The 229,512-nt window shown below is 68.8% G+C and carries 219 protein-coding genes, 4 tRNA genes, 4 pseudogenes and 1 riboswitch (2 of these 228 running past the window's edge); of the genes and pseudogenes, 91 read left to right on the plus strand and 136 right to left on the minus strand.

Translation table 11 applies throughout. The annotated features are described in order from the left end of the window. The 11 genes in view from AB8619_RS09365 to AB8619_RS09415 are tightly spaced (at most 43 nt apart) and all read right to left on the minus strand, a layout consistent with a single transcriptional unit that may run on beyond the window. Positions 1 to 698: the 5' portion of a 3-dehydroquinate synthase family protein gene (locus tag AB8619_RS09365; protein WP_436796197.1), read on the minus strand. Its footprint begins 307 nt before the window's first position; only the first 698 of its 1,005 coding nucleotides appear in the window; the start codon lies at positions 696 to 698; its stop codon lies beyond the left edge, outside the window. Beyond that, positions 695 to 1,222, minus strand: a complete 528-nt coding sequence (locus AB8619_RS09370) for a shikimate kinase (RefSeq protein WP_436796198.1) — start codon at positions 1,220 to 1,222, stop codon at positions 695 to 697. The genes AB8619_RS09365 and AB8619_RS09370 overlap by 4 nt, the downstream gene beginning before the upstream one ends. A gap of 14 nt (positions 1,223 to 1,236) precedes the next feature. Then, positions 1,237 to 2,394 (minus strand): chorismate synthase, encoded by a 1,158-nt coding sequence (gene aroC / locus AB8619_RS09375; RefSeq protein WP_436796199.1) that lies wholly within the window; start codon positions 2,392 to 2,394, stop codon positions 1,237 to 1,239. A 43-nt stretch (positions 2,395 to 2,437) separates the two neighbouring features. Next, positions 2,438 to 3,226 carry a prepilin peptidase gene (locus AB8619_RS09380; protein ID WP_436796200.1) on the minus strand — a complete coding sequence of 263 codons (789 nt, stop codon included), beginning with the start codon at positions 3,224 to 3,226 and terminating at the stop codon, positions 2,438 to 2,440. Between the two features lie 26 nt (positions 3,227 to 3,252). Further along, on the minus strand, positions 3,253 to 4,455 hold the full coding sequence (locus AB8619_RS09385; RefSeq protein ID WP_436796201.1) for a DUF4388 domain-containing protein: 1,203 nt from the start codon (positions 4,453 to 4,455) through the stop codon (positions 3,253 to 3,255). Then, positions 4,452 to 5,279, minus strand: a complete 828-nt coding sequence (gene aroE / locus AB8619_RS09390) for a shikimate dehydrogenase (protein WP_436796202.1) — start codon at positions 5,277 to 5,279, stop codon at positions 4,452 to 4,454. Before aroE ends, AB8619_RS09385 begins: the two co-directional genes overlap by 4 nt. A 13-nt stretch (positions 5,280 to 5,292) precedes the next feature. Further along, positions 5,293 to 6,546 (minus strand): endolytic transglycosylase MltG, encoded by a 1,254-nt coding sequence (mltG, locus tag AB8619_RS09395; RefSeq protein WP_436796203.1) that lies wholly within the window; start codon positions 6,544 to 6,546, stop codon positions 5,293 to 5,295. After that, positions 6,543 to 6,995: a Holliday junction resolvase RuvX gene (gene ruvX / locus AB8619_RS09400; protein ID WP_436796204.1), complete on the minus strand. Its 453-nt coding sequence runs from the start codon at positions 6,993 to 6,995 to the stop codon at positions 6,543 to 6,545. Before ruvX ends, mltG begins: the two co-directional genes overlap by 4 nt. A gap of 1 nt (position 6,996) precedes the next feature. Next, positions 6,997 to 9,609, minus strand: a complete 2,613-nt coding sequence (gene alaS, locus AB8619_RS09405) for an alanine--tRNA ligase (RefSeq protein ID WP_436796205.1) — start codon at positions 9,607 to 9,609, stop codon at positions 6,997 to 6,999. Next, complete coding sequence (locus AB8619_RS09410; protein ID WP_436796206.1) at positions 9,599 to 10,909, minus strand: replication-associated recombination protein A; 1,311 nt, start codon at positions 10,907 to 10,909, stop codon at positions 9,599 to 9,601. Before AB8619_RS09410 ends, alaS begins: the two co-directional genes overlap by 11 nt. Continuing rightward, on the minus strand, positions 10,906 to 11,883 hold the full coding sequence (locus tag AB8619_RS09415) for a hypothetical protein (protein WP_436796207.1): 978 nt from the start codon (positions 11,881 to 11,883) through the stop codon (positions 10,906 to 10,908). Before AB8619_RS09415 ends, AB8619_RS09410 begins: the two co-directional genes overlap by 4 nt. 89 nt (positions 11,884 to 11,972) lie before the next feature. Here AB8619_RS09415 and AB8619_RS09420 point away from each other — a divergent pair, with 89 nt between their 5' ends. After that, positions 11,973 to 12,743 (plus strand): hypothetical protein, encoded by a 771-nt coding sequence (locus AB8619_RS09420; protein ID WP_436796208.1) that lies wholly within the window; start codon positions 11,973 to 11,975, stop codon positions 12,741 to 12,743. On the opposite strand, the gene aspS is transcribed toward AB8619_RS09420, so the two are convergent. Together aspS and hisS are read right to left on the minus strand one after the other, a co-directional pair. Then, entirely contained in the window at positions 12,744 to 14,531 is a 1,788-nt protein-coding gene (gene aspS / locus AB8619_RS09425; protein ID WP_436796209.1) for an aspartate--tRNA ligase, read from the minus strand. Then, a complete protein-coding gene (gene hisS / locus AB8619_RS09430) occupies positions 14,528 to 15,817 on the minus strand; it encodes a histidine--tRNA ligase (RefSeq protein WP_436796210.1) in 1,290 nt (429 codons plus the stop codon). Before hisS ends, aspS begins: the two co-directional genes overlap by 4 nt. A 69-nt stretch (positions 15,818 to 15,886) precedes the next feature. On the opposite strand from hisS, the gene AB8619_RS09435 reads away from it, so the two are divergent. Beyond that, positions 15,887 to 17,215 (plus strand): MFS transporter, encoded by a 1,329-nt coding sequence (locus AB8619_RS09435; protein ID WP_436796211.1) that lies wholly within the window; start codon positions 15,887 to 15,889, stop codon positions 17,213 to 17,215. An 18-nt stretch (positions 17,216 to 17,233) separates the two neighbouring features. Here AB8619_RS09435 and AB8619_RS09440 read toward each other — a convergent pair whose 3' ends face one another. From AB8619_RS09440 to queA, 11 genes are all read right to left on the minus strand, one after another. Further along, complete coding sequence (locus AB8619_RS09440; RefSeq protein ID WP_436796212.1) at positions 17,234 to 17,503, minus strand: hypothetical protein; 270 nt, start codon at positions 17,501 to 17,503, stop codon at positions 17,234 to 17,236. Positions 17,504 to 17,522: 19 nt separating this feature from the next. Then, positions 17,523 to 18,698: a D-alanyl-D-alanine carboxypeptidase family protein gene (locus tag AB8619_RS09445; protein WP_436796213.1), complete on the minus strand. Its 1,176-nt coding sequence runs from the start codon at positions 18,696 to 18,698 to the stop codon at positions 17,523 to 17,525. A gap of 165 nt (positions 18,699 to 18,863) precedes the next feature. Then, positions 18,864 to 20,120 carry a hypothetical protein gene (locus AB8619_RS09450; RefSeq protein WP_436796214.1) on the minus strand — a complete coding sequence of 419 codons (1,257 nt, stop codon included), beginning with the start codon at positions 20,118 to 20,120 and terminating at the stop codon, positions 18,864 to 18,866. Positions 20,121 to 20,316: 196 nt separating this feature from the next. Then, positions 20,317 to 22,554 (minus strand): RelA/SpoT family protein, encoded by a 2,238-nt coding sequence (locus AB8619_RS09455; protein ID WP_436796215.1) that lies wholly within the window; start codon positions 22,552 to 22,554, stop codon positions 20,317 to 20,319. Between the two features lie 33 nt (positions 22,555 to 22,587). Further along, positions 22,588 to 23,130: an adenine phosphoribosyltransferase gene (locus AB8619_RS09460; protein ID WP_436796216.1), complete on the minus strand. Its 543-nt coding sequence runs from the start codon at positions 23,128 to 23,130 to the stop codon at positions 22,588 to 22,590. Then, entirely contained in the window at positions 23,130 to 23,957 is an 828-nt protein-coding gene (locus tag AB8619_RS09465) for an FTR1 family iron permease (protein WP_436796217.1), read from the minus strand. The genes AB8619_RS09460 and AB8619_RS09465 overlap by 1 nt, the downstream gene beginning before the upstream one ends. Before the next feature lie 56 nt (positions 23,958 to 24,013). Continuing rightward, entirely contained in the window at positions 24,014 to 24,508 is a 495-nt protein-coding gene (locus AB8619_RS09470; RefSeq protein WP_436796218.1) for an RDD family protein, read from the minus strand. A gap of 3 nt (positions 24,509 to 24,511) precedes the next feature. Beyond that, the gene (gene secF / locus AB8619_RS09475) at positions 24,512 to 25,579 is read right to left on the minus strand and encodes a protein translocase subunit SecF (protein ID WP_436796219.1); all 1,068 of its coding nucleotides are present in this window, start codon (positions 25,577 to 25,579) and stop codon (positions 24,512 to 24,514) included. Beyond that, positions 25,576 to 27,195: a protein translocase subunit SecD gene (secD, locus tag AB8619_RS09480; protein WP_436796220.1), complete on the minus strand. Its 1,620-nt coding sequence runs from the start codon at positions 27,193 to 27,195 to the stop codon at positions 25,576 to 25,578. Before secD ends, secF begins: the two co-directional genes overlap by 4 nt. A 44-nt stretch (positions 27,196 to 27,239) precedes the next feature. Continuing rightward, positions 27,240 to 28,343: a tRNA guanosine(34) transglycosylase Tgt gene (gene tgt, locus AB8619_RS09485; protein ID WP_436796221.1), complete on the minus strand. Its 1,104-nt coding sequence runs from the start codon at positions 28,341 to 28,343 to the stop codon at positions 27,240 to 27,242. Next, entirely contained in the window at positions 28,340 to 29,350 is a 1,011-nt protein-coding gene (queA, locus tag AB8619_RS09490; RefSeq protein ID WP_436796222.1) for a tRNA preQ1(34) S-adenosylmethionine ribosyltransferase-isomerase QueA, read from the minus strand. Before queA ends, tgt begins: the two co-directional genes overlap by 4 nt. A gap of 100 nt (positions 29,351 to 29,450) precedes the next feature. Between queA and AB8619_RS09495 the strand changes: the two genes are divergently transcribed. Beyond that, positions 29,451 to 30,548 carry a sigma-70 family RNA polymerase sigma factor gene (locus AB8619_RS09495; protein ID WP_436796223.1) on the plus strand — a complete coding sequence of 366 codons (1,098 nt, stop codon included), beginning with the start codon at positions 29,451 to 29,453 and terminating at the stop codon, positions 30,546 to 30,548. Continuing rightward, on the plus strand, positions 30,545 to 30,802 hold the full coding sequence (locus AB8619_RS09500) for a hypothetical protein (protein WP_436796224.1): 258 nt from the start codon (positions 30,545 to 30,547) through the stop codon (positions 30,800 to 30,802). Before AB8619_RS09495 ends, AB8619_RS09500 begins: the two co-directional genes overlap by 4 nt. 4 nt (positions 30,803 to 30,806) lie before the next feature. On the opposite strand, the gene ruvB is transcribed toward AB8619_RS09500, so the two are convergent. Genes ruvB through ruvC form a run of 3 tightly spaced genes read right to left on the minus strand, consistent with a single transcriptional unit; the run spans position 30,807 to position 32,943 of the window. After that, on the minus strand, positions 30,807 to 31,844 hold the full coding sequence (gene ruvB, locus AB8619_RS09505; RefSeq protein WP_436796225.1) for a Holliday junction branch migration DNA helicase RuvB: 1,038 nt from the start codon (positions 31,842 to 31,844) through the stop codon (positions 30,807 to 30,809). Next, complete coding sequence (gene ruvA / locus AB8619_RS09510; RefSeq protein WP_436796226.1) at positions 31,844 to 32,449, minus strand: Holliday junction branch migration protein RuvA; 606 nt, start codon at positions 32,447 to 32,449, stop codon at positions 31,844 to 31,846. The genes ruvB and ruvA overlap by 1 nt, the downstream gene beginning before the upstream one ends. Further along, positions 32,446 to 32,943: a crossover junction endodeoxyribonuclease RuvC gene (gene ruvC, locus AB8619_RS09515; protein WP_436796227.1), complete on the minus strand. Its 498-nt coding sequence runs from the start codon at positions 32,941 to 32,943 to the stop codon at positions 32,446 to 32,448. Before ruvC ends, ruvA begins: the two co-directional genes overlap by 4 nt. A 101-nt stretch (positions 32,944 to 33,044) precedes the next feature. Here ruvC and AB8619_RS09520 point away from each other — a divergent pair, with 101 nt between their 5' ends. From AB8619_RS09520 to AB8619_RS09530, 3 genes and pseudogenes are all read left to right on the plus strand, one after another. Further along, positions 33,045 to 34,052 carry an ABC transporter ATP-binding protein gene (locus AB8619_RS09520; RefSeq protein ID WP_436796367.1) on the plus strand — a complete coding sequence of 336 codons (1,008 nt, stop codon included), beginning with the start codon at positions 33,045 to 33,047 and terminating at the stop codon, positions 34,050 to 34,052. A gap of 23 nt (positions 34,053 to 34,075) precedes the next feature. Then, positions 34,076 to 34,690: pseudogene (locus AB8619_RS09525) on the plus strand (ABC transporter permease subunit); the annotation flags it as partial. A 34-nt stretch (positions 34,691 to 34,724) separates the two neighbouring features. After that, positions 34,725 to 34,940 (plus strand): hypothetical protein, encoded by a 216-nt coding sequence (locus tag AB8619_RS09530; protein WP_436796427.1) that lies wholly within the window; start codon positions 34,725 to 34,727, stop codon positions 34,938 to 34,940. Positions 34,941 to 35,108: 168 nt separating this feature from the next. On the opposite strand, the gene AB8619_RS09535 is transcribed toward AB8619_RS09530, so the two are convergent. Then, positions 35,109 to 36,035 carry a type IV toxin-antitoxin system AbiEi family antitoxin domain-containing protein gene (locus tag AB8619_RS09535; protein WP_436796228.1) on the minus strand — a complete coding sequence of 309 codons (927 nt, stop codon included), beginning with the start codon at positions 36,033 to 36,035 and terminating at the stop codon, positions 35,109 to 35,111. Positions 36,036 to 36,331: 296 nt separating this feature from the next. On the opposite strand from AB8619_RS09535, the gene AB8619_RS09540 reads away from it, so the two are divergent. Then, positions 36,332 to 37,975 carry an ABC-F family ATP-binding cassette domain-containing protein gene (locus tag AB8619_RS09540; RefSeq protein WP_436796229.1) on the plus strand — a complete coding sequence of 548 codons (1,644 nt, stop codon included), beginning with the start codon at positions 36,332 to 36,334 and terminating at the stop codon, positions 37,973 to 37,975. A gap of 7 nt (positions 37,976 to 37,982) precedes the next feature. On the opposite strand, the gene AB8619_RS09545 is transcribed toward AB8619_RS09540, so the two are convergent. The 8 genes from AB8619_RS09545 to AB8619_RS09580 form a co-directional block, all read right to left on the minus strand. Then, a complete protein-coding gene (locus AB8619_RS09545) occupies positions 37,983 to 38,456 on the minus strand; it encodes a peroxiredoxin (RefSeq protein ID WP_436796230.1) in 474 nt (157 codons plus the stop codon). A gap of 1 nt (position 38,457) precedes the next feature. Continuing rightward, a complete protein-coding gene (locus AB8619_RS09550; protein WP_436796231.1) occupies positions 38,458 to 39,207 on the minus strand; it encodes a YebC/PmpR family DNA-binding transcriptional regulator in 750 nt (249 codons plus the stop codon). Next, positions 39,208 to 39,786 carry a pyridoxal 5'-phosphate synthase glutaminase subunit PdxT gene (gene pdxT / locus AB8619_RS09555; RefSeq protein ID WP_436796368.1) on the minus strand — a complete coding sequence of 193 codons (579 nt, stop codon included), beginning with the start codon at positions 39,784 to 39,786 and terminating at the stop codon, positions 39,208 to 39,210. A gap of 2 nt (positions 39,787 to 39,788) precedes the next feature. Next, positions 39,789 to 40,691: a pyridoxal 5'-phosphate synthase lyase subunit PdxS gene (gene pdxS / locus AB8619_RS09560; RefSeq protein WP_436796232.1), complete on the minus strand. Its 903-nt coding sequence runs from the start codon at positions 40,689 to 40,691 to the stop codon at positions 39,789 to 39,791. Positions 40,692 to 40,742: 51 nt separating this feature from the next. Beyond that, the gene (locus AB8619_RS09565; RefSeq protein WP_436796233.1) at positions 40,743 to 41,504 is read right to left on the minus strand and encodes a hypothetical protein; all 762 of its coding nucleotides are present in this window, start codon (positions 41,502 to 41,504) and stop codon (positions 40,743 to 40,745) included. Between the two features lie 198 nt (positions 41,505 to 41,702). Continuing rightward, the gene (locus AB8619_RS09570; protein WP_436796234.1) at positions 41,703 to 42,764 is read right to left on the minus strand and encodes a glycosyltransferase family 4 protein; all 1,062 of its coding nucleotides are present in this window, start codon (positions 42,762 to 42,764) and stop codon (positions 41,703 to 41,705) included. A 28-nt stretch (positions 42,765 to 42,792) separates the two neighbouring features. After that, entirely contained in the window at positions 42,793 to 43,692 is a 900-nt protein-coding gene (locus tag AB8619_RS09575; RefSeq protein ID WP_436796235.1) for a phosphatidylinositol mannoside acyltransferase, read from the minus strand. 22 nt (positions 43,693 to 43,714) lie between these two features. Continuing rightward, on the minus strand, positions 43,715 to 44,404 hold the full coding sequence (locus tag AB8619_RS09580) for a CDP-alcohol phosphatidyltransferase family protein (RefSeq protein ID WP_436796236.1): 690 nt from the start codon (positions 44,402 to 44,404) through the stop codon (positions 43,715 to 43,717). 98 nt (positions 44,405 to 44,502) lie between these two features. On the opposite strand from AB8619_RS09580, the gene AB8619_RS09585 reads away from it, so the two are divergent. Together AB8619_RS09585 and AB8619_RS09590 are read left to right on the plus strand one after the other, a co-directional pair. Continuing rightward, the gene (locus AB8619_RS09585) at positions 44,503 to 45,024 is read left to right on the plus strand and encodes a DinB family protein (RefSeq protein WP_436796237.1); all 522 of its coding nucleotides are present in this window, start codon (positions 44,503 to 44,505) and stop codon (positions 45,022 to 45,024) included. Beyond that, positions 45,024 to 45,431, plus strand: coding sequence for a hypothetical protein (locus AB8619_RS09590; RefSeq protein ID WP_436796238.1), 408 nt, complete (start codon positions 45,024 to 45,026; stop codon positions 45,429 to 45,431). The genes AB8619_RS09585 and AB8619_RS09590 overlap by 1 nt, the downstream gene beginning before the upstream one ends. Here AB8619_RS09590 and AB8619_RS09595 read toward each other — a convergent pair. After that, entirely contained in the window at positions 45,421 to 45,945 is a 525-nt protein-coding gene (locus tag AB8619_RS09595) for a hypothetical protein (RefSeq protein ID WP_436796239.1), read from the minus strand. The two genes, AB8619_RS09590 and AB8619_RS09595, sit on opposite strands and share 11 nt — an antisense overlap. A gap of 66 nt (positions 45,946 to 46,011) precedes the next feature. Between AB8619_RS09595 and AB8619_RS09600 the strand changes: the two are divergent. Continuing rightward, positions 46,012 to 47,607 (plus strand): annotated as a pseudogene (locus AB8619_RS09600) (ABC-F family ATP-binding cassette domain-containing protein). 9 nt (positions 47,608 to 47,616) lie between these two features. On the opposite strand, the gene AB8619_RS09605 reads toward AB8619_RS09600, so the two are convergent. From AB8619_RS09605 to AB8619_RS09625, 5 genes are read right to left on the minus strand one after another with little or no spacing between them, the layout of a single operon-like run. Continuing rightward, positions 47,617 to 49,098 (minus strand): peptidoglycan DD-metalloendopeptidase family protein, encoded by a 1,482-nt coding sequence (locus AB8619_RS09605; RefSeq protein ID WP_436796240.1) that lies wholly within the window; start codon positions 49,096 to 49,098, stop codon positions 47,617 to 47,619. Between the two features lie 45 nt (positions 49,099 to 49,143). Then, positions 49,144 to 49,698 (minus strand): HIT family protein, encoded by a 555-nt coding sequence (locus AB8619_RS09610; RefSeq protein ID WP_436796241.1) that lies wholly within the window; start codon positions 49,696 to 49,698, stop codon positions 49,144 to 49,146. Next, positions 49,695 to 51,710 carry a threonine--tRNA ligase gene (thrS, locus tag AB8619_RS09615; protein ID WP_436796242.1) on the minus strand — a complete coding sequence of 672 codons (2,016 nt, stop codon included), beginning with the start codon at positions 51,708 to 51,710 and terminating at the stop codon, positions 49,695 to 49,697. The genes AB8619_RS09610 and thrS overlap by 4 nt, the downstream gene beginning before the upstream one ends. Positions 51,711 to 51,754: 44 nt before the next feature. Then, complete coding sequence (locus AB8619_RS09620; RefSeq protein ID WP_436796243.1) at positions 51,755 to 52,300, minus strand: DoxX family protein; 546 nt, start codon at positions 52,298 to 52,300, stop codon at positions 51,755 to 51,757. Positions 52,301 to 52,346: 46 nt separating this feature from the next. Then, positions 52,347 to 53,189, minus strand: coding sequence for a lysophospholipid acyltransferase family protein (locus AB8619_RS09625; protein WP_436796244.1), 843 nt, complete (start codon positions 53,187 to 53,189; stop codon positions 52,347 to 52,349). A gap of 81 nt (positions 53,190 to 53,270) precedes the next feature. Between AB8619_RS09625 and AB8619_RS09630 the strand changes: the two genes are divergently transcribed. Continuing rightward, on the plus strand, positions 53,271 to 54,908 hold the full coding sequence (locus tag AB8619_RS09630) for an LVIVD repeat-containing protein (RefSeq protein WP_436796245.1): 1,638 nt from the start codon (positions 53,271 to 53,273) through the stop codon (positions 54,906 to 54,908). Here AB8619_RS09630 and AB8619_RS09635 read toward each other — a convergent pair. Together AB8619_RS09635 and npdG are read right to left on the minus strand one after the other, a co-directional pair. Beyond that, positions 54,892 to 56,037 carry a cysteine--tRNA ligase gene (locus AB8619_RS09635; RefSeq protein WP_436796246.1) on the minus strand — a complete coding sequence of 382 codons (1,146 nt, stop codon included), beginning with the start codon at positions 56,035 to 56,037 and terminating at the stop codon, positions 54,892 to 54,894. The genes AB8619_RS09630 and AB8619_RS09635 overlap by 17 nt on opposite strands. After that, on the minus strand, positions 56,034 to 56,789 hold the full coding sequence (gene npdG / locus AB8619_RS09640) for an NADPH-dependent F420 reductase (protein ID WP_436796247.1): 756 nt from the start codon (positions 56,787 to 56,789) through the stop codon (positions 56,034 to 56,036). The genes AB8619_RS09635 and npdG overlap by 4 nt, the downstream gene beginning before the upstream one ends. Positions 56,790 to 56,849: 60 nt before the next feature. Between npdG and AB8619_RS09645 the strand changes: the two genes are divergently transcribed. Together AB8619_RS09645 and fabI are read left to right on the plus strand one after the other, a co-directional pair. Next, positions 56,850 to 57,296, plus strand: a complete 447-nt coding sequence (locus AB8619_RS09645) for a hypothetical protein (protein ID WP_436796248.1) — start codon at positions 56,850 to 56,852, stop codon at positions 57,294 to 57,296. Positions 57,297 to 57,327: 31 nt separating this feature from the next. Further along, complete coding sequence (gene fabI, locus AB8619_RS09650; protein ID WP_436796249.1) at positions 57,328 to 58,095, plus strand: enoyl-ACP reductase FabI; 768 nt, start codon at positions 57,328 to 57,330, stop codon at positions 58,093 to 58,095. Between the two features lie 53 nt (positions 58,096 to 58,148). Here the strand turns inward: fabI and AB8619_RS09655 are convergent, their stop codons facing one another. The 4 genes from AB8619_RS09655 to AB8619_RS09670 are packed head-to-tail and all read right to left on the minus strand — an operon-like array spanning position 58,149 to position 62,909. Beyond that, on the minus strand, positions 58,149 to 59,480 hold the full coding sequence (locus AB8619_RS09655) for a phosphotransferase family protein (protein ID WP_436796250.1): 1,332 nt from the start codon (positions 59,478 to 59,480) through the stop codon (positions 58,149 to 58,151). A 3-nt stretch (positions 59,481 to 59,483) separates the two neighbouring features. Beyond that, complete coding sequence (locus AB8619_RS09660) at positions 59,484 to 60,530, minus strand: murein hydrolase activator EnvC family protein (RefSeq protein ID WP_436796251.1); 1,047 nt, start codon at positions 60,528 to 60,530, stop codon at positions 59,484 to 59,486. Positions 60,531 to 60,570: 40 nt separating this feature from the next. Beyond that, a complete protein-coding gene (locus tag AB8619_RS09665; RefSeq protein WP_436796252.1) occupies positions 60,571 to 61,638 on the minus strand; it encodes a hemolysin family protein in 1,068 nt (355 codons plus the stop codon). Beyond that, a complete protein-coding gene (locus tag AB8619_RS09670; RefSeq protein WP_436796253.1) occupies positions 61,635 to 62,909 on the minus strand; it encodes a hemolysin family protein in 1,275 nt (424 codons plus the stop codon). Before AB8619_RS09670 ends, AB8619_RS09665 begins: the two co-directional genes overlap by 4 nt. Positions 62,910 to 62,964: 55 nt before the next feature. On the opposite strand from AB8619_RS09670, the gene AB8619_RS09675 reads away from it, so the two are divergent. Further along, positions 62,965 to 63,759 carry an ABC transporter ATP-binding protein gene (locus AB8619_RS09675; protein WP_436796254.1) on the plus strand — a complete coding sequence of 265 codons (795 nt, stop codon included), beginning with the start codon at positions 62,965 to 62,967 and terminating at the stop codon, positions 63,757 to 63,759. Here AB8619_RS09675 and AB8619_RS09680 read toward each other — a convergent pair. Next, positions 63,733 to 64,176 (minus strand): SRPBCC family protein, encoded by a 444-nt coding sequence (locus AB8619_RS09680; RefSeq protein ID WP_436796255.1) that lies wholly within the window; start codon positions 64,174 to 64,176, stop codon positions 63,733 to 63,735. The two genes, AB8619_RS09675 and AB8619_RS09680, sit on opposite strands and share 27 nt — an antisense overlap. Continuing rightward, positions 64,176 to 65,429 (minus strand): peptidoglycan DD-metalloendopeptidase family protein, encoded by a 1,254-nt coding sequence (locus tag AB8619_RS09685; RefSeq protein WP_436796256.1) that lies wholly within the window; start codon positions 65,427 to 65,429, stop codon positions 64,176 to 64,178. The genes AB8619_RS09680 and AB8619_RS09685 overlap by 1 nt, the downstream gene beginning before the upstream one ends. A 64-nt stretch (positions 65,430 to 65,493) precedes the next feature. Here AB8619_RS09685 and AB8619_RS09690 point away from each other — a divergent pair, with 64 nt between their 5' ends. Next, entirely contained in the window at positions 65,494 to 66,645 is a 1,152-nt protein-coding gene (locus AB8619_RS09690) for an acyl-CoA dehydrogenase family protein (RefSeq protein ID WP_436796257.1), read from the plus strand. Positions 66,646 to 66,824: 179 nt separating this feature from the next. Further along, complete coding sequence (locus tag AB8619_RS09695; RefSeq protein WP_436796258.1) at positions 66,825 to 67,193, plus strand: transglycosylase SLT domain-containing protein; 369 nt, start codon at positions 66,825 to 66,827, stop codon at positions 67,191 to 67,193. Position 67,194: 1 nt separating this feature from the next. On the opposite strand, the gene AB8619_RS09700 is transcribed toward AB8619_RS09695, so the two are convergent. The 3 genes from AB8619_RS09700 to AB8619_RS09710 are packed head-to-tail and all read right to left on the minus strand — an operon-like array spanning position 67,195 to position 70,086. Further along, entirely contained in the window at positions 67,195 to 68,142 is a 948-nt protein-coding gene (locus tag AB8619_RS09700; RefSeq protein ID WP_436796259.1) for a PfkB family carbohydrate kinase, read from the minus strand. 36 nt (positions 68,143 to 68,178) lie between these two features. Continuing rightward, the gene (locus tag AB8619_RS09705) at positions 68,179 to 69,417 is read right to left on the minus strand and encodes an acyl-CoA dehydrogenase family protein (protein WP_436796260.1); all 1,239 of its coding nucleotides are present in this window, start codon (positions 69,415 to 69,417) and stop codon (positions 68,179 to 68,181) included. 21 nt (positions 69,418 to 69,438) lie between these two features. Continuing rightward, the gene (locus tag AB8619_RS09710; protein ID WP_436796261.1) at positions 69,439 to 70,086 is read right to left on the minus strand and encodes a YceH family protein; all 648 of its coding nucleotides are present in this window, start codon (positions 70,084 to 70,086) and stop codon (positions 69,439 to 69,441) included. A gap of 68 nt (positions 70,087 to 70,154) precedes the next feature. Here AB8619_RS09710 and AB8619_RS09715 point away from each other — a divergent pair, with 68 nt between their 5' ends. The 6 genes from AB8619_RS09715 (at position 70,155) to AB8619_RS09740 (ending at position 74,332) form a co-directional block, all read left to right on the plus strand. Then, the gene (locus AB8619_RS09715; RefSeq protein ID WP_436796262.1) at positions 70,155 to 70,691 is read left to right on the plus strand and encodes a SigE family RNA polymerase sigma factor; all 537 of its coding nucleotides are present in this window, start codon (positions 70,155 to 70,157) and stop codon (positions 70,689 to 70,691) included. After that, positions 70,688 to 72,058 carry a neocarzinostatin apoprotein domain-containing protein gene (locus AB8619_RS09720; protein WP_436796263.1) on the plus strand — a complete coding sequence of 457 codons (1,371 nt, stop codon included), beginning with the start codon at positions 70,688 to 70,690 and terminating at the stop codon, positions 72,056 to 72,058. Before AB8619_RS09715 ends, AB8619_RS09720 begins: the two co-directional genes overlap by 4 nt. Positions 72,059 to 72,124: 66 nt before the next feature. Then, the gene (locus AB8619_RS09725; protein ID WP_436796264.1) at positions 72,125 to 72,604 is read left to right on the plus strand and encodes a CarD family transcriptional regulator; all 480 of its coding nucleotides are present in this window, start codon (positions 72,125 to 72,127) and stop codon (positions 72,602 to 72,604) included. A gap of 43 nt (positions 72,605 to 72,647) precedes the next feature. Then, entirely contained in the window at positions 72,648 to 73,766 is a 1,119-nt protein-coding gene (locus AB8619_RS09730) for a hypothetical protein (protein ID WP_436796265.1), read from the plus strand. Positions 73,767 to 73,790: 24 nt separating this feature from the next. After that, positions 73,791 to 73,864, plus strand: a tRNA-Val gene (locus AB8619_RS09735). Between the two features lie 81 nt (positions 73,865 to 73,945). Next, positions 73,946 to 74,332 (plus strand): VOC family protein, encoded by a 387-nt coding sequence (locus AB8619_RS09740; RefSeq protein WP_436796266.1) that lies wholly within the window; start codon positions 73,946 to 73,948, stop codon positions 74,330 to 74,332. Positions 74,333 to 74,956: 624 nt separating this feature from the next. Here the strand turns inward: AB8619_RS09740 and AB8619_RS09745 are convergent. Genes AB8619_RS09745 through dinB form a run of 4 tightly spaced genes read right to left on the minus strand, consistent with a single transcriptional unit; the run spans position 74,957 to position 77,580 of the window. After that, a complete protein-coding gene (locus AB8619_RS09745; protein ID WP_436796267.1) occupies positions 74,957 to 75,328 on the minus strand; it encodes a VOC family protein in 372 nt (123 codons plus the stop codon). 4 nt (positions 75,329 to 75,332) lie between these two features. Then, entirely contained in the window at positions 75,333 to 76,226 is an 894-nt protein-coding gene (locus tag AB8619_RS09750) for a D-isomer specific 2-hydroxyacid dehydrogenase family protein (protein WP_436796268.1), read from the minus strand. Continuing rightward, positions 76,205 to 76,372: a hypothetical protein gene (locus AB8619_RS09755; RefSeq protein ID WP_436796269.1), complete on the minus strand. Its 168-nt coding sequence runs from the start codon at positions 76,370 to 76,372 to the stop codon at positions 76,205 to 76,207. The genes AB8619_RS09750 and AB8619_RS09755 overlap by 22 nt, the downstream gene beginning before the upstream one ends. Before the next feature lie 2 nt (positions 76,373 to 76,374). After that, a complete protein-coding gene (gene dinB / locus AB8619_RS09760; RefSeq protein ID WP_436796270.1) occupies positions 76,375 to 77,580 on the minus strand; it encodes a DNA polymerase IV in 1,206 nt (401 codons plus the stop codon). Between the two features lie 97 nt (positions 77,581 to 77,677). Here dinB and AB8619_RS09765 point away from each other — a divergent pair, with 97 nt between their 5' ends. Further along, the gene (locus tag AB8619_RS09765; RefSeq protein WP_436796271.1) at positions 77,678 to 78,925 is read left to right on the plus strand and encodes an MFS transporter; all 1,248 of its coding nucleotides are present in this window, start codon (positions 77,678 to 77,680) and stop codon (positions 78,923 to 78,925) included. Between the two features lie 8 nt (positions 78,926 to 78,933). Then, positions 78,934 to 80,154, plus strand: coding sequence for an amidohydrolase family protein (locus AB8619_RS09770; protein WP_436796272.1), 1,221 nt, complete (start codon positions 78,934 to 78,936; stop codon positions 80,152 to 80,154). A 102-nt stretch (positions 80,155 to 80,256) separates the two neighbouring features. Here AB8619_RS09770 and AB8619_RS09775 read toward each other — a convergent pair whose 3' ends face one another. Further along, entirely contained in the window at positions 80,257 to 81,558 is a 1,302-nt protein-coding gene (locus tag AB8619_RS09775) for a UDP-N-acetylmuramoyl-tripeptide--D-alanyl-D-alanine ligase (RefSeq protein ID WP_436796273.1), read from the minus strand. 25 nt (positions 81,559 to 81,583) lie between these two features. Between AB8619_RS09775 and AB8619_RS09780 the strand changes: the two genes are divergently transcribed. Further along, the gene (locus tag AB8619_RS09780; protein WP_436796274.1) at positions 81,584 to 82,660 is read left to right on the plus strand and encodes a D-alanine--D-alanine ligase family protein; all 1,077 of its coding nucleotides are present in this window, start codon (positions 81,584 to 81,586) and stop codon (positions 82,658 to 82,660) included. Positions 82,661 to 82,667: 7 nt separating this feature from the next. On the opposite strand, the gene AB8619_RS09785 is transcribed toward AB8619_RS09780, so the two are convergent. From AB8619_RS09785 to sodN, 4 genes are all read right to left on the minus strand, one after another. Then, positions 82,668 to 82,862: a hypothetical protein gene (locus AB8619_RS09785; RefSeq protein WP_436796275.1), complete on the minus strand. Its 195-nt coding sequence runs from the start codon at positions 82,860 to 82,862 to the stop codon at positions 82,668 to 82,670. Between the two features lie 31 nt (positions 82,863 to 82,893). Further along, the gene (locus AB8619_RS09790; RefSeq protein ID WP_436796276.1) at positions 82,894 to 83,649 is read right to left on the minus strand and encodes a DUF4232 domain-containing protein; all 756 of its coding nucleotides are present in this window, start codon (positions 83,647 to 83,649) and stop codon (positions 82,894 to 82,896) included. Further along, entirely contained in the window at positions 83,649 to 84,092 is a 444-nt protein-coding gene (locus AB8619_RS09795) for an RNA polymerase sigma factor (protein ID WP_436796277.1), read from the minus strand. Before AB8619_RS09795 ends, AB8619_RS09790 begins: the two co-directional genes overlap by 1 nt. Positions 84,093 to 84,232: 140 nt before the next feature. Continuing rightward, a complete protein-coding gene (gene sodN, locus AB8619_RS09800; protein ID WP_436796278.1) occupies positions 84,233 to 84,643 on the minus strand; it encodes a superoxide dismutase, Ni in 411 nt (136 codons plus the stop codon). 36 nt (positions 84,644 to 84,679) lie between these two features. On the opposite strand from sodN, the gene AB8619_RS09805 reads away from it, so the two are divergent. Continuing rightward, positions 84,680 to 85,114, plus strand: a complete 435-nt coding sequence (locus tag AB8619_RS09805) for a S26 family signal peptidase (protein ID WP_436796279.1) — start codon at positions 84,680 to 84,682, stop codon at positions 85,112 to 85,114. On the opposite strand, the gene AB8619_RS09810 is transcribed toward AB8619_RS09805, so the two are convergent. After that, on the minus strand, positions 85,080 to 85,700 hold the full coding sequence (locus AB8619_RS09810) for a TetR/AcrR family transcriptional regulator (RefSeq protein WP_436796280.1): 621 nt from the start codon (positions 85,698 to 85,700) through the stop codon (positions 85,080 to 85,082). The two genes, AB8619_RS09805 and AB8619_RS09810, sit on opposite strands and share 35 nt — an antisense overlap. Before the next feature lie 23 nt (positions 85,701 to 85,723). Here AB8619_RS09810 and AB8619_RS09815 point away from each other — a divergent pair, with 23 nt between their 5' ends. From AB8619_RS09815 to AB8619_RS09830, 4 genes are all read left to right on the plus strand, one after another. After that, a complete protein-coding gene (locus AB8619_RS09815; RefSeq protein WP_436796281.1) occupies positions 85,724 to 88,120 on the plus strand; it encodes an HAD-IB family phosphatase in 2,397 nt (798 codons plus the stop codon). Next, entirely contained in the window at positions 88,117 to 89,244 is a 1,128-nt protein-coding gene (locus tag AB8619_RS09820; RefSeq protein WP_436796282.1) for a zinc-dependent alcohol dehydrogenase, read from the plus strand. Before AB8619_RS09815 ends, AB8619_RS09820 begins: the two co-directional genes overlap by 4 nt. 67 nt (positions 89,245 to 89,311) lie before the next feature. Further along, positions 89,312 to 90,919, plus strand: coding sequence for a lactate racemase domain-containing protein (locus AB8619_RS09825; RefSeq protein WP_436796283.1), 1,608 nt, complete (start codon positions 89,312 to 89,314; stop codon positions 90,917 to 90,919). Next, on the plus strand, positions 90,916 to 91,845 hold the full coding sequence (locus tag AB8619_RS09830) for a lysophospholipid acyltransferase family protein (RefSeq protein WP_436796284.1): 930 nt from the start codon (positions 90,916 to 90,918) through the stop codon (positions 91,843 to 91,845). The genes AB8619_RS09825 and AB8619_RS09830 overlap by 4 nt, the downstream gene beginning before the upstream one ends. Here the strand turns inward: AB8619_RS09830 and AB8619_RS09835 are convergent. The 6 genes from AB8619_RS09835 to AB8619_RS09860 all read right to left on the minus strand — a co-directional run bounded on the left by AB8619_RS09835 (position 91,842) and on the right by AB8619_RS09860 (position 99,487). Further along, positions 91,842 to 92,885, minus strand: a complete 1,044-nt coding sequence (locus tag AB8619_RS09835) for an SseB family protein (protein WP_436796285.1) — start codon at positions 92,883 to 92,885, stop codon at positions 91,842 to 91,844. The two genes, AB8619_RS09830 and AB8619_RS09835, sit on opposite strands and share 4 nt — an antisense overlap. Beyond that, entirely contained in the window at positions 92,882 to 93,922 is a 1,041-nt protein-coding gene (locus tag AB8619_RS09840; RefSeq protein ID WP_436796286.1) for a hypothetical protein, read from the minus strand. The genes AB8619_RS09835 and AB8619_RS09840 overlap by 4 nt, the downstream gene beginning before the upstream one ends. Next, the gene (locus AB8619_RS09845; RefSeq protein WP_436796287.1) at positions 93,919 to 94,221 is read right to left on the minus strand and encodes a WXG100 family type VII secretion target; all 303 of its coding nucleotides are present in this window, start codon (positions 94,219 to 94,221) and stop codon (positions 93,919 to 93,921) included. The genes AB8619_RS09840 and AB8619_RS09845 overlap by 4 nt, the downstream gene beginning before the upstream one ends. 6 nt (positions 94,222 to 94,227) lie before the next feature. Then, positions 94,228 to 94,524 (minus strand): WXG100 family type VII secretion target, encoded by a 297-nt coding sequence (locus AB8619_RS09850; RefSeq protein ID WP_436796288.1) that lies wholly within the window; start codon positions 94,522 to 94,524, stop codon positions 94,228 to 94,230. A gap of 54 nt (positions 94,525 to 94,578) precedes the next feature. Beyond that, positions 94,579 to 98,706 (minus strand): FtsK/SpoIIIE domain-containing protein, encoded by a 4,128-nt coding sequence (locus AB8619_RS09855; protein WP_436796289.1) that lies wholly within the window; start codon positions 98,704 to 98,706, stop codon positions 94,579 to 94,581. A 67-nt stretch (positions 98,707 to 98,773) separates the two neighbouring features. Further along, positions 98,774 to 99,487 carry a GntR family transcriptional regulator gene (locus AB8619_RS09860; protein WP_436796290.1) on the minus strand — a complete coding sequence of 238 codons (714 nt, stop codon included), beginning with the start codon at positions 99,485 to 99,487 and terminating at the stop codon, positions 98,774 to 98,776. Between the two features lie 62 nt (positions 99,488 to 99,549). On the opposite strand from AB8619_RS09860, the gene AB8619_RS09865 reads away from it, so the two are divergent. After that, positions 99,550 to 101,835, plus strand: coding sequence for an aconitate hydratase (locus AB8619_RS09865; protein ID WP_436796291.1), 2,286 nt, complete (start codon positions 99,550 to 99,552; stop codon positions 101,833 to 101,835). A gap of 60 nt (positions 101,836 to 101,895) precedes the next feature. On the opposite strand, the gene AB8619_RS09870 is transcribed toward AB8619_RS09865, so the two are convergent. Together AB8619_RS09870 and AB8619_RS09875 are read right to left on the minus strand one after the other, a co-directional pair. Beyond that, entirely contained in the window at positions 101,896 to 102,801 is a 906-nt protein-coding gene (locus AB8619_RS09870; RefSeq protein ID WP_436796292.1) for a DUF559 domain-containing protein, read from the minus strand. 157 nt (positions 102,802 to 102,958) lie between these two features. Continuing rightward, entirely contained in the window at positions 102,959 to 104,656 is a 1,698-nt protein-coding gene (locus AB8619_RS09875; protein WP_436796293.1) for a DUF2207 domain-containing protein, read from the minus strand. 53 nt (positions 104,657 to 104,709) lie between these two features. Between AB8619_RS09875 and AB8619_RS09880 the strand changes: the two genes are divergently transcribed. Then, positions 104,710 to 105,657 (plus strand): GDP-mannose 4,6-dehydratase, encoded by a 948-nt coding sequence (locus AB8619_RS09880; RefSeq protein ID WP_436796294.1) that lies wholly within the window; start codon positions 104,710 to 104,712, stop codon positions 105,655 to 105,657. Here AB8619_RS09880 and AB8619_RS09885 read toward each other — a convergent pair. Continuing rightward, the gene (locus tag AB8619_RS09885; protein ID WP_436796295.1) at positions 105,654 to 106,586 is read right to left on the minus strand and encodes an NAD-dependent epimerase/dehydratase family protein; all 933 of its coding nucleotides are present in this window, start codon (positions 106,584 to 106,586) and stop codon (positions 105,654 to 105,656) included. The two genes, AB8619_RS09880 and AB8619_RS09885, sit on opposite strands and share 4 nt — an antisense overlap. Further along, positions 106,583 to 107,878 (minus strand): nucleotide sugar dehydrogenase, encoded by a 1,296-nt coding sequence (locus AB8619_RS09890; protein ID WP_436796296.1) that lies wholly within the window; start codon positions 107,876 to 107,878, stop codon positions 106,583 to 106,585. The genes AB8619_RS09885 and AB8619_RS09890 overlap by 4 nt, the downstream gene beginning before the upstream one ends. Positions 107,879 to 107,964: 86 nt before the next feature. Here AB8619_RS09890 and AB8619_RS09895 point away from each other — a divergent pair, with 86 nt between their 5' ends. Genes AB8619_RS09895 through AB8619_RS09905 form a run of 3 tightly spaced genes read left to right on the plus strand, consistent with a single transcriptional unit; the run spans position 107,965 to position 110,611 of the window. Beyond that, a complete protein-coding gene (locus AB8619_RS09895; protein ID WP_436796297.1) occupies positions 107,965 to 108,348 on the plus strand; it encodes a hypothetical protein in 384 nt (127 codons plus the stop codon). Between the two features lie 56 nt (positions 108,349 to 108,404). Beyond that, positions 108,405 to 109,451 (plus strand): hypothetical protein, encoded by a 1,047-nt coding sequence (locus AB8619_RS09900; RefSeq protein WP_436796298.1) that lies wholly within the window; start codon positions 108,405 to 108,407, stop codon positions 109,449 to 109,451. After that, a complete protein-coding gene (locus tag AB8619_RS09905; RefSeq protein ID WP_436796299.1) occupies positions 109,448 to 110,611 on the plus strand; it encodes a glycosyltransferase family 4 protein in 1,164 nt (387 codons plus the stop codon). The genes AB8619_RS09900 and AB8619_RS09905 overlap by 4 nt, the downstream gene beginning before the upstream one ends. 25 nt (positions 110,612 to 110,636) lie before the next feature. Here the strand turns inward: AB8619_RS09905 and AB8619_RS09910 are convergent, their stop codons facing one another. After that, on the minus strand, positions 110,637 to 111,044 hold the full coding sequence (locus tag AB8619_RS09910; RefSeq protein ID WP_436796300.1) for a hypothetical protein: 408 nt from the start codon (positions 111,042 to 111,044) through the stop codon (positions 110,637 to 110,639). Positions 111,045 to 111,441: 397 nt separating this feature from the next. On the opposite strand from AB8619_RS09910, the gene AB8619_RS09915 reads away from it, so the two are divergent. Further along, entirely contained in the window at positions 111,442 to 112,302 is an 861-nt protein-coding gene (locus tag AB8619_RS09915) for a hypothetical protein (protein ID WP_436796301.1), read from the plus strand. Between the two features lie 24 nt (positions 112,303 to 112,326). On the opposite strand, the gene AB8619_RS09920 is transcribed toward AB8619_RS09915, so the two are convergent. Genes AB8619_RS09920 through AB8619_RS09950 form a run of 7 tightly spaced genes read right to left on the minus strand, consistent with a single transcriptional unit; the run spans position 112,327 to position 118,245 of the window. Beyond that, entirely contained in the window at positions 112,327 to 113,472 is a 1,146-nt protein-coding gene (locus tag AB8619_RS09920; protein ID WP_436796302.1) for a nucleotidyltransferase family protein, read from the minus strand. After that, positions 113,385 to 113,969, minus strand: coding sequence for a NeuD/PglB/VioB family sugar acetyltransferase (locus tag AB8619_RS09925; protein WP_436796303.1), 585 nt, complete (start codon positions 113,967 to 113,969; stop codon positions 113,385 to 113,387). The genes AB8619_RS09920 and AB8619_RS09925 overlap by 88 nt, the downstream gene beginning before the upstream one ends. Further along, positions 113,969 to 115,102 (minus strand): aminotransferase class I/II-fold pyridoxal phosphate-dependent enzyme, encoded by a 1,134-nt coding sequence (locus AB8619_RS09930; RefSeq protein WP_436796304.1) that lies wholly within the window; start codon positions 115,100 to 115,102, stop codon positions 113,969 to 113,971. Before AB8619_RS09930 ends, AB8619_RS09925 begins: the two co-directional genes overlap by 1 nt. 19 nt (positions 115,103 to 115,121) lie before the next feature. Beyond that, complete coding sequence (locus AB8619_RS09935) at positions 115,122 to 115,727, minus strand: sugar transferase (protein ID WP_436796369.1); 606 nt, start codon at positions 115,725 to 115,727, stop codon at positions 115,122 to 115,124. Between the two features lie 19 nt (positions 115,728 to 115,746). Further along, complete coding sequence (locus AB8619_RS09940; protein ID WP_436796305.1) at positions 115,747 to 116,667, minus strand: GNAT family N-acetyltransferase; 921 nt, start codon at positions 116,665 to 116,667, stop codon at positions 115,747 to 115,749. Continuing rightward, positions 116,664 to 117,479 (minus strand): polysaccharide deacetylase family protein, encoded by an 816-nt coding sequence (locus AB8619_RS09945; RefSeq protein ID WP_436796306.1) that lies wholly within the window; start codon positions 117,477 to 117,479, stop codon positions 116,664 to 116,666. Before AB8619_RS09945 ends, AB8619_RS09940 begins: the two co-directional genes overlap by 4 nt. A gap of 4 nt (positions 117,480 to 117,483) precedes the next feature. Further along, a complete protein-coding gene (locus AB8619_RS09950) occupies positions 117,484 to 118,245 on the minus strand; it encodes a hypothetical protein (RefSeq protein WP_436796307.1) in 762 nt (253 codons plus the stop codon). 336 nt (positions 118,246 to 118,581) lie between these two features. Here AB8619_RS09950 and AB8619_RS09955 point away from each other — a divergent pair, with 336 nt between their 5' ends. The 4 genes from AB8619_RS09955 to AB8619_RS09970 all read left to right on the plus strand — a co-directional run bounded on the left by AB8619_RS09955 (position 118,582) and on the right by AB8619_RS09970 (position 123,403). Beyond that, a complete protein-coding gene (locus AB8619_RS09955) occupies positions 118,582 to 119,994 on the plus strand; it encodes a fibronectin type III domain-containing protein (RefSeq protein ID WP_436796308.1) in 1,413 nt (470 codons plus the stop codon). A gap of 50 nt (positions 119,995 to 120,044) precedes the next feature. Continuing rightward, on the plus strand, positions 120,045 to 121,184 hold the full coding sequence (locus tag AB8619_RS09960) for a glycosyltransferase (RefSeq protein WP_436796309.1): 1,140 nt from the start codon (positions 120,045 to 120,047) through the stop codon (positions 121,182 to 121,184). Positions 121,185 to 121,343: 159 nt separating this feature from the next. Next, positions 121,344 to 122,270, plus strand: coding sequence for a glycosyltransferase family 4 protein (locus tag AB8619_RS09965; protein WP_436796370.1), 927 nt, complete (start codon positions 121,344 to 121,346; stop codon positions 122,268 to 122,270). Continuing rightward, positions 122,270 to 123,403, plus strand: a complete 1,134-nt coding sequence (locus tag AB8619_RS09970; protein ID WP_436796310.1) for a glycosyltransferase — start codon at positions 122,270 to 122,272, stop codon at positions 123,401 to 123,403. The genes AB8619_RS09965 and AB8619_RS09970 overlap by 1 nt, the downstream gene beginning before the upstream one ends. Here the strand turns inward: AB8619_RS09970 and AB8619_RS09975 are convergent. Both AB8619_RS09975 and AB8619_RS09980 read right to left on the minus strand, forming a co-directional pair. Next, the gene (locus AB8619_RS09975) at positions 123,378 to 124,226 is read right to left on the minus strand and encodes a glycosyltransferase family 2 protein (protein WP_436796311.1); all 849 of its coding nucleotides are present in this window, start codon (positions 124,224 to 124,226) and stop codon (positions 123,378 to 123,380) included. The two genes, AB8619_RS09970 and AB8619_RS09975, sit on opposite strands and share 26 nt — an antisense overlap. Further along, the gene (locus AB8619_RS09980) at positions 124,226 to 125,161 is read right to left on the minus strand and encodes a glycosyltransferase (protein ID WP_436796312.1); all 936 of its coding nucleotides are present in this window, start codon (positions 125,159 to 125,161) and stop codon (positions 124,226 to 124,228) included. Before AB8619_RS09980 ends, AB8619_RS09975 begins: the two co-directional genes overlap by 1 nt. A 51-nt stretch (positions 125,162 to 125,212) precedes the next feature. Here AB8619_RS09980 and AB8619_RS09985 point away from each other — a divergent pair, with 51 nt between their 5' ends. Beyond that, positions 125,213 to 126,064, plus strand: a complete 852-nt coding sequence (locus tag AB8619_RS09985; RefSeq protein WP_436796313.1) for a hypothetical protein — start codon at positions 125,213 to 125,215, stop codon at positions 126,062 to 126,064. An 838-nt stretch (positions 126,065 to 126,902) separates the two neighbouring features. Here the strand turns inward: AB8619_RS09985 and AB8619_RS09990 are convergent. Continuing rightward, positions 126,903 to 127,715: a glycosyltransferase gene (locus AB8619_RS09990; RefSeq protein WP_436796314.1), complete on the minus strand. Its 813-nt coding sequence runs from the start codon at positions 127,713 to 127,715 to the stop codon at positions 126,903 to 126,905. Between the two features lie 122 nt (positions 127,716 to 127,837). On the opposite strand from AB8619_RS09990, the gene AB8619_RS09995 reads away from it, so the two are divergent. Next, positions 127,838 to 128,452: a hypothetical protein gene (locus AB8619_RS09995; protein WP_436796315.1), complete on the plus strand. Its 615-nt coding sequence runs from the start codon at positions 127,838 to 127,840 to the stop codon at positions 128,450 to 128,452. Positions 128,453 to 128,498: 46 nt separating this feature from the next. Here AB8619_RS09995 and AB8619_RS10000 read toward each other — a convergent pair whose 3' ends face one another. From AB8619_RS10000 to AB8619_RS10015, 4 genes are all read right to left on the minus strand, one after another. After that, on the minus strand, positions 128,499 to 129,203 hold the full coding sequence (locus tag AB8619_RS10000) for a sulfotransferase (protein ID WP_436796316.1): 705 nt from the start codon (positions 129,201 to 129,203) through the stop codon (positions 128,499 to 128,501). A 35-nt stretch (positions 129,204 to 129,238) separates the two neighbouring features. Beyond that, positions 129,239 to 129,682, minus strand: a complete 444-nt coding sequence (locus AB8619_RS10005; protein ID WP_436796317.1) for an acyltransferase — start codon at positions 129,680 to 129,682, stop codon at positions 129,239 to 129,241. Between the two features lie 163 nt (positions 129,683 to 129,845). Then, the gene (locus AB8619_RS10010) at positions 129,846 to 131,582 is read right to left on the minus strand and encodes an ABC transporter ATP-binding protein (protein WP_436796318.1); all 1,737 of its coding nucleotides are present in this window, start codon (positions 131,580 to 131,582) and stop codon (positions 129,846 to 129,848) included. A gap of 71 nt (positions 131,583 to 131,653) precedes the next feature. Next, on the minus strand, positions 131,654 to 132,574 hold the full coding sequence (locus AB8619_RS10015) for a glycosyltransferase family 2 protein (protein WP_436796319.1): 921 nt from the start codon (positions 132,572 to 132,574) through the stop codon (positions 131,654 to 131,656). A 62-nt stretch (positions 132,575 to 132,636) separates the two neighbouring features. Between AB8619_RS10015 and AB8619_RS10020 the strand changes: the two genes are divergently transcribed. Both AB8619_RS10020 and AB8619_RS10025 read left to right on the plus strand, forming a co-directional pair. After that, complete coding sequence (locus AB8619_RS10020; RefSeq protein WP_436796320.1) at positions 132,637 to 133,458, plus strand: glycosyltransferase; 822 nt, start codon at positions 132,637 to 132,639, stop codon at positions 133,456 to 133,458. Between the two features lie 20 nt (positions 133,459 to 133,478). Then, a complete protein-coding gene (locus tag AB8619_RS10025) occupies positions 133,479 to 134,387 on the plus strand; it encodes a sulfotransferase family protein (RefSeq protein WP_436796321.1) in 909 nt (302 codons plus the stop codon). Here the strand turns inward: AB8619_RS10025 and AB8619_RS10030 are convergent. The 4 genes and pseudogenes from AB8619_RS10030 to AB8619_RS10045 all read right to left on the minus strand — a co-directional run. Further along, positions 134,381 to 135,808, minus strand: coding sequence for a hypothetical protein (locus AB8619_RS10030; protein ID WP_436796322.1), 1,428 nt, complete (start codon positions 135,806 to 135,808; stop codon positions 134,381 to 134,383). The genes AB8619_RS10025 and AB8619_RS10030 overlap by 7 nt on opposite strands. Beyond that, a complete protein-coding gene (locus tag AB8619_RS10035; protein ID WP_436796323.1) occupies positions 135,771 to 137,405 on the minus strand; it encodes a polysaccharide biosynthesis tyrosine autokinase in 1,635 nt (544 codons plus the stop codon). The genes AB8619_RS10030 and AB8619_RS10035 overlap by 38 nt, the downstream gene beginning before the upstream one ends. A gap of 62 nt (positions 137,406 to 137,467) precedes the next feature. After that, positions 137,468 to 138,346, minus strand: coding sequence for a polysaccharide biosynthesis protein (locus AB8619_RS10040; protein WP_436796324.1), 879 nt, complete (start codon positions 138,344 to 138,346; stop codon positions 137,468 to 137,470). A gap of 211 nt (positions 138,347 to 138,557) precedes the next feature. Then, a pseudogene (locus AB8619_RS10045) lies at positions 138,558 to 139,379 on the minus strand (nucleoside-diphosphate sugar epimerase/dehydratase); the annotation flags it as partial. Between AB8619_RS10045 and AB8619_RS10050 the strand changes: the two are divergent. Next, positions 139,368 to 141,689, plus strand: coding sequence for a DUF4012 domain-containing protein (locus tag AB8619_RS10050; RefSeq protein ID WP_436792504.1), 2,322 nt, complete (start codon positions 139,368 to 139,370; stop codon positions 141,687 to 141,689). The pseudogene AB8619_RS10045 and the gene AB8619_RS10050 overlap by 12 nt on opposite strands. A gap of 128 nt (positions 141,690 to 141,817) precedes the next feature. Next, on the plus strand, positions 141,818 to 142,351 hold the full coding sequence (locus AB8619_RS10055; RefSeq protein WP_436792505.1) for a hypothetical protein: 534 nt from the start codon (positions 141,818 to 141,820) through the stop codon (positions 142,349 to 142,351). Between the two features lie 21 nt (positions 142,352 to 142,372). Here AB8619_RS10055 and AB8619_RS10060 read toward each other — a convergent pair whose 3' ends face one another. Both AB8619_RS10060 and AB8619_RS10065 read right to left on the minus strand, forming a co-directional pair. Then, positions 142,373 to 143,182, minus strand: coding sequence for a hypothetical protein (locus tag AB8619_RS10060; protein WP_436792506.1), 810 nt, complete (start codon positions 143,180 to 143,182; stop codon positions 142,373 to 142,375). A 14-nt stretch (positions 143,183 to 143,196) separates the two neighbouring features. Further along, positions 143,197 to 144,624 carry an HAD-IB family hydrolase gene (locus tag AB8619_RS10065; protein ID WP_436792507.1) on the minus strand — a complete coding sequence of 476 codons (1,428 nt, stop codon included), beginning with the start codon at positions 144,622 to 144,624 and terminating at the stop codon, positions 143,197 to 143,199. Between the two features lie 247 nt (positions 144,625 to 144,871). Between AB8619_RS10065 and AB8619_RS10070 the strand changes: the two genes are divergently transcribed. The 3 genes from AB8619_RS10070 to AB8619_RS10080 are packed head-to-tail and all read left to right on the plus strand — an operon-like array spanning position 144,872 to position 148,041. Continuing rightward, complete coding sequence (locus AB8619_RS10070) at positions 144,872 to 145,786, plus strand: LysR family transcriptional regulator (RefSeq protein WP_436792508.1); 915 nt, start codon at positions 144,872 to 144,874, stop codon at positions 145,784 to 145,786. Positions 145,787 to 145,820: 34 nt separating this feature from the next. Next, complete coding sequence (locus AB8619_RS10075) at positions 145,821 to 147,089, plus strand: citrate synthase (RefSeq protein WP_436792509.1); 1,269 nt, start codon at positions 145,821 to 145,823, stop codon at positions 147,087 to 147,089. A 7-nt stretch (positions 147,090 to 147,096) separates the two neighbouring features. Further along, positions 147,097 to 148,041 carry a zinc-binding dehydrogenase gene (locus tag AB8619_RS10080; protein WP_436792510.1) on the plus strand — a complete coding sequence of 315 codons (945 nt, stop codon included), beginning with the start codon at positions 147,097 to 147,099 and terminating at the stop codon, positions 148,039 to 148,041. A gap of 177 nt (positions 148,042 to 148,218) precedes the next feature. On the opposite strand, the gene AB8619_RS10085 is transcribed toward AB8619_RS10080, so the two are convergent. Then, the gene (locus AB8619_RS10085; protein ID WP_436792511.1) at positions 148,219 to 150,060 is read right to left on the minus strand and encodes an ABC transporter substrate-binding protein; all 1,842 of its coding nucleotides are present in this window, start codon (positions 150,058 to 150,060) and stop codon (positions 148,219 to 148,221) included. A gap of 105 nt (positions 150,061 to 150,165) precedes the next feature. Here AB8619_RS10085 and AB8619_RS10090 point away from each other — a divergent pair, with 105 nt between their 5' ends. From AB8619_RS10090 to AB8619_RS10110, 5 genes are all read left to right on the plus strand, one after another. After that, positions 150,166 to 153,849 (plus strand): ATP-binding cassette domain-containing protein, encoded by a 3,684-nt coding sequence (locus AB8619_RS10090; RefSeq protein WP_436792512.1) that lies wholly within the window; start codon positions 150,166 to 150,168, stop codon positions 153,847 to 153,849. Beyond that, complete coding sequence (locus AB8619_RS10095; protein ID WP_436792513.1) at positions 153,846 to 154,808, plus strand: hypothetical protein; 963 nt, start codon at positions 153,846 to 153,848, stop codon at positions 154,806 to 154,808. The genes AB8619_RS10090 and AB8619_RS10095 overlap by 4 nt, the downstream gene beginning before the upstream one ends. A gap of 210 nt (positions 154,809 to 155,018) precedes the next feature. Continuing rightward, positions 155,019 to 155,354, plus strand: coding sequence for a hypothetical protein (locus tag AB8619_RS10100; RefSeq protein ID WP_436792514.1), 336 nt, complete (start codon positions 155,019 to 155,021; stop codon positions 155,352 to 155,354). Then, on the plus strand, positions 155,351 to 156,190 hold the full coding sequence (locus AB8619_RS10105) for an SCO6745 family protein (RefSeq protein ID WP_436792515.1): 840 nt from the start codon (positions 155,351 to 155,353) through the stop codon (positions 156,188 to 156,190). Before AB8619_RS10100 ends, AB8619_RS10105 begins: the two co-directional genes overlap by 4 nt. A gap of 11 nt (positions 156,191 to 156,201) precedes the next feature. Next, complete coding sequence (locus AB8619_RS10110; protein WP_436792516.1) at positions 156,202 to 157,341, plus strand: acyl-CoA dehydrogenase family protein; 1,140 nt, start codon at positions 156,202 to 156,204, stop codon at positions 157,339 to 157,341. Between the two features lie 28 nt (positions 157,342 to 157,369). Here the strand turns inward: AB8619_RS10110 and AB8619_RS10115 are convergent, their stop codons facing one another. Continuing rightward, complete coding sequence (locus tag AB8619_RS10115; RefSeq protein ID WP_436792517.1) at positions 157,370 to 160,018, minus strand: bifunctional acetate--CoA ligase family protein/GNAT family N-acetyltransferase; 2,649 nt, start codon at positions 160,016 to 160,018, stop codon at positions 157,370 to 157,372. Between the two features lie 59 nt (positions 160,019 to 160,077). Between AB8619_RS10115 and AB8619_RS10120 the strand changes: the two genes are divergently transcribed. Further along, positions 160,078 to 161,436 carry a neutral zinc metallopeptidase gene (locus tag AB8619_RS10120; RefSeq protein ID WP_436792518.1) on the plus strand — a complete coding sequence of 453 codons (1,359 nt, stop codon included), beginning with the start codon at positions 160,078 to 160,080 and terminating at the stop codon, positions 161,434 to 161,436. 1 nt (position 161,437) lies between these two features. Here the strand turns inward: AB8619_RS10120 and AB8619_RS10125 are convergent, their stop codons facing one another. The 10 genes from AB8619_RS10125 to AB8619_RS10170 all read right to left on the minus strand — a co-directional run bounded on the left by AB8619_RS10125 (position 161,438) and on the right by AB8619_RS10170 (position 169,432). Continuing rightward, positions 161,438 to 161,737, minus strand: coding sequence for a hypothetical protein (locus AB8619_RS10125; RefSeq protein ID WP_436792519.1), 300 nt, complete (start codon positions 161,735 to 161,737; stop codon positions 161,438 to 161,440). Positions 161,738 to 161,768: 31 nt separating this feature from the next. Continuing rightward, the gene (locus AB8619_RS10130; RefSeq protein WP_436792520.1) at positions 161,769 to 162,074 is read right to left on the minus strand and encodes an HU family DNA-binding protein; all 306 of its coding nucleotides are present in this window, start codon (positions 162,072 to 162,074) and stop codon (positions 161,769 to 161,771) included. An 88-nt stretch (positions 162,075 to 162,162) separates the two neighbouring features. Further along, positions 162,163 to 163,230: a hypothetical protein gene (locus tag AB8619_RS10135; protein WP_436792521.1), complete on the minus strand. Its 1,068-nt coding sequence runs from the start codon at positions 163,228 to 163,230 to the stop codon at positions 162,163 to 162,165. Positions 163,231 to 163,482: 252 nt separating this feature from the next. Next, entirely contained in the window at positions 163,483 to 163,962 is a 480-nt protein-coding gene (locus AB8619_RS10140) for a copper resistance CopC family protein (RefSeq protein ID WP_436792522.1), read from the minus strand. Between the two features lie 24 nt (positions 163,963 to 163,986). Continuing rightward, complete coding sequence (locus AB8619_RS10145; RefSeq protein WP_436792523.1) at positions 163,987 to 165,522, minus strand: AMP-binding protein; 1,536 nt, start codon at positions 165,520 to 165,522, stop codon at positions 163,987 to 163,989. A 54-nt stretch (positions 165,523 to 165,576) separates the two neighbouring features. After that, positions 165,577 to 166,074, minus strand: a complete 498-nt coding sequence (locus tag AB8619_RS10150) for a hypothetical protein (protein WP_436792524.1) — start codon at positions 166,072 to 166,074, stop codon at positions 165,577 to 165,579. After that, the gene (locus AB8619_RS10155; RefSeq protein WP_436792525.1) at positions 166,074 to 166,874 is read right to left on the minus strand and encodes a hypothetical protein; all 801 of its coding nucleotides are present in this window, start codon (positions 166,872 to 166,874) and stop codon (positions 166,074 to 166,076) included. The genes AB8619_RS10150 and AB8619_RS10155 overlap by 1 nt, the downstream gene beginning before the upstream one ends. 4 nt (positions 166,875 to 166,878) lie before the next feature. After that, entirely contained in the window at positions 166,879 to 167,751 is an 873-nt protein-coding gene (locus AB8619_RS10160; RefSeq protein ID WP_436792526.1) for a twin-arginine translocation signal domain-containing protein, read from the minus strand. Further along, positions 167,748 to 168,287: a MauE/DoxX family redox-associated membrane protein gene (locus AB8619_RS10165; protein ID WP_436792527.1), complete on the minus strand. Its 540-nt coding sequence runs from the start codon at positions 168,285 to 168,287 to the stop codon at positions 167,748 to 167,750. The genes AB8619_RS10160 and AB8619_RS10165 overlap by 4 nt, the downstream gene beginning before the upstream one ends. Further along, positions 168,284 to 169,432: an FG-GAP repeat domain-containing protein gene (locus AB8619_RS10170; RefSeq protein ID WP_436792528.1), complete on the minus strand. Its 1,149-nt coding sequence runs from the start codon at positions 169,430 to 169,432 to the stop codon at positions 168,284 to 168,286. Before AB8619_RS10170 ends, AB8619_RS10165 begins: the two co-directional genes overlap by 4 nt. 135 nt (positions 169,433 to 169,567) lie before the next feature. On the opposite strand from AB8619_RS10170, the gene AB8619_RS10175 reads away from it, so the two are divergent. From AB8619_RS10175 to AB8619_RS10185, 3 genes are read left to right on the plus strand one after another with little or no spacing between them, the layout of a single operon-like run. Continuing rightward, complete coding sequence (locus AB8619_RS10175; RefSeq protein ID WP_436792529.1) at positions 169,568 to 171,610, plus strand: copper-translocating P-type ATPase; 2,043 nt, start codon at positions 169,568 to 169,570, stop codon at positions 171,608 to 171,610. A gap of 24 nt (positions 171,611 to 171,634) precedes the next feature. Continuing rightward, positions 171,635 to 172,081, plus strand: a complete 447-nt coding sequence (locus tag AB8619_RS10180; RefSeq protein ID WP_436792530.1) for a hypothetical protein — start codon at positions 171,635 to 171,637, stop codon at positions 172,079 to 172,081. Between the two features lie 23 nt (positions 172,082 to 172,104). Beyond that, the gene (locus tag AB8619_RS10185) at positions 172,105 to 172,707 is read left to right on the plus strand and encodes a histidine phosphatase family protein (RefSeq protein ID WP_436792531.1); all 603 of its coding nucleotides are present in this window, start codon (positions 172,105 to 172,107) and stop codon (positions 172,705 to 172,707) included. A gap of 26 nt (positions 172,708 to 172,733) precedes the next feature. Here the strand turns inward: AB8619_RS10185 and AB8619_RS10190 are convergent. Further along, positions 172,734 to 172,807: transfer RNA gene (locus tag AB8619_RS10190), tRNA-Val, on the minus strand. A 150-nt stretch (positions 172,808 to 172,957) separates the two neighbouring features. Between AB8619_RS10190 and AB8619_RS10195 the strand changes: the two genes are divergently transcribed. The 7 genes from AB8619_RS10195 (at position 172,958) to AB8619_RS10225 (ending at position 179,482) form a co-directional block, all read left to right on the plus strand. Then, positions 172,958 to 174,589: an HD-GYP domain-containing protein gene (locus AB8619_RS10195; RefSeq protein WP_436792532.1), complete on the plus strand. Its 1,632-nt coding sequence runs from the start codon at positions 172,958 to 172,960 to the stop codon at positions 174,587 to 174,589. A 108-nt stretch (positions 174,590 to 174,697) separates the two neighbouring features. After that, positions 174,698 to 175,171, plus strand: a complete 474-nt coding sequence (locus AB8619_RS10200; protein WP_436792533.1) for an Lrp/AsnC family transcriptional regulator — start codon at positions 174,698 to 174,700, stop codon at positions 175,169 to 175,171. Then, positions 175,168 to 175,314 carry a hypothetical protein gene (locus AB8619_RS10205; RefSeq protein ID WP_436792534.1) on the plus strand — a complete coding sequence of 49 codons (147 nt, stop codon included), beginning with the start codon at positions 175,168 to 175,170 and terminating at the stop codon, positions 175,312 to 175,314. The genes AB8619_RS10200 and AB8619_RS10205 overlap by 4 nt, the downstream gene beginning before the upstream one ends. Then, entirely contained in the window at positions 175,311 to 175,997 is a 687-nt protein-coding gene (locus AB8619_RS10210) for an HAD family hydrolase (RefSeq protein WP_436792535.1), read from the plus strand. Before AB8619_RS10205 ends, AB8619_RS10210 begins: the two co-directional genes overlap by 4 nt. Before the next feature lie 163 nt (positions 175,998 to 176,160). Next, positions 176,161 to 177,126 carry a GlxA family transcriptional regulator gene (locus tag AB8619_RS10215; RefSeq protein ID WP_436792536.1) on the plus strand — a complete coding sequence of 322 codons (966 nt, stop codon included), beginning with the start codon at positions 176,161 to 176,163 and terminating at the stop codon, positions 177,124 to 177,126. 29 nt (positions 177,127 to 177,155) lie between these two features. Next, positions 177,156 to 177,791: a DJ-1/PfpI family protein gene (locus AB8619_RS10220; protein WP_436792537.1), complete on the plus strand. Its 636-nt coding sequence runs from the start codon at positions 177,156 to 177,158 to the stop codon at positions 177,789 to 177,791. A gap of 167 nt (positions 177,792 to 177,958) precedes the next feature. Beyond that, complete coding sequence (locus tag AB8619_RS10225; RefSeq protein ID WP_436792538.1) at positions 177,959 to 179,482, plus strand: hypothetical protein; 1,524 nt, start codon at positions 177,959 to 177,961, stop codon at positions 179,480 to 179,482. Between the two features lie 214 nt (positions 179,483 to 179,696). Here AB8619_RS10225 and AB8619_RS10230 read toward each other — a convergent pair. Beyond that, positions 179,697 to 179,771 (minus strand) — tRNA-Cys (locus AB8619_RS10230). 94 nt (positions 179,772 to 179,865) lie between these two features. On the opposite strand from AB8619_RS10230, the gene AB8619_RS10235 reads away from it, so the two are divergent. The 8 genes from AB8619_RS10235 (at position 179,866) to AB8619_RS10270 (ending at position 186,740) form a co-directional block, all read left to right on the plus strand. Next, a complete protein-coding gene (locus AB8619_RS10235; RefSeq protein WP_436792539.1) occupies positions 179,866 to 180,672 on the plus strand; it encodes a hypothetical protein in 807 nt (268 codons plus the stop codon). Between the two features lie 44 nt (positions 180,673 to 180,716). Further along, positions 180,717 to 181,973, plus strand: a complete 1,257-nt coding sequence (locus AB8619_RS10240; RefSeq protein ID WP_436792540.1) for a cytochrome P450 — start codon at positions 180,717 to 180,719, stop codon at positions 181,971 to 181,973. 4 nt (positions 181,974 to 181,977) lie between these two features. Next, positions 181,978 to 182,550, plus strand: a complete 573-nt coding sequence (locus AB8619_RS10245) for a TetR/AcrR family transcriptional regulator (protein ID WP_436792541.1) — start codon at positions 181,978 to 181,980, stop codon at positions 182,548 to 182,550. Positions 182,551 to 182,634: 84 nt separating this feature from the next. Next, positions 182,635 to 183,069, plus strand: a complete 435-nt coding sequence (locus AB8619_RS10250; protein WP_436792542.1) for a flavodoxin family protein — start codon at positions 182,635 to 182,637, stop codon at positions 183,067 to 183,069. 7 nt (positions 183,070 to 183,076) lie between these two features. After that, positions 183,077 to 183,976, plus strand: a complete 900-nt coding sequence (locus AB8619_RS10255; protein ID WP_436792543.1) for an alpha/beta fold hydrolase — start codon at positions 183,077 to 183,079, stop codon at positions 183,974 to 183,976. A 40-nt stretch (positions 183,977 to 184,016) separates the two neighbouring features. Next, positions 184,017 to 184,973 carry an LOG family protein gene (locus AB8619_RS10260; protein WP_436792544.1) on the plus strand — a complete coding sequence of 319 codons (957 nt, stop codon included), beginning with the start codon at positions 184,017 to 184,019 and terminating at the stop codon, positions 184,971 to 184,973. A gap of 49 nt (positions 184,974 to 185,022) precedes the next feature. Then, the gene (locus tag AB8619_RS10265; RefSeq protein WP_436792545.1) at positions 185,023 to 186,111 is read left to right on the plus strand and encodes an S-(hydroxymethyl)mycothiol dehydrogenase; all 1,089 of its coding nucleotides are present in this window, start codon (positions 185,023 to 185,025) and stop codon (positions 186,109 to 186,111) included. Then, positions 186,108 to 186,740, plus strand: coding sequence for an MBL fold metallo-hydrolase (locus AB8619_RS10270; RefSeq protein ID WP_436792546.1), 633 nt, complete (start codon positions 186,108 to 186,110; stop codon positions 186,738 to 186,740). Before AB8619_RS10265 ends, AB8619_RS10270 begins: the two co-directional genes overlap by 4 nt. A 52-nt stretch (positions 186,741 to 186,792) precedes the next feature. On the opposite strand, the gene AB8619_RS10275 is transcribed toward AB8619_RS10270, so the two are convergent. The 6 genes from AB8619_RS10275 to metX form a co-directional block, all read right to left on the minus strand. Next, positions 186,793 to 186,869: transfer RNA gene (locus AB8619_RS10275), tRNA-Gly, on the minus strand. A gap of 46 nt (positions 186,870 to 186,915) precedes the next feature. Beyond that, the gene (locus AB8619_RS10280; protein ID WP_436792547.1) at positions 186,916 to 187,140 is read right to left on the minus strand and encodes a hypothetical protein; all 225 of its coding nucleotides are present in this window, start codon (positions 187,138 to 187,140) and stop codon (positions 186,916 to 186,918) included. A gap of 9 nt (positions 187,141 to 187,149) precedes the next feature. Beyond that, on the minus strand, positions 187,150 to 187,773 hold the full coding sequence (locus AB8619_RS10285; RefSeq protein WP_436792548.1) for a hypothetical protein: 624 nt from the start codon (positions 187,771 to 187,773) through the stop codon (positions 187,150 to 187,152). Positions 187,774 to 187,827: 54 nt separating this feature from the next. Then, a complete protein-coding gene (locus AB8619_RS10290) occupies positions 187,828 to 188,601 on the minus strand; it encodes a DNA-formamidopyrimidine glycosylase family protein (RefSeq protein WP_436792549.1) in 774 nt (257 codons plus the stop codon). A gap of 22 nt (positions 188,602 to 188,623) precedes the next feature. Continuing rightward, complete coding sequence (locus AB8619_RS10295; protein WP_436792550.1) at positions 188,624 to 189,790, minus strand: trans-sulfuration enzyme family protein; 1,167 nt, start codon at positions 189,788 to 189,790, stop codon at positions 188,624 to 188,626. Further along, entirely contained in the window at positions 189,783 to 191,075 is a 1,293-nt protein-coding gene (gene metX / locus AB8619_RS10300) for a homoserine O-acetyltransferase MetX (protein WP_436792551.1), read from the minus strand. Before metX ends, AB8619_RS10295 begins: the two co-directional genes overlap by 8 nt. Positions 191,076 to 191,120: 45 nt before the next feature. Further along, a riboswitch (SAM-I-IV-variant riboswitch) is annotated at positions 191,121 to 191,237 on the minus strand. Positions 191,238 to 191,363: 126 nt separating this feature from the next. On the opposite strand from metX, the gene AB8619_RS10305 reads away from it, so the two are divergent. The 4 genes from AB8619_RS10305 to AB8619_RS10320 all read left to right on the plus strand — a co-directional run bounded on the left by AB8619_RS10305 (position 191,364) and on the right by AB8619_RS10320 (position 195,232). Next, entirely contained in the window at positions 191,364 to 192,050 is a 687-nt protein-coding gene (locus tag AB8619_RS10305; protein ID WP_436792552.1) for a response regulator transcription factor, read from the plus strand. 10 nt (positions 192,051 to 192,060) lie between these two features. After that, positions 192,061 to 193,464 (plus strand): sensor histidine kinase, encoded by a 1,404-nt coding sequence (locus tag AB8619_RS10310; protein ID WP_436792553.1) that lies wholly within the window; start codon positions 192,061 to 192,063, stop codon positions 193,462 to 193,464. Then, entirely contained in the window at positions 193,461 to 194,207 is a 747-nt protein-coding gene (locus AB8619_RS10315) for a YceI family protein (RefSeq protein WP_436792554.1), read from the plus strand. Before AB8619_RS10310 ends, AB8619_RS10315 begins: the two co-directional genes overlap by 4 nt. An 89-nt stretch (positions 194,208 to 194,296) precedes the next feature. Further along, positions 194,297 to 195,232 carry a haloalkane dehalogenase gene (locus tag AB8619_RS10320; RefSeq protein ID WP_436792555.1) on the plus strand — a complete coding sequence of 312 codons (936 nt, stop codon included), beginning with the start codon at positions 194,297 to 194,299 and terminating at the stop codon, positions 195,230 to 195,232. 18 nt (positions 195,233 to 195,250) lie between these two features. Here AB8619_RS10320 and AB8619_RS10325 read toward each other — a convergent pair whose 3' ends face one another. The 7 genes from AB8619_RS10325 to AB8619_RS10355 form a co-directional block, all read right to left on the minus strand. Then, entirely contained in the window at positions 195,251 to 196,105 is an 855-nt protein-coding gene (locus tag AB8619_RS10325; protein ID WP_436792556.1) for an isocitrate lyase/PEP mutase family protein, read from the minus strand. Between the two features lie 7 nt (positions 196,106 to 196,112). After that, complete coding sequence (locus AB8619_RS10330) at positions 196,113 to 197,714, minus strand: acyl-CoA synthetase (RefSeq protein ID WP_436792557.1); 1,602 nt, start codon at positions 197,712 to 197,714, stop codon at positions 196,113 to 196,115. A gap of 32 nt (positions 197,715 to 197,746) precedes the next feature. Further along, positions 197,747 to 199,309 carry an HsdM family class I SAM-dependent methyltransferase gene (locus AB8619_RS10335; protein ID WP_436792558.1) on the minus strand — a complete coding sequence of 521 codons (1,563 nt, stop codon included), beginning with the start codon at positions 199,307 to 199,309 and terminating at the stop codon, positions 197,747 to 197,749. A gap of 46 nt (positions 199,310 to 199,355) precedes the next feature. After that, positions 199,356 to 200,627, minus strand: a complete 1,272-nt coding sequence (locus AB8619_RS10340) for a vWA domain-containing protein (protein WP_436792559.1) — start codon at positions 200,625 to 200,627, stop codon at positions 199,356 to 199,358. A gap of 107 nt (positions 200,628 to 200,734) precedes the next feature. After that, positions 200,735 to 201,904, minus strand: coding sequence for a DEAD/DEAH box helicase (locus tag AB8619_RS10345; RefSeq protein ID WP_436792560.1), 1,170 nt, complete (start codon positions 201,902 to 201,904; stop codon positions 200,735 to 200,737). A 244-nt stretch (positions 201,905 to 202,148) separates the two neighbouring features. Next, entirely contained in the window at positions 202,149 to 203,129 is a 981-nt protein-coding gene (locus AB8619_RS10350) for a hypothetical protein (protein ID WP_436792561.1), read from the minus strand. 286 nt (positions 203,130 to 203,415) lie between these two features. Further along, positions 203,416 to 203,703 carry an MGMT family protein gene (locus AB8619_RS10355; protein WP_436792562.1) on the minus strand — a complete coding sequence of 96 codons (288 nt, stop codon included), beginning with the start codon at positions 203,701 to 203,703 and terminating at the stop codon, positions 203,416 to 203,418. Between the two features lie 24 nt (positions 203,704 to 203,727). Between AB8619_RS10355 and AB8619_RS10360 the strand changes: the two genes are divergently transcribed. The 3 genes from AB8619_RS10360 to AB8619_RS10370 are packed head-to-tail and all read left to right on the plus strand — an operon-like array spanning position 203,728 to position 206,513. After that, positions 203,728 to 204,543: a phytanoyl-CoA dioxygenase family protein gene (locus AB8619_RS10360; protein ID WP_436792563.1), complete on the plus strand. Its 816-nt coding sequence runs from the start codon at positions 203,728 to 203,730 to the stop codon at positions 204,541 to 204,543. Position 204,544: 1 nt separating this feature from the next. After that, positions 204,545 to 205,357, plus strand: a complete 813-nt coding sequence (locus tag AB8619_RS10365) for a serine hydrolase domain-containing protein (RefSeq protein ID WP_436792564.1) — start codon at positions 204,545 to 204,547, stop codon at positions 205,355 to 205,357. Positions 205,358 to 205,364: 7 nt separating this feature from the next. Then, positions 205,365 to 206,513, plus strand: a complete 1,149-nt coding sequence (locus AB8619_RS10370; RefSeq protein WP_436792565.1) for an epoxide hydrolase family protein — start codon at positions 205,365 to 205,367, stop codon at positions 206,511 to 206,513. Between the two features lie 138 nt (positions 206,514 to 206,651). Here the strand turns inward: AB8619_RS10370 and AB8619_RS10375 are convergent, their stop codons facing one another. From AB8619_RS10375 to AB8619_RS10390, 4 genes are read right to left on the minus strand one after another with little or no spacing between them, the layout of a single operon-like run. Then, a complete protein-coding gene (locus AB8619_RS10375) occupies positions 206,652 to 207,059 on the minus strand; it encodes a cupin (protein ID WP_436792566.1) in 408 nt (135 codons plus the stop codon). 23 nt (positions 207,060 to 207,082) lie between these two features. Beyond that, on the minus strand, positions 207,083 to 208,876 hold the full coding sequence (locus tag AB8619_RS10380) for an acyl-CoA dehydrogenase (protein ID WP_436792567.1): 1,794 nt from the start codon (positions 208,874 to 208,876) through the stop codon (positions 207,083 to 207,085). A 9-nt stretch (positions 208,877 to 208,885) separates the two neighbouring features. Next, on the minus strand, positions 208,886 to 210,145 hold the full coding sequence (locus tag AB8619_RS10385; RefSeq protein ID WP_436792568.1) for a sensor histidine kinase: 1,260 nt from the start codon (positions 210,143 to 210,145) through the stop codon (positions 208,886 to 208,888). Beyond that, on the minus strand, positions 210,142 to 210,840 hold the full coding sequence (locus tag AB8619_RS10390; RefSeq protein ID WP_436792569.1) for a response regulator: 699 nt from the start codon (positions 210,838 to 210,840) through the stop codon (positions 210,142 to 210,144). The genes AB8619_RS10385 and AB8619_RS10390 overlap by 4 nt, the downstream gene beginning before the upstream one ends. 114 nt (positions 210,841 to 210,954) lie before the next feature. Here AB8619_RS10390 and AB8619_RS10395 point away from each other — a divergent pair, with 114 nt between their 5' ends. From AB8619_RS10395 to AB8619_RS10410, 4 genes are read left to right on the plus strand one after another with little or no spacing between them, the layout of a single operon-like run. Further along, complete coding sequence (locus AB8619_RS10395; RefSeq protein ID WP_436792570.1) at positions 210,955 to 211,587, plus strand: TIGR04282 family arsenosugar biosynthesis glycosyltransferase; 633 nt, start codon at positions 210,955 to 210,957, stop codon at positions 211,585 to 211,587. Then, positions 211,587 to 212,186, plus strand: coding sequence for a class I SAM-dependent methyltransferase (locus AB8619_RS10400; protein ID WP_436792571.1), 600 nt, complete (start codon positions 211,587 to 211,589; stop codon positions 212,184 to 212,186). The genes AB8619_RS10395 and AB8619_RS10400 overlap by 1 nt, the downstream gene beginning before the upstream one ends. 34 nt (positions 212,187 to 212,220) lie before the next feature. After that, a complete protein-coding gene (locus AB8619_RS10405; protein ID WP_436792572.1) occupies positions 212,221 to 212,688 on the plus strand; it encodes a GNAT family N-acetyltransferase in 468 nt (155 codons plus the stop codon). Further along, complete coding sequence (locus AB8619_RS10410) at positions 212,685 to 213,497, plus strand: hypothetical protein (RefSeq protein ID WP_436792573.1); 813 nt, start codon at positions 212,685 to 212,687, stop codon at positions 213,495 to 213,497. The genes AB8619_RS10405 and AB8619_RS10410 overlap by 4 nt, the downstream gene beginning before the upstream one ends. 17 nt (positions 213,498 to 213,514) lie before the next feature. On the opposite strand, the gene AB8619_RS10415 is transcribed toward AB8619_RS10410, so the two are convergent. Further along, positions 213,515 to 214,234 (minus strand): PIG-L deacetylase family protein, encoded by a 720-nt coding sequence (locus AB8619_RS10415; protein ID WP_436792574.1) that lies wholly within the window; start codon positions 214,232 to 214,234, stop codon positions 213,515 to 213,517. A gap of 85 nt (positions 214,235 to 214,319) precedes the next feature. Between AB8619_RS10415 and AB8619_RS10420 the strand changes: the two genes are divergently transcribed. Then, on the plus strand, positions 214,320 to 216,020 hold the full coding sequence (locus AB8619_RS10420) for a hypothetical protein (protein ID WP_436792575.1): 1,701 nt from the start codon (positions 214,320 to 214,322) through the stop codon (positions 216,018 to 216,020). A gap of 62 nt (positions 216,021 to 216,082) precedes the next feature. After that, positions 216,083 to 216,781 carry a peptide-methionine (S)-S-oxide reductase MsrA gene (gene msrA / locus AB8619_RS10425; RefSeq protein ID WP_436792576.1) on the plus strand — a complete coding sequence of 233 codons (699 nt, stop codon included), beginning with the start codon at positions 216,083 to 216,085 and terminating at the stop codon, positions 216,779 to 216,781. Positions 216,782 to 216,933: 152 nt separating this feature from the next. Here the strand turns inward: msrA and AB8619_RS10430 are convergent, their stop codons facing one another. Continuing rightward, positions 216,934 to 217,731 (minus strand): SDR family oxidoreductase, encoded by a 798-nt coding sequence (locus AB8619_RS10430; protein WP_436792577.1) that lies wholly within the window; start codon positions 217,729 to 217,731, stop codon positions 216,934 to 216,936. A 57-nt stretch (positions 217,732 to 217,788) separates the two neighbouring features. Next, positions 217,789 to 217,947: a hypothetical protein gene (locus AB8619_RS10435; protein ID WP_436792578.1), complete on the minus strand. Its 159-nt coding sequence runs from the start codon at positions 217,945 to 217,947 to the stop codon at positions 217,789 to 217,791. A 201-nt stretch (positions 217,948 to 218,148) separates the two neighbouring features. On the opposite strand from AB8619_RS10435, the gene nhaA reads away from it, so the two are divergent. Both nhaA and AB8619_RS10445 read left to right on the plus strand, forming a co-directional pair. Further along, a complete protein-coding gene (gene nhaA, locus AB8619_RS10440; RefSeq protein WP_436792579.1) occupies positions 218,149 to 219,438 on the plus strand; it encodes a Na+/H+ antiporter NhaA in 1,290 nt (429 codons plus the stop codon). Positions 219,439 to 219,485: 47 nt separating this feature from the next. Further along, entirely contained in the window at positions 219,486 to 220,325 is an 840-nt protein-coding gene (locus tag AB8619_RS10445; protein WP_436792580.1) for an SDR family oxidoreductase, read from the plus strand. Position 220,326: 1 nt separating this feature from the next. On the opposite strand, the gene AB8619_RS10450 is transcribed toward AB8619_RS10445, so the two are convergent. The 6 genes and pseudogenes from AB8619_RS10450 to AB8619_RS10475 all read right to left on the minus strand — a co-directional run bounded on the left by AB8619_RS10450 (position 220,327) and on the right by AB8619_RS10475 (position 226,098). Then, positions 220,327 to 221,238 carry a haloalkane dehalogenase gene (locus tag AB8619_RS10450; protein WP_436792581.1) on the minus strand — a complete coding sequence of 304 codons (912 nt, stop codon included), beginning with the start codon at positions 221,236 to 221,238 and terminating at the stop codon, positions 220,327 to 220,329. A gap of 31 nt (positions 221,239 to 221,269) precedes the next feature. Beyond that, positions 221,270 to 222,064 (minus strand): formylglycine-generating enzyme family protein, encoded by a 795-nt coding sequence (locus AB8619_RS10455; RefSeq protein WP_436792582.1) that lies wholly within the window; start codon positions 222,062 to 222,064, stop codon positions 221,270 to 221,272. A gap of 101 nt (positions 222,065 to 222,165) precedes the next feature. Next, complete coding sequence (locus AB8619_RS10460; RefSeq protein ID WP_436796371.1) at positions 222,166 to 222,939, minus strand: type 1 glutamine amidotransferase domain-containing protein; 774 nt, start codon at positions 222,937 to 222,939, stop codon at positions 222,166 to 222,168. Between the two features lie 63 nt (positions 222,940 to 223,002). Then, positions 223,003 to 224,766: pseudogene (locus AB8619_RS10465) on the minus strand (sulfatase-like hydrolase/transferase); the annotation flags it as partial. Further along, positions 224,759 to 225,229, minus strand: coding sequence for an SRPBCC family protein (locus AB8619_RS10470; protein WP_436792583.1), 471 nt, complete (start codon positions 225,227 to 225,229; stop codon positions 224,759 to 224,761). The gene AB8619_RS10470 and the pseudogene AB8619_RS10465, both read right to left, overlap by 8 nt. Continuing rightward, positions 225,226 to 226,098 carry an SCO6745 family protein gene (locus AB8619_RS10475; RefSeq protein ID WP_436792584.1) on the minus strand — a complete coding sequence of 291 codons (873 nt, stop codon included), beginning with the start codon at positions 226,096 to 226,098 and terminating at the stop codon, positions 225,226 to 225,228. Before AB8619_RS10475 ends, AB8619_RS10470 begins: the two co-directional genes overlap by 4 nt. A gap of 88 nt (positions 226,099 to 226,186) precedes the next feature. Between AB8619_RS10475 and AB8619_RS10480 the strand changes: the two genes are divergently transcribed. Next, the gene (locus AB8619_RS10480) at positions 226,187 to 226,780 is read left to right on the plus strand and encodes a TetR/AcrR family transcriptional regulator (protein ID WP_436792585.1); all 594 of its coding nucleotides are present in this window, start codon (positions 226,187 to 226,189) and stop codon (positions 226,778 to 226,780) included. Positions 226,781 to 226,806: 26 nt separating this feature from the next. After that, complete coding sequence (locus AB8619_RS10485; protein ID WP_436792586.1) at positions 226,807 to 227,388, plus strand: DinB family protein; 582 nt, start codon at positions 226,807 to 226,809, stop codon at positions 227,386 to 227,388. On the opposite strand, the gene AB8619_RS10490 is transcribed toward AB8619_RS10485, so the two are convergent. Together AB8619_RS10490 and AB8619_RS10495 are read right to left on the minus strand one after the other, a co-directional pair. Then, entirely contained in the window at positions 227,385 to 228,233 is an 849-nt protein-coding gene (locus AB8619_RS10490) for a ribonuclease Z (protein WP_436792587.1), read from the minus strand. The genes AB8619_RS10485 and AB8619_RS10490 overlap by 4 nt on opposite strands. A gap of 220 nt (positions 228,234 to 228,453) precedes the next feature. After that, positions 228,454 to 229,512, minus strand: the 3' portion of a protein-coding gene (locus tag AB8619_RS10495) for an arylsulfatase (RefSeq protein WP_436792588.1). It continues 1,206 nt past the right edge of the window; only the last 1,059 of its 2,265 coding nucleotides appear in the window; its start codon lies off the right edge, out of view; the stop codon is at positions 228,454 to 228,456.

The raw sequence follows: 229,512 nt of genomic DNA on the forward strand, positions 1-229,512 counted from the left end.
GCAGTCTCGATCGCGTGGGCGAGCGTGTGCCCGTAGTTCAGGATCGCCCGCCGGCCGCCCTCACGCTCGTCAGAGGCCACGACCTCGGCCTTGATCTCGATGCAGCGGGCCACCTGCTCGTCGAACTCGAGGGTCTCGAGGTCGTCGCCGCCCGGCAGGAAGCGGTACTTGGCGAGTTCGCCCATGCCGGACCGCCGCTCGCGCGGCGGCAGGGTGTCGAGCGTCGCCAGATCGCAGAGCACGCCCTGGGGCTGCCAGAAGGCACCGACGAGGTTCTTGCCCTCGGGCAGATTCACGCCGGTCTTCCCACCGATGGCTGCGTCGATCATGCCGAGCAACGTCGTGGGGACGTGGATGACACCGACGCCCCGGTGGTAGGTGGCAGCGGCGAACCCGGCCACGTCGGTGACGACGCCGCCGCCGATGGCGATCACGACGTCGGAGCGGGTGAGGCCCCAACCCGCCCAGTTCCGGCACAGCATCTCGATGGTCGAGAGCGACTTCGCCCCCTCGCCGTCGGCGATGGTGAAGACACGGTGGTCGACGCCGGGATCGACGTTCACCCCGATGCCCCGCTGGGTCACCACCGCAGCTCGCTTCGCGCCCGACGGCACCAACGCCGCGACCTCGTCGAGGATGTCTCGTCCCACGACGGCGTCGTACGTCCGTCCGGGCACCGGCACCTCGACGCGGATCATCGGGCATCCTCGGGTCCGGTGATCGCCCGGGCCACCTCGGCGGGCGAACGGTCGTCGACGTCGAGCACTCGATCGGCGACCGACTCGTAGAGCGATCGACGGTCGGCTTCCATACGCACCAGCATGCCTGCCGGATCGTCGTCCAGCAGTGGACGGTGACCGTCGCCGGCGGACCGGACGCGTTCCACCAGCGTCGCCGGGCGGGCCCGCAACCAGACGACCTCGACGTGGTCGGCAGAGAGCAGCAGCCGGTTCTCCTCAGCGAGCACGACGCCGCCGGCGGCAGCGATCACGCTCGGCGTGGTGTCGGCGAGCGCCTCGGTCAGCGCTGCCGTCTCGAGCAGACGGAAGGCGGCTTCTCCATCCGTGCGCCAGATCTCGCGGACCGTGCGGCCGGCCATGGCCTCGACCTGGTCGTCGGAGTCGACCAGGCGACGCCCGAGCGATGCGGCGACGAGTCGCCCCACGGTCGACTTCCCCGTGGCCATGAGGCCGACGAGGACGAGGTGGCGGGGGCGACCCACGACCGTCGAGCGCTTCAGAGCGACGCGACGAAGGCGTCGTGGTTGCGGACGAACTCGTCGAGCGAGTCGCCGCCGAACTTCCGCATCGCTTCCGTTGCGAGGACGAGGGCCGTCATCGTCTCGGCCACGACGCCCATCGCCGGCACGGCGGTGACGTCGGTCCGCTCCTTGAAGGAGACCGTCTCCTGCTTCGTCACCGTGTCGACGGTCTTGAGCACCGGCTTGTTGAGCGAAGCCAGAGGCTTCATCGCCACTCGGGCGACGACGAGTTCACCGGAGGTGATGCCGCCCTCGACGCCACCGGCGAGGGTCGACTCGCGGACGTAGCCGTCCTCGTCCGACCAGGTGATCGGATCGTGCGCCGCGCTCCCCCGTCGCCCGGCGACCTCGAAGCCGTCGCCGACCTCGACGCCCTTGACGGCCTGGATGCTCATGAGGGCCTGCGCCAGGAGTCCGTCGATCTTGCGGTCCCAGTGCACGTGGCTGCCGAGGCCGACGGGCACGCCGTAGGCCAGCACCTCGGCGACGCCACCGAGCGAGTCGCCGTCCTTGGCCGCGTCCTTGATCGCCGTGATCATGGCGTCGGTCGCCGCAGGGTCGAAGCAGCGGACCTCGTTCTCGTCCACGGCGGCGAGATCGCTCGGGCCGGGGCGAGCGGTCGAGTCGGTGCGGGCGTCGCCGATCTGCACGATGTGGCTCACGACGTCGACGCCGATGTGCGAGAGCAGTGCCTTGGCGACCGTACCGGCGGCGACTCGCGCCGCGGTCTCTCGCGCCGAAGCCCGTTCGAGCACGTCACGAGCGTCGTCGAATCCGTACTTCTGCATCCCCGCCAGGTCGGCATGACCGGGACGCGGCTGGGTCTCGGGGTTCTGTGTCTTCCCCGGCGCGGGCGACATCTCCTCGTGCCACTTGTCGCTGCGCTTCCACTCGCTGTTCGCGATCTCGATGGCCACCGGCGAGCCGAGCGTCCGCCCGTGGCGCACCCCGCCGATCAGCGTGAGTTCGTCCTGTTCGAAACGCATGCGTGGCCCACGGCCATAGCCGAGACGCCGACGGGCGAGCTCGCCCTGGATCTCTTCGACGGTGATCGGGAGCCCCGCAGGTAGACCCTCGACGATGACGACGAGACCCTGTCCATGCGATTCACCGGCGGTGAGGTAGCGCAACATCGGGGCGAGCGTAGAGCCGCGACCGAACGGGGCGCGAACGCGATCAGCTCAACTCGGGCGCCCAGAGGACCACGACGAGGCAACCGATCGCCAGCGACGGCCCGTACGGGAAGACCGCTTTCGCCGAGCGACGGGCCAGTGCATAGGTGAGACCGAACACCGCTCCGAGCAGCGATCCGATGCCGAAGGCCAGGATGATGCCCCGGAGCACGTACAGGTACTGCTCGACGAGCGACCCGCCGTCCCACGACGCCCAGCCCACGTGGAAGCCCATCAGCCATGCCAGCTTCACGTCACCCCAACCCATTCCCCGGGGATAGGCGATGTGGGCCAGGAACAGCATCGTCGCGTAGGTCAGGCCCCCGACGACGGCCGCCACGGCCAGTTCCCATTCGCCGCGGACCAGCGAGGTCGCGACGAGCAGCGCCAGACCGATCGCCATCGACGGGAAGTTGACCCGATCGGGGATCCGGTAGACGCGGAGGTCCACGGCCGACAGGGTCACCAGCGCTGCCACGAGGAACAGCACGGGGATGATCGGCCAACCGGTACCGACACGGTGGACGGCCAGGGCGAACAGCCCTGCGGTGACGACCTCCGTCGCCGGGAACCACCAACGCCACCACGTGCGCGGCCGGACCAGCGCGAGGAACGGAACCGGGTCCGGTAGCTCCGGGACGGCTTCGAGTTCGTCGAGGAGCGCCGGATCGGCGTCGTCGGGCAGATCGCCCGGATCGGTGATGACGTAGCCCGGCTCGCGCACCACCAGCCGGTTCAGGTACGAGCCGACCGGGAGGCCGACCAGACCGGCCAGGATCGGAGCGACGTCCACGGCGGGTCACCCTAGGAGGGCGACCCTCAGTTCTTGGTGGACGACAGGAACTTCAGGAGGAGGTTCCGGTTGATCTCCTCGTCGCCATCAGGCGCTGCGGCGGGACGAGGGGCGTCTTCGGCCCGCTCGGCTGCCTCTTCGGCGGTGGCTTCGATCGCCGCAGCGGCCTTCGGGCTGAGATTGGTCAGCTGGGCCAGGAAGTCGTCCGCAGACTCGACCTCGTCGCCGTTCGTCGCCGCCTGCTCGTTGTCGAACTCCTCGGCGATCTCGCGTGCCCGATCGATCTCCTCGGGCTCGGCCTCGTCGTCCTGCCCGGCGATCTCGTCGTCGAACACCGTCTCCGTGACGGATTCGACATCCGATTCGATGTCGGGTTCGGACGAACGAGCGACGAACCCCGCCAGGTTCGAACTCAGCGACGCGACCTCGTCCTGGGACAGGTCGTGGTCGACGAGCTTCGGTTCGTCGTAGCCGTTGTAGCTGCTGTAGCCGTCGTCACGGTCGTCATCGGCGGAACCACCGGAGGCGGCATCCGCCGTCGCACCAGGAGCCGCCACCTCGTCGGCCGGCAACTCGTCGGTCAGCTCGATGAGCGAGTCCTCGACGAGGTCACGCACACGACGACAGGTGTCGAGTTCTCCGAGCTCGAGACGCTGGCCGAGGCCGGCCACGGACGTACCGGCACCGACAGCAACGAGCGAGCGCCACTGGTCAGCGCTGACGGTCACCGAGTCGCTCTGGATCTCTCGTGCCAGTCGAACGCCCAGCAGCATCGACGGAACGACCGTCTCGATCTCGCGCCACTCCTGCAGGAGCGTCTCGGCACGTTCGAGGGCGGCGTCGACGTCGACCGGGTCGGCGGCCTCCTCAGGCCTCGTGTCGGTCTCGAAGACGAAGTCGCCGGACGTGAACCGCAGCAGGTCGAAGAGAGTGGCGTCGATGTCGCCGGTCGATTCGTGATCGGAGCGAGCGCCGATGATCGAGCCCGCGCCCATCCACACCTTTCCCGATCCCCGGTCGCCGTCGAGGGCCAACAGGCCCGTCTTGCCGGTGTTCGACAGCAGTCGGAGAACCTCCGGCACGCTGAATGTCTCCAGTGTCCCTTGTAGGGCCACGGTCGCACCTCCCGGGGCGGTTTGGTTGGCTTCTCCTCCACTATCGGCACCCACTCCGGACTTCTGAAACGAAATCTCGGAAGAGACAGAAGACCAGGCGGACCAGGAGATCACGACAGCGATCGGCGGGCTGCAGCGGTCATCACGTCGATCGGTGCGTCCACGCCGGTCCATCGCCGAAAGGCCCGCCCGGCCTGGTGGACGAGCATCCCGAGGCCACCCACGGTCCGGCGCTCGGCGGTCGCAGCCGCCCCCAGGAGTGGCGTGATCTCCGGGTGGTAGACGAGGTCGGCGATCACACAGCCAGCAGGCGTCGCAGCAGGATCGAAGGGCATCGCGTCGTCGTCGCCCATGCCGACCGGCGTCGCGTTCACCACCAGATCGGCCGACGCGAGGGCGGTCCCGTCGTCGACGACGCCGAGCGCACCGGCCAACGATGCCGCGACCGCCGCTCGTTCGGGGCGTCGGTTGGCCACGGCGATCCGTTCTGCACCAGCGCCGGCCAACGACCGGACCACGGCGCGGGCGGCGCCGCCGGCGCCGAACACCACGCAGCGCATGCCCGAGGGGTCGATGCCCTGGTCGTGTCGGAGCGAGTCGACGAATCCACCACCATCGGTGTTGTCGCCGACGAGATGCTCACCGTCGCGGAACACACAGTTGACGGCCCCCAGCGCCGTGGCATCGTCGGTGAGACGCTCGAGCGCAGCAGCGACGGCGGTCTTGTGCGGCATCGTGACCGACAGACCCTCGATGCCCAGTGCGTGCATGCCCGCGAGCGCCGCCGGCACCGTGCCCGGTGCCACGGGGAGGGCCAGATAGGTCCAGTCGATCCCGACCGCGGCGAACGCCGCGTTGTGGATCACCGGTGAGCGGGAATGTCGCACCGGCCAGCCGATCACCCCGGCGAGACGGGTGTCCCCCGTCGGGGACGGCACCTCGGTCATCGTGTCAACCGCAGCCGAGGTCGAGGCGGATGCACTCCTGCTTCGCCGCGAGGAACTCGGAGTTCGTCTCCGCGAAGGTGTGATGCCCCTGGGCATCGGCGAGCACGTAGTAGAGCCAGTCGCCCGGCTCCGGGTTCAGTGCGGCCTCGAGCGAGGCCCGACCGGCGGCCGCGATCGGCGTCGGCGGGAGACCCTGGACGCGGCGGGTGTTGTACGGCGAGTCCGAGCTGAAGTCGATGTCGTCGCGGCTGCGGCCGGCGAGTTCGGCCTCGTAACGGTTTGTGGCGTCGATCCCCAGCGGGATGCCCTGCGCCAGCCGGTTGTGGATCACCCGCGAGATCTTGGTCCGGTCCTCCGGGACACGGGCCTCCTCCTCGATCAGCGAGCCGATGATGACCGCTTCGTAGGGGGTGATCCCGAGCGCCGCGGCCTTGGTCTCGACCTCGAGGGCGAGCAGGGTCTCGTCGAGTTGCGTGACCATCCGTCGGATGAAGCTGCGCTCGTCGGTCTCCTCCTCGACGTCGTAGGTCTCCGGGAAGAGCATCCCTTCCATCGACGGCTGGTCGGCCGTCTGGAACTGCGACCGGATCTCGCCCGAGTCGAGTGCTGCGGCCAGCGCGTCGGCGTTCCAACGCGCCAACCCCTTCTCGGGATCGGCGAGTCGGGGCACGATCTCGGCGACGGTGAGCCCTTCGGGCACGGTGACGAACACATTCTCGGGCGGGCGAGGGCCGGCGTCGAGCACGGCGACGGCCTCGTCGAACGACGAGTTCTCCTGGAACAGGTAGAGCCCGGCCTGGAACGGCCCCTTGTCGCCCAGGCGGGTCCAGTAGTTCCAGACCATGGACGAGGTGATGATGCCGTTGTCCTCGAGCGTCACCCCGATGTCCTCGGTGGTCGACCCGGCGACGACCTCGACCTCGACCTCGGCGCCGGGAGCGCCCGCAGGGTCGATCTGGCGCTGGACCCAGACGTAGAGACCACCAGCGGCGAGCACGAGGACCGCCAGCACGACGCCGACGCCCAACAGGAGCCGGCGGCGGCCGCTCATCGGTGTCCCGATCTCGGCCCACTCACCACCTTCGGCGTCGGTCTCCTCGAGCCACTCCTCGTAGCGTTGTTCGCCGTCGGGGCTGTCGGTCGGGGCGACCCAACCCTCCTGCCCGGACAGGGTCGCATCGGTGGCCCAGGGGGCGGTGCCTTCGTCGGCCCAGTCCTCCGACCAGTCTTCGTCGTCCATCCAGTCGTCGTCGCTCACGAGTTCTCCATGTCGGGGGATGCTGCCCGCACCTGTTCCTGTTGCGCGTCGAGCCAGCCCTGCAGGATGACCGATGCCGCGACCATGTCGACGACCTTCCGGCGGGCCGGGCCCTTCAGGTTCTGCTCGCGAAGGGACTGCTCGGCGGTGACGGTCGACAAGCGCTCGTCCCAGGTCTCGACCGGGACGTCGAGCGCGGACGCCAGGACCTCGATCTCGTCGAGCGCGCGCTGCGCGGCCGGCCCGACCGATCCGTCGAGCGACAGCGGGAGCCCGACGACGACCACGGTCGCCCCGGCCTCGTCGACCAGTTCACCGATCCGCCGGTGATCTCGCGCCTTGTCGCCGGAGCGCTGCACGACCTCGTAGGGCGTGGCGAGCGTCGACGCGCTCAGCGCGACGCCGATGCGTTTCGACCCGAGGTCGATGCCGAGGGCACGTGTCGACACGTCAGCCCTGGGTCGCGGCGCGGATGGCATCGAGCGCCGGGCCGACGCCGTCGGCGTTCTTCCCGCCGGCCATGACCAGGCGCGGGTCGTTGGGTCCGCCGCCCTGGATCAGCTTCTTCGCGTCGCCGAGGAGGTCGCCGGCGTGGACGCCGGACTCCTCGGTGGTCGCGGCGACGAGCGCGGCGCCGCCGCCTTCCGGAGCGCCACCGAGCACGACGACACCGAGGTCGGGGTGATCGCGCAGCGACACGGCCATCTCGCGGAGGTCGTTGCGGTCGACGCCGTCGACCCGAGCGACGAGCACGCCGTCGACGGCCTGACTCGCGAGGTCGGCGGCCCGGCTCCCGGACAACTCCTTCCGGAGTGCCTTCACCTCGTCCTGCGCCTCCTTCGCCTGGGCGCGGAGGCGCTGCACGCCGTCGGCCAGGTCGCTCAGCGGCACGCCGGCGGTCTCGGCGAGGGATGCGAGTTCGCGCTCACGCTCGCGCAGTCGCTCGACCGGGCCGGTGCCGGCGATCGCAGTGATGCGCCGGAGGTTCGAGCCGACCGACTCCTCGGCGATGATCTTGACCGGGCCGATGTCGCCCAGACGTCCGACGTGGGTGCCACCACAGAGTTCGATCGAGTGTTCGCCGGCCTCGAGGACCCGGACGATGTCGCCGTACTTGTCACCGAAGAACGCGACTGCACCCTTCTCGCGGGCCTCGTCCATGGTCGTCTCGTAGTGACGGGCCTCGGCGTTGGCCAGGATCTCGTGGTTCGCGAGGTCCTCGATGGCGACGATCTCGTCGTCGGTGAGCGCCTGGAAGTGACTGAAGTCGAATCGGAGACGATCGGGCAGGACCAGCGAACCCTGCTGCTTGACGTGGTCGCCCAGCACCTCGCGGAGTGCCCAGTGGAGGATGTGCGTCGCCGTGTGGTGACGCTTGATCGAGTCGCGGCGCTCCGTGTCGATGCTGGCCGTGACCTCGGTTCCGAGGTCGAAGGACCCCTCGGTGACCCGAGCGACGTGGCGGTGCAGGCCGGGAAGGGCGTAGACGGTGTCGACGACCTCGGCGCGAGCGCCGTCGGTGGTGAGCACGCCGGTGTCCCCGATCTGGCCACCGGACTCGGCGTAGAACGGGGTGTGCTGCAGGAAGATCGAGACGGTGCCGTCGTCCTCGCCCGAGGGCACGACGCCGACAACGGTGGTGGTCACCGAGTCGAGATCGCGACCGACGAACTCGGTGGGTCCCGAGGTGTTCAGGATGTCCCGGAAGGCATCGACCTCTTCACCCACCGCGACCGATCCGCCCTTCGCCGCGGCCTTCGCTCGGGCCCGCTGGTCGGCCATCGCCGCGTCGAACCCGTCGACGTCGAGATCCACACCGCGCTCGGAGAGGATCTCCTGGGTGACCTCGAGCGGGAAGCCATAGGTGTCGTGCAACTGGAAGGCGACGCCACCGTCGAGAACGGGACGGGTCTCCCCCTCCGGTTCGAGGTGTTCGAGGGCGTCATCGAGCATCGACGACCCGGTCTTGAGTGTCTGCCGGAAGCGTTCTTCCTCCCGGCTCACGATCGTGAGCACGCCGTCGGCGTTGGCCGCCAGGTCGGGATAGGCCTCGCCCATGAGGTCGACACAGGTCTCGATCATGGGCGGGAGGACCGGCTTCTCGACGCCGAGCAGGTACGAGAAGTAGACGGCTCGACGCAGCACACGACGCAGGACGTAGCCCCGCTCCTCGTTCGAGGGCATCACGCCGTCGGACACCAGGAACGCCACCGTGCGGGTGTGGTCGGCGATGAGGCGGAGCGCGACGTCGGCGAGGCGGTCGTTGCCGAACTGCTTGCCGGTGACCTCCTGCGCACGGTCGGTCAGGACGCTGAGGGTGTCGGCCGCATAGAGGCTCGGACTGTCGGCGAGGACGCCGAGGATCCGTTCGAGCCCGGCACCGGTGTCGATGCCGGGATCGGGGAGGTCGGTGAGCTCGCGGTCGGCGCCCCGGAAGTACTGGGGGAACACGAGGTTCCAGATCTCGACGTAGCGCTCCTCGGCTGCAGGGTTCGCCGGGCCGCCCTCGGGGCCGAGGTCCGGTCCGAAGTCCCAGAACAGTTCGGACGACGGACCACACGGGCCGATGTCGCCCATCTCCCAGAAGTTGTCCTTGTCGAGCCGCTGGATGCGGTCGCGGGGCACGCCCACGCCGTCGGCCCAGATCTCCTCGGCCTCGTCGTCGGAGATGTGCACCGTGACCCAGAGGCGATCGCCGTCGAGGCCGAGCTCTTCGGTCAGGAACTCCCACGACCACGGGATCGCCTCGGCCTTGAAGTAGTCACCGAAGCTGAAGTTGCCCAGCATCTCGAAGAAGCTCAGGTGGCGCATCGACCGACCGATGGCGTCGAGGTCGTTGTGCTTGCCGCCGGCGCGTACGCACTTCTGCACCGTGACTGCACGCTTGGGCGAGAACGGGACCTCTTCCTCGCCGAGGTAGTACGGGACGAACTGCATCATCCCGGAGTTGTTGAACATCGGCGCCGAGGGGTGATGCGGGATCAGCCCGGCCGAAGGGACCTCGGTGTGGGCGCGAGCGGTGAAGAACTCGGTCCAGATGCGTCGGAGTTCGTCAGCTCTCACGAGGAGCGATCCTACTGATGCGACCGCGGACTTCTGCCTCGAAACCGTGCTCGGACGGCTCGTAGTAGGTCCGGTCGGACACCTCGTCGGGCAGGTACTGCTGCTCGACCCATCCCCGAGGGTCGTCGTGCGGGTAGCGGTAGCCCTTTCCGTGACCCAGCGCCGCGGCGCCTTGGTAGTGGCCGTCGCGGAGGTGAGCGGGCACCTCGCCGGCCGGGCGGTCCCGCACGTCGGATTGGGCGGCCCACCAGCCGAGCGCGCTGCGGTTCGACTTCGGCGCCGTCGCGAGGTGGACCACTGCCTGCGCCAGGTTGAGACCGGCCTCGGGGAAGCCGACGAAGTCCACCGCGTGGGCGGCGGCGTTGGCCACGACCAGGCTCATGGGGTCGGCCATGCCCACGTCCTCGGACGCCAGGATCACCAGACGGCGGGCGATGAACCGTGCGTCCTCCCCCGCCTCGACCATCCGGGCGAGCCAGTACAGGCCGGCGTCCGCATCACCGCCGCGGATCGACTTGATGAAGGCCGAGATCACGTCGTAGTGGTCGTCGACGCCGTACCGCAGCGCGTTCGTGCCGAGTGCCGCCTCGGCGTCGTCGAGTCGCACCTCGTCACGGCCACCGCCCTTGGCGAGCGCGACCGCCACTTCGAGAGCGGTGAGTGCTTGCCGCCCATCGCCGTTGGCTCGTTCGGCCAGGTGGACGAGGGCCTCGTCGGTGGCGGTGGCGCCCTCGGCGCCGAGGCCCCGTCGCAGCAGGTCGTGGAGCGCGTCCGTGCTCAGCAGTTCGAGGCGGAACAGGGTCGATCGCGACCGCAGCGGGGCGTTGACCTCGAAGTAGGGGTTCTCGGTGGTCGCGCCCACGAGGACGACGAGGCCGTCCTCGACCGCTGGCAACAGCGCGTCCTGCTGGGCCTTGTTGAACCGGTGGATCTCGTCGAGGAAGAGGATCGTGCCTCTCCCCTGCTCGCCGAGCCGCTGCTTGGCGGTCGCGATGGTCTCGCGCACGTCCTTGACCGTCGCGGTCACGGCCGACAACTGCACGAACACCTTCTCGGTGTGGGCTGCGACCGCGCGCGCCAGCGTGGTCTTGCCGGTGCCAGGAGGACCCCAGAACAGCGCGCTCGACAGCCGATCGGTCTCCACGAGCGTCCGCAGCGGCTTCCCGGGGCCGAGCAGGTGCTCCTGGCCGACGATGTCGTCGAGCGAGGCGGGCCGAAGGCGTGCGGCGAGCGGTTGGCGCGACTCGAGTCGCTGGTTCGCCGCGGCAGCGAAGAGGTCGTCTCCGGGCGGAGGCGTCACGGCATGCTCGGCGTCGGCAGCACGGCGGGACCGTCGGGCAGGTGGTCGGCGGGCACCCAGGTGGTGAGGAAGGTGTCGGCCAAGGTGGTCGCGTAGCGGTACGGGTCGACCTTGGACGAACGGGCGCCCTCGATCCGTTCGCCGATCAGGCGGTCGGCCCGAGCCGCGATCTCTGCGTCGGTCAACCCGCGGGGCGCCAGCGCCTCGAGCGTCGGTCCGGCCGTCGTCACCGTGTCCGGCAGTGCCACGATCCCACGCCGACGTAGGACGTCGAGGCCGGCCTCGGCGTACGGGGCGTCCGACGACGGCACCACCACGGCGGCGCTGATCCGCTCGGCCGTCTCGCGGTCGATCGTTCCGACGGCGCCACCCAGCACGGCGGCGTCGACCGCGAGGTCGAGCGCTTCGTCCGTCCGGTGGAGTTCGAGTCCGAGTTGCGTCACGAACAGTTCGCCGTGGTCGGCGCGGGTCGCCTCGACCGCGTCGATGTCCAGGCCCGACCCCGATGCGATCGCTCCGCTGGCAGTCGACACGCCAGCGAGGTGTCCACCGCGCTCGACCACCAGACGTGCGACCTCGGCACCGAGATCGTCGAAGCCGTGGACCACGATGCGTCGACCTTCGAGCCCACGGAACCATGCCGCCATGGCGGCGACGATGCCCCGAGCCACCGAACTCCGCTCGTCGGCGAGCGCGAACCGGCCAGCCTCGGCCATGGGTGCGACCTCGTCACGCAGCCGATCGAACGTCTCGGCCTCGGTGTCGATGAGCCGAGGACGGATCGTGGCCGCGGCACCGGCGACCCGCTCCTCGAAGATCGCCGCGCGATACGTCGCCGCTCGAGCGAGCACCGCGCCGTGTTCGGCGGTCACACCCTCTCGCAGGTAGGTCCGGCCGACAGCGGCGCCGGCGACGTCGGGATCGAGGTCGAACACGATCTCGCCGTCGACCGAGGTCAGGTGGTGTACGAGCACCACACGACCCTAACGGCGTCCGATCGCGGTCCACGGGCGATCACGTGTGACCGGCCGTGCCCGAGAAGACGTGATGGACTGTCGGTGCCATGACCGATCCCTCCGACGCCCCCGATGACCCATCGCTGCCCAGCGATCGACTCGATCCCGACACCGCGGGCGAGATCATCCGACGTGCGACCGAGTTGGATCTGGCGCGCGCTCGCGACGAGTCCGGGGTACCGCGACATGCCCTCGAGGCGGCGGCCGACGAAGTCGGCATCTCACCGGCATCGGTGCGACGAGCGATGGCCGAACACGACGCCGGCACCCTCCGCCGGGAGGAGTCGCGTCACAGCCTGCTCGGACCCGCCCGGGCTCGCGCCGTCCGGACCGTGGATCTGCCGGTGGCCATCGCACAGAAGCACGTGAGCACGTGGTTGAAGGTCCAGTTGCTCGAGGTGCATCGACGTACCGGTGACGAACTCGAGTGGCGCCGTCGCGAGGACCTGGGCGCCAAGTTGCGCCGGAAGGTGAACCTGGCCAAGCGCATCCGCCTCGGCAACGTCGACGCCGTGATCGCGTCGGTGGTCGACGACGGCAACGGTCGGTCGATCGTCCGTCTCGAAGCAGACCTGGAGCACACGCGTGCCGGACTCAAGATCGGTGTGGTGGGTGTCCCCACTGCGATCGGTCCGGCCTTGGGCGGCGCGGCAGCGATCGTCCTCGGCGATCCCCTCCTCCTCGCCGCAGGCATTCCGTTCGGCATGGTGCTGGGAGCAGCCGGCATCGTCGTCGCCCGACGGACGCTGGGAACCGAGTTGGCCGAGGCCCAGCGGGTGATCGACCTCTACCTCGACGAACTCGATCGCGGGAAGTGACTACTCGGCGCGGGGCAGCACCCGGAGCCCGAGCTCGTCGAGGATGCGGGGCTCGAGGTCGTCGGGAGCATCGGTCAACGGGTCGGCGCCCTTCTGGGTCTTCGGGAACGCGATGACCTCGCGGATGTTCTCCTCGCCGGCCATGAGCGCGACCAGGCGGTCGGTACCGAAGGCGAAGCCGGCGTGGGGCGGCGGTCCGTACTCGAACGCGGTGAGGAGGAAGCCGAACTTCTCCATCGCCTCGTCCTTCTCGATGCCCAGTGCGTCGAACACGCGCTGCTGGATGTCGGGACGGTGGATCCGCACGCTGCCCGAACCCAGTTCCCAGCCGTTGCAGGTGAGGTCGTAGGCCACGCTGCGGACCTTGATCGGGTCCGACTCGATCAGCCCGGCCTCCAGGTCCTCGGCGTTGGGCATGGTGAACGGGTGGTGCATCGCCTGCGGGCGACCGTCGGGTCCGAGCTCGTCGTCGAACATCGGGAAGTCTGTGACCCACAGGAAGTGGAGCCCACCTTCGGTGACCGGCGGTCGGCCGAGCTCGTTGCGGAGCAGACCGAGGATGTGGCGCACGGTCGGGCGCTCGTCAGCCACCAGGAAGACCATGTCGCCGACCTCGGCGTCGAGAGCGTCGATCGTCGCCGTGGCCTCGGTTGCGCTGAGGAACTTGGCCACACCGGCGTCGAGGGCCGGGCCGTTCTCGCCGTCCACGACGCGCATCCACGCCAGACCCTTGGCGCCCCACAGCTTGGCCTGGTCGACGAGTCCGTCGATCTCCTTGCGGGTGAGCGACGTGCCCCCTTCGAGGCGGATGCCCTTCACGCAGGACGCCTTGAAGACGTTGGCCTCGGTCTCGGCGAAGACGTCGGTCAACTCGACCAACTCCATTCCGAAACGGATGTCGGGCTTGTCGGAGCCGTAGCGCTCCATCGCCTCTTCCCACGTCATGCGCGGGATGTCGGGGATGTCGTCGCCCATGACGTCCTTCACCGCTGCCGCGACCGAGTCGGTCACGAAGCTCAGGATCTCCTCCTGGCCGACGAAGCTGCACTCCATGTCGAGCTGGGTGAACTCGAACTGGCGGTCGGCACGCAGGTCCTCGTCGCGGAGACAACGGGCGATCTGGAAGTAGCGATCGACGCCACCGACCATGCACAGCTGCTTGTAGATCTGCGGTGACTGCGGCAGGGCGTAGAACTTGCCCGGGCTCTGACGCGACGGCACGACGAAGTCGCGAGCACCCTCGGGCGTCGATGCGATCAGCAGTGGCGTCTCGACCTCGACGAAGCCGTTGTCGACGAAGGCCCGTCGGATCGCGGCATTGGTCGCGCTGCGCACCTGCAGGTTGCGCTGCAGACGAGCGCGGCGCAGGTCGATGTAGCGGTGACGCAGACGGATGGTCTCGTCGACCTCGGTGCGGTCGTCGATCGGGAACGGCGAGGGCTTGGACTTCGACAGCACCTCGACGGTGGCGTCCTGGATCTCGATCTCGCCGGTGGGCAGCTTGGCGTTGATCGTCCCCTCGATGCGGGGCTTCACGGTGCCGGTGATGCGCAACACGTACTCGCCGCGCAGGTCGTGGGCGTTGGAGACGACGCACTGGACCAGACCGCTGCGGTCGCGCAGGTCGATGAACGCCAGGTGCTCACCGTGCTCGCGGCGGTTCTCGACCCACCCCGTCACCGAGACCTGCTGGCTGACGTGGTCGGCACGCAGTTCGCCACACCAGTGGGTACGGAGGCCGACGGCGGGTCCCCAGTTGCTCGGAGAAGGGTTCATCTGGCTGGTCATGTCGTTGCTTCCGTGTCGAGGAGAGTGCGAAGTGCGCCCACGAGATCGTCGCGGGCGATGGTCTGTTGGACGGCCCGGTCGTCCGAACCCCGGGCGCGCAGGTCGCGGAGCGTGACCGTGCCTGCGGCAGCCTCGTCAGCGCCGACGATGACGGCGGCGCGGGCGCCCGAGCGGTTGGCGCCCTTCATCTGTGCCTTCATCGAGCGGCCGTCGAATCCCCGGTCGGCCGAGAAGTCGGCGTCACGCAGCAGTTCGGTGATGGAGCGGGCCTGACGGCCGTCGGTGACGTCGACGACGTAGACGTCGAGATCGGATGGCGGCGTCGGGAACGCCCCCTCGGCGTCGAGGTGCAGCAGCACCCGTTCGATGCCGGAGCCGAAGCCGATGCCCGGGGTCTCCGGGCCTCCGAGCGCCTCGGCGAGGCCGTTGTAGCGGCCACCGCCGATGATCGTCGACTGCGCCGAGTCGAGCGCCTGGCTCTGGAACTCGAAGAGCGTGTGCGTGTAGTAGTCGAGCCCGCGGACGAGGCGTGGTTGGACGGTGTGGGCGATGCCGAGGGCGTCGAGCCCTTCGGTCACACGGGCGAACCGTTCGGCCGACTCGGCGGACAAGACGTCGGTGACCTTCGGCGCGTCCTTCGTGGCCTGCATGGTCTGGCGGCGCTTCGAGTCGAGCACCCGCAGTGGGTTGCGGTCGATCTTGTCCTGGTCTTCCTCGGCCAGGTCGCCCCGCACTCCGGCGAGGAACTCGCGCAGTGCAGCGTCGTAGGCCGAGCGGTCCTCGCTGCTGCCCATCGAGTTGACGTCGAGCGAGTACTCCCGTGCCCCGAGCGCCTTCAGGTAGCGGTCGGCGAGGGCGATGACCTCGACGTCGATGTCGGGATCGTCGACACCCAGCGCCTCGATGCCCACCTGGTGGTGCTGGCGGAACCGGCCCTTCTGGGGCTTCTCGTACCGGAATGCCGGCGTGACGTACCAGGCCTTCCAGGGGACGATCGGGCGATGCTCGACGAAGGCACGCACGACGCTCGCCGTGCCCTCGGGACGGAGCGCGATCCGTCGACCGCCCTTGTCCTCGAAGTCGTACATCTCCTTGGTGACGACGTCGGTGCCCTCGCCCATGCGCAGGAACACGCCGAGGTCCTCGAACATCGGCGTGTGCACCATGCCGTAGCCGTACTGACCAGCCACCCGAGCGAACGTGGCGAGCAGCGCCGTCCAGCGTGCCGACTCTGGAGCGAGCACGTCGTGGGTGCCGATCGGGGCGGTGAAAGCAGGAGAGGACAAGGTCGGCGAGGCTAGCGGCGTGTGTCACACGGGCAGGAGTTCGTATCCGCGAGTGCGAAACTCCACGGAGTGATCGAGGGGACCGAGGTGGGCACCGACGTGCCGAGGGAGAAGGGCGGCTGGGGTTCCCTGTCGTCCGAGCACAAGTTCCTGCTCGGGATCCTGGGCTTCACGGCGTTCTTCGACGGGTTCGATCGCGGGATCATCCAGGTCGCACTCCCCCAGATCCGTGAGACGTTCGACCTGTCCCAGAGCCAGATGTCGCTGTGGCTGATGGTGATCTACATCGGCGCGCTGCCGGCGGTGTTCGTCACTCGCCTCGCCGACAAGATCGGCCGCAAGCAACTGCTCTTGTTCTCGGTGATCGGCTACATGGTGGCCACCGCAGCCACCGCACTCGCACCGTCGATCCTGTGGTTCGTGGCCGCCCAGTTCGTGGCGCGCCTGTTCCTCAACGCCGAGCACGCCCTCGTCCTGACGCTCGCCGCGGAAGAACTCCCCGCTCGGGCACGAGGGTTCGGGTTCGGGTACCTGGCGATGCAGTTGGCTCTCGGCTTCGGTACCGGCTCGCTCATCTACGGCGGCGTGTTCGAACCCAACGGCATCGGTTGGCAGTGGATGTACGTCCTGTCGCTCCCGCCTTTGCTGATGATCGGCTGGCTGCGGCGGCGACTTCCCGAGTCACGACGCTTCGAGGAGGCTCGCGACTCGGGCCAGCTCGCCGCGAACTGGCGCGAGATCTTCAACGGCGAGACCAAGAAGTGGCTGATCCTGCTGTGCTCGACCGCCTTCCTGCTCGAGCTCGCCACCCACGCCGGCGTGTTCACCGTCGACTTCCTGCAGGAGGACCGTGGCCTGTCGTCGACGGCCTCGAACCTGATGCTGGTCCTGGCCGGCATCCCCGGGATCCCGGTGATGATCATCGCCGGCAACCTGTCCGACCGGTACGGACGTCGGATCGTGGGCTGCACCTTCGCCGTCGTGAGCGGATTCGGTGCCGTCGGCTTCTTCTGGCTGCCGGGGGGCATCCCGGTCCTCTATGTCTGCATGACGGTCATGCTCGCCGGCCAGTTGGGCGCCGGACCCGTGCTCGCCACCTATGCAGCCGAGCTCTTCCCCACCGCGCTCCGGGGCCAAGCCGGGTCGTGGGGCAAGATCGCCGCCGTGGCCGGCCAAGCGGCCTCGTTCGGCATCGGTGGCGTGCTCATCACCGTGCTCGGCGGGCTGCCCGGGGCCGCCACCGCGCTCATGGCCGGGCCGATCATCGCCGTCGTCATCTTCGCCACCATGTTCCCCGACACCCACGGGCGCGAGCTCGAGGAGACGAGCGGCTCGAGCCCCCTCGACCTCGGCACCGTCGTCGCCGGCGAGGTGCCGGCGCCCACCCCGACCGACTGACCCTGCCGGGCCGGCAGTTCAGCCGCCGGTTCGGCGGCGGCGAGCCTTGTCGAGCTTCGCCTTCCGTTCCGGCGTCGGCTCCCCAGTGGCGATCGCACGGACCGCGTCGACGTCATCCGCGTGGACCAGCAGGACGAACGGCTGGGTCGCAGCGTGGAGGAACTCGACGCCGGCGTCGCTGGTCAACAGCTCGGCCTGGACGCCTTCGGCCCGACATCGGGCCAACAGCGTGTGAGCGGCGAAGCGATCCGTCCCGCATTCGATCCGGACCAGGTCGTCATCAGCCACACCCGGACTCTAGGGACCGTCAGTCCCCGTTCACGGACCAGTGCCAGGGCTCGCTCGGCAGGTTATGGAAGCCGTAGCCAGGGGCGTGTTCTTCCAGCCACTGGAAGGCCGGCGACGAGTGGCTGCCGATGCTCGCACCGCCGTGGGTGAAGTCGATCGCCAGACCGAGTTCGTGCATCGAGGTACCCGGCTTCGCCGTGGGCGGCGAGCACGCCGACGGAGAGCGGCCGTACACGGCCTCCGAGTCGCTCACCCCGTCACCACCGCAGTGTTGGCGGCGCAACGACACCTGCTGCTCGGTCGTGCGGTGACCCCACCCACCCAGCTCCATGCCATCCCGCTCGGCATCGGCCAACAACCCACGCATGGCCGGCGCGATGTCGGCGTGCACGCGGAAACCACCGACGTCGACGAGAGGGACCCCGGCGCCACGGCCGACCCTGGCCAGCAGTGCATCGGTCTCGCGGCGGACGGCCATCGCAGCGTCGGCCTCGACCGCGCCGAGCGAGTCGATCGCCTCTTCCGTGGCCGCGAGGTCGGCAGCGATCCGCTCGGCCAGTTCGATCTGTTCGATCCGAGCGCGGTGCAGTTGGTCGAGCGCCGATGCGGCGTCCTCGGCGATCGATTCCGCCTTCCGCGCCTTCTGATCCGCGGCGACACGGAGACGACGCAACGCCGCTTCGGCCTCGGCCAGTTCGTCGGCGACCGCCAGGTCGCGGTCCGACTTCGCTCGCAACATCACGTCGGCCTTGGCCGCGGCGTCGAAGTCACGCTCGACGAGGACGGCGAGCCCCTCCATCTGGCGGGGTCGGATGAAGGCTTCGACGGCGATCGCTCGCATGAGGTCCTCGAGATCGGCCAACTCCGCCGCCTTCTCCTCCTCGACAGCCCGAGCGGCGCCGGCGGCGACGTTGGCCTCGACCAGTTGGTCCTGGGCTTCGGCGACCACGGCCTCCTGCGCTGCGACCCAGGCCTCGACCTCGGCCAGGCGCGCCTGGACCTGGACCGCAGAGGCGCCCAGCAGGTCGACCGCCATCGCCTTCTCGGCTTGGAGACGGCGAGCCTCGGCCAGACGTTCGTATGGATTGTCAGGCATCGGAGCGTCGGCCTCCTGCGCTCCCGCCGGGACGGCGACCGCGACGAAGACCAGCAGGACGAGGGCAGCCCGAGTGAACGGGCGGATGTGAGAGGACATGGGTACGACGAAGAGTTCGGGTCCAGCGGGCGCCCGTCAGCCCTCTGCACGTGGGAAGATCCGCGGGGCACGCTACCCCGGTCACGCCTGGTGATCGGCGTGCGACTCATCGAGATCGAGGTGGTGAAGTGACCCGGTCGGCGAGCGAGGTGATTCGGGACCGACTCAGCACGCGTACAGCGGGGGCACCTCGTAGGTCCCGAAGTCGGTGGCATAGTCGACGCCGCCGATACGGAGCGATTGGATCTCGACGGTCTCGCCGTTCTCGTAGATCGGAAGTGCGAACTCGACCGAGCCGTCTGGTCTGACCGTCGTCTGCGCGGTTCGGGGCGTCGGTTCGACGCTGCTCGTCATCACGATGTCGGCGGTCTGGCCGGGCGATGCGCCGGTGGCGAACGCGAGGATCAGGTAGCCGTCGTCGCTCGCGTTGTAGCACTGCGTCCCCGTCGTGACCGTCGCGGTCGGCGCTGTCGGGGCGGGCGCTGGCTTCGGCGTGGGTGTCGCCGCGGGAGGCTGCGCCGGGTCTGGCTGCGCCGTGCCCACGTCTCCCGGTGGCGGAGCGCCAGGAATCGGCGTCGGCTGCCCGGCAGGTGGAGGGTCCTGCGGGGAATCGTCTCCGCCTGGACGTGCGACCTCGGACGACGCTCCACCGGGGTCGACCGGACCCGCGCCCTTCGACGCTCCCGGATCGACCGGGCCTGCGGGGGCGACTGCTGCCACCGGATTCCGTGTGCCGCCATCGTCCGGGAGGTTGAGCGCGACCGCCGTGCCACAGGAACCGAACAGCACGGCCAGAGAGCCGGCGGCGATCCAGCGCGCCAGAGGACGCGACCGGGCGCGGGCTTTCTCGCGTGCCTTGATTCGTTCGTCTCGCAGCTGGATGAACAAGTAGGCGGCCATGCTGGTCCATCCGTACTTCCGGGCAGAGGCATCCGGCTCGTCGTCCTCGTCCCGCCAGTCCCGCTCACTGCTCTCTCGCTCCCAGGCGAGGTCCCTCGCTTCGAGCTCGGGGTCGAACAACGGTCGCTTGATGAACTCCCACTCCTGCTTCTCGGTGGTCGCGGCCGCGTGTTGTTGGAAGTCGACGCGGATCCTGGTCGCGATGTCCTCCAGCTCTCGCGCCTCGAGCCGTGCGAGCTCCTTCTTTCCTTCCGGTGTCTTGAGAAACGCCTCGCGTTCGCGGAACGCCTTCTCCCGGGCGACCCGTTCGGCCTCGTCCGCGGCCGCCTTCTCCGCAGCTTCCCGCTGCCGACGCTCGGCCTCGGCCTTTGCCTTGGCCCGCTGCTCCCTGGCCTCGCGCTCGGCCTGCTCCTTCTCGGTCTCGTTGGACCCGAGGAGTCCGCCGAGCGTGAAGATGTTCAAGAACGCCTTCTCGGGGAGGACCTTGTCGATGATCTTCACCGCAATGAGTGCCTTGCCCATGGCCGTCGCCTTCCTGCATCGCAGCTCGGCTCGTGCGGGTGGGTTCACCAGTGGGCGAGGTCGGGCCCCATGAGTAGACCACGTCGACCGCCCGGACTGCGCGCCGTGCGAAGAGTCGGCAACAGGGTCCGGATGAGGGACATGGCGTCCGCCTACCGTGAAGCCCCGAACACTCCCGAACGAGCACGGCTTTTGCTCAGGCGCCCTTGCCCGGCACGACCCGGTAGGCGTCGTACACCGAGTCGATGCTCTTGATCGTCGACAGCGCCGACTCGAGATGCGCAGGGTCCGCGAGCTCGAAGTCGAAGCGCATGGTGGAGACACGGTCACGTCCTGTCGAACTCGACGAGGCCACGATGTTCACGTGGTGGTCCGACAGCGCGGCCGCCACGTCGTTGAGCAGACGAGACCGGTCGAGCGCCTTGATCTCGATCGACGCCACGTACGAACCGCCCTGGGCGCCGTCCCATTCGACGTCGATGAGACGGTCGGACTGGTCGGACCCGAGCGACACCGCGTTGGCGCAGTCGGAACGGTGGACCGAGACGCCGCGCCCGCGGGTGATGAAGCCGACGATCTCGTCGCCCGGCACGGGCGTACAGCAGCGCGACAGCCGGATCATGACGTCGTCGAGGCCCTCGACGTGCACCCCGACGCCGGTCCGCTTGCCACGACCACCGTCGCGGTTCTGCACCGAGAGCGTGGGGAGCTGCTCCTCGCGGTCGGTGTCGTCGTGGAGCGCCTTGGAGACCCGACCGGCGACCGACTTCGCCGACACGTGGTGCTCGCCGATGGCGGCGTGCAGCGCGTCGATGTCGGTGTAGTTCATGGTCGCTGCGATGTCCCACAGCGCCTTGGTGACCGAGTCGGACTTGAGTGGGAGCTGCTCGCGGCGCAGTGCCTTGACGAGATCTTCGCGGCCGGACTCGATCGCGTCCTCGCGTCGCTCACGCGAGAACCACTGCCGGATCTTGTTCCACGCTCGCGGGCTGACCACGACCTGCAGCCAGTCGCGCGACGGTCCGGCGCCGTCGACCTTCGACGTGACGATCTCGACCGTGTCGCCCGACGCGATCTCGGTGTCGAGTGGCACCAGGCGGCCGTTGACCTTGGCGCCGATGCAGGCGTGGCCCACCTCGGTGTGCACCGTGTAGGCGAAGTCGATTGGCGTCCCCCCGGCCGGGAGGGTGATGACCCGACCCTTGGGACTGAAGGCGAAGACCTCGTCGTCCTCGAGGTCGACCTTCAGGTTCTTCATGAACTCGTCGGGGTCGGAGGTCTCCTCCTGCCAGTCGACGATCCGCGACAGCCAGGCGTAGTCGTCGCCGGTCTGTTGCTCCTTCTGCTTGACCTTGTACTGCCAGTGCGCGGCGACCCCGCGCTCGGCCCGGGCGTGCATCTCGGTGGTGCGGATCTGCACCTCGAGCGGCTTGCCCTGGGGTCCCACCACCGTCGTGTGCAACGACTGGTAGAGGTTGAACTTGGGCATGGCGATGTAGTCCTTGAACCGGCCGGGCACCGGCTTCCACGTGGCGTGGATCGAACCGAGCGCCGCGTAACAGTCCTTGACCGAGTCGACGATGACCCGGATCGCCACCAGGTCGAAGATGTCGTTGAGCTCCCGGCCCTTCACGACCATCTTCTCGTAGATGCTCCACAGGTGCTTCGGCCGCCCCGTGACGTCCGCGGACAACCGCAGCTCGACGAGACGGTCGTTGACCTGGTCGATCACCTGGTGCAGGTAGAGCTCTCGCTCGGGGGTGCGGGTCGAGACCATGTGGTCGATCTCGGCGAATCGCTTCGGGTGCAGGGCCGCGAACGACAGGTCCTCGAGCTGCTGGCGCATGTCCTGCATGCCCAGACGGTGTGCGAGCGGGGCGTAGATGTCGAGCGTCTCGCGTGCGGTCCGTTCCTGCTTGAACGTCGGCATGCCGCCGATGGTCCGCATGTTGTGGAGGCGGTCGGCGAGCTTGATGATGAGAACCCGCAGGTCCTTGCTCATCGCCACGATCATCTTGCGAACCGTGGCGGCCTGCTGCTCCTCCTTCGAGTCGAACTGGATCCGCTCGAGCTTCGTGACGCCGTCGACGATGGCGGCGACGTCGTTGCCGAAGTCACGAGCGACGTCCTCGAGGGTCATCCCCGTGTCCTCGACCGCGTCGTGCAACAGCGCAGCAGCGATCGTCACGTCGTCGAGGCCGAGGCCGGCGACGATCCGGGCGACCGCGATCGGGTGGTGGATGTAGCTCTCACCGGTCTTGCGCATCTGGCCGGAGTGGGCAGCGGCTGACGCGGTGTAGGCCCGGGAGATCAGGTCGGTCCGGACGGTGCGGCCGTGACGGGCGCGGAACTCGGCCAGGAGGGGCGCCACCTCTTCGGCGGGCGGAGGGTTGCTCCGGCGCCACGGCAGGACCCGATCGACCGTCGACGTCACTTCGGCACCGCTCCTTTCATCGCTCGGAGGTCGTCAGATGGCGAGAACGCTCATCACCGTCTGCCCGTCCAGTCTCCCCCGTCCGGACAAGAACCCCAACTCCAACAAGAACGCACACGCGACGATCGTTCCGCCGAGACCGGTCACCAGCTCGCATGCCGCCGCAGCGGTGCCACCGGTAGCGAGGACGTCGTCGACCACGAGCACTCGAGCCCCGGGGCCGATGGCGTCGACGTGGGCGGCGAGTGAATCGGTGCCGTACTCGAGGTCGTAGGAGTGTTCGACGGTCTCGTAGGGCAACTTGCCCGGCTTGCGGAACGGCACGCAGCCGGCCCCGAGCCGGTAGGCGATCGGGGCGGCGAAGAGGAACCCACGCGCTTCCATCCCGACCACGAGGTCGATGCGTTCGTCGACGTACGGGTCGGACATGGCGTCGACGGCCAAGCGGAACGCCGCGGCGTCGGCGAGCAAGGGCGTGATGTCCTTGAAGACGATCCCGGGCTCCGGGAAGTCGGGGATGTCGCGCAGGTGGTCGAGGAGCGCTGCCGGATCGGACACCCCAGCAGTGTGCCCCATCACGCCGCCGGGACGGGTGCCTTGCGGTCGCGTCGGAACGGCCGCAGGAACAGCGGGGTGACCACCAACGCATAGGCGGCCCAGGCCACGACCTGTTCGAGCGACGGACGGGGATCCCAACCGAAGATGCCGGCCAGGAAGCGGCCGGACTGGGTCGACAACGTGAGCCATGCCGACCCCGTGAGGTCGTAGACGGCGTTGTCGACGGTGCCCAGGTCGCCGGCGAGTTGCTCGAAGAGCACGAACCTCGCCAGGAGACCGGCGGCGAAGACGATCACCAGGAGGCCCGTGAGCCGGAAGAAGCTCTGCATGGGGAAGCGGCGGCTTCCGCGATGGACCAGCGCGCCGAGCGCTGCTGCGACCGCCAGGCCGCCAACCGTGCCGAGGGCCACCGCTCCGCCGTCGGCCGTGGTGGTCGTCGACAGGAGGAACAGTGCCGTCTCCAGTCCTTCGCGGGCGACGGCGGCAAACGCCACTGCGGCGAGACCCCAGCCACTCCCGCGGGCCAGTGCGGCCCGGTGCTCGAGGTCGCCCTTGAGGCCGCAGGCGTGGCGCTGCATCCAGAAGACCATCCACGTCAGCAGCCCGGCTGCCGCCAGACACAACGCCGCGAACGTCCGCAGGCGGGCCACGCCCTCGAGGCCACCGATGACCTCGTGCAGGACGAGACCCACGCCCAGCGACAGCGCCGCGGCTGCTCCCACCCCGGCCCAGACCCATCGGCGCTGTTCGGGTTGATCGCTCCGCCGGACGAAGGCGAGCACGATCGCGATGATCAGGGCCGCCTCGAACCCTTCGCGGAGTGCAATCAGAAAGCTTTCACCCATACGTAAAGCATGGTGAACATCGTGGCGTCGCGCAAGAGCACCCCACCCGAGCGGGGTCAGACGCGCACGACAGCGGTCCCACCGGCGAAGTTGTCGTGCCAGCCCCGGTTGAACGGTCCGCTGCTGATGGTCACGGCGATGACGATCACCAGAACGAACTGGGCGATGTCACCGACGACCGGCACCAGCGGCAACAGCAGCCACGCGTTGCGGCGAGCGGCGACCTCGAGCGAGGGCGGATGCCCGTCGGCGCCGACGACCTTGATGCTCACCGCCATCTTCCCCACGGTCTGGCCTCGCGAAGACTCGAGGAAGGTGAAGTACGCGAACGTCAGCGCCGTCGCGAGCATCGCGGCGACCACTCCGCGGAGGGTGAACGTGCTGCGGAACGAGGTGGCGGTGCCGCCGACGACCACGCTGAGGATCACGTTCGGGACCAGCAGCACGAGCCAGTCGAGGAGCTTCGCGCCGAAACGCGTGCCGAGGCCGACGGGGACCAACGCGCCCGGTGACGGGGGCGGCGGAGGAGGAGGTGGAGGCGTGTACGACACGACTCAGCGGCGCTTGCCCTTCTTGCGCGGCCGGGGTGGGATCGCTCGGCCGGACAACTCGGGGGCCGAGACCGACCCGCCCGAGGACTTCGACGCCGTCGCCGGGACCGGGTCGGCACCCGAGCGACGCGACTCCTGGTTCTCGAGGCGGGAGCGCAGGCTCTGGTAGTGCGGCTCGCGTTCCTTGAGGAACGCGACCAGCGGCGTGGCGACGAAGATCGACGAGTACGCACCGGACACGAGACCGATCGTCAGGGCGACAGCGAACTCCTGGAGCGTGACCGCTCCGAGGATGAACGAGCCGACGATCAACATCGCCAACACGGGCAACAACGACGTGATGGTCGTGTTCAGCGACCGCATCAGCACCTGGTTGAGCGACAGGCTCATCAGGTCGGTGTACGGCATCTTCTGTGCGACGGCGGGGGTGTCAGCGTTGTCCTTGACCTTGTCGTAGACGACGATCGTGTCGTACAGCGAGTAGCCGAGGATGGTCAGGATCGCGATCACCGTCGCCGGCGTCACCTCGAACTGGAACAACGCGTAGATGCCCACGGTGATGACGAGATCGTGGACGACGGCGACGAGCGCGCCGATCGCCATCTTCCACTCGAGTCGGATCGCGATGTAGGCGGCGATGACGACGAAGAAGAAGACGAGCGCGCGTTGGGCCTTCGCCGAGATCTCGTCACCCCAGGTGGGACCGACGGTCGACACGCTCACGTCGATGACGTCCACGCCCGCGACCTCGGCGAGGGCCGCGGTCACGGCGTCGAGCGCGGCATCGTCGGTGGGTTCGGACTGCACGCGGATGGTGTCTCCGCCCACGATCTGGATCTTGGCGCCGGACTCGCCGGCGCCACCGAGCGCGGTACGGGCCTCGCTGACCGACACGTCGGGGGCGACGACCTCCCAGGACGTCCCTCCTTCGAAGTCGATGCCGAGGTTGAGACCACGTCCGACCAGGGCACCGACACTCGCGATGAGGAGTACCGCGGTGATCGCGTATCCGATCCGCCAGATGCGGGGGAAGTCGATGTCGTTGTCGTAGCTGGCGAGACGGCGCATCATGCCGTGGCCCCTTCCTCTGCCTTCGGCACCGGCATCCCGAACCACCGAGGCTTGTCCTGCAGCCGTTCGGACTTGACCAGCATCACCGCCAGCGGACGCATGAAGAAGTACGAAGCGACCAGGTCGAGCATCGTCGACAACCCGAGGTACAAGGCGAAGCCACGGACCGGGCCGACGGTCAACATGTAGAGGATCCCGGCACCGATCAGCGAGGCGACGTCGGCCTTCACGATGGTGGAGAACGCCGAGGTGAAGGAACCGTCGACGGCGGTCCGCAGGGTGCGCCCACGCCAGACGTCTTCCTTGAGGTGCTCGTAGAACACGACGTTGGAGTCGACGGCGACGCCGATCGAGACGATGATGCCGGTCACGCCGGCGAGCGTGAGGGCCAGGCCCTGGTTCTCGCCCAGGTAGGCGATCAGCGTCCACAGGAGGGCGGCCGACACGCTGAGGCTCAGGATCGCCACCACACCGAGCAGTCGGTAGTAGATGACCATGTACAGCGCCACCAGCGCGAGGCCGAGGAGGCCGGCGATCACACCGGCGTCGAGAGCGTCCTGGCCGAGTGAGGCCGAGATCGACTGCGTCTGCTGCGGTTCGAGTTCGACGGGGAGCGAGCCGTAGCGCAGGACGAGCGCCAGGTCCTTGGCCTCGCCCTCGGTGAACGTGCCGCTGATCGAGATCGCGTCCGCCGCGAACGACGGCTCGTTGATCGACGGCGCCGACTGGACCTGCGAGTCGAGCACGATGGCCAACTGGCCGGTCGGACACGAGGCATCGCGGTTGAAGCAGCGGAACGCGATGTCGTTGAACTCGTCGATGCTGCCGCCCTTGATCGTCACGCCGACCGTCCAGTCGGCGATGTTGCCCAGACGGGCTTCGGCGCCGGAGAGGATGGTGCCCGTGGCCTCGGTCGGACCGAGGCGGTAGCGCAGGACCTCGTTGCCGTCGTCGTCGTACTCCGACAGCGTCACGGGCTCCTCGGCGACGTCGTCGGCCGGGTCGGTCAGCGCCAGACCCTCGAGGCCGGTGAGATCGGGAGTCTCGACGGGCGCTGACGTGGTCGGCGCCTCGGTCGTCGTCGTGGTGTCGCCGGTCGTGTCATCGGTCTGGAGTGGCGCTGCCGACTCGCCCGGGGCGATGCCGAAGCCGCTCTCGTCGGACCCCTCGGCCGCCGTGGTCGTGGTCGTGGACTCGTCCTCGGCCACCGTGGTCGTCGTCGACTCGTCGGGCTGGAGGTCGTTGGGATCGAGGTTCGCCAACTCGGGAGGGATGACCTGGAGAACGGGGCGGAATCGGAGCTCGGCCGTCTGACCGACGAGTTCCAGGGCCCGCTCACGGTCCTTCACGCCGGGGAGCTGCACCACGATGGCGTCGCCCTGTCGTGCGATCTCCGGCTCGGCCACGCCGATGCCGTCCACACGCTGGCGGATGATCTCGATGGCCTGACCGATGGCCTCGTCGTTGGTGTCCTCGGTCGGCTGGAGCACGACCGACACCCCGCCCTGGAGATCGAGACCCAGCAGTGGCTCGTTGCCCGACACGACGGTCGTGGTCAGGCCGGCCGCGGCGAGGAGGACGATGAAGATCAGGGAGTACAAGCCGTTGCGGCGCATGTGTCGCTACTCGTTGCTGCGTGAGTCCAGGGGGCTGCGCCAACCTAGTCGTACAGATCGGCCATCTCGGAGCGCAGGGAGTCCATGGACCCCGCCTGTACGGCCGCTCTCGCTCGCTCGGTGAGGCGCAACGTCCAGGCCAGGTTGTGGATGGTCGACAGCCGTGCCGCCGTCGGTTCGTTCACGTTGACCAGATGGCGGATGTATGCCCGCGAGTACCGGGTACACGTCGAACAGGCGCAGTCCGGGTCGAGTGGACCGTCGTCGTCCGCGAACCGTCGGTTCTTGATGTTCAACCGACCTTCCGACGTCAGGAGCGTCCCGTGCCGCCCGAACCGCGTCGGCAGCACGCAGTCGAACATGTCGACGCCGAGAGCGATCGACTCGACGATGCCGACCGGGTCGCCCAGGCCCATCAGATAGCGGGGACGGTCCGCAGGGAGGTGTTCGAGCGCCGCCGCGAGGGCGGGGAGCATCTCGTCGCGCGACTCCCCCACCGACAGGCCACCGATGCCGTAGCCGTCGAAACCGATCTCGACCGTGCGCTCGGCGCTCTCGGCTCGCATCGCGGGGTCGACGCCGCCCTGCACGATCCCGAACTGGTTGCGCGTGGGGTCGTCGAGTGCCCGGAAGCGGTCCCGGGCACGGACGGCCCACGCCGCGGTGCGTTCGAGCGCCGCACGGACGACCTCGGGCGGGCTGGGCAGGGGCGGGCAGACGTCGAGGACCATCTGGATGTCGGCGCCGAGCGCGTACTGGATCTCGACCGCGCGCTCCGGCGTCAGTCGTTCCTCGTCTCCGTCGTAGGTCGAGCGGAACGTCACGCCCTCGTCGTCCACCTTCGGCGACAGCGAGAACACCTGGTAGCCGCCACTGTCGGTCAGGACGTGGCCCGACCAGTCGCTGAACCCATGGAGTCCGCCGAGGCGCTCGATGAGGTCGGGGCCGGGACGGAACAGCAGGTGGTAGGTGTTGCCGAGCACGATCTGGGCGCCCAAGGCCTCGAGATCGGCAGTGTCGACGGCACGCACGGCGCCCCTCGTGCCCACGGGCATGAAGCACGGCGTGGTCACGGTGCCCCGGCTGGTGGTGATGGTCGTGGTCCGCGCCGTACCGGCGGTGGTCTCGACGTCGACGTGGAGCGTCATGGCGTTGGCCTCACTTCACGCTGGAGCAACATCGCATCACCGAAGGACAGGAATCGGTAGCCCGAGTCCAGGGCCTCACCGTAGAGGTCACGCCAGCGCGGGCCGGAGAACGCCTCGACCAGCACCAGGAGGCTCGATCGGGGCAGGTGGAAGTTGGTGAGCAGGGCATCGACCACCAGGAAGTCGTCGCCGGGCGTGAGGAACAGCTCGGTCGACCCCGTGGTCTGGCCGCTGCGGGCCGCAGATTCGAGCGCCCGCACCGTCGTCGTCCCGATGGCCACCACCCGGTCGGCCTCGGCGCAGGCGGCCAGGGTCCGTTCCGGCACGTCGTAGCGCTCGTGGTGCATGACGTGGTCCTCGACCCGGTCCGTCGTGATCGGCCGGAACGTCCCCAGACCCACGATCAGGTCGACGGTCTCGATGGCCGCGCCCGATGCCCGGATGCCGTCGAGCACTGCCGGGGTGAGGTGCAGCCCTGCCGTCGGGGCGGCCACCGACCCGGGCCGATCGGCGTAGACCGTCTGATACCGCTCGGGATCGTCGAGCACCTCGGTGATGTAGGGCGGCAGCGGGACCTCGCCGTGGCGGTCGAGCGCCGCCAGGAGATCGGTGCTGTGGACGTCGACGGACCGACGGCCGGCCTCGAGACGGTCACCGACCACGAGACGCAGGTCGTCGTCGACCACGAACTCGCTGCCGGGGGGCACCTTGCGGCCGGGCCGGACCAGCGCCTCCCAGCGTCCCGGCTCCAACTCCTCGAGCAGGAGGACCTCGACCGCTCCCCCGGTCGGCTTCCGGAGATGGAGGCGAGCAGGCAGGACTCTCGTCGAGTTCACGACCACGAGGTCGCCGGGTCCGACCAGGTCGGGGAGGTCACGGACCGTCCGGTGTTCGGTGGACCGACCCGGGCCTCGATCCACCAACAGACGGGCCCGATCGCGGGGCTCGAGCGGCTGTTGGGCGATGGACTCCGGCGGCAGCTCGTAGTCGAAGGACGAGGTCTCCATGAGGTCGCCAGAAGTTACCGGGAGTCCGGGAAGGGAACCAACAGTGCTGCGTCGAACAGAGTGAGTGAACTGGCAGGGAACCCCTCGAGGACGGACTTTCGTGGCGCTACGGGCAGACGATGTCGATCTGGGTCGCGACCGCGACTTGGTCGCGCGCTACCAGAACGGTGATCCCGAGGCGTTCGACGACCTCTATCGCTGCTACTTCAACCGCTTGCGCCGATACTGCCAGCGGCACACCAACGACCGGCACGAGGCCGAAGAGGTCGCGCAGGAAGCCTTCGTCAAGGCGCTGCGATCGATGGACTCGCTCCAGGGCGAGCGGCGCTTCTACCCGTGGATGACGGTCATCGCGAAGCGGATCATCATCGATCGGCACCGCAAGATGGCCAGGATCGACCTGACCGAGGAGCCAGACCTCGGATCGGTCGAGCCCGACATCGACCACCTCTTCGCCGAGGTCGACGCCGGCCACGTGCGTGAGGCCATGGACAACCTCGGCCCTCGCCATCGCGAGGTGCTCATGCTTCGCGAGGCCCAGTCGCTCAGCTACGCCGACATCGCGGGCACGCTCGACGTGCCCGTGACCACCGTCGAGGCACTGCTGCACCGTGCCCGCAAGGCCCTGCGACGCGAATACGCCGTGGTGGCCGGTGCCGAGGGTCGAGGCATCTGGGGCCTCCCGCTCCTGGGCTGGCTCGGCACCCGCGCCCGGGGCCTCCGTGCACGCGTCGACGAGCGTTGGGCCGAGATGCTCGCGGTCGGCGCACCCCTCGCCGTCGGAGCGATCACCGCTGCCGCCGTGCTCCTCCCGTCGACGCCGGGCGAGGTCTCGCAGATCGAGACCGCAGCGGCGCCGAGCACCACGGTCGCCGAGGCGCCTGCATCGACGACCACCGTCCTTCCCGTTCCCGCGCCGGTCACCTCGCTGGTCGTCGACGAGCCGGCGACGACCGTGGCGCCCACGTCGACCGCCGCACCCACCGTCGACGCCGGTCCGGTCGACATCTATGTCGGCCCCGAGGGCACCGAGGTCGCCCGCCAGAAGGCCGAGTCGATGCCGGTCAGCGGATCGCTCGGCCCGGCAACCGGTGGGATCAACCCGCCCGAGATCGACGACGACCTCGCCGAGATCGCCGAAGGCATCTTCCAACTCGTCTTCGGCCGCCCGTCGGAGCCGATCGAAGGAACTCCATGAACCGCACTCGCACGATCGCTGCCACCGCCGTCCTGGGCGCCACCTTGGCCCTCGGAGCCGTGGCGCTCCCGTCGGCCCAGGCGACCCCGGAACCGGCGACCATCGCCCCGCCCGCGGTCACGGCGTCGGAATGGGCCTGCCTCGCCGTCGGCGGCGTGGACCTCGGCCTCTGCCTCGACAACCCGGTTCCCGACACCAGCGGACTGCCGACCGTCCCGGAGATCCTCGGGGACGTCCTCGGCATCCTCGGCTGAGCGGCTACTCGAACAGCGCTGAGGGCCCGCCGCCGGGATCCGCTGATGCCGGCGGTGCGACACCCAGGTGCTCCCAGGCGCCGATCGTGCAGACCCGACCCTTGGGCGTGCGCATGAGCAGGCCCTGTTGGATCAGGAATGGCTCGTAGACGTCCTCGACTGTCTCGGTCTGTTCGCCCACGCTGATCGCGAGGGTCGACAGTCCGACCGGGCCACCACCGAATCGCTCGCAGATCGCCGAGAGGATCGCCCGGTCGACCTTGTCGAGACCACGCTCGTCGACACCGAAGGTACTCAGGCCGGCGTTGGCGGTGTCACGGTCGATCGTGCCGTCGCCGCGCACCTCGGCGTAGTCACGGACGCGCCGCAACAGGCGGTTGGCGATACGCGGTGTGCCCCGCGCCCGGCGAGCGATCTCCGACGCCCCGGCCGGCTCGAGGGCGACCTCGAGGATTCCAGCCGCACGCGAGACGATCGCCTCGAGGTCCACTGCGGTGTAGAAGTCGAGTCGCTCGACGAGCCCGAACCGGTCGCGGAGCGGCCCGGTGATGGCGCCCGTGCGGGTCGTCGCCCCGATGAGCGTGAACGGCGGCAGGTCGAGACGGATCGATCGGGCCGCAGGGCCCTTGCCGATCACGATGTCGAGTTGGAAGTCCTCCATCGCGGGATAGAGGACCTCCTCGACGGCACGAGGGAGCCGGTGGATCTCGTCCACGAACAGGACGTCGCCCTCTTCGAGTTGGGTGAGGATCGCGGCGAGGTCGCCGGCGCGCTCGATGGCGGGGCCCGATGTCGGCACGCACCGGACGTCCATCTCGTTGGCGACGATCGCGGCGAGCGTCGTCTTGCCCAGACCGGGAGGGCCGGCGAAGAGCAGATGGTCGACCGCCTGACCGCGCCGGCGTGCGGCCTCGAGGATGATCTCGAGGTGCTCCTTGAGCCGGGGCTGCCCGACGAAGTCCTCGAGCGACCGTGGACGCAGACCGGTCTCGTCGACTGCCTCGTCGTCGGACGCCTCGGGGTCGAGCAGTTCTTCGCGCATCAGCGGGAGACCGCCAGCCGGGACAGCGCCGCCTTGAGGAGCACGCCGGCGTCGTCGCCTTCGGGGAGGTCGGACAAGACCTCACGGATCTCGTCGACGCCGTAGCCGAGGCCGCCCAGGGCCTCGCGCACGTCGGCCCGCGCCGAGGCCGAGCCTCCGGTGGCGCCGTCACCCGTGGTCTCGGCCGGACCCAGGTCGAGCGGGATGTCGAGGCGGCTCTTGAGTTCGACCAGCAGCCGCGCCGCCGTCTTCTTCCCGACCCCGGGGACCAGGCACAGTGCACCGACGTCGTCTTCGGCCAGGACCCGGGCGAGGTCCTGCGGACCGTGGACCGACAGGATCGCGAGCGCCATCGCCGGGCCGACTCCATGAGCGCCGAGCAGAGCGGTGAAGCAGCGTCGAGCATCGAGGCTGGCGAAGCCGTAGAGCGACTGGTGGTCCTCACGGATGTGGTGGTGGACCCAGACGAAGACCTCGTCGCCGAGGTCGCCCACGGCAAGTGCCGTGGTCGGGCTGACCTGGACCTGGTAGCCGATGCCTGCGACCTCGACGAGGAGGAGATCGCCGCCTCGGTCGAGGAGCGTGCCCCGCAGCGAGCCGATCATCGTGCGGCGGCGATGCGCGACCGCATCGGGGCGTGGGCGAGGTGACACAGGGCGATGGCCGCGGCATCGGCCGCGTCGACGGGTCGGATGGGCTTGTCGATGCGGAGCAGGCGTTGCACCATCGCCTCGACCTGTCCCTTGTCGGCCGAGCCGTCGCCCGCCACCGCGAGCTTGATCTCGTTCGGCGAGTACTCGGTCACCGTGGCGCCGGCATCGATCGCCTCGGTCATGACCACGCCGGCAGACTGCGCGACCCCGATCGCCGTGCGCACGTTCACGGAGAACAGGATGCGCTCGACCGCCACCTCGGTGGGCGGATGGTCGGCGGCGAGGCTCCGGACGTCGCTCTGGATCGCGTGAAGGCGCTCGGGAACCGAGTCGCTGGGCGGCGTGGTGAACACGCCGAGAGCCACCAATCGGGGCGTGCGACCGCCCGCGTCGATGACCGCGTAGCCGCACCTGGAGAGGCCGGGGTCGATCCCCCATACGAACATGGGTTCGACCCTACTGTCTGTGCGGACCGGTGCCGCGGACCACGGGTCTTCCGATTCTGCTCAACTCTCACGGTCCGCCTGCCGATGGAAGTGCCGTGTCGATGACTGATCTGTATCCGGACGCGCCCCCGTCGCCCGACGACCCGGGGTCGACGACGACCGGCGTCGTCTCGCTCGACGCCGTCCACCGCACCTTCGGCACGACGCCGGCGCTCGCCGGGCTGTCGTTCGACGTCCCGGAGAAGAGCATCACCGTGCTCCTGGGCCCGAACGGCGCCGGAAAGACCACGTGCACGCGGATCATCACCGGCGCCCTGGGCGCGGACTCGGGCGACGTCCGGGTGTTCGGGCTCGACCCGACGGTCGACGGCGAGGAGGTCCGCCGCCGCTGTGGCGTCGTGTCGGCCAAGCCGGCCCTCTACGACCGCCTCTCGGGAATGGACAACCTCGGCTACGCCGCGGAGCTCTACGGCCTCGGTCGCGGCCAGCTCGCCCACGACCGCATCATGGCGGCGTCGGATCGCTTCGGGATCGTCGGTGCGCTCGAATCCCAGGTCGGTGGGTACTCGACCGGCATGAAGACCCGGCTGGCGCTCGCCCGGTCGGTGCTTCACGAGCCCGACCTCCTGCTCTACGACGAGCCGACGTCGGGCCTCGATCCCGAGTCGAGCTACGCGGTCCTCGAGCTCATCCGGGAGATGACCGGCGACGGGAACACCGTGGTCATGTGCACCCACCTGCTGCTCGAGGCCGAGGGTCTCGCCGACCAGGTCGTCATGCTCCAGGACGGGCGTTCGCTGATCTCCGGGACGCCAGACGACCTCGTGCGCCAGTACTGGCCCGACGACACGGTCGTCTTCGACGCCGAGGACCGATCCTCCCTCACCATGTTGTCGACCCTTCCCGGAGTCCTCCGCAGCGAGACCGGCGGCAAGGGCACGACGGTCGCCGTCGACCGCCTCGACCGTGTCCCGGACCTGGTGCACGCCCTCAGCGCTGCCGGCGTCCGGCTGACGCGGGTCGAGGTCGAGCGCCACACCCTCGAGAACCTGTACTTCGCCGTTCGCCGTTCCAGTGGCGACAACCGGATCGGGGAGGTGCACGCATGAGCGATGTGATCGCTCCCCCGCCGATGTCCTCGGGCCGGCCGCGCATCCGGGAGACCGGACGCCTGCACCGAGATCAGATCTGGACCGTGGCCCGCACCGACCTCAAGCAACTCATACAAGCCAAGGACTTCTGGATCCCGATGATCGCCCTCGGCGGCATCTTCTTCGTCCTCATCCCCACCGTCCTCCTGCTCACGATCAACCAGGTGGGCGACGTCCGGGTGGTCGAACAGATCAGCCAGGCGGTCGAAGTGCTGCCCCAACGGGCCCAGGACCAGATCGAGGGCGACAGCCCGTTGGGTCAGGCGTCGTATGCGCTCGCCGTGTTCCTGTTCGCCCCTGTCGCCGTGGTGATCCCGCTCACGATCTCGACCGCCGTCGGCGCCGCCACGATCGTGGGCGAGCGCGAGCGCGGGACGGGTGAGTTCCTCGCCCACTCCCCCGCCGGCGTGCGCGAGATCTACCTCGGCAAACTCCTGGCGTCGCTGCTACCGGGCTATTTCACGACGATCGTGGGCTTCAGCATCTATTCGCTGATCGTGAACGCCATCGTCGGGCCGGAGGTCGGTGGCTGGTTCTTCCCGACCCCCCAGTGGTGGTTGCTGATGCTGTGGGTCATCCCGCCGTTCCTCGCACTGACGCTCTCGCTCGTGCTCCGCCTGTCGGCGCGCGGTGAAGTCGACCGCCGCCGCCCAGCAGGCCTCTGGCCTCGTCAGCCTCCCGCTGATCCTGATCGCCTACTCGCAGTCGACCGGAGCACTCTTCGGCGGGACGTCGGTGTCGTGGATCATCGGTGGCGTCGCTTGGCTCATCGCCATCATCAGCCTCAACCGCGGGATGAAGTCGGTCAGTCGAGCCCGCCTCCTCGGCGTCGCCGACGAGCAATAGCCCAGCGGACTGCCGGCGCCGGCGCCGGCGCCAGACCCAGCGGGGATGTTCGGAACGTACCGATCGGCACGTTGCATGTCGTTTCCGACGCGGTACGTACCGATCGGCACGTTGCGCACCACGGCAGGAGGCGGCGCCGCACGACGTTTCGATCCGATCGGTCGCTCCTCACGACGCTCGGCGAGCCGCCTGCCGTAGGTCGTCGCGCAAGGCGTGGAGCCAACGGTGCTCGCCCGCTCCGAGATCGTGGCGATGAACGGCATCGATCCGCCAGCCCAACGCCTCGATCCGTTGCCGACGCGTTTCGTCGGCCTCGACGCGATCGGGACGGTGCCATTCGAACGAGTCGTACTCACGCACGACCCGCTCGTCGGGCCACGCCATGTCGACCCTGGCGATGAACCTGTCTCCGTCCGTGATGGCGTATTGCGTCGCCGGCGCAGGCAGTCCGAAGGAGAGGATCCGACGGATCGCGGCTGCCTCGGCGGGTGAATCGGGCTGGATGGCATCGCACCAACTCGCCATCACCGCTCGGACACGGCCACCGCCGACCCGTCCAGGGGCATCCTCGACTCTGGCCAGCGCGTCGCCGACCTGGTCGAACCGGACACGCTTGCCGCTGAACATCTCGTTGGCGACGGCGGCCAGGGCATCGGTCGACAACGACTCCGCACCGTCGACGAACGACCGTGCGATCGAGGTGACGGGGAGGCCTCGGCGGCGAGTGAGATCCACCGTGTCGAGAGGACTTCGATGCTGTACCCCGAGTCTCGTGGTGCCGGCCGACCCAGGCGGGAGTTTGAAGTGCGGGCGGTCCGGCGGGTCGACGTCGAAGCCGTGGAGGAACAGCGCTGACACGTGCGAGGCGACAGCACCTTCGTGCCGTTGGACTGCGGCCGCGATGTCCTGGATGGGCGTGCGAGTGCCGGGCCGTCGGTACAGCCCGCGAATGACGCGCTCGAGAACGCCGTCCGTAACGAGACGGCCGATCTGCCTCGAGCTCAGGTCCTCGGCGAGGAGGTCAGCGGTGGTGAGGAGGTCGTGATTGTCGGATGCCCGGCGGAACGCTCGGGCGACCTTGGTCGTCGCACGCATGAGATACATCGTGACGACACACGGTGACAGGAACCCTCAGCGGTCTCGCGGCAGTGCTCGGAACGTACCGGTCGGCACGTTGGATGTCGTTTCCGTCGCGGAACGTACCGATCGGCACGTTGCGCACGGGGTGGGACCACGGGGCGCACGGGGTGGGACCACGGGGCGCACGGGGTGGGGCGACGGGCGCCGGCGACGGAATCCGGTGTCGATGCGGCGAGTCGACCGGATACTGTCGTCCCCGATGTTCTGAGGCACCCCGTCCCGCGTCCTTCTCCGCTGCTCGAGGTGCTCCCGTGTCTTCCCAGATCGTCGCCCAGAACGTTGCCTTCTCCCACGGCCCGACCGTCGTCCTCGCCGACGTCTCGCTCACGGTCGCGTCCGGTCACCGCATCGGCGTGCTCGGACCGAACGGCGTCGGCAAGTCGACGCTGCTCCGCCTCCTCGTCGGCGACCTGACACCCGAGTCGGGCTCGGTCCGCCGTGTCCCGGGCGACGCACGCGTCGGGTTCCTCACCCAGGAACTCGACATCCGGGCGGGTGAGTCGGTGGCCGACGTCGTCGCCCGTCGCACGGGTGCGCAGGCGGCCCAGGTCGAGTTCGATGCCGCAACCCAGGCCCTGGGCTCCGGCGACGTGGGTGCCGACGACCGGTACCAGCGAGCCCTCGACACGTGGATGCAGACCGGCGCCGCCGACTTCGATGCGACGCTCGCCGCGACCCTCGAGCGAGTGGGACTCGGCGCGTCGACGGCAGGCCAGGACGCCTCGACACTGTCGGGGGGCGAACGGGCTCGGGTGAACCTGGCGTCGGTCCTGCTGTCGGGATTCGACGTCCTCGCCCTCGACGAACCGACCAACGACCTCGACCTCGACGGACTCCGCCTCCTCGAGGAGTTCCTCGTCGGTTCGACCGCGGGGTTCGTCCTCGTCTCCCACGACCGGGCGTTCCTGGAGCGCGTGGTGACGAGCGTGCTCGAGATCGACGAACACGACCGCACGGCGACCCGCTACGACGGCGGATGGAACGCGTACCAACAGGCACGAGCCACGGCGCGACGCCACGCCGAGGAGGCGCACGCCGACTATGTCGACGCCCGGGAGTCCCTCCGGGGCCAGGCGCAGCGGACACGGGAGTGGTCGGCGCAGGGTCTGGCCAAGGTGAAGCGATCGGACGAGCCCGACAAGTTCATCCGCCACTGGAACACGGCGAGTTCCGAGAAGCTCGCCGGCAAGGCCAAGCGGGCCGAGAAGGCGCTGGAGCGGCTCGAGGTCGTCGAGAAGCCGTGGGAGGGCTGGGATCTCCGCCTCGACTTCGCCACCACGGGACGATCGGGCGATCGGGTCATCGAGACCCGAGACCTCGTCGTCGATCGCGGGTCGTTCCGTCTCGGCCCGATCTCGCTCGACGTCGGGTACGGCGAGCGCGTGGCGTTGGTCGGGGCGAACGGTTCCGGCAAGACCACGTTGCTCCAGGCCGCGCTCGGCCGGGTCGAACCGTCGAGCGGCACGGCGCGGCTGGGTCCGTCGGTCGTGGTCGGCACCCTCGACCAGGCGCGCCGGCGCTTCGCGACCGACGAGTCGCTCATCGACGCGTTCGTGGCCGAGACCGGTGTGATGGCCAACGACGCACGGTCACAACTGGCCAAGCTCGGGCTCGGCCCCGACCACATCGGCCGATCCACCGATCGACTCTCCCCCGGTGAACGGACCCGGGCCGTCCTCGCCGCCTTCGCACTCGTCGGCGTGAACCTGCTGGTGCTCGACGAACCCACGAACCACCTCGACCTGCCGGCGATCGAGCAACTCGAGGCGGCGCTGGACGGCTATCCCGGAACGCTCGTGCTCGTCACCCACGACCGCCAACTCCTGGAAGCGGTCACGCTCACCCGGACGATCGAACTCTCGGACGGTCGCGTGGTCGGCGACGTGGCGGTCTGAGCCGACGTCAGGCGGACTTGGACCGGGCGACGGCCTCGACCAACTCGGTCGTGGGCCGGAAGGTCAGTCCAGCGATGGCGCGGTGGCTGTACGCGACCATGCCCTGGGCGTCGATGACGAACACCGAGCGCCGGTAGAAGCCGATGGGCCCGATCACCCCGTAGGCCTCGCCGACGGCCTTGTCGGTGTCGGCCAGCAGGGGGAAACCGAACCCGCCCTGCTTGTCGGCGAAGTCCTCGTGGCTGGCCACGTCCTGGGGCGAGATGGCGAGCAGCTGCGCCCCGACCTCGGCGAACTCGTCGATCTCGGCCGTGTAGGCGTTCAGCTGGCGTGTGCAGACCGGCGTGTTGTCGCCGGGATAGAACGCGAGCACGACGGGTTGTCCGCGGTAGGCCGACAACGTGTAGTCACGACGTCCGGCATCGGTCCCGTCGGTACCGGGAACGGTGAAGTCCGGAGCAGGTGTGCCGACGGCCGGCATCTCAGCCCGCCGACGATTCGTAGAGCTCGGCCGACATGTCGAAGTTGGCGTAGACGTTCTGGACGTCGTCGAGGTCCTCGAGCGCCTCGATGATCCGCAGGATCGACTTCGCCTTGTCCGACTCCGTGATGGGCACCGTGTTCTGCGGAAGCATCGTGACCTCGGAGTTCTCGACGGCGATCTCGGCGGCGTCGAGCGCGTCACGGACGTCGGGGAGGTCGCTGGCCGCGGTGAGTACCTGCCACACCTCGCCCTCGTCGGTGATGTCCTCGGCGCCGGCCTCGAGCGCGGTCTCCATGAGCTCGTCCTCGGACACCGACTTGGGGACGATGATGACGCCCTTTCGGTCGAACTGCCACGACACCGCACCCGGTTCGGCGGGCGACCCGCCGTTCTTGGTGAGCGCGCTGCGCACGTCGGCGGCGGCACGGTTGCGGTTGTCGGTGAGGACCTCCATCAGCACCGCCACGCCGTTGGGCCCGTAGCCCTCGTAGGTGACCTGCTCGTAGACGACCCCGTCGAGGTCGCCCGTGGCCCGCTTGATCGCCCGCTCGATCGTGTCGAGGGGGATCGAGTTGTCTCGGGCCTTCTGGTAGAAGGTCCGCAGCGTCGGGTTGGCGTCGAGATCGCCGCCACCCTCGCGTGCCGCGACTTCGACCTGGCGGATGAGCTTGGCGAAGACCTTGGCGCGCTTGGCGTCCGTGTTGGCCTTCTTGTGCTTGATCGTCGCCCATTTGGAATGGCCGGACATCTACAGGACCTCCTCGAGGAATCGGCGGTGGATGCGTAGGTCGGACGTCCCGTCAGGAGCAGGAAGCTCCGGATGGAATGCCGCGACCATCACCGGTCCGGACGTGCACAGTACGGGCCGGTCGTCGACGCGGGCGACCACGGTGACATCGTCGCCGACGCGCTCCACCACTGGCGCCCGGATGAACGACGCGTCGAAGGGTGTGTCGAAGCCGTCGATCGCCAACGCGACGTCGAAGCTGTCGACCTGGCGGCCGTAGCCGTTGCGGCGGGTCGTGATGTCGATGGCTCCGAAGCACCGCTGGTCGGCGCGGCCGTCGAGCACCTCGGCGCCGAGGAGGATCATCCCGGCGCATGTCCCCAGTGCGGGCATGCCGTCGGCCAGGCGCTTCGCGATCGGGTCGAACAGCTCACCTCGGTCGAGGAGCATCGACATCGTCCCGGATTCACCACCGGGGATCACGAGTGCGTCGACATCGTCGAGTTCGTGTGGTCGCCGCACCTCAGCAGCGGCCGTGCCGAGTTGCTCGAAGGCCTCGACGTGGCGGCGGAACGCTCCCTGGAGGGCGAGGACGCCGATCGTCACCAGCCGCGCTTCTCGAACGCGGTGCCGTCGGCGGCCGAGCCGTCGGGGTCCATGCCGATGCCGGTCATCGGGGCACCGAGGCCACGGGAGACCTTGGCGAGGATGTCGGCGTCGCGGAAGTGGGTGGTCGCCTCGACGATGGCCTTGGCCCGGGGGGCGGGGTCGTCGGACTTGAAGATGCCAGACCCCACGAACACGGCGTCGGCGCCGAGCTGCATGGCGAGGGCAGCGTCCGCCGGCGTGGCCAGGCCACCCGCACAGAACAGCGGCACCGGCAGCTCGCCGGTCTCGGCGATCTCCTGGACCAACGGCAACGGTGCACGCAGCTGCTTGGCCCACTCGAACAGTTCGGCCTCGTCGGCCTGGGTCAGCTTCCGGATGTCGCCGTTGATCGAGCGGAGGTGGCGCACGGCCTGCACGACGTTGCCGGTGCCGGCCTCGCCCTTCGAACGGATCATGCACGCGCCTTCACTGATGCGACGGAGCGCCTCGCCGAGGTTGGTCGCACCGCAGACGAAGGGCACGGTGAACGACCACTTGTCGATGTGGTGGGTCTCGTCGGCCGGCGTCAGCACCTCGGACTCGTCGACGTAGTCGACACCGAGCGCCTGGAGGATCTGGGCTTCCACGAAGTGGCCGATGCGGGCCTTGGCCATCACCGGGATGGTGACGATGTCCTTGATGCCCTCGATCATCTCGGGGTCGGACATGCGTGCGACACCGCCGTCGACGCGGATGTCGGCGGGCACCCGCTCGAGCGCCATGACGGCGACAGCACCGGCGTCCTCGGCGATCTTGGCCTGCTCGGGCGTGACGACGTCCATGATGACGCCACCCTTGAGCATCTCGGCCAAGCCACGCTTGACCCGGAACGATCCAGTTTCGGAGGACGCACTCATGGGGCGAGTCTACGGCCGGGACCCCGGCCCACTCCCACTCGGATTCGGCGTTCAGACCTCGCGGAGCAGGTCGATCCGGTCGTCGAGCGGCGGGTGCACGGCGAAGGGATCGTCGTCAGCGACCGGAGCAGCGAAGAACAGACCCGCCAACGCCGGGGGAACGTCGAGGTCGGTGGGGTACGAGCGGACCGTGTGCAGGGCCCGGACGAGACCCGGCGGGTACTGGGTCGCGCGCACGCCCTCGAGATCGGCGTGGACGACCGATCGCTCGTCGTCTCCCTGGATCAACGAGACGACCGGGCCGGTCAGCGGCCCCTTCGCGAACGGGCCGAAGAGCGAGGCGGCGAGCGTGGTCTCCGCCAGCGACGAGGTCCGGGCCGGGCCGAGATGGTGGCCGACGACCGCTTCGAGGATGATCGGGTCGGCCGCGTCGAGCATGCCGGTCGTGACCGCGAGGCAGGTGGGGCCGTTGCCGGCGCCCCAGCTGAGTGCGTTGACCGACGAGCTGGTGATCACGAACAGCCGCGGCGACGCCACGCCGGACGCCATCGCCACCGACTCCGCCAGACCCGCCAGACGGGGTTGGTCGTCGGGGCCGATCTCGGTTGCACCGACGGCTCGGGCGACACGGTCGTCCACGCCCCGGACCCGCACGGCGGTCACGACGACGCCGACGACGATGGCCAACGGGAGCGCCAGCAGCCACAGCCGCAGTGCCAGCGCGACGGCGAGGACGGGTGCGGCCACCAGGGCTGCGTGGATCGCCACCAGGCGCAGGAGACTGGCGTCGGACGTTCGTTCGGACTCGGACACGATCCGTCGATTGTATGCAGGACTCCCGTCCGCCCCCGGAACCGGCAGCGGGTCACTCGCCCACCGCCTGATCGGGTCAGTGGCAAATGACCCGATCGCGCCATTCACAATCTCGCCCAATCCGGACAACCTCACGTGAATGGGAGGTCCGGCGGCCCGACCGTCGCGGACGGTGCCCCGGGCCTCCCCCACCTCGACTCAGCGAGCGGCGATGATGGCCTCGTACCGCTCCACGTACAGCTCGGCGAGATGGCGCATCGCGAATTGCGCGGCCCGCGCCGTCCCTGCCTCGACGAGCTCGGCCCGACGCGTGTCGTCGTCGAGGGCGACGGCGAGTTGGGTCGCCAGCGCATCGGCATCGCCGACCGTGGCCAGCAGCGCGTCGGAGCCGTGGGTGGCGACGTTGCGGTAGCCGTCGAGGTCGCTGGCCACCACCGCCGTCCCCGCCGCCATGGCCTCGAGGAGGACGACACCGAACGACTCCCCCATGAGCGCGGGCGCACAGAACACGTCGGCGCCGCGGAGTCGCGCGATCTTGTCGTCGTCGGTGAGACGCCCGAGCCATTCGATGCGGGGGTCGCCGGCGTAGGCCGCCTGGAGCCGCTCGGTCTCGGGCCCGTCGGACCCCACCCAGACCCGGACGTCGCTCGGGAGTCGTTGCAGCGCTTCGAGGAGCACCTCGAGACCCTTGCGAGGCTCGTGTCGTCCGCAGAAGAAGACCGTCGGTCCGTCGGTCGGCGTCGACGGCCCGGTGGCGTAGCGCTCGATCTCGATGCCGTTGAAGAGCAGTTCGTAGTCGCCACCGAGGTACCGCTTCGCGAGGTCGGCGGCATCGGGCGACACCGCGCAGCGATGATCGAGATGGCGCAGCAGCCAGCGAAGTGCCGGCGCGGCGTACTTGTACGAGGCCGAGTCACCCGCCGCGTGGAAGGTCCCGATCATCGGCGCCGGGCTGACCAACAGCGCCGTCATCGTCGGCCCGGGAGCCAGCGGTTCGTGCAGATGGAGGACGTCGAACTCCTCGTCTCGGATCGCGCGGATCGTCCGCAGCTGTGCGGACGGATCGGGCGCCAGCGGCGCCACCGAGCCGTTGGCCGACGTCGGCACGCTCACCCCCAGCGGGGTCACGCCGGCGTCGGGCGGGACGCCGTCGGCAGGCGCGAGCACCCGCACGGGATGACCGAGCGAGCGCAGCGCGCGAGCGAGCCCGAGGACCTGACCCTGGACGCCGCCGGGGATGGTGACGCTGTACGGGCTCATCAGGCCGATCCTCATGCGCCGATCCCTCTCACAGTCCCGCCTCGGCCAGGGCGGCATGGTCGCTCGGCCAGTTCGGGGACATCAAGTGCCACTGCGTCGGCTCCCGTCGGATCAGCAGTTCGAGTTCGTGGGCGATCTCCTGTGTGATGCGGGTGACGTCCTCGCGCAGCTTGCCCTGGCGCTCGATCACCATGGGCGGGCGGATGTAGCCGTGATGCCCGCCGTGCGGGCGTTGGTACATCGCGCCCGGCACGAGATCGGCTCCCGACCGCAGTGCCAGTGTGGCGGGGCCGGCCGGGAGCGTCGTCCGCTCGCCGAAGAACTCGACCTCGACGCCGTTGCCCTCGATGTCGCGGTCTGACAGCAGACACACGAGGTCGTTGCGCTTGAGGGCGGCGAGGACCTCGCGGCCGGCATCCGGTCCCAGAGGCACCACGTTGATGCCCAGCGACGTGCGGAACTCGGTGAACCACTCGAACAGCTCTGGAGGATCGAGGCGCTCGACGACGGCGGTGATGGGCACACCGACGACCCGGGTGAACCAGAACCCCGTCCACTCCCAGCCGCCCAGATGCGGCAGCACGAGGATCGTTCCCTTGCCACGGTGGAGCGACTGCTCGAGGTGCTCGTAGCCCTCGTAGCTCAGCCCGGCGTCGAGTTCGGCCGGCGTCAGGGTCGGGAGCCGGAACGCCTCGAGCCAGTAGGCCGCGTACGACTCGAAGGTCTCGTTGACCGCCCGGCGCAGGGCGAGCCCGCGGAGCGTCGGGTCGACGCGCTGGAGGTTCCGTGCCACGAGGAGGCGACGGGTCGCGTCGGGGATCGCCGCACCGGTCCCACCGACCCTGGCCAGCGGGCCGAGCATGGGGGCAGGGAGTCGGCGTGCCACGGCGGATGCCGCTTGGAATGCCGTCAGGAGACGAGAGGCCACGGAGCGATGCGAGGGTGGCGGATCAGGGGTGCGTGCGCCGGCGACGCCGGGCGGCACGCTCTTGACGGTCGGCACGGCGCATCGAGCGGCGCCGTCGGTCGCGCGCCACGATCGGCGTCGACATGGGCACATCGGCGGTGGCCTGGACCCAGACCTTCCGGAACCGCTGCCCCGCGGTGAACACCGTGAGGACGAACATCAGCCACAGCGCCGGGATCAACAGCGAGTCGAACAGCAGCGCCAGCGCCAACAGGAGCAGGCGTTCCGCCCGTTCCATGAGGCCGCCGCGGGCGTCGAATCCCAGCGACTCGGCCTTCGCCCGTTCGTAGGAGATCAGCAGCGACGCTCCGAGGACCGCCATGGGCAGGAGCGAGATCCTCCCGGGCTCGGTCGTGTCGAGATACCACGCCACCCCGCCGAGCAGCAGCGCGTCGGCGACGCGATCCATCGTCGAGTCGAAGAACGCCCCTCGGGTCGACGCCGTACCTGAGGCCTTGGCGACCGCACCGTCGAGCACGTCGGGAATGGCGGTGAGCGCGAGCAGCAGCAGGCCGCCACGGAGCGCCCCGTTGGCGATCGCGAACGCGGCGGCACCCGACATCAGGACCCCGAAGGTCGTGAGGTGATCGGCTTTGACACCGGCACGGCGCAGATTTGCACCGATCGGCTTCAGGCCCTTCTCGAAACTCGAGCGGAAGCGACCGTCGAACATGGCGGGTCCAGATCTTCTGGGTCAGGGAATGCCCACACCGGGCGACCGGTGGTGAGGCTACCCGGGGGTCCGGGTGGGCCCAAGGATAGGGTCGGTCCATGACGGATCCTTGTCCCGAATGCCAGTTCGACGGCGACTCGGTGGAAGACGTGGCCGGCGAGATCGACGCCTTGGGCCGGAAGTACGGGGCTCCGCTCACCCGCTTCCTCCCCGGCGAGGACGGGCCGGCACTGCTGCGGACCCGTCCGGCGCCCGACGTGTGGTCGCCGCTCGAGTACGCCTGCCACGTCCGCGACGTCCTCGGCCTCTTCGAGGAGCGGACCCGGCTCATGGCCGACCAGCCGGGCGTGCGCTTCGCGTCGTGGGATCACGATGCTGCCGTCACCGACGACGCCTACAACGACTCGGACCCGACGGTGGTCGCCGCCGAGATCGCCGATGCCACCAGCCGCTACGCCGCCACGCTTCGAGCGCTCGGAGGCGATCAGTGGGCGTCCTCGGGGGAACGCAGCGACGGCGAGATCTTCACCATCGACTCGCTGGCCCGCTACGGCCTGCACGAGGCCAAGCACCATCAACTCGACATCGGACGCGGACTCCGGTCCGCGAGGGGACGCTGATGACCGTCGACCGCTCACTCACACCCGACGACGCGACCGTGGCGGTGCGCTCGTTCCCCCGCCGCTTCCGTGCGGTCTTCGCCCGACCCGAGGAAGCTGACGAGCGTTTCGACCCCGACGAGGCCGCCCGCCGTCCTGGTCCGGACGGTCATTCCGCGGTCGAACACCTCGTCGCCGCCACGACGCTGCTCGAGGCGATGCCGGCGTTCGCTCCTGGCGACCTCGTCGATGACGGATCGCCGATCGCTCCGATGCTCGACCGCTTCACCGACGCAGCATCATCGGCCGTCGATCGCATCGGCGCAGTGCCGAGCGACGACTGGTCCGAGCGTCTCGGAACCCTGCAGGACGCCGTGGGCGCGGTCGCCGATCACCTCCGGGCAGCATCCGCCGCCGTCAGGACGTGAGCTTGCCGTCCAGGTCGGACCAGTCCTCGGGGTTGGCCTCGACCACCTGGTCGACGATCTGACCGTCGACACCGTCGACGAGCACGAACCCACGCTTGTCGGGCGGTTCCTCGGCCGAATAGAGCAGGATCCGCCACGTGGGTCGGCTGCGGAGCCCGCGCCATCCCATCTGGGCCGAGGCATGGCCCACGGGGAACCCGACGGCTCGTGATGCGCCGACCAGGGCGTCCTGCTCGTCGACGACGAGGTCGAAGCCCGACAGCAGGTGGTAGCCGCCGACCAGGGCGAGCACGACGCCCACGACCAGGAAGCCGTCGTTGACCAACACGGCGTCGTCTCCGGCGAACGCCCAGAGGGCGAGGCAACCGGCGGCGGTGGCGAGGTACAGGTAGCCGGGGATACGGCGACGGTTGTTGTCGGGGAAGACGTACGGACCGACGTAGCCGGCCGCGTCGAGGTCCTCGGGGAGTTCGTCGACCTGGTCGTCGCGGGTTCCGTCGTCGGGTTCGGGCACGTCGAAACGGTATCCGGTGCAATCTCCGAGGCCGCGATCCGGCGGGTGCCGTAGCGTGCGCCGGTCGTGGGCTCTATCGACGTCACCCGGCTCGAACACCACCTGCCGGGAGGCCGGCAGCTCTTCCGCGACGTCTCGTTCAAGGTGGGCGACGGGCAGCACGTGGGTCTCGTCGGCGCCAACGGCGTGGGCAAGACGACGATCTTCGGACTGATCGCGGGGCGGGACTCCCCCACGTCGGGGACCATCAACGTCGACGGCCGTCTGGGCGTCATGGACCAGCTCGTCGGTATGCGCGGCGAGTCGCGGACCGTGCGCGACCTCTTCGTGTCGCTGGCACCGCCGGCGATCGCGGCCGCCGCTCGTGACCTCGACGATGCAGCCCGCGCCGCAGACCGGGCCGCCGAGGGGGGCAAGCCCTCGTTCATCGACAAGGCGGGCCTGCGCCTCGCCGACGCCCACGGCCAGTGGGGTGCGGTCGGTGGCTACGAGATCGAGGTCCTCTGGAACGTCTGCGCCACCCAGGCCGTCGGGCTGGACGTGGACGAGGCGTCGAGCCGACCGCTCGCCACCTTCTCGGGCGGCCAGCAGAAGCGCCTGGCCCTCGAGTACCTGCTGCGCAACGACGACGACGTGCTCCTGCTCGACGAGCCCGACAACTTCCTCGACATCCCCGGCAAGCGATGGCTCGAGCAGCGCCTCGACGAGTCGCCGAAGACCATCTTGTTCATCAGCCACGACCGCGAACTCCTCGCCCAGAGCGCCCACCGGATCGTGACGATCGAGGGCGACGGTGCCTGAACCCACGGAGGCTCGTTCCGCGACTACGCCGAAGCTCGTGTCGCCAGACTCGAGAAGCTCGAGGAGGACCACCAGCGGTGGATCGACGAGCGCAACCGACTGGTCGAGTACAAGCGCATCATGAAGGAGCGGGCCAAGGTCTCCGATGCCAACGCCGCCCGCGCCCGTGCGGCCGAGACGCGGCTCCGACACTTCGAGGAGAAGGGTCCGCCGCCCGAGGGTCCGACCGAGGCCAAGATCACGATGCGGATCGAGGGAGGGCGGACGGGCAAGCGAGCGATCGTCATGGAGGACCTCGAGCTCACCGACCTGACGTTCCCGTTCTCGAGCGAGATCTGGTTCGGCGAACGGGTCGGGATCCTCGGCGACAACGGCACCGGCAAGTCGCATCTGCTCCGCCTCCTCGCCGGCGACACGACGGTGGCGCACCAGGGACGATGTGACCTCGGTGCTCGCGTCCGACCCGGCCACTTCTCCCAGACCCACGATCACCCCGAACTGATGGGCCGGACCCTTCGGTCGGTCCTCGAGGGGCACGATCTGAGCCGCGGTGCCGCGATGTCGCGCCTCAAGCGGTACGAGTTGCACGGCGCGGCCGAGCAGACCTTCGAGACTCTCTCGGGCGGTCAGCAGGCCCGGTTCCAGATCCTGTTGTTGGAGCTGAGCGGATGCACGCTGTTGCTGCTCGACGAGCCGACCGACAACCTCGACGTGACTTCCGCCGAAGCGCTCGAAGCGGTGCTGGCGACCTTTGAGGGAACCGTCGTCGCCGTGACGCACGACCGGTGGTTCATGAAGAACCTCGACCGGTTCCTGACCTTCACCGAGGACGGCGAGGTCCTCGACACCGACGACGGGTGACCGAGTCCCTCAGTCGTTGACGACGGCGGCGTGGCGGATGAACACGTCACCGTCGAACTCCCAGACCTCGTCGGGGTCACTGACGCCGAGGTCGAACCAGATCAGGTCGTCGCGTCCGTCACCGTCGAGGTCGCCGACGCCGGGGCGCTGGATCTCGTCGTGATCGGCGCGCACGTCGCGGTACGAACCGCCGGCACGGTGCAGCCACAGGAAGTCGGCACCGGTACCGGCGCGGTACCAGTAGATGTCGGCGAGCAGGTCGCCGTCGAAGTCACCGACCATGGGCTCGTACGAGCCGTTGATCGTGCGGCGGCTGTCGACGTAGCCGGTCTCGTGGTAGCTCCACAGGTAGTCCTGGGCGCTGCCCGCGGCGTACCAGAGGATGTCCTCGTACCCGTTGCCGTCGAAGTCGCCGATCAGCGGGTCGTAGGTCCCCAGGATCCGACGCGGCTCGCTGCGATGGCCCGAGGCGTCGTGCCACCAGAGGTAGTCGGCTGCCGCACCGGGCGCATACCAGAGGATGTCGTCGAACCCGTTGCGGTCGAAGTCGCCGACCAGCGGGAGATACGTGCCCTGGATCGTCGTCGGCGTGCTGCGGTAGCCGTCGGGGCCGTACCACCAGATGTAGTCCGACGCAGCGCCCGGGGCGTACCAGATGATGTCGTCGTAGCCGTTGCCGTCGAAGTCGCCGACGATGGGGTCGTAGGTGCCGTTGACCTGGATGCCGCCGCGGTCGAAGACGCCGGCCTCGTCGGTCCCGTCGAAGCGGTGATCCGGAGCGGATCCCGGGTTGTAGAGCAGGACCTCGGCGGCCGGGTCGTCGTCGATGTCGGCGACGATCGGCGGCTCGGACGAGGTGTCGAGCACGAAGCGGCGGGCGCTCTGGAGGCTCGCGTACGGATCGACCGGCGTGCCGCCGGGCTCGTGGATCTCGAAGTGCAGGTGCGTACCAGCGTTCTCGGCGTTGCCGCTGTCGCCCATGTAGGCGATGTGCTGGCCGGCCTTGACCTTCGACCCGAGCTTGATGCCGGGGGCGAAGCGCCACTCGGGCGGGTTCGCGCCGTCGTCGGTACCGGGCGAGTCATTGTTGATGTGGATGTACCAGTACTCCCAGCCTGCGGCGTCCTCGAGGATGAGGATGTTCGACCGAGACCCGTCGGGAGTGGCGTCGTCTCGCACCCAGGTGACGGTGGCGTCGTTGGCGGCCAGGAGGCGTTGCAACTTCTGTCCCATGAGGTCGTTGCCCTCGTGCGAGCGCGAGCAGCCCGTCCCACGGCAGGCACCGAACGAGTCGGTGTACGTGACCGAGCCCTCGACCGGGAAGGTGATGGGAGGCGGCGAGGCCGTTGCGGCAGCCGTCACCCGTGTCGCACCGGAGTCGGTCGGGACGTCGTCACCGGCTCCCTCCGTGGCAGACGCGGCCGCGGGCACCAACACGGGTGACGCGAGGACGGCGAGAACGACGAGTATCCGGAATCGGCGGAAGAGCATCAGGAGAGGTATCGGGTGGTCGGCCGTGGGACTTGAGCCGACGGGTCACCCGCCCTGCGAGGGCCAGACGTCGGTCAGCTTGCGCCACGTGGTCGGCAGCGGCTCGGGGAGCACCCGGGCCTCGGCGACGGCGGTCATGAAGTTGGAGTCAGCGTCCCATCGTGGCAGCACGTGGCCGTGCACGTGGGTCGGGACCCCCGCACCGGCCGCCCGTCCGAGGTTGAACCCCACGTTCACGCCCTCCGGCCGATACGCCTTCTTGACGGCGACGACCGCCTCGTTGACGATCCGCCACAGGTCGGTCGACTCGTCCGGGGTCAGCGACTCGAGGTCGCCGACCTCGCGGTACGGCATCACCAGGAGGTGACCGGACCCGTACGGGTACGCGTTGAGGATCGCGAAGGCATGCGTGCCCCGATGCAGCACGTAGGCCGATTCGTCGGTCAGCTCGCCGGCATCGATCGCGCGGAGGATCCGGACGAAGACCGAGCCGTCATCGGCCGCGAGCCCGCTGTTCCCGTCCTTCGTGACCTCGTCGATGTAGGCCGTCCGCCAACCCGCCCACAGTCGGTCGAGCCCCGTGCGGTCTGCCGGGCTCACGTGTGGTCGCGGATCTCGGTGCGGATCCGCTCGACCAGGTCGGCCACCGGCACGTCGCGCTCGGGCTTGTCGCCACCGCGGATGTTGTCGGCCACCGTGCCGTTGGCGACGTCGTCGCCGCCGACCACCAGGATGTGCGGCACCTTCTCGAGCTTGTACTTGCGGATACGGGCACCGAGCCCCTCGTTGGCGACCGAGACCTCGACGCGGACGCCGGCTTCGCGGAGTCGAGCAGCGACCTCGAACGCATAGTCGTCGTGCTCGTCGGCGACGGGGCACACGACGGCCTGGACCGGCGACAACCACGTCGGGAACGCTCCGGCGTAGTGCTCGACCAGCACACCGAAGAACCGCTCGATCGAACCGAACAACGCCCGGTGGATCATGATCGGCTGGTGGCGCTCGTTGTCGCTGCCGACGAACTCGAGGTCGAAGCGCTGCGGCCCCTGGAAGTCGAGCTGGATCGTCGACATCTGCCACGTCCGACCGATCGCGTCTCGTGCCTGCACCGAGATCTTGGGGCCGTAGAACGCGCCGCCGCCCTCGTCGAGCACCAGTTCGAGGCCCTTGGCCTCGCCGACACGACGAAGCGTCTCGGTCGCCTCGGCCCAGTCCTCGTCGGAGCCGATTGCCTTCTCCTCCGGCTTGGTCGACAGCTCCAGGTAGAAGTCGTCCAGGCCGTAGTCACGCAACAGGCCGAGGACGAAGTCGAGCAACGACGCCAACTCGTCGGCCATCTGCTCACGCGTGCAGAAGATGTGCGCGTCGTCCTGGGTCATGCCGCGGACGCGGGTCAGTCCGTGGACCACGCCCGACTTCTCGTAGCGATAGACCGAGCCGAACTCGAACATCCGGATCGGGAGCTCGCGGTAGCTCCGCTGCCGTGACTGGAAGATCAGGCAGTGGAACGGGCAGTTCATCGGCTTCAGGTAGTAGTCCGTGCCGTCGGCGCCACCCTCGTCGTCGAAGTGCATCGGCGGGAACATCGCGTCCTTGTAGAACCCGAGGTGACCCGACTTCTCGAACAGGTTCTGCTTCGAGATGTGCGGCGAGTAGACGAACTCGTAGTCGGCCTCTTCGTGACGTCGACGGGAGTAGTCCTCCATCTCGCGACGGATGATGCCGCCCTTGGGATGGAAGACCGCCAGGCCGGACCCGATCTCGTCGGGGAAGCTGAACAGGTCGAGTTCGGCCCCGAGCTTGCGGTGGTCGCGCTTGGCGGCCTCCTCGAGGCGGGCGAGGTGCTGCTTCAGTTCCTTCTTGGTCGCCCAGGCCGTGCCGTAGATGCGCTGGAGCTGGGGGTTCTTCTCGTTGCCCTTCCAGTACGCGCCGGCGACGCGCAGGAGCTTGAAGTGCCCGAGATGGTCGCTCGTGGTCGGGACGTGCGGGCCCCGACACAGGTCGATGAAGCCGTCGTGGCCGTGGAAGGTCTGGTTGGGGCGGGGCTCGGGCGGGATGTTCTCGTAGCAGCGGACCTCGCCCTTGGCCGAGGTGGCCGACATCGGATCGGTCGACGCGTCGTCGATGATCTCGAGCTTGTACTTGTGGTCGGCGAAGATCGATCGGGCCTCGTCGGCGCTGATCTCGGTCTTCGCGAACGGCTGGGCCTCGTTGAGGATCTGCTTCATGCGACCCTCGATCGTCGCGAGGTCGTCCTCGGAGAAGGTGCCGCCGTCGGGCAACTCGAAGTCGTAGTAGAAGCCGTTCTCGACGGGTGGGCCGATGCCGAACGTGGCGCCCGGGAACAGCTCCAACACGGCCTGGGCCAGGACGTGAGCCGTCGAGTGGCGGATCACGTAGAGACCCTGGTCGGACTGGGTCGTGACGATGCTGACGACGTCGCCGTCCTCGAGCGGGTGCGACAGGTCGCGCTCGACGCCGTTGACCTCGGCGATCACCGCCGCCTTCGCGAGCCCGGTCCCGATGTCGGCCGCCAGGTCACCTGCGGTCGCGCCGGTGGTCAGCTCACGGCTGGAACCATCGGGAAGCGAGACGGTGATCTGATCAGACATGGTTGCGGAGGGTAGCGACGTGTCGCCGAAACGCAGAAGGCGGTTCAGCCGTCTGCGTCGGACCCGCCCGACGACTCGGATGCCGGCGCCGGGCGCCAGAACGCCGCGAGCAGCCCTGCCGCGCCTCCGAAACCACCGACGAGCGCGATCCACAGACCAGCCGCCTCGGGGAACGGCTGGAAGATGTCGAACGCGTTGTCGAGCGACCACTGTCCGGCACCAACGGTCGACAGTAGGAAGCCGGCGGCGATCAGGGTCATCACGTACTCCCACCCCTCGCCCGGACGGAAGATGAAGAAGCCGTTGCCACGGTGGTTGGTGATCAACGCGACAGTCATCGTGCCGATCACGGCGGCGCCGCCGAAGGGCGTGAGGAGTCCGAGCACCAGTGCCAGGCCGCCGACGAGTTCGGCCACGCTGGCCAACCAGGCATGCACCACACCCGGCTTCATCCCCAAGGACTCGAACCAGCCGGCCGTGCCCTCGATCTTCCCGCCGCCCCAGATGTGGTTGTAGCCGTGGGCGAGCATGACTGCGCCGATGGCGCAGCGGAACACCAAGATGCCGAGGTTGAACACGTCCTGATCCATCGGGCGAGCCTCGCGCACGACGAGGCCCGGATCGCGTATCAGGCGGTCACGACCACCACTGGGCCAGCACGTCGGCCGACGACGCACGAACGTCGAGGATCTCGTTGTCGTCGTCGCGGTCGTCGGCGACGCTCCCGTCGGGCAGCACCGGCACGCGAGCGGGCTCGGGCGAGGGTGCGGGTGCGGGTTCCGCCGCGACCTCGGCCGGGGGCTGTTCCGGCTTGGAGCCGGCGTACGTGTCGACGTACTCCTGGCCCGACAGCTTGCGGATCTCATACATGACCTCGTCGGTCAGTTGCCGCAGGAGCATGTGGTCGTCCTGGCGGTCGAGATACCGGGTGACGTCGATGGGCGCACCGATGTTGACCTGACACGACGTGAAGGGACGCGGGACCGATGCGCCGGCGGGCTGGATCAGGTCCGTGCCGCAGATGCCGACCGGGATGATCGGTGCGCCGGTGCGCAGGGCCAGCCGGGCAGCGCCCGTGCGCCCGCGGTGCAGCACGCCGTCGCGGGAGCGTGTGCCCTCGGGGTAGATCCCGAAGAACTCGCCCCGTCCGAGCACGCGTGCAGCGGTGTCGAGTGCTCGCTGCGAGGCCGACCCACCGCCACGGTCGATCGGGATCATCCCGACCGCAGGGAAGATGTACTTCGTCTTCCAGGAGTCGAGGTACTCGGCCTTGCCGACGTAGCTGATCCGCCGCGGGAGCACCGCTGGGAGCACGATCGAGTCGAAGAACGAGATGTGGTTCGGGCAGAAGATCGCTGCCCCGTCCTCGGGCACGTTGTGCATCCCGGTCGTGTGGATGCGCCAGAGGACCTTGGTCACCGGCTTCACGATGGCCTTCGCCACCGGATAGGCCTTGCCGTATTCCCGGTCATCCGTCACTACGCGGGGACGCTACCAGCGGCGCGCGAACCACGCGTGGCGGCTTCGTCAACGCCGGGAGAACGCTTAGATTCACGCACCATGCGCCGCCACGATCGTCAGATCGGCGCCATGCTGGGTCTCATCTCGCTGTGCTCCGTCCTCCTGGGCGTGAGCGCGGCAACCGCTGCCCCGCTGGCCGAACCCCCACTCGCCGCCACCCCACAGGGCGGGTGCGGTCCAGGGTCGAACCCCGAGACCGACCTCCAGGGCCGAGTACCGGCCGCTGACCACGAGTCAGGCCGCGCCGCCGAGGGCTACTCGTGCAACGCCGAGCGCGTCGGCACGATCTCCGACGAGTTGCCAGTGGGCACCGAGGGCGGGTTCAAGGTCCACCGCTACATCGACGACGACGGTCACGAGTGCGCGTACTACGACTCGACGCTGCTCCTCGGCACCGAGGCCCTCGACCTCCTGCAGGTCGACGACCCCTTGGATCTCGTCGGCGTTCTCGACGACCTCGTGAACCGCAAGCTCGGTGTCCACGTGGTCGACATGGCCGATCCGACCCAGCCGGTCATCACCACCAGCCTGATCACCCCGGCGATGCTGTCGCCGCACGAGTCGCTCGTGGTGAGCCAGGAGCGCGGCCTGATCATGGCGACCCTGGGCAATCCCGGGTTCAACCTCGGCCAACTCGACATCTACGACATCAGCGAAGACTGTCGGGCACCCGTCTTCCGGTCCAGCACCCCGTCGGGGCTCTTCGGCCACGAGAGCGGGCTGTCGCCCGACGGCATGACCTACTACTCGGCGTCGCCCGCGACCTCGACGCTGGTTCCGGTCGACATCTCGGACCCCGCGCTCCCGGTGATGCTGCCGCCGTTCCAGATCAACAGCCACGGCTTGTCGGTGAGCGCCACCGGCGACCGCGCCTACATCGCCAGCCTCGACGGTCTCGACATCCTCGACACGTCGGCCGTGCAGGCTCGGGAGGCGAATCCCACGATCGAGCCGATCTCGAGCCTCGACTGGGGAACGCGCAGCATCCCGCAGAACGCCATCCCGATCACCATCGACGACCACCCCTATCTGGTCGAGATCGACGAGTTCGGCTCGGGGTCGAAGGTCGGCGCCGGGCGCATCATCGACATCGCCGACGAGGAGAACCCGTTCGTCCTCTCGAACCTGCGTCTGGCCGTGCACCAGAAGGAGAACTTCGATGCCGTCGCCGGCGACGTCGGTACCCAGAACCCGATCCAGGGGTACGCCGGGCACTACTGCAGCGTCCCGACACCCGTCGATCCGAAGATCGTCGCCTGCTCGATGATCATGTCGGGCCTCCGCGTGTTCAGCATCGTGGACCCGGCCAACCCGGTCGAGATCGCCTACTACAACGCCCCGTCCGACAACGTCCCGTTCGTCGGCGGGAACTACGCGATGTCGGCGCCGGCGTTCGCTCCCGAGCGCGACGAGATCTGGTACTCCGACGGATTCACCGGCTTCCACGTCGTCCGCCTCACCAACGGCACCTACTCCGGTGCCGCGGTCCCGATCGAGACCGACCCGACGACGACGGCGGCACCCACGAGCGAGGTCGCTGCACCGACCCCGACGACGGGGAGCGCCTCGCTGCCCGCGACCGGTGGTCGGATCCCGCTCGGTTTCGTGGTCGTCGCAGCGATCAGCGGGCTGGGCGCCCTGGTGCTCGCTCGACGGAGCGTCAGCTCGACGGTGTGAGCGCCACGCCGAGCAGCATCGCTGCATCGGTGACGTCGACGCCCGCGGCTGCGGCTTCGTCGATCGCGGCGATCGCGCCAATGGTGTCCAGGTCGTTGTCGAGGTCCGAGCGCACCTGAGCGAGCACCTCGGCACCATCGCCCCCGGCGGCGACACCGGCGCGCCACGAAGCGAGCCGGTCGGTCGCCTCGGGCATCAGGCCGTCGTCCCACTCCCAGCCGTCGCGGTAGTGATGCTTGACGACGGCGAGGCGGATGGCCATCGACTCCCACTTCTTGCGGAGCTCGGAGACGAAGACGAGGTTGCCGAGTGACTTGGACATCTTCTCGCCGTCCATGCGAACCATCGCCTGGTGCATCCAGTGGCGCACGAAGGGCTCGCCCGTCGCGGCCTCGGACTGGGCGGCTTCGCACTCGTGGTGCGGGAAGATGAGGTCCGATCCCCCACCGTGGAGGTCGATCGTCGTGCCCAACTCGCGCAGCGCCAGGGCCGAGCACTCGATGTGCCAACCGGGGCGACCGGGTCCCCACAGCGAGTCCCACGAGGGTTCGTCGTCCAACGACGGCTGCCACAGCACGAAGTCGAGCTTGTTGCGCTTGTGGGGATCGTCGACGTTGCCGCCGCGCTCGGCGGCGTACTCGAGCATCGTGGCCTCGTCGTAGCCCGACACCTGCCCGAACTTCTCGTAGGTCGAGATGTCGAAGTAGACGGCTCCGCCGGCCTCGTAGGCGTGCCCTCGGTCGAGGACCATGCCGATGAAGCCACGGATGTCGGCGATGGCCGAGGTGGCACGGGGCTCACTCCACGACGGGATCATCCCGAGCGCGATCATGTCGTCGTCGAACTTCGCGGTCTCGGCGGCGGCGAGGTCGAGATAGTGGACGCCGATCTCACGGGCCTTGGCCAGGATCGAGTCGTCGACGTCGGTGACGTTGCGGACACACCGGGTCTGGTGGCCGCGGTCTCTCAGACGCCGCTGGAGGACGTCGTAGCCGACGTAGGCGGCGGCGTGACCGAGATGGGTGGCGTCGTACGGCGTGATGCCGCACGTGTACATGGTGACGATCTCACCCGGCTCGAACGGGACGATCTCCCGCTTCGCCGTGTCGTAGAGCCGGAGCGGACTCACTCCGCCGAGTCGGTCACTGCGCCATCGTCGGCACCGTTGGCCGCGGCGACCGACGCTCGGGTCGGCTTCTTGGGCAGGTCGGTGATGGTGTTGCTCTCGTCCGGGATGCCGGTCATCTTCACCGCGACACGCGTCTTGTAGCGCACGTTGAGCTGCAGGAGCACCGAGGTGAACGACTCGATCGGCGTCGACTGGCTCAGCTCGCCGGCGTCGAGCGGACGCATGTTGGGGATGGCGTGCACGAGTTCGGCGGCCATGGCCGTGGCGGCCTCGTGGTCCGAACAGATCAGGACGTCGGACTCGATCGGGTGATCGAGGTCGCCGAGCTCCTTGGCCGGCACATGGTGGAACGCTGCCGCGACCTTGCAGTCCGGCACGACGGCCTGGACGCTCGCCGCCACGGATCCACGCGGCGGAACGAGGGGCTGGAACTCCTTGCCGATGCGGGTGAGCGCATTGGCCATGGAGATCACGATCTTGCCGTGGAGGTGGTCCTCGACCGACGCAGCCGTCTGGGTGGCGCCGTCCCACGGCGTCGCGATGACCACGACATCGGCATCGGCGGCCATGGCGTTGTCGCCGGCGGTGATCGAGAGATTGCGGCCAGCCCACTGCTCGAGCAGCTCGTCCACCTTCTCCATGGCCTTGTACTTCGAGCGTGAACCGATGATCACGTCGTAGCCCGCGTCTGCCAGTCGGGCGCCGAGCGCCGAACCTGCGGGACCTGTTCCTCCGAGGATGCCGATCTTCACGGGCGGCAGCCTACCGGTGGGGGTTCTCGTCGAGGCCAAACCGGGTCGTATCGTCGGAGCGTGGAAGAGGAACTCGACCCCGGCAGCATCCGGAACACCCAGCCGCACAATGCGATGCCGTTCGTCGTCGCCCTCGTCGGGTTCCTGATCGTCGCCGTGCTGGCGTTCGTGTTCCTGCGTGAGGACGACCCCGGCCGCCTCGTCCGACCGGACGGCGTGTCGGTCATCGGCGACGACACCATCCGTCTCACCGTGGATGGCCCGTTCCGCAAGCCCTACGCAGACGTCATCAAGGTCGGCTACGCACTCGGCGAGGACGACGTCTTCGTCGAGATGGTTCTCGACGAGTACGACTGCCCGGACGACACCGACTGTGGCGCGTCGACCGAGTCGCTCACCGTCGACGTCGTCCTCCCGGAGCCGATCGACGGTCGTGACGTGGGACCGGGCACCGGCAGGACACTCGTCGACTGCGACCGTGATCCCGGGATCCCCACCTGCCAGTAACGTCCCGCGTCCACCTCGGGTCTGGAGACACATGGGAATCCTCGACGGCAAACGACTGCTCATCACCGGCGTCCTCACCGACGCCTCGCTCGCCTTCGGGGTCGCGAAGCTCGCGCAGGAAGAAGGGGCCGAGATCGTCCTGACCGGTGCCGGCCGGGCACTCCGCCTCACGCAGCGCACGGCCCGCAAGTTGCCGACCGAGCCCGATGTCCTCGAGTTCGACGTCACCGACGACACCCACGCCGGAGCCATCCGCGATGCCCTCGGCGAGAAGTGGGGTCGCGTCGACGGCGCCCTCCACGCCATCGGTTTCGCCCCCGAGTCCTGTCTCGGCGGCGGCTTCACCGAGGCCCCGTGGGAGGACGTCGCCGTAGCGATGCAGATCTCGGCGTACTCGCTCAAGACCGTTTCCGACGCCGTCGTACCGCTCATGACCGAGGGCGGATCGATCGTCGGCCTCGACTTCGACGCCACCGTCGCCTGGCCGGCCTACGACTGGATGGGCGTCGCCAAGGCCGCACTCGAGTCGACGTCTCGCTACCTCGCCCGTGAGCTGGGCCCCAAGGGCATCCGGGTCAACCTCGTCGCCGCCGGACCGATCCGCACCATCGCCGCCAAGTCGATCCCCGGCTTCTCGGCGTTCGAGGACGTGTGGGACGACAAGGCACCGCTCGGTTGGGACGTCAACGACTCGTCCGGCGTCGCCCGTTCGACCGTCGCCATGCTGTCTGACTGGTTCCCGCAGACGACCGGCTCGATGATCCACGTCGACGGCGGTTTCCACGCCATCGGCGCCTGACCCGACCCACCCCAAACCCCGAACTCGACGCTCTCAGCGTCGGGGGCCGACGTCTACGACGTCGAGAAGTGGCGCGGGTTGGCGACGCGGAGCTTGTCGACCACGGTCTCGGCGATCACGCGGTGCAGTTCGTCGGCGCGGTCGTCGAAGCGGCCGTCCTGGATCGCCGACACCAGATCGGCCTCGCTGCCGACACCGATGCTCCCCAGCCGGCCCACCTGTTCGGCGGCCATGGCCGGACCGAACTCGAGCTCGCGGCGGACCATGGCCAGCACATTCGATGCCACTCGACCGTGGAACGCGGTGCTGCCACCGGCGTTCTGGCGAACGTCGCCGTCGATGTACTCCTGCACGGCCTCGACCAGCTCGGCGGCCGTCGGGCGTCCGTGCATCCCGGGCTCCTCGAGCGCCGGCGGCATCGCACGGGCCGACGCCTTCGCGAGCGCTTCGGGTGCGAGCAGCAACAGCAGGTCGTGTTCGTTCTCGCACACGCGACGGCCGATGGCCGCCAACTCGACCGACCGTGAGTGGCCGTCGAGGTGGGCTCGCGCCTGCATGATGCACATGACGCCCCACTTGAGGGTCCCGAGGACCTCCCACCAACGGACCACATCGGGGTCGACGTCGACACCGGCCGCTTCGCTGTAGGCGGCGAACAGATCCTCATAGGTCCCGATGCCGGCGACGGGATTCGCGCCGCGGAAGCGCCACGCGCGCACGCACAGCCAACCGAGGTCTTCCATCGGGTCGCCGAGGTGGGCCAACTCCCAGTCGACGACGGCACGGAGCCCTTCGGGACCGAGCATCAGGTTCCCGAGACGGAAGTCGCCGTGCACCACGGCTTCGCCGGTGTGGGCGGGTCGGTGCTCCTCGAGCCAACGGAAGGCGAGCTCGAACGTCGGGACGGCGTCGCCGAACACGTCGAGCACCTCGCGGTACTGCGCCACCTGGTCCACTCGCTGCAGGTTCGACAGGCCGCCCGGATCGATGGCGTGGATCGCGGCGAGCGCTCGTCCACAGTCGGCAGCGAAGCTCGCTCGTGCGCCGGCGAACTCGTCGTCGCGCAGGATCTTGCGGGCGATGGTCTCGCCCTCCACGAAGTCGGCGATGAGGTAGCCGGTCTCCAGCGCGTCGTCGCCCTTCCCCGCGGCGAGGACGCTCGCCACGGGCACACCGGCCTCGTCGGCAGCGCGGATCAGTTCGGCCTCGGCCGTCATGGCGCCGGCGCGCACACCGCCGGCGCGTTCACGCTGAAGGATCTTCCGTTCGCCGTCGGCGACGAACGCCCACGTCTCCCGAGAAGCGCCGCCGGTCAGACGTCGGAGATCGGAGACCTCGGTACCGAGGACCTCGCCCAGCGCACTGGACAGTTCGTCAGGTGTCACGGATCAGCAGGCAGCGCGGGTGGCTGGGTAGGGGTTCACTGCGCCTCCGTGGTTGGGATGGATCTCGAAGTGGAGGTGCGGGATGCCCCGAGCGTTGCCCGTGTCACCGACGTAGCCGATGACGGTGCCGGCGCTGACGCGGCCGGCAGCGGCGTAGCCCTGCAGGTGCGTGCCGTAGTAGTAGTGGCCGTTGTCACCGGAGAGGTGGAACGACAGCCCGCCGATGCTGTTGCCGCGATGGGTGACCGTGCCCGACACCGGAGCCACGACCGGCGTGCCACGCGAGGCCATCATGTCGACGCCCTTGTGACTCCGACCGCCCGAGCGGGGTGCGCCCCAGGTGTCGGCGAAGCTCACGGCGCCGGCGACGGGGCAGGTCATCCCGCCCCCACTGACCACCGCCGGAGCGGGCGAGGGAGCGACTGCGGTGGCTGCTCGGGGCGCCGCCGGTGAAGACGATCGCGACGCTGCCGCGGCGGCAGCGCGAGCTTCGGCCTGACGGCGAGCTTCTTCTTCGGCCCGACGCTTGGCCTCGAGGGCCTCGAGCCGCTTCAGCTCGGCCTGGACTTCCGCGAGTGCCTTCTCGAGGCGGGCGATGCTGTCCGCCTGCTGCGCCCGCTTGGTCTCGAGTTCGGCCGACGCTGCGTCGAGGTCGGCCTTGGCCTCGGTGAAGGCGTCGATGGCATCGATCTTGCCGCCACTGACGTAGCGGGACAGGGCCGCGGCCTTGACGCCGTCGTTGATGTCGGCAGCGTTGAGGAGCGGCATCTCGCCGGCCGACGTGTAGCGGGCGATCACGATCTCGTCGATCGACTCGCTCAGCGCCGCCAGCGCGGCCTCGGCCCGCTGGGTGCGCCCCTCGAGGACGACGATCTCCGATTCGATGCCGCCGAGCTCTGCCTCGGCGTCCGACACGGCCTGCGCTGCGGCATCGGCACGCTGTCGGGCACGATCGACGTCCGAGGACCCGGCGCCTGCCGACGGGGCGGCGCTGACGCCGGACACGGCGATCAGGACCGCGAGCAGCGCAGCGAGGGTACGGCGGGGCATGGACGCAAGAGGCTACGAAGCCCCGGCGATCATTGCAATCCTATGACGGGACGTCGGGCGTCGATCCGTGGTCCGATTCGTCGAGGATGTCCCCCACGAGTTCCTCGAGGACGTCCTCGAGGCTCACCAGTCCGATGGTCCGTCCGCCGGCATCGGCCACGACGGCGAGGTGCACCCGAGCGTCCTGGAGGGCGTAGAGCACCTCGTCGATGACGGCGTCGGCCCGGACGATCGGGATCCGACGGATGCGACCCAGCGGCAGGGGCTGGTCCCGCATCGGCCCCGGGATGGTCAACAGGTCCTTCGCGTGGATGAAGCCGAGCGCGTCGTCGAGCCCGCCAGGGCCGACCACCAGGAGCCGGGAGTGTCCCGTACGCACGACGGCCTCTTCGGCGTCGGCTGCGGTCGCGGTGCGTTCGACGTAGCCGATCCGGTCGCGGGCCACCATGAGGTCGCGCACCGGCGACTCGCCGATCGACAGCGCGCCACGGAGGAGCTGGTCCTCGACGTCGGCGATCAGGCCCTCGGCTCGCGATGCCGAGATCATCTCGGCCAGTTCGCCCGACGTGTGGCTGTTCGAGAGCTCGTCGGCGGGCTCGAAACCCAGGAGACGAACGACCACGTTGGCCAGCGCGTTGAGGACGTAGATCACCGGGCCGAAGATCCGGAGGTAGAGCCGGTTGGGAAGGTCGAGCGCCAGCAGTGTGCGTTCGGGGCCGGCGATGGCGATGTTCTTGGGCACCATCTCGCCCAGGACCATGTGGAGGAAGACCACGATCCCGAGACCGAGGGCGAAACCGATCGTCGCCGTCACGCCCTCGGGCAGGTCGACGGTGTCGTGCAACACAGCCTCGATGCCGTGGGCGATCGCCGGTTCGGCGACATATCCGAGCAGCAGCGAGGCGATGGTGATGCCCAACTGCGCTCCGGCGAGTTGCGACGACAGGTCGGCGATGGAAGCGAGTGCTCGGCGGGCTCCGGCCTGACCGTTCTCCGCCATCTCCTCGAGCCGCGTACGACGAGACGCGACGAGCGCGAACTCGACCGCGACGAAGAAGCCGTTGGCGGCGAGCAACACCACGGTGGCGACGAGCGCTCCGATGTTCACTGGGCCACCTCGTCCGGCGCGACCAGACGCACGGTCGAGACGCGGAGCCGATCCATCTCGAGGACCTCGACTCGCCACCCGGCGTGGTCGAAGTGGTCACCGGCCTCCGGGATGCGCCCGAACGTGTCGAGCACGAAGCCGGCGATCGTCTCGTAGGGGCCCTCGGGGATCTCGAAGCCGCACGTGTCGAACACCTCGTCGGGGTGCTGCCCGCCGCCGACGACCCACTCCCCCGGGCGCTGGACCCGGGTCAACGGCGGGACGGCGCGATCGTGTTCGTCGTCGATCTCGCCCACGACCTCCTCGAGCACGTCCTCGAGCGTGATGATCCCCGCGGTCCCCCCGTACTCGTCGACGACCACCGCCAGGTGCGTGGCACGTTCGCGCAGGAGCGCGAGGAGCGACGACAGACCCAGGGTCTCGGGCACGACCAGGGCATCCACGGTCACCGTGGCGATCGACGTCTCGGGACGGTCACGGAACGGCACGGTGAACGCGTCCTTCACGTGGCCGACGCCCTCGATCTGGTCGAGGTCGCCGTCGTAGACCGGGAAGCGGGAGAAGCCGGTTGCGGTGGCGAGCGCCGTCAGGTCGGCGACGGTGCCGTCGGACGGCAGACCGATGACCTCGGTACGTGGCACCAGGGCATCGGCGGCGGTCTTGTGCGAGAAGCGGACAGCCCGGGTGAGCAGGGTCAGGGACTCCTCGTCGATCATCCCCTCCTCGCTCGACGAGCGGAACAGGAAGTCGAGTTCGTTGAGGTTCCGGACCGACCGGAGTTCTTCCTGGGGTTCGATCCCGAGGCGTCGCACCGTCCAGTTGGCGACACCGTTGAGGAATCGCACCATCGGGCCCACCACGAACCCGTAGGCCTGCATCGGCCGTGCGAGGGCGAACGCCGACTGCGTGGGCTCGGCGATGGCCACAGACTTGGGGACCAGTTCGCCCATCACCATCTGCAGGGTGGTGGCGAGCAGCAGGGCGAGGACGACCGACACCGCGACGGCTCGATCGTCTCCGACCAGGGAACCGACGAGGGGCTCCAACAGGCGGGCGACGACCGGTTCGGCGATGAAGCCGAGCACCAGGGAGGTGACGGTGATGCCCAACTGCGCACCAGAGAGGTGGAAAGAGAGCCGCCGGATCTGACGCTCGACGGCACGGGCGCGAGCCACGCCGTCCTCGGCCTGGCGCTTGATGCGCGACCGGTCGACGGCCACGAGCGCGAACTCGTGCGCCACGAATGCACCGTTGGCGACGATCAGTGCCACGACGGCGAGGAGTCCGAGGAACGTTTCGATGGACCCCAGAGGCTACAAAGACCGGATGCCAACGGGACTCATCGACCTGGAACAAGTCGACGTGGATGTCGACGGGACGCGGATCCTCCACTCGATCGACTGGCAGGTGGGACCCGGAGAACGGTGGGTCGTCGTGGGCCCGAACGGATCGGGGAAGACCACGCTCCTCCGCCTCGTCGCCAGTTGGCAGCGTCCGTCCGGCGGCGCGGCGCACGTCCTCGGCGAGCGACTCGGCCGCACCGACATGCGGGCACTCCGCAAGCGCATCGGCTACACGAGTCAGTCGCTCAGCGACCTCCTCCGTCCCGCGATGACGCCCCACGAGGTCGTCCTCGCCGCGCCGAACGCGGCCCTCGAGACGTGGTGGCACACCTATTCGGCCGACGATCACCGCGACGCGTCCGAGCGTCTCCGCCTCTTCGGCATCCCCGAGGACGCCGAGTTCCGGCCACTGCGCACGCTCTCGGCCGGCGAGCGCCAACGGGTGCTGCTGGCCCGTGCGTTCACGGGCACCCCGGGACTCGTCGCACTCGACGAGCCCACGGCAGGCCTCGACATCGGTGGGCGCGAAGACCTCGTGGCCCGACTCGACCGAGCGGCGGCGACCACCGATGCACCGCTCGTCCTCGTCACCCACCACCTCGAGGAGATCCCACCGGCGTTCGATCGCGTCGTGCTGCTCGCCGGCGGTCGCATCGTCGACAAGGGCTCGACCACCGATTTGTTGACCTCGCAGCGGCTGTCGAGCCTCTACGGGGTCCCGCTCGAGATCACCTGCGTCGACGGCCGGTGGTCAGCTCGGAGTGGCGAGCGCCCGTAGCCGGGAGCGCGACGCCTCGATCTCGCTGGTCAGCAGGCGGTCGAGGAGGGGTACCCACAGCGTCCCGCCGTAGTGGAGGTCCATCGTCAGCGTCGAGGTGGGGCCCTCGCTGGTCACGGTGGCCGACAGCACCCATGCGGCGTGCTCACGACCGTCGGTCTCCCGGCGCTCGAACCGGACGTGACCCGGCGCGTCCTCGGCGGTGCGCACCATGCGGAGGCGCTTCGATCGTGCCAGCGGGCCGAGCTTGCCGCGCAGGGTGACGAACCATGCCGGTCCCGGATCGCCAGGGGCCTCGGGCGCTGACTCGGTCCGGGGAACGATCTCGAGCCACTGGTCGTAGGTGTCGAGCGACCCGACCCAGCGGTACAGCTCTTCGGCCGTGCAGGTGGCGTCCAGTGTGGCGGTGATGTCCATCAGCGTCTGGCCGCGAGATCGGCCACGACGCGGAGCAGGCCGTACGGATTGACGGCGTCACCGCCACCGGGATGGACCTGGAAGTGGAGGTGCGGCGCTCCGCCCTTCGCATTGCCCGTGTCACCGACGAAGCCGACGATGTCACCGGCCTCGACCGGCGTTCCCTCGCCGACACCCTCGACGAAGGCCTGGAGATGCGCGTAGTAGTAGTACGTGCCCGACTGGCCCTTGACCCAGAGCTTCTGACCGCCGAGCACGTCGTTGCCGACACGGATGACGACGCCTCGCTCGACGGCGTAGAGCGGTGTGCCGAAGTCGGCCATGATGTCGACACCCTGGTGCCCGTGCGAGTACTCGGTCCCCGTCATGCGCGGGAATCCCCAGCTGTCGATGAACGTGTACGGCTCGCCCACGGGGAAGACGAACCCTCGGATCACGATCTCGGACCCGGCGGCGAACACGGCCAGGTCGAATCGGCGCTCGGCGTTGAGTGACAGCACGTCCTCGAGGTGACGGCGGGCGTTGCGGAGCTCGCGACGGGTCGCTCCGACGTCCTCGATCGCGGCGAGGACGCCGTCGTCGACGACCTCCTTGGCCTGGAGGTACTCGCGCACGGACTTGCTGTCGGCCTCGGCGACGCTGCGCAACATCACGTTCCGCGTGCCGAGTTCGTTGGCGTCGGTCGACCCGATGATGGTGTCGAGTTCGGCGGCGTTGCCCCGGACGACCGCGTTGGCGATGCGCAGCTTGAACGTCCGCTCGGCCAGTTCGAGTCGCTGGACGGCGAGCTCCTGGGCCACACCCAGTCGAGCCAGCTCCCGCTGGAGACCGGCGAGGCGATCGGCGAGGACGTCGACGGTCTCGGCCGCGTCGGCGACCTCCTCGGCGCTCTTGAGCGCCTCGGCTCGGGCGACGGTCAGTTCCCGACGGATGATCCGACTCGCCGCGGCACCGTCGACGGCTTCGCCGGGCGGGAGCGGCACCGTGATGTCCGAGATCGGCACCTCTTCCGGCGGCGCGTCGACATGCCCGACCGGGTCTTCGTCGTCGATCGTCGTCGAGGTCGTCGAGGTGTCGTCGGGACCCGGCTTCGTCGTGGTCGTCGTCGAACTCGGAGCCGGGGTGGTGGTCGTGGTCGTCGTCGTGGAGGACGAGGTCGGCGGCGGTCCGGCCGGGGCCTCCTGCGCCGAGACCGGGCGCGCACCCACCGCCAGCAGCGAGAGCGCCAGGAAGGCAGCGAGGAGCCGGGACATGGGCCTGGCATGGTACCGACGGCCGGTTCCGATGGAAGCGTCGGCCGCCACTACCGTCCGCCCGGTGGAACGCACCATCTTCGAAGCCGAGCACGACCTCTTCCGCGAGAGCTTCCGGCGCTTCGTGGCCGACGAGATCCTCCCGCACTTCGAGTCGTGGGAAGCCGCTGGTCTCGCCGATCGCTCATTGTTCACCGAGGCCGGGGCGCACGGATTCCTCGGCATGGCCATCCCGGAGGACCTGGGCGGCGGGGGCGTCGACGACTTCCGCTACAACCTCGTGATCATCGAGGAGATCCAGCGAGCCGGTGCTGGTGGCGCCGGGCTGGGCATCACGCTCCACAACGACATCTGCCTGCCGTACTTCCTCACGCTCGCCAACGACGAGCAGAAGGCGCGGTGGCTCCCGGGCATCGCATCGGGCGAACTGATCACCGCCATCGCCATGACCGAGCCGGGCATCGGGTCGGACCTGGCGTCGATGGGCACGACGGCCGTGCGCGACGGCGACCACTTCGTCGTCAACGGATCGAAGACGTTCATCACCAACGGCATCAACAGCGACCTGGTGATCGTGGCGGTCAAGACCGATCCCTCCGCCAAGCACGCCGGCATGTCGCTCCTCGTGGTCGAGGCCGGCACCGAGGGATTCGAGCGCGGACGCAACCTCGACAAGATCGGGATGCACAGCCAGGACACGGCCGAACTCTTCTTCAGCGACGCGCACGTTCCCGTCGCCAACCTGTTGGGCGACGAGGGGCGCGGGTTCCACCACCTGGTCGACAAGCTCCCGCAGGAGCGGCTCTCGATCGCCGCGGCCGGGGTCGCGGCCGCCCGCGCCGGTCTCGACTGGACGGTCGAGTACGTGAAGGAGCGGCAGGCCTTCGGTCAGCCGATCGGGTCCTTCCAGAACACCCGATTCGTCCTCGCCGAGGTCGCCACCGAGGTCGAGGTCGCCCAGGCCTTCGTCGACAAGTGCGTGATCGCCCTCAACGAGCGCACGTTGACGGCGGAGGAGGCCTCGATGGCCAAGTGGTGGTGCACCGAGCTCCAGAAGCGCTGCATCGACAAGTGCCTCCAGCTCTTCGGCGGCTACGGCTACATGACCGAATACCCCATCGCACGCGCCTACGCCGACGCCCGGGTCACCACGATCTACGGCGGAACCACGGAGATCATGAAGGAGATCATCTCCAAGCGTCACCTCGGGCTGTAGCCACGCCTGAGACAGGTGTCACGACGCAAATATTGCGGTTTTGTTGCGAAAAGCCGCTAGACAGATTCCTCCGAACCCCATAGCAGGCCTGCCATTCCGATCGCAGCGACGCATCTCACCCCCGAGACGTCACCGGATCGACACAGCGAGCGCAGGCCGCCCACTTGGAGGACATCCCCGTGCGAACCATCAGCACTCCCTCGCGCCGCGTGCGCCGTCTCGGCCGCGGCGCGCTCCTCGGCTTCGCCCTCGTCGCCGTCTCGGCCTGCAGCCCGCAGCACTGGATCGTCACGCACTTCGACAGTGCCGGACAGGTCGACAGCGCCAACCGCATCGCCACGTGCGAGAGCAACATGGATCCGTCCGCGGTCAGCCCGACCAACGATCACGGCCTGTTCCAGATCAACGCCATCCATCGCGCCGACTTCGAACGGGTGACCGGCCAACCGTGGTCCAAGGTCTACGACGCCAACTACAACTCGATGTTCGCCCGCTGGCTCTTCGACCACCAGGGCTGGGGCCCGTGGACCTGTAAGAAGGTCCTCTGACTCAGGTGAGCTCGCCCCGCCGGGGCGGATCGGCCCCCGCCCGGGTGCACGCGATGCTCGCCGCCTTCGCGGCATAGGTCGCAGCAGTCCGCCACCAGTGACCGTCGAGACGGTCGAGCGCATCGCGCGACGCGATGTGATGCGCTGCGAGCGCGGCGAGCACCGCTCCGGCGAACGAGTCGCCGGCACCCACGGTGTCGACCACGTCGACCTTCGGAGCGGGAACGTCGATCACCTGGTCCTCGCGGATCACCGTCGCACCCTGCGCGCCCCGCGTGAGGAGGATGACACCCGGACGATGGGTGTCGTCGTCATCGTCTGCCGGCGTCACCCAGTGCCGGGCGGTCTCGACCGCATCGGCGCCCGGCGACATCCACTCGATGTCGTCGGTGCTGATCTTGAGGACATCGGCGATCCCGAGCCAGTGGTTGAACCGGCGGAGGTAGCGGTCGCGGGCGATGATGCGCGGCCGAGGGTTGGCGTCGACGTGGATCAGCGCACGGTGTTGCGCCGCGGCGAGCAGCCCCTCGAATCGCGACGCGACCGGCTCGATCACCATCGAGACCGAGCCGCTGACGTGCAGGATCCCGACGTCCGACGGCAGGTGGAGGTCGTTGACCCGGCTCGACGTCGTCGTCGTGCCCGCGACGTGGAAGGTGAAATCGCCGTCGGCTCCGTGGGCGACGAGCGCGACCGTGGTCGGTTCCGAGGTCGTCGGACAGTGCGCGTGGTCGACCAACGACGCAGCGAGGTGCGAGCGCAACATGTCGCCGAACTGGTCATCCGACAACACCCCGAGGAACGTCGTCGGCGCGCCGAGGCGCCCTGCCGCCACTGCAGCGTTGTAGGGCGCTCCCCCGGGCACGGCGCGCCACGTCCGACCGTCGGGATCGGTGGCGAGCAGATCGATGAGGGCTTCGCCCATGCAGACGACGCGCGGAGTGGTCACGCGGTGCAGCGTACGGAACGACTCCGCACGTTGGGGTCAGGCGAGAAGCGCCCGGGCGATGTGGGTGATCTGGATCTCGTCGGTGCCGGCGTAGATCTGGAGGACCTTGGCGTCGCGGGCCAGCTGCTCGACGTGGAACTCCGACATGTAGCCGTTGCCGCCGAAGATCTGCACCGCTTCGAGTGCGACCTCGGTGGCGGCACGAGCCGAGTACAGCTTCATGGCCGAAGCCTCGGCGAGCGTCATGCCACCGGTGGCACCGGCGGCCTGCGACTCGATCGAGCGGAACACGAGGTTCTGCACGTTGAGGCGGGCGACCTCCATGCGGGCCAGCTTCTCCTGGATCAGCTGGAACTGACCGATGGGCTGGCCGAACTGGACGCGGTCCTTGGCGTACTCGACCGACAGCTCGAGGCAGCGTTCGATCATGCCGAGCGCCATGGCAGCGACGCCGGAACGCTCGATCAGGAACGTGGCCTTGGCGCCGTCACGGCCGCCCTTCGACTGGTCCTCGGTCTCGCCGATGAGCCGGTCGATGCCGACGCGGACATCGGTGAGGAACAGCTCGCCCGTGGGTGAGCTGTGCATGCCCATCTTGCGGAGCGGCTTCGACTGCTCGAGCCCCTCCATGCCGGAGTCGAGCACGAAGTTGAGGATCTTGCGCTCTTCGGGCGGGTTGCCCTCGTCGAGCTTGCAGATGAACACGATCGTGTCGGCGTAGGGGCCGTTGGTGATGAACGTCTTCGATCCGTTGAGGACGTACTCGTCGCCGTCCTTGCGGGCGGTGGCCTTCATCGAACCGAACGCATCCGAACCCGAGCCGGGCTCGGTGATCGCCCACGCGCCGATCTTGTCGAGCGTCAGCAGGTCCTTGACCCAGCGCTCCTTCTGGCGGATCGTGCCCTTCGAGTTGATGGCCGCCGAGGTGAGACCGGTCGACACGCCGAGGGCGGTGACGAGTCCGGGGCTGTAGCGGCACAGCTCGATGATCGGGATCATGGTGATCGACCCGTCGCCGCCACCGCTCGACGAGCGCTCCGGCGGGGTCTCGCCCTTGGCGACGGCTTCCTCGACCGACTTCTCGAACGCGATCTGCTTGTCGAAGCGATCGGCCGCCATGGTGTCCATGCCGAAGGTCCTGTAGAGCTTGCGGAGCACGTCGTAGGGCGGCAGGTCGCCGAACTCGAGCTCCTCGCGCAGCGGCGCGACCTCGCTCTCGACGAACTGACGCACGGCGTCGCGCACCATCTGCTGTTCTTCGGACCATGTGAGCATGACGGGCACTCCCTGCTGGTATCAGTCGTTGCCAGAAGATGGTGACACGCCGAGCTCCTCCAGAACGGATTCGACCGCGGCGAGCCGGGACTCGAGCGCGGCGACACGAGCCGACAAGTCTGCGGGAGCGTGGGCCGAGGACGACTCGACCGCCGCCGCCTCGATCGGATCGGCGGCGCCGCCCAACAGGTCCGCCCAGCGGGTCTCCTTCTGCCCCACCTGTCGTTCGAGATGGACGACGAGTGGCTCCTCCCGCCCGGCCAGACCCTCGAGTGTCGCCTCGGTCTCGTCCAGCGAGGCGAACGCGTGCGATCGTTCGGTCCGCGTTCGCAACTCCGACAACGTCTGCGGACCGCGGAGGAAGAGGACGGCGACCAGCGCCAGCTCTCCCCGATCGAGTCCGAGGACCTCGTCGAGCACGTGGCGGTACTTGGTCGAACGGGCGCCGTGCGACGGGTGGACGAACCGGACCACGCCTCGGGCCTTCAGCCCGTCGAGGGTGCGTTGGAGCGTCGACGAGTCGAGGTCGGTGACCGGTTCCCGGTTGTTCTTCTGGTTGCAGCCGGCGACCAGGCTCTTGAGGGTCAACGGATAGGTGTCCGGGACCGTCGCCTCCTTCTCGATCAGCGTGCCCAGGACACGTCGCTCGACGGCATCGAAGGAGTCCATGCGCGAAATCTACGAGGTCGACTGAACCGACGTGGCCGGTCGTGCGTGTGTTGTGATGGATGACGACCATGACCGTCCCCGAGATCGAGATCGTGGGTACCCCCGAGGCGGAGACCCGACCGGACTTCGCCGCGTTCTTCCGGGCCGAGTACCCGGGCCTCGTCGCCCTGGCGACGGCCGTCACCGGCGACCGGCACGCGGGTGAGGACATCGCCTCCGAGGCCATGAGCCGCGCCTACCGGCGGTGGGCCCGCATCGCCTCGTACGACAAGCCGGGAGCGTGGACACGCCGTGTGGCGGTCAACCTGTTGCACTCACGCCGGCGACGCCTCGGCTCCGAGGTACGGGCCCTCCTCCGGGTGGGCAACGGCGACGCGGTCGATGCCGACGGGGCCGATCGGGTCGTGGGCGCCGACAACTTCGACGCCCTGCTGGCGCCACTGGCGCCACGCCAGCGCACCGCCACCGCGCTCCACTACCTCGCCGACCTGTCCGTGGCCGAGATCGCCGATGCCATGGGCTGCGCCGAAGGAACCGTGAAATCGCACCTCCACGCCGCTCGGACAGCGATGTCCGAGGCCCTCGAAGGGAACGAAGCACCATGACGACGCCAGACCCCACACCGGAGGACCAGGTCCGTCGGAGCGCGGCGCGCTTCCACGACCACGTCCTCGGCACCGTCGACCTCGACGCGGCACTCTCGCGCAGCCAGCGGTCATCCCGACGTCCCGCCGCACTTGCGGTCTCGATGCTCGCGGTGGTCGCGCTGATCGCTGCCGTGGTGATCCTCCGGCCACCGTCCGACGACGTCGACGTGGCCATCGACGAGGACGGCCTCTCGACCACCATCCCGGACGACTCGGCGCCGGTCCCCGACTTCGAGAACGCACCGGCACCGATCGGTCTCGGCGCGCCGGACGACGGGAAGGACTCGGTCCGCCTCCCGGTCATCGTCGAGCCCCCGACCGGCCTCGTCGACGGCCAGATGGTCTCGGTGAGCGGTCAGGGGTTCGCACCCGACACGTCGATCGGTGTGGTCATGTGCACCAAGGAAGCGGGTGTCGACCACGGTGCTCGCGGCATCGAGGCCTGCGACATCTCGCACTACGGCCAGGGCATGAGCGACGCCCAGGGCAACGCCACCGTCGAGTTCCGGGTCCAGCGCATCGTCCCGTTCGACGGCGAGGAGGTCGACTGCGCCTCCGAGCCCGGGCGCTGCATCGTCGGCATGGGCATGATCTCCGACTACGACCAGTCGGGTGGCTTCGCCGTCGACTTCGACCCATCGGTGCCCCTCCCCGACCCGCCAACCGTCGAACTCGGCAAGACCGAGGGCATCGCCGACGGCGAGACCGTGCCCATCGTCGTGACCGGTCTCGCACCGAACTCCGTGCTCTTCCTGCAGCAGTGCACGGACGGCTACACGTCGTGTGCGGAGACCTCGTCGGGCGAACAACGCGTCGACTCGAGCGGACGCTTCGAGGGAACCGTGCGCCTGTGGCGCTCGTTCGGCACCTACGGCGATCTCGGGCCGACCAATGTCGACTGCGCGGTCGCGGCGTGCGAACTGGTGATCAACGGCGACACCGGCAACAGTCGAGCGATCCCCAACGTCTCGATCGCCTTCGACCCGACCCGCGGGGCACGGACGCCACCGGTGTTGCGCCTCCTCGACGACGGTCCGTTCTCGCCCGGCGACACGTTCCGGGTGGCGGTCGACGGACTCGGCGAGTTCGAGTGGATCGACCTGCAGGTGTGCCCGGCGCCTGACGGCGAGTGCATCGCCTGGGGATCCCAGGGTCCCGGCGAGGCGTCGGTCGTCGAGGTCACGGTGGACTCCGGCAGCGCTGCCTGCGCCTCGGGCTGTCCGATCATCGCCTATGTCAACACCGCCGGCGGGCGCGGCCCCGGCGGGACGAGCGGCCCGCCACCGCTGTTCCCGGAACCGATCCTGGTCACGATCACCGGGTGACCGTCCCGATCTGGCAAACTGACCGACCCCCGCAGGACCGACGCGGGGAGCCATCGAGGAGAGCCAGTGACGTTCAAGGTCAACGATCGAGTGGTCTACCCCCACCATGGCGCTGCCGTGGTCGAGGGCAAAGAAGTCATGGAGATGTTCGGTGAGGAGAAGGAATTCCTCGTCCTGCGCATGACCCATGGCGACCTCATGCTGAAGGTGCCTTCGGACAAGGCCGAGGAGATCGGCATGCGCTACCCGATCTCGGTCGAGGACGTCGAGGACGTCTTCGAGGTGCTCGCCAAGAAGGACGTGCGCGAGCCCACCAACTGGTCGCGGCGGTTCAAGAACCACCAGGAGAAGCTCAAGTCGGGCGACGTCTACCAGGTGGCCGAGGTCGTCCGGAACCTTGCGCTGCGCGAAGCCGACAAGGGTCTCTCGGCCGGCGAGAAGTCGATGTTCGTGAAGGCCCGGCAGGTCCTGGTGTCCGAGCTGGCGTTCGCGCTCGACATCGACGAGGACGCCGCGCTCGACCGGCTCGAGAAGACGCTCGCCTGACCGTGACACCGTCCGGCCCCGCCCACGTGATGGGCTGGAAGCCGTGAGCGACGGTGACGACGCGAGCGCGCCAGCGGACTCGGAGCTGATCCGACGTCTCCGCCAGCGCGCGGCAGAACTCCAGAGTGGTGACGGACCCCCGGCACCGACGCCAGACCCGGAACCGGAACCCGTGCCGGAACCCGAGCCCGAGCCCGAGCCGGAACCAGAACCGGAGCTCCCCGCCGACGACGCAGACCCGTTCGCCGGCTGGGCCGAACTCACCCCGACCGTGGATCCGTCCAGTCGAGACCTCCTGTCGCAGTGGGCCGACGAGGAGCACATCGAGACCGAGTCACCCGCTCGCAATTGGACTCCGTTCGTCGCCGCCATCGTCGTCGTCCTCGTCGCGGCGATCCTGGCCGTCGGGGTCCGGTTCGCCCTCGACACCGAGAGCGATGGCGCCGGGTCCGGGGCACGTGGCGACGACGCCGAGGGGCCGTCGGTCACCGATGCCGATCCTCCGACCCTCGACGACCTGACCTCCGAGGTGACCGTGCCGCCGGGACCGGCCGAGGGCCTGGGCATCGCCGACAAGGGCGTGACGATCGTCGAGGACCGCTTCGACGCCGAGCGGCGCGAAGGCACCTTCGCCGTCATCATCGACAACCCCCACGCCGAATGGCTCGCCCAAGGCGTGCAGGTCGATGTCCGGATGCTGGACGAGGGCGGGAACGAAGTCGGTCGCGACTCCGCATTCCTCGAGGTCGTGCTGCCCGGCCAGCAGGTCGCCGTGGGCGCGCTGTTCTTCGACGCACCTACGGTGCCCGTCGTCGACCTCGCCGTCACCCTCGACGTCGCTCGCTGGCGGGAGACCGGCGGCTTCGACGGCGGCTTCACCGTCGGCGAGATCCTCACCGAGGAAGCCGAGTTCAGTGGCGTCCGCACCGGCTTCACGCTCCGGTCCGACTTCGCCGATCCCCTGGTCGACACCGGGGTCACCGCCGTCTACCGCGGGCCCGACGGACGCATCGTCGGCGGGTCCGACACCTTCCTCGACCTCCTCGAACCCGGCGTCGACACACCCGTCGAGATCAGCCTCCTCGCCAACATCCCCATCGACCAGATCACGTCGACCGAGATCTATCCGGCAGCTGGCTTCGGCTTCGTTCCCGACCAGTAGTAGGGTCCCCCGCTCCCGAGATCGGGGCGTATAGCTCAGTTGGCTAGAGCGCACGCTTCACACGCGTGAGGTCACAGGTTCGAGTCCTGTTACGCCCACGCTTTCTCGCCCTAGCGGGCGAGAAAGTCGCCGATGCTTCGCATCGGCAGCTACGTCAAGCCAGCGTTCAGGGGGCAGTCATGGGTGAGTACGGGCCGCGACTCGGGGGTGTGGGGATCGGCGTGTCCGACCTCGCCGCCGCCACCGCCTTCTACTGCGACGTGTTCGGGATGTCGAAGCTCGTCGACCTCGAGCTCGACACCATGGACGAGACGATCCTCACGGCTGAGGGCAGCCACGTCGCACTGATCCTCATGTGCCACACCGACGGCGTCGAGCGCGACCTCGCCAACACCGGTGGGAAGATCGTGGTCAACGTGGCCGACCCGGCAGCGACGATCGCTCTCGCCGTCGAACACGGCGGCGCCGTGATGCGCGAGCCCGAACCCAACGAGATGATGGGCGGCAAGCACATCGGGTTCATCACCGACCCCGACGGTCAGGTCATCGAACTCATCGAGGCCTGAACACGGCGACAAGGAGCGTGCTGTGGTCGCGCTCGAATCCGCAACCCAGAACCAGATCGAGCGCCGCACCGGGTGCTGAGCTGTTCTCTGGTCGTGGCGTCACGCTGGCGAGACGCCACAACCACAGAACCACGACCACTCCTGAACGACGCCGACTACCGGTTCTGGAGCGTCCCCGCAAGGGGGCCTGCGCACCGAATGCCACGCACCGCTGTTCTGCTGCGTCGGGGCATGGAGACGACACGCGCGATCGGCACCTCGGTGCGGGTTCTCCGTTCCGGGTTGCGATTCCACTCACCAGCGCGCGGAATCGAAGCCCAGAACGGATCGCCACTGGTTCTGGGTTGCGATTCCCTTCACGGGCGCGCGGATCCGCAACCCAGAGTCAATCCGGGCCGTACCGATTGCCGGTTCTTCACCGGCCGCGCAACCGGCGCACCCCGCCGCCAGCGCGGCCTATCGCTCGCCGGCGCGTGGACTCTTGCCGCGCAGGCTCGCAGGTTCCCCCGAACGCATCGAGGCCGGAGATTCCTCGGCGTCAGCCACGCGGCACCTCCGAGCGGACGTTGTCGCTCCGACACTGCACCACGCCACACCGACGGGCGGCGCCTCCGACGTGACCGATCAGTCTCGATAGTTGCGCAACTCGACTCGGTTGCCGTCCGGGTCGTTCAGGTACACCGAGTAGCCCTGACCACGGGCGCCGAACAGGTCGAACGGTCCGTCGGTGGGGGTGATGGTCCCGGCGGCGATCAGATCGTCGATGTCGTCCTCGACGACGAGGCAGAAGTGGTCGGCGTTCTCGCCCGATCGGGCGACCTCCATCAGGTCGATGATGAACCCGTCGTGCACCCGAACGCTGACGAACAGCGCCTCGCCCGCTTCCCACTCGGCGAGGCGAACCGGCTCGAGGCCGAGGACGCCGGCGTAGAACTCGAGCGAGCGGTGGACGTCGGCGACGTTGAGCACGACGTGGTCGATCTCGGTGATCCGCATCGGCTCAGTATCCCGCTTCGACGTCGATCCTGCCGATCAGTTCCTCGCCGGCGATGAACCGTCGGACGTTGTCGCGCACCCGGGCCGTCAACAACGGAACCGCCATCTCCGGCGTGTTGCCCACGTGCGGCGAGATGAAGCAGTTCGGCAGCGCCCAGAGCGGATGACCGTCGGGCAGCGGCTCGGGGTCGGTCACGTCGAGACCAGCCCCACCGATCGCTCCGTCGGCGAGGACGCGGACGAGGTCGTCGGTGACGATGTGGCCGCCACGGGCGACGTTGACGATCCACCCGTGCGACGGCAGCAGGCGGAGGCGCCGCTCGTCGAAGAGCCCCTCGGTCTCCGGCGTGAGCGGTAGCGCGAGGACGACGACGTCGGTCGATGGCAGCAGATGGTCGAGATCGTCGAGCGTTGGGGCGACCGATCGGCGGATGACGCGGACGTCTGCCCCGAACGGTTCGAGCAACCGGACGAGTGACTGGGCGATCCCGCCTCCGCCGACGATCGTGACCGTCGCGCCGATCAGGTTCCGTCCCTCCGGCGGCTCCCAGGTGGTTGCGGGGGCATAGGTCGCCATCCCCCGCAGTCCCATCAGCGCGAAGAGCAACGCCTGCTCGGCGACGGGATCGGCGTAGACGCCCTTGCCGCAGGTCCATACCCGGTCATCGTCGAGGATCGGCACGAACGGTTCGATGCCGGCCCAGGGCAGCTGCACCCAGGCGATGTCCGGGTGCTCGTCGAGGACTGCTCGCAGCCGACCGGGGTCCCTCGGGTCGGTCCACACGACGGCGTCGACCGGGCCTTCACTGACGTCGGTGACGGCCGTGGCCCCGCCGGCTTCGATGGCGTCAGCGAGCCAGGTGCGGCTCGGGCCGATCAGTACGGTCCGTCGCAACACGAGTCTCGCTGACCGCACTGGGTGCAGCGGTAGTGGGCGTGCTCGGGGCGCAACTGGCCGCCGCAGTGCCAGCACTGCGTCGACAGGTCGCAGCTGGCGTGGTTCTCGGGGGCCGGCGGTGCCTGAGGCTCGGTGTCCGTCTCCATGGTCACGACGCTACGTCGGGGAGCATCGGAACCGAGCGACCATCGTCGCGACCCATCAGGGAAGCGCGGACCACGGCCTCATGCCCGAATCGTTCGCGCACGTCGTCGAGCACGTGGTCGAGCGATCGGCGGTCGTGGCCGTCGAGGTCCAGCCCCAACTGCACCGCGTCGGCGTTGGACAGGTCGGCGACCGAGATACCGAGCAGCGAACACCCGGCCGACTCGAGGTGTGGCCACCGCTCCCCCAACAGGTCGCGCCCGGCGGCGAGGAACTCGTCGGTGCGATCGGTCGGCTGCACGAGCGTGCGGGCGCGGGTCTGGCGCGACATGTCGTCCATGCGGAACCGCACCGTGATCGTTCGGCCCACCCGCCGCCCCGCCCGCAGCCGCTCCGTCACGCGTTCGACCAACGACAACAGGACCTGGTCCAACTCGTCGAGCGAACGCCGTCCGCGCCCCAGCGCGCGCTGCGACCCCACCGACGACCGTCGACGTCCCGTCGTGACGGTTCGCCGGTCGTGGTTGTGCGAGAGCGAGTGGAGATGTCGACCGGTCGCCGGCCCCAGCATCGCCACCAGCGCCGACTCGGGCAGCCCCGCGATGTCGCCGACCGTGTGCAGTCCGCGGGAGCGCAACTTGTCGGCGGTCACCGGTCCGACGCCCCACAACCGACGCACGTCGAGGGGATGGAGGAAGGCGAGTTCAGCGTCCGGATCGACCACGAGGAGCCCGTCCGGTTTGCCGACACCGCTGGCGACCTTGGCCAGGAACTTCGTACGAGCGACACCGACCGTGATGGGCAGCCCGACCTCGTCGAGCACCCGTCGACGCAGACGCTCGGCGATGGCTCTCGGCGTGCCGGCGAGACGTCGGAGACCGTGGACGTCGAGGAACGCCTCGTCGATCGACAGCCCCTCGACCAGGGGCGTCGTGTCGTGGAAGATCTCGAAGACCGCCGCGCTCGCCGCCGAGTATGCCTCCATGTGCGGTTCGACGACGACGGCGTTCGGGCACAACGCACGCGCCTGGCGGCCGTTCATGGCGGTGCGGACGCCACGGGCCTTGGCCTCGTAGCTGGCGGCCAGCACCACACCCCCGCCGACGATGACCGGCTTTCCCCGCAGCGACGGGTCGTCGCGCTGTTCGACCGAGGCGTAGAAGGCATCGAGATCGGCGTGCAGGATGCCAGCCGTGTCGGAGTCGCTCACCGAACACATGTTCGCTCACGGAGGCCATCTTGGCAAGGCCCGGGAATATCTTGACCCGATGGTCAAGTTGGGAGCGGGGATGACACACTCCCCCTCCGTGGACACGCGCGCGCCCGACAACAGCCACGACATGGGCGACGGCAAGGCACTCACCGTGCTCCGCCAACGGACGTTCCGCATCGTCTACATCGGTGCGTTCTTCTCCAACATCGGCACGTGGATGCAGAACGTCGTCCTCGGCGCCTGGGCCTACGACCTCACCAACTCCCCGTCGTTCGTCGGCGTCATCCTCTTCGCCCAGCTCGGTCCGATGCTGTTCTTCTCGATGATCGGCGGGTTGCTGGCCGACAGCTTCGATCGACGCCACCTCCTGATCTTCATCTCCGCCACCCAGGCGATCCTGGCCATCGGCCTCGCCGGCGTCGCCACCTCGGCCGACCCGAACCTCTACGTCATCGTCGGCATCGTGTTCCTGATCGGCACGGGTCAGTCCGTCTTCGGCCCCGCCTACTCGGCGGTGCTCCCCGACCTGGCGGGCCCCGGCAACCTCGCCGGCGCAATCTCGCTCAACTCGACGCAGATGAACGGCTCGCGGGTCATCGGACCGGCGATCGGCGGCTTCTTGTTCGCCCGCTACAGCGAGTCGCTGGTCTTCCTGATCAACGCCGGTACGTATCTGTTCGTCATCGGTGCGCTCCTGTCGATCCGCCTCCCCGAGGTCGCGTCCGACGACAACCACGAGCCCCGGCTGCAACGGCTCGCGCTGGGATTCCGCATCGCGCGCAGTCGTCACCCCGTCGGCCGGAGCCTGTCGCTGATGGTCTTGTTCTCCTTCCTGTGTCTCCCCTTCATCGGCCAGATGCCCGTGCTCGCCGACCGCAACCTCGGCATCGCGGCCAAGTCGACCGAGTACGGCTGGCTCTACGCCTGTTTCGGCCTCGGCGCCATGCTCGGCGCACTGTCGATCGGGACGGTGTTCTCCCACATGCGCAAGGAAGTGCTGGTCCGGAACGGTCTCGTCGCCTTCGCCATCGCGCTGGCCGTGTTCTCGTGGCTGCGGATGCCGCTGCCGGCCTACGTGCTGATCGCGGTCGTCGGGTTCTTCTACTTCGGGATCGTGACCGCACTCTCGACCGTCCTGCAGACCCACCTCGCCGGCAACGAGCGCGGACGCGTCATGGCACTGTGGATGATGGCCTTCGGCGGGACCGTTCCGATCGGCAACCTCGTGGCCGGCCCGCTCATCGACGCCACTTCGGTCACCACCATCGTCTTCCCCGGCGCGATCATTGCGTTGGGACTGGCCTGGTACGCAGATCTGTATCCGAGGCCCACCGACCGCTAGGGGGACACATGCCGTACATCGAGGGGCGCGTGGTGCACGACGCCGACGCCCACATCATGGAGACACCGACATGGTTGCGTGATCACGCCGACCCGGACATCCGTGAGCGGATCCAGCCCCTCGAGTTGACCGGCGGCAACGAACTGAAGCAGACCGGCGACCCCGACGAGCAACTCCAGGACCTGCGGGCCACGTTCGAGCGGCTGGCGGCCAAGCATGCGTCGGACGAATATCGTGCCGACGAGGCCACCGAGATCATGCTGCGGAAGAACTTCGCCGCCACCGGATCGTTCACTCCCGACGACCGCCCGCGGGCGCTCGACCTGCTCGGCGTCTCCAGCCAGCTGGTGTTCAACACGTTCCACAACCGCCGCCTCCACGACTGGGAGCACTCGGGCGACGTCGATCTGGCGTACGGGACGGCACGGGCCCACAACCGGGGCATGACCGAGTTCTGCTCCGTCGACGAGCGACTCCTCCCCACCTGTTACGTGCCGCTCGTCGACTTCGACCTCGCCGCGACCATGGCAGCGGAGTCCGCCGAGATGGGTGCTGCTGCGCTGCTGGTCGCGAGCGGCTGTCCCGACGGCCACTCCCCCAGCCACCGATCGCTCGACTCCGTGTGGGCCATCGCTCAGGAGGCCGGCATCCCCGTGGTCTTCCACGTGGGCGGCACCGGCGACCTGATCGATCGCGACTACTTCCGCAACGGACTCCCCATCCCGCCGGACTTCCACGGTGGCGAGGAGAACTTCCGGTCGGTCGACTACATGGCGATCCCGTTCCCGCCGGCGCAGACGATGGCGACGCTCATCTTCGACGGCGTGCTCGAGCGCTTCCCCGACCTGCGCTTCGGCTGCATCGAACAAGGTGCGATCTGGGTGCCGTCGTGGATGCGCCAGATGGAGTCGGCGTTCGACGCGTTCCATCGCCACGAGGAGCGGTTGCAGTCGCTCAGCCTGCGACCGTCGGAGTACGTGCACCGTCAGATGAAGTTCACGCCGTATCCGACCGAGGACGTCGGCTGGGTGGTCGAACAGGCCGGCGCCGACCTCGTGCTGTTCAACACCGACTACCCCCATGTCGAGGGTGGGAGGAGGCCGCTCGAACGCTTCGAGGCCTCGCTCGACGCCTCCGACGTGTCCGAACCCGACCGCGAGCGCTTCTACCGCACCAACTTCGTCGACCTCATGGGCGCCGGCATGCCCGCCACCGTCGCCGCCGCCTGACCCCAACCCCCAAACCCCAACCCCCAAACCCACAACGCCAAAAACCTGGCTTCTGGGTGCGCGATCGGTACTCCTGGAGTACCGATCGCGCACCCAGAACGGTCAGGGGAGGAGTTGGGCGGCGACGGATTCGAGGCCGGCGGAGCGGCTGGCCTTGACCAGGACGGCATCGCCGTCGCCGATGGGGCCCAGCGCGTCGACCGCCGCCCCGGGTGACGGGACGTCGACCCCGGTGCCGTAGAGCGGACAGTCGACGGTGATCACCTCGATGCCCAGGTCCTCCGCAAGCTCGCCCATCTCCGCATGACGAGCCGCGCTTTGGTCGCCGAGTTCGGCCATCAGCCCCAGCACGGCGACGTGGCGATCGGCGTCGATGGCGGCGAGCGAATGGAGCGCAGCGTCGAGGGCGGTCGGATTGGAGTTGTAGGCGTCGTTGATCACGACGGCGCCCGTCGCCGTCCGGTGCAGTTCCATCCGCCACGGCGAGAGCGCAGCGTCGTGCAGTCCCGCGGCGACGGCCTCGATCGGGACCCCCTGAGCCAGACCAGCAGCTGCGGCGGCGAGGGCATTGCCGACCTGGTGGACTCCGTGGACCGACAGATGCACGTCGGTGCTCCCCCACGGCGACGACAACCGGAATCGCGGCCGGAGTTCCTCGTCGACCCCGATCTTCTGGGCCACGACGTCGCCAGACACGCCGTAGGTGAGGACACGGGCGTCGGTGCGTTCGGACATCTTCAGGACGCGTGCGTCGCTGCCGTTGAGGACGACGAAGCCGTCGACGGGGACGGCCTCGACGAGCTCACCTTTGCCCAACGCGACCTCGTCGAGTCCGGCGAACTCCGATGTGTGCACCTCGGCGACCATGGTCACGATCGCCGCCGACGGACGTGCGACGTCGCACAAGGTCCGGATGTGGCCGACGCCCCGCGCTCCCATCTCCTGCACCAACACCTCGGTGTCCTCCGGTGCGTTGACGAGCGTCAGCGGCACCCCGATCTCGTTGTTGAAGCTCTTCGCGCTCGCTGCGGTCCGGAACGTGGTGGCCAGGACCGACGCCAACAGGTCCTTGACCGACGTCTTCCCCACCGATCCGGTGACGCCAATGACGGCTTCGGGCAGGCGGTCGCGCGCAGCGGCGCCCAGGCGGGTGAACGCAGTCATCGTGTCGTCGACCCGGATCGCCGTGCCACCGACCGGGTCTTTCGCCGTCAGGTACGCGCCGGCGCCGGCATCGATCGCCGTCGGGATGAAGTCGTGGCCGTCGCGCTCGGCCACCAACGGCACGAACAACTGCCCGGCGCTGACGCTGCGGGAATCGATCGATGCGCCCTCGACCGCAACGTCGTCGCCGACGAGTTCTCCACGGGTCACCGATGCGATCTGACTGGTCGTGAACCTCACCGGTGGAGTCTTACACTCCGCTGCCATGCCACTTCCGGATCGTGTCCGTCTGATCTTGCTCTTCGGTGGCCGATCGGCCGAACACGAGGTGAGCTGCACCACCGCCGCCCACGTGCTCGCAGCGATCGACCACGACCGCTACGACGCCGTTCCCGTCGGCATCACCAAGGCGGGCGAGTGGCTGCGGTCCGACGACGCCATCGCCGCACTCCGACAGGGCGCGAAGGCGCTCCCCGACCGACTCGAGGCGACCGGTACCGCCGTCGAACCGCTGCCGACGATGCAGCCCGTGACCGCCGACGTCCCGGTCGTCGTCCTACCGCTGCTCCACGGTCCGTACGGCGAGGACGGCACCGTGCAGGGTCTCCTCGAGCTGGCGAACGTGCCCTACGTCGGCACGGGCGTGCTCGGCTCGGCGGTCTCGATGGACAAGGCGGCAGCCAAGGAGATGCTCTCCGCTCACGGCCTGCCCCAGTGCGCGTGGGAGTCGGCGCAGGTCCGAGACATCGACGACGAGTTCCTCGCGCTCGTGGCCGACCGGCTCGGCTATCCGATCTTCGTCAAGCCGGCGAACATGGGCAGTTCGATCGGCGTGTCGAAGGTCCGGGACGCCGAGCAGCTCGCCGCCGCCGTGACCGAGGCGGCTCGCTACGACGACTGGCTCGTGTTCGAGGAGAACGTCGACGGGCGCGAACTCGAGTGCGGCATCCTCGGCAACGCCACGCCCCGTGCTTCGGTGATCGGCGAGGTGCGGCCGGGCGCCGACTTCTACGACTACGACGACAAGTACGCCGACGGGGCCGAGCTCCTCATCCCCGCGCCGCTCCCCCAAGCGGTCAGCGACGAACTCCGAGCGCTCGCCGTGCAGACCTTCGAGGCGCTGCGCTGCGAGGGCATGGCCCGGGTCGACTTCTTCTGGGAGGAGGACGGTCGTGGACCCCTCATCAACGAGGTCAACACGATCCCCGGCTTCACGCCGATCTCCCAGTACCCGCGTCTCTGGGAAGCCAGCGGCATCCCCTACGCCAAGTTGATCGACGAGCTCGTGGCGCTCGCTCTGGAGCGCCACGAGCGTCGATCACGCTTCAGCACCGAACGCTGACGGCACGTCACACCTGCACCTCGGCACGGACCGACACCCGGCTCCCGTCCGCCAGGATCATCGCGATCTCCGCGGGGTACGTACCCGGCTCCTCGCTGATGGACGCCATCGCCGTGCGCAGCGTCAGGACACCATCGGCGTACACGATCCAGAAGTCACCGTCGTTCACGTACACGTGCCCAGGACCGTCGGGTTCCATCACGACTTCGACCCGATCGACCCGAACGGAACACTCACTCACCGACGACTCGAACGAGCCACGCGAGGCCTTCGCCCGAGCGCAGCCAGATCGGTGTTCCGTTTCCTCGTACCGCCAGCGCCGACGCAGGACAGGCTGCGTGTCGATCCTCCAGACGAACCGGGAGACGATCGGTCGTGCCGTCATACCTGCCGACGTGGACCAGGTAGCGCCCGGGGGCAGCATGCAGCGGGGCGAACAGGGTCAACTCCAACGAGTCCCCTGGCGCCAGGTCCACCGGCGTGGCCATGAGTGCGCACCCCAGCTCGAGCGGCGCCTCGATGGGCGTTCCATCGAGATCGAACAGCTGCACCGTCCGACAGGGGTGGCGCTCGAGCGAGCAGGGCTCGCTCCCGTCGTTGGTCACGGTTTCGCGGTAGAGCGCGGATGTCCCGGCACCGGTGACGAGCTCCGACGCGTCCCTCGTCGCTTCCCACGTGGACTCGCTCCGGAGATCGGGACACACCTCAGGCCAGGTCGGCGGCACCACAGGCGCGGAGGCGGACGGCGGAGGCGTGGACGACGTGGAGGTCGCAGCCGTCACGCTCGCGACACCGTCGTCGCCTCCGGTGAACACCGCAGCGAGCACTCCCAGGACGAGGATCGCGGCCACCGACGCGACGGCGACGGGGACGGGAATCCGCGCTGGCCACACGGTCCGGTTGGACGGCCTCACGATCACCTCGTCCATGGAGATCGGACGATCCACCGACTGGACCCAGTCGCGGACGTTCTTCTCGAGATCACTCATCATTCCACTCCCATGTGTCCGCGCAGTCGAGCGATACCGCGCTCCAGATGCGTCTGGACGGTGGACTTCGCGATGTCGAGGAGTTCGGCGACCTCGGCCAGCGACCATCCATAGCCATGGACGAGCACCACGATCGTCCGCTGGCACGTCGGCAGCGCGGCGATCGCTCCCCCGAGTGCCGGCTCGACGGTCGTCACATCGTCGACGAGGGCAGCGGGGAGCCATCCCTGCCGACGCCGTCGAGCCTTGGACTGGCCGACACGGAACAGATAGCCGACCGGATTCTCGATGGTGACCAAGCGATCACGGTGTTCCCACGCCCACGCGAGCGCCGCTGCCGCGGCATCGCGCCCGCGCTCCGGCCCGTAGCGAGCCACGAGCGCAGCCCGGAGCCGCGGCTCGACCATCGCATACCAAGACGAGAATCCCGTCTCCTGGTCCACGCCCTCCACCGTCATCATCACCCATCCAGACCGGCGACGGCACCGAACGTACGACAGCTCGGCGCAAAACAGACGAACGGACGACCTCTCGGTCGTCCGTTCGATCGTTCGATGGACACCCGCCAGCGGCGGGAGGTCCGCTACTTCTTGGTCTCGGCGAAGATCTCGGCGATCTCGTCGATGAGGTCGATCAGCTTCTGGCCGTCGGCCTCGTCGTTGCTCTTCTTCGCATCGCCGGCGGCCTTGGTGGCACGCCAGAACAGGTCGTGGAGCTGCGGGAACTGCTCGACGTGCGGCGGCTTGAAGTAGTCGGTCCAGAGCACCCAGAGGTGCTCCTTGGCCAGCTGGGCACGCTCTTCCTTGATGATGATGCAGCGAGTGCGGAAGTAGTCGTCGTCGGACGCGTTGTACTTCTTCATCGTCTCGAGGACGGACTCGGCCTCGATGCGAGCCTGCGCGGGGTTGTAGACACCACACATCAGGTCACAGTGGGCGTCCGCCGTGGCAGCATCTTCGAGGTCGGCGATCGAGAGCAGGCGAGAAATGCTCATTGGGTCTCCTTGTTGAGAGGAAGGGGGTGGACGGAAATGGTCACTCGGGAACGGACCCTAGCGGCGCTGATCGGAGCCGCAACGGTGCTGGTTCTCGCCGCGACGTCGCTCGAACGGCACGTGGTGCGCGGTGAGTCGATGAAGCCCACGTTGTTGCCCCGCGACACGGCGATCTCGGTCAAGGTCCGCTCGCCCCTCGGCGCGGCGATGCGGTTGGCCCGTCATCCGCGACCCGGCGACATCGCGATCATCGAACTCCCGTGGGAGCACGACCTCATCGGCATCAAGCGCCTGGTCGCTCGGCCGGGCGACGCCTGGGAGGACGGCAGCGACTCGGTGCGGACCGGTCCCGGTTGGGTCGCGGTCGGCGACGAGCGGACGCTGTCCACCGACAGCAGGCATCACGGGCGGGTGCCTGCCGGCGCCATCCGTGGCGTCATGCTGGCGAAGGTCGGTCCCCCGGAACGCTGACGAGGGCGTCGCGCAACAGGTCGGTCAGCTGGTCACGTCGGCGCACCAGCGATGCCAGCGTCGGTTCCTCGCCGAGCGCCCGGAGCACCTCGACCTCGGTGGCGAGCCCGGTGACCGACGAATACGCCATGAGGACCAGCAGCTTGGGGTCGTGACGACGGAGCCGTCCGGCATCCATCTCGACGTCGAGCCAGTGCGCCGCGGCCGTGAGCAGCGGCGCCACCGACTCGGTCAGACGAGTCGACGTCGGCGGACCGAGCCGGTTGACCTCGCGCATGAAACCCAGCATCGACGGGTGGCGTGCGGCGAGTCGGAAGGCGACACGCACGATCGCCTCGATCCGGCCGAAGCCGTCCGGCGCCCCGTCGAGACCGCGGGCGAAACGGGTCTGCAGCTCGGTGGCGCAGAAGTCGATGACCGCCTCGACCAGCGCATCCTTGGACGGGTACCAGTAGAGGATCGCCTGCTTGGTCATGCCCAGGTCCCGGGCGATGGCGTCGAGCGACGTGCCGTCGATGCCCGTGGTGCCGAACGAGCGCAGTGCGGCCTCGAGGATCCGCTCGGACGTCGTCGCTGCGGAGGTCACTTACCAGATGGTAGAACAAGGGCGTGACCTCGCATGGCGCGATCTCGATCGCCGACGATCTCGACGGCAAACGCATCGCCATCACCGGCGGGACCGGCTTCCTCGGAACAGCGCTGATCGAGCGGCTCCTGCGCGGCGTCCCCGGGTGCGAGCTCGTCCTGCTCATCCGCGCCGGCCAGCGACGGACGGTCGAGCAGCGCGCCAAGCGCGAGATCTTCAAGAACGACGCGTTCGACCGTCTGCGGGCCGAGACCGACGACTTCGACGCCATGATCGCCCGTCGGGTCACTCCGATCGCCGGCGACGTCGGCACCGACGGACTCGGCCTCGACGCCGACGGCCGAGCCGAACTGGCCACCTGCGACATCGTCATCCACTCGGCCGCCACCGTGAGCTTCGACTCGCCGCTCGACTCCGCCGTCGAGGTCAACCTGCTCGGGCCGTCGCGCATCGCCGCGACACTCCACGACCTGCACGACGAAGGGTCGATGGCCGAACTGCCGCACCTGGTCGCCGTGAGCACCTGCTACGTCGCCGGCAACCGCAAGGGCTCGGCGCCCGAGGTCCCGGTCGACCAGAGTCCGTTCTGGTTCGGCGTCGACTGGCGCGACGAGGTCGCCGCCGCTCGCCGGATCCGCGCCGACGCCCAGGCCGAGTCACGCAAGCCCGACATGCTGAAGCGCTTCCGGTCCGAAGCACGCAAGGAACTCGGCGCTGCCGGCACTCCCCTGCTGGCCTCGAAGACCGAGCAGAACCGCACCCGGTGGGTCACCGACCAACTCGTCGATGCCGGCCGATCCCGCGCCGCCAGCCTCGGGTGGCCCGATGCCTACGCCTACACGAAGGCGTTCGGCGAGCGGGCCCTGTTCGACCAGCGTGGCGACCTGCCGGTCTCGGTCGTCCGTCCCGCCATCATCGAGAGTTCGCTGGCCGAACCCTCACCCGGGTGGATCCGTGGCTTCCGGATGGCCGAGCCGGTGATCATCTCCTACGCCCGCGGGCTCCTCAAGGAGTTCCCCGGCGTGCCCGAAGGTGTCGTCGACGTCATCCCCGTCGACCTCGTGTGCGCTGCGATCTGTGCGACTGCCGCCGCCGGACCGGCGCGCAACGACGACGGTTCGCTCGCCGAGCCGCGCATCGTGCAGTCGGCGTCGGGCTCGGCCAACCCGCTTCGCTACCAGACGCTCGTCGACAACGTCAGCGGCTGGTTCACCGAGCACCCGATCTACGACAACGACGGCCAGCCGATCGTCGTGCCGGAGTGGAAGTTCCCGGGCCGCGGTCGGGTGCAGGCACAGCTCGAACGGGCCAAGTCGATCCTCGAGAAGTCCGAGTCGGTGCTCCAGGCCCTCCCCTTGCGGGGGAAGCAGGCCGAGTGGGCGGCGACGCTCGAGGAGAAGAAGGAAGAGGCGCAGCGAGCGCTGACCTACGTCGAGCTCTACGGCGCCTACACCGAGTGCGAGGCCATCTACGGCGTCGACAACCTGCTCGGCCTGGCCGCCGCCTGCGACGACGAGTCGCGCGAGAACTTCTGCCTCGATCCACGGGTCATCGACTGGGACCGCTACGTCACCGAGATCCACCTGCCGTCGGTCGTCACCCATGCCCGTGTCAAGACGACGCCGGGCGCGAGCGACCGGGAATCGCGGTCGTCCCGTCTCCGCCGGCAGGTCCTGCACGAGGACCGGCAGGTCGTGGCCTTCGACCTCGAGAACACGCTCATCGCCTCGAACGTCGTGGCGTCGTACTCGTGGCTCGCCACCCGTCGACTGCCGACCGACGACCGGCTCCGCTTCGTCCTGCGGACCCTGGCCGAGGCCCCGTCGTTGCTGTCGCTCGACCGCAAGGACCGCAGCGACTTCCTGCGCCACTTCTACCGCCGCTACGAGGGTGCCGACGCCGCGCAGCTTCACGCCGACACCGTCGAGATGGCCAGCCACCTGTTGCTGACCAAGTCGTTCCCCGAGGCGATCCGTCGGGTCCGTGAGCACCGCAAGCTCGGACACCGGACGCTGCTGATCACCGGGGCGCTCGGCGTGGCGATCGAGCCGCTCAAGCCGCTGTTCGACGACGTCATCTGCGCCGAGATGAGCATCGGCGCCGACGGCCGCTTCACCGGCGAACTCACCGACGTCCCGCCCACCGGCGAGACCCGAGCCCAGGCGCTGCTCGACTACTGCGAGACCCACGGTTTCGACCCCGCAGAGTCGGTCGCCTACGCCGACTCGACCTCCGATCTCCCGCTCCTCGAGGCCGCCGGATTCCCGGTCGCCGTCAACCCCGAGGCGCGCCTCGCTGCCCTGGCCCGCAAGCGCGGTTGGCTGGTCGAGCACTTCGAGAAGTCCGCCGGTCACAGCGACCCCCTGCTCCCGATCGGCCCGTCCTGGCGTGGCCGCACCCCCACCAGGATCGCCCGATGAAGGCCCTCGAGTTCTCACGCAAGCCGGCTCGGTACGCCGCGGCCATGGTCGCCGGCGCGTTCAAGCCGGGGGCCGGCGCCGCGGTCGGACCGATCCGACTGCGTGACGTCGACACCCCCGACCGACCGACCGACGACTGGGTGTCGTTCCGTCCACGCCTCTCGGGGATCTGCGGATCGGACCTGTCGACCATCGACGGCCACTCGTCGCGCTACTTCGAGCCCATTGTCAGCTTCCCGTTCGTTCCCGGTCACGAGGTCGTCGGCGACCTCGACGACGGCACCCGAGCGGTGCTCGTCCCGGTCCTGCACTGCGGGATCCGCGGCATCGACCCCGCATGCCCTGCGTGCGCGGCCGGCCAGATCAACCGGTGCGAGCGCATCGCGTTCGGCCACCTCGAACCCGGCCTCCAATCGGGCTTCTGCTGCGACACCGGCGGCGGCTGGTCCGAGGAGATGGTCGCCCATCCCGACCAGCTCGTACCCGTCCCCGACGCGGTCTCCGACGAGGCCGCCGTCATGGTCGAACCCACTGCATGCGCCGTCCACGCCGCCGCCCAGGTGGTCGGCGACGGGCCCGTCGCCGTCATCGGCGCCGGCACGCTGGGCCTCTTGACGGTCGCCGCACTCGACCGCGACGACGTCACGGTCGCCGCCCGCTACCCACATCAGAAGCGGCTGGCGAAGGAACTCGGCGCCAGCAGAGTCGTCGATCCCGGCGAACTCGCCGGCGCCATCCGTCTCGCCACCGGCTCGATGAAGCTCGGGAGCCAGCTCACCGGCGGCGCCCCGACCGTCATCGACTGCGTCGGATCCGAGTCGTCACTCGCCCTGGCCCTCGAGGTCGTGGCACCCGGCGGAACCGTCCTCGTCGTCGGCATGCCGGCCACGGTGAACCTCGATCTCACCGGGCTGTGGCACCGAGAAGTCGCCCTGCGCGGCGTCTATGCCTACGACCGGTCCGACTTCGACACCGCCATCGACCTGGTGGCCTCGAAGCAGCTGGACCGCCTCGTCACCCAGACCTACCCACTGCGTCGCTACACCGATGCCATCGCGCACGCCGCCGAGGCGGGCCGCCGTGGTGCCGTCAAGATCGCCTTCGACATGAGGAACCCCAAATGAACATTGCGTCACTTCCTCAGCACTCTCCTGAGCAACCGACGAAATTTTCGATGGGAGGGGTGGTCTGATGCCTCGTCCCGGTCTCGTCATGGACGTGGACAGCTCCACGCCACCGATCCTCTTCCATCGCGGCGAGGGGTTCTCGCTCGAGAAGATGCCCGCCGGCCGCACCCGGGTCATCTACCCGGCCGAGCCGCTCCCCGGTCTCAAGAACGTCGACGACAAGATCGCCGCCGCGCTCGAAGCGCCGCTCGGCGACTCGAAGCCGCTGTCCGAACTGCTCTTCGGCGGCATGAAGCTGACGATCTGCTTCGACGACATCAGCCTCCCGCTCCCCCAGATGCGCAAGCCCGACGTGCGCCAGCGGATCATCGAGGCCGTGCTCGACACGGCCGCTGCGGCCGGCGTCGACGACGTCGAGATCATCGCCGCGCTGGCGCTGCACCGTCGCATGACCGAGGACGAGCTGCGTCACGCCGTCGGTGATCGCGTCTACGACGCCTTCGCCCCCGACGGGAAGCTCTACAACCACGACGCCGAGGATCCCGACGGGATGCTCGAGATCGGCACGACCGACCACGGCGAGCTCGTGGCCATCAACAAGCGGGCCGCCACCAGCGACCTCATCGTCTACGTCAACATCAACCTGGTGTCGATGGACGGCGGCTGGAAGTCGACGGCCACCGGGCTCGCTGGCTACCCGAGCCTCAAGCACCACCACAACGTCCACACCATGCAGCACTCCAAGAGCTTCATGGACCGCCACAGCTCGGAGCTCCACCACTCCAACTGGCGGATGGGCAAGGTCCTGCGCGACAACGACGTCAAGGTCTTCCAGATCGAGACGACGCTGAACAACGACACGTTCGGCACCGAGGCGCTGGGCACGCAGAGCCCGATGTCGATGCTGGCCAAGCGTGAGTGGGAGTGGACCGCCAAGGACCGCGCCATGTTCCTGGGCATGCAGGCCGGGCTCAAGCGCATGCCGGCACGGGCCAAGCGAGCGGCGTTCATGTCGTGGAAGGCGCCCTACGCCGTCACCAGCGTGCAGGCCGGCGAGGTCGAAGCCGTCCACGAGAAGACGCTCGAGCACTGCTTCGAGCAGCACATCGTCCCCGTCGAGGGACAGACCGACGTGTTGACGATGGGGCTCCCCTACATCTGCCCCTACAACGTCAACTCGATCATGAACCCGATCCTGGTCATGTGCCTCGGGCTCGGCTACTTCTTCAACATGTACCGCGGCAAGCCCCTCGTGCGGGAGGGCGGCGTGCTGATCATGACCCACCCGACCCCGTGGGAGTTCCACCCGGTCCACCACCCGAGCTACATCGACTTCTTCGAACAGGTCCTCTCGCAGACGACCGACCCCAAAGAGGTCGAGAAGTACGAGAAGGACTTCGCCGAGGACGAGTGGTACCGCCACCTGTACCGGACGAGCTACGCCTACCACGGCGTCCACCCGTTCTACATGTGGTACTGGGGCAGCCATGCCCTCCAGCACCTGGGCAAGGTCATCATCGTCGGCGGCGAGCCGAAGGCCGTGCGCCGCCTCGGCTTCGCTCCCGCCAGCACGATGCAGGACGCGCTCGAACTCGCGTCCGACGTCGTCGGGCCACAGCCGACCATCACCCACGTCCACAACCCGCCGATCCTGATGGCGGACGTCACATGAACTTCGAGGCGTTGGACCCGCGGCGCAAGCTGCGCTCGGCCTCGTTCCCGTTGCGCGCGCCCGACACGCCGAAGGGCGTCGCACCGCTCACCCCGAAACGTCAGACCGGCGCCGACTACGACACCGACTGGGCCCGCACGTTCCCCGCCCGTTGGGCGCGGACGGTGCTGCTCGAGGCGGTGCTGCGACCCACCATCGCAGGCGTCGCCCGGCCGAAGGTCGAGGGGCTCGACCGCCTCACCGATCTTCGCGAGGGCGACTTCCAGCCGGTCATCTTCTGCGCCAACCACCACAGCCACGTCGACACCCCGCTGGTCCTCACCAGCCTCCCCGAACCGTGGCGCTACCAGGTGTTCGTCGGCGCAGCGGCCGACTACTTCTTCCGCACCCGCGCCACCAGCGCGGCGGCGAGCCTCGCGCTCAACGCGATCCCCATCGAGCGGGCCACGGTCACGCGCAAGTCGGCCAACCTGGCGACCGAACTGATCGACGACGGTTGGTCGATGCTCATCTTCCCCGAGGGCGGACGGTCGCCTGACGGCTGGGGCCAGGACTTCCGCGGCGGCGCCGCCTACCTGGCGCGCCGCACCGGCGCTCCGGTGGTCCCCGTCCACCTCGCCGGCACCGGCCGCATCCTCCGCAAGGGTTCCAAGCGACTCCGCCCCTCGCCCACCATCGTCACGTTCGGGCACCCGCTGCGGGCCGAGGAGGGCGAGGACACCCGTCGTCTCGGCGCCCGCATCGAGGCCGCCGTCGCCGGACTCGCCGACGAACGCGTGACCGACTGGTACGACGCACGCAAGCGGGCCCACGCCTCCGACACGCCGACCCTCGCCGGACCCGACGCCCCCAGTTGGCGTCGAGCGTGGGCGCTCGGCGACCGCGGTCCCCGCCGTCGCCGACGCACCTCCTGGCCCGAGCGCTAACTCGCCACGGCGACCACGGCGCGGCCCATGGGGCTCGCCGTCGGGATCACCACCACACCCTCGAGACCTCGCTCGGCCAACGCTGCTCCGACGCGCCGGACCGCCTGTTCCGGCGTCGTGTCGGCGTCGGGCTCGACGGCCAGGACGACGTCCAGCCCTCGGCGAGCGCCGTGGACCGCTCGGACTCCCCGGCCCCGGCCGTCGACGCGGATCTCGTCGATGACGCCGACGACGGCCGGATGCACGACCGGTGACAGGTCGAGTTCGCCCTGGGGAACGACCAGCCCCGGCGCATCGGGGAGGCACCGCACCTCGATCTCCTCGAGCACGCAACCCACCACCCACCCGGGGTTGATCGCCACGCCGTGACCGGGCGGACAGACCATCGCGAGTTCGGTGCCAGCGACCTCGATCAGCGGGACGGCGTCGACGCCGGCAGCGGCCGCGTGTTCTGCGACCCGTTCGGACGAGGTGAAGGCCGAGATCATCGGCATGCCACGGACCTCGACCGGCAGGAACTGGAACGAGATCGCGTCGCCCTCGACACCCAGTTCGAGCACGGGGACGAGCAGCGACGAATCGACCAACGCTCGCCGCAGTCCGCTGCGAGCTCCCGGGTCGGCCACCTGCGCGGCCATGGCGATCTCGATCGCGGAATCGGGATCCGGCGCCGGGTCGAGCGCTCGCTGATGGGGGCCGTCGCCATCGGGAACGGCGGCGATCGCCCCGAGCAGATGGACGAGTGGCGCGGCGCTCGCCAGCCCGATCGTCGCGGCAACGTGCCGGCGGAGGACGGCCGCCGTCACCCGACCACCGTGGCGCTCGAGGCGGCCGTGGCGCATGTCCCGCAACAACACGAGGATCGCTCGGGCCAGGTCGTCGCCGAGGCCGATCCAGTGCTCGTCGAGCGCGTCGACGGCGTCGACCAGCGAATCCTCCACCGTGGCGATGTCGCTGGACGTCGACGGCAGCGCGTCGGTGTCGAAGAAGACCGCGGCGAGGAGCACCCCGAGGGCCGACTCGGTGTGGACCGTCGTCATCGGCTGCGCTCCCCCGCCTCCGCATCGACCAACGCCGCGCCCGTCCGGTACCCCTGCACGACGGCGAGGCGACCGGTCACCGCGCTGACCACGAACCGCTGATCGAGGAGCGGCGCCCCCTCGACCAGGCGCATCGCCACCTGGCCGAGACGAGCATCGAACCGAGCGAGGCCACGGACGACCAGGCTCCCGGCGCGGGTGCCGGCCGTCCCCAGACCACCGGTCGACAGCGCCAGCACGAGGTCGGGCACACGGTGTCCGAGCCAGCGAGCCACACCGTCGTCGGTCAGGGTGTCGAGGTCGACCGCAGACCGTCCGAGTTCGGTGGCGAACTCGCCGGGGTGGTCGCGGGCGAATGCGAGCACCGCCACCACCTGCTCGCGGTTCGACCACGCCTCGCGCCACTCGAGCGGCCCGGTGAGCGGGTTGACGAAGACCATCACCTCGGCCGAGAACGACACCAGCTCCCACGTGCCCTCGGTGACCCCCACGCCGAAGCTCCACACGTGCCCGGCCCCGCCCTTCACCCGCTCCCAGTTCGACGGCGGCGGCGTGGCGAACGTCGGTTGATCGTCCAACCAGTCGAAGAGCTCCGCGACGTTGGCGAGCGACGCACGATGGTCGTCCCACGCCCGCTCGGCGTCCCAGCCGATCCGCTGGACGTCGGGCACCAACTCGTCGGGGACCGGACCACCCAGGCCGAGGGCAGCCAGGCGACTCCGGCACCAGCGGATGGTCGCGGTGTTCGCCTCGAATCGTTCGGCGAACCAGTCGAGCCGCTCGGCCGCCAGTGCCATCCGATCGATGGCCCGGTCGAACGCGGGGACGATCGGCTCCCGTTCACAGATCCGGCGGTACGCCTCGAACGCACCTCCCTGCCAGTGCACGCCCTGCCCGACGGCTTCGAGACGAAGCGCTGCGGACCGCCCGCTGCGCAGCGACGGCAGCGTCGACCGGATGTCGGCGGCCGCCGCACGGATCGCAGCGCTGTCGCCGGGTGGGTACGGCAGATCCGACAGAGCGACGGGCAGGCTCATCGGATGCAGGAAGCCAGTTCGGCGTCGAGCTCCTCGTAGCACTCGGCGGCGCGATCGAGGACGTCGGCGAATCCGTTCATCATCTGCCGGAGCAGGTCGAACTCCGATCGCCACTGACGGACGAACGTCGACACCTTGTCGTCGGCGCGTCCGTCGTGATCGATGCCGGCGCGCACCCGACCGTCGGCGGCGTCGAGCGCGACGCCCGCCCCTTCGAGCGCGCGGTCGGCGGCGAGCACCTCCGAGGCCGCCGCCCGGAGCTGCTCGGGCTCGACGAAGACGAGGTCGGCGCCGGACACCGGTGGTCAGCCGTTCAACGAGGCGGCGATCGACGACTCCTGCGCCTCGTACTGCTCGCCGATGGTGCGCAACAGGTCCGCCATGCCGACGAGTGCCGTCTCGACCTCCTTCCAACCCTGCGTGGCGTTGGCGTAGAGCCCGTGGAACGCGCCGGCCGCCTGGCCGCGCCACCCGCTCTCCACCATCGCCTGGACAGCGGCGAGCAGCGAGTCGAGCTGGCTGGCGATCGCACCGCCCTCGTTCCGGAGCCGCCCGGCCATGGTCTGGATGTCCTCGAACGTCACCAAGATGTTCGATGTCATTTCGTGCCTCCTCATTGATCGATGGAGGCACTCTTTCATGTCATTTCATGCCTTTCAAGGAGTTTTTGTCTCTGGACGGCCCACCTGGACGGTGCGGACCTGTCGGTCGACGGCGAGGACCCCACGCCCCGGTGGGAACGTCGCACCCGGCCGCAGCCGCACGCGGGTACCGAGGTGTTGGTCGATCTCGGCCGGACCCTGCGGACACAACAAGAGGAGCCTCCGCCCGCGCTTGAGCGCCGGCACCAGACCGTGGAACGCCCGGGCCGCAGCTGCGGAGTCGAACGAGGCGACGACCCGCACGTGGTCGAGTTGCGCGACGGACTCGACGATCCGGGCGTCGGCTTCCGTGAGGTCGTCGGCGTCGTCGATCAGCACCACGGTCGCCTCGTCGATGCTGGCGAGGGCCTCGACCGCATCGACGTCGACCTGCCGAGCTGCGACGACGAGCATCCGCTCCCCCGTCGCCGCGAGTCCGGCACGGACCGCGTCGAGCGCCGTGGACCGCCCCGACCCCGGTGGCCCCATCACGACGAGGTGGCCGCCCGCCAGGTCGACGAGCGCCGGGTCGATCTCGCCGTCGATCCCCTCCTCCACGCCCAGCGCCACCACGAGGCCGTGGTCGGCGTCGGTCGGTCGGTCCACCTCGAGCGGCAGCCCGGTCGCACGGGTGACCGGCTCGCTCGCCGCGTCGATGCCGCGCTCGACCAACGCCGCGGCCTGCGCAGCGCCTGCAGGATCGTCTCCGAGGACGGCGACCTGGATCTCCTCGTCGCCGCGGAGATAACCACGGCCGGCGCCCAGCCCACCGGCTCGGGCCAACGGCAGCGGCACGCCGAAGCTGACCATCGACTCGGGTTCGGCCATCCGCAGTGCCAGGCGGGCGCCGAGCGCACCGAGCGCCGGGTTGGGCACGTCGGGGCGACGGTCGGCGGCGATGATCGGGTGGATCCCGACCTGGCGCCCTTCGACCAACACCCGCTGGAGGGTCTGGAGCCAGTCGAAGCTCGCCGGCTTGTCGAGCTCGGCCCGCAACGAGCCGAATCCGTCGATCACCACGATCACCCGGGGAACGATGGGCGAACCGTCCCGTGCCCGGAGCGCGCCGAGCGACTCGACACGTTCGTCGCCCAGCATCGTGCGCCGTTCGCGCACCTGGTCCTCGAGCCACTCGATCTCGCGAGCCGTGGCCTCGAGATCGTCGGCGGTCACCACGGCGCGGGTGTGCGGGAGTTCGAGCAACGGCAGGAGCGCCCTGCTCGCGAAGTCGAACACGACGAGCTGCACCTCGGCGGTCGACGCGCCGTCGGTCAGCGAAGCAGCAGCCGTCCGGAGCACCGTCGAACGCCCCGAACCACCGACCCCGACGACCGCCAGACCACCTTCGACCTCGAGATCCACCACCGCCGGCGTGCGTCGCTGGTGTGCAGGGTCGTCGCGGAGCCCGATCACGGCCACGCGACCCCGATCTCCGGCGCGAGCGGCTTCGCCGGCCTGCGCGGAGACGATCGCCTCGAGGGGAACGACCTCCGGCAGCGGCGGCAACCAGGGACGACGGGGCGCCGATCGACCGGACCGCGTGTTGGCGAGGACCACGGATCGCACCACGTCGTCGAGTTGCGTGCCGTGCTCGCTGCCGATCGTCGATCCCGGCACGGCATGGCGGTCGCCGAAGCCGAACGGTGCCACTCGCACCCGTCGCGACTCGCCACCGTGGCGCGGGCCGCCCGACCACGCCACCTGGAACGGGACGAGATCCGTCGGGCCGATCCGGGCGAATGCCCTCCCACGCAGCGGCACGGGGATCTCGGCCGCGTCGGGAGAACCGATCACGTTCTGTGAGTCGGACGGATCGACCACACGGAGAGCGATCCGCAGGTTGGTGTTGGCGAGGATGTTCTCGTTCACCGCGCCAGCGGGGCGCTGCGTCGCGAGGATCAGGTGGATCCCCAGGCTCCGGCCACGCTGCGCGATGTCGACGATGCCGGCGACGAAGTCGGGGACCTCCTTGACCAGGGTGGCGAACTCGTCGACGACCAGCACGAGGCGTGGTGGGGCATGCTCCGGGTCGACCGCCGTGAACTCCGCCAGGTCGGCGGCACGATCGGCGAGCAGTGCCATCCGTCGGTCGAGTTCCGCCCGCAGCGACGTGAGCGCTCGCAGGCTCAGGCGAGGATCGAGGTTGGTCACCACACCGACGTTGTGGGGGATGTCGGCGAAGGGCGCAGCGGCCGCACCGCCCTTGTAGTCGATGAACAGGAACGTCAGCCGCTCGGGTGGGTGCCGGGCCGCCATCGCCGCAACCCAACTCTGGAGCAGTTCACTCTTGCCCGAGCCCGACGTACCCGCGATGAGCGCGTGTGGGCCCTGCTCGACGAGGTCGAGCGACAACACGCCATCGGGGCCGACGCCCACGGGCGCACCGAGGAAGCCGCCGTCGCTGAGCTTCCACGCCGACGCGACATCGGCGGGCGCCGGCGTGCCACCGAGCACGTCGGTCAGACCGACCGAGCGAGGGATCGACCCCGCACGGGCGACGCTCGACGCGTCACGCAACGGTGCGAGGTGACGGGCGAGGCGGTCCAACCACGCTCCGTCCATGGTCTCTGCGGTGAAGGTCACCGGCGTCGACCCACTGTCGGTGCTCGCGCAGATCGAGCGTCCCGGACCTTCGGCCACCCGCACGACGGTCGCGCACTGTCGGGGCATCAGGGCCTCGTCGCGGCCCACCCAGATCACGCGGATGCCAGCCGAGGGCGCGACGTCGAGGAGACGTCCGAGGGCGGCCCGATCGACCGGCGCCTCCTCGTGCACGATCACGACGATCCGCGGGAAGTCACGCTGTTCGTTGGCCACGTCGAGCAGCGCTCCGAGGACCTGGGCGTTCGCCTCGGGCCACACGGCGAGATGGTCACCCGGCAGCGGCGACGCGGGTGAGCGGACGTGGGGCACCCATCGGAGCCACTCGAACGAGCGCAGCGCGACCGGGGCCAGGAGTGCCACGACCACGACGTCCTCGGGGCCGTGCCGAGCGAGGAGCTGACCGAGCACCGAGCGCACGACCCCGTCGACGAGGTCGCCGTCGCCGTGGAAGCCCACGGTCACCGACTGCTCGAGGTCGAGCGCGACCGGTGCATCCGTGATCGTCCCCGCGGCCTCCGACAGCCGAGTCTGCGCCGCTCGACGCAACTCGTCGTCGCCACCCGACTCGACCGCGATCTCGATCCGGCTGGCCACATCGGCCGTCCCCAGCCGGAGGACGAGCAGGTCCGGGGCGTCTCGTCCACGCTCCCACAGCGACGGTCGTCGAGTACGGGCCTCCTCGATCAGTTGCGACACGTGGGGCAGGGCGCGCAGTCGATCGACTCGCTCCTCCTCCACGGCGAGGCCGACCTCGGCCACCCGCTCGTCGACCAGTCGGAGGTGATCCGCTCGGTCCTGACGGAACGACCGCCTGCCCTGGCGCCGCTCGTGACGGGAGACGAGGAGGAGCACGATCGGCGCCAGCAGTGCGATGACCAGGAACTGCGGTCGGCCGAGCACCACGGCGAAGCCCACCCCGCTCGCCAGCGGGACCACGAGCGACGCCACCGCAGCCTTCGACGGCGGCGGGGACGACGGCGGCGCCGGCAACGGCTCGAGCACCCGGGCACGTTCGGCGACCGGGCGATACGGCGTGCGGTTGAACGGGACCCCGCCGGAGCCGTCCACGGCGTCGTCGGGTACGAGCGGACGGATCCGGAGGGTGAAGGGACCGATGACGACGTCGTCGCCCCGCTGCTCGACGGCCCCTTCGAGCGTCACCCGCCCCGATCCGTCGATCTCGGCAACCACCGCGGCGGCCGGTAGCCGTGCGCCGAGCAACGGCACGTCGTCCTGCGACGAGCCGCCGATCCGATGTCGACCGGGTCCGAGCACCCGCGGCGGACCCAGGTCCGGTCCGCCCACGATGGCGAACTCAACCGCCACCGGGTCCGTCCGACCGGGAGGTGCGTGCGGCGACAGCCAGACCCGAGCGCCCGAGCACAGACCCACACCGGCAACGAGGTGGTCGTCGTCGAGGCGGACGCCGGACTCGTTCCAGACGGCAGCGCCGCCCTCCACCTCGACCGACCGGGCGGTCGCGTGCTCGGTCAGCGATCGACGCAGGTCACCGACTGATGCGGTGTCGTCGACCTCCACGCGGCAGTCGAGCCGCGTCGCCCGTCGGTCGTGGCCGACCCGGAGCTCGAGGAGGAGTTCGATCCGGTCAGGATTGCACCAAACGCAGACCCGCCGGGGACAGCTCCGCTCCCTCCTGGAACGGCAACTCGACGACGAACTCGGTCAGATGCGCCGGGAAGCGGTGTTCGGAGGTGAGGACCGATCGACCGTCGACGTCGACGCTGACCCGTTCGACCACCAGCATCGGCGAGCCGAGCGGGACCTCGAGCAACTCGGCGTCTCGTTCGTCGGCGAGGGCCGCCCCGATGGTCTGGGTGGCATGGTCGAACGCGACGGGCAGGAGCTCGTAGAAGGTCGCCGACTCGACGTCGTCGCGACTCAGCGACGAACCCAGGTCGGCGGGACACCAGACGGTGACGAGCGCAAAGGGCAGTCCGTCGGCGAGGTTGACCCGTACGACCACCAACTCGTCCACGCCGTTGCGCTCGGTGAACCCGAACGACACGACCCGGCGCTCGGAGCGTCGGCCCTGGTCGGTCAGCTGGCCTTCGATCGTCGACAGCGCACCCAGCGACTGACGAACGGTCGCGCCGGCGACGAACCACCCGTATCCCTGGCGGGACGAGACCAGTCCGTCTTCGCGCAGCAGCTCGAGGGCCTTCCGGACCGTGACCCGGCTCACGTCATAGGATCCGGCCAGCTCTGCCTCGGACGGCAGGACGGCGCCCGACCCCAGATCGCCAGCAGCGATCCGGCGGCGGAGGTCGTCGGCAATCGTCCGGTATCTGATTTCCCTCACTTGTCTCATAGTTGTCTATGATCAAGTCGAACGCAAGTACATCGTCTGCGAAAGTGATCACCATGCCTGTGACCTCCTCCACGCCCATCGAACTCGTACAGGCCGTGTACGACCGGCTCCCCGAGTCGGCCGGCATCGCCCGGGAGCGCATGGGGAGGCCGGTCACGCTGGCCGAGAAGATCCTCGTCAACCACCTCCGCGACCGCCAGGGCCAGGAGATGGAGCGGGGTCGCTCGTACGCCGACTTCGATCCCGACCGCGTCGCCATGCAGGACGCCACCGCCCAGATGGCGCTCCTCCAGTTCATGACCGCCGGTCTCGACGAGGCCGCCGTGCCGTCGACGGTCCACTGCGACCACCTGATCCAGGCCAAGGTCGGCGCGCTGAAGGACATGGCCGTCGCCGTCGACACCAACGCCGAGGTCTACGACTTCCTCGAGACCGTCAGCCGTCGCTACGGCCTGGGGTTCTGGAAGCCGGGCTCCGGCATCATCCACCAGGTCGTCCTCGAGAACTACGCGTTCCCCGGCGGCATGATGATCGGCACCGACAGCCACACCCCCAACGCCGGCGGCCTGGGCATGGTCGCCATCGGTGTGGGTGGCGCCGACGCCGTCGACGTCATGACCGGCTTCCCGTTCAACGTGCGCTGGCCGAAGCTGATCGGCGTCCACCTCACCGGCTCGCTCTCGGGCTGGACGTCGGCGAAGGACGTCATCCTCGAGGTGGCCCGCATCCTCACCGTGAAGGGCGGCACCGGGGCCATCGTCGAGTACTTCGGCGAGGGCGCCGACTCGATCACCGCCACGGGCAAGGGCACGATCTGCAACATGGGCGCCGAGATCGGCGCCACCACGTCACTCTTCCAGTACGACGCGAACATCGCGGCCTACCTGAAGTCGACCGGCCGTGAAGCGATCGCCGACGCCGCCGACGCGGTCGCCGGCGACCTGCGCGCCGACCCCGAGGTGCTCGCCGATCCGGCCGGCTATTTCGACCAGGTCATCGAGATCGACCTGTCGACCCTGGCGCCGATGATCAACGGCCCCCACTCCCCCGACCGCGCCCACACCGTGGCCGACGTCGGCGACACCGCCGTGAAGGAGGGCTGGCCGGTCGAGATCAGCGCCGCCCTCATCGGCTCGTGCACCAACTCGTCGTACGAGGACATCACCCGTGCCGCCTCGATCGCCCGTCAGGCTGCGGCCAAGGGCCTCAAGGCCAAGACCCGTCTGCTCGTCACCCCCGGTTCCGAGCAGGTGCGCGCCACCATCGAACGCGACGGACTCCTCGACGACCTCGAGGCCATCGGCGGCGAGGTCCTCGCGAACGCCTGCGGTCCGTGCATCGGCCAGTGGGCCCGTCCCGACCAGGATCTCGACGAGGTCAACACCATCGTCAACTCGTACAACCGCAACTTCCCCAAGCGCAACGACGGCTCGGCCAACACCCTGAGCTTCGTCACGTCGCCCGACACCGTGATCGCCATGGCGCTCGCCGGCCGACTCGACTTCGACCCCCGCACCGACACCCTCACCAACGACGAGGGTGAGGAGGTCCGCCTCGACGAGCCCGTCGGCATCGACCTCCCACCCCAGGGATTCGACCGCGGCGTCGACACGTTCATCCAGGCACCCGAGGACGGCTCCGACGTCGAGATCGTCGTGTCGCCCACCTCCGACCGCATCCAGTTGCTGACGCCGTTCGAGCCGTGGAGCGGCGAGGACTTCATCGGACTGCCCGTCGCCGTCAAGGCCCAGGGCAAGTGCACCACCGACCACATCTCGATGGCCGGACCGTGGCTCAAGTTCCGCGGCCACCTCGAGAACATCTCGGGCAACCTCTACCTCGGTGCCGTCAACGCCTTCACCGGCGTGGCCGGCGAGGGCAAGGACCCGGTCGACGGAACGGTCAAGTCGTTCCCCGAGGTCTGCAAGAGCCTCCACGAGGCCGGCCGAGCCTGGGTCGCCGTCGGTGACGAGAACTACGGCGAGGGTTCGTCCCGCGAGCACGCCGCCATGGAGCCCCGCTTCCGCAACTGCGCCGCAGTCTTCGCCCGTTCGTTCGCCCGCATCGCCGAGACCAACCTCAAGAAGCAGGGTGTGCTGGCGCTGACGTTCGCCGACCCGGCCGACTACGACAAGATCGGCGAGGACACCCTCATCGACATCGTCGGCCTCGCCGACCTGGCGCCAGACCAGCCCGTCACCGTCCGCCTCAACCAGCCCGACGGCTCGGTCGACGAGATCTCGACCACGCAGACCCTGTCGCCCGAGCAGATCGACTGGTTCAAGGCCGGCTCGGCCCTCAACATCATCCGCAAGCGGGGCGGCGGCGCCAACGCCTGACGTGACCGGAGCGGTTCTGTGGTTGTGGCGTCACGCTGACGTGACGCCAGAACCACAGAATCATCGGGACAGCACGAGCGCGACGATCTCTGCGACCATTGCACCCGGATCGTCGAGGTAGTCGTCCCACACGAACCTCGGCGCAACCCAGCCCAGCAGGGCCAGCGCTCGATCGCGTTGACGGTCACGTCGAGCCGTCTTCATGCGGGTGAGATGATCGCGCCCGTCGAGTTCGACGTCGATACGTCGATCGGGCCACGCCAGGTCGAGTTCGATCGGCCCCGCGGTCGAACAGGACACCACGTGATGAAGGGTCGGTGACGGGATGTCGACCGCAGCCAGATCACGGAGCACGAGGCGCTCGAACTCCGAGTCAGGCACCTCCTTCGTCATCCGTCCCAGGGCCGTCCTGAAGGTGGCCACGCCCGGGCGACCTCGACGAGCGTGCGAATGCAGGGTGTCGACCAGAGCTCCGAACGACATCGGCAGATGGCGCTGACACGCATTGATCCGTGCGAGGACGACGTCGGGCGGGAGGCCGATCGCCGAGTCGAGAAGCGCACGAGCAACCCCGACCACCGGAATCCCATCGATTGATCCGGCCTTGGCAAGCTCGAGGTCGCTTGACCGGAGCACCCGGCATCCCGCCGTCGAACGTACGCCGCTCGCCGCCGGCACCGTGATCGAGTGCGTGTTCGGCGACGCGATCTCGGGGCACCAGAGCGTCAGGGCCGACTCCCCCGTCGCCAGCGCACCCGCGCCGCCAGCCAGGACCGCCACCATCAGGTCCTGTCGCTCGGTTCGGGGCGCAGAAGCGATGACATAGACCCGTGGACGTCGCCGCACGATCGAGCCATCGGACGTGGCCCGCATGATCGACGTGCGACTCACACCCACGCCTTGGGCCTGGGCCGCGGTGAACGCGCCGTGTTGCCGCCAGGCGATGGCTGCGATGCGCTCGAACATCGTGTGTCCCCTCAGTCGATCGAGGGGGAAGAAGCCTCACGCTACGAAGGGGTACTGACACGAACTCCTGAGCCGACCCGAACGGTTCTGTGGCTCTCGCGTCACGCTGACGTGACGCCAGAGCCGCAGAATCACCGCAAGGCCGTCACGCCCCGGGTCACCAGGATCCGCCGCCGCCTCCCCCTCCACCGCCGCCGGCACCTCCGCCCCCGCTCGACGAGGGCGAGGTGGCGGCGGACGAGGTGGAGCTGTGGAGGTTGTGGGCGATGAGCCAGTAGCTGGGGTCGTAGCCCGAGGCCATCGAGACGGCGGAATCGTCGAGGGCCTTGGTCCACGCTCCGGTCTCGCCGAGCGCGACGGCCCAGGCCAGGTACTCGTGCAGCTGACCCGACTCGTCCACCCGTTCGACGTCGGCGACGCCGGCCGATCCGAGGAACCGACGAAACGCTTCGACCTCGGCGTAGAGCGCGGAGCCTGCTGGCGTGCGGACACGGAGCTCCCAGGCCTTGAGCGCGGCGCCGATGGCGACGCCCGCCGGCACGGTGAGGACCGCCAGTTGCGCCACGGTCGGTGACGCCAGCGACCACCGGTAGGCCAGGAAGGCGATGATCGGCAGCGTGACGACGAGCCCGAGGACGCCGTACAAGGCCCCCCGCTTCGCTCGACGCTCGCCTTCGGGCGACCAGAGTCCACTGGAGGTGCGCCAGGCGTCGAGTTCGGCCGCGACCATGCTCCAACCGGAGGCGAACGACGTGTCGTAGGTGCCGAGCTGGACCGCGGGGCGAGAGTCGAACATCGTCAGGAGTACGGCATTGTCGGCGGCGCCGTTGCCACCCAGCCATCGCATCGTCGGCTTCTTGGGGTCGCCCTCGAGTACCAGCGCGCCGTGCTGGGCCTGGTCGAGCAACCACGCCGCCTGGTGCTCCTTCTTCGCCTTCTCGGCCAGCACGACACCGCCCTGCGCCGCCGTGAGACGGCGAGGAGGCGCCACCCGCGGAGGAGCGTCGTCGAGCAGGTCGTCGACGTCGACTCGCGCCGTTCCCGGCGGCACGGGCAGCGATCCGTCGGCGTCGCCGGCGAGCGGATCGGGGGCGAACTCGCGACCAGCACGACGCAGGACTCGTCCGGTGACCAGCGCCGCGACCAGAGCGGCCACGTAGCCGAAGAGCGCGGGCAGCGCGAGGGGTGCGCCGGTGTCGCCCGCAGGCGGCGGGATCGCAGGCGGCGTCGGGGCGGCCGCCACCGGCGACCCGAGGCGAGCACGAACCGTCACCGCCTCACCGCTGCCGATCCCGCTGGTCCGGACGACGATGTGCCCGGGTTCGACCTCGACCGCCTCACATCCGCCGGTCGCACCGAAACTGCCCTGGTCGCACGACAGGTCCTCGAGGGTGCGGTCGCTGAGCACGTGCGCCTCGACCGCCTCGATGCCGACCTCCCACTCGTTGCCGACGATGTTCCATGCGAGCCGATCGCCGATGATCAGAGTGTCGATGTCGTAGCCGATCAGATAGCGGTGCGCGCCGGAGATGGTCACCGAGGGATCGCCGATCCGCAGGCTGTTGCCGGTCCGCTGCACTTGCGCTGGAGCGTCGGGCGACGAGACCGAGACGTCGGACGGGAACGTGAGACCGGGAACGACTCGGATGATCCCGTGTCGCTCGGATCCGGCGCCGAAGTCGTAGTCGATGACCTCCTCGACCCTGGCCGACCCATCAGCGTCGATGGCGGCGACCTCGAAGTAGGCGACGATGCGTTCACGGCCGCCGACCAGCAGGCCGACGAGCTGCACCACCGCCGGCAGCGCGGCCAGCACCACCATGCCGAGCATCGACAGCCGTCGTCTTCGCATCATCTCCCCACTCCGCCGTGCATCACCCGATCATCGCAGGCTGCCAGACTCCGAGCGTGGCAACTCATCTCATCACCGGCGTCGCGGGCTTCATCGGATCGCAGCTCGCGGAGGCGTTGATCGCCACGGGTGACAACGTCGTCGGCGTCGACTGCTTCACGCCGTACTACGACCGCTCGGACAAGGAGTCGAACCTCGCGACGCTCCGGCAGTCGGACCGGTTCGCCTTCCACGACCTCGACCTCCGCCACGACCCGATCGAACCGCTGCTCGACGGCGTCGACGTGGTCGAGCACCAGGCATCGCAGCCCGGCGTCCGCCTCTCGTGGTCCGACGAGTTCCGCAGCTACAGCGAGTGCAACGTCCTCGCCACCCAACGGCTGCTCGAGGCCAGCCGGCAGATGGGAATCGCCCGGTTCGTCTACGCCTCGAGTTCGTCGATCTACGGGAACGCCGGCCGCTACCCGGTGCTCGAGTCCGACCTCCCACGACCCCACTCGCCCTACGGCGTGACCAAGCTCGCCGCCGAGCACCTGTGCAACCTCTACGCCCGCAACTACGGCGTGTCGACGGTGTCACTGCGGTACTTCACGGTGTACGGCCCCCGGCAGCGCCCGGACATGGCCCACCACCGTCTCATCGAGAGTGCGCTCGACCAGACCCCGTTCCCCCTCTACGGCGACGGGTCACACGTCCGCGACTTCACGTTCGTGGGCGACGTCGTACGGGCCAACATCCTCGCCGCCGGAGCCGACACCGCGCCGGGGACCGTCGTCAACATCTGCGCCGGCGGGTCGACCTCGATGCGCGAGCTCATCGACGCGGTCGGCGACGCGGTCGGCCGGCCCGTGGTGATCGACGAGCAGCCGCCGCAACCGGGCGATGTCGACCGCACCGGCGGCAGCAACGAACTCGCCCGGGAGAACCTCGGCTGGGCGCCGACGACCGACCTCGCCGACGGGATCAGGGCACAGGTCGAGTGGCACCGAGGCCGTCGGAACTAGCGCAGCGATCGGTGCCAGTCGACGGTCGCCCGCAGCCCGTCGTCGACCGACGTGGGTTCGAGCGCTGGGAAGAGGGAACGCAGCCGTTGCTGATCGGCCTGCGAGTGGGGCACGTCGCCGGGCCGTGAGGGCTGGTGCTCGCGCTCGAGCGGGTGACCGAGGATCGACTCGAGCCGCTCGACGACGTCGAGGAGCGTGTACCGCCCACCGAACGCCAGGTTCACCGGCATGTCGCTGTCGAGGCCGAGACGCACTGCCTCGCTGATGACATGGCAGACGTCGCCGACATAGGTGAAGTCGCGCGACTGCGAACCGTCGCCGTGGATCGGGAGCGGGTCGCCGTTCAGTGCGGCGTCGACGAACGCCGGGATCACCGCGGCGTAGGCGTGACCCGCTGCCTGCAGCGGGCCGAACACGTTGAAGAAACGGAACGGGACGGCGTTGAAGCCGAAGACCCTGGCGTGCGCCAGCGTGTACTGCTCGGTGGCCAGCTTCGACACCGCGTAGGGCGACATGGGCTGGGCGACCATGGTCTCGACCTTGGGCAGCTGAGGGTTGGCGCCGTACACCGACGACGACGACGCGACGGCCACGAACCCGACGTCGTGGCGGCGCATGGCCTCGAGCACCATGAGCGTGCCGGTGGCGTTGGCCTCGTGGCTGGCCATGGGGTCCTCGATCGACCGAGGAACGCTGGGCCGGGCGGAGAGGTGAACGACCGCGTCGGCACCGGCCAGCGCCGCGTCGAGGTCGTCGTCGTCGAGGATCGACCCGACGATGAGTTCGGCGTCGACGCCGGCGAGGTTCGACTCGAATCCGGTCGCGAGGTTGTCGAGCGCCACCACCGAGTCGACCCAGTCGCAGCCGGCGAGATGGGCGCACAGGTTGGCCCCGATGAACCCGGCCCCGCCGGTGACGACGACCTTCACAAGCGCTCCACGTTGTCGGCGGTCGGCATCCGGTTCCGGCAGTCGAGGACATGGACGGCGTGGCGGGCCACCAGGTCGTAGTCGAACGCGTCGTGATCGCAGATCAGGACGACGACGTCGGCCGCCTCGAGTTCCTCGGCCGTGAGCTCCACCCGTTCGACCGGAACGCCGAACGCGTCGGGGGCGACATGCGGATCGGCGGCGGCGAGCTCGGCACCGAGGTCGGTGAGCAGCTGTGCCACCCGCGTCGACGGCGTCTCCCGGGCGTCGGAGGTGTTCGGCTTGTACGCCAGGCCGAGCAGCAGGATCCGCGAACCGGAGACCGCACGCTGTCGGGCGTTGAGCGCCAGCATCAGACGTCGCACGACGAAGTCGGGCATGTGCTCGTTGACGTCGTTGGCGAGCTCGACGAAGCGGAAGTCGACACCGAGCGAACGCTTGACTCGCCACGACAGGAACGACGGGTCGATCGGCAGGCAATGGCCGCCGACACCCGGGCCCGGGGTGAAGCGCATGTAGCCGAACGGCTTGGTCGATGCCGCGTCGATCGATGCCCAGACGTCGACACCGAGATCAGCAGCGAACATGGCCAACTCGTTGACGAGCGCGATGTTGACGTGGCGGAAGGTGTTCTCGAGCAGCTTGGTGAGCTCGGCCTCCTTGCAGCCGGGCACCCGCACGGTCTGGTCGACCAGCGCCGAGAAGAACTCGTCGACCTTGTCGAGCGACGCGTCGTCGACACCGGAGACGACCTTCGGGGTGTTCTCGAGCGTGTAGGTGGCGTTGCCCGGATCGATGCGCTCCGGGCTGTAGCCCAGGTGGAAGTCGGCGCCGACGGCGAGTCCCGATCCCGCTTCGAGGATGGGTCCGACCAACTCCTCGGTGGTGCCGGGGTACGTGGTCGACTCGAGGATGACGGTCGAACCGACGGTGACGTGCGGCGCCAACGAGGCTGCGGCCGACTCGATGTACGTCAGATCGGGGACACCGTCGGCGAGCGGCGTCGGCACGCTGATCACCGCCACGTCGAAGCCGGCAGCGGCGTCGAAGGTGGTCGACGCCCGGTAGCGGCCGGTGGCGAGCGCCTCGGCCAGCGTGTCGGAGCTGATGTCCTCGATGTACGAGTCGCCGTCCTGGAGTGCCTTGGCCCGAGCCTCGTTCAGCTCGATGCCGGTCACGTCGTACCCCGCCCGCACCGCGGCCATGGCCACCGGGAGTCCGACATAGCCCTGTCCGACGACGACAGTCTTCTGTGCGGTCACCGGGCGCACAGTAGCGGCGCGAGATGCCAACGACGCGAGAGCCGTAGACTGGCCGACAGCTCACCGAGCACTCGGCGTCGACTCGCCCATCGAGATCCATGGACGAGGAGAACTCCATGTCGCTCACCGAGCGAGAACGACACGACGCCTACGAAGCGCTCCAAACGGCCTTCGGTGACAGCACGGACAGCGTGATCCGATTGATTCGCACCGACCACGAGAACCTGGTGACGAAGGACGACCTCACGCTGACGACGTCCGTCCTGCGGACCGAGATCGCCGACCTCCGTACCGAACTCAAGACCGAGATGGCCGACCTCCGTACCGAACTCAAGACCGAGATGGCCGACCTCCGCACCGAGATGGCAGGTCTCCGGGTGCAGTTCTCCAACGACATCAACGCTGCCTTCGCCGTGCAGACCCGCACGATGACGATCGGCCTGGTCGCGTCGGTGATCCTCATCGCCCTGACGAACACGCTGACGGTTCTGCTCGGCTGACACAGCGCGGAGCACCTCAGCCCGCGCCAGGTCCGGCAGTACGATCGGCTGCGCCCATGACCACTTCCCTCGGCACCTTTCGAGCCCTCGACCACCCGTTCTCGATCGAGCTCGACGGCACGTCGCCGGTCGACCTCAGCGACGTGTTCGGTGCGCTGGCGGCAGAGGTCGAGCCCACCACGACCTACCGGTTCGTCTTTCCGGACCCAGCGTCGGACGATGGCGAGCTGTTCCGCAACGACGATCTCATCGCGAGCGGGCGGGCTCGGGTGCTGTTGCAGATCCTCATCACCCGCCTCGGACAGGCCATCGCCCAGTCCGACCCGGGCGGCTCGGTGCACGCGACGACGCTGCGAGTCGGCGGCGGGACCGCTCTCGTCGTCGGCGCCAGCGGCCGTGGCAAGTCGACGCTGTCGGCGCGGCTGCTCCTCGACGGCGCATCGTTGGTGGCCGAGGACATCAGCGTGATCGACCACGACACCCTGTCCGTGCGCACCTACCACCGCCCGCTCGGCCTGACCGAGGCGAGCTTCGTCGCGTTGGGCATCGCGATCCCACCCGCTGCGGGCGAACCGTGCGGTTGTGGAGGGAAGGTGCTGACCACCGCCGGTCACCTCGGAACCACGCTCGCACCCCCGTCGCAGCCAAACGTCGTCGCGCTCGTCGACCGGAGCGCCGACGTACTCCGCCCCCTCTCGCCGGCCACCGCGCTGACGCGGATCCTCGAAGCCGGCGTCGCCCCGACTCCCGACCCCGGACGTGATCTCGACACCCTGATCCGTGTTCTTGCGGGGGCTCGCTGTGTCGAGATCGGGAGTGCCGACCTCGGCCAAGCCGCCCACTGGATCACGCAGATGGCAGCGGACCCGCGGCACGACCCCGTCCCCACGCTGGTCGAACAGCACGGACAGCGGTTCGACGTCTACGCCGGCAACGAGGCGGTCATCGTCGAAGCCGACCGCAGCCATCTCCTCAACTCGTCCGCTGCCGCGGTCTGGCTCCTCAACACCGAGGGCCTCGATCCCGACGCCATCGCCGAAGAACTGCACACCGACCGGTCGATGGTCGACGCTGCGATGGCCGAGTTCGCCGGACTCCTGTGACTCGGCTCCTGCACGTCGCGACCACCGACATCAGCCTCGACCTGTTGATCGGCCCGCAGCTCCGAGCGTTCGGCGAGGCCGGCTACGAGGTCCACACCGCCTCGGGTGACGGCGGGCATGCCGACGCTGTCCGGGCCGCTGGCCACACCCACCACGTGCTCGACCACGCGACCCGCGCGTTCTCCCTCACCGACGACGTCGCTGCGCTGTCCGAGTTGTACCGGCTGTTCCGCAGGCTGCAGCCCGACATCGTCCACACCCACAATCCGAAGCCGGGGATCTACGGACGGCTCGCAGCCAAGGCCGCTCGGGTGCCGTTGATCGTCAACACACAACACGGGCTCTACGCACAGCCGACCGATCGGGCGGCCCGGCGATGGCCCGTCTACCTGCTGGAGCGCCTGGCTGCCACCTGCAGCGACGTGGAACTGGTGCAGAGCGGCGAGGATGTCGAGACGCTGCGCCGATTGCGCGTACCGGGCCAGAAGCTCGTCCGACTCGGCAACGGGATCGATCTCGCTCGCTTCCAGCCTCCGTCCGATGACGAACGACGGGCTGTCCGTGCCGAGCTCGGCATCGCCGACGACGACGTGGTCTGCGGCGCCGTGGGTCGTCTGGTCTGGGAGAAGGGCTACGCCGAACTCTTCGAGGCGGCCGCTGCGCTCCTCCCCCGGTTGGGCAACCTGCGTATGGTCGTCATCGGCCCGTTCGACGACGACAAGGGTGACCCGCTCACGAGCGACGACGTCGACGCAGCCGAACGGGCCGGGGTGCGCTTCCTCGGGATGCGGGACGACGTCGAACGGCTGTACCGGGCACTCGACGTCTACGTCCTCGCATCGCACCGTGAAGGGTTCCCTCGGTCAGCGATGGAGGCCGCGGCCAGCGGGGTCCCCGTGATCGCCACCGACATCCGGGGCTGCCGCGAAGTGGTGGACCACGAGGTCACCGGCCTGCTCGTCCCCGTCCGCGATCCGAGCGCGCTCGCCGCAGCCATCGAACGCCTCGTTCTCGACGCCGACGAACGCCGAGCGATGGGAGCAGCGGCGATCGAGCGGGCTGCCGTGCACTTCGACCAGCAGACGGTCATCGACCGAACCTTGTCGGCCTACCGAGGCCATTCGAACTCGACGTCCCAGCCGTCGGCCCCCGACGCCTGACACGTTGAGTTTCTCTGGTCACCGCTCAGCGCCGGACGACCAGACCGAGCGCCGCAGCCCCCGCCCCCACGGCAACCACGCGGGTCCATGTCGCATCGGGGGCGACGGCGACCCATCGGGCGGCTACGAGCGAGACCGACCAGGCGCCGACCACCACCCACGGCCACGCTGCGAGCGAGAACCGTGGCGCGGGGACGAGCGGTCGGAGCGCGACGGCCACCAGCGGCGAGAGACACAGCAGCCCGCCGACGAACGACCAACCGGTGTCCACAGACCCGATGACGACCGTCCAGGCGAGCGCGAGTCCGAGTCCCCATCCGACTCCGGCATCCCGATGGCGTCCGACAGCGAGCAGACCGACGATCACGCCGACGACGATGAGGACAGGGTCGTTCTCCGGGACGCCGAGCCACACGCCAGCGGCAGCACCCACGAGTACGAGAACCGCTGCGGGTCGCGATCGGCCCGTCCGTAACGTCTCGAGACCCCGACCAGCCAGAAGTCCGACGACGCCAGCGAAGGCCACCCGGACACCGGTCGGGTCGGCCCAATCCAATCGTCCCCCGGCGAAGAACGCGAGAACTGGAGCGGCGATTCCGAGCAGCACACCCGAGCGCCAGCGAAGCGCGCGGAGGGCCCATGCGGCCACGGATCCGGAGCCGACGCCAATCAGGAGCAGTCGGACATTCTCCTCGGAGAGGGTATTCAGCACGTTCGCCACCATTGCAGAGGAGGATTCGCAAGTTGCGTATCGCTCTCCCGTATGTTCGCCGGACTGGCCCAATCCAGGCCAGTTGACAGACAACTCCAGCGACACGATCGAGACCCCGGTGACACAGAACGACTCCACACTCTCCCGGCGCGCGATCCTCCGAGGCCTTGCGGTCGGCGGGGCCGCGACCTTGGCCGTACCGACCGTGCTCAGCCGACCGGTCGGTGCGCAGACCCTCGGAAGCGAGTGCCTCCCCGGCGTCCTCGACTGGGACGACTACGACGCCGGCACGGCCTTCACAAACGCCGTGATCGAGGGGACGACGGTCAGCATCTCGAGCCAGATCCTCGGGTCCACCAGCGTGCTCTCGGACAACCTCACCATCCAGAACGGCCCACATGGTGGCGTGAACCAGCGCTTCCTCAAGCTCAACCAACTCCCGTCGCAGTCGTCGTTCAACAACGGGCAGGTCATCACCATCGCGTTCTCGCCCCAGGTGACCAACGTGCAGTTCACCCTCACCGACATCGACAACGTCTTCAACGGTTGGGGCGACCGGGTGTTGATCAACCAGGCTGGCTTCGTCGCCACGACCCCGGTCGGGAGCACGGTCATCGGCACCGGGCAGGTGCTGGCGAACCTCGTACGCGATCCGTTCCGCAACTCGGTCCTCAACTCCAACTACAACGACAGTTCGCCCGGCGGCAACGTCACGCTCACGTTCGCCGGCCCGATCAACTCGCTCAGCTTCCGCTACTACAACCAGTCCAACACGGGTGGGGGTAACCAGCGGATCGGCATCAGCGACATCACCTTCGACCCATGCCCCCCGGCCGCTGGTCTCGCTTCTGCGCTCTCTCCGGCACTCCAGCGGTCCACGTTGCCCAGCGAGGGCGAGGCTCCGGCCTCCGAGGGTGTCGGCACCGGTGAGGAACCCGTGCAGTCGACGCCGATCCCCGGCTACGAACCCTCCGACTGAACCACCGCTGATACGCCCGTCGGATCAGCGCGGCCGAATTCGACGGAACTGGTCGGTCCACGAGCGGCCGCGGTCTGCCCGGTTGGCAGCCGAGGGGAACGCCATGGCGACCATGAAGCGGAGCCTGTCGCTGCGGCCAGGAATGTGTCGGATGCTGGCGATGGCAAGATTTCGGTTGCTGCGGTTGTCTCTCGCGTAGACCGAGGCGATGCGCAGTTCCTCGGCCGTCGGCTCGAGCGTCCTCGACCAGGTCACGAACGGATGCGCAGGCAGAGAAAGGCGTCGGGCCACCGCTTCGCCAGCGGCCACCACCATCGGCCGCACATGCCATCGTTCCGCGATTCCGGCGGCGAGAACGTCGTCCGTACCTTCGTAGCTCTCGACGATGTCGCGCAGCGTGGCAAGCCGGCTCGCTCCAGCGATCGTGGCGTGGAGGCAACAGTGGATCAGGGTCGCTTCGGCCGAGAGCGTCGACAGCTGCAGGTCTTCGACGGAGAACAGTCGTGGTCGGTCGAACAGGTCCGCCGCAGGGATGAGAAACGTGTGCGGTCCGAGAACGAGCGCCCGGTGGAGGTCGATCTCGGGACCGAGCGACGATCGCAGCGTGACCGACTTGGCGAAGCGGCGGTCATGCCCAGCGCGCAGCTCCGAAACGGGTCGAATCGCCCCGTCCTCGAGACACAACGCGATGACCTCGTCGAACCGGTCGGACGGCACTAGCACGTCAGCATCGACCCAGCGCCTGGCCTCACCGATGGTCCAGCTCAGCTCTGCCAACGCGCTTCCCTTCAAGACGCGGAAGTCGATCGAGCGCTCCTGGAGTTCGCGTCCGAGGTCGATCAACACGTCTTCGGCACGAAGCGTGTGCGCACTCCAGAGTGCGTCGAGATCGACGAGCCTCTCGGCTGACTCGTCGTCGAGTCGGAGCGTCCCATCGCTGAGCAAGGACCGCGCAAGTCCGGTGAGGCGTTCTCGTTCCAACGCTCGGCTCACTGATGGCCACTCACCGCCAGGGACATCGATCGGACCCTCGGGCGATCCCGGCAGCCCGCGAGTGGCGATCGCTCGGAGTATCCGCTCGATCACCTGCGTCGCGCCGGGACGCCGACGACGATCGATCGTGGCTCGACGTCGGTGGTCACCACTGCCCCTGCGCCCACCGTCGCCCACTCGTGAACAGCCAACCCCTGGAGCACCTGGGCCCCGGACCCGACGAGGACACCCTCGCCGAGGCTCACGGCTCCACCGATGTTCGCGCCGGGCAAGACGGTGACGTACGGCGAAGCAACGACGTCGTGCCCCAGAGTCGCGCCGTAGTTCACATGACCGCCTTCGCCGAGCTCGACGTCACAAGACACGAAGGACGTGGCGAGGATGATCGAGCCTCGACCGACAGCGCTCCTTCGTCCGACGACCGCACGAGGGTCGATGACGGAGACGGGCGTCCAACCCGAGTCGCTCAGCGATCTGTGGATTCTCGACCGACTGACCGTGTCCGAGATCGCGACGACGAACGACCCGACGTCGACCTCGTCGTGACGACGCACCGGGAGTCCACACACATCGTCACGTCGTCCGTCGTCCAGGAATCCCTCGACATCGATTCCCGCGGCGACAGCAGCGTCGAGCGTCTCGCGACCGAATCCACCTGCTCCGTAGATCCACATCAGACCTTCGCCTCGAGGAAGTGCTCGATCGCGTCGAGCACACGCTCGAAGTCGGAATCGGTCATGCCACTCCCGCTGGGGAGACAGATTCCCCGAGCGAAGAGACGATCGGCGACACCGGTCAGCCTGGTCGCCGCACCGGCGAACGACGTCTGTTGATGCATCGGCTTCCACGTCGGCCGCGACTCGATGTCTTCTGACTCGAGGTGGAGTCGCAGTTGCTCACGATCGAACTTCGCCACAGACGGCACGATCAGTGCACACGTGAGCCATCGGTTGCAGAATCCGCCGTCGATCTCCGGCTGCATCGTGATCCCGTCGACGTTGCCGAGAATCGCGGCGTACCGGTCGAAGAATCCGCGCCTCCGGTCGATGCGTTCCGAGATCGCCTCGAGCTGGCCGCGACCGAACGCCGCCAGCAGATTGGAGAGTCGGTAGTTGAAGCCCACCTCGTGGTGTTCGTAGTGCGGAGCGGGCTCCTTGGCCTGGGTCGACAAGAAGCGAACGCGCTCGATCAGCGCTTCGTCCGCTCCGACCAGCATCCCACCTCCCGACGTGGTGATCAGCTTGTTGCCGTTGAAGGACAACGCGGCGACCCGGCCGAACGAACCAGCCGGTCGGCCATCCAACGACGAGCCCAGCGACTCGGCTGCATCCTCGATGAGGGGAACGCCGTACTCCTCACAGATGGGACCGATCCGGCGATAGTCAGCAGGCTGGCCGTAGAGGTCGACCGAGATCACTGCCGCCGGCAGACGACCGGTGGCGGCGCGATCAGCGAACTCGGCAGCGAGGAGGTCGGGGTCCAGATTCCAGCTCGACTCGTCGGAATCGAGGAACACGGGTCTGGCGCCGACATAGGTCACTGCGTTGGCCGACGCAGCGAACGTGAACGTCGACACGACGACGTCGTCGCCGGCCTCGACGCCGAGCGCATGCAGCGCGAGATGGAGCGCCGCCGTCCCGCTCGCGAGTCCCACGGCGTGGCCGACGCCCGCGACCGCTGCGACCTCAGCCTCGAATGCGTCGAGGTCTGGGCCGGCAGGCGCAGCCCACCCTGACTCCACCGCTGCGAGGATCCGATCCTTCTCCGGCTGGCGCACATCAGGCGCTGAGAGGTGGATGCGCGACATCAGTCCGAGTCTCACACAGTCACGAGTCGTCGCCGGTCGACCGAGGCGGCAGCTCGTGCATCGTTGCTTCCCCCTGTGCGCTCACGCCATCGCGTCGGGCGACCACTGTCACGGTTCGCCACAAGATCTGCAGATCGAGCCACAACGAGCGATTGTCGACGTACCAGACGTCCATGGCGAGGCGTTCGTTCCAATCCACCGTGTTCCTACCGTTCACCTGCGCCCAACCGGTGATGCCGGGCTTCACCTCGTGCCGCCGTGCCTGCTCGGGCGTGTATCGGTCGAGGTAGGAGACCGGCAGCGGCCGCGGCCCGATCACGCTCATCGCTCCCCCCACGACCAACCACAGCTCAGGCAGCTCGTCGAGGCTCGTCGAGCGGAGCCAACGCCCGAACGGTGTGATGCGGTCCGCATCGGACAGGAGTTCGCCGGTCACCGATCGATCGTCGTTCATGGAGCGGAACTTCACGAGCTCGAACGGGCGGCCGGCGAGGCCCGCTCGCTGCTGTCGGAACAGGACAGGACTTCCGAGACGGATCCGAACGAGGACCGCCACGACCACGAACACTGGGAGGAGCATGATCGACCCCACAACGGCGAGCACGAGGTCGATGCCACGCTTCAGGAGCACTGTCGACCCGCCATCAGAAGAGCTCGAGGTCGCCGAGTGACAACCGCACGTCGTCGAGACCTGGCACTCCCGCTCGAGCGAGGGGACGCCAGGTCACGATCGGCCCCTGGCGCGGCAACGGGATCAGTCCGTTTCGTGCCGTCAGACCGACCGCGACGGCGTAGTCCCCGACCGCACGCACGATGCGCCGCAGCGCCATCGGGTCGCGACGTTCGGACAACCACTCGCAGATCGCCACCTCGCGGAGCGGGCCTCGGCGACGCACCCGGAAGATGCAGATCCCTCCTCGAATCGACACCGCCCGATAGTGGAGCGGCGCGAGCCCATAGCGCCACAGGAGGAACTGCCTGGCTTCCTGCTCGCTCGAACCAAACCTCGAGAGCGGCACGTCGGCATCGATCGCCTCGTGGATCGGAATGCCGAGATCGACGGGAATCGACCACTTCTCCGCGGGAACCCTCGCCCGAACCAACCGCGCCAGGGTCACAGGGCCGGACGGCTGCACCATCAGGGTCGGCCGACCGACGATCGACCAGCCCATCTTGAGGTAGCCGGGACGACTCTGTTCGTTCGGCGTGTTGAACACCGCGTCGACACCGGCCGCAGCGAGCTCGTCGACTGCGGTCATAGTGAGGCGGCGGAACAAGCCGCGGCCCTGGTACTCCGGGTCCGTCGCGGTGTCCACCGCCCGGACGACGTCCAACGGCTCGCCGTCGACGTCGAGTCGCCACTTCATGAGGGTGCGGAACGCGACGAGTCGATCTCCGTCGAATGCACCCCAGCTCGGCGAGTCCCCGAAGGGGCTCTCGAAGTGCTTCCACTCGAAGAACGCCCGGTCGCGATCATCTCCGGCCCATCCGAGCGACCGAGCTGCGAGACCGACGATGTCGGTGGTGTCGTCGCGGCCCATTCGACGGACCTCGATCTCGCTCACTCCGTCGCCGAGCGATATCGCCAACGGTTGACCAGGACACGCAAGTCGTCCTCGATGGCCATGCCGCCGGCGGCCTTCCGCTCGAACCAGCGCATGCCGTCAGTGGACTGGACGGGAGAACGGGTCAAGCGATGCAGATCGGACCTCCCGAACGGATTCGCTCGGGTCCTCGCCACCGCTGCGGTCTGGAACCGACGACGGACCAGCGGCTCGACGTCTGGCGATGCGAGCAAGGCCTTGGGATAGGCGAAGTGGTGAGCCTCGACACCCAACCGTTCGCCGATCAGGTCGATCGATCGATCCAACTCGCGCTCCGCCGCCGCGGGCGGGACCCGATCGAGCAGGACGTGGGTATCGGTGTGTGAACCGATCTCGACGAGCCCGGTGGAGACAGCGTCCGCAGCTGCCGCCCAACTCATCGGTCGACCCTCGTCCGGAAAGTCGATCTGCGACTCGAGGTGGTCCGTGGCCAGGTACATCGTTGCGGGGATGCCGTGTTCGACCAGTACGGGAAGCGCCTCTTCGACGAAGTCGACCGTGCCGTCGTCGAACGTGATGACGATCGGAGGAGGGCCCGCCGGTGGTTCTGGCTCGACGAGCAGTTGGGCGGCCTCCTCCATGGTCACGACGCGGTACGAAGCGGCCAGGAAGGCCATCTGCTCCTCGAACAACGCACGCGGCAGGTCGACCGACACCGGTGTCCGGGCCCCGACCCGGTGATAGATGAGAACCGGGAGCCCCTCGGTTCGTCGCGCGACATCGGCCATCGCGGCAGCCGACTTCACGAGACTCTTGACCGCTGAGCGCACCATCCGATCATGCCCCACCGACGGGGCCGAGAAGCGCGAGGAGCTCTCCGACGACGACGTCGCCCTCACCTCGGGTGCCCGCGACGGCAACAGCGGTGCGAGCCAGTGCGAGAGCTGCGTCGAGCGACGCATCCGGACGAGTGCGGGCACAGACCGTGTTCGCGAGGACTCCGAGCACCGCACCGGAGGCGGCGATGGGAGACCATGACGGATCGCTGTCGGGCTCGTACGCCAGCAAGGCGATCGCCGCCACGCCGACCGGAGCATGCTCCACCGTGACGTCGTGACGCTCGAGGCCCGCCGTCCCCGCTCGGATCCGTACGGGGCGTCGCCACCCCCGCACCAACCCCGTGGACGGGTCGACGAGAGCGAACTCGTCGGACAACACGTCCGCGCCCGCACGATGAGCGGCCATGCAGAGCGAACTCTTGCCCGCTCGCGACGGGCCGGGCAGGAGCAACGCCCGGTCTCCGATGCGGACGAGTCCAGCGTGAACGGCGACCGCCGACGCGATGTGCGTCGCGGCGAACAGCGCCAGGTCCGACTCGATCCGATCCCAGCCTCCGGGTGTCACGACACCTCCGACCAGCGCCTCGAACCCAGTCGCTGCGCTCGGCGTCGTGACGACGAGGCTCGACTCGCAGCGAGGCTCGCGCACGACTTCGAGCCCGAGGGGCGGCCAGTGGCGATCGAGCCTCGCCATGTCGTCTGCGGCGACCTCGACCATGACCGTGGCGCCGTCTTCCGCACGTCCGTAGAGGACGCTCACGAGGATCGGCCGCCGGGTGGCATCGCGCCGACGATATCGGCGCCTCTCCATGGCGGGCGCGACCAGCGCAAGAGCCCGGTGGCCTACGCGAGAACCGATCGGCAGTGCGCTACCATCACGACGTTGTCAGACGACTAAGCGGGCGGCAGGAGCTTCGGTCCAATGCGGTACCAAGTACGGAACGGCCTACGCGTCGAGAAGATCGATGGCGACGCCGTGGTCCTCGACGCAGGCAACGAGGGCGTTCACCGCGTCTCCGGACCTGCCGCAGAAGCGCTCCACCTCGCCATCGAAGGCGTCGACCATCGATCGCTCCCAACAGAGCTGCGCGGACACATGGATGATCTCGTCGAGCGCGGGATCGTCGAGCGCGACGGCTGGAGCCGTCGCAAGATGCTCGCCGCCAGCGGTGTCGGCGTCGGCGTCGGCCTGACCTACCTCAGCCTCCCGAGCCCGGCTGCGGCGCAGACCGCTCCGCTTCTGCCACCCGGTCCGCCGACGTTTGGTGTCATCACGCCGACTGCGACGTCGGTCACGGTCAACTACGTGGGGCCGACCACCGGTGGCACACCCGCCTCCTACGAGTACCGGCTCAACCTGACGGGCAGCTGGGTCAACATCAATCTCGACAACCCGTTCGTGATCAACGGCCTCACCGCGGCGACCCTCTACACCCTCGAACTCCGTGGCGTGAACACCGCAGGAGTCGGCGTGCAGGCCGTCACGACGTTCACGACCGACGCTGCGCCCGCCGCCCCGAGCGCTCCGACGATCACCGCCGTAGCGACCGGCCCCACGAGCGCGTCGGTGAGCTTCACTCCCCCGGCCAGCAACGGCGGGTCGGCGATCACGAACTACCAGTACTCCACCGACGACGGCGCATCGTGGACGACACGGAGTCCCGTCAGCACGGCGAGCCCGCTCGCGATCCCCGCCCTCACCGGCGCCAGCTACGTGATCCGGATCCGAGCTGTCAACGGGTCGGGCGGCGGAACCGCCTCGAACGGCTACACCCTCACCAGGACCACGTTCAGCAACACGACAGGAAATTCGTCCTCGAACTTCGTCGTGCCGACAGGCGTGACCTCGGTCGAGGTGGCAGCAATCGGCGGTGCCGGTGGCACCGGCGGTGCAGGCACCGGTGCTGGCGTCGGCGGTACGCACGGTCAGCCAGGCAGCCTCACGACCACAGTCGGCACGACTCCCGGCGAGACGCTCGCCGCAACTGTCGGCTCCGGCGGCTCGCCCGGCGGAACCGCTTCGAGTGGCACCGCCGCCGCCGGCGCTGGCGGGGCAAACCCGCTGGTCGGCTATGACGGTGGCAATGGCGGCACCGGTGACGTCGGCAACGGTGGCGGAGCAGCCCCGACTGGTGGCGGCGGCGGCGGCGGCGGCGCATCGGTCCTTCGACGTACTCCATCGACCGATCTGGTTGTCGCAGGAGGCGGCGCTGGTGGCGGCGGAGCGCGCAACACCACAGCCGGAGGAGCAGCGAACGCGACGACCTCGGCGATCGCAGGCACGGATGGCGGCACACCCGGACCCACAGCCAACAGGGCTGGGGGCGGTGGCGGAGGCGGTGCTGGTTCCACAGGTAGCGCGGCAGGGACCTCGAGTACCCCCAATCCAGGCACCGGTGGGTTCCGCGGCGTCAGCAACCCCACGACAGCAGCAGCGTCGGGTCGCACTGCCGGCCAGGCCGGCTCGCTGACGATCAACTACCTCCTGCCCACTGCGGGCCCGGCCTAGATTCGGCCCCGACCCTCGTCGGGGCCACCGAAGCCAGGACACCACGCGCCGTGTCGCCGTCTCCGTCGACCGAACGCCGGATCAAGGTGCTCTGGCTCACCAAGGGACTGGGCCCGGGCGGGGCCGAGCGTCTTCTGCTCTCGTTCGCGTCGCTCGCCGATCACGAGCGGTTCGAGTTCCACGCCGCGTACCTGTTGCCGTGGAAGGACCATCTGGTCGCGGAACTCGAGTCGGCCGGCGTGCACGTCCACTGTCTCGACTCGTCCAAGGCGTACGACCCCCGTTGGACGGCCAGGCTGCGCCGGTTCGTACGCGAGCACGAGATCGACGTGGTCCACAACCACTCGCCGCTCGTGGCCACCCAGGCCCGTCTCGCACTGCGTGCACTCCCCCAGGCCCACCGGCCAGCACTCGTCGGCACCGAACACAACATGTGGTCGTCGCACAACCGCCTCACCCGTGGCGCCAACCGTGCAACGATCCGCCTCGAGGACCACACCTTCGCCGTATCCGATCAGGTCCGCGAGTCGATGTCCTCGTCAGCTCGTGCACGGACCGAGGTGCTCATCCACGGAGTCGGCGTCGATGCGATCGCCGAGCGGCGGTCAGAGCGGGACGAGGCGCGTGCTCGCCTCGGCCTGGGCGATGAGCTCGTGGTCGTGACCGTGGCCAACCTCCGGGCCAACAAGGACTATCCGACGATGCTCCGAGCAGCACGACGCCTCGTGGATGACGGCCTCGACGTCCGGTTCCTGAGCGTGGGCCAAGGTCCACTCGAAGGTGAGCTCGCTGCGCTGCGCGACGCGTTGGAGCTCGGCGACCGGTTCCGGTTCCTCGGCTACCAGGCCGACCCCATCGGCGTCCTGGCCGCCGGCGACGTGTTCTGCCTGTCGTCGAAGTACGAGGGCCTGCCGATCGCCCTCCTCGAAGCCATGGCAATGGGCCTGCCGAGTGTCGTGACCGATGTCGGCGGCGTGTCGCAGGTGATCACCGACCGCGTCGACGGGCTTCTCGTCGCATCAGGAGACGTAGACCACCTGGCGCGAGGCCTCAGCGCTCTGGTCGAGCACGGCGCACGCCAAGAGATGTCCCAGCGAGCGATGGCACGGAGCCAGGCGTTCGACATCTCCAACGCCGTGAACATGCAGCAGCACCGATACCGCGTGGTCGCGGGGAGTGTGACGCCGTGAAGGTTCTGCACGTGATCACCGACGATCGTCGGAGAGGAGCGCAAGTCTTCGCAACCGACCTTTCGCAGGCCATGGACGAACTCGACGTCGATTCCCGCGTGGTGGCTCTCGCGCCAGAAGCGGCGGGTCCCCCGCGACTCGAACGTTCGAACGCTCGGGATCAAGCGCCGGAGTCCAGCGACGTTCGCTGCTCTCCGGAGCGCTTCCTCCGACGCCGATGTCGTCGTTGCCCATGGATCGACCACCCTCCCCGTGAGTGCCCTGGCCTTGGCTGGGACCAGGCAGCGACTCGTGTATCGCCAGATCAGTGATCCCAACTTCTGGGCTCCACCCGGACGACGCCGGCTGCAGACTGCGGTGGCGCTGCGGACGACGGCTGCCGTCGTCGCCCTGGCGGACGAGGCTGCGGACCTCGTCGCTTCGGCGTTCCGCTATCCGCGCGCACGTGTCCACGTCGTCCCGAACGGCGTGCCCCGCGCGAGATTCGCACCCCCCGATGCCGGTCAGCGGGCCCACGCACGCAACGCGCAGGGACTTTCGGATGAGTTCTGCATCCTCTACCTCGGTGCGCTCGTACCCGAGAAGGGCATATCCGTCGCATTGGACTCCGTGGCGGGGATGGAGCGCGTCGTTCTGCTCGTCGCCGGAGACGGTCCCGATCGACAGCGGCTCGAAGCCGCCGCCGAGAAGTACCCCCCAGGCAGGGTGCGGTTCCTGGGCGCCGTCGACGACCCCGTCCCGCTCCTCCATGCCGCTGATGTCTGTGTGTTGCCATCGCTTGGTGGAGACAGCATGCCTGCGGCCCTCATCGAGGCGGCGATGTGCGGCGTGCCGTCGGTGGCCACACCCGTCGGTGCCATCGCGGACGTGGTGAAGGACGGTGAGACCGGTCTGATCGTGCCGATCGGCGACGCAAGCCGATTGAGCACAGCGATCGACAAGCTCCGGTCGGACCCCGCCTTCGCGTCCGGACTCGGGCTCGCCGCCAGCGTGCACGCTGCCAGCGAGTACGAGATCACCTCGGTCGCTCGACAGTGGATCTCGGTGTGCAACCGAACGCTCGACGAGCACGGGAAGGTGATCTGATGCGGGTCCTGTACTGCATCGACTCCCTGGCCATCGGTGGCGCAGAGCGCTCGCTGGTAGCGATGGCGCCCCACCTCGTGTCCGGCGGGATCGACCTCCATCTCGCGGTGCTCCGACGTACCGAACCGAACCTCGAACCGACGATGGCACGTTCGGGTGCCGTCGTGCATCACCTGGACCGAGCGACCTCCCGACGAGCGGCCATCGGGGAACTCCGCCACCTCGTCGCCTCGATCGACCCGGACCACGTCCACACCACGCTCGCAGAGGCCGACCTCATCGGCCGTGTGGCCGCCCGACTCTCCAGGACAACGGTGAGTTCCAGCCTCGTCAACGTCAGCTATGGAGCGGAGCACCGTGCATCGGTCCCCCACCAGTGGAGACTCCACGCGTTCCAGGCCGCGGACATCGTCACGGCCCGCTTGACGTCACGGCTGCACGCGGTGTCCGAATCGGTGAGACAGACCATGAGCACCCGCCTCCGCTACCCGCTCGATCAGATCGACGTGGTCCCCCGCGGGCGAGACTTCAGCCGGTATCCCTCGTGGTCTCCTGCCAGCAGATCGTCAGCTCGGCTCGCGCTCGGCGGGAACCCCGACGAGAGCTGGATCCTGGCCGTCTGCAGCCACGAACACCGCAAGGGACTCGACGTACTCATCGAGGCGTTCGCCGATGCAGCGCGATCGAAGCCCGATCTCCGGCTCGTCGTGTTGGGTCGCGACGGGAGTGCGACCGCACTGCTCAAGACTCTTGCCCGGGAGGCCGGGGTCGAAGACCGAGTGCGATGGATGGAGCCGGTCGATGACGTGGGAGCGGTGCTCGCTGCGTCCGACGTGTTCGCACTCCCGTCCCGGAGAGAAGGCTTCCCCGGGGCACTCCTCGAGGCGCTCGCCGTCGGATTGCCGGTCGTCGCCTCCGACATCGATCCGATCACGGAGATGATCGGCGCCGGCGGCCCGGGAATCCGCGTCGTCCCTGTCGACGACCGCCACGCTCTCGGGGCTGGCCTGCTGGCTGCGGTCGACGGTGCTCCTCCGGACCGCTCGATCGGCCAGCGCTATCGGGACACTTTCGGGCTCGCGACCGTGTCACGTGCGATGGCCGACTTCATGGAGCGCGCCGCAGGCGGCTGAGTGCCGTGCGAACCACCGGTCGACCGACTCTCACGAGGTTCCTCCACGATGGCTGCAGCCGCAGAGCCCGTGCCTGAGCGGAGATCGCTGCCCACAGGTGACCCTGTCGTTCTGCCCCGACGGAGATGATCGAGAAGTACGCGGCGAGATGCGCCGGATCCCGAGCGAGCCGGGACCGGTGTTCTTGGACCATCAGTGACGCTCCGAGGTAGCGACCCTCGTCATGTTCCTCGCGTCGGCCCCGATGATGGACCCGCATCAGCGGTCGATCGATGGTCGCGATCGAGGTGGTCGCCGCGGTGAGACGCAGCGCGAGGTCGGTGTTCTCACTGAATCGGAAGCGCTCGTCGAACCCGCCGACAGCGTCGAGCAGTGACCTCCTCACCGCATACGTACCAGCGAGGAAGAGCCCTGAGACATGGTTGTACACCGGCCCCAGTGAGCGTGGGAGCCGGACCTCGGTGTCGGTCTCGGATCGGATCTCTGCACCGCAACAGATCACGTCAGCGGCGGCGATTCCCGCAACGAGTCCAGCCGCCCACCCGTCGAGGACCTCATCGTCGCTGTCGAGAAACGAGACGAGCTCGGTTTCCGACGATCGGATCCCCAGGTTGCGCGCTGCACTGACACCGATCCACCGGTCCGATCGCACCAACTCCACGCGTTCCAAGACCTCGTTCGGGAGACTCTCGCTCACGGGACGATCCGAGCCGTCGTCGACGACGACAACGCGCGTCCGGTCATCGTCAGCCCATACCGAGGTGATGGCCCGAACGAGAGTGTCGACACGATTCCTGACCGGGATGATCACGCTGAGACCCATCAGGTGTCCGGTACGTCGCCGCTCGACTCGCCATGCGGCTCGACGGTTCGACCAAGGCGACCTGCCCAGCCATCCCTGGCTGCGCGTACGCCAGAACGGATCTGCGACACCGAACGACCCGGATCACTGGGGAAGCGTCTCAGCGGGCCACCGAACACCTGACGAGCGGTCACGGTTGCCGCCGCCCTGTTGGAGTAGCGGCGAGCGAGGTGGACCTGATTCCGGATGGAATAGAAACGGCGCCAGTCGAACGTCCCCGCCGGCTGTCGGTTCTGGCGATTGCGCTCGCGACCTGCCCTCGCTGCTCGGAGCTCACGCCATGCGTTGCCATCCGCGACGAGCTTCCAACCAGCATCGGAGACGCGAACGCCGAACTCGACCTCGGAACTCCCGAAGAACAGGTCTGCATCCATCGGCCCGGCGTCGCGTATCGCTGCCAACCGGAACAACGGGAAGTGGTTGGTGGCGAGATAATCGACCACTACCGGCCCGGTGAGTTCCTCGTCGGCGACGCGAATGAGGCGTGCCCGGCGTCGGTCGTATCGCGCTCCGACAAGCCCCACACCACCCACCTGGGGATCCTCGTCGACGAGCGATCCCGCATACACCAGCATCTCGGAGACATAGCTGTCTCGTGGAAGTGGACGGTCGTCGTCGAGTCGGAGGATCCAGGCGTCGCCAGCGCATTCGTCGAGCATGGCGTTCATCGCAAGCGCAGTGGCTCCCGCCGGCCCGAGGTTTTCTCCGGGCCGCACGACCTCGACCAACCCGTCCTCGCTCGGCAGCACCAATTCGACGGCTGAGGAATCGTTGTCAACGATGAGAAACCGATCGACTGGACGGTCCTGCGCGAGCACGGACTCGACGACAGTGACGACGCCGCTCGACCGTCGGAACGTCGGCAGCACCACCCACACCTCGGTCGAACGGCCCATCACCTCGGCGCTCCACGGCCACACATCGGAAGACCGCTAGAAAGCAGTGCCATGCGGCCGCTCCCCAGCTTCATCGTCATCGGCCCGATGAAGGGCGGGACGACATCGGTGTTCAACTGGCTTGCCTCGCATCCTGGCGTGAACGAACCGGACATGAAGGAACCCGACTTCTTCTCGACGAACTGGCAACGGGGTGAGGACTGGTACCGAGCGCTGTTCCCGGACGGTCGCAAGCATCTCATCACCGGCGAGGCCTCTCCCAGCTACTCAGACCCTCAGTATGCGACAGCAGCCGCCGAGCGCATGCGCTCCACGCTGCCAGAAGTACGCCTTGTGTTCATCGCCCGAACTCTCGAGGACCGCATCCGATCGCACTACCTCCACGAGGTTCGTCGTGGCCGCGAACGTCGGACGTTCGCCGATGCCGTCGGCGATCCCGCCGGTCCCTACCAACGCCTGAGCAGATACGGCGACGGCCTCGCGCCATACCTCGATGCGTTCGGGCCCGAGCAAGTGCTCATCGCGTCCTTCGATGAACTCGTCCACACCGGCGATGCGTGGCCGTCGTTGTTGCGCCACCTGGAACTCGACGAGTATCCATGGCCGGCGACACGACTCAATGCCGCCAGCGACGGGCTCCACCTCAGTCGAACAGGTGCGGCACTCTGGAATCGCGGCGTCCTCCAGCGGGCCAGCGTCGTACCGAAGCCAGTGCGTCGAGCGCTCCGCAGGGTTGTGTTCCGCGACCCGGAGGCAGAGCTTGTCCGCTCAGCCAACGACGCAGTCCCCCCGCCGGTTCGATCTGCTCTCGACGCTGCAGCCGATGCATTCGCGCGTGTGGCGCCGAACGGACCGGGGCTGTTCGCCGAGGTCGGTCGAACGACGAGCAACGCTGACGAGTGAGAGGTCATTCCGCGTCAGGAGCCAGGTTCATCACTCGGCGATCCCGGCGGGAGCGCAAGTTCGGCCACGTGCTCCAGGCCCATCCTGCGAAGCGCTCTCGTGGCGGATCGCTGTGAGAGCTCACGAGCGTCAGCCACCCTCGGGCGGAAGCGAGCGAAGCGCGCGGACCCCAGCCGAGGGATGTCGTTCAGCACGTTCGATCCGTGCAGGGTCTGGACCCACGTGGGCTCGAGCACCCGCTGCACTCTTCGTCCCGCACGAGCATCCACATGAGCGACGTCCATCGAGAAGACGTCCGAGATGCCACTCTCGCTGTGAGCGAAGTACGGGCCCTGGCGAGTCGCTGCGTACCGAACCTTCCAAGCTCGACCGTTCGCTGGATCGACGACAATGCCGGTGCTCAGGTCAAAGAAGTCGTGATGTGACCGACGCGAACGACCTGCGAGTCGAGCCAGTGAAACCGGCGACAAGACGTCATCGCTGTCGCATCGGACACCGAGGACAGTTCCATGCGCGGCGGGCCAGTCAAGATCACCGTCGGGCGTCAACCCGAACCTGCTACGAGTGCACACCACCCGAGCAAACGTGGACGCCACCGGGTCGCTTCGGACAAGGGCGGCGACCAGGTCCAGCCGCTCTGGGCACACGAACAGCACCACCACGATCGACTCATCAGGCATCGACGCGTAGGCCGGAAGCGACAGGGCCCGCCAAAGACTCCAACGCCACTCGATCCACTCCGCACTGGGCGGCGGTTTCTTCCAACCCTTGATAGCGAAGCGCGTGGACACGACAGCACGGTCGGGCGATACGTCCGTCGAACGGCCCTGGTCCAAGGTCACGGAGCGGGTTCGTCCTTGGAGGTGTCCACTAGTTTGCCCCCGACGAGACGACGCCGACAGTGGCCGACGTCGTTGTAGTGGTTGACGAGCGACGCGATCTCGTCCCGATCAACGCCATAGGCACCGATCGCCTCGGGATACGGGTGGCTATCAATGACCAAGCGGTCGATGGAAACCCCGCACAACGGCGGATCGAGCAGTCCGAGCTGGATCTTCCCTTCGCGCTGCAGGGTCGCGAACACGCTGGAGAGTGAGTTCTTCGTGTAGAGCGCCCCACCCCTTTGCCTGCGAGCCCCACGATGGCTGTTGGCGTGGTAAGACCGAGCCCGGGCGATGAAGATCCCGCCTGGATTCGACGTCGGAACCGTGATTCTCGGGCCCTCGGTCCCAAGAGACCACAGATCTCCCCAACGGCCACACGATGGGTCCATTGGCTCGCGGAGTCCAAGGACGTCGACGTGCTTGTTCGTCTCCATCGCTGCGACAGCAACATCCAGCCACCCCGGAGGCAGGAGGAAGTCATTGTCGGTCTTCACCATGTACGGCGCTGAGCGATGGCGCTCCCGTCTCGTGCCGACGCGGATGACCCGAGAGACGGTCGTCCCCCGAACCCGCCGCACGCTCGTTCGCGGCGTGTTGGTGGCGAACTCCTTGAGCACCGCGGACGTCGGCTCTTCGGACCAGTTGTCCAGCAACACACACCGGCGCACAAGCGACCAAGTCGAGTGTTCGCGCAGCGTCTCAAGTGCGATTCTCGTGAACTCCGGCCTGTTGTACACAGGCATGTAGAGATCAACGGAGCGCTCCATGGTCACGACTCGACGACGCCATGGACAAGCGATGGGCAATTGCTACGCACTGGGCGAGGCTAACGGGAGTTTCTGGCGCGTCGTGTGTTCGTCGACCGCCGATACGGCCATAGGCTCGCAGCATGCGAGTCTTCGTACTCACGACGGGCCGCGCGGGTTCCGTGACGTTCTCCGAAGCGTGTCGCCACGCCAGCAACTACAGCGTCGGCCACGAGACTCGCATCGGTGCCATCCGCGACAGACTCGAATATCCGGACAACCACATCGAGGTCGACAACCGGCTCGCCTGGTTTCTCGGGTCCTTGAGCAAGCGCTATCCGGATGCCTTCTATGTCCATCTGACTCGTGGAGACAAGGACGTCGTACGCAGTTACTCGCGGCGGCATCACGAACCCGACGCAGGACGACCGAGCATTCGAACCGCGATCGCCACGACACGACGAGTGCGTCGAATCCCGACGTCCATCGTCTCCGGATTCCTTCATGGCGTGTTGTTCCGAATGGAGCCGTGGACGCCCGAGGATCTGGAAGAGGGAAGCGCGCTGATGGTGCACACAATCAATGACAACATCTCCGAGTTCCTGCGCGACAAGCCCCACATCAACGTTGCGCTGGAGTCAGCAACTACGCACTTCAGCGAATTCTGGAGGCGCATCGGAGCGTCTGGGAATCTCGACCGGGCGCTCGCCGAGTTCTCGACTCGTCACAACGAGAGCCAGCCTTCGACCACGTCGTAGTGCATCGCCCAGCGCGAGCACACGGCCAGACGGATTGGAATTCCGTTCACCAAGGCAAGGCTCGGCCGAGAAACTCCTCGAGTTCGGCGTTGTACGGAGCGAAGTAGTCCTCGAGTCCGTGCACCTCTGTCGAACCGTAGCTCTGACGGTTTCGATGTGTTGGCAAGATCGGGTAACGAGAGACACCAATTCGGTCCGCCACGCTGTCGACGGCGGCCTGCGGGTCCGCGTAGATCTCCTCCGACACGAGAACGAGCAGTCGGCCCCAACCAACCGTGTCGACCCATCGCCTCAACTGACCCACATACTGCCCGCGGTGCAGATAGGCGTTGTGTCTGCTCGTGGGGGTCGACCAGATGGCCTCCAGCAGCGGACGGGTCTCCGATCCTCGGCCGTACTCATGGTGATACTGCGAGACGGCGCGATGCACTGGGTTCCGAAGCACCACAACGGCCTTCGCAGCGGGGAGCACCTGCTGAAACCGGCCGGGGGCATCGGGTTCGTAGAGCAACGATGGGGTCGACTCGAAGGCAAGACCCGATCGCCGAACCGAAAAGTGACTGCGATACCAACGGACCGGACGTTCGAAGTTGTCGTCGAAGTAGTGGACCTCCTTCCCGTTGCTCGGGTGAAGGTCGGGATGCTGGCCGAGCCAGTTGTGAAGCGAGGTCGTCCCACCTCGCTGCGTACCGATCACGACGAAGTCGGGCAGGCGCCGGATCGGCGATGTCAATCCGCGGGCGATCGCCACCCAACGCTTCGGAATCCGCCTTGGCCACGTAGTCGTCACAGCCGTCGGCCATTCACGCCGCCGTACTGGCGTGCAGCGTCCAATCGTTCGTAGTGCGTGGGGTCTCGCGACCCGATCTGATGCCACGGAGAGGCGCCAATGATCGCTAGCGGTGGCACTTCTCCGAACACGACGGTGCCAAGACCCACGATCGCTCCATCGCCGATAACCGAGCCGGGGGCGATACAGACATTCATGCCAATCCATACATTTCGCCCGATTGAAACCGGGTTTCGGGTACGGCTCTCGTCGTAGGGCAGTCGAGTACCCCCGTGGTCATGGCCAGATGTGTAGATGACAAGGTTCCGGCTGATGTGCGTGTTGTCGCCGATCGTGAGGCCTCCATCCGCATAGAAATACGCCCCGGCGCCGATATGGACGTTGTCGCCGATCCGAACAGCATGGCGCCCGATGAGAGTGATGTCTCCGTTGACCCGCACGTTCGAACCCAGCGCTGCACAGCCATCGACCTGACGGCGCCATGATTGTTGGCGGCGCGCCTTCCGCCACGAGCGATATCTACTGCGGGGATCTCTCACTAGAGGTGAACCATAGGTGGTGTCCCGGCAAGCTCCCTGGCCACGAAGCGACCGCGCCTCAGGACTACTCGAGGCTTGATAGCTCGACCGCGCGGCGATAGAAGTCGCTCGTTTGCTCCAGTGTGTTCGGCGACTCGAATGCGGTTACGACCCCGTCCTCCAGAACCATGATGCGGTCGCACCGCTTCACGGTGCTCAGACGATGGGCCACGATGAACAGGCTTACCTCACCGTGGAGAAGCTCGATCGTCTCCTGCACGAACGATTCGGTCTGAAGATCCAGTGCGCTGGTCGGCTCATCGAGCACCAACACCTCTGGGGACCCGAGCAACGCACGCGCCAATGCCACTCGCTGCCGCTGCCCTCCCGAGAGTCGACCACCGCCAGGACCTACGGGCGTGTGTATCCCCAACTCAAACCGCTCGAGGTCGGGACCGAGTCGCGCCCGTTCAGCCGCCTGACGCACCTGAGAGTCCGAGTACTCAGACCGGAGGAAACGAATGTTGTCCTCAATGCTCCCGGCGATCATCTTCGCTTCCTGTGACACCAGAGCCACTCGGCGATACCACTCGCGCAATGCCACGCTCTCAGCATCTATCCCACCGACCGAGAAACGCCCTTCGGACGGCGCTCGCAGGCGGAGGAGCAGTTGGACCAGGGTCGACTTCCCCGATCCTGTCGGGCCGATGATGCCGATGCTCTCGCCGGGGGCGGAGGAAAACGTCACGTGCCGGAGCGCGTGGTGCCCCCCCGGGTAGGTGAACCCGACGTCGTCGAACTGCAGGCCGCTGAGCGGCGCATCGAGAGAGACCCCCAGAGACGCTCGCTCGTGCGACCGATAGTCACCGAGGACGTCCCGGAGCGACTCCATACTCGGCAAGCTGCTGTTGAGTTGAGCGAACGCTGACTGGAGCGACTGGGCATACGTGAGCGATCGGATGAACAAGAGGATCACCGCGCTCAGACTCGCCAACTGATCGTCGGCGACTCGCGTCACCACCGCGATCGCCGCCACGATCGCCAACAACGACGTCGCCTGATGGGCGGCGGGCACCGTGCTACTGAGCCAAGATGCGCGAGTCCGGCTTGCTCGCAGGCGGTCGAGATGGACCTGGGCTCGATCGAGCACCTGATCATCAACGGCAAAGACATGCGTCTCCTGCGCGGTTGAGGTCAGCTCGTTCACGGAGTCCATCAGTTCGAACGATGAATCGCGCGCCTCCTCCGAGTACCGCCGAGTGAGAACTCCGAGCGGCCGCAACAACAACGCGATCACCACGGTCGTCGCCGCGATCAGGATCGCTGCCACCCAGTTGAGCGCCACCGCGGACACCAACAGAATTGCCAGACTGATCAACCCCGACGTCGCATTCGACGCCAAGAGGATGGATGAGCTGTAGGAGCTCACCTGCGACGAGACGACCTCCTGGAACCGTCCCGGGGTCACCTCGGACTTCTTGGCCCAGTCAGCCTTCAGGAACGCCTGCAGGATCGCCCGACGAACGGTGTTCGCTTGGCCTGTGGCGAGCAACGCCGACAGGTACGACGACCCGAGTTGCGTCAGCAGCCGGAGCACGACCGCCACTGACGCCAACGCCAGGGTGAAGGTGAGGGAACGATTCACGTCGACGGGGCCGAGGTTCACCGAGATCCGGGACTCGTCACCGACGAAGGACGACGCCGCCGCAGCGATGCTCACGATCGCGAATGTCTCGCAGATCCCGCCCACGAACGACAGCGCTGCGATCCACGCCGACCGAGACCGCGACGCCGATGCCAGCCGCCAGAGATTCCAGGCCATCGGTCGATCTCGATCGATGCGCAGTTGATTCTCGAGGTCTGTGTCAGCCCGTGAGGCCTCTGGCACGCCGTTCACCGGTCAACCAGGTCCCGGATGAGTCTGTGGGAAACCGCGATCACAGGTACATCGTACGGTGGCGCAGCGAACCGACAGCGCGGCCAGCGGCCTCGCCAAGCCGGCGTAGCCACACGCCTCGACGTGGTCGAGACACGCAGGCGAGCGGGGCGCGTGAGAGCAGCCAGACCAGGTCGACGAGCGCCTCGGCGACCGAACGATCGGGGTGTCCGTGAGCTCGGAAATCCCGGTGGAGCCTGGCGGCCGCCTGTCCGCTCTTGAAGGCCTGGTGCAGGTGAGCACCCGCGGAACTCCGATACCGGTAGTGCACGACGGCGTCTGGAACGAACCCGAGGGAGTAGCCCCTCAACTGGCTTCGCCAGGAGAACTCGAACGTCCTGGCTCCGGAGATAGCCCGCGTCGAATCCGCCAACGGCCTCGAACACCGAGCGCCACACAGCGAAGTTGCCAGACGATGCGATCGGTAGAAAGCCACCAACGGGACGATGTCGTGGTCTCGTCGGACGCCATCCAGCAACATCCGGAGAATTGATCATCGATCCATCGAGCCAACCAGCAAGGATGTCGTGGTCAGGGGCCACCGAAACCAGCGCGTCGAGCCAACCGTCGTCAACGACGTCGTCCGCATCACAAAAGGCGAGGAGTTCCCCGGAGGCGTGGCGAGCCGCTTCGTTGCGTACCGCCCCAGCGCCGAGCGCTGCGGTCGCATCAACCACTGCAGAGTGGTCGGCCAGACCCGCTCTCGCCAACGCCATCTCGATCGCAGTGCGCTGTCCGATGTTGTCGCCGCAGACGACGTCCCACTGCGCATCCACGGCCTGACGACTCAACGCCCCCAGTTGCTCGTCGAGATGGTCGAGCGACCCGACGGGGATGATCACGGTCACCGTCGACGGAGTTCGCCGATGCTGCGCCATACCTTGGAAACTATGTGACCGGGACGCGCTTTCGCGATCGGCGGTCGCATACGCTCGCTTCGGTGCGCAGCATCACCATCGTGATTCCCTGCCTGAATGCGCAGAAGGTGCTCCCGACACAGTTGGCCGCACTCGCACCGCAGACGGCTGGAGTCGAGGTGATCGTGGTCGACAACGGCTCATCTGATTCGACAGCGGAGATTGCCAGAGCGGCAGGGGTTCGATGCGTTGAGGCGCATGATCGTCCCGGGCGCCATCACGCGTGCAACGTCGGAGCCGCCTCCGCCGGCGGCGACGGCCTTGTCTTCATCGATTCCGATGACGAGGTGGTGCCTGGCTTCGTAGAAGCGATGTCGGAGGCGCTACTGGCGAATGACTTCGTGGCGGGGCGTCTTGACCCATGGTCCGGAGCTGAAGGCGATGCAGTGACGCAGTCCGCCGGCCTCATCCGATTCCCCTGGAGGCCGTTCGTGTCGGGCGCTGCGATGGGTGTGTCCAAACAGGCATTCTTCGAGGTTGGTGGCTTCAGCGAGGACATGTCGTTCAGCGAGGACGTTGACCTCTCGTGGCGGCTCATGGATGCGGGATACGAGCCGGTGTACGCAGCCGGCGCCGGGGTGCGGTACCGGACCAGGTCGACGCCGATGGACATGTTCCGTCAGCACCGAAATTACGGGCGAGGGCAGGTGCGCCTCTACCGCCGATGGCGTGAGCACGGAATGCCGCGTCGAGGTTGGCGGGAGGCCCGGAGCGAGTTGTCGACGATCATCAGAGCTGTGCCCTTCCTCCGCGACAGGGATGTCCGCGCCCGGTGGGCACGGCGAACAGGCAGGCTCGTCGGCCACCTCGAACAGTCGGTGCGCTCGCGGGTGCTGTACGTCTGATGAGCGCCCGCAGGACGCAGATGGCTTTCATCCTCGGCGCGCCACGATCTGGCACGTCGTGGCTGTCGAAGCTCCTCGGGACCCATCCGTCCCTCGTCGCTCCACCCGAGACTCATCTGTTCTCGCGCTACCTGGCACCAATGCACCAGACATGGAGCCACCATCGCTCGGCGTTCGATGAGGTGCGCCGAGAGATAGCCGCCGGTGTGGCACCGCGCGACCGCGTGTTCGGGCTTGCCACGGTGCTGACCTCGCAGGACTTCGATCGTCTGACCAAGGACTTCGTCGACGGAACCATGGATCGAGTGATCGCTAGCAAACCCGGTGCGCGCATCGTCGTCGAGAAGACGCCAGCGCACAGCAACCACGTGGATCTCATCGACAGGCTCACCGACGGCAACGCGCTGTTCATCCACCTCATCCGCGATGGACGTGAAGTTGCCGAATCGTTGGTTCGCGTCTCCTCGACCTGGGGGCGCCGATGGGCACCCAATGACCCCGATGCGGCGGCCGCAATGTGGCGCCGATTCGTGCTTGGCGCACTCGAGGCTCGTGAACTCGACGACAGGTACATCGAGGTCCGCTACGAGGCGCTCGTGCGCTCTCCGCAGGACGAACTCGACCGGATCTTCGACTTCCTCGGCGTGTCTCCACTCCACATCGACCCGAAGGCCGACGGAACGGTTGTGCCCGTGGCTCCGACCGCATTCACGACGGGTACCCCCGAACCCCAAGGATTTCGAGGCGAAGCATCCAGATGGAGCCCAGACATCGCATTCGAGATCGAGCGGATCGCTGGGCCTCTGATGGCATCACTCGGGTACGAGCTGGATCCGACTCTGTCCAGCCGACCTCATCGCACTATCCAGTCTGCGAAGTCTGTGGGTCGCAGACTCCGTCGACGGCTTCGTCGCACCATCCGTCAGTGACTGGCGTGCCCTGCATCACTCGAGGCTGAAACAACGGTCTCTGACTCGAAACGGCGGTTCTCGACCGGAGCGAGCGAGACCAAGACGAGCAGTGCGGGCAACATCTGCACGCGCTGCCTGGCGAGGATGCCGAAGTTCTCGACGTTGACGAACGCAACGATGAATCCGACGCAGTAGACCGCGGCGAACGCCACGTATGGCTCGCGGAGGAGCAGAGCCGGAAGCGAACGCAGCCGTCGTGCGGCAAGTACCAGCATCAGCACAAGCAGAAGACCTTCGGCAGCGGTCAAGAGTGACTGGATGTTCTTGGCCTCCCATGGGAACGGGCGAGCGATCACCGTGACTGCGGCAGCGATCAACCCCGGAGGCGAGTTGACGTTTGGAGCCGTGAACGACGAGCCGCCCTGACCTGTTGTCCGGTTCACCTCCTCGAACACCCCTTGGGCGCTCTCTGGATTGAGCTCGTCGAGTTTGAAACGGTCCTCGGCAGCAGACACGACCGCGCCGAGCGCCAGGACCACAGCCACCACGGCAACGAGCCCCGTCAGACGGTGACGAGTCGCTCTGTCCTCCACCTCGCCGTTCGTGCCTCGCAGCAGCGACACCGGCAGCGCCACGGCGAAGCCCACGAGCACGATCAACGTGACGTGGGGTCGCACGACGACACTCCCCCACACCCCGAGGCCGAGCACGATCAGTCCTGTCAGTCGCCCCTGCACCACGGCGGCGACGCCGTACATGCATGCGCCGAGACACAGGACCATGAACGCGTCCTTCCCGACGCTGGATGGCCAGAACAGCATGGTCGGGAAGAAGAAGATCAGCCACCGGTAGCGGCGAGCGTCACCGTCGGGGTAACCGAGGCGGAAGGCCCGGTACGCGAGGTAGGTCCCGACGAATGCGAAGAACGAGTACACCATGAATCCGCCGAGCTGAGTCGGCCCGGTCACGGTGTAGACGAATCCAGTCAACGTCTCGATGAACTCGGTGCTCGTCAGCTTGCCGATGCCGCTGAAGTCCCCGTCTCGGAACTGCGCGGCGAGGGCGAGACCTCGCTCGTCATAGAGCCGGGCGTCGCCCGAGTCGTAGAGCACGTAGACCATCGCGTAGCGAGCGACGGCGCCACCGATGATCTTGGCGAACGCCGCGCCCATGATGAACGGGACGAGGCGAGGGTCGCCCTCGACGCGGGCGCACGACAGGGCCAACGGCAGCGCCAGCAGCAGCAGGATGGGGCCGACGATGAAGGCGCCCCAGATGTTGTAGTCGTTGGTCTGCAGGCCGAAGGCGAGCCCGACGACCGTGCCGACGAGCACCAGGGCGACCGCGAACGTGGCGCCGTTTCCGGAGGTCGAACGGACCGGCCGTCGACGTCGGCGGATCTCAGGTCGCGGAGTCGGCGAAGTCTGGATCTGCGGCACGCTTGCGCTCCGACTTCTCCTGCTTCCGGCGGTCACGACGGCTCGTGTCGTTCTCGGCGTAGTACCGGTTCCGGTAGTAGCCGTAGGCCGTCGGGGTGTCGGTGGCTCCGACCAGCACGGTCCCGAGCACCTTGGTGTTGAGGCGGTCGAGGATCTCGGCCGATCGTTGCGCGGCGTCGATGCTCGTGTGCGTGGCGCGTGCCATGAGGATCACGCCATCGACGGCGGTCGCCAGTTCGGTGGCGTCGTTGGCGACCAGGATCGGAGCGGTGTCGACGATCACGAAGTCGAACACCCGTCGAGCGGCGTGCAGGACCTCGCTGGCCTGACGCAGCAGCGGCGCGGGGTTCGGTGTCGGCGCACCACTGGGCAGGATCCGGACCCGGCTGATCTTGGTGGTCCGCACGAGCTCACGTAGGTCGGGCGTCGGACCGTCGACGTCGCCCAGCATCTCGGTCAATCCCGGTTCGCGATCGACGTCGAACAACACGTGCAGTCGCGGCCGTCGGAGATCACCGCTCACCACCAACACGCTGCGGCCGACCTCGGCCAGCATCGCGGCGAGGTGCGCGGCGGTCGTGGTCTTGCCCTCGCCGGCACCGGGCGAGGTCACCAGCAGGACCGTGCCGTGTTGCGCACCATTCCCGTTCCCGCTCACGGCCGACGATGCGGTCAGCGCGACCACGGTGCGCAGACCGCGGTAGGCCTCGACGAACGGCGACGACGGATGGGTCAGCGCCAGCAGCTCGTCGCGATGCTTCTTCCCGCCGGGGAGCGGCGGGATCTCGGCGATGACCGGGTAGCCGAATGCGGCCTCGGCCGTGGCCTTGTTCCGGATCTTGGTGTCGAGGCGATCGAGCGCGAACGCGGCACCGAGACCCAGGATCAATCCGAACGCGCCGAGGAGGATGGCGCGCTGCGGCTTTCCGTCCGGCGCCGCCAGACCGTCGCTCTCGACGGCGGACGCGCCTCCGCGTTCGACGATGAGGAACGTCGGCTCGGGAGGACCAGTGCTCTGGAACTGGACGATGGTCGCTTGGACCGAGGTCAACTGCTGCTGCGCAGCGGCGAGCTGTGACTGCAGGTCCTCGTTCTCCGGATCCTCGACGAGGAACTGTCGCAGCCCTTCGATCTGTCCGCGGAGGTCGTCGGTCTGCGAATTCAACTCGTCGAGTTGGGTGTCGTAGCGCTCTTGATCAGCCGAACTGAGGCTCTCGATCAGCGCGTCGGCGAAGGCCGACGAGAGTTCCTCGGCGCCGTCTCTCGATCCTCGCGTGGCCTGCACCGCGATCGACGCCGTGTCCTTGTTGGCCGTCGCCTTCACCCCGCGCCGGGCGGCAGCAGCGCTCTCGAAGCCCAACGACTCGGCGACGGCCTCGGGCACGGGCCCGGTGGTCGTCAACAGCGCGGCCTGGTCGAGGTTGACGCCACGCGGTGACTGCGGGTTCACGAGCAGCGTCGTCGTGGCCTGGTATCGCAGGACCTGCTCGGATTCACCCGGTGCCGTGACGTAGCCCGCCACGAGTCCGGCGATCACCGCGAGCACGATGACGGGCCAGCGGCGCCGGAGGAGTTGGATCGCTTCGAAGAAGTCCATGCAGTCAGATCAGTGCGTCAGGGGGCCCGGCGGAAGGGTCCACTGTACGGGGCGGGCGACGCTCACCGATGATCAGGCGCCACGTGGGAGTCCACGTCGACGACCACATGGGTGATCAACGGATGCGACCCCGGTTCACCCTGTTCGTTCTCCGCCATGAGCACCTCGTGCATCTTCTCGCCCTCGCGGAGACCGGTGAACACCACCTCGATGTCCGCCTTCTCGGCGTCGACGATCCGCTGGGCCACGTCGGCGATCTTGACCGGCTCCCCCATGTCGAGGATCAGGATCTCGCCGTCGTTGCCGATCGCCCCTGCCTGGATGACCAACTGCACCGCTTCACCGACGGTCATGAAGTAGCGGGTGACGTCGCGGTGGGTCACCGTGACCGGACCGCCGTTGGCGATCTGTTCGCGGAAGGCGGTGAGGACGCTGCCCCTGCTCCCCAACACGTTGCCGAAGCGCACGCTCATGAACGTGCCGCTGCTGCACGCCGCCGTCGCCGCCGTGCGGCGCTCGGCCTCACGCTTGGTTCGTCCGAGGACGTTGACCGGGTCGGCGGCCTTGTCGGTCGAGATGTTGACGAACCGCTCGACCGCGAACTCCGATGCGACGTCGAGCAGGTTCTGGGTACCGACGACGTTGGTCTTCACGGCCTCTTCGGGGTGCATCTCGAGCAGCGGGACGTGCTTGAGCGCAGCTGCGTGGAACACCACGTCGGGCTTCCACTCCTCGAAGACCTCACGGATGCGATCGAGATCACGGATGTCGGCCACGACCAGCGCCCGTGAGTCGAGCTGTCCACGACCGTCGATGCTGAGCTGGACCGCATGCAGCAGGCTCTCGTCGCGGTCGAGCATGACGAGTTCGGCCGGCTCGAACCGCGTGATCTGCCGGCACAGCTCGCTGCCGATGCTGCCGCCGGCCCCGGTCACCAGCACCCGCCGATCGCGCGAGATAGCCCGCGATCGACTCGACGTCGGTGTCGATGTGACCCCGACCGAGCAGGTCTTCCTCGGTGACCGGGCGCAGGTCGTTCACCCGGATGCGGCCGTCGAGGAGATCCTCGACCGCCGGGAGGACGAGCACCGACAGACCGCACGCACGAGCAGCATCCGATGCACGCCGGAGCAACTCCGGTCCTGCGCTCGGGATGGCGACGACGAGCGCATCGGCGCCGTGACGGGCGGCGATCTCGCTCAGCGCCGAGAGTGGGCCCTCGACCTTCGAGGTCGAGATCCGCATCTGGGCCTTCGCCGGGCTGTCGTCCACCAGCGCTACCGGGTAGTAGCGACCGTCGGGGTTGCGCAGCATCGCGGTGATGATCTGATGACCGCCCTCGCCCGCCCCGAACACCACCACCTTCTGAGAGGCCGACAGGCTCGGTCGCCGTCGTCGTTCGAGCTCGAGACGCCAGGCATAGCGCACCCCGGACATGAGGACGAGCGCGCCGACGCCGTAGGCAAGGCTCACGCTCACCGGCACCACGCGTTCGAGCACGTAGCGGTTGAGCGCCGCTGCGAAGGCCGTGCCCAGGACGACGGCGCGGCTGAGCCCCGCGAGTTCGTCGAAGCTGCCGAAACGGGTGGAGCCCATGTAGAGGCCCTCGAGCATCCCGAGGGCGATCTGCATTGAGACGGCCATGGCGATGAAGGCGGCCGTCGACCACCAGTCCACGAGGGAGAGGTCGAACTCGAACCGCATGGCGCTGGCGATCGCCACGGCGACCGCGATCAGCGCAGCGTCGATCACTGCCGAGAGCACGAAACGGTGGAGCACGGCCCAGTCGGTCAACCGCGCGACGAATCCGCCCGTCCGGCCCCCAGCCGATTCGGCGTCTTCTCGCACTCCACCACTCCCAGCAGAACTGGCATCCCTCGGGCCCGTACGGCGGCGATGGTAGCCCCGGGCACGCCGCACCGACGCGACCGTGTTGGACCAACGCCCTAGATTCGAGCGGCCGTGCCCGACCATTCTCCCCTCGACGATCCGATCTCCACGGAGGCGGCGGAACGGTCGCGAAAGCGGGTCCGTCGTCACACCGAGCGCCGCCGACGCCGCAAGGCACAGCGACTGGTGTGGGCGATCGCGGCAGTCGCAGCCACCGCCGCGGTGTTCGCTCACGGCGAGCCGACTGGCCTGGCGGTTGCCGACGTGGCCTATCGAGCGGCCTTCGCTGCTGGCCTGACCGTGGCCGCGGCCCGGGCCCGGCGCTGGACGTGGTTCGTGGTGGCCGGCGCTGCGGGCGCCGTCGGAAGCGACGACCCGGTTCCGCTCACGCTCGCCGCATGCTCGCTCGCCGTCTCGTTCGGCTCCCTCGCCTACGGACGTCGCCAACGCGAGTTGGGCGCCGTCGTCGGAGCGATCGCCGCACAGGCGCTCCTCCGCCTCCCCACCGACCTCGCCTTCGGCGTGCCGTCGCTCACGGCAGCACTGGCCGCCACTCCCCTGGTCGTCTCTGCGCTCGCAAACACGGCGGGAACGCGCCGGCTCCGCCTGCCGGCGCTCGCCCTGGTGTTGGTCCTCGCAGCGATCGGCGGAGCGTTCGTCCACGGCATGCTCTCGGCCGAGGGCCATGCGCGCGACGGCGTCGCCGCAGCCCGGCGCGGTCTCGCTGCCGCCGGCGACGGCGAGGACCCGGCCAGCGCAGCGGCGTTCGCCGAGGCCAGCGCAGAGCTGGGCGCCGCCCGGGAGATCGCCGCGTCGTGGTGGCTCGCACCCGCCCGGGCGATTCCGGTGCTCGGACAGCACGTTCGCGTCGTGGACGACGTGGCACGAGAGGGCCAGGCGCTCGCTGCCCTGTCGTCCGAGCAAGCCGCGACACTCGACGTGTCGGGACTCTCGAAACCCGAGGGCGGCCTCGACATCGCCCGCATCCGCGCACTCACCCCGACGGCGACCACCGTGGTCGCGGCCCTCGAGCGAGCGCAGCGCGTGATCGACGACGCCCGGACACCGTGGCTCGTACCCCCGGTCGCCGACCGCGTGGGCGAGTTCGCCGACGAGATCGACGAGATCCTGCCCGTTGCCCGGAACGCGTCCGACGCGCTGCAGATCGCTCCGCAACTCCTCGGGGCCGAACGACCCCAGACCTATCTCGTGCTCGTCGGCAACCCGGCCGAGTCACGCGAACTGGGCGGTTTCGTCGCATCGGTCGGCTACCTACGAGCGGATCGCGGCGACCTCGACTTCACCAGCGCCGGGAGCGTGACGTCGGCCAACCGCGCGGTCGCCGCGTCGGGCTTGCAACTCGAGGGCACTTTCCCTGCGCCGCTTCCGTCGTCCGACCCGGTCCGGTACGTCCAGAACTGGACCAACTCCGTGGACTTCACCGCGACGGCGAACGTCGCCGCCCAACTCGGCCCGGCCATCACCGACTCGCCGGTCGACGGCGTGCTCTACATCGACCCCTACGCCCTCGCACTCCTCCTCGAGGTGACCGGGCCGGTCCCGATCGAGGGACGCGAGCCGCTGGCCGCCCGCGACGCCGTCGACTACCTGCTGCGCGACCAGTACCTGGCGGCCGAGTTCGAGGACGACGGCGAGCGCAAGGACCGCCTTCGCGACGCCGCCGAGGCCGCGTTCGACGAACTCACGTCGTCGTCGCTCCCCGACCCTCGCAGGCTGGCCGACCTCCTGTCCCCTGCCGCCCGGGCCCGCCGGCTGTTGTTCACCACCTTCGACGAGACCCACCACCAACTACTCGAACGCGTCGGCCTCCGCCCACCGAAGGACCTCGGAGCGGACGACCAACTCCTCGTGGCCCAGGAGAACCTGCGGGCCAACAAGCTCGACGCCTATCTCTCCCGAGCGATCCGCTACGACCTCGACATCGACGCCGCCGGGAATGCCGACGGCACCGTGACGGTCGAGCTCACCAACAGTGCGCCCGCCGAAGGCCTCGACCCCTACGTGACCGGCGACGGCGCCCGCGATCGATCCGACACGCTCCCCGATTCGCTCCATCGCATCGGTCTCGACCTCCACTCACGGCTCGAGGTCGTCGAGGTCACCGTCGACGGCGATGCCACGGGCTCGGCGATTCTCGAGCAGGGCGACCTGTTCCGGACCAACACGCGGGTCGACATCCCAGCCGGTTCCACCGTGACCGTCGTCTTCCACGTACGCGGGGCCATGCCGACCGACAGCTACGACCTCGCGGTGATCCCGAACGGCGTCGCCGGCACCGACACGTTCACTGCGGTCATCAATCGGGCGAGCCGACGCACATCGGTCGAAAGCACCCCGCTCGACCACGTCCTCACCGTCGACGACCCAGCGTGAGCAGGCGTGAACGGGGCGTGAACAGGTCGTACGGCCCATGATCCACACCCCTGTTGCCCCGCCCGCCGCAGTAGAGTCTCCCCGGCGGGCTACCCAATCGATTCGGTGTGCGGCAGAGGTGTAGCGAGATGATGAAGAAGATGACCAGCTTCGTGGCGGTGGCGCTCTGCGCGATCGGACTGTTCGCTGCCCCTGCGATCGCTGGCGGCGTCGACGCCGACGACGACTACACACCACTCGTCGTCGACGTGGTCGTGAACCCCGATGGGTCACTGACCCTGTCGGGTGACAACTGCCCGCCGAACACCACCGTCGAGTACGTGATCCGCCGCGGCGCTGCCTCGAGCTTCCGCCAGCCGGCAGCACCGATCGGCAACACCCCGATCGTCGACCAGGGCTCAGGCCAGGCTGACGAGAACGGCGACTTCGAGATCGTGACCGCGGTCCTGTCGAAGGGGCGGTTCAACATCACCGTCACCTGCGGCGACAAGACGGCGACGCTGTCGGTCAACACCGCTCGCTCGAGCGACCTGGCCACGACCGGTTCGAACAACTCGATCCCGCTGGTCCGGCTCGGCATGATCCTCGTCGCCATCGGCGGTATCGCCGTCTACGCAGCGAAGAAGCGCCAGGGCCGTCGGGCCGCCTTCGTCAACGCCTGAGCGTCGTCTTTCGCCTGGGCGTCAGCTCGGCTCCGGCCGCTCGCCGATCCGACGGATCTCGCTCAAGAGTTCGCCGCGCAGTGCGCTGAGTCGATCGTCGACACTCGCCTGCCAGTCGGACAGATCTCGCATCGCCCGTCGTTGCTGATCGTCGAGGTCATCGACCCGGCTGCGGAGTTCGTGGGTCAAGAACATCACGTCGGTCCAGGCCACGTTCTCGCCGTCGCCCGTCCGGGCGTGATCGAGCATCTTCTCGACACCGGCGTCGAAGGACTGGCGAGCCTCGACTGCGGCACGCACCTGCGCCGCAACGGCATCGGCGGCGTCGGCCAGTCGTTCGACGTGTACGTCCTTCTCCAGTCGGTCGCGTGCCAGTGCAGCGATGTTGAGCTCGCCGACCCGCTTGGTGAGCCTGCCGACGGTCTCCTCCAGCACCCGTACCTCGGTCTCGAGCCGAGTGGTACCTGCTCCCGTGGCCTGCGCCCTGGTCATCGACTGCCGGATGGCATCGGCGACCACGACGTCGAGTTCGACCTGGTCGATCTGCGCGGACTCCCGGCCGGCGGACTCGATCACCGACACCCGGTCCGACAGCCCCGTCAACGCCGTGGTCACACCCGCGAGCGTGTCGACGATCAACGCCAGGTCGGCCGACGGCGAGGCCGGTGTCGATGGTCTCGATGGTGGAACCGGCTCTCGGGTCACCTCGGGCTCGGGGTCCGGCCAGTCATCGACGTCGTGCTGCTCCGCCTCGTCTTCGACGTGCGCCTCCGCCAGCGCGTCGCGCAATCGGTCGAGCCATGCATCGTCGCCCCCCGCGACCGCCCCCACGACAGGATCCGCCGCTACGTGTCGCTACCGGGCCGACGATCGGCCTCGGCCTCGGGGTCGCCGGTGTAGCCGGGCGGGAAGGTGCGCATGAGCTCTTCGGGCGTGGGGTCGTAGGGCTCCCGCGCCTCCTTGGGCAAGAGGTCGGTGATCGCCTTCATGATCCGCTTCGTGTCGGCGTCGGGCGACCGGTACTTCAGGTCGACGGGATCGCCGATGCGAGCGGTGACGAGCGGCGGATCGGTGACGTTGAGCATGTTCGGCAGCCGCGCCGAGCGCGGCCAGACCTGTTCGGTCCCCCACAGCCCGATCGGGATCACCGGCACCTTTGCCATCGCGGCCAGCTTGGCTGCGCCCCAGCGACCCTTGAGTTCGGGATCGAAGAACGCCGGCCCGCGCGGGATCGTCCCCTCGGGCATGAGCATGACCAGTTCACCGGCCCGCAGCGCAGCAGCCGCGGCCTCGAGGGGTTCGTCGGAGCCGGTCCCCCGGTCGACGCGGATGCCGCCGGCGGCCTTGGCCATCTGTCCGACGACGGGGGCGTCGAACACCTCCCTCTTGCCGAGGAAGCGGACCGGACGACCCGACGGCGCGATGACGATGTTCATCGCCAGCGAGTCGAAGTAGCTGCGGTGGTTGGCGACCATGATGGCGCCGCCCTCGGTCGGGATCTTCTCGGTGCCCTGGATGTCGAAGCGGGCGTACGGGATCAGTTCGGGCCGGGCGAAGACCTGCATGGCCTGCGCCGGCTCGATGCCGAAGAACTTCGGCACGTCCTTGGGCTTGTCGAGGAAGCGGATCGGCCAGCGGCGGACGACGGCCGCGATCCGCATGCGCGGATCGGGGTTGACGACGGTCGGATGCGCGACGGCACCGAGCAGCGGCATGTCGTAGAAGCTGTCGCTGTAGGCGTAGCTCTCCTCGACGTCGACATCGTTGGCGTCGGCCCACTCACGGACCGCAGCGAGCTTGCCGGGGCCCCACACGAAGTGACCGTCGATCGTGCCGTCGTAGCGGCCGTCGGGGCCCTCGCCGTACCGGGTGGCGACGGCGTCGTCGAGGCCGAGGGCATCGGCGAACGGCTTGACCATGTCGTAGGGCGACGTCGTCGCCAGGACCACGGGTCGACCGGCGGCCTTGTGCTCCTCGATGATCGGGAGCGCATAGGGCTCGACCATGGGGACGAGCGACTCGGCCGCGACCTCACCCGCCTCCTGCACCTTCTTGCGGACCTGCCCTCCGCTGAACCGCGCGCCCTGCTTGGCGAGCATCATCGACGGCCGGGTCTCACCGATCAGGTTGAACAGCCGGTAGACGAGGTCTTCTCCGGGGATCACGCGATCGGACAACACCCCCACCGAACGCAGCGAGCTCGAGAGGATCGGGCCGCTCGCACCTCGGAGCAGGGTTCGGTCGAGGTCGAAGAACGCAGCGGAGCGGGACACGGTCCCAAGGTACCGCCTGGACGTCGGACGGCGGGCTGCGGAAAACGAAGGGAGCCGGTCCAGGGGGGTGGACCGGCTCAACCTTCATTTACGGTGCTACCGGCGGGAGGGGGATCCTCACCGGGCACGCTGTGCGCTCGAGGTGTCTCGGGGGGACAAGAGCACCTCGGCGATGTGTTGATCAGTAAACCAAGCACTCTTCGATCTGTCCAACAGTTCTGAGAGATGGCTACCATCTGGTATCCAGATGGACCTCCGACAGCTCACCTCACTCCTCGCCGTGGCGGAACACGGCTCGTTCTCGGCCGCGGCCCGGGCGATCCACACCGTCCAGTCGAACGTGTCGACCCACATCGCCCGGCTCGAGAAGGAGCTGAAGGTGACCCTGGTCGACCGGTCGTCGGGCGGCCTGACCGAGGAGGGCGAAGCCGCCGTCGGCCGGGCTCGACGCGTGTTGGCCGAGATCGACGCCCTGACCAGCGATGTCGCCGCCCTGCGTGACGAGGTGGTCGGCAAGGTGCGACTGGGGATGATCGGCTCGGTCGGACGCTGGCTCGTCCCCGACCTGCTCGACGAGATGCGCGGCCGCCACCCCGGTGTCCACCTGGTGGTCGTCGACGCCACGACCACCTCGCTCCTCCCCCAGCTGCTCGACGGCAGCCTCGACATCGCCGTGGTCAACAGCCCCGTCGCCGACCCGCAACTCGGCATCGAGGCGCTGTTCCAGGAGGAGCGCATCCTGGTCGCCCCCGACACGCACCCGTTGGCGACCGCTGCGTCGCTGTCGCTGGCCGAGATCGCGCCCCACGGGCTGGTGCTCGAGCCGCGGGGCACGGCCTTCCGCGACGAACTCGACCAGACGGCCGCCGCCCACGGCATCGAACTCCACGCCATGGCCGAGGTCGACGGCATGACGCTGGTGGCCTCGTTGGCCTTCCGAGGGCACGGTCCGGCGATCCTGCCCATCACGGCGACGCTCCTGGAGCCCGAGGGGGCGTGGGTCCGGGTGCCCATCACCGACCTCGGCGACCGTGGCGTCGGCCTCGCCCGGCGGCGTGCCGGCCGCCTCCCGGCGCCGTCGCGGGCCGTCCGCGACGTCCTTCGTGAGCTGGTCGAACGCGAAGGACCGCGACACGATGGCGTGAACCTGCCGGTGGAGTGACGCAGGCCCCGTTTCACCGCGTAGTCTCCGACACGTGGCCGACTCCATCACGATCACCGACAACCGGTCCGGCGAATCCGTCGAGATCCCGATCGAATTCGGCGGGGTGAGCAGCGCTGCCTGGCGCAAGCTGCTCCCCGGCATCTGGTTCGAGGACGAGGCGTTCACCGCCACGGCCGCGACCCGCAGTGCCATCACCGACATCGACGGCGAGAACGGCATCCTCCGCTACCGGGGCTATCCGATCGAACAGCTCGCCGAGCAGTCGACCTACCTCGAGGTCGCCTACCTGCTCATCTGGGGCGAGCTGCCCACCGAGGACCAGCTCACGCAGTGGGCACACGACATCACGTACCACACCTACATCCACGAGAACATGCGCAAGCGGTTCCTCGAGGGCTTCCACTACGACGCCCATCCGATGGGGATGTTGGTGTCGTCGGTCGCCGCGCTGTCGACCTTCTACGAGAACGCCAAGCACATCGACGACCCCGACCTGCGGTACAAGCAGATCACCCGGCTCATCGCGAAGATGCCGACGTTGGCCGCGGCCGCGTACCGCTTCTCGGTCGGCATGCCCTTCGTCTACCCGGACAACATGTTGAGCTTCCCGGCCAACTTCCTCTCCACGATGTGGAAGGTCGCCGAGCCCCACTACGAGGCCGACCCCACGCTGGTCCGGGCACTCAACATCCTGTTCATCCTCCACGCCGACCACGAGCAGAACTGCGGCACGACCGCCATGCGCGTCGTCGGCTCGGCCCACGCCGATCCGTACTCCGCCACGGCCGCAGCCGCTGCCGCCCTCTACGGCCCGCGTCACGGCGGTGCCAACGAAGCCGTCATCAAGATGCTCAACCAGATCGGCTCGCCCGACAAGGTCGGCGAGTTCGTCGAGTCGGTCAAGCGCGGCGAGGGCAAGCTCCAGGGCTTCGGTCACCGGGTGTACAAGAACTACGACCCCCGGGCGAAGATCATCAAGAAGGCCGCCGAGGACGTCTTCGCCGTCACCGGGAAGAACCCGCTGCTCGACATCGCGCTCGCCCTCGAAGAGGTCGCCCTCTCGGACGACTACTTCATCTCTCGCAAGTTGTACCCCAACGTCGACTTCTACTCCGGCCTCATCTACCAGGCCATGGGGTTCCCGACGTCGATGTTCACCGTGCTCTTCGCCATCCCCCGCACCTCGGGCTGGCTGGCGCACTGGGTCGAGCTGCTCGAACAGGACCAGCGCATCGCCCGGCCACGCCAGCTCTACACGGGCGCCGGCGTCCGCGACTACGTCCCCATCGACGCCCGCTGACCCGGCGATGCACGCCGTCACCATCGCCGACAAGGCGCTGAACTGGTCGACGCGGCCAGATCCCGTCCCCGGCGTCGGCGAGGTCCTCGTCCGGGTCCGTGCTGCGGGCATCAACTCGGCCGACCGCCTCCAGGTGATGGGCTTCTACCCGGCACCCCCGGGTTCGCCCGCCGACATCCCCGGCCTCGAACTCGCCGGCACCGTCGAGGCCCTGGGCCCCGACGTCACCGGGTGGTCCGAGGGCGACCGGGTCATGGCCGTGGTCGGCGGCGGAGCGATGGCCGAACTGGCCGTCGTCCACGAACGGCACCTCCTCCCCGTCCCCTCCACGCTCTCGTGGGAGCAGGCCGGCGGGTTCGCCGAGACCTACACCACGGCGCACGACGCGCTGTTCACGCAGGTCGGCCTGTCGATGGGTGAGCGGGTCTGCATCCACGGCGCCGCCGGTGGGGTCGGCACGGCTGCGGTCCAGTTGGCCGCTGCCGCCGGTTGTGTCGTGACCGCCACCGTGCGCAACGAGTCCCTGCGTGACGCCGTGCACGACCTCGGCGCGGACGTGGTCATCGATCCCGCGGACTTCGTCGACGCCGGCCCCTTCGACGTGATCCTCGAACTGGTCGGCGCCCCGAACTGGCCCGGCAACATCACCGCCCTGGCGCCCTGGGGTCGGATCATGATCATCGGTGTGGGCGCGGGCCCGACCACCGAGCTCTCGCTCCTCGACCTCATGCAGAAGCGGGCGACGATCCGGGCCTCGACCCTGCGGGCCCGCCCGCTCGAGGAGAAGGCGGCCGCCGCTCAGGCGATGATCCGCCACGTCCTCCCGGGCGCTGCCTCCGGCGACCTCACCGTCCCGATCGAGGCGACGTTCCCCATGGCCTCGGTCGACGAGGCGTTCGACCGGTTCGCTGCCGGCGGCAAGCTGGGGAAGATCGTCCTCACGCTGGACTGAAACCGGGTCGCCTCCCGCAGCGAGCGTGCACCCGCGATCCGCCACGTTGTCGCCACTTTTCCGGCGAATGCCCTGGGCGACGATTCGTCAACGAATCGCCGCCCATGCGCTGCAACAGAAAAGTGGCACCAACGTGGCGATCTGCGAGTCCGGGCCCGAGGCCCGAGCTCCGAGCCGTCAGCCGCTACAGCTGAGGCACTTCTTGTCGTGTTTGTGGCCGTCGGCCGCGTGGTTCACGTTGTTCCCCTGCTGGGCGGTCACCGTCACGGCGTTGGCCCGGCTCGGCGGCGACTGCGGCCATTCGCCGGCGTCGTAGCGCTTCCCGGCATCCACACGAACGATCATGCCGGCGCCGGTCTCGGACCGCTCGTCAGGACCCACCAGCTTCGGGTCGTAGTAGATCTCCGAGAAGTCCTTCACCTCGGTCGGGAAGGCGCGGTTGCGGAACACCAGCGGATTGGCCGGATTGCCTCCGGTCTTCGGGTAGGCGTACATGCCCCGTTCGAACGTCTCGTTGTTCAGGTTTGGCCCGGCCATGTGGATCCCGGTCCACAGCGTCTGGAACGACGCCCGGTACACGTTGATGAGGGCACCTTCGTCTCCCTTCCGGCCGCTGCCACCGACACCGTGGTGGTACTCGTGATAGCCGGCGGAGTTCTCGACGCGGTCCCAGGTGACCCAGAGAGGCGAGACCCCGAAGGCGTGCTCCCACTGCTGCTGGTCGTAGAAGCGAGCGATCGTCGTGGTGTCCGACAGCCCGGTGCCCATCACGTACCACTCGGGGAAGTACGCCTGCTTGGTCGCTTCCTTGGTGATGAGGATCGGCATGATCGGGTCGACCACGGGCACGATCGTCGTGCATTTCGCACTCTTGAGCTGGCCGATCATGTTCGTGATGTCGTCCTGGTTCTGCCCGGGCGCATAGAAGTACTGGACGACCTTGGCGAAGGTCAGCCCTCGCTTCTGGTAGGCGTCGACGACGATGTCACGACCGCGCGGCCCCTCCGGGGAGATGGTCGTCCCGGTGCCGACGAGGATCATCAGGCAGTAGACCCGCTTCTGGTTGCGGATGAGCGGGCCGGCGAACGCTGCGTTGTTCCTGCCGAGCCGCTTGGCGGCGTACTCGGCCGAGTGGGCGGCGTACTCGTTGATGGTCGGCAGTGAGCTCCAGATCAGCGGCGGATGCTCTTGGTAGAACTGGCTCGAGAGCGAGGTGGTGCAGATGCAGAGCACCCCGCGGCGAGCGAGCTCGCTGGCCAGGACGGTCGGCATCGGCGCCAGGGCGTTGCCGGTGAAGACCGCGAACGCTCCCATCTCGTCGGCGATCTTGACCGCATCGGCCTTCATCGCGGCGTCGCTCGTCGACTCACCACTGGCGGTGATGGTCTCGAAGACCACCTCTCGGCCATAGGTCTGGTAGTGGTTGTTGAAGTAGTGGCGGAGCGACTTGTACATCCGGTCCACGACCGGCGGCGTGTCGTTCAGCTTGGCTCCGGCGAGCACCTGGCGGGTGGCTGGATCCTCCTGGCCCTGCCAGATGGCGACCTTGATGGTGGAGCCGGTCACGCCACGGGCGGTCGCGCCACCGTTGTCCCCACCGTTCCACTGCACACAGGGGGGCATGTAGCCCGACACGCCCTTCTGTCGGCCGTTGCTGTCGCAGTCGGGGCCGGTCCCGAACTGCACCGTCGAGGCAGGAGGCGGGGCGTCAGGGCCTCCGACCGGTCCCTGTCCGCCCTCGTCGACCGGTCCACTCGGGCCGGCGTCGCCGTCCGTCGCGCCGTCGATGCCGCCACCACCGTCGACGGCCACGTCGCCGCCGATGTCGCCACCGAGCGCATCCTCGACGCCGAGGCCGTCGCCGAGGTCGCTCTCGAGCGGGTCGAGACCGCGTCCGAGCGACGCGTCGACGCCAGCACGATCCTGCGCGTTGCCGGGCAGGACGGCGATGACGAGCATGAGCACCGCCACCACCCCGAGCGCGACGCCGTATCGTTCGAAAAAGTCTCGGACCGTCATGTGTTCCCCCTGGAAAGTGTTCCCGGCCGGAACACTACGCGAACCGGACAAGTGCGGCATGTCGGACTGTCTCCTACACTCCGGTTTCGCATTCTGGGGGGAACCATGAACGACGACAGACGGCTCGCGCTCATCGCGGGGTCGGGATCACTCGCATTCCTGCTCTTGGTCTTCGTGCTGTTTCCAGCACCGATGTCGATCCTGTTCCTGGGAGCGATCACCGGATCACTGTCTGCGCTCGTCGCGATGGGCATCGTGTTGATCTACCGAGCCAACCGGATCGTCAACTTCGCGCAGGGCTCGCTCGGGGCCGTCGCATCCGTGCTGGCAGCGTCGTTGATGTTCGGCAGCAACTGGCCGTTCTGGCCGTCGGTGATCTTCGGCCTGCTCGCGGCCATGGCGCTCGGTGCCGTGGTTGAGATCGTGTTCGTCCGCCGCTTCAACAAGTCGCCCCGCCTGGTGCTGACCGTCGCCACCATCGGCATCGCACAGTTGTGTGACGCGCTGGCGCTCCTCCTGCCGAAGTTCTTCAGCCTCGAGACCATCCCCGATCCGAAACAGCCCTTCGACTTCACCTTCACCTGGGACCCGATCGTCTACACCGGCGGGCACCTCCTCATCCTGGTGGTCGTACCGGCCGTGGGCGTCGGCCTGTCGCTGTTCCTCACCCGGTCGCGCTACGGCATCGCGATCCGTGCGTCCGCCGAGTCGAGCGACCGTGCCCTGCTGCTGGGCATCCCCGTGCGACGGCTCAACACCATGGTCTGGATCGTGGCCGCAGGCATGGCCGGCATCGGCACGCTGCTCCGACTCCCCATCCAGGGCGTGACGATCGGTGCCGTCCTCGGTCCGGTCCTCATCCTCCGTGCACTCGCTGCCGCAGTGATCGGACGCATGGAGAGCCTGCCGGTCACGTTCGGCGCAGCCGTCCTGCTCGGCATCATCCAGCAGGCGGTGTTCTTCGAGACGGGCACGACGGTGGTGTCCGACGCCGTGCTGTTCGGAATCATCCTCGTTGCCCTGGTGCTCCAGAAGGGCGGCGCCGAACGCGCCCGCCTCACCGGCGTGGCGTCGTGGACGTCGCTCAAGGAGGTCAGACCGATCCCCCGGGAGCTCCGGGGGCTCCCCGAGATCCGACTGGGCATCCCCGTCGTCACCACGATCATCGGTGCCGCGCTCATCTTCGTTCCGCTCGGCTGGAACGGAAGTCGCGTCAACCTGTTCACGATCGGGATCATCTCGGCCATCATCGTCTGCTCGTTGCTGGTCCTCACCGGCTTCGGCGGTCAGATCAGCCTCGGCCAGCTCGCCCTGGTGGCGATGGGTTCCGCCGTCGCCGGATCGATGGCCCAGGACGGCAAGGAGTTCTTCACGACGATCCTCGTGGCCGGACTCGTCGGTGCCGCGATCTTCGTGGCCATCGGACTTCCCGCGCTGAAGATCACCGGACCCTTCTTCGCGGTGACGTCACTCGGCTTCGCGATCGCGACGGGCAAGTTCTTCCTGAACGCCGAGTACTTCGGCTGGCTCGTGCCCCAGTCGAACATCCGAGTCCTCCGACCGGTGATCTTCGACAAGTTCGACCTCGAGTCGGAGCACGCCTTCTACTACGTCGTGCTGCTGTTCTTCGCCCTCGCCGCCGCTGCCGTCTGGCGTGTGCGCACCTCCCGCACCGGCCGCGCCATCGTCGCCAACCGGGAGAACACGCGAGCTGCGCAGTCGTACGCCATCAACGCGACCCGGATCCAACTCACCGCCTTCGGGATCTCCGGGTTCCTCGCCGGCGTCGCCGGCGGGCTGCACTCCTACCACCAGCACGACCTGAGCGCCGACCTCCTCAAGGCCGAGAACAGCATGTTGTTGTTCGCCATCGCCATCGTCGGCGGTCTCGGCTCGCTCGCCGGAGCGATGCTGGGAGCGGCCTACCTGACGTGGGTGAGCTACTCGTCGTTCACCGCCAACCCGCAGTCGCAGTTCCTGGTGTCGGGCGTCGGTGTGCTCGCCGTGCTGATGTTCTTCCCCGCCGGATTCGGCGGGATCTTCTACAACACCCGCGATCGGCTGCTCAGACGACTCGCTGCCGTCCGCGGCATCGTGGTTCCCAGCCTCCTCGCCGACCTGCGCATCGAGGACGAGGCGCCCGAGGGCGAGAAGGTCGTCAACGAACTCGTGTCGCAGCCGAGCGAGAACCCGCTGCTGCTGGTTCGTGACCTCGAGGTGTCGTACGGAAAGACCCAGGTGCTCTTCGGCGTCGACTTCCACGTCGAACCGGGCGAGATCGTGGCCCTGCTCGGCACCAACGGTGCCGGGAAGTCGACGCTGCTGTCGGCGATCGCCGGCCTGGTCGATCCCGGTGCCGGCTCGATCGAGTTCGACGGGAAGGGCATCACCGGCGAGCCCCCCACGCAGACCGTGGCCGACGGCGTCGTCTTCATGCCCGGCGGCAAGGGCGTCTTCCCGACCCTCACGGTCGGCGAGAACCTCGAGATCGCCGCATGGCTCATCGACGACCCGGCCGAGGCCGCCGAGATCACCGAACGGGTCTTGGGCTACTTCCCCGTCCTGCGGGACCGCTGGAACCAGAAGGCCGGGAACCTGTCGGGCGGCGAGCAGCAGATGCTCACGGTCTCGCAGGCCTTCCTGCTGCGACCGAAGCTCCTCATGATCGACGAGCTCAGCCTCGGCCTCGCCCCCGTCATCGTCGAGCAACTCCTCGAGATCGTCCGCGAGATCCACGCGCAGGGCACGACCGTGATCCTCGTCGAGCAGTCGGTCAACGTCGCCATCACCCTCGCCGAACGAGCGGTCTTCCTCGAGAAGGGCGAGGTGCGGTTCGACGGCCCGACGTCCGATCTCCTCGACCGACCCGACGTGTTGCGCGCCGTGTTCCTCGAGGGCACCGGCTCCAAGGTGCCGGCCCGGCCGGTCGGGATCCCCGAGCGGGGACCACGCTCGAAGCCCGCGCTGCAGGTCGACGGCATCTCGGTCCGCTTCGGTGGCGTCCAGGCAGTGCGCGACGTCTCGTTCGACCTCGTCCACGGCGAGATCATGGGCATCATCGGGCCCAACGGGGCGGGGAAGACCACGGTGCTCGACCTCATCTCCGGCTTCCTGACGCCGTCGTCCGGGACGATCCACATCGAGGGGAACGACGTCACCGCCCTCACGCCGGACATGCGGGCCGACGTCGGCCTCGGCCGTTCGTTCCAGGACGCTCGTCTCTTCTCGTCGATGACCGTGCGCCAGACCATCGCGACCGCGCTCGAGCGACACATCAAGGTGCGGGACCCAGTGTCCCCGATGGTCCTGTCCCCCGCGGTCGCGGCATCGGAGAAGGTCGTCGACGCCGAGGTCGACCGTCTCATCGAGCAGATGCGGTTGCAGGCCTATGCCGACAAGTTCGTCGGAGAGCTGTCGACCGGCACCCGCCGGATCGTCGACCTCGCCTGCACGCTGGCCCACGAGCCGAGCGTGCTCCTCCTCGACGAACCGTCGTCGGGCATCGCCCAGCGCGAGACCGAGGCGCTCGGACCCGTGCTCCTCGACATCCGCGACCAGACGGGCGCGGCGATGGTGGTCATCGAACACGACATGCCGCTCATCTGCGGGATCTCGGACACCCTGCTCGCCCTCGAGTTGGGGCAGGTCGTGACCCGTGGTCTCCCGGCTGACGTCATCAACGACCAACGGGTCATCGACGGGTATCTCGGAGGGACCGAAGAGGTCATCCACCGGTCCGGTACCTCCAGACAACCGAGACGGTCCGAGCCGCTGAAGGGACGCGCATGAGCCACCATCGATTCGTCGTCCGCCGTGGCGTGGCCGTCGCTGCGGCGATCCTGACGGTCGGGCTCGCCATGGTCGCCTGGACCGGTTCCGCCGACGCTGGGGAGTCGGTCGAGGTCACGGTTCTCCGCACCGGCTGGTGGTCCGGCCGCGCCGGCAGCGCGCCCGCCGGCGAGGGAGGCTTCGAGGTGTCGACCGGTCCGGACGGAGCGGTCCAGGGCATCGCCGCATTCGAGGTGGACATCCCCGCTGCGGTCGTCGACGACGCTGGCATCGTGCTCACCGAAGCGGCGGCGCTGGCCGAGTTCGGAGCGCTCAAGCTCTGCACCACCGCCGAGGACTGGGAAGCCGCAGATCCCGGGGGGCTCGACGAGGCGCCGGAGCCCGACTGCACGGTCAGCGTCAACCTGACCCGCACGCTCGACTCCCGGACCTGGCTGGGAACGATCACTCCCCTGGCGGCAGAAGGTGGGACCACCACGATCATGGTCGTGCCGGAGTACACGCCGCCCACGCCGTTGGGGACCGGGATGTTCGTCCGCATCGACGGCATCGAACTGACCGCCGAGGGGTCGACCACGCCGCAATCGGTCACGACGACGACGCTCGACTTCACCACGCCGGGAGGCGGCAACACCTTCGAACCGACACCCGACGCCGGCGTCATCGATTCGTTCGGCGGCGAACTGAGCTACACGGGCGATTCGCCGTCGTTCGACAGCGGCGGCACGGTGACCATCGACGACCTGGGAACCGGCGCACCAGATCCTGCGGTGGCACCCGAGCCGATCGCGAGCGACGACGCCTTCTTCACGCTCGGTGAGGTCGAGGAGGTCCCGGCGGAACCGAAGCCGTGGATCCGCCTCGTCTTCCTGGTCCCGCTGTCGGCGGCGATCGGCTACGGGACGATCCGCGTCAAGGCGCTCCTCGAGGGGCGCACGTCGGAGGTCCTCGCGATCTGACCTCCGGGCCACGGCAACGGGAGGTCGTGGACCGCCTGGCGCCACGTCCTTGCCACTTTTGGCGTGCATTCGTCGGGCGACGATTCGTCGACGAATCGTCGCCCGTGGCGTTCGACGAAGAAGTGGCGCCAACGTGGCGCTCTGCGACCCCGAGGTGGCGGGAAGGTGGTGGGACGAGTTCGTGTCACCCCGCATCGGCAGGATCGAGGCATGTACCCCGATCCGCGACGTCCCGAGCGCCTGGTGTGGCGCTACCTGCTGACCGACCGCATCACCGGCCCGCCGTCACGGGTCTGGCGGGTCGCCGAACTGGTCGACGACCTCCGGGCAGCCGGTTTCGCCCTCGACGACGCGCCGAGCCGGATGATCTCGAACCTGCTCCGCGCCGAGGTCGCCCGGGGTCGGGTCGTCCGTGTGGGCTGGGGTCGATACGGCCCGGGCACGATCCCCGGTTCCACCCGCCGACGGATCCGCAACCGGGCCGGCGCGGCCCGGGCGGCTGTGGCCGCCGCCGAGATGACCGATGCCCTACGGTCCGCGGAGTGAACGCCACCGCCACCGCTGCCGTCGTCGCCCGCAAGAGCTGGCGGACCCTCGAGCCGTACCACGGGATGATCTACTTCGTCCCCGAAGCGGCGACCGAGTACGCGGCGATCGGCGTCAGCGGGCGCAGCGGCTACTTCGGCTCGAGGAGCGCGGCGATGGGAGCCGTCGGCGCGCTTGTGGTGCAGGCCACCTTCTTCAACTTCGACCCACGTCTCGTCGAGACGGCCATGGATGGCCTGTGGGAACGGACGACGCCAGAAGACCTGCTGATCGCCCGACACGAGGCCGTCGACCGAGCCCTGTGCCGAATGCTGGGTGACGCCGTCGACGACCGGTCGATCCGCGACGCCGTCGACCTCCTCCGCCCCGCCGTCGACGCCGCCTGCTCCCGCCCCGAGGGCCGAGCGCTCTTCGCCGGCCACGCCCGACTTCCGGAGCCCGAGATGCCCCACGTCGCGCTGTGGTGGGCCATCACGCTCCTGCGCGAGTTCCGGGGCGACGGACACATCGCCGCCCTGGTCGACGCCGAACTGAGCGGCATCGACGCCCTGCTCCTCCACGGCGCCACCGGCGACGTTCCGCTCTCGATCCTCCAGTCGACCCGAGCGTGGCCCGACGACGAGTGGCAGGCAGGGCTCGACGACATGCGCAGTCGAGGCCTGATCGACGGCGAGACGCTCACCGATCGTGGACGCGAGCTACGCGAGCACATCGAGGCCCGCACCGACACCCTCGCCGCGCCGGCGTGGGGTGCGATCGACCCCGACGACGCCGAACACGTCCGGACCCTGGTCCGTCCCCACTCCAAGTCCATCTCGGCGGCCGCCTTCGCGTAGCGTCGGCCACCATGGATTTCGCCCTCTCGCCCGACCTGCAGGAACTCGCCGAAGAGGCCCGCGAGGTCGGCCGGAAGTCCACCGAGGGCCGCTGGCATCACGAGGACTCGTGGATCGCGCAGACCGACCGGGAGTTCGCCAAGGAACTGGCCGCCCGTGGCTGGCTCGGCATGACCTGGCCGACCGAGTTCGGCGGCCACGGCCGCAGCGCCCTCGAGCGCTTCGTCGTCTTCGAGGAACTGATCACCGAGGGCGCCCCGATCGCCGGGAGCTGGTTCGCCGACCGGCAGATGGGCCCGACCCTCCTCCAGTTCGGCACCGACGAGCAACGAGCCCGCTGGCTCCCCGACATCATCGCCGGCGAGTCGATGTGGTGCATCGGCATGTCCGAGCCCGACGCCGGCTCCGACGTCGCCTCGCTTCGGACCACCGCAGTCCGCGACGACCCCACCTCCGAAGACAGTGACTGGGTCGTCAACGGCCAGAAGATCTGGAACTCCGGCGGCGCCGTCGCCGAGTGGTGCTACCTCATCGCCCGCACCGACCCCGACGCCCCCAAGCACAAGGGCCTGTCGGAGTTCATCGTCGACATGTCCGCCCCCGGCGTCACCGTCGTGCCCATCCGCGACATGACCGACGACGAGCACTTCTGCGAGATCTACTTCGACGACGTCCGGGTCCCGGCCAGCCACATGGTCGGCGAGCTCAACGGGAGCTTCGGCCAGGTCATGCGCCAGATGGAACACGAGCGCGGCGGCATCGACCGGTTGGTGTCCAACAAGCGGCTCTACCTCGACTGCCTCGAACACCTCCGGGCCCAAGGACGCCTCGACGACCCGATCATCCGCCAGGACATCGCCCGCATCGAGACCGCCTACCGGATCGGTCGGATGCTGGTGCTGCGCGAGACCCTCCAGCAGGCGCCCCGAGGCTTCTCTGCCGCGACGAAGACGTTCGGCACCGAGTTCGAGATCGACGTCGCCGAGTTCTGCGGTCGGGCGCTCGGCCCCGATGCCACGCTCTGGGACAGCGGACTGCGCCGGCGAGTCGCCCGGAACATCTGTTACGCCCCCGGCTACACGATCATGGGCGGCACCACCCAGATCCTGCGCAACATCCTGGGCGAGCGGGTCCTCGGACTGCCGCGCTGACGGCCGGCCCCGCTGACGGCCGGCCCGACTAACCGGGGAGCCGTCGCACCGACGGCTCCTCGTCGTCGTCCACCGACGAGACGGTGATGCGCACGTCGACGATGTCGGCGGCATCGGGCCGCACGATCACCGGGTCGCACACCAGGTCGACGATCTCGGGTGCCGCGTCGACGATCGCACCGAGGCGCTGGATGAGCACGAGCAGTTGTTCGTGGCTCTCGGGGTCGAGCAACTCGGCGACGCCCGATGCGTCGATCAACTCGATCGCCGTCCGGTCGCTGATCGGGAGCACGCGTCGATGCGCCTGCGCGAACCGACCGGCGCCGCCACCCGGGCCGACACGGATGACCGGACCCACGACGGGGTGCGTCTCGATGGCGACGCGCACGTTGGTGCCAGACGCGGTCATCGGCTGGACGAGCATCGGCCACGCGTCGTCACCCAGCGACTCGGCGATCGTCGACACGGCGCTCCGGAGGTCGTCCTGGTCGTCGACGTCGAGCGCGACGCCGTGCTCCCTCGTCGCCGCACCGATCACGTGCCGCTCGGCCTTCACCGCGACGGGCTCCGTCACCTCGATACCCACCGCGTCCTCGACGGTCAGGAGCACCTGGACGGGAACCGGTTCGACGCCGCCGGCGCGGAGCACGGATCGGGCGTACTCGGGCGGGAGGTCGATCGGTCCGAGCGACCGCAGCGAGCCCCGGACGAGCGCCCGGACGCCGACCGGGTTGTCGAGGGTGCGCACGGTCCCCTGCTGTTCGGCGTCGAGCCACGTGCGGTGACGCACCACCCGGCCGAGCGCGAGGGCCGCCTCGTCGGGGAAGTCGAAGACCGGGACCCCACCACGGGTCAGCGGAGGGTGCGACCCGTGGATGCAGGCCACGAGCGTGACGTCCGGGTGCGACGCATGTGCGGCGTCGAGCACGGCGGTGATCCGGCCGTGGTCGCGCTCGTAGGGGGCGTGGGTCACCAGCACGGCATCGACACCCGGGTCGGTGAGGACCGCATCGAGGACGAGGGCGTAGTGCTCGGGGTCGGCGTCGTAGCGCAGGTCGACCGGGTTGGCGGACTGCCGTCCGTGGAGACGGATGTCGTCGAGCGCGGCCAGGGTCTGGTCCGACAGCTGCGTGAGGTGGAGACCACCCTCGACGCAGGCGTCGGCGGCCATCGACGCGCTGCCGCCGCTGTTGCCGACCACGGCGACGCCGGCGCCGGCGGGCACCGGTTGGTTCCCGGCGACGAGGGCAGCGTCGAGCAGCGCGGTGATCGTCGGTACGCGCACCACGCCGGTCTCACGGAGGAGCGCGTCGATCGTGTCGTCGTCGAGCGCGCGATCGTCAAGGCTCTCGAGGACCGCGCCGGCACGGACTGCGAACACCGGCTTCTGCCGTGCGACTTGGCGCACGTTGCGGCCGAAGCGACGTGGGTTGCCGAACGACTCGAGGTAGAGCAGGACCACGTCGGTCCGGTCGTCGTCGAGCCAGTACTGGAGCATGTCGTTGCCCGACAGATCCGCCTTGTTGCCGACCGCGACGAAGGTGGAGATGCCCAACCCCTTGGCTCGGGCCCGATCCAGGATCACCGCACCCAGCGTGCCCGACTGGCTCAACAGCCCGACCCGACCGGGCACCGGCGCGATCTCGGCGAACGTGGCGTGCAGTGCGACCGCCGGGTCGGTGTTGACGACGCCCAGGCAGTTGGGACCGAGGATGCGCACACCGAAGCGTCGAGCGGCGGCCAGTACTCGTTCCTGTTCCTCGCGACCGGCGGCACCGGTCTCGGCGAACCCGGCCGAGATCACGATCGCCGCGCCGACCCGAGCGCGACCGCAGTCCTCGATCACCGACACGACCTCGGGAGCGGGGACACAGACCACGGCGAGGTCGATCTCGTCGGGGATGTCCGACACGCTGACGTGGGCACGGACGCCGGCCACGGAATGGGCTTCGGGGTGGACCGGGTAGACGGGACCGCGGAACGAACCGCGCAGGAGGTTGTGGAGCGTCCGATGACCGATGCCCTCCGGGTCGCGACCCGCGCCGACGACGGCGACGGCACGAGGCTCGAGCAGGCGGACGACGGCCTGTCGCTCGGCCGACTGTGCACGGGCCGCCATCGCTTCGGCGGCACCTTCGGTCGGCTCGATCCCGAGCGTCACCTCGATCACGCCGTCGGCGAAGGCGCTCGACGCCTGGAACCCCGCCTGCTTGAAGACGCTGACCATGCGGCGGTTGCTGGGCAGCACGTGCGCCTCGAAGCCCCGGATCCCGGCCTCGCGTGCGTAGGCGGCCAGGTACTCGAGCAGGAGGGTGGCGACGCCACGACCGTGATACTCGTCATCGGTGAAGAACGCGACCTCTGCCTCGGGCCGGCTCCCCACGCGGTCGTACTGCGCCACGCCGATCAGCAGGTCGTCGCGCTCGGCCACGAAGGCCATGCGGTCGATCCCGTCGACCGTGGTCTGGTACTCGACCTCCTTGTCCGACAGCCGGGGTCTCGGGCTGAAGAACCGGAAGTAGATCGACTCTCGCGACTGCCGTTCGTGGAACGCCCGGATCGCGTCGCCGTCGTCCGGGGTGATCGGGCGCACGTGAGTCGTGGAGCCGTCCGAGAGCACCGCGTCGGCACTCCATCGCTCGGTCCACTCGTCGTCGCCTGGCAGCCCGTGGGTCACGGCGCCAAGGGTACGGCCCCGCGTCCGGGATCGTCGGCCCCCGGCGGTAGCGTCGGGAGATGCGCCCGTCCCGGTCGATCGTCGCAACGCTGGCCACCGTCGTGGCCGCCGTCCTCTTCCTGGGCGTGTGCACCGAGTCGGACCTGCGTCTCAGCGGACCCGGCCAGTTCGGCGACACGTCGACCGACCTCGACCCGCGGTTCGCCACTGCGGACGACGTGGTCGACCTGGCCCTCGACGACCTGGCGGCCTACTGGACCGAACAGCTGCCCGTGGTCTACGGCATCGATTTCGAACCGCTCCTCGGCGGCGAGATCGCCTACGGGCCGACCACCGAGATCCCGCAGTGCGGACCTGCCGAACTCGACTACGACGACGTCGCCGAGAACGCGTTGTACTGCCCCGACGAGGACCTCATCGCCTGGGATCGCGTGGCGCTGACCCCGCAACTCCAGGAGGACTTCGGCCCGTTGACGGTCGGCATCGTGATGTCGCACGAATACGCGCACGCCATCCAGGCCCGCGCCGAGGTCGATGGCAGCACCGTCACGCTCGAGCTGCAAGCCGACTGCTTCGCCGGGGCATGGGTCGCCGACGTGAACGACCGGATCGCCGTCTTCGACGACGACGGCGACTCGCTCGACCAGGCCATCGGCGGGTTCCTGGAACTGCGCGACAGCGTCGGCGTCTCCGGCGGCGATCCGAGTGCCCACGGATCCGGATTCGACCGGGTCTCCGCGTTCCAGCAGGGCTACGAACGCGGCAACGACGTCTGCGTCACCTACGAGGACGACCCGCCCACCGTCGTGGCCATCCCCTTCGGGAGCCGGGCCGACCAGCAACAGGAGGGCAACCTCCCACTCGACGAGCTCATCGAGCCGCTGCTGGCTGACCTCGAGTCGTTCCACCGGGCCCTCTTCGCCGACCTGGGCGAGACGTGGGAGCCGATCGACGGCGTCGTTCCCGTCGATCCCGCAGCCGATCTGGTCGAGTGTGGCGACGAGGTGCTCGAGGGCGATGACTTGCGTCTGGCGTCCTTCTACTGCGTGGCGGACAACACCATCTACCTCGACAACGCCGAGCTCGTCCCCTCGCTCGACCAGATCGGCGACTTCGCGGTCGGCGGCGAGATCGCTCGTCAGTACGCGTTCGCCGCGCAGAACAGGCTCGACATCGCCGGCGACGACAAGGAAGGGCGCCTGCACGCAGACTGCCTCACCGGCGTCTACGCAGCGGCGGAGTTCCTCCAGCGGATCCCCGACCAGCAACTGGTGCTGTCACCGGGCGACATCGACGAGATCCTCATCGCCTTCCTCACCATCGGCGAGGACACCGGCGCCACGGCGTTCCAGCGGACAGCGGCGTTCCGGATCGGCTTCGTCAACGGCATGACCGCCTGCGCCAGCGCCTATCTGTAGATCAGAACCCGCGCTCGGCGCGGGCTCGACGGCTCTCACGCACGACCAGTCCGCCGATCACGGCGACACCGCCGAGCACCACGACGAAGAGCACGGTCTGCAACGCTCCACCGCGATCTCCCGCGTCTTCGGGCTCCACACCGGAGTCCGGCCGCGGGATGATGCCGCCGCCCTCGGGCTGGCTGCCGAGGGTGGTGACGGGGGCGTCACCGGCGGGAGCGGCCCCCGCTGCCGGAGCCCACGCGCACGTGAGCCCCAGCAGCAGCGATCCGACGAACAGGACGAGGCGACGAGTGCGCATCCCCCATGTTTGCCAGACGCGGGCCTTCAGGTCACTTCGCCAGCTTGGGAGCCGGCGAGTCGCCGTTGACGACCTTCTTGAAGCCGGCACCGATCTGCACCTTCGGGACCTTCTTGGCGGGCACGGGAACCGGCTCGCCGGTCTGCGGGTTGCGGGCGGTGGTCTTCTTGCGGGACACCCGCTCGAACTTGAGGAAGCCGGTCCAGGCGATCGGCTCCTTGCCGGCCTTGGTCACGGCCTGCACGACCTCTTCGAAGCCGTTCAACACATCAGCTGCCGTCTTCTTGTCGACGCCGGCCTGCTTGGCGACCTGCTCGATGAGCTCGGTCTTGTTCATCTGTCTCTCCTCGGAGGGATCGGGTGTATCGGAGCCGGGCAGTCTGACGCTCCGACCCGCCCGACGCGCGGACCCTCTCCGGGGATGCCTAGAGGGTCTGCAGGCCCAGCTGTCCGACGCTCGTCGGCGTGACCACGACGTCGTGGCATCCGAGCGGAGTGTCGACGCCCTCGCCGACGTTCCGGGCGATGACGCAGACGTGATGCGTGCCCGGTTCGACCGACCACACGACCTCGAACCCGTGGGCGTCGCCGGTGTCGGGGTCCTGTCGTGAGGCCAGGAGCTCGAACGGCTCGTCGTCCATGGTGATCAGGACGCCGATCGGCTCGGTGCTGTCGGGGTCGTGAGCATGCCCACGCACCACGATCCCGAACCCGGTCGCGACCACATCGGACACCGACCCGCTCGGGTCGACCACACGAGGCACCACCGCGGGGGCGGGTCGCGGTGCCGGTTCGGGGGGTGCGGTCGTCGGGGTCCTGCGCGTGGCGTGGACGGCGATGGCTCGCAACCCGTTGAGATCGCCCGACCGGTACTCCGTGGCGTCGAAGCTCGTCGAGTGCATCGTCTGCACCTGACCTTCCCACGCCGCGTCGTAGTGGGCCAGACCGAAGGCATGCCCGATCTCGTGCCGGATCCCGTTGCTGATCGAGGCGGACGAGCGTTGGAGCAAGCGGGGATGGATCCACACCTGGGCCGACTGCACCTCGCCGTCGACCACCGTCGGCGCAGCGCAACCCAGCCAGAGCCCGGCGCACGGCGCATTCGACGACACCCGGACGTCGATCTGTCCGGCACGCGTCCTCGCGTCGTACGGGACGGTTCCGTCGGCGACGACGACGTACTGGCCGATCACGTCGCGCATGGTCACCGCGATGGCCTCGAGGTCCGGGCGGAGGTGCTCGACGCCCGTGGTGTCGACGAGGCGGATCGTGTACGCCTCACGAAGCGTCGTGTCGGCGTAGGTCGCATACCCGTTGTTGCGGACCGAGGGCGCCGACGTGCCGGCGGCCTTGGCCTCGTAGACGATGAAGTCGCCGTCGCGATGCACCTCGGCCCGCTCCAGGGGGATGTCGTCCGGCGGTGCCGATGGGACGAGGCCGACCACGACGATCGCCGCCAACAGCGCGGCGAGCATCACCGCGCGTGGTCCCACTCGATTGCCCGTAACCACCCGCTGCACAAGCACACTCCCCGGTCCGACCCCGAACACGTCCGGTCATTTGCGACGTAGCGGACAGTGTGACAAACGTCGCTTGGGCGATGCGTGTTTGTCCGGTCGAATTGCCGGATCTTCGACGATTGCTCACGCTGCGGAGCCGAATCGGCCGGAAATCCCCGCGAATCGCTACGTAACGGGCGGTAACCCCCCGAAGCGTGCGGGGCGAACGCTCCCCGCGTTCACGGATCAGGCAGCGCGACGACGCCGCACGGCGACCGCGAGCGCCGCGACCAGACCGAGGAGCACCAGGCCCACGACCGCCACGCCGACCGCATTGCGATCGGTGTCGTCCGTCGCGGGCGCGTACGTGAACCGGTAGGCGTCGGCCTGGGCATCGCCGTCGATCGACACGAACTCGTAGCGCACGATGTAGTTGCCGGCAGCGGTCAGCGGCTCGAAGGACAGCGACGCCGTCCTGCCGTCGTCGGAGTGGACGACGTCGCCCAGACCGACCACCGGGTCACCGCCGATGGACCGGACACCGATGGTCACCGTGGGCAGGACCGGGTCGAGGAACTGCAGTTCGACGCGGTCGACCGCATCGGCCACCACTTCGCCCGGGGCCGGGAGGGCCCGTTGCACCTCGGTGTGCGCAGATGCAGGCGCGACCGGCACGGCGGCCAGTGCCACCGCGAGCACGATGAGGAACGACAGGCGCGATCGCACGCGGCCAGCGTAGGGACCGCGCGGTCAGTTCACCTGACGGTCGCGTCCCTCCCAGAACGGGGCGCGGAGCTTGAACTTCTGGAGCTTGCCGGTGGCGGTGCGAGCCAGTTCGTCACGGAACTCGATGCTGGTCGGGCACTTGTAGTGGGCGAGCTTGGAGCGGCAGTACTCGATCAGCGCCGCGGCGTCGGGCTGCGCGCCGGGGGCCGGGACGACGAGGGCCGTGACCGTCTCGCCCCACTTCTCGTGGGGGATGCCGATGACCGCCACCTCGGCGACGTCGGGGTGCGAGAAGAGGCAGTCCTCGACCTCGATCGACGACACGTTCTCGCCGCCGGAGATGATGACGTCCTTCTTGCGGTCGGAGATCGACAGGTAGTTCTCGTCGTCGATCACGCCACCGTCGCCGGTGTGGAACCAGCCGCCGGCCAATGCGGCAGCCGAGGCCTCCTCGTTCTCCCAGTAGCCCTCGAGGACCACGTTGGACCGGGCGAGGACCTCGCCGCTCTCGCTGGTGTCGAGCGTGACGCCCAGCGCAGGCACCCCGGCCCGGCTCAGCTTCCTGGCGCGCTCGTCGGGCGGCAGGTCGTCGTACTCGGCCCGGCCACGGTTGATGGTGAGCAGCGGCGCGGTCTCAGTGAGCCCGTAGATCTGGACGAACTCCCAGTCGAGGTCGCGCTCGACCGCCTCGATGGTCGCCGTGGGTGGCGGAGCGCCGGCCATCACCCACCGGTTGGTGCCGGCACCGGGGATCGGGCCGGACCAGGACGAAGCTGCGTCGAGCACCATCGAGCCGACGGTCGGAGCGCCACACATGAGGGTGACGCCGTGCTCGTCCACCCGTCGGAGGATCTCGCTGCCGTCGACGGAACGCAGGACGACGTGCTTGCCGCCCATGGCCGTGACGGCGTACACCATCCCCCACCCGTTGCAGTGGAACATCGGGAGCGTGTGGAGGTACACGTCACGGTCGTCGACCCCCATGTGCCAGCCGAAGGTCGCGGCGTTGAGCCAGAGCGTGCGATGGGTGAGCTGCACGCCCTTCGGACGGGCCGTCGTCCCGCTGGTGTAGTTGATGGTGGCGGTCTCGTCCTCGTCGGCGTCCCATGCCACCGGCTCGGTGTCGAAGCGGTGCAGCAGCTCGTCCGTCTCGGCGCCCAGCACGAACTTGTGCTTCGCCTCGACGCCGGCCAGCGACTCCTCGAGCTCGGGGTCGATGAGCAGGACCGATGCTCCGGAGTGCTCGACGATGTAGCGGACCTCGTCCGGCCCGAGGCGGAAGTTCACCGGCACCAGGACCCGGCCGTAGGCACTCACGCCGAAGAACGACGTGAGCAGGCGGGCCGAGTTGTGGCTGACGACGGCGACCCGCTCCCCCAGCCCGACGCCGAGTGCGTCGAGACCGGCGGCCTGCGCACGGGCCAGCTCGGCCATGCGCCGGTAGGTCACCTCGCCCCACGACTCGGCCGGCTGATCGGGCTCGTCGACGAACGCGATGCGATCGCCGTAGACCAGCTCAGCGCGGTCGATGTGGTCTCGAACGGTCAGCGGGACACGCATGGATCTCTTCCCCCGGAGTCGGTGACGACACCGTCTGGCATCGCGAGAGCGAGACTACGCGGGAGCGATGTGGAGCGTGTCGAGGAGGTCGTTGATCACCGGGACGAGCGTCCGGCGATCGCGGTGGCTCCCGAGCACGGCGTAGAGGCAGAACGCCCGACCGTTCTCCGTGAAGAACGCCTGGGTGCCGCTCAGCCCCTCGACCGTGCGCTGCATCGCCGCCGGCGAGAACTGCGCCGGCGTCAGGCGAGGAATGCCCTCGGAGGCGAACAGCGCCGTCCCCACGTCCTCGCTGCCGTGCTCGAGCAGGCACACGAGGACATCGGTCGAGCTCATCGTCTCGACGGCACCGCTCCCGTAGTCACCGCGGTTGGTCGGGAGCGGGAAGTTCGCCAGATGGGTGATGGGGTGTTCGGCATCGACCTGTGCGCCGGCGCCGGCGGCCTCGGACGTCCCGGACGCCGAGGCCTGTGCCTCCTCGGGGCGGCGGTCGATCGACCCCTCCCACCCGTCGGGGAGTTCGACGGCGATGCCGTGGCCTTCGATCTGCATCACTGATCGCCTCCGGGACCATCGTCGGGCGTGACCGGCAACTCGTCGTGGTAGAGACGCGGATCGCCGGGCAGGATCCCGGCATCGGCGAGTTCACGGTCGGCTCGGTCCTGGCGGGGCCGAGCGGTGAAGAGGTCGCGACGCGTGAGTCGGTTCTCGCCGTCGTATCCCGCGTCGGCGAGCGCCTTGCCGAGCAGGGCCGTCACCCGGTCCCACGTCGCGGCGGCGCCTTCGCCGGCGACGAGACCGCTGCGTCCGTCGACGAGCACGAAGTAGGGGGCGACGGGGATCGAGTAGTCGTCCCATGCCTCGGACGACATGACGACGGTGAGATCGGGGGCCGCGAGCTCAGCGACCGCAGCAGGACTCTCGCCGTCGGCGCCACGGGTCACGATCACCAGACGCGTCTCGGGCGGGAGGTCGACACCCGCCGAGAACGCCTCCCAGAAGCCGGCGCAGGTCGAACAGCCGCTGGTGAGAAAGGCGAGGAGGGTCGCGTGATCGCGGCCGGCGACCGGGATGGCCGCAGTCGCTCCGGCCGGCGTCGATCCGGAGATCCCGGCGGCACGGGTCGAGTCGGTCGTGCGAGGCGACGGCACCCCGGCACGGGTGTTGATGACCGGGGCCGCTCCGACGGTGGTCGCCGTGGCGTGGTCGTGGTCGTGCTCCCGGTCGGGGTCGAGCACGATCCCGTTGTCGTGGAGCGCACGCAGGATCTCGGCATGACTCCGCAGCAGACCCACGACGAGCAACGCCAGAAGGGCGACGACGATCGCAAGGGTGAGGAGGAGGAACGTCATCGGGTCACGAGATCCTGGTCACGGTCTTGCAGCCGACCTCGACCGGCTCCGACGATCCGCCGGCGTCGAGGTACACGCAGACCTCGTGGATCCCCGGGCCCTGGGTGATGTGCACGTCGAACGATCCGGTGCCGACCAGGAACGACTGCACCGGTGAACGGTCGACGAACACCTCGATTCGGGCCGCCGGCGTCACGTTGCCCGAGACGGAGCCACGTATCCGGAGGCCTCCGGGCTCGGTGGTCACCGAGGTGAGGGTCCCCGAGGCGTCTTCGAGGCACGGACGGTGGTGGTTGCGCGTGGCGTTGTCGACCCGGCTCGCCGTGGTGCACGTGGGCTCGATCTCCCACGGCTTGGTGCAGGTGACCACCCGGCACATGATCGGCCCGACGCAGGGCACCTGGTTGTTGCAGTTGCCGTACCGGAAGTGGGTGCACCCGTCCTTGCGGTTGCCACAGCTCCGGCACCCGCAGTTCGCGCCGGAGCACGTTCCGGAACACACGCCGTTGGCGCCACAGCCACAACCGCCGCAACTGTCGTTGCAGTCCATGTAGTAGCGGGCGGCACCGTTGCAGTAACTCGACCCGTCGACCTTCCACCATCCAGCGAGGAGGGTGCCGGGTGGGCAGGAGTTCTGGCCGTAGATCGCGCAGCAGAACTCGGTGTAACCGTCGCAGCACAGGCTGCCGCAGTCGCAGTTGCGGCCATTGCAGCCGCACGTGGCGGCGTAGGCCGAGCGGGGTTCGAGCACGAACTCCTTGCCCGCGACGGCGATCGCGCTGCCGACGATGGCACTGCGGGCCAGGAAGCCTCGACGCGAGGTCTTCCGGCCGACGAACTGGGATGCCCGCTCGGTGAGGGTCGTGGTCAGACTCATGACGAGCGCAGCACCTCTCGTTGGTTCTTGACGTCTTCGAACACGCCGGACACGGCGATCAACAGCGCAGCACCGACCGAGATCAGGACGACATGGGTGGCGAAGGACACGACGCCCTCGTCGAGGACGGCGGTGAGATCCGGCGCGCCGGTCGCGGCGGCGACCAGGCCGGTGGCTGCGGCGGCGACGTCGATCACGAGGTGCGAGATCCCGGGTGGGGCGCTGGACGACCCGAAGCACCCGCACGACACCCCGGCCGCTCGGCGTTGCAGCACGACGAGGAAGACACCGAATCCCAGGAACACGGCGGCCATCGCCAGCGCCGGCACGACGCCACCGAATGCGAGCACGGCAGCGCCGACGACGACCTCGACTGCCCCGAGGGCCCGTCCGGCCGCCGACCACGCCCGCCGCTTCCCGACGAGTCCGGCCTCGCGCATGGCGGTGTTCGCCGCGGTGGGGTCACCGATCTTGTCGGCGCCGCTGATCACGAGGAGCAGTGCGAAGAGGTGGAGCGGACCCACGACGAGACTCATGAGGGATCGTTCACGTATCCGCCGACCAGCGGGAGGTAGAGGCCGTCGAACGACAGCGGTTGGTCGGTGAAGCTGCGACCGGCGGTGCCGTCCCACAGGTGGTCGGCGCCGGTCGGCGAGTACCAGATGATGTCGGTGGTTCCGTCCCGGTCGAATCCATGGCTTCCCGACAACGTGGGCAGGTAGTCGCCCTTCACCGACAACGTCGTCTGGGCGTGTGCGCCGGCGTCGTCGAGGTACCAGACGTACTCGCCGCCCGAACCGGGCTGGTACCAGAACACGTCGGCGTTGCCGTCGCCGTCGAAGTCACCGGCCAGCGGCGTGTAGGTGCCGCTCACCTTCTTCGCCACGCTGGTGGCGACTCCGCTGGAGTCGAAGCGCCACAGGAAGTCCGCGGTCGAGCCCGGGGCGTACCAGAGGATGTCGGTGATGCCGTCGCCCGTGAAGTCGGGGGCCATGGGAGCGATCGGCTTGTAGACGCCGTTGATGGTGACCGGTGTGCTCTCGAAGGAGCCGTCGGCGCTCCCCCGCCACACGTAGTCGCTTCCCCGCCCCGGGCGGTACCAGAGGATGTCGGCGTACGCGTCGCCGTCGAAGAACCCGGGGATCGGCTGGTAGTCACCCGAGACCGACGTGCGTACCTGCGAGAACGTCCGGTTCGCTTCACCGAGCCAGAGATAGTCGGCAGCAGAACCGGCGGCGTACCAGAGCAGATCGGTGCGGCCGTCGCCGTCGGCGTCCCAACCGGGACCCGTCACCGGGAGGTACGCCGAACTGACCTTGGTGGCCACCGACGTGAACCCGCTGGCGCCGCCGTACCAGATGAAGTCGGCAGCAGAACCGGGGGCGTACCAGAGGATGTCGTCGTAGCCGTCGCCGTCGTAGTCGTTGCCGGGGCCGGTGATCGGCCGGTATCGACCGCTGATCGCCTGGCTGACGAAGGTGGCGTTGCCGTTCGATCCGGTGCGGAAGAGCGAATCGGCGTCGGATCCGCTGGCGTAGAGGAAGACGTCGGACGATCGAGCAGGAGTGTCGGCGGGGCCGGCGAGCGGCGGCAGCAGTCCTGCAGACGACGAGGCGGCCGAGGTCGCCACCAGCGCAGCGCCGGCCAGCAGCGCGAACAGGAGGAGGACATGGCGACGCACGGCCACTCACGCTATCGGCCGCCGTCGACCGCTCTCGATCAGGAACTCCTTGCACTATACCCCCCTAGGGTATATGCATGATCCATGCAGCGCATCGTGAATCCTCTGCACGTTGCCCGGGAAGAGGACCTTGTGATGACGGCCACCCACCACGACCACGACCACCGCACGACCGAGACACCCGACAGCGGGCACGGCGACCACGCCGGCCACGAGGGTCACGGCGACCACGCCGCGATGTTCCGCCACCGCTTCTGGTGGAGCCTCGTGCTGTCCGTCCCCGTGATCGCCACCAGCCACATGGTGATGGACTGGCTCGGCTACGAACTCGACTTCGCCGGCATCGAACTGGTCGGACCCGTCCTGGGCACCGTCCTCTTCCTGTGGGGTGGCTGGCCGTTCCTGGAGGGCGGGGTCTCGGAGGCCCGGACACGCGAACCGGGGATGATGCTCCTGATCGCCATGGCGATCACGGTCGCCTACGTGTCGTCGCTCGCGTCGAGCCTCGATCTCTTCGACCTCGAGTTCTGGTGGGAGCTCGCTGCCCTCATCACGATCATGCTCCTGGGCCATTGGCAGGAGATGAAGGCCATCGGCCAGGCGAGCTCGGCGCTCCAGGCGCTCGCCGAACTGCTGCCCGACGACGCCGAACGCGTCGGCGACGCCGGCGACGTCGAGACCGTCTCGGTCGCCGATATCGCTGCGGGCGACGTGGTGCTCGTCCGATCGGGCGGTCGGGTGCCTGCCGACGGCGAGGTCATCGAGGGCGAGGCCGAGGTCGACGAGTCGATGGTGACCGGCGAGTCGCGACCCGTCGCCAAGGAGACGGGCGACCGGGTCGTCGCAGGCACCATCGCCACCGACTCCGCGATCCGCGTCCGCGTCGACGCCGTCGGCGACGACACCGCACTCGCCGGCATCCAGCGAATGGTCACCGAGGCGCAGCAGAGCAAGGGACGCGCCCAGGTCCTGGCCGACCGAGCGGCAGCGCTGCTGTTCTACGTGGCGGGGTCCGCCGGCGTGATCACCTTCGCGTCATGGCTCGCCGTCGGCAGAGCCGACGACGCCGTGGTCCGGACGGTGACGGTGTTGGTGATCGCATGCCCCCATGCCCTCGGCCTCGCCATCCCGCTCGTCGTCTCCCTGTCGAGCGCGATGGCTGCGAAGAACGGCATCCTCGTCAAGGACCGGATCGCCCTCGAACGGATGCGCGAGATCGACGCCGTCCTCTTCGACAAGACCGGAACCCTCACGAAGGGCGAGCACGTCGTGTCCGACGTGGCCGCCGCCGAGGGGTTCGACCTCGCCGACGTCCACCGCATCGCCGGGGCCGTGGAGGCCGACAGCGAGCACCCGCTCGCCCGGGCCATCGTGGCTGCGGCCAGAGAGCGCGGTGACGTCGCCCGAGCCGACGACTTCCGGTCGATCACCGGACGCGGTGTCGCCGCGACGGTCGACGGGGTCGAGTACGCCGTCGGCGGACCTGCGCTGCTCCGCCAACGCGACGTCGCGGTGCCGGAATCGCTCCGGGCCGATGTCGACGCCTGGACCGAGAGAGGCGCCGCCGTCCTCCACCTGCTCCGCGAGGACGACATCGTCGGATCGTTCGCGCTCGAGGACGAGGTCCGTCCCGAAGCACGCGAAGCCGTGACCGCCCTGCACGATCGCGGCATCCAGGTCGTGATGATCACCGGCGACGCCCGCCAGGTCGCCGAGGCCGTGGGCGCCGACCTGGGGATCGACGAGGTCATGTCCGAGGTGCTCCCCGAGGACAAGGACCACAAGGTCGCCGAGCTCCAGGAGCGCGGCCTTCAGGTCGCGATGGTCGGCGACGGCGTCAACGACGCCCCTGCGCTCGCCCGCGCCGACGTCGGCCTCGCCATCGGCGCCGGCACCGACGTCGCCATCGAGTCGGCCGGAGTGGTGCTCGCGTCGAGCGATCCCCGCAGCGTCCTGTCGGTCATCCGACTGTCGAAGGCGACGTACCGCAAGATGGTGCAGAACCTCGTGTGGGCGGCCGGCTACAACGTCCTGGCCATCCCGCTCGCCGGTGGCGCACTGGCGTGGGCTGGCATCGTGCTCGCTCCCGCCGTGGGCGCGGTGCTCATGAGCGCGTCGACGATCGTGGTCGCACTCAACGCCCAGCTGCTCCGACGGTTGGATCTCCGGCCGGGGTGATGGCGCGTTACCGTCCGTCGACCTGTGAACAGCCTCGACGAGATCGGCCGCGCGGACGGGTGGCGGTGCTGGTTGTGTGATGCAGCCGTCGACCCGGACATGTCGGTCAACGACCCACGCGGACCCAGCATCGACAGCCGCACCACCAGGTCCAAGGCCAAGAAGAAGGCCAAGCCGGTCGAACCCCGCCTCGCCCACCGCGGCTGCAACACCGGCAAGGGCGCGACCGAAGCGGTGGTGCCGTGGGCCGACCATCTCTTCGTGGTCGATCCGGTCCCGATCATCCCTGCGGTGGACCGTCTCAGCCGGAAGGGCGGGCGGGAGATCTTCGCCCGTTGTCCCGACGAGGTCGACGCCAAGGAAGCCGTCGAGTGGCTCGTCGATCGGGTGTCACGGCTCGACCCCGACCTGACCGTCACCGCGGAGATCGAACCCGGCGGCGGTCAGTACATGATCGCCCTCCGGGCCTGACCCGCAGCGCCGGACCAGCGGCCTTGTCGCTCCTGCGCTACATCTCACATCCGGACGTCGACGTCGATCCGGACATCCCGGTCACACAGTGGACGCTGAGCGTGGAGGGTCGACGGCGAGCGATGGCGATGCTCGACCAGCCGTGGGTCCTGTCCATCGAGCGCATCGTGAGCAGTGCCGAGACCAAGGCGACGGTGACCGCCGGACTCCTCGCCGACCATCTCGGACTCGACGTCGAGGTGCGACCGACCACCGGCGAGATCGATCGCAGCGCCACCGGCTTCGTCCCGATGGCCGAACACGAACGCCTGGCCGACGGGTTCTTCGACCGGCCCACGGTCTCGGCCCAGGGGTGGGAGCGAGCCGTGGACGCGCAAGCACGGATCGTCGGCGGGCTCGCCGACCTGCTCGATCCCACGTCGGAGGAGGTCGGCGACGTCGCCGTCGTCGGCCACGGAGCGGTCGGCACGCTGCTGCTCTGCCACCTCGCCGATCTCGAGATCGGCCGCCATCGCGACCAGCCCGGCCAAGGGCACCACTGGGCCTACGACCTGGGCCGCCGCCACGTCATGCACGGGTGGATTCCCGTCGACGGGGGCGGAGAACGAGAAGAGCCGCAGGCCTGAGACCTGCGGCTCGTTCCACTTCCGGGTGGGCCATGAGGGATTCGAACCCCCGACCCCCTGCGCGTCATGCAGGTGCTCTAGCCAACTGAGCTAATGGCCCCGGGAGCAGGGCAATGTAGCACCAGCTCCGAGAGAAACCTGAAGAGCAGCGGATCCGGTGGCTCGGATTCAAGCTTTGCGTGGTTTCTGCCGATGTTCCCTTGGAGAATCTCGGTCCGCAGCGACCGGGATCTGAACCTGGGGGTGGCCGATGCCACTCAAGCAAGAGAACCGCTGGGCGGCGCACCCGCGCCGTGCTCTGGCCGTCAAGGCCGCTGTGTATCTGGTCCCGGCAATCGCCTGTGGAACGTCCTCGGTCTACGCGGGTCGGTGGATCCAACACTCGTTCCCGTCGATGCCCTGGTATGGCCCGACGCTCCTGTCGCTGCCGATCTCCGTCGTCGTGCTCATCGTGGTCCAACGGCTGATGCGTCGCCTGTTGCCACTCAGCATGTTGCTCAAGCTGTCGCTGCTGTTCCCCGACCAGGTGCCCAACCGCCTCGGCCTCGCACTGCGCTCGGCCAGCCCCAAGCGGTTGGCCCGAAGGGCGCAGTCGGATGACCCCGGCGAATCGTCCGTCGCGGCGAAGGTGCTCACGCTCGCTGCGACGCTCAACGCGCACGACCGCCGTACCCGTGGACACAGCGAGCGGGTGCGCGCTGTCACGATGCTGCTCGCCGACGAACTCGACCTCGCCGGTGCGGAACGCGACCGCCTCGAGTGGGCGTCGCTCCTGCACGATCTCGGCAAGATCGAGGTGCCGGCCGAGATCCTGAACAAGGCCGGTCGGCCCAGTGCCGACGAGTGGAACATCCTCAAGGCGCACCCCGCCGCAGGGCCGGCGCTCGCCGGGAGCCTCCGTCCCTGGCTCGGGGACTGGATCCATGCGATGGACCAACACCACGAGCGGTTCGACGGGACGGGCTATCCCGCCGGTCTGGCCGGCGACGAGATCGCTACCAGCGGCCGGATCGTCGCGGTCGCCGATGCCTTCGAGGTGATGACCGCGGCTCGGTCCTACAAGCAACCGATGTCGACAGAGGCCGCCCGCGAGGAACTCGTGTCGTGCTCGGGCACGCACTTCGACCCCACCGTCGTCCGATCGTTCATGCGCGTGTCGGTCTCCGACCTGCACCGAGCACTCGGGCCCACCTCCTGGCTGCTGTCGTTGCCGTTCTCACGACAGGTCGGCCGGACGATGCAGCTCGGCGGAGCGATCACGGGAGGGTCGGTTCCGCCGGCGCTCGTCGGGGCCATGGCGCTCACCTTGTTGGCGACGCCGGGTGCCGCCGTCACGGCAGGGACCCGAACGGCCGGCGAGGTCGCGGTGGCCGACGTCGGCGATGTCCTCGACGACGCCGATCCGACATCGATCGACGAGCCCGGGCACCATCGCACGAGCGCCAAGAGCGACCCCGCGGACGAGTCGACGGCGACGGAACCGGGCGGCCCCGGAACCGACCCCGAACCCGACGACGAGTCGAGCCCGGGAACCGATCTCGCCGACGACGACCCCGGTCACCAGGCGCCGACGACGGGCTCGACGACGACGGTGCCGGGAAGTCCGCCCACGACATCCGCTCCGTCGGTCCCGCCAGGACCCGGCCCGACGACGATCCCAACGACATCAACGCCGCCGACCACCAGTCCTCCGACCACCGCTCCCCCGACGACGACCACGTCGCCCGGCGGAACACCGGGCAAGACCCTGGGCGAGATCCTCTCCGAGACGATCGACACCGTCACCGAGATCGTCGAGGGCACGACCGGCAGCGTCGGCGGCATCCTTCCTGGGCTGTCGCCGTTCTCCAGCGACGAGGAGGAGACCACGCCGCTGCTCTGAGCACCAGCGGCGGCACGCCCTCCGGGAGCGAGATCCGACGCAATCACCCGAATCGACGGCCCGTTTCCGCTCATGGCTCGCGATCTGCACTGTGATAGACCGAATCGGGTGACGTCCGAGATCGATGTGTTGGACGCTCGACTCCTGCGAGCGATCGCGGAGAATCCTCGGGCGGGGGTGATGGAGCTGGCACGCCAGCTCGAGGTCGCGCGGGGCACGGTCCAGGCGCGACTCGACAAGCTCCGCGAGCGTGGCGTGGTCACGGGCTTCGGCCCCGACCTCGACCTGCATCGACTGGGCTACGAGGTGTTGGCGTTCATCACCCTCGAGATCTCCCAGGGCGCACTCGAGACCGTCGTCGCGCACCTGACCACGATCCCCGAGGTGCTCGAGGTCCACACCACGACCGGCGGTGGCGATCTGCTGTGCCGCGTCGTCGCGCCGACCAACGCCGACCTCCAGTCGCTCATCGGCCGCATGCTCGCCACGGGTGGCATCGAACGGACCACGACGCAGGTCGCCCTCACCGAGCAGCTCCGCTTCCGCGTGCTCCCGCTGGTCGACCAGGTCATCGACGAGTGACCGTCCTCGCCCACCAGGGTGGATGGGACGAGATCCTGTTCGTGCTCGCACCGCTCGTGCTCTTCGCCGTGCTCCTCGTGGTCGCCCGCCGACGCGTCGATCGGATGGAAGCCGACGAAGAACAGCGGCCCAAGGGTCCGTGAGCCGCCTCGATGGCATCGACGCCCTGACCCTCGACGTCGGCGGCGTCTTCACGGTGCCGAGCCACCAGCGCCTCGCCGATGCGTTCGCCGCGGCCGGACTCGAGGTCGATCGCGAGTCGTTCTGGGACGGCCACTACCGAGCAATGCACGCCGTCGACCGCGCCCGCTCGGCGCCGGAGACCTTCGGCGAGTACGTCCCGGCCTTCTGCCACCACGTGGGACTCGCCGACGGACAGCATCGCGACGGCGTCGAGGCGATCCAGTCGCTGTTCGGACCGTCGGGTCTGTGGTGCGAACCGATCGTCGACTCGGTGGAGTCGATCCGAGCCCTCCACGACGCCGGCATCGCCATGGCCGTGGTCAGCAACGCCGACGGCACCGTCGACTCGATCCTCGCCGACGCCGGCGTGTGCCAGGCCGGCGACGGCCCGCTCGTCCCCGTGGCCGTCATCGTCGACTCGGGTGCGATCGGGGTCGCCAAGCCGGACCCGGCCATCTTCACGCCGGCACTCGAGGCCCTCGGGACCGAGGCGGGTCGCACGCTCCACGTCGGCGACAGCGTCCACTACGACGTGCTCGGCGCGCAGGCCGCGGGCCTCCGGTCGGTCCACTTCGACCCCCGCCGGCTCTGCGAGGACGACGGTCACGACCACATCGCCTCACTGCGCGACCTGCTCGACTGACCACGCCCCAACGACCCACGCCCCCCCCGGTTCGGTACGTACCGATCGGCACGTACCGCGTCGAAAAGCGCCTGCAACGTACCGATCGGCACGTTACGTGCATGTCTGGATCTGAGGGGTCGGTGTCGTTGCCGACATCGTGGGAACGGGTGATGATGGCGACATGCGGCCCCGCCCCATCCTCTTCACGGCCTTCGACGGCATCCAGAGCCTCGACGTCAACGGCCCGCTCGAGGTGTTCGCTGCCGCAGACGACACCGTCGGCGGGGGCGCCTACGACATCACGGTCCTGAGCCTCGACGGCAACGACGTCCGAGCAGGAAGTGGCCTGCGAATCGGGGTCGACGGGACCATGACCGATGCGCCGGCCGAGATCGACACGGTCGTCGTACCCGGCGGCGACGGCACCGTGCAGGCGGTCGGCAACCCGGCCTTCGTGGCTGCCGTCGACGTCCTGGCCGGACGCTCGCGGCGCGTGGTCTCGGTCTGTTCCGGTGCGTTCGTCCTCGCCGCCGCCGGTCTCCTCGACGGCCGCAAGGCCACCACCCACTGGTCCGTCGCCGACCTGCTCGCCGACATGCATCCCGACGTCGACGTCGACCCCGACCCGATCTTCGTCCGCGACGGAAACGTCTCGACCTCCGCCGGCGTCACCACCGGCATGGACCTCGCCTTGGCCCTGGTCGAAGAGGACCTCGGTGCCGACGTCGCGCTCGCCGTCGCCCAACGTCTCGTGCTGTTCCTGCGTCGACCCGGATCGCAGTCGCAGTTCAGTGCGCACCGAGCGGCACAGATCGCCGACCTCGAACGAATCCGCGAGCTGCAGACGTGGATCGAGGACAACGCCGCCAGCGACCTCTCGGTGGCCCGACTCGCCGAGCGGGTCGGCTACAGCGAGCGTCACCTCACCCGACTCTTCCTCGACGAGGTCGGCGAGACACCCGCCCGCTACGTCCAGCGCATCCGCGTCGACGTGGCCCGTCGCCGCCTCGAGGAGTCCGGCGACGGCATCGACGCCATCGCCACGGCCGCGGGGTTCGGATCGACCGAGACCCTCCGACGCGCCTTCCTCCGTGAGGTGGGCGTCGCCCCGGCGCAGTACCGGGCGCGCTTCACCGCACTCCCCTGACCCCACGCCTTCCACCACAGGAGTTCCTCATGGATGTCGCCATCGTCCTCTACCCCCGCTTCACTGCCCTCGACGCCATCGGCCCGTACGAGGTGCTGCGCAACCTGCCCGGCACCACCGTCACCCTCGTGGCCGAGTCGCCGGGCGAAGTCCGCAACGACGTCGGCGGTCTCGGCCTCGTCGCCGATGCCGCACTCCACGAACTGCCCTCGCCCGATGTCGTCGTCGTCCCGGGCGGTCCCGGCCAAGCCGACCAGATGGCACCGGGCGTGCTCCACGAGTGGCTGCGCGCCGCACACGCGACATCGACGTTCACGACCTCGGTGTGCACCGGTTCCCTGATCCTCGCCTCCGCCGGCATCCTCGACGGCCTCGCCGCGACCTGCCACTGGCTGTACCTCGATCAGCTCCGCGACTTCGGGGTGACGCCGACGTCGGAGCGGGTCGTCGAGCAGGGCCGCATCGTGACCGCCGCCGGGGTCTCGTCGGGAATCGACATGGCGCTCCGCCTCGCGGCCCACATCGCCGGAGACGAGATCGCCCAGGCGATCCAACTCGGGATCGAGTACGACCCGCAACCGCCCTTCGACGCCGGATCGCCCGACAAGGCACCGGCCGACATCGTCGACTTCCTCCGGAGCAACGCCCGTGCCGTCATGGGCTGACGACGCCGCTCAGCGGGAGGACTAGTCCGCACGCACACACCAAATGGCCCGTCCAGGTCATTCCCAATCTCCCCGAATCAGGACATTCTCGATCTGTCCGTCACCACAGTTGGGGAGCATCTACATGCCGCGTGTCTCGGTTCGTTCCAATCCTCGTTGCGGGGGCCGTGTTCACGGCTGCCGCTGCGCCGGCCTCGGCGGAGACGCCGGGCGTCGGATCGACGGTCGGCAGCCTGTCCGTCGTCGACCTCGACGTCGGCGATCTGCTGGCACTCGACGTGCTGCAGGACTTCGCCGGCGCAAACACCGACACCGACGTGTCCGAGGCCGCCGCCGCCGCAGCGCTCGATGCGCTGACCGTCGCAGCCCCCGCCCTCGGCGTCGAGGACAGCATCGGGCTGCTCGACGTCCGGAGCACCGGCGACGAGGACACCGCCTCGAGCGGTGACGTCCCCGTCTCGAACCCCGTACTCGGCGGAGCGCTCCTCCCGGCTGCGCTCTCGGCACTGCTCGACGCTGACGGCGCCGTCGCCGGTATCACCGCCGGCGTGGCCGACCTCGACGTGCTCGGCGGCATCGCCGGCCTCGACAACACCCAGCTCGGCATGGACGCCAGCGCACTCACGCAGCAGGCCGACGGCAGCCGTCGCCTCGTGATCGACAACCTCGCCATCCTCGAACTCGGTGATCTGCTCGCCGGCCTCGGCATCCCGCTCGACGCGCTGTCGCCCGACACGCTCCTCGGCCTCGTCGGGACGCTCGGGCTCCTCGATCAGCTCGCCCCGCTCCTGGACGCCCTCGACCTCCCGGTCGACCTGCTCGACCTCGAAAGCCTCACGGTCGAGGGCCTCACCGATGTCGTCGACGGCCTGCTGGCGGTCGACGACGGAGCAGTGTGCGTCGAGCTCCCCCTGCCGATCGGCAACCCGCTCTGCGACGTGCTCGACGGACTTCCCGTCGACACCGATCTTCTGCTCGACCTGCTGACCCCGGTGCTCGACACCGTGCTCGGGCTGCTCGACGGCACGGCGCTCCTGGAGCTCCAGGCGCTCGACGTCGGGATGGTCACCAAGGCCACCGACTCGCTCGACTCGTCGCTCGCCGACGTGACGGCGACGCTCGGCGGGATCTCGGTCCTCGGCCTCCCGCTTCCCGAGGTCGACGTGCTCGCCGCCGTCGAACAGGTCACCAGCGCCGTCGACGGCCTCCTGGCGCAGATCGATCCCGCCCTCGGCGGCCTCGACCTCATCGACCTCGGCATCCTCGAGGAGACCAGCGGCGTGAGCGAGGCCGGCGAAGCGATCGTGTCCGAAGCGACGTTCACCGGGCTGCGACTCGACGTCACCGGCCTCACCGACGAGGCACTCGGCGGCGTTCTCGCCGGACTCCCGCTGCCCATCGACTCGGTCGGCGGGATCCTCGGCGGCGACAGCTTGCTGGCCCCGGTCACCGAATTGCTCGGCGACACCGGCGGCCTGTCGGCTCTCAGCGACGGCCTGTCGCTGAAGGTCGCCTCGCTCGGCCAGACCTCGACCTTCACCGAGGTCCTGTCGAACACCGCCACGCCCGCCACCCCGGCGGCGCCTGACCTGCCCCGGACGGGTAGCAACGACGCCCTGATGATGGTCTTCGCAGCGATCGCTGCCGGTGGCGCCCTCGGCATCCGCCGGATGGTCCGCACCGAAGACTGACCGCCAGCTCGCCTGCACCGACGAGGGTCCGGCCGCGAGGCCGGGCCCTCTTCGCGTTCAGCCGGCGGCGAAGGCCGGCCGAGCGTCGAGGGACCGAGCGTCGAGGGACCGAGCGTCGAGCGTGCACGGAACGTACCGATCCGTACGTTCCACGACGTTTTCGACGCGGTACGTGCCGATCGGCACGCTGCGTACATCCGCAGGTCTGAGAAATTGGAGGCGGCGGCGGGAATCGAACCCGCGTACAGGGATTTGCAGTCCCTTGCCTAAGCCACTCGGCCACGCCGCCTGGAGCGGGCCACCCTACCTGAGGCGCCCGTCCAGACCGCACCTCTCGGGCCGCCCGTTCCGACGCCGCCGGCGACGGTAGCGTCGACGGGCTGATGGCCCGTTCTTCCCCTGCACCCGGCCCACCGCCGCCGCACTTCCGGCCACCGGGCGTCCCCGCATCGTCCGGTCCCGGCTCGTGGGGCACGCTCCCCGGCAACAGCCCGCTCGGGGTGTCCGCCTCGCCCCCCACACCACCCGAGGGAGGTCTCGGCCCCGGCGCCGCCACGATCATCGCCGTGGTCACATTGCTCATCGGCATCGTGATCGGCTTCTTCGCAGGACGGGCTTCCGAGTCCGACGATCCGGCGGCCATCGCCCCGCCGCTGACCAGCCCGTCGACGTCGGCGACGACGCGTCCTCCGGGTGACACGATCCCCCAGACGCCCTCGGGCGACCCCGGTGCGCCGCCCTCGACGGATCTCGATCCGACCACCATCGGTTCTGCCGGCGACCCCATCCCCTTCGGCCAGGCCTACGTTCTCGGCCTGTACGAGATCGAGGTCATCAGCGTCGAGCGTGACGCCGCCGCGACCCTGGCCGAGTTCAACGGTGCCGCGATCGACCCGCCGTTCGGTCGCCAGCACCTGATCGTCGAAGTGGCGGTGCGGTTCACCGATGCGTCCGGCGTGGGCAACCCTGCCTCGATCCCGCTCTTCGTGTCCGACGGAACCGGGACCTGGAACGACTACGACGCGAGCTGCGGCGCAGTGCCCCGGTCGATCCTGGGCTCTGGGCTGATCGAGCAAGGCGACGAAGCGATCGGGAACGCGTGCTTCACCGTCCCGGTCGACGTGGTCGACAGCCTGATGCTGGGGACCGAAGGGTTCGACGGGCCGGTGTACTTCGCCCTCCCCGACTGACGAGACCCTTCCCCATCAAACGATCGTTTGGTAGCGTCTCGCCCATGACCGACGTCTCCGAACGGCCCCCCTCCGAGAAGACCATCGACATCCTCGACCCGCGCCTCTACGACGACCCGTGGGAGACCTACCGGTGGCTCCGCGAGAACGCTCCCGTCTACTACGACGCGAAGAACGACCTCTACGTCGTCAGCCGGCACGAGGACGTGAGCGCGATCTCGCGCGACCAGGAGCGCTACTCGGCGGCACAGGGCGTGCGTCCAAACGTGCCCGCCGTGATGTCGATCATCTCGATGGACGACCCCGAGCACACCCGACAGCGGCGCATCATCTCGAAGGGGTTCACGCCTCGCAAGGTCCGCGAACTCAGCGACCACATGCGCGAGGTGTGCAACCAGGTCATCGACGAGATCGCCGACCGCGGTGAGGTCGACTTCGTGGAGGACTTCGCCATCCACCTGCCGCTGATCATCATCGCCGAGCTCATGGGCCTCGACCCCGAGCAGCGACTGAAGCTCTACCGCTGGTCCGACGACATGATGGCGGGCGACGGCCACACCGACCCCGACGATCCCGTGTCGATCAACGCCGGCATCGCGTTCGGCGAATACGTGGCCGAGTGCACCAAGATCATCGAGGACCGGCGCACCGCACCGACCGACGACATCATCAGCATCCTCACCGGCGCGTACGACGCCGGCGACCTCGAATGGGACGAGGCGATGAAGGCCGACGCGCAGGCAGCAGCCGGCCTCTCCGACGACGAACTGTTGATGTTCCTCGTCCTCATCGTCGTCGCCGGCAACGAGACGACTCGCAATGCCATCTCCGGCGGACTGCAGGCGTTCAGTCGCTTCCCCGACCAGAAGCAGAAGCTGCTCGACGACCCCGACCTGATCGACCTCGCGATCGACGAGATCGTGCGCTACGTGGCGCCGGTGCTCTCGTTCCATCGCACGGTCACCGAAGCCCACACGTACAAGGGCGTCGACTTCGTGCCCGGCGACCGCATCCTCATGCTCTACCAGTCGGCCAACCGCGACGAGACGGTGTTCGACGACCCCGACGAGTTCCGCATCGACCGGAACCCCAATCCGCACCTCGGGTTCGGCATCGGCACGCACTACTGCATGGGCGCCAACCTGGCGAAGGCCGAACTACGGGTCGTGTTCGAGGAGCTGTTCAAGCGACTCCCCGACATCCGCGTGGCCGACGACGCGCCGCTCGACCGTGGCGACTCGTCGCTGGTGATCTCGATCGCCCACCTCCCGGCCGTGTTCACGCCCGAGCACGCCATCTGACCCGGTGGCCACGACCACCGATCAACGGACCCGCATCCTCGACGCCGCGCTCGCGCTCATGGGCGAGCAAGGCGCCTCGACCACGAGCATGCGCCAACTCGCCGGCGCCTGCGACATCAACGTCGCCACGCTCTACCACTACTTCCCGTCGAAGTCGGACCTGCTGCGAGCGGTGATCGAGGAGCGCGCCTACGGCGACGAACTGGCGTCGATGGTCGATCCGCCGGTTGGCCGCCGAGGCGCTCCCGCCACCCGGCTGAGCAACCTGCTCACGTTCATCGCCACCGAGGCGCTGGCCACCGACGCCGTCTGGCGGCTCTTCCTCGGCGAGGCCGTCCACTCCGACGACGACGCCATGGCCATGGCCCGCCAGCTCAGCAGCGAGCTCGAGATCGCGCTCGAACGGTGGATCCCCGACCTCATCCCCGAGTTCGACGGCAACGTCGCCGCACTCGCTCGACTCCTGCGTGGCCAGTTGTTCTCCATGATGATCGAGGTCCTGGTCTCGCCCGACCTCGACCGCGACGTGCTCGTCCAGCAGCGTGCGACCGAGCTCGCCGGCCTCGTCCTCCCCTGACTCCCCGAACTCGACGCTCTCAGCGTCGGCCCCCGACGCCCAGAGCGTCGAGAACGGGTGGTGGGGCGGTTACGATCTCCGGCCATGAAGATCGCCGTCGTCTACGCCAGCAAGACCGGGAACACCCGTCGAGCCGCCGAGCTCATCGGCACCGACTTCGAGGACCGGGGCCACGACGTGTCGGTCCAGTCGGTCGACGACCTCCATTACAAGGAGCTCGCCGACGCCGACCTCGTCGTCCTCGGTACCTGGGTCGCCGGGCATTTCGTCATCGGCCAGAAGCCGGGTGACGCCCGCCGCCTCGCCAACGTCCCCAAGCTCACGGGCAAGCAGGTCGCCATCTTCATGACCTACGCCATCAACCCCGGCCCTGCCCTCGCCAAGTTCGAGAAGCAGCTGACCGCGGTCGGCGCCGACGTCGTCGCCGGCTACGCGTGGAAGCGCTCGTCGCTCCCGGCGGGCATCGACGGGTTCGTCGACGGCGTGCTCGGCGCCGTCAAGTCGTCCGCCGACGCCTGATCTCCGGGTGGCCGACGACGCACCACGCCCGGCCTGGTTCGAACGGGCGGTCGCGGCCGAGCCCGAGGTCAACCGGGTCGACTGCAACGGCTGCGAGATCAACTACCTGACCTGGGGCCCGCCCGGCGCGCCCGGTCTGGTGTTCATCCACGGGGGCGCGGCACACGCGCACTGGTGGAGCTTCCTCGTGCCCCTGTTGGCCGACCACTACCGCGTCGCGGCCATGGACCTGTCGGGGCACGGCGACTCCGGCCGTCGGGACGAGTACCTGCTCCACGACTGGGCCGACGAGGTCCTCGCCGTCGCCGGCGACGCCGACATGGGCGACCGACCGGTCGTCATCGGGCACTCGATGGGCGGCTTCGTCAGCATCGGGACCGCTGCCCGCCACGGCGACCGACTCCGCGGCATCGTCATACTCGACTCGCCGGTGAGCGCACCCGACCCGGAGTTGGAGGCGGCACGACGCGGCAACATCTTCGGTCCACTGCGCGTCTACCCCGACGTGGAGACCGCGCTCAGCCGGTTCCGGACGGTCCCGGAGCAGAAGCACTACCTGCCGTACGTGATGGACCACGTAGGACGACACTCGCTCCGCGAGGTCGACGGCGGATACTCGTGGAAGTACGACCCGGACATCTTCGTGCCCGCCCGATCGGAGCCCCGGGTCCTCCTCCCCCAGGTCAGCTGTCGTGTCGCGCTCTTCCGTGCGGAGCACGGCCTCGTCACGCCGGAGATCGGCGACTACATGTACGACCTGCTCGGACGCATCGCCCCGGTGGTCGAGATCCCCGAAGCCGGCCACCACCTCATGCTCGACCAGCCGCTCCTGCTGCTGACGGCGCTCCGCACGCTCCTCGCCGACTGGGAGCACTCGTCGCCCATCACCACGTGGGGCAGCGGGTGACGGCGGCCCATCCGCTCACCGGAGTCGTCACGTCGGCGTCATGATCCCCGTCCCGGAACGGATGTACACCCGTCACGACCTCTTCGACGGGTGGGAGCCCGAGATCGTGGGGTCGTGGGCCGACACGCTCGACGGTGCCACGTATCTCGAAGCGACGCTCCACGGCCTCCGAGCGCCGGATTCGGCCGAGGTCGCCACCGGGCGATCGCTGCACGACACCGCCATGACGCGGTTCCTGCACGACCGGCTGTGGGCGCAGGGCTGCCGCCCGACGGCCCTGATGGGCGGTCACGCTGCCGAACGTGGTTCGCCGACCTACCGAGCCGCGGCCGACATCGCCGCCGGGCTCTCTCGGCGGGGTCTGACCGTCCTCACCGGCGGTGGTCCCGGCGCCATGGAGGCCGGCCACCTGGGAGCCCGACTCGCGTTGTCGACCGTCGACATCGGCGAGGCCATCGACGACATCAGTGCCGACGTCGACGCCCGCACCTTCCCCCTCGGCGTGAACGAGCTCGTGGTCGGCGGCGGGTTCGAACCCGAGGCCCTGGCGCAGCTGCATCGATGGCAGATCCCGGCGTTCCGACTGGCCGACCAGACGGCAGCCGTCGCCAACGACACGGTCGGGATCCCCACGTGGCACTACGGCCACGAGCCGCCCACACCGCTGGCCACCCACCACGCCAAGTACTTCGAGAACTCGATCCGCGAGGACGGACTGCTGGCGCTGGCGGTCAACGGCATCGTGTTCCTCCCGGGGAGCGCCGGGACGTTGCAGGAGATCTTCCAGGACGCAGCCCAGAACCACTACCGGTCGGTGCGACGCACGTTCTCGCCGATGGTGTTCCTCGACCTCGACGGACACTGGAGCCGGACGTTCCCGATCCGCCCGGTGCTCGAGGCGCTGTTCCGCGAGGAGGACCGGGCAATGGTCTGCTGGACCGCCGACCTCGACGAGGCCGTCGAGTTCGTCGACCGGTTCGTGATCCCCGACGCCTGACCCCGCTGGCTAGGTTCCGCACGTCCCACCCGACACGAGGAGCACCCAGATGTCACAGAAGGTCAAGGCCGTCGTCGCCCGAGCACAGGGCGAACCGGTCAGCGTCGAGACGATCATCGTCCCCGATCCCGGACCCGGGGAAGCCGTCGTCGCGATCCAGGCCTGCGGCGTCTGCCACACCGACCTCCACTACCGGGAGGGCGGCATCAACGACGAGTTCCCGTTCCTGCTCGGACACGAGGCCGCCGGGGTCGTCGAGACGGTCGGCGACGGCGTCACCAACGTCGCTCCGGGCGACTTCGTGGTCCTGAACTGGCGGGCCGTCTGCGGCGAGTGCCGGGCGTGCGCCAAGGGCAAGCCCCATCTGTGCTTCGACACCCACAACGCCACCCAGAAGATGACGTTGGAGGACGGCACCGAGCTCTCGCCGGCGCTGGGAATCGGCGCGTTCGCCGAGAAGACCCTCGTCGCCGGAGGCCAGTGCACCAAGGTCAACCCTGCGGCCGACCCCGCTGCCGCCGGCCTCCTGGGCTGCGGCGTGATGGCCGGCTACGGAGCAGCAGCGCACACCGGCGAGATCGCCGAGGGCGAGACCATCGCCGTGTTCGGTTGCGGTGGCGTCGGCATGGCGGCCCTGGCCGCGGCCAAGCTCCGCAACGCCCGCACGATCATCGCCGTCGACCTCGATCCCAAGAAGTTGGAGCTGGCGAAGGAGTTCGGCGCCACCCACACCGTCGACGCTTCAGCCACCGACCCCGTCGAGGCGATCCGCGACCTCACCGACGGCTTCGGCGTCGACGTCTGTGTCGAGGCCGTCGGCAACCCGGCGGTGCTCGAGCAGGCGTTCTACGCCCGAGACCTCGCCGGACGGGTCGTGCAGGTCGGCGTGCCCACACCCGACATGAAGATGCCCGACATCCCGATGATCGAGTTCTTCGGTCGGGGCGGGGCACTGAAGCCGTCCTGGTACGGCGACTGTCTGCCGTCCCGCGACTTCCCGGCCCTCGTCGAGTTGTACCTCCAGGGCCGGTTCGCCCTCGACAAGTTCGTGTCCGAGCGCATCGCGCTCGACGAGGTCGAGGCTGCGTTCCACAAGATGGAACGGGGCGAGGTCCTGCGCAGCGTGGTGGTCCTGTGAGCGGCGCTCGCGTCGAACACGTCGTCACGTCGGGGATCTTCTCGATCGACAGCGACGACTTCGAGGTCGACAACAACATCTGGCTCGTCGGCGACGACCACGAGGTCATCGTCGTCGACGCCGCCCACGAGGCAGCGCCCATCGTCGAGGCGGTCGGCGATCGCTCGGTCACCGCCATCGTGTGCACCCACGGGCACAACGACCACATCAACGCCGCCGTCGACCTGGCCGGTGCCACGGGAGCGCCGATCCTCATCCACCAGGCCGACGCCATGCTGTGGGACGACGTGTACCCCGATCGTGCACCGGACGGCACGCTGGCCGAGGGCGACACGATCACCGTGGCCGGCCTCGACCTCACGGTGCTCCACACCCCAGGACACTCCCCCGGTGGCATCTGCCTGCACGAGCCGGTCAACGGGTGGGTCTTCGGCGGCGACACCCTCTTCCGCGGCGGGCCCGGGGCGACCGGCCGGTCGTTCTCGAGCTTCGACACGATCATCGAGTCGATCCGGACCAAGTTGCTGACACTGCCGGCCGAGACGGTCGTCCACACCGGCCACGGCGACACCACGACCATCGGCGACGAGGCTCCGGCACTCGACGACTGGATCGCTCGCGGACACTGAATCCGACCGGACGCGAAACCGGGGCCCGTGTGGGCCCCGGTTTCGTTCCTTCTGGAGCGGGCGACCGGGTTCGAACCGGCGACCTCAACCTTGGCAAGGTTGCGCTCTAGCCAGCTGAGCTACGCCCGCAGGAGTCGGTCAATGTAGCGCGCGATCCCGACCGTACGGAATCGGGTCACGACGGGTCGGGACGGAGGTCGACCCGCAGATGGAGGATCCCGTCCTCGATCGATCCCTCGGCGTCGCCGATGATGGCGTAGTCGCGGAAGTCGGTCTGGGCCTGCTCGATGAACCGGGCGCGCTCCTCGCCCGCCACCGGCGGGAGGTTGCGCTTCTTCACCGCCAGCGACCGTTCCTTGAATCGCTGGATCATCGCGTCGACGTCGAAGGGGTCAGCCATGGCCAGAAACTAGAACACCGTGGTCGGGTCGTCGCCACCGGCCCGTTTCGAGCCGGGCTCGACCGTCACCGGCGGATCGTCCACCCCCGGCCGGGTCGAGGCCCAGAACCGGTAGGTCCACAACCCGATCAGCAGGGCGATCCCGACCAGTCCGGCCACGATCACCCACAACGTCGTCGACTCGCTCACACCACCATCATCCGTCGCCGAGGCCTTCGGCGTCGATGTCGTCGTCGTCGACTCGGCGCCGTCGGTCCCGTCGCCCGCCACCAGCAGGTTGCGTCCGGTCGTCGTCGTGGTGTCCGGCACGGCCGAGGTCGCCGTCGTCGGAGCCGCCGTGACCGCCGACGTGGTCTGGACCGACCGAGTCGTGGTCGGCGTGAACGTCGTCGTCGGCACGAACACGGTCGTGCTGGTGGTCGTCGACGTCGTCGAGTCCACCGTGATGGTCACCACCGGCTCGCTCGTCGACGTCGTGGCCGCGCTCGAGCTCGGCGACGAACCGGGCGGCCCACCGGACGATGCCGCTGCGCCAGCGCCCCCACCGACGAGGAACAGCAGCCCCAGCATCGTGGCCAGCAGCGTGAGCGCGATGCGGAGACGGAGCCTCGCGCTGGTGTGGACCGGGGACATGAAGCGACGATCGTACCGGTGCCCCGTTGACAGACCCAGACACCACCAGGGCGCTCAACGCTGGTGCAGCGGGCAGCTGTAGGTGGTCCGACCACCGATCGTGCGGCGGTCGAGCGGCGTGCCGTCGCGCGGGCAACTCGCACCGCGTTCCCGCGCCGGTTGGAGGTCGCCGGTGTGGCTCCCGCCACGGGCAGAGAGGTCGGCCACCGTGGCCACGATCGCCGCCGCGAGGTCGTCGACCACGGCGTCCGGCAACTCGCCGGCCGGTCGTGCCGGGTCCAGTCCGGCACGCCAGAGGGTCTCGTCGACCAGGAGGTTCCCCAGTCCGGCCAGACGCCGCTGGTCGAGCAGACGGCTCTTGAGTGCCGCACGGGAGCTGTCGAGCGCCCGTCGGAGTTCGTCACCCGACACCGTCGCGGCATCGGGCCCGAGTCGGGAGCGGTCCGGGTCGAGTTCGAGTCCGCCGAGCCGGCGCGGGTCGCGGACGCGGAGGCTGCCTCGGTCGAAGTCGATCACCGTGCGGTCCCATGCCGGTTCGTCTCGTTGGCCGCCGTACTCGAGACGTTCGATGTCGGCCGAGCCGTCGACCAGGAGCCGCCCGGTCATCCCGAAGCGGAGCCCGATGGTCGGGCCGTCGGTCTCGAGCAACAGCAGCTTGCCGATCCGGTCCGTCGCCGTGATCCGTACACCGACCAGCGCCGAGCGAACGGCTTCGGGGTCCTCGCCCCGCAGTCCCAGCGGATCGAGCGTGGGCACCGCGACGATCTGTCGGCCGACGGCCAGGTCGGCCTGGCGTCGATAGGTCTCGATCTCGATGATCTCGGGCACGAGCGGGCGGAGCGTGCCGCGATCAGCCGATGGCGCGGACGAGGTCGCCGATCACGTCGTCGACGTGTTCGAGCCCCACCGAGATCCGGATCAGCCCGTCGGAGATGCCCATGGCCTCGCGCTCCTGCGGGGCGAGCGTCGCGGCCGACATCGATGCCGCGTGGGTGACCAGCGTCTCGGTGCCGCCGAACGACACGGCCGGGATCGCCAACTCGAGCTTCTCGACCATGGCCACGCCGGCGTCGTAGCCACCGGCGAGGTCGGCGACCACGACGGCGCCGCCATTTCGCATCTGCCGCATCGCCAGTTCGTGGCCGTCGTTGCTCGGCAGGCCCGGGTACCGCACGGTGGTGACGCCGTCGAGCGCCTCGAGCCGCTCGGCCAGCGCCTGGGCGGTCTCGGTCTGCTGACGCATCCACGCGTGCAACGTCCGGATGCCCCGGAGGCCGAGGAAGGCGTCGAAAGGCGATGCGACCGCACCGTGCATGACGTGATGTCCCCAGATCACGTCGATCAGCTCACGCTCGCCGGTGACGGCCCCGAGGAGCGCGTCGTTGTGACCCGCGATGCCCTTGGTGGCGGAGTGGACGACGAAGTCGATGCCGAAGTCGTGCGGGTTCTGGACCGCCGGCGTCGCCATGGTCGAGTCGACGGCGGTGAAGGGACCCTTGATGGCGCCGATGGCCTCGAGGTCGACGATCGACATCATCGGATTGGCCGGCGTCTCGACCCACACCAGCTGTGTCGGCTTCGCCGCGACCGCTGCGGCGACCGCGTCGGCGTCGAAGGCGTCGACGAACTCGACGTCGATCCCGAACCGGGGACACATGCGCGAGAGGAGTTGGGTCGTGACCGAGAACATCGACGCCTGCGCGACGACGCGATCCCCGTTCGAGCACATGCCGAGGATCACCGACGCCGCTGCGCCCATGCCCGAACCGAACGCGATGCCCGCCTCGGCACCCTCGAGGTCGGCGACGGCGTCGGCGAACGCCTGCGCGGTCGGCGTGCCGTTGCGGGCGTAGAACTCGGTCGACAGCGACTGCGAGGCCATGGATGCGCTGGCGTCGAGGTCGCGCAGTTCGTACGCCGACGAGGGCCAGATCGGCGTGGCGATCGAGCCGTGGTTGGCGCCCCGGCCGGCCCGGATCGCCCGGGTCTCCGCTCGGAGGACGGATTCGTCAGACATTGCTCTCCTTCGCCTGCACCGACGCGTGCGGGTCGTCCAGGAACGGCGCCAGCATGGCACCGACCGCCTCGTTCTCGATCAGGAAGGCGTCGTGCCCGTGCGGGCTGTCGAGCTCTCGATACTGCGCCGCGACGCCCGCCGCAGCCGCCCGTTCGGCGATCTGGCGGCTCTGCGGGGCGGGATAGAGGATGTCGCTCGACACGCCGATCGTCAGCAGCGGTGAGCGCAGGCGAGCCATCGCTGCGTCCGGTCCGCCGCGGTTGCGGCCGATGTCGTGGAGGTCCATGGCCTTGGTCAACACCAGGTAGCTGTTGGCGTCGAAACGTCGAACGAGCTTGTCGCCGTGGTATTCGAGGTAGCGCTCGACCTGGAACCGCTGCCAGAGCTGGAAACCGTCGAGCGACTCGACCAGCTCCCGGCCGAAGCGATCGGTGAAGACGCTGTCGCTCCGGAACGTGATCTGGCTCACCATGCGGGCGACCGAGAGTCCTTCGTGCGGACCCTCACCGGGGGCGGCGTCGTAGTAGTCGCCGTCTCGCCACTGTGGGTCCATGCGGATGACTCGTCGCCCGACCGACCACCAGCCGATCTGCTGGGCCGACGCCGCCTCGCAGCTGGCGATGACGACCACGGATCCGACGCGCTCGGGGTACATGATCCCCCACTCCAGCGCCTGCATCCCGCCCATCGACCCGCCGATGACACTGTGCCAGCGGGCGATCCCCAGCGCGTCGGCCACCGACGCCTGACTGCGGACCATGTCGCGGATCGACACCACGGGGAAGCGGGCGCCGTACGGACGGCCGTCATCGGGGTGTGCCGACGCCGGCCCCGTCGATCCCTGACAACCACCGATCACGTTGGGGCAGACCACGAAGTACCGGTCGGTGTCGATCGACTTGCCCGGTCCGATCGCGCCGTTCCACCAACCGGGCGAGAGATGGGCGCCGGTGGGCGGGCCGTAGGCATGGCTGTCGCCGGTGAGGGCGTGGCACACGAGGATCGCGTTGGAGGCGTCGTCGTTCAGGGTCCCGTACGTCTCGTAGGCCACCACGACGTCCTCGAGCACGGCGCCACCCTCGAGCGCGAACGGTCTGCCGCCTGCGACGTCGACGAACTGCCGGTTCCCGGGATCATCGCCGACCCGCCATGCACCCGACGCCGGGAGCGCGCTCGGATGGGCGCGCCGACCCAGTTCGGCCAGGGGGCGACCGTTGTCCGGCGTGCCGGAGGTCGGCCCACCACGCGCGCCGGTGCGCAGTTCGTGTTCCTCGCCCGTCGACATGTGTCCACCTCCTCCGGAGGGGCGGACACCCGGATGCCGGGGAGACCCCGGACGCTTGGTTGCCCCGGAGGGCCACATCCCCATCCCGGAGGAGGGAGGCACCTTGGGTGTCCGATCCCAGGTTGCCGGACCCGATCGCTCGGGCCGCTCTTGATGCTGTTTCGTACTCGGCGGTGCATCCTACGCGAGCGATTCGACGGCCACGCAGTTCTTCTCGGACCAACGGTTGATGACGGGCTCCCAGCGGATTGTGAGGAAACTCCCAGGTCGACCGGGTTGACTGACCGCATGGGTGACGCACGGGTGCTGGTGGTCGACGACGAGGTCTACATCCGCGACCTGGTCTCGAGCGCCTTGCGCATCGCCGGTCTCGAGCCGCTGACGGCGGCGAACGGCGACGACGCGCTCCGCATCGCCGTGAAGGAGGAGCCCGATCTCCTGGTGCTCGACGTCGGCCTGCCGGGGATGGACGGGTTCGAGGTCTGCCGGAGTCTCCGTGAGTCCGGGAGCCAGGTCCCGGTGGTGTTCCTCACCGCCCGCGACGCCAAGGAGGACATGCTCCAGGGGTTCACCAAGGGCGGCGACGACTACATCACCAAGCCGTTCAGCATCGACGAACTCGTGGCTCGGGTGCGTGCGGTCCTGCGGCGGACACAGAGTCAGGCGCCGACGACCTCGACGCTGACCTGCGCCGACCTCACCCTCGACGAGAGCACCATGCGCGTCGCACGCGCCGGCGAGACCGTGAGCCTGTCGCCCACCGAGTTCAAGCTCCTGCGTTTCCTCCTCGCCCACCGCGAGCAGGTGGTGTCGAAGGCGCAGATCCTCGACCACGTGTGGGAGTACGACTTCGACGGCAACGCCAGCGTCGTCGAGAACTACATCTCGTACCTCCGCAAGAAGATCGACGATCGCGACCCCAAGCTGATCCACACCGTGCGCGGCTTCGGCTACGTCCTGCGCACCGAGCCGTGACGAGCCGTCGATGATCCGTCGCCGCCTCGTCATCGGGGTGACGTGCACTGTCGCCGTCGCGATCCTCCTCGGGTCGTGGCTCATGGTCACGTCGCTCCAGTCGCGTCTCGTCGCCAACGTCGACGACAGCTTCACCAATGGCGCGGTGAACCTCGACCTGCGCGACCAACTGCTCGACCGAGGACCCGCGATCGATCGGCTCGACCGACGCCGGACCGCGCTGGTCCGCTACGACGCGGACGGCGACGTCGTCGCCTCCGTGCCCTCGGGCTCGGTCGACGACCCGGACCCCCTGCCCGACGGGCCGGCCGAACCCACCCGAGCGATCTTCACCATCGCCTCGTCCGGCGACGGCCCCCGGTACCGCGCCGTCACGATCCCGAACCGGGACGGGGGCCAGACCCTGGTCGGGGTGTCGCTGGCCGAGGTCGACGAGACCGTCGCCGAGGCACGTCGCATCCAGCTCCTCGTCGGGTTGGCGGCCATCGGCGTCGTCGGCGTGCTGTGCCTGCTCCAGATCCGGCGGGCGTTCTCCCCCATCGACGGGATGATCGCATCCGCCGGGCGCATCGCCGACGGCGACCTCACCGAGCGCACCACCGTCGACGAACCCGATTCCGAGGTCGGCCGGCTCGCCACCGCCCTGAACCGCATGCTCGACCGCATCGAGTCGGCCGTCGACGAGAAGACCCAGTCCGAGGAGCGGATGCGCCGCTTCGTCGCCGACGCATCACACGACCTCCGGACCCCCCTCACCTCGGTGCGCGGCTACGCCGACCTGTACCGCCAGGGCGCCACCGATCCCGAGTCGGTCGCCCGGGGCATGGACCGCATCGAGGCCGAGGCCACCCGGATGAGCCGCCTGGTCGACGACCTCATGGTCCTCGCCCGCCTCGACCAGCGCCCGGCGCGAGCCGAGACCCCGGTCGACATCGGGCGCGTGGTCGGCGAAGCGGTCGACGCAGCGCGCGTCGTCGACACCGACCGCACCTACGACCTCGACCTCCCCACCGAGTCCACGGCGGTCGTCGCCGGCGATGCCGACCAACTGCGACAGGTCCTCGACAACCTGCTCGCCAACGGTCGCCGGCACACACCGGAGGGCACCACGATCGCCACCGCCGTCCGGTCGACCGACGACGCCGTCGTCGTCGACGTCGTCGACGACGGACCCGGATTCCGACCCGAGGACCGAACGCGGGCCTTCGACCGGTTCTGGCGCGCCACCCGCTCCGACGAGAACCCGCTCGACGGCTCGGGGCTCGGCCTCTCGATCGTGCACTCGATCGTCGAGGCCCACGGCGGCTCCGTCACCCTCGACGACTCCCCCGCCGGCGGCGCCCACTTCTCCCTGCGATTCCCCACGCACCAGCCACCGTCCCCCGACACACCTCCAGGAGCACCGACGACATGAGCGCACCCGAATCCACCGCACGATCCAAGAAACCCCTCATCGCAGTCATCGTCGTCGCCGCCCTGATCGTGGGCGTCGGCGGCTGGTACTTCTTCCTCCGTGACGACGCGCCCGACGCGTTCGACATCGACACCGCGAGCGGTTCGGTGTCGGAGACCACCGACGGCACCGGCGCTGGTACCGAACCCGATGCCGCCGACGACGGGGTGGAAGGCACCTGGGTCGTCGATGCGACCGGCGGGGAGAACGGAACCTCCGCCGGCTTCCGGGTCGACGAGGAACTCGCCAGCATCGGCTCGACGACCGCCGTCGGACGCACGGAGCAGGTCGAGGGATCGCTCACCATCGAGGGCACCACCGTCACCGCTGTCGAGGTGACCGTCGACATGGACTCGCTCGAGACCGACGACTCACGGCGTGACGGACGCATGCGATCGGCGCTCGTCACCGACGAGTTCCCGACGTCGACGTTCGTCCTCACCCAGCCGATCGAACTGGGCACGCTGCCGGACGAAGGCGAGACCATCTCGGTCACTGCGACCGGCGATCTCACCATCAAGGACGTCACCCGCAGCGTCGACGTCGCCCTCGACGCCCGACTCGTGGACGGCATCCTCGTCGTCGTCGGTTCTGCGCCGGTCGTGTTCGAGGACTACGGCGTCGACAAGCCATCGTCGGCGATCGTCGTGTCCCTCGCCGACGAGGGAACGATGGAGTTCCAACTGTTCTTCACTCGAACCTGAGGCGCTGACACTGCACCGCGCGACACCGACGAGCCCCGCTCCCCAGGACCTCGGATCTCCGTGGTGACCTCCAGTTGTAGGTTGCGACCATGACCACGGCGCAGCCCGACGAACGCTTCACGACCCCGGACGGGATCGAGTTCGTCCGCACGCCCGACGAACGATTCCAGGGATGCGACGACTTCCCCTACGAACCGCAGTACGTCGACGTCGACGGCCTCCGGATGGCGTACGTCGACGTGGGTGAACGCGACGCACCGACGCTGCTGCTCCTGCACGGCGAGCCGACCTGCAGCTACCTGTATCGACGGATGATCCCCCTGCTCGTCGACGCCGGCTACCGCTGCGTGGCGCCGGACCTGATCGGCTTCGGCCGGTCGGACAAGCCCACGAGTCAGGACGCCTATTCGTACGCCCGCCACGTCGGCTGGGTCGAGTCGTTCGTCCAGGCCGTGGGCCTGGACGACACCGTGCTGTTCGCACAGGACTGGGGCGGACTGATCGGGCTGCGGGTCGTGGCCGGGTCGCCGGACCGGTTCCGGGCGGTGTGCGTGGGGAACACCGGCCTACCCGTCGGGGAGCCGATCGGCGACGGGTTCTCGATGTGGTTGGGGATGTCGCAGGACTTCGACTTCACACAGACCGGCCAGCTGATGGCTCAGGCCGCGCAGGCGCGCGAGCTCACGGAGTCCGAGCTGGCGGCGTACGACGCACCGTTCCCGACGCCCGCCCACACCGCCGGCGCCATCGTCTTCCCGCGGCTCGTGCCGATCACCCCGGAGCACGGCGGTGTCGCCGAGAACAAGGCCGCGTGGGACGTCCTCCGTGCGTGGACCAAGCCGTTCCTGACCCTGTGGTGCCCCGACGACTTCGTCCTCGGCCAACTCCAGCCGACCTTCACCGAGGCGATCCCCGGTGCCGACGGCCAACCCCACCAGACGTTCCAGCCCGGAGGCCACTTCCTCCAGGACGACCGCGGCGAAGACGTCGCCGCCGCACTGATCGACTGGCTGGCGGCGATCTAGCGCTCGCTCACGGCGACCTCAGCCGCCGTAGCGCTCCTCGGTCGACGCGATGCCGGGCAAGCCCACGATCTCGGTGAAGTCGTCGAAGGACACCACACGGTCGAGGTGATCGCGGAGCGACCCCTCGCTCGCCAGGATCTCGAGCGATGTCCGGACCGCCGAGACCATCGAGAACAACGACGTGAGCGGTGAGACCACCAGGCGGAACCCGAGGTCGGTGAGCTCCGTCGGGGTGAGTAGCGGCGTACGGCCGGCCTCGACCATGTTGGCGACGAGGACCGGCGCCGGCACCTCGGCGGCGATGCGCTCCATCTCGGCGATCGTCTCCGGCGCCTCGACGAAGACCGCGTCGACGCCGGTGTCGACGGCAGCCTTCGCTCGCTCGATCGCGGCGTCCAGGTCGAGCGCCGCTCGGGCGTCGGTCCGGGCGCAGACGAGGAGTTCGTCCCGGTGGTCGACGGCGGCACGGAGTTTGTTCAGCCACTCGTCCTGCGGGACGACCTGTTTGCCGGCCATGTGTCCGCAGCGCTTGGGCCAGATCTGGTCCTCGATGAACACGCCGGCGGCGCCGGCCTGCTCCCACAGCTCGACCGTGCGGATCACGTTGAGCGGATTGCCGTATCCGGTGTCGCCGTCGACGACGACGTTCAGGCCGGGATTGGCAGCCGTGACCCGGCGGGCCTGGTCGGCCATCTCGGTCTGGGTGAGGAAGCCGTAGTCGGGCAGGCCGAGCTGGGTACCGGAGACGCAGTAGCCCGACAGGAACACGGTCGAGAACCCGACATCACCGGCGAGCCGCGACGAGAGCGCGTCCCATGCGCCGGGCATGAGGATGGACTCGCCGCCGGCGAGGCGGGCGCGGAGATCGTTCATCGGTGCGTCAACGACCGAGCGTCGCGGCGGCGTGCGCCTTGAGGCGCTTGTAGTCGACCTTGCCGTTCGGGGCACGGCCGATGGTGTCGACGGTGACCACGTCGCGCGGAGCCTTGTACTTCGCCAACAGGCCCTGGACGTGGGCGATGAGTTCGTCGGCGTCCACCGTCCCGGCTGCGGGCTCGACCACGGCGCAGATCGTCTCGCCGAACCGCTCGTGGGGCAGGCCGACGCACACGGCGTCGGTGACCGAGTCGTGCTCCTTGAGCACCTCCTCGACCTCCTCGGGAAAGACCTTCTCGCCGCCGGTGTTGATGCACACCGAACCACGGCCGAGCAGCTGCAGGCTGCCGTCGGCGTTGACCTTCGCGTAGTCGCCGGGGACCGAGTAGCGAACCCCGTCGATGGTGCGGAACGTCGCGGCAGTCTTCTCCGGGTCCTTGTAGTAACCCAGCGGTTGTGGGCCACCGATGGCCACGAACCCGCTCTCGTCCGAGCCCGGTTCGACCGCCCGGCCGTCCTCGGTGAACACCTTGACGCGCTCACCCAACTGGAACTTGGCGGTCTCGCCGGTGTCTTCGGCGGTCGAGACGCTCTGCCCGAGGCCGACCGCTTCCGAGGAGCCGTAGCTGTCGTAGAGGATGACGCCGGGAATCTGCTCGAGGATCCCCTGCTTCACGTCGTGGCTCCACATGACACCGGACGAGACCATCAGGAAGAGGGTCGACAGGTCGTACGCGTCGCGGTTCTCGCGGAGCTCGGCGAGGATCGGGCGACCGAAGGCGTCACCGACGATGATCAGCGACGTCACCTTGTGGCGGTCGACGGTGGCGAGGAGTTCGGCCGGATCGAACGAACGGTTGGGCATGGTGCAGATCGCCGCACCGCCGACGAGGCCGACGAAGGCGGTGAACTGCCCGGTGCCGTGCATCAGCGGGCACGCCGGGAGGAGGACCTGGCCCGGGGCGACGCGCTCGGCGAGCTCTTCGTGGTTGGTCAGCTCGGGGACGCCGAAGCCGGCCTGGCCGCCGCGGCCGAGGCTGGCGAAGAGGTCGTCGTGGGTCCACATCACACCCTTGGGCATGCCGGTGGTCCCGCCGGTGTACATCATCAGGATGTGGTCGGGCTTGCGGCCCCAGGGCGGATCGCATCGCTCGACGTCGCGCTCGAGGATCGGCTCGAACGGAACCGCCCAGTGCGGGATCGGTGCGCCGTCGGCGACGACGTACCAACGCTTGACGCCCGGCAGCCGGTCACGGATCTCCTCGATGACCGGAGCGAAGCTCGAGTGGAAGACCACGGCCTCGGCATCGGCGTTGTCGAAGAGGTAGTGGACCTCGTTGCCCGAGTAGCGGTAGTTCACGTTGAACGGAACGAGCCCGGCCTTGAACGCGGCGAACATCGTCGTCATGTAGGCGGGGTCGTTGTAGAGGTAGATGCCGACCTTCGACTGTTCGGTCAGACCGGCATCGAGCATGTCGGCAGCGAGCGCATCCGCCGTTGCGTCGAACTCGCTCCAGGAACGGATGTCGTCGCCGTGGATCAGCGCCGGCTCGTCAGGAATCGTCTCCGCGACGACCTCGAGCATGTTCCCGTAATGCCAATCCATCAGTTCCCCCATCGGGTGTTTCGAGCGGCCGGTCAGCGTAGTGGGATCCGGCCCAGCCACCAGTTCCGCAGTTCAGAGTCATCGACGCCGTACGCCGCATCGGCGACGGTAGCGAACTCGCCCCAGCACTCGTGTCCCGACGCGAGGTCGCGCCCGAGCGATGCTGCTCGTTCCCACTCGACGCGGTGCGTCGGTAGCGGGATCCGGCTGACGAGATCACTTGTCGGTCGACAGGCGTCGGACGACAGGGCGGTGCCGATCGTCCGCTGCATCATCCACGCCGACACGACCGGAGCGTGGACGGCGGCGGCGAGGAGCCAGAGGTCGTCGACCTCGTCGGGACGGATCACCAGCGCTGGGACGCCGGCGACGGTGGCGCCGTCGGCGTCGACGACGCCTTCGAGGACCCGGGTCTGGCTGGCCACGACGAGCTTCGGCCCGGCCTGCACCTCGACCCACCGAGCAGCCCGACCCGACGCCTTGGTGATGTCGACGACGGGGCTGTGCCATCGCTGCTTCGCGAAGCGGACCGGTTCGTTGCGCAGTCGGAACGGGTCGATGGACCCCGACGTGATCAGCGACGGTCCCTCGCCACCCTCGGACACCGCGTCGACCAGTCCGTAGTACTCGTCCCGGAAGCCGGCGTACACCGTGGCCACGTCGCCGAGCACCTGGGTCGAGCCGCCGATGGCCACCATGGGCGTTCCCGACGCACGTCCCAGCGGGCCGAGCCAGTCGTTGGCTGCACCGGTGCCGGTCGGGTCGAGCCGCAACGTCGGCACGCACACGTCGACCGCGGCAGCGAACGTCTTGCCATCGTCCACCCAACAGTCGACGAGCTCCGCACGACGGTCGACGCGCGCTCGTACGACTGCAGCGTCACGTGCGCCCAGGACCGATTGCGGGAGGACCAGCGAGACGGTCCCGCCGTCGCAGGCCGCCTCGACGGCGGCGAGCAGGAAGATCCAACTCGCGTCGGTGTAGGGACGCACGGCGTCGCCCCACCGGGCGGTGAGCGCCCGACGACGGTCCGCGTCGACGCTCGTTGCCGACTTCAGTTGGCCGAGGAAGGGCGGGTTGCCGACCACGACATCGACCGACGGGATGCTGAGGTCGACGAGGACATCGCCCACGACGAGCCTGGGTCCGGCGACGGTCGGGGCGCCATGCGCTGCCGACCACAGCCACAGCTCGGCCTCGGTGACCGCCACGGCCAGCGGATCGACGTCGGCGCCCCAGAGGAGCTCGTTGACGATGACCTCCGGTTTGGCGCCGAGGACGCGCAATCGCTCGGCCGCCGCGAGGAGGAACACCCCGCCGCCGCAGCTCGGATCGGCGACCTGACCCGGCGTTGACACCGAACGGGCCACGATGTCGTCGGCGAGCCACGCCGGCGTGTACCAGGCTCCCCTGGCCCGCTGCTCCACCGACGACACGAGCCGTTCGTGCAGCCGGCCCAGGCTCTCGTCGTCGTCGGTGCTCGGGCTCGAGACGAGACCGTCGGCGAGGATCCGCAGGCGGGTGTCGGGTGTCAGCGAACGAGCAGAACAGCGGGCGACGAAGGCACCGGCCAGTTGTGCTCCGACGTCGTCCACCGAACCATGCTCACAGACCCCGCCGTCGTCTCGGCGGACCGCTCGTTCAGCGGCCTGTCAACGGTGCGAGCTGTTCCTCGACCAGACGGACGATCAGGTCGTCGAGGGCGAGCACGTCGTAGGCCTCGTCGTCGATGTTCGACTCGGACCCGAGGGCCGCACCGTCGGCGCCGTAGCTGAGGAAGACGAACCGGCCGAGCGTCGCCTGGGCGATCTGGCGCAGCACGTACTCGGCCTGGTCGTCGGTGCCGCTCGATGCGATGGGGAAGACCCGGATGCCCGACCCTGCCGCCGCAGCGATGCTGTCGACGTAGCTCGTGCCCCGACCGATGTGGGGTGGTGCGTCGGCGATGAGGAACACGAGCCGGATGACGTCTTCGTCGGTGCGCCACCGTGGCTCGCTCACAGCCTGCGCGAACGCCTCGTTGAGCGCCTCCGGCGTGTCACCGCCGCCGTCGGCGACGAGGCCGCGGAGCGACTCGACGAACGATCCGACGTCGGAGGTGAAGTCGACGGTGCGGGCGACGTAGTCGTCGGTGGTGTCGCGGTAGCTGGTGAGGCCGAACCGGACGTCGGGGTCGGCGTCCGACTCCGCGATCTTCTCGGCGACACCCACCATGTTGGCCTTGAGCCGCTCGATCTCGTCGCCCATCGAACCGGTCGCGTCGACGAGGAACAGCACGTCGAGACGCACCGCCCGATCGTGCTCGACCCCGTCCAGGACGATCGTCTGGTTCGCCTCACTGCCGAGCTCCTGCGTCGCCGTCGCTGCACCGTGGGTGACGGTCGCCTCGAAGGTCGGCGACGACTGCTGGTCGTCGAGTTCGCCGACCGGGGCGAGGAAGACCGCTCGGCCGTCGGAGCCGGTGCGCAAGGTGGTGTCGGCACCGCCGCCGCGGATCCGGACGACCGCGTCGAGGACCGGCAGCCCGGCGTCGTCGGTGACGGTGATGATCCGACGACCGTCGACGGGGAGGTCGTCGAAGGGGATGCCGAGGAGGGCGAACGCCTCGCGGTAGCGGAGGTAGGCCTCCCAGCTCTCGTTGTCGTCGACGCTGCCGGCCCGCAGGCCGACCTCACGCTGCGTCGAGCCGGCCTCGTCGCCGGCGGGGGCAGCGGCGTCGAGTTCGGCGTGGGAACTGGTCGTCGACGGCACCGGTGCCGCGTCCGAGCGGAGCGCGCCGTCAGCAGTCGATTCGCCGCCGCCGGCATCGCCGCCGTCGTCCTCCGCCACTGCGGAGGTCGCTTCGTCGGCGTCCGACCCGCACGCCGCCAACACCAACATCGCTGCTGTCAGCCCGAAGATGATCCTGCGCATGATTCGTCGCTCCCGTTCGTCGTCAGCGCATCCGACGACGACGGCAGGTCGACTGGTTCCCGATCGGCGGGAACGATTTCCGACGGGGCCACGCCCCGACGCGACGATCAGTCGCTCGCGAGCGGATCCCAGCCGGCGAGGTCGTGGAGACGCTCGTCGTTCGAGAACATGTCGACGATCGGGTGATCCTCGAGGCCGAGCCGGCGCTGGAGCAGCTTGACGGCCATCTCCTCGTTCCACTCGAGCAGGGTGACGGCGACGCCGTCGGTGCCGGCACGGGCGGTGCGGCCGGAGCGGTGCAGGTAGGTCTTGTGATCGGGCGCCGGGTCCCAGTGGACGACGGTGTCGATCTCGTCGATGTCGAGTCCGCGGGCGGCGACATCGGATGCGACGAGCGCCTGGATGGTGCCGTCGGCGAACCGCTTGAGAGCCTTCTCGCGGGCACGCTGGGGCAGGTCGCCGTGGATCGGCTCCGCCCGCACGTCGAGCTTCTCGAGGTCGGCAGCGAGGCGGTCAGCGGCGCGCTTGGTGTTCGAGAAGATGAGGGTGCGGTTGCCGTTGGCGACGATGGCGCCGGCGACCTTGGCCTTGTCCATCTCGTGGACACGGAGGAAGCGGTGGTGCATCTGCTCGACCGTGACGGACTCGGAGACGACCTCTTTGGTGACCGGATCGGTCTGGTAGCGGTCGACGAGTGCGCCGACCGAACCGTCGAGGGTGGCGCTGAAGAGCAGCGTCTGATGGCCACCGGGCACGTGCCGGAGGACCCACTCGACCTGGGGGAGGAAGCCCATGTCGGCCATGCGGTCGGCCTCGTCGACGGCGACCATCTTGACCTCGTCGAGCTTCACGTCGCCGCGCTGGAGCAGGTCGATCAGCCGGCCGGGCGTCGCGACGATGATGCCGGTGCCGTCCTCGATCGACTTGATCTGCTTCTCGATCTTCTCGCCGCCGTAGACCGCGGTGACCGTGTGGCCCTTGACCTTGGCCAGCATCTCGAGGACCTCGGCCACCTGGATGGCGAGCTCACGGGTCGGGCAGAGCGCGAGGCCGGCCGGACCGTGCTGGATGTCGTCTGGGTCAGGAAGCGCCATCACCATGGGAAGGCCGAAGGCGAGGGTCTTGCCCGAGCCGGTCTTCGCCTTGCCGCACACGTCGCGGCCGGCGACGGCGTCGGGGATGGTCAGTTCCTGGATGGGGAAGGGCTTTTCGATGCCCTGCGATGCGAGGGCGTCCACCAAGTCGGGGTCGAGGCCCAGTTCTGCAAAAGTTGTCATGTTCCCGCCAACGCTACCGGCGCCCCCCGTCCAACTCGCGATTCCACCCCGCTCCACCCACCCACCCACCCACCCTCCCCGCTCCGCCCACCCTCCCCGCGCAGCGACACAACCCAAGAAGCTTCTGGGTGCGCGATCGGGACGCGACAGATCCCGATCGCGCACCCAGAATCCGACCGGGTCTGTTCTGGGTGCAGGATCTGCCTCCTGAGGTACCGATCGCGCGCCCAGAATCGACGTGGGCTCACCATTCCCACGGCGCCTTGGTCGGTCGATGCAGCGTCGGATCGGGATCGGGGTGGCGGTACAGGTGAAGCGCGGCATCGCTCACCGCGCCGGCGTCGTTCCAGATGTCGTGTTCCCAGAAGACAGCGACCGAGAATCCCAGCTCGAGGAACCGGGCGTACCGCCGATCGTCTGCGGCGCGGTCCGTCAACGATGTGTGGAAGGCCTCGCCGTTGATCTCCAAGATGAGCGGCCAGGAGCCGAGACGGAAGTCCACCGTCCGGATCGCCTCCTCGACGTCCACGGTGACCTGTCGGCGCAGATCGTTCCGCACGACCCACGGCACGATCGACTCGAATCGCTCCTCGAGCCGACTCCCTGCCGGCTGATAGTCCGGTGGCCGGTCCTCCAGGACCTGGCGCAGGACGACGATCCCCGAATGCCCCGACCCTCCAGAGCGGTCACGGAGGTCGTGGATGAACTCGCCGTCGATCAGGCGTTGTCGCCATGCCTGGTCGAGTGCGACCGCGGTTCGTTCGGCAGCGATCTCGTGGCCGAACCGGTGCGTCCACATGCCCGCCAGCCAGAGAATCACTCGCTCTGGTCGTGCGATCGGGATGTCGTCGTGGCACGTGAGATCCCTCGGGTCGAGATCTCGCACACGATGCACCTGAGCGACGTGACCCGACCCGACGCGACGACGCGGAACGGCAACATGTGCTGGCAGCCGGGGGAACCGTCCGAACCCCCAGTGGCAAGCTGCAGCCTTGCCCCACAACCGGGCGTCTGGCCCGGCATCGAGCACGCCGAACATCAACTCCTGCTCGATCGACCAAGGAACCGCGCGGTGCCGGACCACTCGGCTGCTCACCGACTCCAGCATCGGATCGCGATAGATCGCTCGGCGACGGTGCGGATCCGGTTCGATGGTGCGGATCTGGCGGCGAGCGGCCACGCCGCGTTGAACACGCAGCAGATGAAGGAGCGGGTCGGGAAGCATGGGCTTCTCCTCGGTGGTGCCGTGGGCACCCGGAGGTGCGAGCAGCCCGCAGGCCTTGTCTCCACCGTACGGATCACCACCGACACCAACCGCCGTCAGCTCGGGTTCTGGGTGCGCGATCCGGACGCCACGAGTACCGAACACCCACCCAGAACGATCCGAGTCGGGTTCTGGGTGCTCGATCGGGACGCCACGAGTACCGATCGCGCACCCAGAACGATTTGGTTCCTGTGCGCCCGGGCCCGGGCGCTGGCGCTGGCGCTGGCGCTGGAGCGGGCGGGGGCGGTCAGCGGCGGAGATTGCGGACGTGGCCGGAGTCGGTGAGGGCGACACCTTCGGCCACGAGGCGGCGCCGGTGCTCTTCTTCGTGGCCGGGGACGAGTCGGCCGGCGGCGTTGACGACCCGCCACCACGGGAGGTCGACGTCGCCCATCGCGAGCACCCGTCCCACGGCACGCGCCTGACCGGCGAAGCCCGCCTCGAGCGCGATCTCTCCGTAGGTGATCACTTCGCCCGACGGCACCGATCGCACGACGGCGCGCACCGCTTGCACGAAGTCGTCATCGATCTGCACGGCCCTCTCCTAGCATCGACGCCGATGCGCACGCTCACCGATGCCGATGCCGACCGCCATGCCGACGCGATCGCCGAGGCGGGCTTCACCATCGTGAAGGACGCGTTCGACCCGGCGTTCGCGCAGTCGGTGCTCGACGAACTCGACCGGATCATCGACGAACGCGGCGTCTCCCCGGCCGACAACGGCTTCGAAGGACGCGACACCTATCGGGTCTACAACCTGCTGGTGCACGGCAAGGTGTTCGAGCAGATCCCGGCCGCCGCCTGCGTCCTCCCGGTCATCGAGCGCGTCCTCGATCCCCAATGCCTGCTGTCGACGCTCTCGTCGATCGACATCCGCGGCGGCGAGTCGGCCCAGCCGATCCACTCCGATGACCAGGTGATCGGACTCCCCCGCACCGGCCACGCCGTGGTCTGCAACTCGATGTGGGCGATCACCGACTTCACCGAGGCGAACGGTGCCACCCGGATCATCCCGGGTTCGCATCGCAATCCCGACTATCCGGTCTACGGCGAGCACTACGACTCGATCCCGGCGGAGATGCCGGCCGGCAGCATCCTCATCTGGCACGGCAGCCTCTGGCACGGCGGCGGAGCGAACACGACCGACGAACGGCGCGTCGGCATCGCCGACAACTACTGCGGCGGCATGATCCGCCAGCAGGAGAACCAGCAACTCGGCATTCCCCGCGCCACCGCGGCGGGATTCGACAAGCGACTGCAGCGACTCTGCGGCTACGGCACCTACAACGGTCTGATCGGCCACATCGACAAGCAGGACCCGCTGACCCTCCTCGACCCGGACGCCGAGCACGCCATGCTCTGGGACGGCGCCTGACGTGGGGGCCCTCGACCAACTTGCCGACTGGGACGTCCCGACCGTCGCGGCGGCAGTGTTCGACACCGACGACATCCGAGACCAGCACGGCGACACCGAGCGGACCTCTGCGCTGGCTTCGGTGTCGAAGGTACTGGCGGCCGTGACCACCCACGTCGCCGTCGAGGAGGGCAGTGTCGGCCTCGACGACGCCGCCGGCCCCGAAGGGTCGACCGTTCGCCACCTGCTCGCCCACGCCAGCGGTCTCGCACCCGACGGCGAGTACCAAGTGCTCGGACCGCCCGAACGCAAGCGCATCTACTCGAACCTCGGCTTCGAGGTCCTGGCCGGCCACCTCGAGGAGCGCACCGGCATGACGTATGAGGAGTACGCACGGCTCGCGCTCGTCGACACGCTCGGTCTGGCTCAGACCGACGTCTCCGGATCGCCCGCACACGCACACCGATCCAGCGTCGACGACCTCTGCACGCTCCTTCGATCGGTCGTCGGTGGCAACCTCCTCGCTCCCTCCACCGTCGCCGCCATGACCACGCCGGCGTTCCCCGAACTCGCCGGTGTGTTGCCCGGGTACGGCGGCCAGGACCCGAACCCCTGGGGCCTCGGCGTCGAGGTGCGGGGCGACAAGGACCCGCACTGGACCTCGGCCGACAACTCGCCACGGACGTGGGGCCACTTCGGGCGAGCCGGGACCTTCGTGTGGTTCGATCCCGACGTCGACCTCGGCCTCGTGGTCCTCACCGACCGCGACTTCGGCCCTTGGGCCATCGAGGCCTGGCCGACACTCTCCTCCGACGTCCTCTCCGAACACCGCTGAAGGAACCATGACCGACATCCGCCCGTTCACCATCGCCGCCTCCGACGAGGACCTCGACGACCTCCGTCGTCGCCTCCACGCGACGCGTTGGCCCGAGGCCGAGACCGTCGGCGACTGGTCGCAGGGCATCCCGCTCTCCTACGTCCAGGAGCTCTGCCGGTACTGGGCTGACGAGTACGACTGGCGTGCACGCGAGGCAAAGCTCAACGAGTTCCCGCAGTTCATGACGACGATCGAGATCGACGACGTCGAACCGATCGACGTCCACTTCATCCACGTCCGCTCGCCCCACGACGACGCACGGCCGCTGCTGATGACCCACGGATGGCCGGGTTCGATCGCCGAGTTCCAAGACGTCATCGGCCCCCTCACCGACCCCACCGAACACGGCGGTTCGGCGAGCGACGCGTTCCACGTCGTCTGTCCGTCGATCCCCGGCTACGGGTTCTCGTCCAAGCCGACGTCGCCCGGCATGGGCGTGGGAACCATCGCCGACCTGTGGGGCGCCCTCATGGACCGACTCGGCTACGACCAGTTCTTCGCGCAGGGCGGCGACTGGGGGTCGATGATCACCACGCTCGTCGGCGTCCGGAACCCCGACCACTGCGCCGGCATCCACCTCAACATGCCGATCGTCATCCCGTCGACGATGGACGATCTCACCGAGTTCGAGCAGCAGTCGCTCGCCGACATGGAAGAGCACCGCAACAACGGGACCGGGTACTCGAAGATCCAGAGCACCCGACCCCAGACCCTGGGCTACGGGCTCACCGACTCCCCCACCGGGCAGGCTGCGTGGATCGTCGAGAAGTTCCATGCCTGGACCGACAACGACGGACATCCCGAGGACGCCGTCGACCGCGATCACCTCCTCGACAACGTGATGCTCTACTGGCTGCCCCGGAACGCGGCGTCGAGCGCCCGCCTCTACTGGGAGAGCTTCCGCAACCCGCCCTTCGACATCCCGAAGGTGCCGATCGGCTGCAGCATCTTCCCCAAGGAGATCTTCCGGACATCACGTCGCTGGGCCGAAGCCCAGTTCGGCGACAAGCTCGTCCACTTCAACACCCTCGATCACGGCGGACACTTCGCCGCCTTCGAGGTGCCGGACACCTTCGTCGACGAAGTCCGGACGTGCTTCCGCTCCCTGCGCTGACCACCGCCACCAACCCCCGAAGACGTCCTCCACCCCACCCCAAGCCCGGTTCTGGTGAACGAATGGCACCATCAGGTGTCACGAGCGTTCACCAGAACGGATCTTGGTGGGTTGTCGGGAGGGGTCAGCCGGGTGACGTCAGCGGGGACGGTGCTGGGTTCCCTCGCCGGACGTGATGAACACCACGGTGGCGGACGAGTCGATGTCGGCGGTGTGCCACGTCCCCGGCTCGTTGATGGCGTACTCCCCTGCCGTCAACGTCACCGCTCGTTCCTCACCCGACGGCAGTTCCTGATGCAGCGTCGTGGAGCCGGCGACGCACAACACGACCTCATGGCCGGTCGGGTGCACCTCCCACGAGTCCCATGACTCGGTGAAGGTGTACATCGACACCAGCCGACCATCCGCGCCATCGTTCGGGTACAGATCGCCGTAGCGGCCGTACCACTCCATCGAACCGTCCATCTCCGGCAGCACGAACGCCGTGCCGCCGAGTCCGAGGTGGATCGGATGGGTGCTGATGGACTGGACCTGCTCGTCGCTCATGGAGCGCACCGTAGGGCGGACCCTCAGAACTGCGTCGGCGACAGCTCCATGAGGTCTTCGAAGCCGGCGGTGACCGCGCCGACCATGCCGGCGGCCTGCGGGAGGATCTGCGTGGCGTAGAAGCGGGCAGTCGTGTACTTGGCGGTGAGGAACTCGTCGGAGAACCCGCCACCGTCGCCCGCCAGGAGTTCCTTGGCCTCGAGCGCGGACTCGGCGAGCATCCAGCCGCCGGTCACGATCCCGAACTGGCGCAGGTACGGCGTGGCGCCGGCGAGGGCGTTGCGCACGTCTTCGAGCCCGTTGGCCATGATCCAGTCGGTCGACTCCCGCAACGCACCGAGCGCCGTCTCGAGTTCGTCGGCGATGACGGCGTAGTCGTCGCCCGCGGCACGAACACGGGTGATGGTCGCACCGACGTCTTCGAGGAAGTCGGCGACCACTCCGCCACCGCGCATCGGCAGTTTGCGCCCGACGAGATCCATGGCCTGGATACCGTTGGTGCCCTCGTAGATCGGGGCGATGCGAGCGTCGCGGAAGTGCTGCGCGACGCCGGTCTCCTCGACGTAGCCCATGCCGCCGAAGATCTGGATCGCGGTCGACGTGATCTCGACGCCGAGGTCGGTGCCCCAGCCCTTGCAGATCGGGATCAGGAGGTCGACGCGCTCCTGCGCTGCGGTGCGGGTCTGCTCGTCGGAGTCCTTGTGGGCGACGTCGATGCCCTGCGCCGTGCGGTACACGACGGCACGGAGCGCTTCGAGCTGCGACTTCATCGTCAGCATCATCCGACGGACGTCGGGGTGTTCGATGATCGGCGACTGGACGCCGGGCTCGGCGCCGATCGCACGGCCCTGGAGCCGCTCGCTCGCGTACTGGCGGGCGTCCTGGTAGGCGCGGTCGCCGACGGCCAGGCCCTGGAGCCCGACGGAGAGACGGGCGTTGTTCATCATCGTGAACATGTACGACATGCCACGGTTCTCTTCGCCGACGATGTAGCCGGTGGCCTCGTCGTAATCGAGGACGCAGGTCGGGCTGGCCTTGATGCCGAGCTTGTGCTCGATCGACTGGCAGACGACGCCGTTCTTCTCGCCGAGGCTGCCGTCGTCGTTCACGAGGAACTTCGGCACGATGAACATCGAGATGCCCTTGGTCCCGGGAGGGGCTTCGGGCGTACGGGCCAACACGAGGTGGATGATGTTGTCGGCCATGTCGTGCTCACCCCACGAGATCCAGATCTTCGTGCCGGTGATCTTGTAGCTGCCGTCGTCCTGCTTCTCGGCGCGCGTGCGGACCGCTCCGACGTCGGACCCGGCCTGGGGCTCGGAGAGGTTCATGGTGCCGGTCCACTCGCCGGTCACCATCTTGGGGAGATAGATCTCCTTCTGGATCTCGTCGCTGTGCGTGAGGATGGCGTCGATCGCCCCCTGCGTCAGCAGCGGCGCCATCGAGAACGCCTCGTTCGACGCGGTGAGCATCTCCTGCATGGCGATGCCGACGAGCCACGGGAACCCGCCGCCGCCGTAGGCCTCGGGCAGCGCCACGCCACCCCAGCCGGCCGCCACGTAGTCCTGGTAGGCGGCGATGAAGCCCTCCGGTGTGGTGACCGAGTTGTCTTGATTCCAGACCGTGGTCTGCTCGTCACCGATGCGGTTGAGCGGCGCCACCTTGTCCTGCATGAACCGGGCGCACTCCTCGAGGACACCGAAGACCATGTCGGCCTCGGCGTGCTCGTAGCCCTCGTAGGAGGACAGGTCGCCGAGGCCGGCGATGCGGCTCAGCACGAAGCGGATGTCGTCGAAGGGGGCGAGGTAGTCGGCCATCCCCCGAGGTTACCGGCGGGTAGGCATTGACCCGAAGGTCGAGACGGAGTCCGGACCCTCGAGTGGGAGCTCGACGGTGAAGCGACAGCCCAGCCCGCGGTTCTCGACCCGGATGGTCCCGTTGTGCGCACCGACCAGACCGTGGGCGATGGCCAGGCCGAGGCCACCACCGCCCCCGCCGCTCCCCCGTGCGTCGTCGCCCCGGAAGGCGAGGTCGAAGACCCGCCCCAGGTCGTCGTCGGGGATGCCGCCACAGGCGTCGGCCACCGACACCGTGGCGTTGCCGTCGAGGACGCCGCAGCAGACCTCGACGTCCGATCCGGCCGGTGTGTGGCGGATGGCGTTGTCGAGCAGATTGCGCACGACCCGGGTCAGCTCCGCCGGCGCCACGCGCAGCGCCGGGTCGTCGCCACCGTTCTCTCCCCGGAGGCGAACGCCCTTCGCGGTGGCGACGGGCATCGCCCCCGCCACGGCCTCGGCGACGATGTCGCCCAACGTGACCTCCTCGAGACGCAGGTCGAGGGCGCCGGCCTCGATCCGGCTGAGCTCGAACAGGTCGTCGACGAGCATCGCCAGTCGATCGGTCTCGCGACGCATGGTCGCGTGATAGCGGGCGACGTCTGCCGCGTCGTCGACGACGCCGTCCTCGAGCGCCTCGACCATCGCCCGGATCCCTGCCAGCGGCGTCCGCAGGTCGTGGCTGACCCACGCGATGAGTTCGCGCCGGGCCGACTCCATGGCCCGTTCCTTGCGGCGGGCGTCGTCCAGCCGCTCGGACGCGAGGTGCAGCTCCTCGGCGAGACGGTGCAGTTCGTGGGCAACAGGGACGTCGCCGACCATGATCAGATCGCCGTCGCCGAGTCGCCGTGTGAGGTCCTCGAGGTCGCGGCTCGCCGTGCTGATACGCGAGCCGAACCGGATCGCCATCAGCACCGCCGCCGTCGACGATGCCAACAGCACGACCAGGAGGGCGCCGAGGTCGTGGGACGAGACGAACATCGCGTAGGCCGCCAGGACCACGCCGACCCCAGTGCCGAGGACCGACACCAGCGCAACGGCGACGCCCTGGGCCCGCAGCGTTGCCGTTCGCATCGACCGCAGGACGAGCGAGCCGAACACCGCAGCGGCGAGAGCACCGCCACCGGCGAGGCCGAGCAGCGACGCAGTGTCACCGCGTGGAAGGTCGAGCAGCCATGCCGTGGAGACCGTGAGCGAGACGCCGACCGCGACGATGACCGCCTGCGCCCGGAGACCCATCGCGCCGGTCATGCCACGAACCGATAGCCGACGCCCCAGACCGTGGCCAGATGCTGGGGATCGCTGGGGTCGGCCTCGACCTTCTCGCGGAGCCGTCGCACGTGGACCGTGACGGTCGAGGTGTCACCGAACGTGTAGCCCCACACCTTCTCGAGCAGCTCCTCGCGACGGAACGCCGTGTTCGGATTGCGCATCAGGAACGCGAGCAACTCGAACTCGCGTGCCGTGAGCGACACCACCGTGCCGGCCCGCCGGACCTCGCGGGCGGCGACGTCGACCTCCAGGTCGCCGGCGGTGAGGACGGGAGAGGACCCCGCCTCGACGGTCTCGAGCTGACCCTGCACCCGCCGCAGCACGGCCTTCACCCGGGCGACGAGTTCACGGGGAGAGAACGGTTTCGTGATGTAGTCGTCCGCACCCATCTCGAGGCCGATGATCCGGTCGGTCTCGTCGCCGCGAGCGGTCAGCATCACGACCGGGACCGGCGCAAGGGCGCGGAGGCGGCGGAACAGTTCGGCGCCGTCGATGCCCGGGAGCATGAGATCGAGGACGACCAGGTCGGGGGGATCGGCCAGCAAGGCGTCGAGCGCCTCGCCACCGTGACCGTACGAGTCGACACGGAAGCCGTCCTTCTCGAGGTATCGCACGACCACCTCGGCGATCGCCAGATCGTCCTCGACGACGACGATGTGTTGGGCGTCGACCATGGTGCTGCATCGTAGGGACGGCACCGCGACGCAGTGCGGCGACGGCAGATGTTCAGCACTTCGTAAGCGCCAGAGCGGGTCTGTTCCGGGAGGCGGCTGGGTACGTTCCCGCAGGTGTTCGTTCTCGTGATGGCCAAAGAGCCGGTGCCGGGCCGCGTGAAGACGCGCCTGTGTCCTCCGTGTACGCCGTCCCAGGCCAGCGACATCGCGGCGGCGGCACTCGCCGACACGTTCGATGCCGCGACGGCATCCGGTGCCGACGAGGTCGTCGCTGCGCTCGACGGCTCCCCCGGACCGTGGCTCCCCGCCGGGGTGCGGGTCGTGCCACAGGTCGACGAGTCGTTCGACCGGCGCCTCGCTGCAGCGTGGGCTCAGACATCGGGCGCCGGCATCCAGATCGGGATGGACACGCCCCAGATCACCGGAGCGGTCCTGGACGATGCGATGGCGCTGCTCACGGATCACGACGCCGTCCTCGGTGAGGCCACCGATGGTGGCTGGTGGGCGATCGGACTCCACGAGGCCGACGAACGTGTCTTCCACGGCGTGCCCATGAGCACCGACCACACCGGGGCAGCGCAGCGAGCACGCCTCGAGTCGCTCGGGCTCCGGGTGGGCGACCTCCCCCGCATGACCGACGTCGACCACTTCGCCGAGGCATCGACGGTTGCCGAGTCGGCACCCGACACCCGCTTCGCGGAGGCAGTCCGGCGGGTCCACCAGAGGCCCACCGACGGAGTCGCCTGATGTCCACCACCGCACCCGCCGCTCGACTCGTCTCCTCGTGTGGACTCGATCTCGCGCCCGACGCCGACCGCTGGTTCGCCGCTCCCGACGAGGACGACCTGTTCGCGCTCGACGGCCTCGACCACCCGATCCTCGACGTCGGCTGCGGACCCGGGCGCATCGTCGCCCACCTGGCCGCGCAGGGGGTCACGACCCTCGGCGTCGACGTGAGCACCGAGGCGATCCTCCACGCCCGCGAGTTGGGCGCTCCGGTCCTGCACCGCTCGATCTTCGAACCGCTGCCCGGCACCGGACGTTGGGGCGCTGCGGTTCTCCTCGACGGGAACATCGGCATCGGTGGCGACCCGGCCGCATTGCTCGTCCGTCTCCACGAACTGTTGCGTCCGGGCGGCCGAGTCGTCGCCGAGGTCGGCGAGCCAGGGTCCGAGACACGCGTCATCGAGGCGAGGATCTCGATGGGCGACTCGCGCACCGGATGGTTCCCCTGGGCCGTGGTCGGTGCCGACGGCATCGGGGCGGCTGCGGTGCTGGCCGACATGACCCTCCTCTCGATCCGTCGATCGGGCGAGCGCTGGTTCGCCACGCTCCAGCGCGACTGACCGATCCACGGCGGGCCCGTGTCACGATGCACGGGTGGCCGATCCCGTCATCCACCGCTCACGCTTCGACGACCTGCGTCCGCGTGACCTCTACGACATCCTCCGTCTGCGCAGCGAGATCTTCGTGGTCGAACAGGACTGCGTCTTCCTCGATCTCGACGGTCGCGACCACGAGCCCGACGCGCTCCACCTCTGGATCCGGGACGACCTCGGCGTGGTGGCTGCGGTCCGCATCCTCGACCCCGGAACCGACCGCTCGTCGATCGGACGGGTGGTCACACGGGCCGACGCTCGCTCCAGCGGCGCGGCCTCGACGCTCATGCGTGCGGCGGTCGACGACCTGGAACGCGGCGGCGCTCCGACGATCCACCTCGGCGCCCAGGCGCACCTGGCCGACTGGTACGGACGCTTCGGCTTCGAGATCAGCGGACCCGGCTACGACGAGGACGGCATCCCGCACGTCCCGATGACCCGTCACACCACGCTCGAGAGCAGCTCGTGAGCCTCGTACCACTCGACACCGGGATCTTCGCCTGGCTCGCCGACGACCCCGGAGACGGTCGACCGAACGCCGGACTGGTGGTCGACGAGGACGCGGCCACCGCCGTCGACACCTTGTGCGTGCCGTCGCAGACCGAGGCTTTCATCGCTGCGATCGAAGAGCTCGGCCTCCGCGTGCGGCGGACCGTCCTCACGGGTTCGACGATCGAGTCGGTCGGGGGCTCGGCGCTGTTCACCATGTCGGGGATGTACGGCCGTCAGCAGACCAGCGTCCACCTCGACCAGGAACCGACGCCCGACATCTACCGACGGCTGCACCCCGCCGTGGCCCACGAGTTCGACGACGAGCTCCGCACCCGTCCCGTGAGCCACATCGTCGCCGAGACGGCCCGCCTCACCCCGGCGATCTCGCTCCACCCGTGTTCGGGTTCGCAGGCCGAGAACCTCGTCGCCGTCGTCGGAGGTGCGGGCATCTGCTTCGCCGGCGCGATGGCCAGCTTCGGGGTGACGCCTCGCTGCTACCAGGGAGATCCTGGCCGCTGGGCCGACGAGCTCGACGTGCTGCTCGACCTCGCACCGATCATCATCCCCGGACACGGACCCATCGGCGGCGAGGAGGAGGTCCGCGATCTGCAGGGCTACCTCAGGGCGTGTGTGGACGCTCGCGGCGACGTGACCGCCATCCCGCCCGGACCGTGGGATGCGTGGACCCAGCGGGAGTTCGACGAGGTCAACGTCGAACGCGCCGCGATGCTCGCCCGGGGCGACGACGCCATCCCGCCGTCGATGCTTCGAGCGGCCGGCCTCTGACCCCTCGGGTCAATCGCTCAGCGGGTGTCCATCACGCGGAAGCACTCGGCGAGGCGTCCTGCGCCCAGGCCGCCCGCTTCGGCGTTCGCTCCGTTCCAGGTCCGCAGACGCGCTTCCATCTCCTCGCCTCCGGTGTTCTGGCTGACGTGACATCGGAGCGCCTTCATCTTGCGGTCGAAGGTGTCGGTGATGTCGACGTAGGTGTCGGCCTCGTCCCCGTTCCCCATGATCCAGAGTTCCTCGACCGACCATGCCTCGTGGCCGTCGTCGACGAGTTCGGGGAACGTGAACGGGTTGCGGGCATCGGGGTACACGGCGCAGCAGGCGGCCTCGCCGGTCGCGATGTGGTCGGGGTGGTTCCGATACATGCTGTCGAGCGTGCGCAGCGGCGACTGCGTGACCACCCGGCGCGGACGGAGCATCCGGATGATGCGTGAGATGTCGCGACGGAGGTCGAGCGAGACCTCGAGGCGTCCGTCGGGATAGCCGAGGAAGTGGAGTTCGTCGACACCCACGGCCTCGGCCGCGGCCGTCTGCTCACCGCGCCGGATGCCCGGGATGTCGGAGCGCGGGACGTCGGGATCGAACCCACCGGCGTCGCCGTCGGTGACGATGCAGTACGACACCGACGCTCCGGCATCGGTCCAACGGGCGATCGAACCGGCGACGCCGAAGTCGACGTCATCGGGGTGCGCCGTGACGACCAGGACCCGTTCCACCTCATCATCTGCGAGCATCGCCCCACGCTATCGGCCGTCTCCCCGCACGGGATCGGGTCGACGATCGGTACGCGGGCGGGCGGGAGGCGCTAGGAAGTCCGACATGCGGAGAATCGCCGTACTGGGGCTGACGGTGTGGATCGTGGCGTTCGCGTCGCCGGCGGATGCTCGACCGGCCCAGCCCGACCCCACCGACGCCGCCACCGGCGTGGTCCGCCAGATCTGCGACCTCCAGTGGATCGACGAGGTCTGCAGCCAGTTCGCGTACGACGATCCGCAGTACGTCTCGGGAGAGGACCCGAACCCGGACCTGCCCCTGGTCCAGCGAGTCGGCGTGTTCCACGAGCACAGCGGCTACTCGGACGGCGACCCCACGAAGAAGCCCGCCGACTACTTCGCTGCGGCGAAGACGGGCCACAACACGGCCGACGGCGGCGGCGACACGGGCGTGATCCTCGACTTCCTCCTGTCGAGCGAGCACTCCGAGAACGAGAAGCTCCCGATCACGACGGCGCGTGCGTGCATCGATCCGTCCACCATCCCCGACGGGATCGCGGCGCTCGACCCGAAGGCGATCATTCCCCCGCTGCTGTGCGAGAACGTGCTCGCCGAGGACCACTACCGGAAGTGGGCCGAGACACTCGCCCAAGCCGTCACCGCCACCGACTTCGACGACACCGCCGCCGAGGGGACCGACCCCTACACCGGGTTCACGGCCATGCGCGGCTACGAGTGGACGAACGACTACTTCAACCATCTCGGGGTCTACTTTTCGCGCAACGTGCGCAACGCCAAGATCGATGGCAGCTACGTGTCGATGGACTTCTTCTGGGACTGGCTGCGTACGCCCTCGACCGAAGGTGGCGGCGACGACGCGCTCGTCGTGTTCAACCATCCCGGCGGCAACCCCTCGCTCTCCCCCTTCGACGGCGACCTCCCGATCAACCAACTCCTCGCCGACGTGGCCGGCAACGGCAACTGGAACAACATCGCCCTCGTGGCCGACGTCGACGACCGGGTCGCCGGCATCGAGATCCGGGGCGGCGACGACCTGAGTTGGTACCTGCGGGCGCTCTCGAACGGATGGCACCTCGGACCCGTCGCCGCCGAGGACGAGCACGAGACCGAATGGGCGTCGTCGGACGACGACAAGACCGTGATGCTCACCCGAGGTCGCAGCCCCCGCGACTACTACTTCGCTCTGCAGAACCACCGGACGGTGTCGATCGACAGTGCCCTCGTCACCGGCGAACCCGGCACCCCGGCGAAGGTCCCGTCGGTGCTGTTCTGGGCCGACGGCGATTCGATCGACGACCCCGACGCGACGGTTCTCGGCGGAACCGTCGTCGGCGACGGCACCCATCGACTCGAACTGGACCTCGCCGGACTGCCCGAGGGCCACCAGGCCGTCCTGCTGGGCAATGCCCTCGATGCACCGCTTGCGCTCGGTACCGCCGGCTCCGACGGCCGGCTGCGTGTCGGACAGGACGTCGCGGCGTCGACCCAGGCCGAGCGTTGGTGGGTCGTGGTCACCTGCGCAGCCGAGGTGACCGATTGCGGCGTCGGCGAGGACTACAGCATCGTGACCGCTCCGATCTGGGTCCGCTCGTCGTCCGCCCAACCCGGCGGCGTCGTCACGCCGGTGGTGCCCGCTCCCCCGGCCGACGGTGATGTGGGCGACGCTCGACTTCCGGCGACCGGTGGCGCCCCGACACCATGGATCGTGGTCGCCGCCCTCGTCGTCGGCGGCGTGTTCGTACGCTCCGCGGTCGGCGGCGCGGCGCGGCCGCTGGACCGTTCCTGAACGAACGATGACGTCGACCCTGGTCGCGAGCCAGCCGGCGGGGACGGTCGTAGCCTGGTCACATGTCCTTCTTCGGCCGTGACAAGACCTCCATGATCTCCCCCGAGGACGCGCTTCCGGGCCGCGCAGGCGAGATGCCCGTGGCACCCGCGCACGTCGTGCTCGGGACGCCGCTCCAGGGTCCGTGGCCCGACGGCCACGAGGTGCTCGTGGTGGGCATGGGCTGCTTCTGGGGTGCAGAGCGCATCTTCTGGGAGATCCCCGGCGTCCACTCCACCGCCGTCGGCTACATGGGCGGTTGGACGAAGAATCCGACCTACGAGGAGACGTGCACCGCGCGGACCGGGCACACCGAGGCCGTCCAGGTCGTCTACGACCCGTCGCTGGTCGACATCGACACGCTCATGAAGGCGTTCTGGGAGAACCACGACCCGACGACGGAGAACCGGCAGGGCAACGACGTCGGCACCCAGTACCGCTCGGCGATCTTCCCGACGACCGAGGCGCAGCTCACGGCCGTCGAGGCCTCACGGGATCGCTACCAACGCGCCCTCGACGACGCCGGCTTCGGCCAGATCACGACCCAGATCGCGTTGGCGGAAGATGCCGGCGACGGCGTCTTCTACTACGCCGAGGACTACCACCAGGGGTATCTGCACAAGCACCCCGGCGGCTACTGCAATCACGGGTACTGCCAGGTCGGCTACCCGGCCGACGAGCACGGTCAGACGCCGTCGGACGTCCGCCTCCCCGACGCCTGAACCGGTCTCCGGCGCCGGCGCCCCGTCACACCGTGGTCGTTCGCAACGTGCCGATCGGTACGTACCATGTCGAATTCGTACCGCAACGTGCCGATCGGTACGTACCGAACATGCACAGTCGTGACGGGGTGACGGGGTGACGGGGTGACGGACTAGCCGACGTTGGCGATGCCGCCGTCGACGACGATCGTCTCGCCCACGAGGTAGGTCGAACCCTTGCCGGCGAGGAAGAGCGCCGCTGCGGCCATGTCGTCGGGCTGGCCGATACGTCGGGCGGGGACGCCGGCGGCGACCATGTCGCGGCCCTCCTCGGTCCCCAGCGCGAACGCCATCATCTTCGACTCGAAGGGACCGGGCGCGATCGCGTTGACGAGCACCTTGTCGCGCACCAGGTTCTTGGCCAGGTGGCGGGTGAGGGCGAGGATCCCGGCCTTGGTCGTGCTGTAGGCGTACGTCTCCATCGCCGGCGTGCGGATCCCGTCGATCGAGCCGATGTTGATGACGCGGGCGGGATCGTCATCGGTCGCGGCGGCACGCAGCGCAGGAAGGAACGCCTGCGTCAGGAGGAAGGCCCCCTTCACGTTGATGTTGAAGAGCTTGTCGAAGGCGTCCTCGGGGTACTCGTCGAGCGGGGCCCCCCAGGTCGCGCCGGCGTTGTTGACCAGGACGTGTAGCACGTCGGTGTGCTCGGTCACCGCGGCGACGAGCGCCCCGACACCTGCGGGTGTCGACAGGTCGGCGGGAATCGACACACAGCTGCCGGCGCCCTCGATGGCGCTCATCTCGGCTGCGGCCTCGTCGCACGCCTCGGCCTTGCGAGCGGAGATGTAGACGGTGGCGCCGGCCTCGACGAAGGCGGTGGCGATCATGCGGCCGATGCCTCGGGAGCCACCGGTCACGACGACCTGCTTGCCCTCGGCGCCGAACAGTCGATCCAGGATTCCAGTCATGACCGAGAACCTAGACCCAACACCGGCGAAGACTTGACCCGTGGGTCAAGCCTTCGGTCAGGTCCTGGTCTCCCCCTCGTCGTCGTCCGCGGGGAACAGCGGGTGGACGTCAGGGTCGGGGATGTCGAGACCGGGGTTGTCGGGAAGTCGACGTCGGATGGCGTCGATCTCCTCGTCGAGGTCCTCGAGACGTGGATCTTCGGATTCGTTGCTCATGCCGACTCCCTTCCCGAGGTCGTGGCGGATGATGCCCACCCCTACGATGGTCGTCCGGAAGGTCGTCGGCCGCCCACGACCGAGAGCCACGAAACGGAAACCGTGACACCAGCACAACCCGATCAGGAGACACCCGGAACCGTCGGAGGTCTCCGCAGCCGTTTCACGGCCGGTGGGACCTGGATCGACTCCGATCTCCCGATGGCGAAGACGCTGGGCCGTCGTGTCCGGACCTTCCTCCACATCGAGACCGCCGGCGGCATCGTCCTGCTCCTCGCCACGGCGGCGGCCCTGATCTGGGCCAACAGCCCCTTCGCCGACAGCTACGACACCTTCTGGCACACGAAGCTGACGCTGATCTCGTTCAACGACTTCGCCCTGACCGAGGACCTCGGACACTGGGTGAACGACGGTCTGATGGCCATCTTCTTCTTCGTGGTCGGCCTCGAGATCAAGTCGGAACTCGTCGCCGGCGAGCTCCGGGACCCACGGAAAGCCGCCGTGCCGGTCATCGCCGCCCTCGGCGGGATGATCGTGCCCGCAGGGTTGTTCATGGTCGTCAACCTCGGCGGCGACGGCTTCGACGGCTGGGGCATCCCGATGGCGACCGACATCGCCTTCGCCCTCGGTGTCCTCGCACTGCTCGGCCCGAAGATCCCCTCGTCGCTCAAGGTGTTCCTGCTCACCCTCGCCATCGCCGACGACATCGGCGCCATCGCAGTGATCGCGATCTTCTACACCAGCGACCTCTCCCTGGGATGGTTGGCCATCGCCGTCGGGCTCATCGGCGTCATCATCTTCATGCGCATCGGGCGGGTCTGGTACATCCCGCTCTACGTCGCCGTCGGCAGTGGCGTCTGGCTCGCGACGCTCGAGTCGGGCATCCACGCCACCATCGCAGGCGTCGCCCTCGGCGTCATCACGCCGGCCGTGGCGCTGCGACCCGGCACCACCGAGACGCAGGTCGACCCCGAGACCTCCGTCGACGAGGTCCGATCGGTGATCTTCGACGTGCGCGAGACGGTCTCGGTCACCGATCGACTCCAGGCCGTGCTCCACCCGTTCTCGTCGTTCCTGATCCTCCCGTTGTTCGCCCTGGCCAACGCCGGCATCGAGATCAGCAGCGACGGCGTCCGCGATGCGTCGACGTCGCCGGTGACCATCGGTGTCATCCTCGGTCTCGTCGTCGGAAAGACCGTCGGCGTTGCCGTCGCGACCTGGATCGCGACGGCCATCGGCATCGGCGACCTGCCCGACGGTGTCCGCTGGCGCGACGTCGTCGGCGTCGGCGCGCTCGCCGGCATCGGCTTCACCGTCGCCATCTTCATCGCCGGACTCGCCTACACCGACGAAGCCGTCATCGAGGAAGCCAAGCTCGGCATCCTCGTCGCCAGCTTCCTCGCCGCCGTCGTCGGCGCCTTGATCCTGCGGCGTCCGGCGACCGAGAACGCCGAGGCGACCGAGGACGTCGACCACGTCGACCAGACCTGACCGGCGGATCGGCGTCCCGATCCCACGGCTCGGTACCCTCCCGCGCCATGGCCAACGTCTTCATCACGGGAACCTCGTCGGGCATCGGCGAGGACGCCGCGCTCCGACTCGACCGACTCGGACACACGGTGTTCGCCGGCGTGCGCCGGATCGAGGACGGCGAGGCCCTGGCCGCACGTGCGAGTTCGGGACTCACGCCCGTCGTCTGTGACGTCGCCGACGAAACCTCGATCGCCGCTGCGCTCGAGATCATCGATGCTGCGGTCGGCTCCGAAGGTCTCCAAGGCATCGTCAACAACGCCGGCGTGGCGCGTGCCGGACCGCTCGAGCACCTCCCGGTCGACGAGTGGCGGTCCCAGTTCGAGGTCAACGTGTTCGGCCAGGTCGCCGTCACCCGTGGGGCGATTCCGATGATCCGGCGAGGCAACGGACGGATCTGTTTCGTGGGCTCGGTGTCCGGTCGCATGGGCAGCCCGTTGATGGGCCCCTACTCGGGCTCGAAGTTCGCGATCGAGGGCATCGCACAGTCGCTCCGCGAGGAACTCCGGCCGTGGGACATCGAGGTGTCGGTCGTCGAGCCCGGTCCGATCAAGACCGCGATCTGGGCCAAGGGCCACGCCTACGCATCGGAGATGGAGGCGCGCCTCGGACCGGAGGCCATGGACCAGTACCGCGACCAGATCGAGGGCGCGGTGAAGGGCATCGACAACAACGAACGCATCGGCGCGTCCACGTCGAAGACCTCCGACGCCATCGAGCACGCCTTGTTCGCGTCGCGGCCCAAGCACCGCTATCTCGTCGGCACGCCGGCGAAGCTCGCCGGACCGCTCACCCGCCTGCTGCCCGACAAGGCACTCGGCGCGCTCATGCGTCTGATGGGCCCCTGAGTCAGGACGTCGCCGCGACGAAGTCGATCAACACGGCCGCGAGTTCCGGACCCCGGTCCTCCTGGAGGAAGTGACCGCCGCCTTCGATGGTGGTGTGAGCCTGGCCCTGCGCGCCGGGGACCTTGGCCAGGAACGGCGCGTCGCCGCCCTTGGTCACCGCGTCCTGGTCGCTGAAGGTGAGCAGGAACGGCTTGGTGAACTGCTCGAGCACGGTCCACGCCGCGACGTTGACGGCGCTCGCCGGGTCGTCCGGGCTCGTCGGCACCAGCGCGGGGAAGATCCGGGCACCGGCCTTGAACGTGTCGTCGGGGAATGGCGCGTCGTAGCCGGCGATGACGTCGTCGGCGAGGTCGGTCGCACAACCGCCACCGATGATCGCGCCCACCGGGAAGTGCTCCGTCTCCTGCGAGAACTTCTGCCAGGCGAGAAACGCTTCGCTCGCCGGACCGTGCCCGGTCGGGAGGCCCGTGTTCCCGATCGCGACGCGTGCGTAGCGGTCCGGGTCGGCGGCGACGAGGCGGAGCCCGACGAGGCCGCCCCAGTCCTGACCGAAGAAGGTGATGTCGCGTAGGTCGAGATGGTCGAAGAGCAGTTGGCGCATCCACTTGACGTGGCGGGCGTAGGTGTAGTCGGACTGCTCGGTCGGCTTGTCACTCCGGCCGAACCCGACCAGGTCGGGTGCGATCACACGATGGCCGGCCTCGACGAGGATGGGGATCATGTGGCGGTACAGGTAGGACCACGAGGGCTCGCCGTGCATGAGCAGGATCGGCGCCGCGTCGGCGGGCCCCTCGTCGAGATGGTGGACCCGGAGCGTTCCGCCGTCGCCGTCGTCGATGTCTGCGTAGTGCGGGGCGAAGGGGTAGCCGGACAGGCCGGCGAATCGCTCGTCAGGGGTGCGGACGGTCTGCATGAGGGCTCCTGGATCGTTGGGAGAAGGATGGTCAGTACGGCTGCGGCGCGTCGGCAGCGCAGCGGAAGCCGAGGTTGCCCGCCGAGGAGTCGACGGTCGACCCGATGCGTCCCGAGGGGCGATAGCGGCGACAGTAGGACTCGTGGCAGAGGTAGGAGCCGCCCTTGGTGACCCACCGGTCGGCGTCGAGGCGGCTGGTCGTCCATTCCCACACGTTGCCGACCATGTTGTGGAAGCCCCAGGCGTTGGGCTCGTACGCGTCGACCGGACACGTTCCACGCCACCCGTCGTCGCCGGTGTCGTGGTCGGGGAACGATCCCTGCCAGACGTTCATCCGGTGCTCGCCGTCGGGTTCCCGCTCGTCACCCCACGACCAGATGGTCTCGGTGCCGGCGCGGGCGGCGCGCTCCCACTCCGCCTCGGTGGGCAGCCGGACGCCTCGCCACGTCGCGTACGCCTGCGCATCTCGCCACGACACGTGGAGTGCGGGGTGGTCGGCTCGATCGTCGATGTCGCTGTGCGGTCCCTCAGGGTGACCCCAGTCGGCCCCGAACACCTGACGCCACCACTCGGCGCCGACCACACCGCGGGTGTCGGGGAAGTCGTCGGGCAACAGCCCACCGAAGACGAACGACCAGCCGATCGACTCGGCATCGGTGACGTGCCCCGTCGCCTCGACGAATGCGGCGAACTCGGCGTTCGACACCGCGCGGGCATCGAGCAGGAACGGTGCGACCGTGACCTCGTGCGGCTCGTCACCGTCGCCGGGGTAGGCCAGCGTCGACCGTTCGCCCATCACGTAGGTGCCGCCGGGGACGGCAACCATCCCGCTGGTGTCCGCGCCGCCGCTGGTCGCCCGCTCCGTCGCCCGGTCCGTCGGCGGCGGCGAAGACACTCCCGGCTCGCGGCTCGGCGAGCAGCACGAGCTCACGGCTCGGCTCGCCGGCCCTCTGCCGTGGTCAGGCCGTCGGCCACCAGGCGGGCCAGCTCGCGAGCGACCATGGGTCCGGCGTTCTGGTTCTGACCGGTGACGAGGTTGCCGTCGACCACCCAGTGGTTGGCGAAGGGGTCACGGAATCGGGTCTGCGACTCGAACGCCGCGCCCTTGGCCCGCAGTTCGGTCTCGGGGTGCTGCGGCGTCGTGTCGCCGATGCCCAACTCGCGGATCTGCTTGTCGGTCACCGCGCTGATGGCCCGTCCCTCGACCAGCGGTCGTCCGTCCGGGGTGGTGGCGTTGCGCAGCCCGAGCGGGCCGTGACAGACGCCGCCGATCGCACGACCGAGCGCATTGGCCTCCGTCATCTTGGCAGCCAGATCGTCGCTGGTGCCGAAGTCGAACGCCGCACCCCAGCCACCGGCCAGGAAGACGATGTCGTAGTCGGCCATGTCGAGATCCCCGATGGCGAGCGAGTCGTTCACCTTGGCCCGGAACTCGTCGTCGGCGAGGAAACGGTCGTCATGCGTCGAGCGTAGGACGGGCTTCAACGACTGCGGGTCGACCGGGATCACCCCACCCTTCGGGCTGGCGACGTCGACGTCCATGCCGGCGTCGAGGAACACGTAGTACGGCGCCGTCATCTCACTCGCGAACACGCCGGTGGGCTTGCCCACGTCGAGCACCGCGTGGTTCGTCGCCACGACGAGCGCGCGCCGGCCCGGCAGCGCCGGAACGGCGTCGGCCTCGACATCGTCGGGATGCATCCCGAGTCGCTGCACGAGCCTGCGGATGGCGAGCGCAGGCCGCGGTGGGCGCCTCGCCGGCGGACCAGCGGTCGGGCGGCGCTCCTCGTAGGGCCACGGGGCGTTGCGCTCGGGCACCGACTCGGCCCGCTGGGTCTTCAGGACACCGCGCAGGTGTGCCCGGACCTCGTCGACGTCGTCGTCGGTCCAACGGTTGACGGCCTCGATCGGATCGGCGGTGAGGTCGTAGAGCTCCCACTGGTCGTCGAGGGGGGTCGTCCGATACTCGTCGCCGCCGGGACCGTCGGCTGCGAGGTGGCGCACACCGGGCTCGGTCCACGTTGACGGGTCGTCGAACGTCCGGACCAGCTTCCACAGATGGTCCGCTCCCCCGACGGCGTCGGCCTCGGCGACCCGGACGACGATGCCCTCGAAGTTGGCGGCCACGTGTGCGGGCACCTGGATCCGCAACGGGGTGGGTGGTCCTGCGACACGGCCCAGCCGCCGAGCGACTGCCGATGCTCCACTGTCACCTTCGAGCATGTTGTCGCGCGTCATCAGGTACACCGCTCGATCGACATCGGCGTCGCCGCCGTCGACCACGGTCATCAGGTCGCGGCCCGGCAGGTCGTGGACCTCGGAGAACGACGAGCGCAGCTCGGCAGCCACGGCGGCGGTGTCGATTCCGGCTGCGCCGAGGAGCGTCGGCACCAGGTCGACGTGTGAGGTCGGCGCCTCGACGGTCCGCGACTCGGTCGGGGTCGCACCGACCCGTGCGACCACGAACGGCACGCGGGTCGCCTCGTCGTAGAGGTTGAACCACTTCTGGTGCAGCCCACCGTGGGCTCCGAGCAACTCACCGTGATCGGAGGTCCGCACCAGCACCGCGTTGTCGGAGCCGCCGTCGGTGACGGCACGCCGCACTCGATCGAGCGGACCATCGACCTCGGCGTGGAGGCGGTGGTAGAGGTCGCGGTAGCGCTGACCGTTGTTCGCGTACGAACGACGGACGACAGGGACCGGGCCGTAGCCCGAGTAGTACGCCTCGCGGAAGGCGATCTGTGCCGCGGGCTTGGACGCCAGGTCTTCGTGGTCGGTGGGCGATTCGGCGACGGCCGGTGGATCGAGCGGCGACGGTTCCAGCGGGTTTCTTCGCAGCCACGCGGGGAACAACACGATGTCGTGCGGGTTGGTGAAGCTCGCAACCAGCAGGAAAGGCCGCTGCGCGGCCTCGTCGCCCGCAGCGCGACGCGCATACCGGTTCTCGAGCCAGGCGACGACGCGGTCGGCCAGCAGCGGGTCACGTCGCAACCCGCTGTCGGAGAGGCTCCCGCCGTGCGGTTCGGGGCCGACCCATCCCGAGAACCCGAACGGGTCGAGCGGATCGGCGTCGAGGTAGGCCTGCACCGCCGCTCGGTCGACGTTGCCGGCGCCGTCGTTGGTGCTCACTCGTTCGCCGGTGGCCGGGTCGTGCAGGTCGGCGTGGGAGATGTGCCACTTGCCGTCGTAGTGCGTGTCGTAGCCCGCTGCCCGGAACCAGTGCCCCAGCGTGGGGACCTCGCCCTCGCGGAGCCAGCGCATCCGAGCGTCGTCCGCGACCTTGCCGAGACCGTCGGTCTGGGTCACACCGTGCACGTCGGGGTACTGCCCGGTGAAGAGGGTGGGTCGGCTGGGCACGCAGGCCAGTGAGCCGGTGTAGTGCCTCTGGAAGCTGACGCCGTGTTCGTCGAACCAGCGACGTCCGGCCAGGGCCTCGGTGCGCCAGGCCTGCAGTTCGTCCGACTCGTAGGGCGGTGCAGCACGTTCCTCGTCGGTCATGACGATGACGATGTCGGGGCGGTCAGACACGGAGTGCCTCCAGGTGGGTGGCGAGGCCGGCGAGCATCACGTCGGACTGCTTGGACAGGACACGACAGACCACACGCTCGGCCACTCGTTGCGGGGGCCGCGGGCCGATCTCGACGGTGGTCGTCAACGACGCACGGGTCGACGCTCGACCGTCCGCCACCAACTCCCAGCGGTTCCGGACGGTGCGCAGGCGAGGCGGGAGCCCATGGAGGTCATAGGCCAGTGACGTCGGCGCCTCGACCGCACAGATCTTCTCGACGATGACGTTGCGCCCGACCTGCACACGACGGGAGAGACCGACGACCAAGGACGAACCGTCGTCGTCGGCACGCTCGGGACGGGAGAGGATGCACGAGTGATCGACGTTGGCCGCCCACGTGCTGATCGCGCCGAAGTCCGTCAGCACGGCCCAGACCGCGTCGAGCTCGGCGGGGATGACCCCGGTGCGGGTGATGTCGGTCATGGGCGTGGCTCCCGGTCTCGTGCCGCCGGCATCCAGCTGGGACCGGCGGTCTCGTCGATCCTGCGGACGAGCGCCGCGCCGACCGGTTCGACCAGGGCGAGGAACTCGTTGGTCCGCTCCTCACCGAGGTGTCGCCACGCGACCTCGCAGATCCGATCGAGTCGGTCCTCGAGCGACTGTCGGTACTCGATGCCCCGCGCGTTCACGGTGTCGTCGGTGACGAATCCGCGCTCCGCCAAGAGGTCCATCGCCGATGCCAGAGCGGCGTCGTCTGCACCGCGACTGCGCGGCAGCCAGTCGCTCGCATAGTTCCGCCACGCCCCGTCGAGAATGCCCGCCGCCGTGCCGTCGAGACCCTCGGCGATCTGGATCGCCCAGTGGGTGTCGCCGCGCCACTCACGGATGCAGTTCACGGCGAGCCATGCCGAGATCAGCGGGGCATCCGCTCGGCGGCGCTCCGAGAGGCTCGCGGCGAGGACCCGCCCACCCATCGGCAGCGCATCGACCACGTCCCAGAGGGGCGCCGCCAGTGCAGCGAGGCCGTCGCAGACGCCGGGCGCGTGACGAACCAGACCTTCGGCCACCGCCTCGTCCCGTGCCGTCGCCGCCGCCTCGAAGGTGGTGTGCTCGCGGCAGAGCCCGAGCGACATCGCGACGAAGTCCGGGTGGATCGAGCCGAACGCGGCGGCGACCGCCGCATCCCCGCTGTCGCCGAGCGAGGCGCCGCGGCTCGCGATGTAGTAGCCGAGACCATCCGGGACACCGAGGGCCGCGTACCGCTCGACACCGACGGGGTCCCAGAAGATCCAGCCGACGAGTCGGTGCGACGCCAGGGCCGCGCTGCGTGTCAGATCGGTCCAGTCAGCCACCCTTCCATGAGACTCTATTGCGAGTCGTATTGTCAATATCTTCTGCGTCGAGCACTCCCACAACATGCGCGATCGGTACGATGCACTCGTGGCGACTCAGGCACTGGACGCAGCAGACGGTCGACGGGCCCGACGAGACCGCAACCGCGCGTCGGTCATCGACGCCCTGTTCGACCTCCTCGTCGACGGTTCGTTCCCGACCACCGAGGCCATCGCCGAGCGGGCCGGCGTCTCGGTGTCGTCGGTGTTCCGCTACTTCGAGAGCCTCGACGACCTCCAACGCCAGACGATCGACGCCCACTTCGACCGCTTCGGCCCGCTGTTCGACGTCCCGTCTCCCGGCGAGGGCGACACCGCCGAGCGGATCCAGCGCTTCGTCGACGCCCGCCTGGCGCTCTACGAAGCCGTCGCCCCCGTGGCGCGTCTCGCACGAGCGCGGGCCTACGACCAACCGCTGATCGCCGAACGCCTCACCGAGGTGCGCAAGAGCTTCGTACGCCAGATCCGCGACCACTTCGCCGCCGAACTCGAGGCCTTGTCGCCGGCGCGGGCCGAAGACACGGCGCACCTCGTCGATGCGTCGACCTCGTTCGAGACCTGGGACCTGCTGTCGACGACACACGACCGGACCGGACGCCAGATCCGCCGAGCGTGGATCGACGGCATCGCCGCCCTGCTCTGACCCTTGCGAACGACCGGAGGAACCCGATGCCCGACACCGAGACCCTGAACCTCGTGCAGGACTCGCTGCTGCGACGGATGCGAGCGATGCACTCGCTCTACCACCAGGCCGTCGACACGATGGACCTGGAGCACGTCAATCACTTCGAGCGTCCCGGGGTCCTGCCCATCGCGTTCTCGCTGTTCCACTACACGAACATGGAGGACTCCACGTTCATGGTGCTGAGCGGCGAGCTGCCGACCTGGAACGAGGAGTGGCAGTCGCGGGTGCAGATGACCATCGACGACCACGGCAAGGAGGAGACCGTGGCGACGATGGAGGACCAGCGCATCGGCGACTACGAGGCGTTCAAGGAGTACCAGCGCACCGTCTTCTCACGCACCGAGGCGTACATCGAGGCCATGGACCCGGCCGACTTCACGCGGGTGGTCATCGCTCCCCCGTTCCCCGACCAGGTGGCCAGCACCTACAGCGCCCGCGTCGCCGGACCCCAGGGAATCACGGTTCTCGACGCTTTCGAGTGCTGGCACTACCAGCACGGTCTGCGCCACATGGGTGAGATCGAGCTCGCCCGTGGCCTCGTCGGTCTCGGGGGGATGACCTCCTAGCCACGAACCTCTTCCGGGGCGTGGACCTCGACCCGGTGCAGATCGTCGCCCAGTTCGATCACTCCCTCGAAGTGTTCGGCTGCGAGGGCACGCCAGTCGTCGCCACCGCCCGAGGGGAAGCTCGGCACGTAGTGGGTCATCACGAGCGTCTCCATCCCGGACCGCGCCGCGGTCTGCGCTGCTTCCTGCGGAGACGAGTGGTAGTCGAGTGTGTCGATCATGCGCTGGACGGGGATGTTCTCGATCACGTCCTTGCGGATGACGGTGTGGACCAGGGCCTGCGCACCGGTGCAGAGCTCGTCGAGGCCGGCGCACGGAACCGTGTCGCCGGCGACGACGACCGATGCGCCGTCGTGGTCGAACCGGTAGGCGATGCTCGGCTCGACCGGCTTGTGGTCGGTGGGCCCGCACGTGACGCGCACCGAGCCGCCGAGGTCGACCACACCCTCGGTCACCTCGATGACCTCGACCGGCGGTGGGTAGTCGAGGTCGTCGTGATGCGCGATCCGGTAGCTGATGTCGGGCCCGAGCGACGCGACGATGTGGTCGACCACCGCCTTGGTCCCGACCGGGCCGACGATCGTCAGCGGCGTGGGCTCGAACGTCATGACCCATCGGCTCGTGATCACGTCGTTGAGGTCGGTGATGTGGTCGCTGTGCAGATGCGTGAGCAGCACCGCTCGCAGCTGTCCCGCGCCCGACATCGCCCCGGCGAGGCGCATCAGGACACCTCGCCCGGTGTCGACCAGGAACTGATCGGCCCCGCCCGTGACGAGCGTCGCCGGTCCGGCCCGATCGGGGTCGGGCAGGGGACTTCCGGTCCCGAGCAGTGTGATCGTGAGCATGGAGACCTCCGAGGTCCGGTCGTACGTGGTTGGTTGATTTGATCGTGATTCCGAGAGTCCCGGTCGCACCCCACCCCACCCCACCCCACCCCACCCCATCCGTTCTGGTGAACGATCGAGACCATCAGATGTCGTACCCGTTCACCAGAACGAGAGTTGTGGGGTGGGGGGTCGGGGGGTCGGGGGTCGGGGGTCGGGGGTCGGGGGTCGGGGGTCGGGGCTACTGGCGGGACATCTCGGCCCGGGCCTCGGCCTCGGCGGCCCCCGGTGCGGGACGCGAGACGAGGTCGATCACGAGTTCGTGGAGATCGCCCGAGAAGGTGAAGGGACTGTCGTAGCGACTCGACACCGCCGATCCGTGGTCGTAGCCGACGCTGGCGCCGACCGACGAGATCATCCGCATGTAGAGCTCGGTCTCCCCGGTGCCGCACGAGACGCCGTCGACGAAGACCTCGATCGAGCCGGTGCGGCCCTCCCCACGACGGAATGTGGCCGTCAGGACCGACTCGCCCTCCGGCACGGGGACCTCCGACTCGACGACCGTGTGGTCGTCGAACGCGTTGTAGTCGACGACGAGGCGATCGTCCTGCACGAAGACGGTGATGCCCGAGTTCTCGGTACCGGTGGCGAAGAGCACACCCTCGTCGCCGGCCTCACGGGTGACCCGCGCGGTGAGATCGAAGCTGCGCCCGCCGATCGCCGCCGCCGCCTGGGCCGCGATGGCCGACATCGGCGGACGGTAGACGTAGCGCTTGTCGGCCGGGTGGGGCGAGTGGTCGCGGAAGCGAGCGCCGAAGAGTTCGATCGTCCGGTCGTCGAGCGGCAGGACGCCGTGACGGTCGGCCTCGGCCCACCACAACTCGATCAGCTCGGCCAGTCGATCGGGCTGGTCGTCGGCGAGGTCGTTGCACTCGGACGGGTCGGCGACCAGGTCGTAGAGCTCCCAGGTCTCGGTGTCGTAGTCGGCGCCGGGCGTGTGCTTCTGCACTGCCTTCAACGACCCCGACACCAACGCCCGGCTACCGCCCATCTCGAAGTACTGGAGCGTGTTCGTGGCCGGGGCCGCGGCGTCGTCGAGGATCGATCGGAACGAGTGCCCGGTGACGGGCAACTGGTCGATGCCGCGGTAGGTCGACGGCGGCGTCACACCGAGCAGGTCGTAGATCGTCGGGACGATGTCGGCGACGTAGGTGAACTGATCGCGCTTCGTGCCGCGGTGCTCCTCGGCGATGCCGGCCGGCCAGTGCACGATCATCGGCACGTGAACGCCACCCTCGTG

Origin of the sequence: Actinospongiicola halichondriae (genome assembly GCF_049103745.1) — a bacterium.
Classification (GTDB): Bacteria; Actinomycetota; Acidimicrobiia; order Acidimicrobiales; family Salinilacustritrichaceae; genus Salinilacustrithrix; species Salinilacustrithrix halichondriae.

Bases quoted from the DNA above. Each gene is read 5' to 3' on its own strand.
- aroC (WP_436796199.1), bottom strand. From the start codon at position 2,394: ATGTTGCGCTACCTCACCGCCGGTGAATCGCATGGACAGGGTCTCGTC.
- AB8619_RS09420 (WP_436796208.1), top strand. From the start codon at position 11,973: ATGACCGATCCCTCCGACGCCCCCGATGACCCATCGCTGCCCAGCGAT.
- aspS (WP_436796209.1), bottom strand. From the start codon at position 14,531: ATGACCAGCCAGATGAACCCTTCTCCGAGCAACTGGGGACCCGCCGTC.
- AB8619_RS09445 (WP_436796213.1), bottom strand. From the start codon at position 18,698: ATGTCCTCTCACATCCGCCCGTTCACTCGGGCTGCCCTCGTCCTGCTG.
- AB8619_RS09450 (WP_436796214.1), bottom strand. From the start codon at position 20,120: ATGGGCAAGGCACTCATTGCGGTGAAGATCATCGACAAGGTCCTCCCC.
- AB8619_RS09460 (WP_436796216.1), bottom strand. From the start codon at position 23,130: ATGGGGCACACTGCTGGGGTGTCCGATCCGGCAGCGCTCCTCGACCAC.
- AB8619_RS09465 (WP_436796217.1), bottom strand. From the start codon at position 23,957: ATGGGTGAAAGCTTTCTGATTGCACTCCGCGAAGGGTTCGAGGCGGCC.
- secF (WP_436796219.1), bottom strand. From the start codon at position 25,579: ATGATGCGCCGTCTCGCCAGCTACGACAACGACATCGACTTCCCCCGC.
- secD (WP_436796220.1), bottom strand. From the start codon at position 27,195: ATGCGCCGCAACGGCTTGTACTCCCTGATCTTCATCGTCCTCCTCGCC.
- tgt (WP_436796221.1), bottom strand. From the start codon at position 28,343: ATGACGCTCCACGTCGACGTCGAGACCACCGCCGGTACGGCGCGGACC.
- queA (WP_436796222.1), bottom strand. From the start codon at position 29,350: ATGGAGACCTCGTCCTTCGACTACGAGCTGCCGCCGGAGTCCATCGCC.
- AB8619_RS09500 (WP_436796224.1), top strand. From the start codon at position 30,545: ATGAACCGCACTCGCACGATCGCTGCCACCGCCGTCCTGGGCGCCACC.
- ruvB (WP_436796225.1), bottom strand. From the start codon at position 31,844: ATGCGCGAAGAACTGCTCGACCCCGAGGCGTCCGACGACGAGGCAGTC.
- ruvA (WP_436796226.1), bottom strand. From the start codon at position 32,449: ATGATCGGCTCGCTGCGGGGCACGCTCCTCGACCGAGGCGGCGATCTC.
- ruvC (WP_436796227.1), bottom strand. From the start codon at position 32,943: ATGTTCGTATGGGGGATCGACCCCGGCCTCTCCAGGTGCGGCTACGCG.
- AB8619_RS09520 (WP_436796367.1), top strand. From the start codon at position 33,045: ATGACTGATCTGTATCCGGACGCGCCCCCGTCGCCCGACGACCCGGGG.
- AB8619_RS09535 (WP_436796228.1), bottom strand. From the start codon at position 36,035: ATGCGTGCGACGACCAAGGTCGCCCGAGCGTTCCGCCGGGCATCCGAC.
- AB8619_RS09545 (WP_436796230.1), bottom strand. From the start codon at position 38,456: ATGCCGGCCGTCGGCACACCTGCTCCGGACTTCACCGTTCCCGGTACC.
- AB8619_RS09550 (WP_436796231.1), bottom strand. From the start codon at position 39,207: ATGTCCGGCCATTCCAAATGGGCGACGATCAAGCACAAGAAGGCCAAC.
- pdxS (WP_436796232.1), bottom strand. From the start codon at position 40,691: ATGAGTGCGTCCTCCGAAACTGGATCGTTCCGGGTCAAGCGTGGCTTG.
- AB8619_RS09570 (WP_436796234.1), bottom strand. From the start codon at position 42,764: ATGAGCCCGTACAGCGTCACCATCCCCGGCGGCGTCCAGGGTCAGGTC.
- AB8619_RS09580 (WP_436796236.1), bottom strand. From the start codon at position 44,404: ATGTTCGACGGTCGCTTCCGCTCGAGTTTCGAGAAGGGCCTGAAGCCG.
- AB8619_RS09585 (WP_436796237.1), top strand. From the start codon at position 44,503: ATGACGGATCCTTGTCCCGAATGCCAGTTCGACGGCGACTCGGTGGAA.
- AB8619_RS09590 (WP_436796238.1), top strand. From the start codon at position 45,024: ATGACCGTCGACCGCTCACTCACACCCGACGACGCGACCGTGGCGGTG.
- AB8619_RS09605 (WP_436796240.1), bottom strand. From the start codon at position 49,098: ATGCTCTTCCGCCGATTCCGGATACTCGTCGTTCTCGCCGTCCTCGCG.
- thrS (WP_436796242.1), bottom strand. From the start codon at position 51,710: ATGTCTGATCAGATCACCGTCTCGCTTCCCGATGGTTCCAGCCGTGAG.
- AB8619_RS09620 (WP_436796243.1), bottom strand. From the start codon at position 52,300: ATGGATCAGGACGTGTTCAACCTCGGCATCTTGGTGTTCCGCTGCGCC.
- AB8619_RS09630 (WP_436796245.1), top strand. From the start codon at position 53,271: ATGCGCCGCCACGATCGTCAGATCGGCGCCATGCTGGGTCTCATCTCG.
- fabI (WP_436796249.1), top strand. From the start codon at position 57,328: ATGGGAATCCTCGACGGCAAACGACTGCTCATCACCGGCGTCCTCACC.
- AB8619_RS09660 (WP_436796251.1), bottom strand. From the start codon at position 60,530: ATGCCCCGCCGTACCCTCGCTGCGCTGCTCGCGGTCCTGATCGCCGTG.
- AB8619_RS09675 (WP_436796254.1), top strand. From the start codon at position 62,965: ATGCCAACGGGACTCATCGACCTGGAACAAGTCGACGTGGATGTCGAC.
- AB8619_RS09680 (WP_436796255.1), bottom strand. From the start codon at position 64,176: ATGGACATCACCGCCACACTGGACGCCACCTGCACGGCCGAAGAGCTG.
- AB8619_RS09685 (WP_436796256.1), bottom strand. From the start codon at position 65,429: ATGTCCCGGCTCCTCGCTGCCTTCCTGGCGCTCTCGCTGCTGGCGGTG.
- AB8619_RS09705 (WP_436796260.1), bottom strand. From the start codon at position 69,417: ATGCTCACATGGTCCGAAGAACAGCAGATGGTGCGCGACGCCGTGCGT.
- AB8619_RS09710 (WP_436796261.1), bottom strand. From the start codon at position 70,086: ATGGACTCCTTCGATGCCGTCGAGCGACGTGTCCTGGGCACGCTGATC.
- AB8619_RS09715 (WP_436796262.1), top strand. From the start codon at position 70,155: ATGACCGTCCCCGAGATCGAGATCGTGGGTACCCCCGAGGCGGAGACC.
- AB8619_RS09720 (WP_436796263.1), top strand. From the start codon at position 70,688: ATGACGACGCCAGACCCCACACCGGAGGACCAGGTCCGTCGGAGCGCG.
- AB8619_RS09740 (WP_436796266.1), top strand. From the start codon at position 73,946: ATGGGTGAGTACGGGCCGCGACTCGGGGGTGTGGGGATCGGCGTGTCC.
- AB8619_RS09745 (WP_436796267.1), bottom strand. From the start codon at position 75,328: ATGCGGATCACCGAGATCGACCACGTCGTGCTCAACGTCGCCGACGTC.
- AB8619_RS09755 (WP_436796269.1), bottom strand. From the start codon at position 76,372: ATGGAGACGGACACCGAGCCTCAGGCACCGCCGGCCCCCGAGAACCAC.
- AB8619_RS09770 (WP_436796272.1), top strand. From the start codon at position 78,934: ATGCCGTACATCGAGGGGCGCGTGGTGCACGACGCCGACGCCCACATC.
- AB8619_RS09780 (WP_436796274.1), top strand. From the start codon at position 81,584: ATGCCACTTCCGGATCGTGTCCGTCTGATCTTGCTCTTCGGTGGCCGA.
- AB8619_RS09790 (WP_436796276.1), bottom strand. From the start codon at position 83,649: ATGAGTGATCTCGAGAAGAACGTCCGCGACTGGGTCCAGTCGGTGGAT.
- sodN (WP_436796278.1), bottom strand. From the start codon at position 84,643: ATGAGCATTTCTCGCCTGCTCTCGATCGCCGACCTCGAAGATGCTGCC.
- AB8619_RS09805 (WP_436796279.1), top strand. From the start codon at position 84,680: ATGGTCACTCGGGAACGGACCCTAGCGGCGCTGATCGGAGCCGCAACG.
- AB8619_RS09820 (WP_436796282.1), top strand. From the start codon at position 88,117: ATGAAGGCCCTCGAGTTCTCACGCAAGCCGGCTCGGTACGCCGCGGCC.
- AB8619_RS09825 (WP_436796283.1), top strand. From the start codon at position 89,312: ATGCCTCGTCCCGGTCTCGTCATGGACGTGGACAGCTCCACGCCACCG.
- AB8619_RS09830 (WP_436796284.1), top strand. From the start codon at position 90,916: ATGAACTTCGAGGCGTTGGACCCGCGGCGCAAGCTGCGCTCGGCCTCG.
- AB8619_RS09835 (WP_436796285.1), bottom strand. From the start codon at position 92,885: ATGACGACGGTCCACACCGAGTCGGCCCTCGGGGTGCTCCTCGCCGCG.
- AB8619_RS09840 (WP_436796286.1), bottom strand. From the start codon at position 93,922: ATGAGCCTGCCCGTCGCTCTGTCGGATCTGCCGTACCCACCCGGCGAC.
- AB8619_RS09850 (WP_436796288.1), bottom strand. From the start codon at position 94,524: ATGACATCGAACATCTTGGTGACGTTCGAGGACATCCAGACCATGGCC.
- AB8619_RS09865 (WP_436796291.1), top strand. From the start codon at position 99,550: ATGCCTGTGACCTCCTCCACGCCCATCGAACTCGTACAGGCCGTGTAC.
- AB8619_RS09870 (WP_436796292.1), bottom strand. From the start codon at position 102,801: ATGTTCGAGCGCATCGCAGCCATCGCCTGGCGGCAACACGGCGCGTTC.
- AB8619_RS09875 (WP_436796293.1), bottom strand. From the start codon at position 104,656: ATGATGCGAAGACGACGGCTGTCGATGCTCGGCATGGTGGTGCTGGCC.
- AB8619_RS09895 (WP_436796297.1), top strand. From the start codon at position 107,965: ATGTCGCTCACCGAGCGAGAACGACACGACGCCTACGAAGCGCTCCAA.
- AB8619_RS09900 (WP_436796298.1), top strand. From the start codon at position 108,405: ATGACCACTTCCCTCGGCACCTTTCGAGCCCTCGACCACCCGTTCTCG.
- AB8619_RS09925 (WP_436796303.1), bottom strand. From the start codon at position 113,969: ATGTGGATCTACGGAGCAGGTGGATTCGGTCGCGAGACGCTCGACGCT.
- AB8619_RS09930 (WP_436796304.1), bottom strand. From the start codon at position 115,102: ATGTCGCGCATCCACCTCTCAGCGCCTGATGTGCGCCAGCCGGAGAAG.
- AB8619_RS09945 (WP_436796306.1), bottom strand. From the start codon at position 117,479: ATGGTGCGCTCAGCGGTCAAGAGTCTCGTGAAGTCGGCTGCCGCGATG.
- AB8619_RS09955 (WP_436796308.1), top strand. From the start codon at position 118,582: ATGGATGATCTCGTCGAGCGCGGGATCGTCGAGCGCGACGGCTGGAGC.
- AB8619_RS09970 (WP_436796310.1), top strand. From the start codon at position 122,270: ATGCGGGTCCTGTACTGCATCGACTCCCTGGCCATCGGTGGCGCAGAG.
- AB8619_RS09975 (WP_436796311.1), bottom strand. From the start codon at position 124,226: ATGGGTCTCAGCGTGATCATCCCGGTCAGGAATCGTGTCGACACTCTC.
- AB8619_RS09980 (WP_436796312.1), bottom strand. From the start codon at position 125,161: ATGGGCCGTTCGACCGAGGTGTGGGTGGTGCTGCCGACGTTCCGACGG.
- AB8619_RS09985 (WP_436796313.1), top strand. From the start codon at position 125,213: ATGCGGCCGCTCCCCAGCTTCATCGTCATCGGCCCGATGAAGGGCGGG.
- AB8619_RS09990 (WP_436796314.1), bottom strand. From the start codon at position 127,715: ATGGAGCGCTCCGTTGATCTCTACATGCCTGTGTACAACAGGCCGGAG.
- AB8619_RS09995 (WP_436796315.1), top strand. From the start codon at position 127,838: ATGCGAGTCTTCGTACTCACGACGGGCCGCGCGGGTTCCGTGACGTTC.
- AB8619_RS10010 (WP_436796318.1), bottom strand. From the start codon at position 131,582: ATGGCCTGGAATCTCTGGCGGCTGGCATCGGCGTCGCGGTCTCGGTCG.
- AB8619_RS10015 (WP_436796319.1), bottom strand. From the start codon at position 132,574: ATGGCGCAGCATCGGCGAACTCCGTCGACGGTGACCGTGATCATCCCC.
- AB8619_RS10025 (WP_436796321.1), top strand. From the start codon at position 133,479: ATGGCTTTCATCCTCGGCGCGCCACGATCTGGCACGTCGTGGCTGTCG.
- AB8619_RS10035 (WP_436796323.1), bottom strand. From the start codon at position 137,405: ATGGACTTCTTCGAAGCGATCCAACTCCTCCGGCGCCGCTGGCCCGTC.
- AB8619_RS10055 (WP_436792505.1), top strand. From the start codon at position 141,818: ATGATGAAGAAGATGACCAGCTTCGTGGCGGTGGCGCTCTGCGCGATC.
- AB8619_RS10070 (WP_436792508.1), top strand. From the start codon at position 144,872: ATGGACCTCCGACAGCTCACCTCACTCCTCGCCGTGGCGGAACACGGC.
- AB8619_RS10080 (WP_436792510.1), top strand. From the start codon at position 147,097: ATGCACGCCGTCACCATCGCCGACAAGGCGCTGAACTGGTCGACGCGG.
- AB8619_RS10085 (WP_436792511.1), bottom strand. From the start codon at position 150,060: ATGACGGTCCGAGACTTTTTCGAACGATACGGCGTCGCGCTCGGGGTG.
- AB8619_RS10090 (WP_436792512.1), top strand. From the start codon at position 150,166: ATGAACGACGACAGACGGCTCGCGCTCATCGCGGGGTCGGGATCACTC.
- AB8619_RS10095 (WP_436792513.1), top strand. From the start codon at position 153,846: ATGAGCCACCATCGATTCGTCGTCCGCCGTGGCGTGGCCGTCGCTGCG.
- AB8619_RS10100 (WP_436792514.1), top strand. From the start codon at position 155,019: ATGTACCCCGATCCGCGACGTCCCGAGCGCCTGGTGTGGCGCTACCTG.
- AB8619_RS10110 (WP_436792516.1), top strand. From the start codon at position 156,202: ATGGATTTCGCCCTCTCGCCCGACCTGCAGGAACTCGCCGAAGAGGCC.
- AB8619_RS10120 (WP_436792518.1), top strand. From the start codon at position 160,078: ATGCGCCCGTCCCGGTCGATCGTCGCAACGCTGGCCACCGTCGTGGCC.
- AB8619_RS10125 (WP_436792519.1), bottom strand. From the start codon at position 161,737: ATGCGCACTCGTCGCCTCGTCCTGTTCGTCGGATCGCTGCTGCTGGGG.
- AB8619_RS10130 (WP_436792520.1), bottom strand. From the start codon at position 162,074: ATGAACAAGACCGAGCTCATCGAGCAGGTCGCCAAGCAGGCCGGCGTC.
- AB8619_RS10145 (WP_436792523.1), bottom strand. From the start codon at position 165,522: ATGCGTGTCCCGCTGACCGTTCGAGACCACATCGACCGCGCTGAGCTG.
- AB8619_RS10150 (WP_436792524.1), bottom strand. From the start codon at position 166,074: ATGCAGATCGAAGGCCACGGCATCGCCGTCGAACTCCCCGACGGGTGG.
- AB8619_RS10155 (WP_436792525.1), bottom strand. From the start codon at position 166,874: ATGACGTTCCTCCTCCTCACCCTTGCGATCGTCGTCGCCCTTCTGGCG.
- AB8619_RS10160 (WP_436792526.1), bottom strand. From the start codon at position 167,751: ATGAGTCTGACCACGACCCTCACCGAGCGGGCATCCCAGTTCGTCGGC.
- AB8619_RS10165 (WP_436792527.1), bottom strand. From the start codon at position 168,287: ATGAGTCTCGTCGTGGGTCCGCTCCACCTCTTCGCACTGCTCCTCGTG.
- AB8619_RS10175 (WP_436792529.1), top strand. From the start codon at position 169,568: ATGACGGCCACCCACCACGACCACGACCACCGCACGACCGAGACACCC.
- AB8619_RS10195 (WP_436792532.1), top strand. From the start codon at position 172,958: ATGCCACTCAAGCAAGAGAACCGCTGGGCGGCGCACCCGCGCCGTGCT.
- AB8619_RS10215 (WP_436792536.1), top strand. From the start codon at position 176,161: ATGCGGCCCCGCCCCATCCTCTTCACGGCCTTCGACGGCATCCAGAGC.
- AB8619_RS10220 (WP_436792537.1), top strand. From the start codon at position 177,156: ATGGATGTCGCCATCGTCCTCTACCCCCGCTTCACTGCCCTCGACGCC.
- AB8619_RS10235 (WP_436792539.1), top strand. From the start codon at position 179,866: ATGGCCCGTTCTTCCCCTGCACCCGGCCCACCGCCGCCGCACTTCCGG.
- AB8619_RS10240 (WP_436792540.1), top strand. From the start codon at position 180,717: ATGACCGACGTCTCCGAACGGCCCCCCTCCGAGAAGACCATCGACATC.
- AB8619_RS10250 (WP_436792542.1), top strand. From the start codon at position 182,635: ATGAAGATCGCCGTCGTCTACGCCAGCAAGACCGGGAACACCCGTCGA.
- AB8619_RS10260 (WP_436792544.1), top strand. From the start codon at position 184,017: ATGATCCCCGTCCCGGAACGGATGTACACCCGTCACGACCTCTTCGAC.
- AB8619_RS10265 (WP_436792545.1), top strand. From the start codon at position 185,023: ATGTCACAGAAGGTCAAGGCCGTCGTCGCCCGAGCACAGGGCGAACCG.
- AB8619_RS10280 (WP_436792547.1), bottom strand. From the start codon at position 187,140: ATGGCTGACCCCTTCGACGTCGACGCGATGATCCAGCGATTCAAGGAA.
- AB8619_RS10285 (WP_436792548.1), bottom strand. From the start codon at position 187,773: ATGTCCCCGGTCCACACCAGCGCGAGGCTCCGTCTCCGCATCGCGCTC.
- AB8619_RS10295 (WP_436792550.1), bottom strand. From the start codon at position 189,790: ATGTCTGACGAATCCGTCCTCCGAGCGGAGACCCGGGCGATCCGGGCC.
- metX (WP_436792551.1), bottom strand. From the start codon at position 191,075: ATGTCGACGGGCGAGGAACACGAACTGCGCACCGGCGCGCGTGGTGGG.
- AB8619_RS10305 (WP_436792552.1), top strand. From the start codon at position 191,364: ATGGGTGACGCACGGGTGCTGGTGGTCGACGACGAGGTCTACATCCGC.
- AB8619_RS10310 (WP_436792553.1), top strand. From the start codon at position 192,061: ATGATCCGTCGCCGCCTCGTCATCGGGGTGACGTGCACTGTCGCCGTC.
- AB8619_RS10315 (WP_436792554.1), top strand. From the start codon at position 193,461: ATGAGCGCACCCGAATCCACCGCACGATCCAAGAAACCCCTCATCGCA.
- AB8619_RS10320 (WP_436792555.1), top strand. From the start codon at position 194,297: ATGACCACGGCGCAGCCCGACGAACGCTTCACGACCCCGGACGGGATC.
- AB8619_RS10325 (WP_436792556.1), bottom strand. From the start codon at position 196,105: ATGAACGATCTCCGCGCCCGCCTCGCCGGCGGCGAGTCCATCCTCATG.
- AB8619_RS10330 (WP_436792557.1), bottom strand. From the start codon at position 197,714: ATGGATTGGCATTACGGGAACATGCTCGAGGTCGTCGCGGAGACGATT.
- AB8619_RS10340 (WP_436792559.1), bottom strand. From the start codon at position 200,627: ATGCGCAGGATCATCTTCGGGCTGACAGCAGCGATGTTGGTGTTGGCG.
- AB8619_RS10345 (WP_436792560.1), bottom strand. From the start codon at position 201,904: ATGACAACTTTTGCAGAACTGGGCCTCGACCCCGACTTGGTGGACGCC.
- AB8619_RS10350 (WP_436792561.1), bottom strand. From the start codon at position 203,129: ATGCTTCCCGACCCGCTCCTTCATCTGCTGCGTGTTCAACGCGGCGTG.
- AB8619_RS10360 (WP_436792563.1), top strand. From the start codon at position 203,728: ATGCGCACGCTCACCGATGCCGATGCCGACCGCCATGCCGACGCGATC.
- AB8619_RS10370 (WP_436792565.1), top strand. From the start codon at position 205,365: ATGACCGACATCCGCCCGTTCACCATCGCCGCCTCCGACGAGGACCTC.
- AB8619_RS10375 (WP_436792566.1), bottom strand. From the start codon at position 207,059: ATGAGCGACGAGCAGGTCCAGTCCATCAGCACCCATCCGATCCACCTC.
- AB8619_RS10380 (WP_436792567.1), bottom strand. From the start codon at position 208,876: ATGGCCGACTACCTCGCCCCCTTCGACGACATCCGCTTCGTGCTGAGC.
- AB8619_RS10385 (WP_436792568.1), bottom strand. From the start codon at position 210,145: ATGACCGGCGCGATGGGTCTCCGGGCGCAGGCGGTCATCGTCGCGGTC.
- AB8619_RS10390 (WP_436792569.1), bottom strand. From the start codon at position 210,840: ATGGTCGACGCCCAACACATCGTCGTCGTCGAGGACGATCTGGCGATC.
- AB8619_RS10400 (WP_436792571.1), top strand. From the start codon at position 211,587: ATGTCCACCACCGCACCCGCCGCTCGACTCGTCTCCTCGTGTGGACTC.
- AB8619_RS10415 (WP_436792574.1), bottom strand. From the start codon at position 214,234: ATGCTCGCAGATGATGAGGTGGAACGGGTCCTGGTCGTCACGGCGCAC.
- AB8619_RS10420 (WP_436792575.1), top strand. From the start codon at position 214,320: ATGCGGAGAATCGCCGTACTGGGGCTGACGGTGTGGATCGTGGCGTTC.
- msrA (WP_436792576.1), top strand. From the start codon at position 216,083: ATGTCCTTCTTCGGCCGTGACAAGACCTCCATGATCTCCCCCGAGGAC.
- AB8619_RS10430 (WP_436792577.1), bottom strand. From the start codon at position 217,731: ATGACTGGAATCCTGGATCGACTGTTCGGCGCCGAGGGCAAGCAGGTC.
- AB8619_RS10435 (WP_436792578.1), bottom strand. From the start codon at position 217,947: ATGAGCAACGAATCCGAAGATCCACGTCTCGAGGACCTCGACGAGGAG.
- nhaA (WP_436792579.1), top strand. From the start codon at position 218,149: ATGGCGAAGACGCTGGGCCGTCGTGTCCGGACCTTCCTCCACATCGAG.
- AB8619_RS10445 (WP_436792580.1), top strand. From the start codon at position 219,486: ATGGCCAACGTCTTCATCACGGGAACCTCGTCGGGCATCGGCGAGGAC.
- AB8619_RS10450 (WP_436792581.1), bottom strand. From the start codon at position 221,238: ATGCAGACCGTCCGCACCCCTGACGAGCGATTCGCCGGCCTGTCCGGC.
- AB8619_RS10455 (WP_436792582.1), bottom strand. From the start codon at position 222,064: ATGGTTGCCGTCCCCGGCGGCACCTACGTGATGGGCGAACGGTCGACG.
- AB8619_RS10460 (WP_436796371.1), bottom strand. From the start codon at position 222,939: ATGCATCCCGACGATGTCGAGGCCGACGCCGTTCCGGCGCTGCCGGGC.
- AB8619_RS10470 (WP_436792583.1), bottom strand. From the start codon at position 225,229: ATGACCGACATCACCCGCACCGGGGTCATCCCCGCCGAGCTCGACGCG.
- AB8619_RS10485 (WP_436792586.1), top strand. From the start codon at position 226,807: ATGCCCGACACCGAGACCCTGAACCTCGTGCAGGACTCGCTGCTGCGA.
- AB8619_RS10490 (WP_436792587.1), bottom strand. From the start codon at position 228,233: ATGCTCACGATCACACTGCTCGGGACCGGAAGTCCCCTGCCCGACCCC.